The sequence below is a fragment of the Neptunomonas japonica JAMM 1380 genome (assembly GCF_016592555.1).
Lineage (GTDB): Bacteria > Pseudomonadota > Gammaproteobacteria > Pseudomonadales > Balneatricaceae > Neptunomonas > Neptunomonas japonica_A.
The window spans coordinates 1,092,521-1,323,206 of the sequence record NZ_AP014546.1; the positions used below are offsets into that span (position 1 = coordinate 1,092,521).

At 42.6% G+C, this 230,686-nt stretch carries 204 protein-coding genes, 2 tRNA genes, 1 other RNA gene and 3 pseudogenes (1 of these 210 only partly in view); 113 read left to right on the forward strand and 97 right to left on the reverse strand.

The features are described from left to right. The 4 genes and pseudogenes from coaE to pilB all read right to left on the reverse strand — a co-directional run. Positions 1-56, reverse strand: partial view of a dephospho-CoA kinase gene (gene coaE, locus NEJAP_RS04965; protein ID WP_201349573.1) — the beginning only. The gene continues 559 nt to the left of window position 1, outside the view; only the first 56 of its 615 coding nucleotides appear in the window; its start codon is at positions 54-56; its stop codon lies off the left edge, out of view. Positions 57-123: 67 nt separating this feature from the next. Further along, the gene (locus tag NEJAP_RS04970; protein ID WP_201349574.1) at positions 124-990 is read right to left on the reverse strand and encodes a prepilin peptidase; all 867 of its coding nucleotides are present in this window, start codon (positions 988-990) and stop codon (positions 124-126) included. A gap of 61 nt (positions 991-1,051) precedes the next feature. Then, positions 1,052-2,274, reverse strand: a pseudogene (locus NEJAP_RS04975) (type II secretion system F family protein). A gap of 37 nt (positions 2,275-2,311) precedes the next feature. Next, positions 2,312-4,024 (reverse strand): type IV-A pilus assembly ATPase PilB, encoded by a 1,713-nt coding sequence (gene pilB, locus NEJAP_RS04980; protein WP_201349575.1) that lies wholly within the window; start codon positions 4,022-4,024, stop codon positions 2,312-2,314. A 363-nt stretch (positions 4,025-4,387) separates the two neighbouring features. On the opposite strand from pilB, the pseudogene NEJAP_RS19520 reads away from it, so the two are divergent. The 3 genes and pseudogenes from NEJAP_RS19520 to NEJAP_RS04990 all read left to right on the forward strand — a co-directional run. After that, a pseudogene (locus NEJAP_RS19520) lies at positions 4,388-4,502 on the forward strand (prepilin-type N-terminal cleavage/methylation domain-containing protein); the annotation flags it as partial. A gap of 20 nt (positions 4,503-4,522) precedes the next feature. After that, entirely contained in the window at positions 4,523-4,834 is a 312-nt protein-coding gene (locus NEJAP_RS04985) for a pilin (protein WP_419197848.1), read from the forward strand. A 330-nt stretch (positions 4,835-5,164) separates the two neighbouring features. Then, positions 5,165-5,512, forward strand: coding sequence for a hypothetical protein (locus NEJAP_RS04990; RefSeq protein WP_201349577.1), 348 nt, complete (start codon positions 5,165-5,167; stop codon positions 5,510-5,512). Positions 5,513-5,590: 78 nt separating this feature from the next. Here NEJAP_RS04990 and NEJAP_RS04995 read toward each other — a convergent pair whose 3' ends face one another. Both NEJAP_RS04995 and nadC read right to left on the reverse strand, forming a co-directional pair. After that, a complete protein-coding gene (locus tag NEJAP_RS04995) occupies positions 5,591-5,980 on the reverse strand; it encodes a 3-phosphoshikimate 1-carboxyvinyltransferase (protein ID WP_201349578.1) in 390 nt (129 codons plus the stop codon). Between the two features lie 32 nt (positions 5,981-6,012). Beyond that, positions 6,013-6,867 carry a carboxylating nicotinate-nucleotide diphosphorylase gene (gene nadC, locus NEJAP_RS05000; RefSeq protein ID WP_201349579.1) on the reverse strand — a complete coding sequence of 285 codons (855 nt, stop codon included), beginning with the start codon at positions 6,865-6,867 and terminating at the stop codon, positions 6,013-6,015. Between the two features lie 119 nt (positions 6,868-6,986). Between nadC and ampD the strand changes: the two genes are divergently transcribed. The 3 genes from ampD (at position 6,987) to NEJAP_RS05015 (ending at position 10,541) form a co-directional block, all read left to right on the forward strand. Continuing rightward, a complete protein-coding gene (gene ampD, locus NEJAP_RS05005; RefSeq protein WP_201349580.1) occupies positions 6,987-7,562 on the forward strand; it encodes a 1,6-anhydro-N-acetylmuramyl-L-alanine amidase AmpD in 576 nt (191 codons plus the stop codon). 135 nt (positions 7,563-7,697) lie between these two features. Then, positions 7,698-8,747 carry an ABC transporter ATP-binding protein gene (locus tag NEJAP_RS05010; protein ID WP_201349581.1) on the forward strand — a complete coding sequence of 350 codons (1,050 nt, stop codon included), beginning with the start codon at positions 7,698-7,700 and terminating at the stop codon, positions 8,745-8,747. A 90-nt stretch (positions 8,748-8,837) separates the two neighbouring features. Beyond that, positions 8,838-10,541 carry a PglL family O-oligosaccharyltransferase gene (locus NEJAP_RS05015; protein ID WP_201349582.1) on the forward strand — a complete coding sequence of 568 codons (1,704 nt, stop codon included), beginning with the start codon at positions 8,838-8,840 and terminating at the stop codon, positions 10,539-10,541. Positions 10,542-10,571: 30 nt separating this feature from the next. Here the strand turns inward: NEJAP_RS05015 and NEJAP_RS05020 are convergent, their stop codons facing one another. The 3 genes from NEJAP_RS05020 to NEJAP_RS05030 all read right to left on the reverse strand — a co-directional run bounded on the left by NEJAP_RS05020 (position 10,572) and on the right by NEJAP_RS05030 (position 14,269). After that, the gene (locus NEJAP_RS05020) at positions 10,572-12,242 is read right to left on the reverse strand and encodes an ABC transporter permease (protein ID WP_201349583.1); all 1,671 of its coding nucleotides are present in this window, start codon (positions 12,240-12,242) and stop codon (positions 10,572-10,574) included. Positions 12,243-12,332: 90 nt separating this feature from the next. Then, positions 12,333-13,361, reverse strand: a complete 1,029-nt coding sequence (locus NEJAP_RS05025; protein WP_201349584.1) for a Fe(3+) ABC transporter substrate-binding protein — start codon at positions 13,359-13,361, stop codon at positions 12,333-12,335. A 191-nt stretch (positions 13,362-13,552) separates the two neighbouring features. Beyond that, a complete protein-coding gene (locus NEJAP_RS05030; protein WP_201349585.1) occupies positions 13,553-14,269 on the reverse strand; it encodes a 16S rRNA (uracil(1498)-N(3))-methyltransferase in 717 nt (238 codons plus the stop codon). Between the two features lie 106 nt (positions 14,270-14,375). On the opposite strand from NEJAP_RS05030, the gene NEJAP_RS05035 reads away from it, so the two are divergent. Further along, the gene (locus NEJAP_RS05035) at positions 14,376-15,722 is read left to right on the forward strand and encodes an MATE family efflux transporter (protein ID WP_236591070.1); all 1,347 of its coding nucleotides are present in this window, start codon (positions 14,376-14,378) and stop codon (positions 15,720-15,722) included. 183 nt (positions 15,723-15,905) lie between these two features. Next, a complete protein-coding gene (phbB, locus tag NEJAP_RS05040) occupies positions 15,906-16,655 on the forward strand; it encodes an acetoacetyl-CoA reductase (protein ID WP_201349586.1) in 750 nt (249 codons plus the stop codon). A 55-nt stretch (positions 16,656-16,710) separates the two neighbouring features. Here the strand turns inward: phbB and NEJAP_RS05045 are convergent, their stop codons facing one another. Both NEJAP_RS05045 and NEJAP_RS05050 read right to left on the reverse strand, forming a co-directional pair. Further along, positions 16,711-19,542, reverse strand: coding sequence for a DUF349 domain-containing protein (locus tag NEJAP_RS05045; RefSeq protein WP_201349587.1), 2,832 nt, complete (start codon positions 19,540-19,542; stop codon positions 16,711-16,713). A gap of 162 nt (positions 19,543-19,704) precedes the next feature. After that, positions 19,705-20,133, reverse strand: coding sequence for a YchJ family protein (locus NEJAP_RS05050; protein ID WP_201349588.1), 429 nt, complete (start codon positions 20,131-20,133; stop codon positions 19,705-19,707). 85 nt (positions 20,134-20,218) lie between these two features. Here NEJAP_RS05050 and sbcB point away from each other — a divergent pair, with 85 nt between their 5' ends. Further along, positions 20,219-21,673 carry an exodeoxyribonuclease I gene (gene sbcB / locus NEJAP_RS05055; RefSeq protein ID WP_201349589.1) on the forward strand — a complete coding sequence of 485 codons (1,455 nt, stop codon included), beginning with the start codon at positions 20,219-20,221 and terminating at the stop codon, positions 21,671-21,673. Continuing rightward, the gene (locus NEJAP_RS05060; protein WP_201349590.1) at positions 21,670-22,110 is read left to right on the forward strand and encodes a hypothetical protein; all 441 of its coding nucleotides are present in this window, start codon (positions 21,670-21,672) and stop codon (positions 22,108-22,110) included. Before sbcB ends, NEJAP_RS05060 begins: the two co-directional genes overlap by 4 nt. Before the next feature lie 85 nt (positions 22,111-22,195). Here NEJAP_RS05060 and NEJAP_RS05065 read toward each other — a convergent pair whose 3' ends face one another. Continuing rightward, on the reverse strand, positions 22,196-24,994 hold the full coding sequence (locus NEJAP_RS05065; RefSeq protein ID WP_201349591.1) for an insulinase family protein: 2,799 nt from the start codon (positions 24,992-24,994) through the stop codon (positions 22,196-22,198). Positions 24,995-25,177: 183 nt separating this feature from the next. Here NEJAP_RS05065 and NEJAP_RS05070 point away from each other — a divergent pair, with 183 nt between their 5' ends. Genes NEJAP_RS05070 through NEJAP_RS05085 form a run of 4 tightly spaced genes read left to right on the forward strand, consistent with a single transcriptional unit; the run spans position 25,178 to position 29,026 of the window. After that, complete coding sequence (locus tag NEJAP_RS05070; RefSeq protein ID WP_201349592.1) at positions 25,178-25,558, forward strand: DUF6394 family protein; 381 nt, start codon at positions 25,178-25,180, stop codon at positions 25,556-25,558. A gap of 3 nt (positions 25,559-25,561) precedes the next feature. Then, positions 25,562-27,253 carry a potassium channel family protein gene (locus NEJAP_RS05075; RefSeq protein ID WP_201349593.1) on the forward strand — a complete coding sequence of 564 codons (1,692 nt, stop codon included), beginning with the start codon at positions 25,562-25,564 and terminating at the stop codon, positions 27,251-27,253. Positions 27,254-27,262: 9 nt separating this feature from the next. Beyond that, positions 27,263-28,129, forward strand: a complete 867-nt coding sequence (locus NEJAP_RS05080; protein ID WP_236591071.1) for a DMT family transporter — start codon at positions 27,263-27,265, stop codon at positions 28,127-28,129. A 39-nt stretch (positions 28,130-28,168) separates the two neighbouring features. Further along, a complete protein-coding gene (locus NEJAP_RS05085) occupies positions 28,169-29,026 on the forward strand; it encodes a Tim44 domain-containing protein (protein WP_201349594.1) in 858 nt (285 codons plus the stop codon). A 67-nt stretch (positions 29,027-29,093) separates the two neighbouring features. Here the strand turns inward: NEJAP_RS05085 and yaaA are convergent, their stop codons facing one another. Next, entirely contained in the window at positions 29,094-29,870 is a 777-nt protein-coding gene (gene yaaA, locus NEJAP_RS05090; RefSeq protein WP_201349595.1) for a peroxide stress protein YaaA, read from the reverse strand. A 229-nt stretch (positions 29,871-30,099) separates the two neighbouring features. On the opposite strand from yaaA, the gene trpS reads away from it, so the two are divergent. The 5 genes from trpS to NEJAP_RS05115 all read left to right on the forward strand — a co-directional run bounded on the left by trpS (position 30,100) and on the right by NEJAP_RS05115 (position 36,264). After that, the gene (trpS, locus tag NEJAP_RS05095; protein WP_201349596.1) at positions 30,100-31,380 is read left to right on the forward strand and encodes a tryptophan--tRNA ligase; all 1,281 of its coding nucleotides are present in this window, start codon (positions 30,100-30,102) and stop codon (positions 31,378-31,380) included. Positions 31,381-31,434: 54 nt separating this feature from the next. Then, a complete protein-coding gene (locus NEJAP_RS05100) occupies positions 31,435-32,298 on the forward strand; it encodes a sulfurtransferase (protein WP_201349597.1) in 864 nt (287 codons plus the stop codon). Between the two features lie 101 nt (positions 32,299-32,399). Then, positions 32,400-33,329 carry a Dyp-type peroxidase gene (locus NEJAP_RS05105; protein ID WP_201349598.1) on the forward strand — a complete coding sequence of 310 codons (930 nt, stop codon included), beginning with the start codon at positions 32,400-32,402 and terminating at the stop codon, positions 33,327-33,329. A gap of 230 nt (positions 33,330-33,559) precedes the next feature. Continuing rightward, positions 33,560-35,713: a TonB-dependent receptor plug domain-containing protein gene (locus NEJAP_RS05110; protein WP_201349599.1), complete on the forward strand. Its 2,154-nt coding sequence runs from the start codon at positions 33,560-33,562 to the stop codon at positions 35,711-35,713. A gap of 2 nt (positions 35,714-35,715) precedes the next feature. Next, entirely contained in the window at positions 35,716-36,264 is a 549-nt protein-coding gene (locus NEJAP_RS05115; protein WP_201349600.1) for a YfiR family protein, read from the forward strand. 38 nt (positions 36,265-36,302) lie between these two features. On the opposite strand, the gene cysK is transcribed toward NEJAP_RS05115, so the two are convergent. Then, entirely contained in the window at positions 36,303-37,271 is a 969-nt protein-coding gene (cysK, locus tag NEJAP_RS05120; RefSeq protein ID WP_201349601.1) for a cysteine synthase A, read from the reverse strand. A gap of 211 nt (positions 37,272-37,482) precedes the next feature. Between cysK and NEJAP_RS05125 the strand changes: the two genes are divergently transcribed. The 4 genes from NEJAP_RS05125 (at position 37,483) to NEJAP_RS05140 (ending at position 42,875) form a co-directional block, all read left to right on the forward strand. Continuing rightward, positions 37,483-39,384, forward strand: coding sequence for an ATP-binding protein (locus tag NEJAP_RS05125; RefSeq protein WP_201349602.1), 1,902 nt, complete (start codon positions 37,483-37,485; stop codon positions 39,382-39,384). A gap of 14 nt (positions 39,385-39,398) precedes the next feature. Continuing rightward, positions 39,399-40,214 (forward strand): hybrid sensor histidine kinase/response regulator, encoded by an 816-nt coding sequence (locus NEJAP_RS05130; protein ID WP_201349603.1) that lies wholly within the window; start codon positions 39,399-39,401, stop codon positions 40,212-40,214. Between the two features lie 13 nt (positions 40,215-40,227). Further along, positions 40,228-42,342, forward strand: coding sequence for a putative bifunctional diguanylate cyclase/phosphodiesterase (locus NEJAP_RS05135; RefSeq protein ID WP_201349604.1), 2,115 nt, complete (start codon positions 40,228-40,230; stop codon positions 42,340-42,342). A 62-nt stretch (positions 42,343-42,404) separates the two neighbouring features. Then, positions 42,405-42,875: a tetratricopeptide repeat protein gene (locus NEJAP_RS05140; RefSeq protein ID WP_201349605.1), complete on the forward strand. Its 471-nt coding sequence runs from the start codon at positions 42,405-42,407 to the stop codon at positions 42,873-42,875. 13 nt (positions 42,876-42,888) lie between these two features. On the opposite strand, the gene NEJAP_RS05145 is transcribed toward NEJAP_RS05140, so the two are convergent. Continuing rightward, a complete protein-coding gene (locus NEJAP_RS05145) occupies positions 42,889-44,346 on the reverse strand; it encodes a DUF4139 domain-containing protein (RefSeq protein ID WP_201349606.1) in 1,458 nt (485 codons plus the stop codon). 271 nt (positions 44,347-44,617) lie between these two features. Between NEJAP_RS05145 and NEJAP_RS05150 the strand changes: the two genes are divergently transcribed. Together NEJAP_RS05150 and NEJAP_RS05155 are read left to right on the forward strand one after the other, a co-directional pair. Then, positions 44,618-45,265 (forward strand): DUF2057 family protein, encoded by a 648-nt coding sequence (locus tag NEJAP_RS05150; RefSeq protein ID WP_201349607.1) that lies wholly within the window; start codon positions 44,618-44,620, stop codon positions 45,263-45,265. Positions 45,266-45,372: 107 nt separating this feature from the next. Continuing rightward, positions 45,373-46,299: a porin gene (locus tag NEJAP_RS05155; protein ID WP_201349608.1), complete on the forward strand. Its 927-nt coding sequence runs from the start codon at positions 45,373-45,375 to the stop codon at positions 46,297-46,299. Between the two features lie 360 nt (positions 46,300-46,659). Here the strand turns inward: NEJAP_RS05155 and NEJAP_RS05160 are convergent, their stop codons facing one another. From NEJAP_RS05160 to kdsA, 3 genes are all read right to left on the reverse strand, one after another. Then, positions 46,660-48,846, reverse strand: coding sequence for an esterase-like activity of phytase family protein (locus tag NEJAP_RS05160; protein ID WP_201349609.1), 2,187 nt, complete (start codon positions 48,844-48,846; stop codon positions 46,660-46,662). A gap of 89 nt (positions 48,847-48,935) precedes the next feature. After that, the gene (locus NEJAP_RS05165) at positions 48,936-50,918 is read right to left on the reverse strand and encodes an SUMF1/EgtB/PvdO family nonheme iron enzyme (protein WP_201349610.1); all 1,983 of its coding nucleotides are present in this window, start codon (positions 50,916-50,918) and stop codon (positions 48,936-48,938) included. Between the two features lie 77 nt (positions 50,919-50,995). Then, entirely contained in the window at positions 50,996-51,841 is an 846-nt protein-coding gene (gene kdsA, locus NEJAP_RS05170; RefSeq protein ID WP_201349611.1) for a 3-deoxy-8-phosphooctulonate synthase, read from the reverse strand. An 85-nt stretch (positions 51,842-51,926) separates the two neighbouring features. Here kdsA and NEJAP_RS05175 point away from each other — a divergent pair, with 85 nt between their 5' ends. Next, positions 51,927-52,454, forward strand: coding sequence for a HugZ family protein (locus NEJAP_RS05175; RefSeq protein WP_201349612.1), 528 nt, complete (start codon positions 51,927-51,929; stop codon positions 52,452-52,454). Here the strand turns inward: NEJAP_RS05175 and NEJAP_RS05180 are convergent. From NEJAP_RS05180 to NEJAP_RS05205, 6 genes are all read right to left on the reverse strand, one after another. After that, a complete protein-coding gene (locus NEJAP_RS05180; RefSeq protein WP_201349613.1) occupies positions 52,440-53,348 on the reverse strand; it encodes a hypothetical protein in 909 nt (302 codons plus the stop codon). The two genes, NEJAP_RS05175 and NEJAP_RS05180, sit on opposite strands and share 15 nt — an antisense overlap. Before the next feature lie 14 nt (positions 53,349-53,362). After that, positions 53,363-53,932, reverse strand: coding sequence for a LemA family protein (locus NEJAP_RS05185; protein ID WP_201349614.1), 570 nt, complete (start codon positions 53,930-53,932; stop codon positions 53,363-53,365). Positions 53,933-53,982: 50 nt separating this feature from the next. Further along, positions 53,983-54,189 carry a DUF2788 domain-containing protein gene (locus NEJAP_RS05190; protein ID WP_201349615.1) on the reverse strand — a complete coding sequence of 69 codons (207 nt, stop codon included), beginning with the start codon at positions 54,187-54,189 and terminating at the stop codon, positions 53,983-53,985. 114 nt (positions 54,190-54,303) lie between these two features. After that, positions 54,304-55,143, reverse strand: a complete 840-nt coding sequence (locus NEJAP_RS05195) for an HDOD domain-containing protein (RefSeq protein ID WP_268927827.1) — start codon at positions 55,141-55,143, stop codon at positions 54,304-54,306. Positions 55,144-55,356: 213 nt separating this feature from the next. Beyond that, complete coding sequence (locus NEJAP_RS05200; RefSeq protein WP_201349617.1) at positions 55,357-58,092, reverse strand: EAL domain-containing protein; 2,736 nt, start codon at positions 58,090-58,092, stop codon at positions 55,357-55,359. Positions 58,093-58,433: 341 nt separating this feature from the next. Further along, a tRNA-Tyr gene (locus NEJAP_RS05205) sits at positions 58,434-58,517 on the reverse strand. Between the two features lie 382 nt (positions 58,518-58,899). On the opposite strand from NEJAP_RS05205, the gene nrdA reads away from it, so the two are divergent. From nrdA to yfaE, 3 genes are all read left to right on the forward strand, one after another. After that, positions 58,900-61,164 carry a class 1a ribonucleoside-diphosphate reductase subunit alpha gene (nrdA, locus tag NEJAP_RS05210; RefSeq protein ID WP_201349618.1) on the forward strand — a complete coding sequence of 755 codons (2,265 nt, stop codon included), beginning with the start codon at positions 58,900-58,902 and terminating at the stop codon, positions 61,162-61,164. Between the two features lie 92 nt (positions 61,165-61,256). Beyond that, complete coding sequence (gene nrdB, locus NEJAP_RS05215) at positions 61,257-62,387, forward strand: class Ia ribonucleoside-diphosphate reductase subunit beta (RefSeq protein WP_201349619.1); 1,131 nt, start codon at positions 61,257-61,259, stop codon at positions 62,385-62,387. Between the two features lie 10 nt (positions 62,388-62,397). Continuing rightward, entirely contained in the window at positions 62,398-62,661 is a 264-nt protein-coding gene (gene yfaE, locus NEJAP_RS05220; RefSeq protein ID WP_201349620.1) for a class I ribonucleotide reductase maintenance protein YfaE, read from the forward strand. 396 nt (positions 62,662-63,057) lie between these two features. On the opposite strand, the gene nth is transcribed toward yfaE, so the two are convergent. The 9 genes from nth to cysD form a co-directional block, all read right to left on the reverse strand. Beyond that, complete coding sequence (gene nth / locus NEJAP_RS05225) at positions 63,058-63,702, reverse strand: endonuclease III (protein ID WP_201349621.1); 645 nt, start codon at positions 63,700-63,702, stop codon at positions 63,058-63,060. 240 nt (positions 63,703-63,942) lie between these two features. Beyond that, positions 63,943-64,659, reverse strand: a complete 717-nt coding sequence (locus NEJAP_RS05230; RefSeq protein ID WP_201349622.1) for an electron transport complex subunit E — start codon at positions 64,657-64,659, stop codon at positions 63,943-63,945. Continuing rightward, positions 64,656-65,288: an electron transport complex subunit RsxG gene (gene rsxG / locus NEJAP_RS05235; protein ID WP_201349623.1), complete on the reverse strand. Its 633-nt coding sequence runs from the start codon at positions 65,286-65,288 to the stop codon at positions 64,656-64,658. Before rsxG ends, NEJAP_RS05230 begins: the two co-directional genes overlap by 4 nt. Further along, the gene (locus tag NEJAP_RS05240; protein WP_201349624.1) at positions 65,288-66,337 is read right to left on the reverse strand and encodes an RnfABCDGE type electron transport complex subunit D; all 1,050 of its coding nucleotides are present in this window, start codon (positions 66,335-66,337) and stop codon (positions 65,288-65,290) included. Before NEJAP_RS05240 ends, rsxG begins: the two co-directional genes overlap by 1 nt. 15 nt (positions 66,338-66,352) lie before the next feature. Further along, positions 66,353-68,920, reverse strand: coding sequence for an electron transport complex subunit RsxC (rsxC, locus tag NEJAP_RS05245; protein WP_201349625.1), 2,568 nt, complete (start codon positions 68,918-68,920; stop codon positions 66,353-66,355). After that, positions 68,917-69,525, reverse strand: coding sequence for an electron transport complex subunit RsxB (gene rsxB / locus NEJAP_RS05250; RefSeq protein ID WP_201349626.1), 609 nt, complete (start codon positions 69,523-69,525; stop codon positions 68,917-68,919). The genes rsxC and rsxB overlap by 4 nt, the downstream gene beginning before the upstream one ends. A gap of 13 nt (positions 69,526-69,538) precedes the next feature. Beyond that, on the reverse strand, positions 69,539-70,120 hold the full coding sequence (gene rsxA, locus NEJAP_RS05255) for an electron transport complex subunit RsxA (protein ID WP_201349627.1): 582 nt from the start codon (positions 70,118-70,120) through the stop codon (positions 69,539-69,541). A 162-nt stretch (positions 70,121-70,282) separates the two neighbouring features. Further along, on the reverse strand, positions 70,283-71,959 hold the full coding sequence (gene cysN, locus NEJAP_RS05260; RefSeq protein ID WP_201349628.1) for a sulfate adenylyltransferase subunit CysN: 1,677 nt from the start codon (positions 71,957-71,959) through the stop codon (positions 70,283-70,285). Positions 71,960-72,007: 48 nt separating this feature from the next. After that, on the reverse strand, positions 72,008-72,925 hold the full coding sequence (cysD, locus tag NEJAP_RS05265) for a sulfate adenylyltransferase subunit CysD (RefSeq protein WP_201349629.1): 918 nt from the start codon (positions 72,923-72,925) through the stop codon (positions 72,008-72,010). Between the two features lie 267 nt (positions 72,926-73,192). On the opposite strand from cysD, the gene NEJAP_RS05270 reads away from it, so the two are divergent. The 7 genes from NEJAP_RS05270 to NEJAP_RS05300 all read left to right on the forward strand — a co-directional run bounded on the left by NEJAP_RS05270 (position 73,193) and on the right by NEJAP_RS05300 (position 80,192). Then, positions 73,193-73,978 (forward strand): sulfite exporter TauE/SafE family protein, encoded by a 786-nt coding sequence (locus NEJAP_RS05270; protein ID WP_201349630.1) that lies wholly within the window; start codon positions 73,193-73,195, stop codon positions 73,976-73,978. Positions 73,979-74,057: 79 nt separating this feature from the next. Continuing rightward, a complete protein-coding gene (locus NEJAP_RS05275) occupies positions 74,058-75,716 on the forward strand; it encodes a nitrite/sulfite reductase (RefSeq protein WP_201349631.1) in 1,659 nt (552 codons plus the stop codon). Beyond that, positions 75,700-76,191 carry a DUF934 domain-containing protein gene (locus NEJAP_RS05280; protein WP_201349632.1) on the forward strand — a complete coding sequence of 164 codons (492 nt, stop codon included), beginning with the start codon at positions 75,700-75,702 and terminating at the stop codon, positions 76,189-76,191. The genes NEJAP_RS05275 and NEJAP_RS05280 overlap by 17 nt, the downstream gene beginning before the upstream one ends. Before the next feature lie 57 nt (positions 76,192-76,248). After that, the gene (locus NEJAP_RS05285; RefSeq protein WP_201349633.1) at positions 76,249-76,872 is read left to right on the forward strand and encodes a phosphoadenosine phosphosulfate reductase family protein; all 624 of its coding nucleotides are present in this window, start codon (positions 76,249-76,251) and stop codon (positions 76,870-76,872) included. A gap of 103 nt (positions 76,873-76,975) precedes the next feature. After that, positions 76,976-78,412, forward strand: a complete 1,437-nt coding sequence (gene cysG, locus NEJAP_RS05290; RefSeq protein ID WP_201349634.1) for a siroheme synthase CysG — start codon at positions 76,976-76,978, stop codon at positions 78,410-78,412. 257 nt (positions 78,413-78,669) lie between these two features. After that, positions 78,670-78,912, forward strand: coding sequence for a CDGSH iron-sulfur domain-containing protein (locus tag NEJAP_RS05295; protein WP_201349635.1), 243 nt, complete (start codon positions 78,670-78,672; stop codon positions 78,910-78,912). A 71-nt stretch (positions 78,913-78,983) separates the two neighbouring features. After that, a complete protein-coding gene (locus NEJAP_RS05300) occupies positions 78,984-80,192 on the forward strand; it encodes a bifunctional alpha/beta hydrolase/OsmC family protein (RefSeq protein WP_201349636.1) in 1,209 nt (402 codons plus the stop codon). A gap of 92 nt (positions 80,193-80,284) precedes the next feature. Here NEJAP_RS05300 and aqpZ read toward each other — a convergent pair whose 3' ends face one another. From aqpZ to NEJAP_RS05325, 6 genes are all read right to left on the reverse strand, one after another. Next, entirely contained in the window at positions 80,285-80,974 is a 690-nt protein-coding gene (gene aqpZ / locus NEJAP_RS05305; RefSeq protein ID WP_201349637.1) for an aquaporin Z, read from the reverse strand. 68 nt (positions 80,975-81,042) lie between these two features. Next, entirely contained in the window at positions 81,043-81,471 is a 429-nt protein-coding gene (locus NEJAP_RS05310) for an SRPBCC family protein (protein ID WP_201349638.1), read from the reverse strand. Positions 81,472-81,643: 172 nt separating this feature from the next. Then, on the reverse strand, positions 81,644-81,886 hold the full coding sequence (locus NEJAP_RS19525) for a DUF6868 family protein (RefSeq protein ID WP_419197842.1): 243 nt from the start codon (positions 81,884-81,886) through the stop codon (positions 81,644-81,646). Beyond that, positions 81,887-82,804, reverse strand: a complete 918-nt coding sequence (locus NEJAP_RS05315) for a hypothetical protein (RefSeq protein WP_201349639.1) — start codon at positions 82,802-82,804, stop codon at positions 81,887-81,889. It lies immediately after the preceding gene. 64 nt (positions 82,805-82,868) lie between these two features. Further along, positions 82,869-83,474 carry a M15 family metallopeptidase gene (locus NEJAP_RS05320; protein WP_201349640.1) on the reverse strand — a complete coding sequence of 202 codons (606 nt, stop codon included), beginning with the start codon at positions 83,472-83,474 and terminating at the stop codon, positions 82,869-82,871. 22 nt (positions 83,475-83,496) lie between these two features. Continuing rightward, positions 83,497-83,820, reverse strand: coding sequence for a hypothetical protein (locus NEJAP_RS05325; protein ID WP_201349641.1), 324 nt, complete (start codon positions 83,818-83,820; stop codon positions 83,497-83,499). Positions 83,821-84,437: 617 nt separating this feature from the next. Here NEJAP_RS05325 and NEJAP_RS05330 point away from each other — a divergent pair. Further along, positions 84,438-84,785 (forward strand): thioredoxin family protein, encoded by a 348-nt coding sequence (locus NEJAP_RS05330; RefSeq protein ID WP_201349642.1) that lies wholly within the window; start codon positions 84,438-84,440, stop codon positions 84,783-84,785. A 100-nt stretch (positions 84,786-84,885) separates the two neighbouring features. Here the strand turns inward: NEJAP_RS05330 and nhaD are convergent, their stop codons facing one another. After that, entirely contained in the window at positions 84,886-86,130 is a 1,245-nt protein-coding gene (gene nhaD, locus NEJAP_RS05335) for a sodium:proton antiporter NhaD (RefSeq protein WP_201349643.1), read from the reverse strand. A gap of 136 nt (positions 86,131-86,266) precedes the next feature. Between nhaD and NEJAP_RS05340 the strand changes: the two genes are divergently transcribed. The 7 genes and pseudogenes from NEJAP_RS05340 to NEJAP_RS05370 all read left to right on the forward strand — a co-directional run bounded on the left by NEJAP_RS05340 (position 86,267) and on the right by NEJAP_RS05370 (position 92,058). Continuing rightward, positions 86,267-86,548, forward strand: coding sequence for a GIY-YIG nuclease family protein (locus NEJAP_RS05340; RefSeq protein WP_329610937.1), 282 nt, complete (start codon positions 86,267-86,269; stop codon positions 86,546-86,548). A gap of 119 nt (positions 86,549-86,667) precedes the next feature. Continuing rightward, entirely contained in the window at positions 86,668-87,270 is a 603-nt protein-coding gene (locus tag NEJAP_RS05345; protein ID WP_201349645.1) for a DUF2796 domain-containing protein, read from the forward strand. 61 nt (positions 87,271-87,331) lie between these two features. After that, the gene (locus tag NEJAP_RS05350; protein ID WP_201349646.1) at positions 87,332-88,036 is read left to right on the forward strand and encodes an ATP-binding cassette domain-containing protein; all 705 of its coding nucleotides are present in this window, start codon (positions 87,332-87,334) and stop codon (positions 88,034-88,036) included. Then, positions 88,026-89,282 (forward strand): ABC transporter permease, encoded by a 1,257-nt coding sequence (locus tag NEJAP_RS05355; protein ID WP_201349647.1) that lies wholly within the window; start codon positions 88,026-88,028, stop codon positions 89,280-89,282. The genes NEJAP_RS05350 and NEJAP_RS05355 overlap by 11 nt, the downstream gene beginning before the upstream one ends. Positions 89,283-89,495: 213 nt before the next feature. Continuing rightward, positions 89,496-89,917, forward strand: a pseudogene (locus NEJAP_RS05360) (DUF3299 domain-containing protein). Between the two features lie 196 nt (positions 89,918-90,113). Next, complete coding sequence (locus NEJAP_RS05365; protein WP_201349648.1) at positions 90,114-91,262, forward strand: pyridoxal phosphate-dependent aminotransferase; 1,149 nt, start codon at positions 90,114-90,116, stop codon at positions 91,260-91,262. Positions 91,263-91,272: 10 nt separating this feature from the next. After that, positions 91,273-92,058, forward strand: a complete 786-nt coding sequence (locus NEJAP_RS05370; protein ID WP_201349649.1) for an amidohydrolase — start codon at positions 91,273-91,275, stop codon at positions 92,056-92,058. Positions 92,059-92,073: 15 nt separating this feature from the next. Here NEJAP_RS05370 and NEJAP_RS05375 read toward each other — a convergent pair whose 3' ends face one another. The 3 genes from NEJAP_RS05375 to NEJAP_RS05385 form a co-directional block, all read right to left on the reverse strand. Beyond that, complete coding sequence (locus NEJAP_RS05375; protein WP_201349650.1) at positions 92,074-93,015, reverse strand: ChaN family lipoprotein; 942 nt, start codon at positions 93,013-93,015, stop codon at positions 92,074-92,076. A 79-nt stretch (positions 93,016-93,094) separates the two neighbouring features. After that, the gene (hpf, locus tag NEJAP_RS05380) at positions 93,095-93,466 is read right to left on the reverse strand and encodes a ribosome hibernation-promoting factor, HPF/YfiA family (RefSeq protein ID WP_201349651.1); all 372 of its coding nucleotides are present in this window, start codon (positions 93,464-93,466) and stop codon (positions 93,095-93,097) included. A gap of 156 nt (positions 93,467-93,622) precedes the next feature. Next, positions 93,623-93,943, reverse strand: coding sequence for a hypothetical protein (locus NEJAP_RS05385; protein WP_201349652.1), 321 nt, complete (start codon positions 93,941-93,943; stop codon positions 93,623-93,625). Between the two features lie 129 nt (positions 93,944-94,072). Between NEJAP_RS05385 and NEJAP_RS05390 the strand changes: the two genes are divergently transcribed. After that, complete coding sequence (locus NEJAP_RS05390) at positions 94,073-94,546, forward strand: DUF2947 domain-containing protein (RefSeq protein WP_201349653.1); 474 nt, start codon at positions 94,073-94,075, stop codon at positions 94,544-94,546. A gap of 70 nt (positions 94,547-94,616) precedes the next feature. Here the strand turns inward: NEJAP_RS05390 and NEJAP_RS05395 are convergent, their stop codons facing one another. Beyond that, a complete protein-coding gene (locus NEJAP_RS05395) occupies positions 94,617-94,988 on the reverse strand; it encodes an STAS/SEC14 domain-containing protein (RefSeq protein ID WP_201349654.1) in 372 nt (123 codons plus the stop codon). A gap of 323 nt (positions 94,989-95,311) precedes the next feature. On the opposite strand from NEJAP_RS05395, the gene NEJAP_RS05400 reads away from it, so the two are divergent. Next, positions 95,312-96,214 carry a DNA ligase gene (locus NEJAP_RS05400; RefSeq protein ID WP_201349655.1) on the forward strand — a complete coding sequence of 301 codons (903 nt, stop codon included), beginning with the start codon at positions 95,312-95,314 and terminating at the stop codon, positions 96,212-96,214. Here the strand turns inward: NEJAP_RS05400 and NEJAP_RS05405 are convergent. The 6 genes from NEJAP_RS05405 to NEJAP_RS05430 form a co-directional block, all read right to left on the reverse strand. Further along, on the reverse strand, positions 96,211-96,843 hold the full coding sequence (locus NEJAP_RS05405) for a DNA-J related domain-containing protein (RefSeq protein WP_201349656.1): 633 nt from the start codon (positions 96,841-96,843) through the stop codon (positions 96,211-96,213). The genes NEJAP_RS05400 and NEJAP_RS05405 overlap by 4 nt on opposite strands. Before the next feature lie 41 nt (positions 96,844-96,884). Next, on the reverse strand, positions 96,885-98,564 hold the full coding sequence (locus tag NEJAP_RS05410) for a diguanylate cyclase (RefSeq protein WP_201349657.1): 1,680 nt from the start codon (positions 98,562-98,564) through the stop codon (positions 96,885-96,887). Positions 98,565-98,773: 209 nt separating this feature from the next. Further along, a complete protein-coding gene (locus NEJAP_RS05415) occupies positions 98,774-100,876 on the reverse strand; it encodes a hypothetical protein (protein WP_201349658.1) in 2,103 nt (700 codons plus the stop codon). Between the two features lie 110 nt (positions 100,877-100,986). After that, positions 100,987-102,240, reverse strand: coding sequence for a cytochrome P450 (locus NEJAP_RS05420; protein ID WP_201349659.1), 1,254 nt, complete (start codon positions 102,238-102,240; stop codon positions 100,987-100,989). Between the two features lie 28 nt (positions 102,241-102,268). After that, complete coding sequence (locus NEJAP_RS05425) at positions 102,269-104,332, reverse strand: di-heme-cytochrome C peroxidase (protein ID WP_201349660.1); 2,064 nt, start codon at positions 104,330-104,332, stop codon at positions 102,269-102,271. A 314-nt stretch (positions 104,333-104,646) separates the two neighbouring features. Beyond that, the gene (locus tag NEJAP_RS05430; RefSeq protein WP_201349661.1) at positions 104,647-105,000 is read right to left on the reverse strand and encodes a DUF1304 domain-containing protein; all 354 of its coding nucleotides are present in this window, start codon (positions 104,998-105,000) and stop codon (positions 104,647-104,649) included. A gap of 255 nt (positions 105,001-105,255) precedes the next feature. Between NEJAP_RS05430 and NEJAP_RS05435 the strand changes: the two genes are divergently transcribed. Together NEJAP_RS05435 and NEJAP_RS05440 are read left to right on the forward strand one after the other, a co-directional pair. Then, positions 105,256-105,753 carry a DUF3465 domain-containing protein gene (locus NEJAP_RS05435; RefSeq protein WP_236591072.1) on the forward strand — a complete coding sequence of 166 codons (498 nt, stop codon included), beginning with the start codon at positions 105,256-105,258 and terminating at the stop codon, positions 105,751-105,753. 78 nt (positions 105,754-105,831) lie between these two features. After that, complete coding sequence (locus NEJAP_RS05440) at positions 105,832-106,305, forward strand: peroxiredoxin (RefSeq protein WP_201349662.1); 474 nt, start codon at positions 105,832-105,834, stop codon at positions 106,303-106,305. Between the two features lie 101 nt (positions 106,306-106,406). Here NEJAP_RS05440 and NEJAP_RS05445 read toward each other — a convergent pair whose 3' ends face one another. Next, complete coding sequence (locus NEJAP_RS05445; RefSeq protein ID WP_201349663.1) at positions 106,407-106,985, reverse strand: YceI family protein; 579 nt, start codon at positions 106,983-106,985, stop codon at positions 106,407-106,409. Beyond that, positions 106,982-107,551: a cytochrome b gene (locus NEJAP_RS05450; protein ID WP_201350476.1), complete on the reverse strand. Its 570-nt coding sequence runs from the start codon at positions 107,549-107,551 to the stop codon at positions 106,982-106,984. Before NEJAP_RS05450 ends, NEJAP_RS05445 begins: the two co-directional genes overlap by 4 nt. Before the next feature lie 164 nt (positions 107,552-107,715). On the opposite strand from NEJAP_RS05450, the gene NEJAP_RS05455 reads away from it, so the two are divergent. The 5 genes from NEJAP_RS05455 (at position 107,716) to NEJAP_RS05475 (ending at position 111,943) form a co-directional block, all read left to right on the forward strand. After that, positions 107,716-108,642, forward strand: a complete 927-nt coding sequence (locus NEJAP_RS05455) for a LysR family transcriptional regulator (protein ID WP_201349664.1) — start codon at positions 107,716-107,718, stop codon at positions 108,640-108,642. Between the two features lie 103 nt (positions 108,643-108,745). Then, positions 108,746-108,842: signal recognition particle sRNA small type (ffs, locus tag NEJAP_RS05460), an RNA gene on the forward strand. A gap of 656 nt (positions 108,843-109,498) precedes the next feature. Then, a complete protein-coding gene (gene rimK / locus NEJAP_RS05465) occupies positions 109,499-110,404 on the forward strand; it encodes a 30S ribosomal protein S6--L-glutamate ligase (RefSeq protein ID WP_201349665.1) in 906 nt (301 codons plus the stop codon). A 23-nt stretch (positions 110,405-110,427) separates the two neighbouring features. After that, positions 110,428-111,459: a succinylglutamate desuccinylase/aspartoacylase family protein gene (locus NEJAP_RS05470; RefSeq protein WP_201349666.1), complete on the forward strand. Its 1,032-nt coding sequence runs from the start codon at positions 110,428-110,430 to the stop codon at positions 111,457-111,459. Positions 111,460-111,508: 49 nt separating this feature from the next. Then, positions 111,509-111,943: an ATP-dependent zinc protease gene (locus NEJAP_RS05475; protein ID WP_201349667.1), complete on the forward strand. Its 435-nt coding sequence runs from the start codon at positions 111,509-111,511 to the stop codon at positions 111,941-111,943. A gap of 29 nt (positions 111,944-111,972) precedes the next feature. Here NEJAP_RS05475 and NEJAP_RS05480 read toward each other — a convergent pair whose 3' ends face one another. After that, positions 111,973-112,836, reverse strand: a complete 864-nt coding sequence (locus NEJAP_RS05480; protein ID WP_201349668.1) for a mechanosensitive ion channel family protein — start codon at positions 112,834-112,836, stop codon at positions 111,973-111,975. A 42-nt stretch (positions 112,837-112,878) separates the two neighbouring features. Next, positions 112,879-114,237 (reverse strand): magnesium transporter, encoded by a 1,359-nt coding sequence (gene mgtE / locus NEJAP_RS05485; protein ID WP_201349669.1) that lies wholly within the window; start codon positions 114,235-114,237, stop codon positions 112,879-112,881. A gap of 216 nt (positions 114,238-114,453) precedes the next feature. Between mgtE and NEJAP_RS05490 the strand changes: the two genes are divergently transcribed. The 19 genes from NEJAP_RS05490 to NEJAP_RS05585 all read left to right on the forward strand — a co-directional run bounded on the left by NEJAP_RS05490 (position 114,454) and on the right by NEJAP_RS05585 (position 133,910). After that, a complete protein-coding gene (locus NEJAP_RS05490; RefSeq protein ID WP_268927829.1) occupies positions 114,454-114,699 on the forward strand; it encodes a CorA family divalent cation transporter in 246 nt (81 codons plus the stop codon). A 283-nt stretch (positions 114,700-114,982) separates the two neighbouring features. Continuing rightward, positions 114,983-115,279 carry a CorA family divalent cation transporter gene (locus tag NEJAP_RS05495; protein WP_201349671.1) on the forward strand — a complete coding sequence of 99 codons (297 nt, stop codon included), beginning with the start codon at positions 114,983-114,985 and terminating at the stop codon, positions 115,277-115,279. Positions 115,280-115,379: 100 nt separating this feature from the next. Next, complete coding sequence (locus NEJAP_RS05500; protein ID WP_201349672.1) at positions 115,380-115,826, forward strand: c-type cytochrome; 447 nt, start codon at positions 115,380-115,382, stop codon at positions 115,824-115,826. 321 nt (positions 115,827-116,147) lie between these two features. Further along, positions 116,148-116,531, forward strand: coding sequence for a hypothetical protein (locus NEJAP_RS05505; protein WP_201349673.1), 384 nt, complete (start codon positions 116,148-116,150; stop codon positions 116,529-116,531). 113 nt (positions 116,532-116,644) lie between these two features. After that, complete coding sequence (locus NEJAP_RS05510; RefSeq protein WP_201349674.1) at positions 116,645-118,135, forward strand: TolC family protein; 1,491 nt, start codon at positions 116,645-116,647, stop codon at positions 118,133-118,135. After that, positions 118,132-119,526 carry an efflux RND transporter periplasmic adaptor subunit gene (locus tag NEJAP_RS05515; RefSeq protein ID WP_236591073.1) on the forward strand — a complete coding sequence of 465 codons (1,395 nt, stop codon included), beginning with the start codon at positions 118,132-118,134 and terminating at the stop codon, positions 119,524-119,526. Before NEJAP_RS05510 ends, NEJAP_RS05515 begins: the two co-directional genes overlap by 4 nt. Continuing rightward, positions 119,523-122,660: an efflux RND transporter permease subunit gene (locus NEJAP_RS05520; RefSeq protein WP_201349675.1), complete on the forward strand. Its 3,138-nt coding sequence runs from the start codon at positions 119,523-119,525 to the stop codon at positions 122,658-122,660. Before NEJAP_RS05515 ends, NEJAP_RS05520 begins: the two co-directional genes overlap by 4 nt. 69 nt (positions 122,661-122,729) lie before the next feature. Beyond that, positions 122,730-123,227 carry a c-type cytochrome gene (locus tag NEJAP_RS05525; RefSeq protein ID WP_201349676.1) on the forward strand — a complete coding sequence of 166 codons (498 nt, stop codon included), beginning with the start codon at positions 122,730-122,732 and terminating at the stop codon, positions 123,225-123,227. A 122-nt stretch (positions 123,228-123,349) separates the two neighbouring features. Then, the gene (locus NEJAP_RS05530) at positions 123,350-123,862 is read left to right on the forward strand and encodes a hypothetical protein (protein ID WP_201349677.1); all 513 of its coding nucleotides are present in this window, start codon (positions 123,350-123,352) and stop codon (positions 123,860-123,862) included. A 130-nt stretch (positions 123,863-123,992) separates the two neighbouring features. Further along, positions 123,993-124,307 (forward strand): hypothetical protein, encoded by a 315-nt coding sequence (locus tag NEJAP_RS05535; RefSeq protein WP_201349678.1) that lies wholly within the window; start codon positions 123,993-123,995, stop codon positions 124,305-124,307. A 73-nt stretch (positions 124,308-124,380) separates the two neighbouring features. Next, a complete protein-coding gene (locus tag NEJAP_RS05540) occupies positions 124,381-124,953 on the forward strand; it encodes a c-type cytochrome (RefSeq protein ID WP_201349679.1) in 573 nt (190 codons plus the stop codon). Between the two features lie 41 nt (positions 124,954-124,994). Continuing rightward, positions 124,995-125,408 (forward strand): c-type cytochrome, encoded by a 414-nt coding sequence (locus NEJAP_RS05545; RefSeq protein ID WP_201349680.1) that lies wholly within the window; start codon positions 124,995-124,997, stop codon positions 125,406-125,408. Between the two features lie 761 nt (positions 125,409-126,169). Further along, a complete protein-coding gene (gene fusA / locus NEJAP_RS05550; protein WP_201349681.1) occupies positions 126,170-128,254 on the forward strand; it encodes an elongation factor G in 2,085 nt (694 codons plus the stop codon). Between the two features lie 676 nt (positions 128,255-128,930). Continuing rightward, positions 128,931-131,042, forward strand: a complete 2,112-nt coding sequence (gene dnaX / locus NEJAP_RS05560) for a DNA polymerase III subunit gamma/tau (RefSeq protein WP_201349683.1) — start codon at positions 128,931-128,933, stop codon at positions 131,040-131,042. Between the two features lie 16 nt (positions 131,043-131,058). Beyond that, positions 131,059-131,385 (forward strand): YbaB/EbfC family nucleoid-associated protein, encoded by a 327-nt coding sequence (locus tag NEJAP_RS05565; RefSeq protein WP_028469934.1) that lies wholly within the window; start codon positions 131,059-131,061, stop codon positions 131,383-131,385. 3 nt (positions 131,386-131,388) lie between these two features. Next, positions 131,389-131,985: a recombination mediator RecR gene (gene recR, locus NEJAP_RS05570; RefSeq protein WP_201349684.1), complete on the forward strand. Its 597-nt coding sequence runs from the start codon at positions 131,389-131,391 to the stop codon at positions 131,983-131,985. A 9-nt stretch (positions 131,986-131,994) separates the two neighbouring features. Beyond that, positions 131,995-133,173 carry a ribonuclease D gene (gene rnd / locus NEJAP_RS05575; protein ID WP_201349685.1) on the forward strand — a complete coding sequence of 393 codons (1,179 nt, stop codon included), beginning with the start codon at positions 131,995-131,997 and terminating at the stop codon, positions 133,171-133,173. A gap of 6 nt (positions 133,174-133,179) precedes the next feature. Further along, positions 133,180-133,467, forward strand: a complete 288-nt coding sequence (locus tag NEJAP_RS05580) for a YcgL domain-containing protein (RefSeq protein ID WP_201349686.1) — start codon at positions 133,180-133,182, stop codon at positions 133,465-133,467. Next, positions 133,467-133,910, forward strand: coding sequence for a YcgN family cysteine cluster protein (locus NEJAP_RS05585; protein WP_201349687.1), 444 nt, complete (start codon positions 133,467-133,469; stop codon positions 133,908-133,910). The genes NEJAP_RS05580 and NEJAP_RS05585 overlap by 1 nt, the downstream gene beginning before the upstream one ends. A 106-nt stretch (positions 133,911-134,016) precedes the next feature. Here the strand turns inward: NEJAP_RS05585 and rpsA are convergent, their stop codons facing one another. From rpsA to NEJAP_RS05600, 3 genes are all read right to left on the reverse strand, one after another. Beyond that, positions 134,017-135,699 (reverse strand): 30S ribosomal protein S1, encoded by a 1,683-nt coding sequence (gene rpsA, locus NEJAP_RS05590; RefSeq protein WP_028469939.1) that lies wholly within the window; start codon positions 135,697-135,699, stop codon positions 134,017-134,019. Positions 135,700-135,880: 181 nt separating this feature from the next. Continuing rightward, entirely contained in the window at positions 135,881-136,654 is a 774-nt protein-coding gene (locus NEJAP_RS05595; protein WP_201349688.1) for a hypothetical protein, read from the reverse strand. Positions 136,655-136,672: 18 nt separating this feature from the next. After that, on the reverse strand, positions 136,673-138,745 hold the full coding sequence (locus NEJAP_RS05600) for a carboxy terminal-processing peptidase (protein WP_201349689.1): 2,073 nt from the start codon (positions 138,743-138,745) through the stop codon (positions 136,673-136,675). 143 nt (positions 138,746-138,888) lie between these two features. On the opposite strand from NEJAP_RS05600, the gene NEJAP_RS05605 reads away from it, so the two are divergent. Further along, positions 138,889-139,425 (forward strand): FKBP-type peptidyl-prolyl cis-trans isomerase, encoded by a 537-nt coding sequence (locus tag NEJAP_RS05605; protein ID WP_201349690.1) that lies wholly within the window; start codon positions 138,889-138,891, stop codon positions 139,423-139,425. Next, a complete protein-coding gene (locus NEJAP_RS05610; RefSeq protein ID WP_201349691.1) occupies positions 139,409-140,698 on the forward strand; it encodes a M18 family aminopeptidase in 1,290 nt (429 codons plus the stop codon). The genes NEJAP_RS05605 and NEJAP_RS05610 overlap by 17 nt, the downstream gene beginning before the upstream one ends. A 101-nt stretch (positions 140,699-140,799) precedes the next feature. On the opposite strand, the gene NEJAP_RS05615 is transcribed toward NEJAP_RS05610, so the two are convergent. Next, entirely contained in the window at positions 140,800-141,030 is a 231-nt protein-coding gene (locus NEJAP_RS05615; protein WP_201349692.1) for a hypothetical protein, read from the reverse strand. A gap of 303 nt (positions 141,031-141,333) precedes the next feature. Here NEJAP_RS05615 and NEJAP_RS05620 point away from each other — a divergent pair, with 303 nt between their 5' ends. The 6 genes from NEJAP_RS05620 (at position 141,334) to NEJAP_RS05645 (ending at position 148,578) form a co-directional block, all read left to right on the forward strand. Further along, on the forward strand, positions 141,334-141,816 hold the full coding sequence (locus tag NEJAP_RS05620; RefSeq protein ID WP_201349693.1) for an FKBP-type peptidyl-prolyl cis-trans isomerase: 483 nt from the start codon (positions 141,334-141,336) through the stop codon (positions 141,814-141,816). Positions 141,817-141,964: 148 nt separating this feature from the next. Then, the gene (locus tag NEJAP_RS05625) at positions 141,965-142,873 is read left to right on the forward strand and encodes an AAA family ATPase (RefSeq protein ID WP_201349694.1); all 909 of its coding nucleotides are present in this window, start codon (positions 141,965-141,967) and stop codon (positions 142,871-142,873) included. A gap of 2 nt (positions 142,874-142,875) precedes the next feature. Continuing rightward, positions 142,876-143,832, forward strand: coding sequence for a DUF58 domain-containing protein (locus NEJAP_RS05630; RefSeq protein WP_201349695.1), 957 nt, complete (start codon positions 142,876-142,878; stop codon positions 143,830-143,832). Further along, complete coding sequence (locus NEJAP_RS05635; protein WP_201349696.1) at positions 143,832-145,871, forward strand: transglutaminaseTgpA domain-containing protein; 2,040 nt, start codon at positions 143,832-143,834, stop codon at positions 145,869-145,871. Before NEJAP_RS05630 ends, NEJAP_RS05635 begins: the two co-directional genes overlap by 1 nt. Then, a complete protein-coding gene (locus NEJAP_RS05640; protein WP_201349697.1) occupies positions 145,864-146,586 on the forward strand; it encodes a M48 family metallopeptidase in 723 nt (240 codons plus the stop codon). The genes NEJAP_RS05635 and NEJAP_RS05640 overlap by 8 nt, the downstream gene beginning before the upstream one ends. 273 nt (positions 146,587-146,859) lie before the next feature. Further along, positions 146,860-148,578: a methyl-accepting chemotaxis protein gene (locus NEJAP_RS05645; RefSeq protein WP_236591074.1), complete on the forward strand. Its 1,719-nt coding sequence runs from the start codon at positions 146,860-146,862 to the stop codon at positions 148,576-148,578. 52 nt (positions 148,579-148,630) lie between these two features. On the opposite strand, the gene NEJAP_RS05650 is transcribed toward NEJAP_RS05645, so the two are convergent. Both NEJAP_RS05650 and NEJAP_RS05655 read right to left on the reverse strand, forming a co-directional pair. Next, a complete protein-coding gene (locus tag NEJAP_RS05650) occupies positions 148,631-149,434 on the reverse strand; it encodes a response regulator (RefSeq protein WP_201349699.1) in 804 nt (267 codons plus the stop codon). A 98-nt stretch (positions 149,435-149,532) separates the two neighbouring features. Beyond that, entirely contained in the window at positions 149,533-149,670 is a 138-nt protein-coding gene (locus tag NEJAP_RS05655) for a hypothetical protein (RefSeq protein ID WP_201349700.1), read from the reverse strand. Positions 149,671-149,708: 38 nt separating this feature from the next. Here NEJAP_RS05655 and NEJAP_RS05660 point away from each other — a divergent pair, with 38 nt between their 5' ends. Then, positions 149,709-150,878, forward strand: coding sequence for an MFS transporter (locus tag NEJAP_RS05660; RefSeq protein ID WP_201349701.1), 1,170 nt, complete (start codon positions 149,709-149,711; stop codon positions 150,876-150,878). A gap of 15 nt (positions 150,879-150,893) precedes the next feature. Here the strand turns inward: NEJAP_RS05660 and NEJAP_RS05665 are convergent, their stop codons facing one another. Continuing rightward, a complete protein-coding gene (locus NEJAP_RS05665; protein WP_201349702.1) occupies positions 150,894-151,310 on the reverse strand; it encodes a hypothetical protein in 417 nt (138 codons plus the stop codon). A 163-nt stretch (positions 151,311-151,473) separates the two neighbouring features. Next, positions 151,474-153,723, reverse strand: a complete 2,250-nt coding sequence (gene ptsP, locus NEJAP_RS05670) for a phosphoenolpyruvate--protein phosphotransferase (RefSeq protein ID WP_201349703.1) — start codon at positions 153,721-153,723, stop codon at positions 151,474-151,476. Between the two features lie 192 nt (positions 153,724-153,915). On the opposite strand from ptsP, the gene NEJAP_RS05675 reads away from it, so the two are divergent. Genes NEJAP_RS05675 through recD form a run of 4 tightly spaced genes read left to right on the forward strand, consistent with a single transcriptional unit; the run spans position 153,916 to position 162,883 of the window. Next, complete coding sequence (locus NEJAP_RS05675) at positions 153,916-154,140, forward strand: hypothetical protein (RefSeq protein ID WP_201350747.1); 225 nt, start codon at positions 153,916-153,918, stop codon at positions 154,138-154,140. A gap of 46 nt (positions 154,141-154,186) precedes the next feature. Continuing rightward, positions 154,187-157,516: an exodeoxyribonuclease V subunit gamma gene (recC, locus tag NEJAP_RS05680; protein ID WP_201349704.1), complete on the forward strand. Its 3,330-nt coding sequence runs from the start codon at positions 154,187-154,189 to the stop codon at positions 157,514-157,516. Further along, positions 157,506-161,039: an exodeoxyribonuclease V subunit beta gene (gene recB / locus NEJAP_RS05685; RefSeq protein WP_201349705.1), complete on the forward strand. Its 3,534-nt coding sequence runs from the start codon at positions 157,506-157,508 to the stop codon at positions 161,037-161,039. Before recC ends, recB begins: the two co-directional genes overlap by 11 nt. Next, complete coding sequence (gene recD, locus NEJAP_RS05690; protein WP_201349706.1) at positions 161,036-162,883, forward strand: exodeoxyribonuclease V subunit alpha; 1,848 nt, start codon at positions 161,036-161,038, stop codon at positions 162,881-162,883. Before recB ends, recD begins: the two co-directional genes overlap by 4 nt. A gap of 38 nt (positions 162,884-162,921) precedes the next feature. Here the strand turns inward: recD and NEJAP_RS05695 are convergent, their stop codons facing one another. Both NEJAP_RS05695 and NEJAP_RS05700 read right to left on the reverse strand, forming a co-directional pair. Next, the gene (locus NEJAP_RS05695) at positions 162,922-163,074 is read right to left on the reverse strand and encodes a hypothetical protein (RefSeq protein ID WP_201349707.1); all 153 of its coding nucleotides are present in this window, start codon (positions 163,072-163,074) and stop codon (positions 162,922-162,924) included. 42 nt (positions 163,075-163,116) lie between these two features. Then, positions 163,117-163,359 carry a GrxA family glutaredoxin gene (locus NEJAP_RS05700; RefSeq protein WP_201349708.1) on the reverse strand — a complete coding sequence of 81 codons (243 nt, stop codon included), beginning with the start codon at positions 163,357-163,359 and terminating at the stop codon, positions 163,117-163,119. A 550-nt stretch (positions 163,360-163,909) separates the two neighbouring features. On the opposite strand from NEJAP_RS05700, the gene mqo reads away from it, so the two are divergent. After that, on the forward strand, positions 163,910-165,391 hold the full coding sequence (mqo, locus tag NEJAP_RS05705) for a malate dehydrogenase (quinone) (protein ID WP_201349709.1): 1,482 nt from the start codon (positions 163,910-163,912) through the stop codon (positions 165,389-165,391). Between the two features lie 77 nt (positions 165,392-165,468). On the opposite strand, the gene NEJAP_RS05710 is transcribed toward mqo, so the two are convergent. Continuing rightward, positions 165,469-166,044: a TIGR04211 family SH3 domain-containing protein gene (locus NEJAP_RS05710; protein WP_201349710.1), complete on the reverse strand. Its 576-nt coding sequence runs from the start codon at positions 166,042-166,044 to the stop codon at positions 165,469-165,471. A gap of 190 nt (positions 166,045-166,234) precedes the next feature. On the opposite strand from NEJAP_RS05710, the gene NEJAP_RS05715 reads away from it, so the two are divergent. Next, complete coding sequence (locus NEJAP_RS05715) at positions 166,235-167,062, forward strand: mechanosensitive ion channel family protein (RefSeq protein WP_201349711.1); 828 nt, start codon at positions 166,235-166,237, stop codon at positions 167,060-167,062. A gap of 49 nt (positions 167,063-167,111) precedes the next feature. On the opposite strand, the gene NEJAP_RS05720 is transcribed toward NEJAP_RS05715, so the two are convergent. From NEJAP_RS05720 to NEJAP_RS05735, 4 genes are all read right to left on the reverse strand, one after another. Beyond that, positions 167,112-169,310 carry a sodium:solute symporter family protein gene (locus NEJAP_RS05720; protein ID WP_201349712.1) on the reverse strand — a complete coding sequence of 733 codons (2,199 nt, stop codon included), beginning with the start codon at positions 169,308-169,310 and terminating at the stop codon, positions 167,112-167,114. 109 nt (positions 169,311-169,419) lie between these two features. Next, positions 169,420-169,746, reverse strand: a complete 327-nt coding sequence (gene yidD, locus NEJAP_RS05725) for a membrane protein insertion efficiency factor YidD (RefSeq protein ID WP_419197843.1) — start codon at positions 169,744-169,746, stop codon at positions 169,420-169,422. Next, positions 169,682-170,521: a GGDEF domain-containing protein gene (locus NEJAP_RS05730; protein ID WP_201349714.1), complete on the reverse strand. Its 840-nt coding sequence runs from the start codon at positions 170,519-170,521 to the stop codon at positions 169,682-169,684. Before NEJAP_RS05730 ends, yidD begins: the two co-directional genes overlap by 65 nt. Positions 170,522-170,622: 101 nt before the next feature. Next, positions 170,623-172,008, reverse strand: coding sequence for a PhoH family protein (locus tag NEJAP_RS05735; protein WP_201349715.1), 1,386 nt, complete (start codon positions 172,006-172,008; stop codon positions 170,623-170,625). Positions 172,009-172,116: 108 nt separating this feature from the next. Here NEJAP_RS05735 and cobB point away from each other — a divergent pair, with 108 nt between their 5' ends. Both cobB and ppnN read left to right on the forward strand, forming a co-directional pair. Next, complete coding sequence (cobB, locus tag NEJAP_RS05740) at positions 172,117-172,821, forward strand: Sir2 family NAD+-dependent deacetylase (protein ID WP_201349716.1); 705 nt, start codon at positions 172,117-172,119, stop codon at positions 172,819-172,821. A gap of 123 nt (positions 172,822-172,944) precedes the next feature. After that, positions 172,945-174,315 (forward strand): nucleotide 5'-monophosphate nucleosidase PpnN, encoded by a 1,371-nt coding sequence (ppnN, locus tag NEJAP_RS05745; RefSeq protein WP_201349717.1) that lies wholly within the window; start codon positions 172,945-172,947, stop codon positions 174,313-174,315. A 112-nt stretch (positions 174,316-174,427) separates the two neighbouring features. On the opposite strand, the gene bktB is transcribed toward ppnN, so the two are convergent. Further along, entirely contained in the window at positions 174,428-175,612 is a 1,185-nt protein-coding gene (gene bktB / locus NEJAP_RS05750) for a beta-ketothiolase BktB (protein WP_201349718.1), read from the reverse strand. A 242-nt stretch (positions 175,613-175,854) separates the two neighbouring features. On the opposite strand from bktB, the gene NEJAP_RS05755 reads away from it, so the two are divergent. The 9 genes from NEJAP_RS05755 (at position 175,855) to NEJAP_RS05795 (ending at position 187,467) form a co-directional block, all read left to right on the forward strand. Continuing rightward, positions 175,855-176,832 (forward strand): M23 family metallopeptidase, encoded by a 978-nt coding sequence (locus NEJAP_RS05755; RefSeq protein WP_201349719.1) that lies wholly within the window; start codon positions 175,855-175,857, stop codon positions 176,830-176,832. Then, on the forward strand, positions 176,781-177,242 hold the full coding sequence (locus NEJAP_RS05760; protein ID WP_201349720.1) for a bactofilin family protein: 462 nt from the start codon (positions 176,781-176,783) through the stop codon (positions 177,240-177,242). Before NEJAP_RS05755 ends, NEJAP_RS05760 begins: the two co-directional genes overlap by 52 nt. A 3-nt stretch (positions 177,243-177,245) precedes the next feature. After that, positions 177,246-178,046: a class II glutamine amidotransferase gene (locus NEJAP_RS05765; RefSeq protein ID WP_201349721.1), complete on the forward strand. Its 801-nt coding sequence runs from the start codon at positions 177,246-177,248 to the stop codon at positions 178,044-178,046. Between the two features lie 49 nt (positions 178,047-178,095). Beyond that, complete coding sequence (locus NEJAP_RS05770; RefSeq protein WP_236591075.1) at positions 178,096-179,754, forward strand: AMP-binding protein; 1,659 nt, start codon at positions 178,096-178,098, stop codon at positions 179,752-179,754. 35 nt (positions 179,755-179,789) lie between these two features. Next, entirely contained in the window at positions 179,790-183,731 is a 3,942-nt protein-coding gene (gene hrpA / locus NEJAP_RS05775) for an ATP-dependent RNA helicase HrpA (protein WP_236591076.1), read from the forward strand. Between the two features lie 344 nt (positions 183,732-184,075). Beyond that, positions 184,076-184,954, forward strand: coding sequence for a porin (locus tag NEJAP_RS05780; protein WP_201349723.1), 879 nt, complete (start codon positions 184,076-184,078; stop codon positions 184,952-184,954). Between the two features lie 127 nt (positions 184,955-185,081). Then, positions 185,082-185,792, forward strand: a complete 711-nt coding sequence (locus tag NEJAP_RS05785) for a VacJ family lipoprotein (protein ID WP_201349724.1) — start codon at positions 185,082-185,084, stop codon at positions 185,790-185,792. Positions 185,793-185,827: 35 nt separating this feature from the next. Next, on the forward strand, positions 185,828-186,982 hold the full coding sequence (locus NEJAP_RS05790; protein ID WP_201349725.1) for a PP2C family protein-serine/threonine phosphatase: 1,155 nt from the start codon (positions 185,828-185,830) through the stop codon (positions 186,980-186,982). A 2-nt stretch (positions 186,983-186,984) separates the two neighbouring features. Beyond that, on the forward strand, positions 186,985-187,467 hold the full coding sequence (locus NEJAP_RS05795) for an STAS domain-containing protein (protein ID WP_201349726.1): 483 nt from the start codon (positions 186,985-186,987) through the stop codon (positions 187,465-187,467). A 181-nt stretch (positions 187,468-187,648) separates the two neighbouring features. Here NEJAP_RS05795 and tal read toward each other — a convergent pair whose 3' ends face one another. Both tal and dusA read right to left on the reverse strand, forming a co-directional pair. Then, entirely contained in the window at positions 187,649-188,614 is a 966-nt protein-coding gene (tal, locus tag NEJAP_RS05800) for a transaldolase (protein ID WP_201350479.1), read from the reverse strand. A 33-nt stretch (positions 188,615-188,647) separates the two neighbouring features. Beyond that, positions 188,648-189,667, reverse strand: a complete 1,020-nt coding sequence (gene dusA, locus NEJAP_RS05805) for a tRNA dihydrouridine(20/20a) synthase DusA (RefSeq protein ID WP_268927830.1) — start codon at positions 189,665-189,667, stop codon at positions 188,648-188,650. Between the two features lie 101 nt (positions 189,668-189,768). On the opposite strand from dusA, the gene NEJAP_RS05810 reads away from it, so the two are divergent. Then, on the forward strand, positions 189,769-189,933 hold the full coding sequence (locus NEJAP_RS05810) for a hypothetical protein (protein WP_201349727.1): 165 nt from the start codon (positions 189,769-189,771) through the stop codon (positions 189,931-189,933). 510 nt (positions 189,934-190,443) lie between these two features. Here NEJAP_RS05810 and paaE read toward each other — a convergent pair. The 8 genes from paaE to NEJAP_RS05850 form a co-directional block, all read right to left on the reverse strand. After that, positions 190,444-191,541, reverse strand: a complete 1,098-nt coding sequence (gene paaE / locus NEJAP_RS05815) for a 1,2-phenylacetyl-CoA epoxidase subunit PaaE (RefSeq protein ID WP_201349728.1) — start codon at positions 191,539-191,541, stop codon at positions 190,444-190,446. An 8-nt stretch (positions 191,542-191,549) separates the two neighbouring features. Next, complete coding sequence (gene paaD, locus NEJAP_RS05820) at positions 191,550-192,092, reverse strand: 1,2-phenylacetyl-CoA epoxidase subunit PaaD (protein ID WP_236591077.1); 543 nt, start codon at positions 192,090-192,092, stop codon at positions 191,550-191,552. Positions 192,093-192,095: 3 nt separating this feature from the next. Then, a complete protein-coding gene (paaC, locus tag NEJAP_RS05825) occupies positions 192,096-192,860 on the reverse strand; it encodes a 1,2-phenylacetyl-CoA epoxidase subunit PaaC (protein ID WP_201349729.1) in 765 nt (254 codons plus the stop codon). A gap of 20 nt (positions 192,861-192,880) precedes the next feature. Continuing rightward, positions 192,881-193,168 (reverse strand): 1,2-phenylacetyl-CoA epoxidase subunit PaaB, encoded by a 288-nt coding sequence (gene paaB, locus NEJAP_RS05830; RefSeq protein ID WP_028469980.1) that lies wholly within the window; start codon positions 193,166-193,168, stop codon positions 192,881-192,883. Then, a complete protein-coding gene (gene paaA, locus NEJAP_RS05835; protein ID WP_201349730.1) occupies positions 193,165-194,121 on the reverse strand; it encodes a 1,2-phenylacetyl-CoA epoxidase subunit PaaA in 957 nt (318 codons plus the stop codon). The genes paaB and paaA overlap by 4 nt, the downstream gene beginning before the upstream one ends. 446 nt (positions 194,122-194,567) lie before the next feature. Beyond that, entirely contained in the window at positions 194,568-195,284 is a 717-nt protein-coding gene (locus NEJAP_RS05840) for a glycerophosphoryl diester phosphodiesterase (RefSeq protein WP_201349731.1), read from the reverse strand. Positions 195,285-195,329: 45 nt separating this feature from the next. Beyond that, on the reverse strand, positions 195,330-195,899 hold the full coding sequence (locus NEJAP_RS05845) for a LemA family protein (RefSeq protein ID WP_236591078.1): 570 nt from the start codon (positions 195,897-195,899) through the stop codon (positions 195,330-195,332). Positions 195,900-195,995: 96 nt separating this feature from the next. Next, positions 195,996-197,927 (reverse strand): DUF2207 domain-containing protein, encoded by a 1,932-nt coding sequence (locus tag NEJAP_RS05850; RefSeq protein WP_201349732.1) that lies wholly within the window; start codon positions 197,925-197,927, stop codon positions 195,996-195,998. A 140-nt stretch (positions 197,928-198,067) separates the two neighbouring features. Here NEJAP_RS05850 and NEJAP_RS05855 point away from each other — a divergent pair, with 140 nt between their 5' ends. Further along, positions 198,068-200,047 (forward strand): TonB-dependent copper receptor, encoded by a 1,980-nt coding sequence (locus NEJAP_RS05855; protein ID WP_201349733.1) that lies wholly within the window; start codon positions 198,068-198,070, stop codon positions 200,045-200,047. 119 nt (positions 200,048-200,166) lie between these two features. On the opposite strand, the gene NEJAP_RS05860 is transcribed toward NEJAP_RS05855, so the two are convergent. Genes NEJAP_RS05860 through NEJAP_RS05895 form a run of 8 tightly spaced genes read right to left on the reverse strand, consistent with a single transcriptional unit; the run spans position 200,167 to position 206,021 of the window. Then, on the reverse strand, positions 200,167-201,195 hold the full coding sequence (locus NEJAP_RS05860; protein ID WP_201349734.1) for a lipid A deacylase LpxR family protein: 1,029 nt from the start codon (positions 201,193-201,195) through the stop codon (positions 200,167-200,169). 1 nt (position 201,196) lies between these two features. Continuing rightward, positions 201,197-201,787, reverse strand: a complete 591-nt coding sequence (locus NEJAP_RS05865) for a disulfide bond formation protein B (RefSeq protein ID WP_329610938.1) — start codon at positions 201,785-201,787, stop codon at positions 201,197-201,199. After that, the gene (locus NEJAP_RS05870; protein ID WP_201349736.1) at positions 201,772-202,113 is read right to left on the reverse strand and encodes a YdbL family protein; all 342 of its coding nucleotides are present in this window, start codon (positions 202,111-202,113) and stop codon (positions 201,772-201,774) included. Before NEJAP_RS05870 ends, NEJAP_RS05865 begins: the two co-directional genes overlap by 16 nt. Before the next feature lie 12 nt (positions 202,114-202,125). Beyond that, positions 202,126-202,323, reverse strand: a complete 198-nt coding sequence (locus tag NEJAP_RS05875; protein WP_201349737.1) for a YnbE family lipoprotein — start codon at positions 202,321-202,323, stop codon at positions 202,126-202,128. 23 nt (positions 202,324-202,346) lie between these two features. Then, the gene (locus NEJAP_RS05880; protein ID WP_201349738.1) at positions 202,347-204,698 is read right to left on the reverse strand and encodes a YdbH domain-containing protein; all 2,352 of its coding nucleotides are present in this window, start codon (positions 204,696-204,698) and stop codon (positions 202,347-202,349) included. Positions 204,699-204,718: 20 nt separating this feature from the next. After that, positions 204,719-205,063, reverse strand: a complete 345-nt coding sequence (locus NEJAP_RS05885) for a hypothetical protein (protein WP_201349739.1) — start codon at positions 205,061-205,063, stop codon at positions 204,719-204,721. Further along, the gene (locus NEJAP_RS05890) at positions 205,063-205,701 is read right to left on the reverse strand and encodes an O-methyltransferase (protein ID WP_201349740.1); all 639 of its coding nucleotides are present in this window, start codon (positions 205,699-205,701) and stop codon (positions 205,063-205,065) included. Before NEJAP_RS05890 ends, NEJAP_RS05885 begins: the two co-directional genes overlap by 1 nt. After that, positions 205,701-206,021, reverse strand: coding sequence for a hypothetical protein (locus NEJAP_RS05895; protein ID WP_201349741.1), 321 nt, complete (start codon positions 206,019-206,021; stop codon positions 205,701-205,703). Before NEJAP_RS05895 ends, NEJAP_RS05890 begins: the two co-directional genes overlap by 1 nt. A 155-nt stretch (positions 206,022-206,176) precedes the next feature. Here NEJAP_RS05895 and NEJAP_RS05900 point away from each other — a divergent pair, with 155 nt between their 5' ends. The 3 genes from NEJAP_RS05900 to NEJAP_RS05910 all read left to right on the forward strand — a co-directional run bounded on the left by NEJAP_RS05900 (position 206,177) and on the right by NEJAP_RS05910 (position 208,929). Beyond that, positions 206,177-206,527 carry a hypothetical protein gene (locus NEJAP_RS05900; RefSeq protein WP_201349742.1) on the forward strand — a complete coding sequence of 117 codons (351 nt, stop codon included), beginning with the start codon at positions 206,177-206,179 and terminating at the stop codon, positions 206,525-206,527. Between the two features lie 6 nt (positions 206,528-206,533). Further along, complete coding sequence (gene rmuC, locus NEJAP_RS05905) at positions 206,534-207,871, forward strand: DNA recombination protein RmuC (protein WP_201349743.1); 1,338 nt, start codon at positions 206,534-206,536, stop codon at positions 207,869-207,871. A 356-nt stretch (positions 207,872-208,227) separates the two neighbouring features. Further along, the gene (locus NEJAP_RS05910; RefSeq protein ID WP_201349744.1) at positions 208,228-208,929 is read left to right on the forward strand and encodes a PEP-CTERM sorting domain-containing protein; all 702 of its coding nucleotides are present in this window, start codon (positions 208,228-208,230) and stop codon (positions 208,927-208,929) included. A gap of 45 nt (positions 208,930-208,974) precedes the next feature. Here NEJAP_RS05910 and NEJAP_RS05915 read toward each other — a convergent pair whose 3' ends face one another. The 3 genes from NEJAP_RS05915 to pspA are packed head-to-tail and all read right to left on the reverse strand — an operon-like array spanning position 208,975 to position 210,350. Further along, positions 208,975-209,424, reverse strand: coding sequence for a PspC domain-containing protein (locus NEJAP_RS05915; protein ID WP_201349745.1), 450 nt, complete (start codon positions 209,422-209,424; stop codon positions 208,975-208,977). 9 nt (positions 209,425-209,433) lie between these two features. After that, on the reverse strand, positions 209,434-209,676 hold the full coding sequence (pspB, locus tag NEJAP_RS05920; RefSeq protein ID WP_028469995.1) for an envelope stress response membrane protein PspB: 243 nt from the start codon (positions 209,674-209,676) through the stop codon (positions 209,434-209,436). Positions 209,677-209,678: 2 nt separating this feature from the next. After that, complete coding sequence (gene pspA / locus NEJAP_RS05925) at positions 209,679-210,350, reverse strand: phage shock protein PspA (protein WP_201349746.1); 672 nt, start codon at positions 210,348-210,350, stop codon at positions 209,679-209,681. Between the two features lie 222 nt (positions 210,351-210,572). Between pspA and pspF the strand changes: the two genes are divergently transcribed. From pspF to ftsZ, 3 genes are all read left to right on the forward strand, one after another. Further along, positions 210,573-211,595, forward strand: a complete 1,023-nt coding sequence (gene pspF, locus NEJAP_RS05930; protein ID WP_419197844.1) for a phage shock protein operon transcriptional activator — start codon at positions 210,573-210,575, stop codon at positions 211,593-211,595. A 477-nt stretch (positions 211,596-212,072) separates the two neighbouring features. After that, positions 212,073-213,368, forward strand: a complete 1,296-nt coding sequence (gene ftsA, locus NEJAP_RS05935; RefSeq protein WP_201349748.1) for a cell division protein FtsA — start codon at positions 212,073-212,075, stop codon at positions 213,366-213,368. A gap of 121 nt (positions 213,369-213,489) precedes the next feature. Continuing rightward, positions 213,490-214,677 carry a cell division protein FtsZ gene (ftsZ, locus tag NEJAP_RS05940; protein WP_201349749.1) on the forward strand — a complete coding sequence of 396 codons (1,188 nt, stop codon included), beginning with the start codon at positions 213,490-213,492 and terminating at the stop codon, positions 214,675-214,677. A 102-nt stretch (positions 214,678-214,779) separates the two neighbouring features. Here the strand turns inward: ftsZ and NEJAP_RS05945 are convergent, their stop codons facing one another. Continuing rightward, entirely contained in the window at positions 214,780-217,152 is a 2,373-nt protein-coding gene (locus tag NEJAP_RS05945) for a thioredoxin domain-containing protein (protein ID WP_201349750.1), read from the reverse strand. 254 nt (positions 217,153-217,406) lie between these two features. Between NEJAP_RS05945 and NEJAP_RS05950 the strand changes: the two genes are divergently transcribed. Beyond that, positions 217,407-218,210: a CLCA_X family protein gene (locus NEJAP_RS05950; protein WP_201349751.1), complete on the forward strand. Its 804-nt coding sequence runs from the start codon at positions 217,407-217,409 to the stop codon at positions 218,208-218,210. 193 nt (positions 218,211-218,403) lie between these two features. On the opposite strand, the gene NEJAP_RS05955 is transcribed toward NEJAP_RS05950, so the two are convergent. Next, a tRNA-Ser gene (locus NEJAP_RS05955) sits at positions 218,404-218,491 on the reverse strand. 233 nt (positions 218,492-218,724) lie between these two features. Here NEJAP_RS05955 and NEJAP_RS05960 point away from each other — a divergent pair. Beyond that, positions 218,725-219,102 (forward strand): hemerythrin domain-containing protein, encoded by a 378-nt coding sequence (locus NEJAP_RS05960; RefSeq protein ID WP_201349752.1) that lies wholly within the window; start codon positions 218,725-218,727, stop codon positions 219,100-219,102. A gap of 23 nt (positions 219,103-219,125) precedes the next feature. On the opposite strand, the gene NEJAP_RS05965 is transcribed toward NEJAP_RS05960, so the two are convergent. The 3 genes from NEJAP_RS05965 to NEJAP_RS05975 all read right to left on the reverse strand — a co-directional run bounded on the left by NEJAP_RS05965 (position 219,126) and on the right by NEJAP_RS05975 (position 224,184). Continuing rightward, on the reverse strand, positions 219,126-220,175 hold the full coding sequence (locus tag NEJAP_RS05965) for a GGDEF domain-containing protein (protein ID WP_201349753.1): 1,050 nt from the start codon (positions 220,173-220,175) through the stop codon (positions 219,126-219,128). A 212-nt stretch (positions 220,176-220,387) separates the two neighbouring features. Then, positions 220,388-221,728 (reverse strand): D-serine ammonia-lyase, encoded by a 1,341-nt coding sequence (locus NEJAP_RS05970; protein WP_201349754.1) that lies wholly within the window; start codon positions 221,726-221,728, stop codon positions 220,388-220,390. 224 nt (positions 221,729-221,952) lie between these two features. Beyond that, positions 221,953-224,184, reverse strand: coding sequence for an NADP-dependent isocitrate dehydrogenase (locus NEJAP_RS05975; protein WP_201349755.1), 2,232 nt, complete (start codon positions 224,182-224,184; stop codon positions 221,953-221,955). Between the two features lie 640 nt (positions 224,185-224,824). On the opposite strand from NEJAP_RS05975, the gene NEJAP_RS05980 reads away from it, so the two are divergent. Beyond that, positions 224,825-226,105 carry a transporter gene (locus NEJAP_RS05980; protein WP_201349756.1) on the forward strand — a complete coding sequence of 427 codons (1,281 nt, stop codon included), beginning with the start codon at positions 224,825-224,827 and terminating at the stop codon, positions 226,103-226,105. Between the two features lie 58 nt (positions 226,106-226,163). Here the strand turns inward: NEJAP_RS05980 and NEJAP_RS05985 are convergent, their stop codons facing one another. Continuing rightward, complete coding sequence (locus tag NEJAP_RS05985) at positions 226,164-227,042, reverse strand: winged helix-turn-helix domain-containing protein (RefSeq protein WP_201349757.1); 879 nt, start codon at positions 227,040-227,042, stop codon at positions 226,164-226,166. 479 nt (positions 227,043-227,521) lie between these two features. On the opposite strand from NEJAP_RS05985, the gene NEJAP_RS05990 reads away from it, so the two are divergent. From NEJAP_RS05990 to NEJAP_RS06005, 4 genes are all read left to right on the forward strand, one after another. After that, the gene (locus tag NEJAP_RS05990) at positions 227,522-228,832 is read left to right on the forward strand and encodes a hypothetical protein (RefSeq protein WP_201349758.1); all 1,311 of its coding nucleotides are present in this window, start codon (positions 227,522-227,524) and stop codon (positions 228,830-228,832) included. Between the two features lie 241 nt (positions 228,833-229,073). After that, positions 229,074-229,277 carry a hypothetical protein gene (locus NEJAP_RS05995; protein ID WP_201349759.1) on the forward strand — a complete coding sequence of 68 codons (204 nt, stop codon included), beginning with the start codon at positions 229,074-229,076 and terminating at the stop codon, positions 229,275-229,277. A gap of 14 nt (positions 229,278-229,291) precedes the next feature. After that, on the forward strand, positions 229,292-229,966 hold the full coding sequence (locus NEJAP_RS06000; protein WP_201349760.1) for a C39 family peptidase: 675 nt from the start codon (positions 229,292-229,294) through the stop codon (positions 229,964-229,966). A 29-nt stretch (positions 229,967-229,995) separates the two neighbouring features. Beyond that, positions 229,996-230,475: a hypothetical protein gene (locus NEJAP_RS06005; protein ID WP_201349761.1), complete on the forward strand. Its 480-nt coding sequence runs from the start codon at positions 229,996-229,998 to the stop codon at positions 230,473-230,475. Positions 230,476-230,686 lie beyond the last annotated feature (211 nt).

A 230,686-nucleotide genomic window follows, 5' to 3' on the forward strand; every position in this document is an offset into this window, starting at 1 on the left:
GCAGATGCTGCGCTTTTTCCGCTACCAATACCACCAGTTAAACCGACCACTAACATAATAAAAACCTAATAAATCTTGCCAAAATATTTTCAGAACTAAAATTGCTTATAATCTAGACACTATTTATAACATTAAAAGATAAGCTGCGGTTATCTGGTCACCCCAAAGAAGCGCTACCCAGCCGGCAATAGCAAGGTAGGGCCCAAAAGGAAGTGGGTTTTGGGCTTCGTGTCGTTTAAATAACATCAGCATAACTGCAAGAATAACACCGGCCACGGAAGAGAGTAAAATGATTAACGGAAGCGCTGCCGCGCCACACCAAGCACCTAAAGCCGCCAATAATTTAAAATCTCCATACCCCATGCCTTCTTTGCCTGTTAGCAATTTGAATGCCCAGTAGACAGACCAAAGGGAAAGATACCCTAGTGTGGCTCCCCATACAGCCGCTTCCAAAGATGCAAAGCTATTCTGCGTATTAATTAACAGCCCTAACCATAGTAATGGCAATGTTATTCTATCTGGCAGGAGTTGGTGGTCAACATCAATAAATGTAAGTGAAATTAAACACCAAGTGAAAAGGACTGCTGCAAGTCCGTATGCATTAAAGCCAAATTGATGCATGGCTATTACACTTAAAGCAGCAGTTAATAGCTCAATTAAAGGATAGCGTAAAGGTATGTGGTTTTTGCATGAAGAGCACTTACCGCCTAGTACCATATAGCTAACAACTGGAATATTTTCGTACCAGCGGATTTTATGCTGGCAATAAGGGCAGGTTGAATCGGGCTTCGATAAATTAAATGTACCCGTTTTTTGCTCAGGTTCTTCGTCACTGGCTTCTCGAATACTTTCTTGCCACTCGCGCTCCATCATTACAGGAATGCGATAAATAACGACATTAAGGAAGCTACCTACTAATAGAGAGAAAACGAAGGTGAAGATGGCCGCATACAGCGGTTCTGAGCTTAACCAGTTTATTAATGGGGTCATGTTGTGTAGAGCACCAAACTAAAATTCACGAGAGTATAAAGCCAAAACCTAGGTAGGTTCTCTATACGACGGCACCTAATTGGAAAATTGGTAAATACATGGCTATTACAAGCCCTCCTACCAGGACTCCTAGAACAGACATAATCAGGGGCTCAATCAAGCTGGAGAGATTATCAACAGCATTATCTACTTCTTCTTCATAAAAGCTGGCTACTTTATCGAGCATCATATCTAAAGAGCCTGCTTCCTCTCCAATAGCTATCATCTGTATTGCCATGTTAGGAAATACACCTGTCATAGTGACTGCGTTTTGTAAGGATTGTCCAGTGGAAACACCATTACGTATTTGGATGATCGCTGTGCGGTATACAACGTTACCAGAAGCTCCTGCCGCAGAATCAAGCGCGCTGACTAACGGTACACCAGCTGCAAATGTAGTCGAAAGAGTACGAGCAAAACGAGCTATAGCTGCCTTGTGTAGTATTTCACCTAGTACAGGAAGCTTGAGTACAGCTCTATCTATGAAGTCTGCAAATTTTTGTGACCGTTCTTTGATTTTGACAAGTGTAAACCCAGTTAATGAAACAACTACCAAAATAATAAACCAATATGCTTGAGCAAATACAGAAAGTTTGAGTACGAATTGTGTAAAGGCAGGTAATTCCGCACCAAAACTTGAGAAAACACTTTCGAATTGCGGTACGACCTTTACTAATAATATAGCCGATACGACTAAGCCAACAATTAAAACCGCTGCAGGGTAGGTCATTGCTTTTTTTATTTTTTCTTTAGTGACTCTACTTTTTCTTTGTAAGTGGCGATACGGTCAAGCATTGTCTCTAGTGCACCTGACTGTTCACCTGCGCTAACTAAACTACAATACAAGTCGTCAAAGTATTTTGGGTGGCCTTCAAGCGATGCTGCAAAATCTTGGCCGCCATTAACAGATGAGCGTATATCATTAATTAGTTCCTTCACTTTTGTTTTCTCAACACCGTTGGCAACAATATCCATGCCTTGAAGTAGTGGGACTCCAGCACGCATCATAGTAGCAATTTGGCGAGTGAAATAGGCTATATCTAGAGGCTTGATAGCTGCGTTTTTATCACTAAAAAGGGATAGTGATGATTCTTTGGCAAGCTTTTTGGGTAGGATTCCCTGTTTGCGTAATAATGCTTTGGCAGTGGCTAGATCAACGGCATCAATTTTGCCTTTGCTAGTATTGCCGCTTTTATCTTTACCCTGCCAATTGTAGGTGACAGATTTTTTTTGTTTTGTAGCCATGCAGTGTGATCTCTTTCAAGGCATTAAATTAAAGCCATTAGGTCTTAATAACGCGATTCATTTCATCCAAGCTAGTAAGACCTTGTGCTACTTTATCTAACCCTGTTTGGCGAAGTGGCCTAAAACCTTGCTCTTGAGCAATACGGATAATATCTATAGAGGAGCCGTTGTTCATAATGACTTCAGCTATTTCTGGCGTCATGGGTAGCATTTCATAGATACCAACACGACCTTTATAGCCTCTGGTACATTTAGGGCATCCCTCTGGGTTTGCTTCATATAGATCAATACTACGAAGCTGTTCTGGAGAAAACCCTTCTTCTATTAAAGCAGCTTCTGGCACAGATGCAGGTTTTTTACAGGGTTCGCATAAACGACGTGCAAGGCGTTGTGCAATAATTAAGCTAACTGAGGTTGCAATGTTGAATGATGCAACACCCATATTACGTAAACGTGTTAATGTTTCAGGGGCGCTATTGGTGTGCAGGGTTGATAGAACCATATGCCCGGTTTGAGCCGCTTTTATGGCAATTTCGGCTGTTTCCAAATCACGTATTTCCCCTACCATGACAACATCAGGGTCTTGTCGCAAGAACGAGCGCAAAGCTTCTGCAAAGCTTAAACCGACTTTGGCGTTAACATGTACTTGGTTTATTCCTTCAAGGTTTATTTCGACAGGATCTTCGGCAGTAGAGATGTTTAACTCAGGAGTATTAAGAATATTAAGCCCTGTATAGAGGGTTACTGTTTTACCGCTACCGGTAGGACCAGTAACTAGTATCATTCCTTGCGGCTTATGCAGTGTGCTCATATACAGGTCGTTTTGCATTTGGCTAAAGCCTAAAGCATCTACTCCCATTTTAGCGCTGGAAGGGTCCAAAATACGTAAAACTATTTTTTCGCCCCAGAGTGTGGGGAGTGTATTCACACGAAAATCAATAGCGCGGTTCTTTGATATTTTCATTTTTATGCGCCCATCTTGCGGCATGCGTCGTTCAGAAATATCCATTTGTGACATGACTTTTAAGCGGGCTGACAAGCGTTTGGCAAGGTTGTTAGGCGGCTTGGCTATCTCTTGTAAAATACCATCGATACGGCTACGAATTCGGTAAGCTTTTTCGTAGGGTTCAAAGTGTATATCTGATGCACCTTTTTTAATGCAGTCTAGTAAGATTTTATTCACAAACCGTACAATAGGAGCATCTTTAGAAGCATCCTCACTGGTTTGTTCCTCTTCTTCTTTGCTGCTGCCGTCATCTATCTCTAGAGAATCTAAATCTGTGTCATCCAATTCTTCAAGAGCGGAGCCTTGGTCATCTAGGAAAGCCTCAATAAGCTGCTTGAGCTTATCTTCTTCAACGATGACGCCTTCGGTGGTTATTCCCGTGTGGAATTTAAACTCATCGAGTGCTTGGATATTCGTAGGATCAGCTAATGCAACATAAAGCCGGTTATCACGCTTTACTAAAGGGAGGGCGTGATGCTTGGAAATTAAATTATCAGCAACCAGTCCTTGAGGGATAGATTCAGTGTTTATGCAGTTAAGGTCGAGTAATGGAAGGCCAAATTCATCAGATGCTGCACTTGCCGCACGGTGGGCAGTCACTAAACGCTCATCAATTATATGACTGATAAAGGGTTTTTGAGAGGCGCGGGCTTTTTCAATGGCGTTGCGCGCTACATCAGCCGAAAAAACTCCATCTTTAACCAGTCTTCTTGCCAAGCCGCTTAAAGGTTGCTGAACCTGCATTATCTCTCCTTAGTTTTACTGTAATTACTAGTTCCATTACTTTTGTCATTATTCTAGTTCTGAGAACCACATGAGAGGCTGCATATTAATTTAGTTTAAATTTGGATATAACTCCTCCACAAGACGTTAATAATTATAGGCTAAAATCCTTATAGCAACATCATTTACTGCAGCGCTTAAATAAAGGTGAGATTTTTATATTAGATTTAATCAATTTTTTTCTTGTGTCTGTGGAAATTACAAAAAGCTGGTCTACACTGGTCAGTAAGTAGCACTTGTACAGAGGAATCGATACAAGGGAATACGGATTTACCAACTTAATTTGAGTTTCGAAAAATCGCTGGAGAAGTACAAATGAGAAATATGAATAAACAACAAGGTTTTACATTGATCGAGCTGATGATTGTAGTTGCGATTATTGGTATTTTGGCAGCGATCGCATTGCCTGCTTATCAGGATTATACGTCTAAAGCTCAGGTATCAGGATCACTTGCAGAAATATCAGCAGCTAAAATAAACATTGAAGAAAAAATTGGTCAAGGTGTTAGTGCATCAGATGCAACAGCTTTATCAGGAACTAGTATTGCTGTGTTAAAAGAGTTAGGTTTCTCTGCAGCATCTTCTCAACGCTGTACTGTATATACCTCAGCTGTAGCAACTACAGGAGCTGCTTCAATCCAGTGTACTATGGCTGGTAGCCCTGATGTGATTGGTAAAACAATTACGTGGACACGTGCTACTTCTGGTGTTTGGTCATGTGCAAATACTGCTCCGAACAGAATTTCTCCTAAAACATGTCCAGGTGCTTGATTAGAGGCTGAGGTGCTGATGGTGTAGCATGCAGAGTGTGTATTCCTGAAGCCATAATTGACCCTATGTTTCAAATTAAGAAGACCGCAATAGCGGTCTTTTTTATTGATTCTATTTTAATGATTTTAGGTTGATGTCTTGATTTTATAAATAGGGTGTTTGTAGTAACGGCTGTATAGTTATTAAGGAATAGTTTTCAAAATTAAAATAGTTACTATTGAGTTTATGGTAGTGAGGTTTTGATTTAAATAATCTAAACTACGCCTATTGCATATCAAATTTAATCAATTAAACTCGTTGGCTGAATCCTGTATCCGGTCATCATTAATTATGAAGCGTACAATAATTATCCTCCTTATCGCTGCTTGCGTAGCTGTTACTTTATATATCAATCAGACAAAAAAACTAATACCCCCTGAGGTTAAAGCAAAGATTGAGCAGACTTTATTGGATGATGTTTTGTTTCCTGCACGTCCTGTATGGTGGAGTGATGATAAAATTCTTGCAGTAGGTATCGCATCAGAAAGCATGACGGGTAATGCCGCAGCTGAGAAAGCATGTCAGTTACTTAAAAACCGTTCATTGCCTATCTCCGGGTTAATTATTGAAGTTTACGATGTGATTAAAATTCAAAAGGCCGATGACTGGAGCCTGTTAGGCTCAGGCAAGTGCCCGTAAGGTAGGATTTTACACTGTAAACAACATATTATAATGACAAAAAATGCAGCTATTTCTTATTGATGGCTGCATATTTAATTATATTAAGAATTGGTTTTTAAACCATCCCCACAGCCCTAAAGAGTAGTTTGGGAATAGGTCTATGCCCAATGCGGACTTAATCAAATAAAGAACGATAAGTCCAAGCAATGTAGCGAAAGTTAAAAAAATAGCTATCGCCAATGTCGTGGCCATGCGTGATAATTCTTGTTCACGCCTTGTTAGATCGCGTTTATTTCTACCTGCTAGAAAAACAAAATAATAACGCCAGCGCCAGATGCGTAGAGTACCGCGTAGGTCTATTTTGTGTTGTCCCCATTTTCTTGCGCCAAAGGCTACTTTTAGGGCAGACAGCTGCTCTTGGCTAAAAGATTCTTTTAGGTCATCAGGTAAGCGTTCTTTCAAACCATTAATAAAAGAGTCGTTCACTACTAATCATTGCCTTTAAGGTAGATAGTTGGTTAGATCAAACGCATGGATAAGTCGGTTGCACGACAGTGCTTTGTTAGTGCGCCAATTGATATGTAGTCAACACCCGTCATAGCTATTGGTACTAGGGTCTCGTCCGTAATGTTACCTGAGGCTTCTAATTTAGCTTGGGAGTTTTTTGTTAATGCTTGGTTGATAGACACGGCTTCGCGCATTTCATCTTCTGTGAAATTATCGAGCATTATAATATCGGCTTTAGCTGTTAGCGCTTGCTGAAACTGTTCAAGAGACTCAACTTCAACTTCAACTTTTTTATTAGGAGCATTTTTCTTCGCTGTTTCAATAGCTTGAGCTATACCGCCGCATGCCATGATGTGGTTTTCTTTAATCAAAAATGCATCATAAAGGCCGATACGATGGTTATAACATCCTCCACAAGTAACAGCATATTTTTGTGCTATGCGTAGGCCAGGTATTGTTTTTCGGGTATCGAGTAAGCGAACAGAGGTGCTGGCTACTTTATCAGCGTACTGCTGGCTAATAGTTGCGGTACCTGAAAGTGTTTGTAAAAAATTAAGAGCACATCGTTCTGCTGTTAGTAGTGAACGAGCCGACCCTGTGGCAGTAAAGAGAACTTGGTCTGGCTTTACTCGGTCGCCGTCTTTTACTTGCCATTGGATTTGCATGTCAGGGTCTACTTGATTAAACACCTCATCAACCCATGCGGTACCACTGATCACTGCTGATTCGCGTGAAATAACACGTGCTGTTGCTTGCTCTGTTTGAGGAATTAACATGGCAGTGATATCGCCAGTACCAACATCTTCAGCTAATGCGGCAGTGGCGTTAGCGAAAATAACAGGTTTAAGGTCAGTGGTTGTTAGCATGACGGTCCGGCCTTTTGAGTAAAGGGTTATGTAAATGGTCGAATAAACTTTACGTGGTAAAATACGTAAATTAAATGAATAACGATTTTAACTGAATAGTATCAAGGCGAGTAGGTAAAGTGCTGAAAACAGCTTATAAAGTTCACGATGGGCGATTAGAAGGTAGTCGGTGGTGTCCATCGCCCAATTATAATGAGCGTGCGTCACAGGCCAATATTGATGTGTTGGTGATTCACAACATTAGTCTACCTCCCGCACAGTTCTGTAATGGCTATATTGAGGCATTTTTTCAAAATCGTTTGCCGGTGAGTGAGCATTCATACTTCGCCGAAATTGCTGAGTTACAGGTGTCGGCTCATCTATTGGTTACACGCAATGGAGATGTGATTCAGTTTGTTAATTTGAATGATAGGGCTTGGCATGCGGGAGAGTCTTGCTTTGAAGGGAGAGTTAACTGCAATGACTTCTCTATAGGCATTGAGATGGAAGGTACTGATGATTTGCCCTACACCTATACACAATATCAAGTGCTTGCTCGTGTAGCAAACTCGCTTATAGAGGCTTATCCTCAGATTAGTAGGAATTCAATTGTTGGTCATGTTGATATTGCACCGGGAAGAAAGACTGATCCAGGAGACTCATTTAATTGGCTTTATTTTGAACAGCTTTTTTGTGAGTTCAAGCCCAAGTCTTAGAATTTCTGATTGGGTGCTTTTTGAGAAGCGAACGCTATTCTTAAGTACAGTTTTATCGACGTATTAACGCTATAACTGATAATTGTTTTCATCTATTATACGTTTTCTAATATCAGCATACTTGGTTGTTTTCACATGTCTTCATTGTTATCTGTTGAGTCTCTTTCATGCTCGTATGCCAATCAATTGATTGTTGAAGGTGTTAGTTTTTCAATCAATGAAGGAGAAATTGCTTGTTTGCTAGGCCCAAGTGGTTGCGGTAAGACGACCTTATTGCGTGCATTGGCTGGTTTTAATACGGTTACTTCTGGCTCTATCTATATGCAAGGACAGCAAGTTTCATCTAAAAGTACAACGTTACCACCTGAAAAACGCCAAATGGGAATGGTCTTTCAAGACTATGCACTTTTCCCTCATTTAAGCGTTGCTGATAATATTGCTTTTGGTCTTAAAAAAAACTCAAAAGCTGATAAGACCGCTATTATCCAGTCTATGCTGCAACTAGTTCGGTTACCGGACTTATCAAAACGTTATCCTCATGAGCTTTCAGGTGGTCAGCAGCAGCGTGTAGCATTAGCTAGGGCCCTGGCTTCTCGCCCTCGGCTATTGCTAATGGATGAGCCTTTTTCAAACTTAGATACAGAGATGCGTAAAGAGCTTTCGTTAGAAGTTCGTGACATTATAAAGCAGCAGGGAATAGCAGCAGTAGTTGTAACACATGATCAAGAAGAAGCATTCGTGATTAGTGATGTACTGGGAATTTTGGCAGATGGAAAGCTGCAGCAATGGGGTACTGCTGAATCTCTTTATTACACACCTGAAACTGTGCAAGTTGCTAAATTTGTTGGCGAAGGTGAGTTGTTTGAAGGGGTATGTATGTCCGAAACCAAAGTGCAGACAGAGCTTGGGCTGCTGGAGTTTGCAGAGCCGCTTTTGTTGGATCGACAGCAAGCAGTGAACTTATTTATCCGCCCTGCTGATGTCTCTCCTATAGTTGATAATAATGGGCACGCGACAGCGCAAGTGTTGAGTAGAGAGTTTATGGGCGAAGCTACACGTTACCTTCTAAAGCTCGAGTCAGGAAGAACCACTTCAGCACTAGTCAGAGAGTTACTACCATTTAAAATTGGTGATGTAGTCGGAATTGAAGTAGCTGTGCATCGGCCAATTGCTTTTCCAATTTAATATAAACTATTTTTTATGAGCTATTCTTTAGGTTAATTAAAATGTGCATATTCATAAGGTATATGCAATTACTATAAATAAGGAATGCTTTTGCGTACTTCTTTAATTAACCAATCTTTTTTCACAGCAACTATTTTCTTGTTTTTTTCTTCTTTTTACTTTCGAACGAACTTAGGTGGACAAGGTCTGTTTCTTCCATTTAATTCTGTTGTATGGATTGCTGTAGCTCTAATTCTTGCTCTTGCAGTTTTGCGGATGTGGCAGCAACAGGTTATCAGGCTGCCAGCTTATTTTGGCTTAATTATAGCGATGCCGTTATTGATAATGCTAACCGGTTTTATTGTGGGGTTGGAGCAGCCGCTTTCATGGATGCTACGTATATCGGCTATTTTGCTTGGCTTTTTTCTTTTCTTTGGGTTGTTTCAATTCAATGCTTCAAGGCGTGATATTCAGAGTGCTTTGTATATTCTATGTGGTGTATTGTCGTTACATGCTTTCGTTGGGCTAATACAGCTAATGCCGGGCACGTTATTGTCTGAGTTGGTTCCTAATCCCGGTAACCAAATAGCGCTGGGTTTTTTTCAACAACCTAACCTACAGGCAAGCCTCATGGCTACAGCAGTAGTGCTGTCAGTTTTTATGTTAAGTGCTCCTGATTTTAGTAATCGCCCTTTGTGGGTTAAGTTGTTGCCTGTCTTTTGCATGTTGCTGTCAGCTTTTGTGCTGCTGAGTGCTGGGTCACGTATAGGTATTTTAGGAGGTGGTGTCGGACTAGTTCTTATAACTTTGTCTCGTTATAGTCTGCTTAAGTACCGAAAATTCTGGACAGTAGGTATATTTGGGGCATTACTAATTGGAGGCAGTGCTGGTTTATTTATTAACGAAGGAGCGTTACGTGCTTATTCTAAAATGGAACAGCTTGCAGAAGAAGGGCAGGACATTAGAAAAGATGTTTATCTTATTAGCTGGGAGGTCATTAAAGATAAACCGCTATTAGGGCATGGAATTGGTAGTTTTCAACGAGTGTTTCATAATAAAGCTGCTGAGTATCAACTGGAAGCGCAAGGCTTTAATCTCGGAGTACGCTTTTCGCATCCTCATAATGAGTTTCTTCTGTGGGGTGTTGAAAGTGGTGCTGTAGGCTTATTCGCTTTTTTGTTTGGTGTCGTAGCTGTTTGTCGTCAGCTTCTTTCCTTGGGGTGGCAGCGAGGGGGGGCAATGGCTTCGATATTACTTCCCATGGCCTTGCATACTCAAGTTGAGCACCCTTTTTATGTGTCCGCTTATCACTGGGTTATTTTCTTATTCTTGTTGTTTGTTGTTTTTCAAACTAGGTGCAAAACTTATCCTTTGTACCTAAGTATTGCAGCAGGGTGGTTAGTGCGAGGGGGGGCGGTTCTGTTATTAATGGTCGTACTTTGGTTTAGCAGTACAGCGCTTTATTACTCTCATCATATCGTCTATGTTTTATATTCGGGCCATGCTAAACCTGAAGAACTTAGATCAATTAGTAAACATCCTTTTTTTACTAATGTAGCTACCCGCTATCTATTGGAAAGCCTTTCTAACACTGAAAAAATTAGTCATGGAACTACTTTTACATTGGACTATGCTCGATGGATGGAAAATAGCCTTCGAGATGAACCTGACATTTCTGTATTTTTAGAACTGATTCGTGCCTATAACTACTTGGGGGATTCTGAAAAAAAGAAGAATACTGTTGATCGTGCTTTATACTTATACCGTGATAACCCCTTAATATTGGCAGCTTCTAAAGAAATATTAGTAGATTAAGGTTGTGAATATTTTATGAGATCTGCCGATTCAGTGCGCTGAGCGAGTCCCTGTAATAGATTTGCTCAGCATGATGACTGGAATAATACCTACCAAAACTATCAATAGTGCCGCTAAAGCACACTCTTCTAATTGCTCATCTGATGCATATTGGTACACAAAAGTGGCAAGTGTATCGTAATTAAATGGCCTTAAAATTAGTGTGGCGGGCAGCTCTTTCATGCAGTCCACAAATACAACTAGCATGGCAGTTAATAGGCCGCCTTTAATCAGCGGGAAGTGAATTTTCACTAATGTTTTTCCGGGTGACATGCCTAATGAGCGAGCCGCCATATCCATGGTTGGTGTGACTTTATTGAGCGAGCTATCAACAGCGCCTGTTGCCACAGCTAAAAAACGGACGCAGTAAGCAAAAATAACTGCAAAAACAGTTCCGCTGAGTAGCAACCCCGTAGAGATATCAAATTGTTCACGCATCCAAGCGTCCACTCTGTTGTCAAATGCGGCTAGTGGAATGATGACTCCGATGGCCAATACAGCCCCAGGAAGGGCATAGCCAAGGCTAGAGAAGCGCACTGCAGATGTAAGCCCCAAGCGGTTTGGGTTTAAACGTTTAGCATAAGTAAGTAATACGGCCAATATTAGGCATAGTAGTGCGGCACCGCCTGAGAGCAGAAAGCTGTGGCTGGCATGTTTTAAAAAATCTGTAGTGAAAAATTGATCGAGATGGCTGATTGAATAAGTAATTAGCAAAGCCACCGGAATAATGAAACCTAATAGTATCGGTAGTAAACAGGCAATGAAGGCGAGTGTGCTACGGGTTCGATTTAAAGGGTAGGCTTGAATCGCTTTGAACCGATCAGTGCTATGAAATTGTTTTTGTTTAGCGCGAGCTATGCGCTCCAGGGCAATAAGAACAACAACAAAGATCATCATCATGGTTGCTATTTGGGCGGCGCCGCCCAAATTTCCCATATTAAGCCATGTATCATAAATACCAGCACTCATGCTTTGTACTGCGAAATAGTCGACTGTTCCGAAGTCATTAAGAGTTTCCATTGAAACCAATGATAAACCGACAGCAATAGAAGGGCGCGCGATAGGTAATGAGATGCGGTAAAAACTTTGCCAAGGCGTGCAGCCCATCAAGCGACTAGCATCTTTTAGGCTCATTGATTGTTCTAGAAATGCCGCTCTAGACATCAAGTACACATAAGGATAAAGCACTAATGTGAGCATTGAGATCGCTCCTGATAGCGACCTTATCTCAGGAAACCAATAATCTCTAGCCGTTTGCCAACCAAAAATGTCCCTTATAAATACTTGAACGGGTCCTGCAAACTCAAGGATGTCTGTGTAGATATATGCAATAACATAGGCGGGAACGGCAAAAGGAAGTAATAAAGCCCACTCAAAAAAACGCTTTCCTGGAAACTGGCACATAGTTACCAGCCATGCAGTACTTACACCGATGATGACAGAAAGAGAGGCAACACCGACCATTAATTTTAAGGTTGTAGTGATATAAACAGGTAAAATAGTGTCGGCGAGATGTCGCCAGATATTTTCTTCTGGAAAGAGGGCCAGATAGAACACCGAAAGAACAGGAAGCGCAACGAGTAATGCGGCTCCCCAGCTGCTGATGTACCAACCGGTAGTGTTACTAGCGCGTATTGGGCGTGTGATAGTTTGTGTATTCATTAGCCAAAGCAATAAAACGATAGCCGCGAAGACTACCGTTTTAACTTATTAATGTCACTAGTGTATTAGTGAATTAAAAGATTCTATTCTTTAGTTATCAAAGCCAACTTTATCAACCAGCTTTGCAGCTGCAGCACGTTGTGCAGATACTTTCTGTAAGTTGATAGCATCACCTTTAAATTCACCCATGAACTTCTCGACCAATTCTGAGCGTGGAGTATTCGGGCGTACAGGGAATTCAAAGTTAACATCAGCATAAAACTTTTGAGACTCTTCTTTTGTTAAGAACTCAATTAGTTTTTGTGCAGCCACTGGGTGAGGAGAATTTTTAGTTATTCCTGCACCTGAAATATTCATGTGTGCACCGCGGTCTGCTTGGTTAGGGAAAATCAAATTAACAGATTTTGCCCACTCTTTTTGCTCAGGGTTTTTCTCATTTGTTAACATCTTTCCAAAGTAATAAGAGTTACCTAGTGCAAGGTCACATACACCTTCTTTGACCGCTTTAACTTGAGCTCGATCGTTACCTTGAGGTTTACGTGCAAGGTTCTCTTTAACGGCGTTTAACCAGTTTTCGGTTTTTTCTTCACCATGGTGAGCAATCATGCTGCCGATAAGAGAAAGGTTATAGGTATGTTTACCGCTGCGTGTACAGATGCGTCCTTTCCACTTTGGATCAGCCAACTCTTCATAAGAGGTTATTTCACCCTCTTTAACGCGCTCTTTAGAGGCATAAACTAGGCGTGCACGCGAAGTTAGTCCTACCCAGCGACCTTCTGGGTCACGGAATTGCTGAGGTACGTTCTCGTTAACAATCTCACTTGTAAAGGGTGAAAATAGGCCTTTTTCAGTAGCATCAAATAGAGGGCCGATATCAGATGTTAGTAGAATGTCCGCTGGTGAGTTGCGACCTTCATGCTCTAAGCGTTCGAGTAAACCTTTCTTTGCAAAAACAACATTGGTTTTAATACCTGTTTCTTCTGAGAATGCTTTCAATAAAGGTTCGATAAGGAAGGGTTGACGGTAAGAGTAAATATTTACTTCTTCTGCCTGAGCCATGGCGTTGAAGCTGAGCGCTGTTGTGAGAGTGGCAAATGCAAACAGAGACTTGCGTAACATAGTTTTACCCTACTTATTAATTAAATAATATGGTTGAAAAAGTGAAGCATTAAAGATAACGCGAATTATTATCGTTAAGGCGTAGAAAGTCAATGCGGATGAGTATAATTCTCAATACCATTCTCTTATAACTTTATGTTCCTTGATTCAGGTCATATCTCTGTGGGTAATGGTGCTAATACCTTCAGACATCAAATGATAGGAAAGATTCTTGAAATGATGGCTGGAATGGCTGTTTCAACCCGTAAAATGCGTTCACCCACATGGAAAGGAGTGAGGCCTGCTTGTTGTAGTTTCTCAACTTCGTAAGGGATGAAGCCGCCTTCAGGACCTATTGCGAGTGTTGTAGGGTCTGTAGTGGGTTCTGGGCAACTAATAGCGTCGTAGGGGTGCGCCACTAGGCCTCTGGTGTTTAGACTAATCGAAGGAAGTTCGTCTTCTACAAAGGGTTTAAAGCGCTTTCTTATATGCACGCAAGGCATTTGTGTATCGCCCGCTTGCTCTAAACCTAATAGCAGCTGTTCTTTAATTGAGTCTTCCGATAGCAAAGGGGTAGACCAGTAGCTTTTATCTACCCTATAACTATTTAATAGGTAGAGCTCTTTGACGCCCATTGTACTGGCGGTTTGTAAAATACGTTTCAACATCTTTGGTCTAGGCAGCGCTAAAAGAAGCGTAAGAGGTAATGCTGCAGGAGGCGGTGTGGATAGGCTAATGTGTAGGGTGACTTGTTGATCATCAATACTAATGACTTTCCCGGTACCTTTATGACCGTTGATTTGCCCTATACGTAATAATGAATTTGGCTGCGCTTTATGGATATCGGCAATATGTTTATGGCGTCTATCACGTAAACAAATATGTTGAGTATTGCAGAAATCACTTTCTGTAAAAAGAATAAGATTCATTAATTATTCGCTTGATTGCATCTTGGGAACATATTCTTCCATTATGACGGTTTTTCTTTTGCTTATCAGCCGTTAGGATAGCTTCTTACTTTGAACCGAGCTCTTTATGGCAACGCCTGATTTACTTAAGGACACTATTCGTCCAACGCTTCTTCGTATGACAGTCCCAATGATGGTCGGGATTGTCAGTTTAATGTTGTTTAACCTTGCCGATATCTATTTTGTGTCCCTTTTGGGTACCGCTCCAATGGCTGCCTTGGCCTTTACTTTTCCTGTGACGTTTTCTGTTGTTAGCTTAGCGATAGGTTTTGGTATAGGGACATCTGCGATCTTAGCTAAATTAATTGGCCAGGGTCAGCAGGAAAAAGCGGCCGAGCTTGCAACTGATAATTTGATGATGACGCTTTTATTGGTGCTATGCATTAGTTTGGTTGTGCAGTTGTTTATGGTGCCTTTGTTCACGTTAATGGGAGCCGCTGAACAACAGCTACCCTATATTTTAGAGTATATGGATATATGGTGGCTAGGCGCCGTTTTTCTTGTAACTAATATGGTTGCAAACAGTGCTCTACGTGCCAGAGGTGATACCAAAACACCTGCATTGGTGATGGCTGGATCGTCCGTTTTGAATATGATACTAGACCCTCTATTGATTTTTGGCTGGGGGCCGGTGCCTGCATTCGGTATTCGGGGAGCGGCTATGGCTAGTGTTATCTCTTGGACATGTGTTTTTGTGATTGTTATATACATTCTTTATCGGCGATATAACTTAATTATACTGATGAAGCCTGTTGCTAGAAGAATTTTTGATCATTGGCTTACTGTGATGAAAATTGGCTTGCCCGCAGCGCTGTCAAACATGATGACTCCGTTGGCTGGTGGGATGCTCACAGCAATGGTTGCGCAACACGGTGCTGAAGCTGTGGCAGCATTTGGTGTGGGTAATAGGCTTGAATCATTATCTTTACTGGTATGTCTTGCTTTATCCATGACGTTGCCGCCTTTTGTTAGTCAGAACTTTGGTGCTGGGCAGATCAAACGTGTAGTTTCTGCTTATAAAGGCGCTATTAAATTTGCTCTGATCTGGCAGTTTTTAGTTTTTATGATGTTATGGGTATTTAAAGATGCCATTGCTGACTTGTTTGCGGCTTCTGATTTAATCAAAGGGCCTTTGATTATGTGGCTTGGTATTGTGCCCCTTGGGTTTGGGATGCAAGCGGTGATTTTTTTGAGTGCATCAACATTAAATGCATTACATCAGCCATTAATAGCTATGCGTATCAGTATATTACGCTTGTTTGTGTTTTTTATACCTATGGCATGGATCGCTAATGAATTATGGGGTTTGCAGGCAATGTTTATGGCATTTGTGCTAGCTAACAGTGCGGCATCGTGGGTTGCATATCGTAGCGTTAGTAAGGTCTTAGCAGTAAAAAGTGCAGTACATCAATGAAGTTGAAGTTAAATCGGATCTATCATTAATCATTAACAATCAGCTACTATCCTAAAGACTATAAACCAAAAGTCATATTATTAAATGGCAGTCTTAGGTCTATGATCGATCTTAAGGCTGCTTAGAAAAATAAAAAAGCAAGTCACATAAAACACAATAAATTGAAAGAAAAGGGATGTGAATATGGGTAAGTTGGTTGCTCTTGTAACAGGTGGTACTGGTGGGCTGGGTGCTTCAATATGCCGAACTCTAGCAGATAATGGGTTTACAGTAGTAGCAGGTTATAACAGTGGTGGTAATCACGAAAAAGCTAAAGCATGGCAAGCAGCACAAAAAGCTGACGGTTATGATATTCATGTAGCTTATGGTGATGTGACTAATACAACTTCTTGTGAAGCGTGTATTGCAACAGTCCAGGAACTAACCGGCGGTACAGTTGATGTACTAGTGAACAACGCAGGTATTACTCGTGATGGCCAGTTCAAGAAAATGAGCTGGGATCAATGGGACGAAGTATTAACAGCAAATTTGGATTCAATGTTCCATATGACTCGTTTGGTAATTAATCCCATGCTTGAAAAAGGCTTCGGACGCGTTATCAATATTTCTTCTGTAAATGCACAGAAAGGTCAATTTGGGCAGTCTAACTACTCTGCTGCTAAAGCCGGTATTCACGGTTTTACAAAGGCTCTAGCTCAAGAGGTTGCTTCTAAAGGTGTGACTGTTAATACGGTTTCTCCGGGTTATGTAATGACGCCGATGGTAGCTAAAATCGCTGTCGAAGTTCAGCAGAAAATTTGCTCTACTATCCCAGTAGGACGCTTTGGTACACCAGAAGAGATTGGTCGTATGGTAACCTTCTTGGCTGAAGAGCAGTCTGGGTATATTACGGGTGCTGATATGTCTATAAACGGTGGTCTTCATATGTCTTAACGACATCATCGTAGAATAAAAAACCCGCTATATGGCGGGTTTTTTTTATTAGAGTCTAATTAAATACAGTATTTATTAAATCTTGGAATCGTTCATTAAGTGACTCATTCGCTTTACGAAAAGGTATTCCCAGAGATTCAAATTCTAACTTCTTAATGTCTATTAAATTAACCGCTTGCTGCTGTTGCTCTAATGCTTTTTGCAGTCGTTGCATTTGATACTCCATCCGCAACGCTTGGTCATAACTCGGAGATGGCAGGTTAAGTGCTATTTCAAGGCGTATGCATATTTCACGTAATTCTTTATCGGCATTGCTTAATAAAGGTTCTAGTTCACTTTCTCCTGAGGCTATTGACTCGATCAAGCTGCGGCGGTTGCGAATTTTCTCATGTAAGTCGGTATTTTTCTGAAGGTGCCAATGCTCAAAAAAATCTTGTTTTGATTCAGTTGCTGAATTATCAAGTAAGTGCGTTTCAAGCAGGTCACACAAGGCAGAGTGTTCTTGGAGTTGGTGATTATCAGTATGCTCTGCAAAGCGTTGGAGCGCGTTTGTTTGCTGTTCAACATAATTTGCAGCCTTGTTGAACCTTTCGATATCTTTGGCCGTAAGGCTTTCTTTAAATGCTTCAACGAGCTGACGAGCTGCGGTGATACTTTCTATTTTCTGTGCCGTATGCAATGGAGCATCTTCAAAGCCTGCAAGTTCATCTGTCACTTGGTTTAGTGTTACTTTGGCTGCGTATGCTGCTTCACGTGAAGGTGTCTGGTCATGAAGGCGCTGGAAGATAATGTCACAGTGAACTCTAAATGCTTTCCAGAGCTTGCGTTCCTGGCTGTGGAAGGTGGGCCCGCACTCTTTCCAGTTCTTTTGTAATTTTTTGGCCTGCTCTGCAGCATCGACAATATCATCTGCTGTTGTTAGGGCTTGTGCATCAGCAATGAGTTTCTCTTTAGCCGCCATTGAGTCTTCTTTAAGGGCCTGAAAATGGTTTTCTGCATCAAGCAATAATTTATTAAATTTAGTTTGTAAGGCTTGTCCAGGGTTTCTATCAACAGGAGTAAAGCGTCTCCATTCTTGTTTGGCTGCCTGAATGATCTGTTCAACCGCACGCCAGTCACCCGCTTGCCAGTCTATCTGTTGAAGGTAAGCGGCGACTTCTTGATAGATGAGTTCTTTTTGCTGCAAGTTGTAGCGACGAGACTCGTTTTGTGAAGAAAAATATACTTCACAAGGCTCATACGCTTTATCGGAAGCGGTTTTAAAGCGCTTCCAAATAGCTTGAGAGTGAAATGGATCAGTAGCGTCAAGTAGCTTCCACTGTTGCTGAAGTTGTTTTATTTTCTTGGCTTTTTCTTGGGGAAGGATCTCTGCATTAATAAGGCCCTCCATATCTGCGCAAAGTTGTTCTTTTTTCGGGGTTACCGCATAGCCCTGCCAGTCTTTAAGTTCTTCAATACGAGTATTTAACCCTTTATATTGCTGCTCGAAATTATCTTTGGCAGTGCCTTTGATTTGCGATAATAACTCGATTGTCTTACGTGATTCTTTCTCAGCCGTTTTAACTTCACCTTTTTCAATAAGACGTTCTAATTGAGCCAGTTGTAGGCGTAGCTTTTCTGTTATCTTCAGTGATTTTTGGGTAAGCAGCTGTTTTTCGCTGGTAAGCTTGGTTATTGCGCTATCAAGTTGTTGTAATACATCCGGGCGCTCTAGATTTTTGGGCCATGCCGTTTGTTCCAGAATGCTGTTCGCTTGTTTTAGTTGTTCTTGGACTGTTTTTTTCTTGAAACTGTTTTGTTCGCATGAGGATAAAAACTCGCTGACAGCGTTTAGCTTACTATCAGCGGATAAGGCGTGTGAGTGGATTTTACTGAGTGCTTGAGTAAGCTGGTTGTAAGTTTTCAGTTGATTGGCAGATGCTGTGTTACTAATGCTTGCCCACTGATGTTGGAAGCTTTCCTGTGCTTTTGTTAGTGCAGCAATTTCATCTTGTTGCGAATAGGACGTTGCTTCTGCGCATGTAGTAAAGTCTTGGAGTTGCTGCAATATTGTGTCAGCTTTCTCGCGGGCAAGCTTCATATTGAGTAGCTCTTGAGCTTTTTCCGCTTCTTGCGCAGCGATGGTTTGTATTCGCTTCTGGCATGTGTCGTAAGCATCAGAGAATGGCTGTTGAAATTCTTGTGTTACTGAGGGTGAAAAGTTATTCCATTCCTGACTTAATGCTTCAAATTTTGCAGGGTAAAGAGGAAACCATTCGCCTTTAGAAAGGCTTGTAACTTGCTCAAAAATGCTCATAGCACGATCACGTAAAGCCTGTTGCTGCTTTGTGTGCTCGCGTAGTTCATTGCATTTGTCGCGCATGATGCGGTAAATGGCTTTATCATTTTGCTTTGTTGCTTTTAGCAACTGTTCAAGCAATGCAGGGGTTGAAATCCGTTCGGCGGCGATTTTACGAGTGTGGACAGGAGAGGAAGAGGTAGCAACTTCTACCAGTAAACTCTGATCTTTAATGTTGTTAATCAGAGTAGCGTGTAATTCTTGGGATGGCGTTTGGCTTATAATTCGCCACATGACTGTTGTTTCAAGTTTGCTTGATAACTGTTCGAATAGTGCGTGTGGATTACTGTCATTACTCAGTTCATGAGCTAAACGTGTTTCTATTGCTGAAGAGTTTGCATCAGGGTCTTTCAAAAGTTGGATGAGATTGTTGATGCTCATAATTTGAGCTATCGCTGCTTGCCTGACGTTAACGTCAGGGTCTCGAATCGCTAGTCCCGATAAAATAAGGTATTGATCATTAGATTCGTCACTTAAACTTTTAACGGCGTTCAAACGAATGACTGGGTTGGTATGTTGCCATTTTGGCTTAAAAAAATTCGATAACATGAACGGTTTCTTGTATTAGCAAAACTGGATGATGGTTATCCAGATGAATGAAGGAAGCTTATTCTAAGGGCATGAAGCGATCAGTAAAAGCCTTGACGAGTAAGTTTAATCAGGGAAGTTTATAAACACCTGATTAAACTGTTTTGCAGATGTTGTTTTTCATCAAGCTGCGGGTCTGACTTCAACCTCGCCATCTAGATAGAACCATTGGCCGTTTTTCGCGTAGAAGTTTGAGCGTTCGTGTAAAACACATTGCTCTTCTTCAGTTTCAAATGCTGCTTCAAACTCGATTATGCCTTGTGAGTCTTCTTTATGGCCGGCCTCTTTGTCGAGTATTGTTAGGCCTGTCCATGTCGTAAACTGAATTTGCTCGGCGATAATTGCTCGGTCTATTAACTCACGCTTTTCCGGAGCAGTAGTCTCTATAAGATAATCAATGGCGCCTAGTGCAAAAGCGGTATAACGACTACGCATCAGCTGCTCGGCAGTCGGTGCTAGTTTTTGACCTTCAATATAGGGCTCGCAACAAAATGCAAATGGCTTTCCTGATCCACATGGGCAACGATGTTCAGTTGTTTGACTGGTCAGCATATGTAATCCTCCCTATCATACTTGGTACTATTTGCCTGTTATTATAGCCTGCTTACTTAGCATTTATCACGGATATTTGAAAACAATGACTGCGGAACGTACTTTTTTTTGGCACGATTATGAAACCTTTGGTATCGATCCTAAAAGAGATCGCCCAGTGCAATTTGCTGGTATTCGTACAGATGAAAACCTGAATATCATTGATGAACCTATTATGTTGTACTGCAAGCCTGCTGATGATGTTTTACCACATCCGCAGGCTTGTTTAATAACAGGAATTACACCTCAAAAAGCGATTCAAGAGGGCTTATGTGAAGCGGAGTTTATTTCCCAAATCCATGCTGAGTTTGCTAAGCCAGGTACTTGTGGTGTGGGTTACAACAGTATTCGCTTTGATGATGAAGTAACGCGTTATACCTTGTATCGAAATTTTTTCGATCCCTATGCACGAGAATGGCAAAATGCTTGTTCACGGTGGGATATTATCGATATGTTGCGATTAACGCGTGCCTTACGTCCTGAAGGCATTGTTTGGCCGGAGCATGATGATGGTACGCCTAGCTTACGACTTGAAGATCTGACCAAGGCAAATGGTATTGATCATGGACATGCGCATGATGCGCTTTCGGATGTTTATGCCACGATTGCGATGGCGAAATTGATTAAAGAGAAGCAGCCAAAGCTATACGAATTTGTATTATCTAATAAAGGTAAAGCTTCCGCTCAGCGCATGCTAGATACACTTTCCATGAAGCCGGTGCTGCATGTTTCATCAAGGTACTCAGCATCATTGGGTAACTTAGCGATAGTCGCTCCAATAGTGCAGCATCCCGTCAATAAAAATAGCACGTTAGTGTGGGATTTACGGGTGGACCCTACACCGTTGCTGACCTTATCAGTGGAAGATATTCGTCACTATATGTATCTGCCTAGTCACGAACGTACAGAAAGTGATCCAGCTATTGCTTTAAAGCAGGTGCATGCTAACAAGTGTCCGATTTTAGCTCCGGCAGGTATGTTGAATAAAGATGAGGCTGCTCGATTTGGTATTAATGGTGGTGAATGCCGAGCTCATTTGGCTATTTTAAGAAATTATCCTGAATTAAAGTCAAAGTTGGCCGATGTAATAAGTGAAGATAGTTTTGAGTCGGATGGTGATCCCGATCATATGTTGTATGCGGGTGGTTTCTTTAATGATACCGATAAGAAAATGATGCAGCAGGTGAGGGAAAGCGACCCTAATGCACTAGCTGAGTTAGAGCTTGCATTTCAAGACCCGCGATTAGAAGAGATGCTGTTTCGCTACCGAGCCCGTAATTATCCGTGGACACTTAATGAGGAGCAGCAATCGCAATGGGAGCAATACCGTAGTGATAAGTTGCTAGTAACAGATAAGCGAAGGTTACTAACCATGAAAGAATTTTACGAGCACCTGAATAGCTTATATCAAGATCAAAATCTTGCTGCTGCGCAACGTGAGATTCTTGAAGAGTTAGCAATTTACGCTGAATCTATTTATCCAATGGATATGACGTGGTGAAACAGCGCTGGCTACTCGGTTTGGCTTTGTTGGCTCAAGCCTCGCAAGCACAAGACCTTATTGTTTCAGAGAGTAGCCTCATTGCCTATGAAGTCGTTACACCTCGTGGTTATGCTGAAGGTGTGGACAATGGCAAAACTGCTTATTATAGGAAAAAGCGTGGCGTATTCGACACTGAGCCTATGTATGAAGTTGCTTACATTAATAAGCCTTCTGATCTGCCTCCGCCGACGGTAATTGCCCCTGCGCCATTGCCGCTGGTCAGGGAGTATAGGGCAGGAAAAGTGCTTTCAAAGTCGGATCTTAAAGGCGAAGATGCCGTGTTTCAGCGCATCTACGATGATAAAAAGGCAGAAAAATGCTTATGGGAACCCGAATCTTGCGAACTGGCTAAAGGCGCTCAGCAACGCCGTCAGTTCATGGTCCCCAAACCCTAGACAAGTCAAAAAGCAACTCGTTACTAAATCAGCTCCCTTCATATAACTTTTTACGCTATAAATAACCCGTCTTTACATTAATCCCTCATTTAGCACTATCGGATGTGAGGTTTAACTTAGCCCCAGCTCCCGTGTTTTGTAGTACAAGCTGTCGAGCTAGTAGCTTGTCATAAATGTTAACTAAATCACGATTAGTCAACTGATTAATTGCTTTGGTTAGCTTCTCTTGAGTATCAAATTTTGTATTGTTTTGATCGATTTCTTGCCAGAAACGGTTACTTAGCTCTTGAAGCTGCCGTTCTTGAGCGTTAATTCTCGCTACGACACTGCTTTTAAACTGTGCTATTTGTTGCTTTGGTATTGTCTTTAATTGGCTTCTGAAACTATTCAAAAAATTGCGTATGCTTCCTAAAATTACTTTAGGAGGAGATGTGGGAGATTGAACAATAAAGGCTATTCCAGGGACTTTTCTAAGTGGCATGGGTGTCGCAAATACGATGTATCCAAGTTGTTGCTCAGTGCGCAGCTGTGTATAAAAAGGAGCTGATAAAATTTCACTTAATAGAGCGGTTGCTGCCCGCGTTTGAGTGGATAGATTATCACCTTGAAGATACAGAATAGTCGCGGAGTCGTTGTGTTCAATATCTAATGTTTTTGTTAATACGCTACTTTCTTCTAAACGAAGTATGTCTATTTGTGGTGCTACCTGAGCAGTTTGTATCGGTTGTAGCTCTTGAAGTAGAGCGTTTGTGAGTTTTTTAGCTTGAGACGCTGTTAAGTTTCCGTGGGATAGTATCCGCACTTCTATTGATTTAAATAACTCGTCTACAAGAGACGAAAGTTGCTCTAATGAATAATTGCTGGCTGTTTTCTGTAATTCGCTCAGGCTAGCGTTATGCATCAATACTTCATAGCTGACACGGAAAAGCTGATTGTAGGGCTTGTCTTTATCTGAATTCTTAAGTTGCTCTTGGTAGGCTTGTAGTACTCGTTTGAAGCGCGCTTGAGACAACTCGGGTTTTCTAAGCGTTTTAGCTATTAGCTTACTTAGCACTTCAATTTTATCATCAAAGCCTGAGATGCGTACGCTAATGCCACGCTGGTGGGCGTAAATACGCGCGCTTAATCCGGCGGTTCCTGCGTCATAAAGAGATTTGTTTAACTCGTCGCTAACCATATCTGTATATAGGTTGAGCCCCGTTGTTACCTCTGCACCATTTCTGGCAAGTGGTGTTAACAATGTAAAGTATAGATCAGCTTTTGGGACTTTAAATGTCGTATCTTGGTGTTGCCATAAGGTTACTCCGGGCTTGCCTGTATCTAATTGTATAGGCTTTAGCTGGTTATCAGTCCCAGGCTGTAGATTAGTGTTTTCGGCAATAAAAGGGTTAGCGTTGCGAATATGTAGACTGTTAATCAATTCTGCTTGTTGCCAGTACTTGATGCGGTTAGCACTAATCTTATTAATACTATATTCGCTATCATAGTAAGCTTCAGTAAAATTTGTTTCTAGGTTTCTGGCCTTAACAGATAACACCATGTTGTCTGGGCGGATAGCTTGAGTAAACTGATTGATGGCACTAAGGTCATATTGCTCAAGCAAATAAGGTGCGTTCAACCAGTTTTTTTGCGGAAAGTCCTGCATGCTTTGAGTTAATTGAGTGACGTAATGTATTGGCTCTTGCTCCGCTAAAAAGCGAAACTGTTGAGCATTGAGTAGCTTTTCTTCGTTATAGATTGCTTGGCTAATACCTTCTTTTTTAATGCTCTGAATAAATGAGAAGAATAAACTAACTATATTGTCTGTATGCTTAAGGCCTTCTGGCGTTAAGCTTATTTGAATATGAAAGCTCGACTCAGATGCGAAACTTTGTCCCGGAGAAGCGCCGAGTCCGGTTGCCCAGCCTTTTTCTTTAAGCAAAGCTAAAAGACTTCCTTCGCCTTCGTAACCAATTAGGCTGCTTAGCAGGTAAAGGGGTTTGCTTTTCCAAAAGGGTAAGTTAGCTTGAGTGGGGAAACTTAAACTTAGAGACTGAGTATCTTTAAGGGTCTTGATGGCTAATTCAAGAGGGAGGTCTTCAGGCTTAAACTGAGGCTCATCGATTATGAAAGTCTGAGCTTTAGTATTCTTTATGGTTGAGAAATATTGCTGAGCAATTGACTCAAGCTGATTTAATGGTTGTTTGCCTATAATGACCAGATTCATTTGGTTTGCAGAGTAATATTGTTGATAAAATTTGATTAAATCGCTTCGCAGGCTTCCCTCTTTATCGTTAGATAGCGTATCAAGGTTACCGACAGCAAAACGGCTCGCAGGATGAGCGGGGTTCATGGATTGTTGGGTAGCCGCGTAAGTTCTGCGTCCATCGTCTCTTCTTTTAGCGCTGTATTCAGAGTGAACGGCGTGTCTTTCTCGGTCTGTGTACTCTTCTGAAAAAAGCGGCGCAATAAAGAATTGAGAGAAGCGGTCAAGAGCAGGTTCAAGGTCGTCAGCGTTGATGTCGAAAAAGTAGTTGGTATTTTTTAATGCAGTAAAAGCATTATGTGAGCCGCCATGAGACTGGATGAATGCTTGGTATTCGCCTGCTTCTGGATACTTATCAGTGCCCAGAAATAACATGTGTTCAAGAAAGTGAGCTAACCCCGCACGGTTTTTAGGATTGGCTGCAGAGCCTATGTTTACATTAAGCGACGCAGCAGCCTTGTCTGTATCGGGGTCTGAGACTAGCAATACACTTAGACCGTTCTCTAACGTGATGGACTGATAATCACGCGTATCATTCTGGCTTTTGGCGATATCAGAGGCGTAGGAATAAGACGCTGCGCAAAAAACAACAACTAATGAAGTCACTAGCTTTCCTAGTGAAAAATGCTCTGTGCGCATTAAACAGCCCTCAAAACTCAGAATTAAATCAAATAGCTACCCCAGATTGGGGTAATCAGCCAATAGACATTAACTTATCTGGCTGGTTCCGTGAATCAGCATAGCCATATTTATCAACAGTCGATACAATCGGCTGGTGAGTGTGCATGATAGCTTTGTTTTAGTGAAATAAGGGATGTTCTGATGAATCGTGAAAAAGTGATTTTTGCTTTCTTTATCGTATTGGCATTGACGCTGAATTTCGGCTTTTTTCTCGGTGAAATAGATAAAGAAATTCATCATAACGTTTTTGAGTTATTCGCGGCGTTGGTTGTTAGTATGATCTGTACGGTGCTGAAATTTGGAGACCGAACTCATCTAGGTGCTTTAATGTTGGCTACGAGCTTAGTGGCCGATTTACAATTAGTGATCGCGGCTATTCTATGGGGCTTTGCCGAGCAAATTAGTGGTGGTATGACTGGCTCTATGATGTCGAGTGTCGTATCCCTGTCTGGTGGTGCGCTTTTGGCTAACATTATCTCTGTGATACTTCTCGTGGTTGAGACGATTGTTGTTCGTCGCTAAATCATGAATAACGTCTTTTATCTGCTTTTACGGCGACTTCGTGTCCCTTTTATTACGATGATCGTGGTTTATTCGATCTCTATTCTTGGCTTTGTGCTGATACCTGGCCAAGATGATGCTGGGAATGTATGGCGAATGGATTTTTTCCATGCCGTTTACTTTGTCTCTTTTATGGGAACAACTATCGGTTTTGGTGAAATTCCTTTTGCGTTTACTGATGCACAAAGGATGTGGACTTTGCTGATGATCTACGCAACTGTCGTTGCATGGTTATATGGTATTGGGTCTATGTTAGCACTCCTTCAAGAGCCTGTTTTTGGTCGCTTGTTACGGCGTCGCTCTTTTACTGGCGAAGTGGCCGGCTTTGCAGAGCCTTTTTATTTGATATGTGGATATGGTGTAACAGGCCGCCTCATTGTCCATAAATTAGCTAATAGAGACATCAGAGCGGTGGTCATAGATATAAGTCAAGACCGTATTGATGATTTAGAAATGGATACCTTGCCTATTCGTGTCCCGGGTTTATGTGCAGATGCGGCATTACCCGATGTGCTGGATGATGCGGGGTTACAGCACCCGCATTGTATAGGTGTACTAGCACTAACGGATGATGATAATTCTAACTTGGCTGTTTCTATTGCAAGCAAGTTGTTAATGCCTAACCGGATGGTGATAAGCCGTACAGAAGCAGAAGTTACCACTGCAAACTTACTCTCCTTTGGTACAAATCAGGTCGTTGATCCTTTTGAGGCTTATGCCGGGTATTTGTCCATGGCCATACACACGCCTTATAAGCATCTAGTGTATGACTGGCTAGTAAACCCTTACCATCGACCGCTTTCTAGTGTTTATCAGCAAAAGCAGGGGCGTTGGATTATTTGCGGCTTTGGTCGTTTTGGGCGAGCACTTTATAAAGCTTTTAAAGCGGACAATGTTTTTATTACGGTTATTGATTCCAAAGAGCAGAATGTCAATCAGACAGAGCAACAGATTTGGGGTATTGGGACCGAAGCTCGAACGCTTGAAGAGGCCAATATCTCTGATGCAGTGGGCATTGTTGCAGGCACTGATAATGATGCGGACAACCTTTCTATTATTATGACGGCGAGGGGCATTAAACCCAAATTGGTAACTGTTGTTAGGCAGAACCTCGATGCAAATCGCTTAGTTTTTCGTCACTCGGGTGCTGATTTTGTGATGGAGCCTGGGCGGATCATCGCTAACCAAATTATGGCACAAATTAAGACGCCACTTTTGCCTGCATTTATTGAAGCATTAAAGGAATATGATGATGTCTGGGCTCATACACTGTTAAATCGTATGAGTAGTGTTGTTGGAGAAGATGAATTAGAGAGTTGGGCTTTTGTTCTCGGAGAGGAAGAAACGCCAGCCATTAAAATGGCGTTGGAAGAGGGAACGATCATTAAAATGAAAGTCTTCCTTAAGGATCCTCGTGACCACAGTCAGATGCTGCCAGGTTTTCCTTTAATGTTGCGTAGAGACGACGACATTAAAATTTTACCTGGTGAGCTCACTGAATTGCAGATGGGAGATGAAATTCTTTTCTGTGGTTTGAGTAAAGCTTTTACCCAGGTTGAGTGGACTGTTAATAACTACAACGTATTGCAATATATTCTGACAGGTAAAGATGCAAACAACACGCTTTTGTCCCGCTGGTTTAATGCCGATCAATAAAGGATTGTAATGGCTTATCTTTTACTCACACTAACAACACTTTTCTGGGCCGGTAACTTTGTTCTTGGGCGTGCGATGAGCGATGTGTTGCCTCCGGTTGTAATGGCCGAGATGCGCTGGGGACTGGCGTTATTGCTTATATTGCCATTTCTAATACCTAAGCTAAAAGCGCATTGGCGAGTCATCTTGAAGCATTGGAAATTGCTATTACTATTCGGCATCCTGAGTGTTGGCAGCTTCAATACGTTGATATATATTGGATTAACGACGACAGGCGCAACCAATGCCACCTTGTTGCAGTCAGCTATCCCTATTTTGATTCTGATTATTACGGGGTGCTTTCTTAAAGAGGCTGTGAGTGCCCGGCAATGGGTAGGGGTTGTGTGCTCTCTAGTTGGCGTGCTTACGTTGATCTCATTAGGAAATCTAAACCAGTTACTTAGTTTGGACATTAATAAAGGTGATCTTTGGATACTCGCTGCAGTACTTTGTTGGTCGAGCTATTCAATATTGTTACGCTGGCGCCCTGCCGAGTTAGATGGTTTCACTTTTTTTGGCACAACCGTTGTCATTGGTGTTTTTGTGTTATTGCCTTTTGCATTATTTGAGTTTAGTGAGGTGCCAAGTTTTGAGCTAAAGCCTGAAGCGCTAGGCTCAGTTTTATATATGGCTATCTTTCCGTCCATCCTAGCTCATTTGTTTTGGAATCGGGGTGTGGCGGAATTGGGTGCAGCTAAAGCGGGCTTATTTATTCATCTTATGCCATTATTTGGCATGTTGCTTTCAACAGTTTTTTTTGGGAGAAGAGATTCACACTTACCATCTGACTGGTATGATATTGATATTCATTGGAATTTACCTTGCAGTAGTTTCTAATGTAATGAAACGGATTCCGAAACAAAATTGAGGTAGTTGATGCGAAATGTTCTTTTAGCAGTTTTTATGATGTTTTTTACACTGAGTATTGTTGCGCCAGAGGCGCAAGCAAAACGATTAGGTGGGGGCTTTAGCCTCGGAAAGTCATTTTCATCACCTAAGAAAGTTAGCCCATCACCTACTCAGCAAAAAGCGCCTGCGCAAAATGCGTCAGGTAGTAGCGCTAAAAAATCAGGGTTTGGTGGAATGGGCGGTATGCTAGGTGGGCTTTTAGCGGGTGGCCTTCTCGCTTCTTTGTTCATGGGTGGCGCGTTTGATGGTATTCAAATGATGGATATCTTGATGATTGCAGCCTTTGCATTTATTGCTTTTAAACTGTTTGCCATGATGCGAAAGACCCAAGTGACACCTAGCTATGCTGGCGCACAGCATCGTTCAATGGAGCCTGCACAGGAGCCTTCAGAAACGCATCACTTTACACCGATGTCTGCCGCTAATACGCAGTTATCTGAACCAGATTTGGTATTGCCAAAATGGTTTAATAAAGTAACTTTTCTTGATGGCGCACGCGAACACTTTACTCACTTGCAGTCCTCTTGGGATAAACAAGACTGGGATGATATAGCGACATATACATCAGAAGAGTTGTTTGAGCAGCTTAAACAAGAGCGTTCAAAATACCCTGCAGAGCAGCACACTGAAGTTGTTTCAGTGATGTCTGAATTGATTAACTTTATTGATAATCAAGACCATGTGGTTGCTAGTATTAACTTTTATGGATGGCTTAAAGAGTCTGGCGACCAGCAAACGAGCGAGTTTAATGAGATTTGGCACCTGACACGAAACATGGCTGAAGAAAATGCTTCATGGCATATTGTTGGGATTGAGCAACCTTAAGCAATTGTTGCTTAAATTATATAGATGAAAATGGCGTCCTAGGACGCCATTTTTTAAGCTTTAAAATCTATTCTTCATGATCTCGAATAAATACCCATGCATCGCCTTCGGACATCGGTTCTGCAAAGCGGTAGCCTTCATAATCAAAGTTTTTTAAGCCGTTTGGTTCGTTGATTTGGTTTTCAAGAATATAACGTGCCATAAGACCACGGGCTTTCTTCGCGTAAAAACTGATGATTTTATATTGTCCTGATTTCCAATCTTTAAATACCGGTGTCACTATTCGAGCATTGAGTGCTTTGGGCTTGATTGCTTTAAAGTACTCGTTAGATGCTAGGTTGATGATTGTTGGATGATCATCTTGGCTTAGCTCTTCATTCAGTGATTCAGTCAACTGAAGGTCCCAGAACTGGTAGAGGTTAGTACCGCGCGGTGTTGCTAATTTGGTACCCATTTCTAAACGGTACGGATACATAAGGTCTAGTGGTCGTAATACACCGTAGAGACCAGATAGTATGCGTAAATGCTGTTGGGCGTAGCTTAGCTGATCTTCAGATAATGTGGCAGCATCTAATCCTGTGTATACATCGCCTTTAAAAGCCAATACAGCTTGTTTTGCGTTTTCGCTGGTAAGCTTAGTTGGCCAAGAGTTATAGCGTGCAACATTTAAGCTAGCGAGTTTGTCACTGAGCTTCATCAATTCAGCGACGCCTTGCACAGATAAAGTGTCTAAAACATTGATTAGCTCGGCAGAGTTTGACAAAAAACGAGGCTGCGTATATTGCTCGATATGCGGCGGTGTTTCGTAATCTAGCGTTTTTGCAGGTGAGATAACTGTCAGCATAGTATTCCGTTGTTACTTTAAGTGGTTAGCCAATAAGAAGAGTATGACACTAATTTCTTAAGTGTTACCTATAAATAGATTCTCTTTTTACCATTCATTGATGATGCTGGGAAGTTATTGAATAAAGTTCATTTGATAGGTGAGATAAGTTAGCTAAGGGCGAATAACCGCTTGAATTTGTGTATTATTAATCTGATTTTTCTCTGTTTTGTCTTAGGGTTTATTTGTAATGTCGAAAAAGACTGTACTCACCGGAATTACAACAACCGGTACGCCGCATATTGGTAACTATCTTGGTGCTATTAAGCCAGCCATACAGGCGAGTGAAGACGCTCGCTACAATAGCTTTTTCTTTTTGGCAGATTATCATGCATTGATTAAATGTCATGATCCAGCACGTGTTGCACGCTCATCTCAAGAGATTGCAGCGACGTGGCTAGCATTAGGCTTAGATACTGATAAAGCGACATTCTACCGTCAAACAGATATTCCTGAGATTACAGAGTTAACCTGGTTGCTAACCTGTATGACATCAAAAGGGTTGATGAATCGCTCTCATGCTTATAAAGCATCAGTAGATGCTAACCGAGAGGCAGGTAAAGATGATTTAGACGACGGTGTGACGATGGGATTATTTGGCTATCCGATATTGATGGCTGCAGATATCCTTATGTTTAACGCAGATATTATTCCGGTAGGGAAAGATCAAATTCAGCATATTGAAATGGCACGAGATATCGCTGGGCGTTTTAATCATACATATGAGTCTTTATTTACCTTACCTAATGCTCAAGTAGATGAGTCATCGCAGTTAATTCCTGGGCTTGATGGCCGTAAGATGTCAAAAAGCTACGATAATACTATTCCCCTTTTCTGTTCTACCGATGAGCTACGTAAGTTGATCAGCCTGATAGTCACAGATACGCGTGGCCCTGGTGAACCCAAAGACCCTGAAGGTAGTACTTTATTCCAGCTTTATAGCAGTTTTGCTTCGCCAGAGCAGGTAGCAGATATGCATCATAAATACCTTGAAGGTATTGCTTGGAGTGAAGCCAAATCCGAACTGTTCGAATGTCTAAATAATCAATTGAGTGAGCCGCGAGCGCGTTATAATGAGTTGATGAATGATCTTGGAACAGTTGAGGATGTGCTGCAAAAAGGAGGACTTAAGGCACGCGAAAAATCCGCACCCTTTATGGATAAAGTGCGTATAGCTGCAGGTATTCGTCCTTTAACTTATGTACCAGCACAACCGCAAGCAGACACTCCTGTTAAAAAAGAGAAAAGTGCAGAGGAGCTTGCACGTGTTGAGCAAGGGCGTCGTAGGGCTATTATCATGCAACTTAAACCGCTGTTTGAGAGAGTATCTGCGGCTGATGATAAAGTTGATATGGCTAAACAGGTTTTGGCTGAGAAGTCAGATGAAGTTGAGCAATTAAAGAAAAAGCAAAAGCAAAAAGCACAAAATGAATTAGACGTTTTAGCTGAAGAGTTAGCTCAATACTTGTGATATTGAGTGCGGATTGGAAGTTATGTCAGTAAGTTATGAGTTGGGGGTGTGAGCATGTACCAAACGCTAATAAGTGTTGAAGAATTACAGCACAATAGTTCATCCCAAGGTTGGGTTGTCGTTGATTGTCGTTCTGATCTGGCCGACCCTTCTAAAGGTTATCAGCTGTATCGAGAAGGCCACATTCCCCATGCTCAGTTCATGGATCTTGAAGAAGATTTATCTTCACCTATCGATAGTGCTTCAGGTCGACACCCGTTACCGGGTTTACAGAAATTTAAAGAAAAGCTCGGAAAAGTAGGTATCTCTACTAGATCGCAAGTTGTGGTTTATGATGATTGCGGTGGAGCGATGGCTTCGCGCCTTTGGTGGCTGTTACGTTGCTTAGGTCACGAAGCTGTTGCCGTATTAGATGGTGGCTTTCCTGTGTGGAAGCAACAGGCAGGGGATATTTCAACAAATGTATTCTTGCCTGTAAAAGAGGTTTATCAAGAGGCTGATGTGAATACTATCTTGCTTGATGACTGGAAAAACCTAGCAATGCCTGTGATTAGCAGCGAGAAACTATTACGCTCTTTGGTGCATGTTCAGTTGGTTGATGCAAGAGCAACCCCGCGATTTAACGGGGAGGTTGAGCCGATCGATCCTATTGCTGGGCATGTTCCGGGAGCACTGAACCGACCTTTTGCAGATAATATGACGGCTGCTGGCATTTTTAAACCCGCTGACCAATTAGCCCAAGAGTGGTCTTCGCTTGTTAACGTTGATAAACCAGTGATACATATGTGTGGTTCGGGTGTGACTGCTTGCCATAATATATTGGCGATGGCGCATGCTGGCATGGTTAACTCAGTACTATATGCGGGGTCATGGAGTGAATGGATTCGTGACAGTCAGAGGCCGGTTAGTTGCTTGTAATGTGCTTATTAAAAAAGACTATGAACTCATTTGATTTTAGTCATTGGTATAGATACCCCGTTAATCGTTATGATCAAGGTATATTATTAAGGAGATAAAATATGCCAGCCAATTATCAATCGGGCACTGTAGCTGATGCGACGAGTGATGCATTATTCATTACTCTTAATGTGAAGCCGGGTTATGAGCACCAACTTAGCCAAGCGCTTAAGCAGACGCAAAAGATCATCGTTACGTCTCAGCAGAAATTTTCTGGGCAGTCTCTGCATGCAGTTATTGCGATTGGTAGTGAGTATTGGGACAGGCTGAGCTTTTCTGAAGGAAATTCCTCGAGGCCGGCACTATTAACCTCTTTTCCGCAGCTGCATGGCGCTGCAAATATGCCGTCTACACCGGCTGATTTATTATTGCACTTGCGATCTAATCGGCGTGATATTACGTTTCAACTAGCACGTGAGTTGCTAGCTGAGTTGTCTGATACTGTTGAAATAGTAGAAGAAGTTTCTTGTTTTCGTTACCTCGATGCTCGTGATCTTACAGGCTTTGTTGATGGCACTGAAAACCCTCAAGGTGATCATAAAAAAGAGGTGGCTTTGGTGGGTGAAGAAGATGCATTTTTTGCGCAAGGCTCCTATATACATCTACAGCGTTACGTACATGACTTGAACCATTGGGAAAGACTGTCGCTTAAGGAACAGGAAGATACTTATGGACGGACGAAACTAGATAATATTGAGTATCCGTCTGCAGAAAAGTCATTAACTGCACATACAAAACGGGCCTCTTTAAAAGATAGCGAAGGCAACTCCCTTGAAATACTGCGCCATAGTATGCCTTATGGAAGCGTATCTGAGGCAGGATTGCTGTTTGCTAGCTATTGTCGGACGCCCGAAAATTTCACATTGATGCTTAAAAGTATGGTAGAAGGTGATGCACATGGCCATACAGACCATTTGATGCAATTCACTTCGGCGGTTACTGGGCAATCTTTTTTTGCTCCGTCTTTAGATTGGTTCAGTAAGTTAAAGTAAGCCGCTACAACTCATTAACCGGTGGTTATCTACATAGTTAGTTCATATTAGATTTAATTGATTACCTGTGGGTCAATAAGCCAATAATTTAACTTCTTATCAGCCTAACCATTTATGGTTTTTACATGTTTTCTAAAGAGCGTCTATACTCAAGTAGCAGTCATTTTAAAATAGCGTAAAAACTATATTTTTGTGTTGCTTTGCTCACTCTATTTTAGTCGGAAAAATTTATGCCAAGAATTTGTAATTACAGGACGTTTATCTTGGCAGGAGCGTTGCTTTTTAATAGCAGTGTCGAGGCTTCAGGTGACTTAACAATTGATGACTTGAAAGCTTTACCAATTGATGAACTCTCTTCGCTCGAAGTGGGTATCGCTTCAAAAATTCCTTCTCGCATTAATGAAACTCCTGCAGCTGTTTTCGTACTTACCGCTGAGAGTATTCGACGCTCTGGGGTTAGAAGCGTACCTGAGGCTTTGCGAATGGTGCCTGGGTTAAATGTGGGTTCTGTTAATGGTAGTGCTTGGGCAGTTAACTCTCGTGGTTTTAATGAGACATTTGCTAATAAGTTTTTAGTTTTACTGGATGGCCGAAGCCTATATAACAATACTTTCGGTGGTGTGTATTGGGATATGCAAGATGTCCGTATGGAGGATGTTGAGCGTATAGAAGTCATTCGAGGACCTGGCTCCGCTGTATGGGGAGCTAATGCGATGAATGGTGTTATTAACATAATCACGCGCTCCTCATATGCAACACAAGGTGGAGAATTTGTCAGTTTAGTAGGTAATCAGCATAAGGAAATTGGCTTTCGTTATGGTGGTGAAATAAACGAAAGAAGCAGCTATCGGTTGAGCTTGAAAGCACTCATCAATAATGAAAACTCACCAACTCCATATTCTGGCTTTAACAGTCAAGGTGCTGTCGCCAATGATGATGGAAAACATGCCCGTTTGTCTTTTCGAACGGATACCGATTTTGGTGAAGGCGAGTCGCTTTTAGTTGATGTAGGGTTATTTAGTGGTGACTCCGATCAACGGCTTTTTGCATCAGAGAAAGTAGCATCTGCTCCTGATTTTAATACAGTAGTAGCTCCGGCAATTAATAGTCTGATTACAAATGGAGCCTCTCAAGAGCAAATTTTTGCAGCACTGGCGTTTCCTGAGTTTGGTTTATGTACTTTTTGTATGATGGATATTAGGGATAAGCAAAAATATAAAGGAGGCCATATACTTTCGCGTTGGAAGCGGGTGAGTGATGACCGTTGGCAAACGGTACAAGCCTATCTGGATTATACGCAGCGCGAGGATTACCAGCTTGACCAGCAGGCGATTGCTTTAGATTTAGACTATGAGAGCGGATGGCAAAATTTAAACGGTAAATTTGCATGGGGAGTTGGGCTAAGAAGTGTTGCCGATGACTTGAAAGCAAATTTGTCTCCGACGTCGGTACTCTCCTTTGGCCCCGCATCTCAGCGTAATAACGTACTCAATGCTTTTATTCAAAGTGAAGTAGATTTATTGCCTGATGTTAAGTTGTTAACGGGAGTTGGTTACGAATACTCTTCTGTATCGGGAAGTCAAATACAGCCAACTATAAGGGGAATTTGGTCTGTCAGCCCTGAAACCCAGTTTTGGAGCTCGGTATCTTACTCTTCTCGTGTTCCATCAAGGGCAGAGACCTCAAATGTAAGTGCAAAAAATGCTTATGAGTTTACAGGTAACCCTGATCATGATGCTGAGAAACTGACTTCATGGGAGCTTGGCTTGCGCTATACACCAAGCAGCACTTTATCGTTTGATATGACGGCTTTCCGTTATTGGTATAGTGATCTGACAACGATTAAGATCGAACGACCATTCAACCCCTTCATTAGTACCAGTGATGTGGGTGTGTTAAGCATTGGTAATGAGGCTGATGCTGATGCCTATGGTGCTGAGTTATCAGCTAGGTGGTTAGTCCAGCCGGGCTGGGATATGCAGGCTTCTTATAGTTGGTTACAACAATCACTTGATCGTTTGCCTTCGTTAACAGAGCCTTTGCTGAGTACAAGTAAAGCACCTGTACACCAGTTTTCACTGCGCTCAAGCTGGGATTTGACATCAAACGTTGAGCTAGATTTGGGCGTGTATTATGTGTCCGCTCTATTTCCTACGGGGTCCGACTTTCTGGTTTTTGGTGATTATGGTGTAGATGAGTATGTAAGAACTGATCTTCGTGTGGGATGGCAAATATCACCTGAGGCAGAGCTGAGTATTATTGGTCAAAACTTGCTGAATAAAACGCATCAAGAATTTAATTCATCTCCGCTAAATGTGGGTGGTTACCCAGAGAACACTGAAATCAACCGTAGTATTTCTGCTAAATTGACGGTTAGGTTTTGAAGATGACAATATTCTTATTTAGGCATCTGTCTCTTTTTAGGTCCGTTTTTATCAGCCTTTGGCTAATCTCTTCAGCTTCATTTGCGTTAGCTGATGATAACGTTATTGATAAAATAAAATCAGTTTATATTTATAACTTCCTATCGTTCATTCAGTGGCCTGAGCCTAAGGTACCAATGACGGAATATCAGTTATGTATGATTGCTGATCAAGAAATTATACATAAGCTGAAGAGTGTTGTTGTGGGTGAGCTGATGGACGGCTTGCCAATAATAGTTACATCGTTCTCGGATATGAAAACTTTAGGCAGCTGTCATCTTCTTTATATACAAGGCGATAGAGAGGTGTCTCCGGTTTTATTGCGTGAGGCTTCTCAGTCTGGAACTTTATTGATAGGTGATGCTAAAAGTCTTAACTCGGAAGGTCTTGGAATGGTGGGGTTTGAGACACGTGGGCGTAAAGTTCGTGTTGCAGTTAACCTAACGCGGTTGAAAAAAGCGGGCTTTAAAGTAAGCTCAAAACTTCTTAGGGTCGTTCGAATTATAAGATAAAAGGTCACTCAAGGAGGGTGACCTTTATAAGAGTGTATTTATTGGACTTGTTCATTTTCAGTGAACATTCCATCGTACAAAACGGTTGAAAGGTAGCGTTCACCAGAGTCCGGCAAAATGACAACAATCGTTTTTCCTTGATACTCAGGTAACGATGCAAGACGTAGTGCTGCAGCAGTTGCCGCCCCACAAGAAATACCAGCAAGAATCCCTTCATCTTTCATTAGTTTTTGCGCTGTTGCTATTGCTTCATCATTTGTGACTGTTTCAACAAGGTCTACGAGATCAAGATCAAGGTTGCCTGGTATAAAACCAGCCCCTATTCCTTGTATTTTATGTGGGGCCGGTTGAACGGTGTCCTTGTTGATAGTCTGAGTAATAACGGGTGAATCCGCGGGCTCTACAGCAACGCTTGTGATGGCTTTACCTTGAGTTTTCTTAATATAGCGCGAAATTCCGCTAATAGTACCACCCGTACCTACTCCAGCGACGAGTACATCCACCGTTCCATCTGTATCACGCCATACTTCCGGCCCCGTTGTTTCTTCATGAATCTTTGGGTTTGCAGGGTTTTGGAATTGCTGCAGCATTAAAATGTTATCGGGATCGGTATCAACAATTTCTTGGGCTTTATCAATCGCTCCTTTCATGCCTTTTTCAGCAGGAGTGAGAATGATTTCTGCCCCCAGCGCTTTCATTAGTTTACGTCTTTCTATGCTCATTGAAGCGGGCATAGTTAGCATAAGCTTATAACCACGTGAGGCTGCAACAAAAGCTAGCGCTATGCCTGTGTTGCCGCTGGTGGGCTCAACGAGCGTCATACCTGATTTTAGCTTACCAGACTTTTCGGCTGCCCATATCATGCTTGCTCCAATACGACACTTGATAGAACCTGCAGGATTACGTGACTCGATTTTTGCATAGATAGTTGCATCAGGGGCAAGTCTAGATAGCTTAATTAATGGGGTGTTGCCAATAGAGAGTGAGTTATCTTCAAAAACCTGCATTTTTTCACCTTATTCGAAATGAGAGAACTTACTGAAGTGTACTGCTGATGGTGAGGATTTCACAGATTCCTTTGCTATATGTTTATTGTTAATCATACTTAGAGTGTTGAGAATGAAAATTTCAGGTACAACAATGCCATTGCTGAGCACTTGTTCTAAGCTGTTATGTCTTAACTGTGGTTTTAATATGTTGTTTATATAGGTATTTATTTTGAAGCAGTTTCTGCGGGACTTGCCTGTTCGCCACAAATTGACCGCTATTGTGATGGTGACGTCGCTCATTGTGTTAACCATATCTTATGTATTCTTTATTGCAAACTTTTGGTTCAGCAGCAGAGAGCAGTTAGTGGGTTCGGTACATACGTTGACCAAAGCTGTCAGCATTAATACAACAGCCGCGTTAGTGTTTGATGATGAGTTAACCGCTGCAGAGCTATTGAGAACGTTAAGCGCGAATAAAGATATTGAATATGCGGTATTACGAAATGTTAAAGGTGATGTCTTTGCAGAATACGGGCTATTGGTACCTGTTGAGCGTAGTGTTAATGTGCTTAAACGTTTATATGAGGCCTCTAACGTTAGCGATGCTGATGATTGGGGATATGAGTTTTTTGATGATTATTTAATACTTGAACAGCAGATAAAAGAGAAAGATCGGCTTATCGGAAGTTTGGGCGTTCGTGTCAGCCTTGCGAGTTATAAAGAGATGGTAAATCAATGGATACTCTTTGGTTTGCTTGCGATTACGGGTGTGTTATTAATTGGTTTTTTTATCACATCTCGTTTGAAAAAGGTCATTATAAACCCCATCGAAAAACTGATTCATACCATGCGAGTTGTTTCAGAAGTGAATGATTATTCGCGAAGGGTAGAAAACCATTCTTCAGATGAATTTGGCGTTATGGTGAAGGGTTTTAACACCATGATTGGGCAAATTCAGGAACGAGATGAAGCGTTAAAGCACGCAAAAGATATAGCAGAAGAAGCCAATAAGGCAAAGTCTCGATTTCTAGCAACAATGAGCCATGAAATTAGGACACCGATGAACGGTGTCTTGGGTATGGCCGAGCTACTTTTAAATTCGGAGTTAACGGATGAGCAAAGGCGCAATGCTGAAATAATCCATCGCTCGGGTGGGTCTTTACTGAGTATTATTAATGACATTCTTGATTATTCAAAAATTGAAGCGGGCCAGTTGATTTTAGAATCAGTATCGTTTGACCTATATGCACAAATTGAAGAAGTAATGCTGCTACTGAGTGAAACCGTTAATGGAAAGAAGCTAGCAATTTCGCATCAATTTGACCCTGACTTTAATGGGCAGATGACAGGCGATCCGATACGACTTAGGCAAATTCTTATGAATTTAATAGGAAATGCTCTGAAATTTACACAGGTAGGTCGTGTGAATGTGAAGGTCTCAGCTCTGCTTTTAGAAAGCGCCCCGTTCTTAAGAATAGAGGTTCAAGACAGTGGCTCCGGTATTTCAGAAACGGCCATAGGGAGAATTTTTGAGTCATTTTCGCAGGAAGATTCATCTATAACGCGTAAATATGGTGGCACGGGGCTTGGTCTTGCCATTTGTCGACAGCTTGTTGGCTTAATGGAAGGGGAAATCGGTGTACAAAGTATTGAAGGAAAAGGGTCAGTATTTTGGTTTGAGCTGCCTTTAAATGCACAAGATGCTCATGGCTCAGATGTTGGCAAAACATTACTCAATGGCTCTCGAATATTACTTCTTAGGCAGCACGGGCACGCAGTCAGCAATGTGTCCCAGTTATTAGCTGACTGGGGTGTCGTACTTACCATTGTTAACTCATCATCTGAAGCTGAAATTAAAATTCAAGAAGCTGCCTCTTTACATAAAAACTTTAGCCTTGTTTTGCTTGAGCATTGGGAGCAAGAAAGAGAGTTATCCAAATTTATACACTCATTGAGTTATCGTTATAGTCAATTTGCTACTAAGTTTATGGTCGTTGCTTCAGATGAATTATCAACAATGCGTTTGCCTGAATATGTTTGTGTGATTCGTGAAAAAGATGGACATATCAGACCCTCTTTATTATTGGATCAACTCTGCGATATTTTGGCGTCACAAGAAAAACAAAAATAACACCGACATCAGTGATGAGTGATCAGCCTGCTACCTTGTCTAATTATCGAGGCCATATTCTTTTAGTAGAAGATAATGCGGTTAACCAACAGGTTGCCATGGGGTTGTTAAGGTTGATGGGCTGTACAGTGGATACCGCTGATAATGGGCTTGATGCCATAGAAATGTGGCGTAAGAATTCCTATGATTTGATTTTGATGGATATTGAAATGCCTGTATTGGATGGCATAACAGCGACAACATCTATAAGAAATGATGAAAGACACCAGCAACTGCCTAATACACCGATTGTAGCTGTTACTGCCAATGCAATGGATGGAGATAAAGAGCTCTATTTAAGTCGAGGAATGGATGATTATTTGAGCAAACCTTTTAGTCGCCAAAGTTTGTATCAAATGCTAGGTCGTTGGTTAAAGAAACACTCTGAAAGCTTGCTAACAGATGACAGTGAGGAGCTGAAGGTGACAGAGAGCTCCGGAGAAAGCGATCTAAATGTAGCGCAATTAAATAATTTACGTGATTTATTGGATGAAAATGGTCAGCCACTCTTGAATAATCTCATTTGCATCTATACTGAAAGCAGTAGTCAAATTATGCGCGAGTTATCGGTAGCTATGGAGCGAAAAGATTTTGATGAAATGCGCCGTTTGGCTCACGCATTAAAATCATCGAGTGGGTCGGTGGGGTTAGATAAAGTGCATGCATTAAGCCGAGAAATTGAGCATGGATGCCGGTTATCAAATACGGAAAATATGGGTGCGCTATATCTATTACTAGTCGAGGCAAATCTATCGGCACAGCAGAAATTAATGGATTTCATAAGATGTTAGGGAGTAACAATCTGTGATTGCCCAAGTTGAAAGCCAGACGATACTTATAGTTGATGATGATCCGGTCGCAAGAATGGTGGCTGCTGCTCACCTTCGCAAGGAAGGTTATGCTGTTGCATTGGCAGAGAATGGTGCCGTTTTTCTTGAGGTCCTTCAGGATATAAATCCAGATTTGATTCTGTTAGATGTCGATATGCCAGTATTGGATGGTTTTTCGGCTTGTCGGCAACTGAGAAGCTTACACTCAGGAAAAACAGTTCCCGTATTAATGATGACAGGCCTTGAAGGTGATAACTCTATTGAGGAAGCTTATGAAGCTGGTGCCACCGACTTTATAGCAAAGCCGGTGAATTGGACTTTATTAAAGCAGCGCCTGCGGTTTATGTTGCGTGCGGTTAACGCTATGAATGATCTTGTTGAAAGTGAATCAAGATTAGCTAAAGCACAATCTATCGCTGGACTCGATTATTGGCGCTGGGATATTGTGCGGGAAAAAATGATATTTTCTGACAAGTTGGCTGAGCGTTTTAACTTCAATGTTAATAGCATAACCGTGCAACAACTGATTAACAGAGTCGCTGCGGCAGACCGGCCACGCGTAGCAGACATCTTACAGCGCTCCAATGACCCCAAATCTATTCCGGCTGATTTTGAAGTGACACTGGATCATCGTAGTGACAGTGAAAAATATAAAGTGCTTAGAGTACAGTCAGAACTTGAATATGATAATCAGGGTGTTCTCGTCGCCATAGAAGGCACGTTACAAGATATTACAGAACGTAAAGAGGCTGAAGCTCGTATACAGTTTTTATCTCGTTTTGACAGACTCACAGGGTTTCAAAATCGAGAATCCTTTACTCGGGTTATGTATAGCCTGATAGGTGAGTGTATAAGAAGAGATGGTTGTATGGCGTTAGTATTGGTCGATATTGATCGCTTTGTACGTATTAATGATATTTATGGTCACCGAACGGGTGATGAAGTGTTGCTCGAGGTTAGTCGTCGAATTACTGCTTTTGTTGACCTACTGCGTCAGGAAGTAGGAGGTTTAAGAAGTGAGGTTTGTCGTTGGGGGGGGGATAAATTTGGTTTAGCAATTTGTTGCTCTTCTAGTTTGGATTGCAATGTTGAAGTGACGACTAGGTTGATGGATTGTATTTCTGCTCCGTTTCGTGTCAATGGCCATGAGGTGTCTTTGACCTCTTGTATTGGGTACGCACGGGTTGTAGATACCACTCTGGATTTAGGCACATTACTTCGCAATGCTGAAAATGCTATGCGTAATGCTAAGCGCCAAGGGCGTAATATTGTACGTTGTTATGATGACAGTATGCTTGAGGTCACTGAGCGTCGTATGACGCTAGAAGTCGAGCTGCGTAAAGCGCTGCTCAATAAGCAGTTTATATTGCATTATCAGCCGCGGATTAATGCAAAAACGAAGTGTATTGTTGGCGCTGAAGCATTATTGCGTTGGGAGCATCCCACTTTAGGTAGTCTTTCTCCTGTTGAGTTTATTCCCGTTCTAGAAGAGATGGGCTTAATTCATGAAGTCGGTGCTTGGGTGATGGAGGCTGCATGCCAGCAATTGAAAATCTGGCACAACTGTGGCTTTAGTGATTTTGTTCTTTCTGTGAATTTAAGTGCTGTTCAATTCCGAGATATACGCCTAGCTCAAGAGATTGGTGACGTCATAAACCGTACGGGTATTACTCCTAAATATTTGGAGTTTGAACTGACAGAAACTGCGATTATGGAAGATGTAGCGCAAACACAAGCGACGCTGGCTCTATTAAAGGAGATTGGCGTTCAACTGGCTGTTGATGATTTTGGTACGGGTTACTCGTCTTTAGGTTATCTACGTAGTTTTCCATTAGATACGCTGAAAGTTGATAGGACATTTGTCAGTGAGCTTCCAGGTAATAGTAGTGATCGATCCCTTACATCCGCGATTATTGCAATGGCTCGTTCGCTCAGCTTGCATGTCGTTGCTGAAGGAATTGAAACACAGGAGCAGGCTGAATTTTTGCTGGAAAAACAGTGTGATGAATTTCAGGGTTTTCTCTATTCGAAGCCAGTAGATAGTAAGGCTTTTGATGTATTACTAAAAAGTGGGAAATCCTTGGGTTAATACCCGACACGTGATTATGGAAATGGTATATTAAGCCCCTCTAATTTTGAGGTGTCTTGATCATGCGTGCTCTCATAAAGCTCTTAGCTCCTAGTATTTTTTCGTTAGCCTTTTTTGTGTTTCGCTCCTCTTTATTTCAAAAGTCGCCACGTAAGCATCAATGGATTATGCGAGTTTTTCGTTTTACAGCAGATAATGATAGCTGTAAGGCGTTATCTGTCTATGGGCATTTGCTGCATTTTCGTGGAGAGGATGTTCAGAATCGCATTCAAGGCGCTATTTATATACAACGAGCTGCTGATAAGGGTGATATGAAGTCGCAATATCAGATGGGTAAGGTATATGAAATGGGGTACGAAAGTTATTTCTCTGTATCAAATGAAAAGTCGTTTCATTACTACCGCTTAGCTGCATCACAAGGACACTCATTGGCTATAAGCCGCATGATTAAGGTTTATAAAGAAGGTCAGCTGGGAGAGAAGGCTAACGCAGATGAAGTAAAGCACTGGCAGTCTTTACAGCCAGTGCTTTAAGTAACTCCGTGTGTTATCTCTTTTTAAGACGCGCACGTATGGTTAGCAGTGACTCGCTATTGCCAGGCACTGTTACTTTCCACTTAGCTATACCGGCACTCTTTTCAATAGGTTGCAGTGTGCTACTGATGAGCTTCCAGGGTTGAGAAAATAAGCTGCTAAGCTCTACATCACGGCTTTTTAATGCGCTGTTTCTAATACGTAATTCATAGGCAACAACGGTGCCATCAAATGCTGTTTGAAAATCAGTTTGACGTTGTGTGATAGTCACATCAAATGCTTTCCCCATGGCTAATTCAACTTGTTCTCCTATGGAGGTCTGAGCTAGGTGAGCACTTCCTACGTAATGTAGTTCTTGAGTTTTGTCCGGTGAGAAAAAGCGTACTTGCCCTGCAGGTAATGGAGTACCTAGCCCCTGTTCTTTATTGTTTGTAAAGCGAATGAAAGTTTCAGGTTTTGCTTTTAAAGTTTGGTTATCAACACGAGGGCTAATGTAAAACTGATAACGTTGAAGTGAGTCAACATTGACCTTATCCGCATGCAATAGTGGAACTTGGGTACGTTGCTGATGCTGTAATGTGACCGGCGCTTTTATAGTATATAGCTGATAATCACTTAAAGCTTGAGGAGGCGCTGCGCCAGTATCTTCCGCCATTGCTTGCGCCATCATGACCGTTTTAGCTCGGTGCCTAGGGTTTCTATCCTGATGTACATCCCCTGCTAGCAAACGCACTCGAGCATTTTTCAGTAAGGTACCAGTATCGTTCACTAAAGAAGCAAGGCCGTCGATAACCAGCGAGTTATTATCTTCTGATAAGGTCATTACGTAGTCCATTTGCCAGCTAAGTCCTTGAGTCAGGTAGCTTAACTGAGCGGTTCCCGCGTTGCTTGTTCCTTTGCTGCGAAACGTTAGGCTAGGTTTTAACAATAACTCGGGAGGCCTTGATGGGAAAATAATACGCCAGTCTGATGACAGTGGAATAGACTCAATACGACCGCTATTGTCAACTAATGCCGTGCTGCCTTCAGCACTTAAGAGTTGCACGGTTTGTTGTAGTTCTTGTCCATTTGGCTGATTACGAGCCAGTATTACGTCTTTTCCAATATGGTGCTCTAGCAACGTATAGTAATTGAGATAGGCCTTATTGAGCGTTTGCTCCGTAATGCTTCCGGCTCCTCTTATTTGTAAGGTTTCAGTTTGCATTTGCTTACTAACATCGCTGATGACAACGATATCTTTTGTGGTCAGAGGAGGAATAGTGCGGCTATCCTGAATTAAGCCGAGGTTATGCGTATACAGGGTGACTGCTAAGTCCGTTTGTTCTTTATCGGTAATAGTGACAGGGGCCGCATGTGCAATGCTGGGGCTGAGAAAAGCAGTGAGTATTACAACGGGAAGAAATTTTGGCAACATATTCGGTAGTCCTTCATTAAGCTCATTCTCTGGAAAGCTATAGTCGCTAGTTTGCATGTAGTGAACGTTTCCCTAGTAAGTTCTTATATCTTGTTCAAGAGTATTAGTTAAAGACTGTTGATACAAATATAAGTTCATTTTTCCATATTTATAAAGTTAAAAATAACCAAAATGTAAAGCCTACCTTTAATCTGATTTATCATGATTTTTCTGTGCTAATTTTAAATTTAATAATCGTGACATGTAACTGTAATAAATTAATATTAAGGTGTTCGCAATTAGTCATGGCATATATAAATATGCGTTTTCTGGTTTTTTGAGGCTTTATATGAAGGGTTTTGGTGTTTTCTCTGCAATATTAGTGTTTTTGTTTAGTTCTTGTTCTTTTGCAGATGTTTATCTGAAGCTAGACGATGATATAAAGTTGTTAGCAATAAATGGTAAAGAGTTTACCGATGCTAGTTGGCTGGATAATAAAAAAGACATCTCTTTTAAGGATGGGATTAATCAGGTTCTTGTTGAGCTTTCTGCTGAAATTAAGACATCAGCAAATGAAACCGATCTGGAGGTGTTGGGAGTTTATGTCATTGTATTTGAAGCTGATTCTGAACGTTTTAGATTGATTGCTCCTACCATAAAGAATAGAAAAGACCTTGTTGAATTCAAAGGTAATCCTAAGTGGGTAATGCTTGATTCTAATGGAGCTGTAAAAAATGTTCGTGTTGACGAGCTAACTAAAGAAGGTTTTCAGTTAAGTCGAGATTATGAGCATGAATTACGTGAATACAATAAATTAAACTTTCCATCCGAAGATTATTTTGAAAATAATTACCAATCGCCTGTTAAAGCTCCTTCGCTTATGGGAAGTACTCCGTCTTTAAAAAGTTCTAATCTTTCTGCGAAGATGCTTAAGTATTGGTATTTGAATTCTAGTCCGAAAGTTCAGGCTGAATTTATAGAGTGGACTAAAAAATAGAACTCACAGTTATTTAAATATTTAATTCTTATTTCTTTTTATTGAAAGAAGTAAGCCCTATGTCGTCAACAAATTAAAAATTGTTATATATTACACTGGAGAAATAAATGAAAAAGCTGATTTTAGCTGCATCTATTGCGGCAATTGCAACAGGTTCTGCTAATGCTGCGACAATTTATGAAGGCAAAGGACTAACCTATAAATTGAAAGGAGATTTCCAGGTTCAGTTACGCCAAGATGTAGGTGACGACCAAAACTTGGATGTGGAGTTTGATGACCTTGAGCTTAAGAACTCTGTTGTTTATGACCTAAAAAATGGGGTGAAAGCGTTTGGTCAGTTAGATTTTGGTTTCAAAGATGCTGCCGAAGATAAGCAGGACGGTAGCGATCTTGAAGAAGCTTATATTGGTTTAGATTTTGGTAAGGTTGCAGTATCAATTGGTAAGCAAAATTTTGCTACGGATGAGTTCGGTGTTGAAGCGGCTTATGAGCTTAGATCAGAAGCTGATCGCTTTGAAGAGCAGGGCACTGATGGTGATGACACTATTCGTGTAAATGCGTCTTTGGATAATGTTTACATTGCTGCATCATATGAAATCGAAGCTGAAGGTGAAAGCAGTGAAAATGGTCAGTCACTTGATCTATTCGTATCTACTGAGCTTTCTGGAGTAGAACTCGCTGCCGCTTACCAAACTATGGAAGCAACGCCTACTTCTGCTTCTAAAGATACTTGGGGTGTCAGTGCTGCATATGATTTTGGTGTTGCTAAGCTAGCAGCTGATTTTAGCACAACAGAAGATGTTGCCGATCAGTATAACTTGGCTGCAGTTGTTCCTGTTGATAAAACAACGAAAGTTGCTGTAGGTATGCTCAACATTAAGCCTGAGACAGGTGATGATGTTACTGAGTGGTACGCTAACGTAACCTATAAGTTCCCATCTCAGAAAAATGTTAGTGTTTTCGCTGAAATTGCAGACACTGATGAAGATGATATTGAAATTGGTTACTTAGCGGGTATGCGTTTGAAATTCTAATAACGAATAGCAGCGTGCTGAATGTCCCCTTCAAGTGTTTAGCACGCTAGTATTTTTTGAGCCAGGTTTATCCTGGCTTTTTTGTGCGTGTTTTTTGGAATTAGGCCAGGAATGTTATTCACACACGAGTAGTACCGCAAGGTTATTTATAAGGTTGATGAAATCTGAGTTAAGGAAAGGGGTATTGTATAATTAACTAGGAGAACTGGCTTTAGAGCTAGCAGTTCTAGAGTCCGGTACTTGTAAAGATTAAGGAATGAAAAAGTAGCCACAACCAACCTGCTTGTGGCTACTAATATTGAAACTATATACGGGTTTAAAGCGATAGATTATTAAAACTTAGATACTAGTTTTCTGTGCTTAGGGGTGTATTTTACCAAGATTGAAGAAGAGGGTTTCACCAGAACTGTCATCCACTCCGTCATTATCTGTTACAGCGAATCCATTACCGCTAGAGTCAATACTAAAGCCTTCGATTTTATCCTGTACATAACCATTTAGAGATTTTAAGTCAGGTAAGAAATCTCGTACTAATGTTTTGCTGACAACAGGTAGTGTATTGCCTAAAGAAGCGGGCTTAAGTTCGTCTTGGCTAACCTTGTACAAGCGCTTGATTGAGGCGTTCTCACCTAGTTGATTATCACGTTCGATGATATAAACCGAGTTATTATAATAAGTTATTTCTGACAAGCCGACCCAGCCTTGTGTTGCCTCATCTAGTGGATAATGGACCGCACCCCAAGATGCTGTTGTTAAGTTGTAGGCTAATAACTTTACTTGATTATTAGCGTCATCCTTCCAAGGACGTTGAATGGCAATCCAGAGGGTATCACCTATTAATGTGATGCCTTCTGCACCAAAACGCCTCTCATTTTTTAGTAACTCTTCTGGGAAATTGATGGTTTGGTCAATTTCACCCAGAGAGTTGATATGGTGAACTGCATGAGGAACCTCTTTTTTAGTCTTTCCTTCTGAGGCGAGCCAGAAGCCATCTTTCCCATCGCTTGTGATGCCTTCGAGGTCGAGCTTTTCGGCGGGTTTACCCTTGCGAGTTACCGGTAATGCATGGGTTATGATGGCAGGCTTTTGCTTGGCATCAATGCTAAATACTGTTGGCTGATTCGCATAAAAGCTATCGTTCACAGCGTATAACTTGCCTTCCTTTAAGGGATGAGCCGTTAATCCAGACAGTGCACCCCAACCAATAAGTGGGCTATTGGGGTTATTGTTTGAACCCTGTGATGTGATTTGTGGATATGCAGGCACTGATGCTGATAAGTTATAGATCATTACATGCGCACGCGGGCCTTTATCTTCAATGAGATCTTTTTCGTTTGCGCTCACGAGTAAGTTACGAGAAGGAATAGTAACGGCAGACTCTGGGCCAATGCCAGAAGGTAGCAGTTGTTGGAATTTTGGTGCATCCCCAGTATCTAGGTAGACACCGATAACGGATGCTCTTTCAGAGAGTACAAAAATGTATTTATTTTCACCATACTGCCCTATGGCGATTCCTTCGGGCTCGTTCCCTTTTTTCCCTGAGCGCTTATCTGGGTAGTGACCTGCCATGATGACCTGTTCTTCGAATGAGCTTCCTGACTCATAAAGTACACGGCCATCTTTATGGAAAATGGTAAAGCTACGAGACCCACCTTTGTAGTCGCCTTCGTTTGCTGTTACAAAACGGTCATTATCAAGCCATTTCACTGTATCAGGTTCGCGTAGTCTTGTTTGTGAACCACTAAAATCTAAAGCCTTATCTTTTTTTGTATCTATGTTTTGTAGATCAACACTTCCGGCAGAGAAGTGGTTAAGTATGTTTCCTGTTTCAGCTGAAACAATAACCAAATGGTTGTTTTCTTGTAATGTGACCACAATTTCGTTGTTGTCGTTAAAATCAACAAATTCAGGCTCCGGATCATCAGCACCTGTATTGGCAAGGCCAGTCATTTCTACTTTTTTTAGGCTGCTACACGAAGGGACGCCTTTTTTTAGTTCTACGATAGCCAACCATCCCGCAGGTAGTTGTGGCAAAACACCGTCTTTTAAGTCTTCGTCACGCTCATTTTCAATAGCAATAGCAGCAAATTTCCCGTCTTTAGAAATAGCAATCGAATCAGGCTGACCCCCCAACTCGCAGCGGTTTACTATTGATTGGTTATCCAGTTGGATAGTCGCTAAGTAGCCATTTGGCTTAAGATAATTTTCTGATGTATTTATGGCAGCTAATGCATAATTGTTACCAACAGCCACAGACGTTGGCTCACCAGCAGTTTTAACAATGCCTAAAGCTTTTGGTGTACGCGCATCACTAATATCGATGAAGCCAATCGCACCAAAGGGACTATCGGAGTAAACCAGCGTGTTTCCGTCTTTACTAGCCGCAATGATCTCAGGGGACGTTTCTTGCTGAATGCTGACAGAAGCAGGAAGGTTTTTTGTGGTGCTAAAACTGGCGATGCGATTGAAGGACTCCGCTTGCGCAACGGAGGTCGTTGCAGCAATGGTTAATGCAAGAAGAGACTTTCGAAATAAATGAACTGGCATGTTTTTCTCCGTAGAAAGGCAAGTTAACTTGCGCATTCTACGGAGCTCATATGACAGATATATGATTGAAATAAGAGAAATAATTGACTTTATCTATCTGAGTTTAAATCTAAAGCAACTCTAAAACCCCAGGTGTTTCTTGAGGTGTTGGGTGGATGTCGGTAGCGGCTGGCAGAACGAATAACTCTACTAATGTCAAACCATGAGCCGCCGCGCATAGAGCGAAAATTACAGTTTGTCTGTGTGCGAGCAGAGCCATCTGATGGGTGGCCTAAGTAGGTATCTGAGTAGCAGTCTTGAACCCATTCATCGACATTACCGTTTAAATCATGAAACCCCCATGGGTTTGCTGCGAGTGACCCTACAGGTGCTGGTTTTTTACCATCCCATAAAGAGCCACACTCATCACAGACTGCGCGTTGGGGAGATAATTCATTGCCCCACCAAAAAGCAGACTGTGAGCCACTGCGTGCGGCGTACTCCCACTCAGCTTCAGACGGAAGGCGATAGTTTTCTCCTGTTTCAGCGCTCAGCCATGCTGCATAGGCTGTCGCATCTTGCCATGAAACGTTGATAACCGGTTGTGAGTCTCTTCCCCAGCCTTCATCGTTAGGGAGGCTTCTTCCCGTGAGTTTAGCAAAGTGGTCGTATTGGGCAAAGGTCACTTCAAAGCGAGAAAGCGCAAAAGGATGGAGGTGTGTAATGGTTTGAACCGGCTGTTCGTTATCATCGCCTTGCTGGTTAAGGTCACCCAGTTGGAATGTGCCTGCAGGTAAGCTAATCATTTGTGGGCCATACGCGCCACTATCTAGAGCATCTTGGAATACACCAAAGTTCTCTTCAAGCTTGGCCTCTTCACGAGGTAATACCGCTATTTTGTTCGCAGCTGAAGTTGCTGCAGCGAGTGTCGTTATATCAGGTAGCTCTTCGAGTTTCTTTTTAAGCAGCTGAATTGTTTGCTCGTGATCATCAGAGGTTGCTTTCCAGATTTGAGCTTGCTCTTTCCACGCGGTTATATGATTGTTAGTGGCAGCTTGCTGTTCTTGCGCTAAATAAAGGCTTGCAGTAAACCCAACCAGAACTCCGGAAAAAAATAAGCTTGTCCATAAAAGTAATCGAATAGGCAGCTTGGAGGAGTGTCTAATATCTGCAATGTTTGAGGTGTATTCGGTTGCTTCGTCGTCTTGATGCATTGTGTCACTGTTGAGTGACTCAACCCCTTTTTCCTCTTGTTCATTAAACAGTGCTTGGATTAGCGCTATGGCATTAGCTTGACGCTCTTCCGGGTCAGTGGCTAATGCTTGTTGTAGTATCATCCACTGGTTCTTGCTGGTTTTGAATGGTTGTTTTAATTCTTTACGAATGTGTAGAGCTTCATCATCTGTTAGCGAGAAGGGCGCAGCACCTGACAGTGCGGCATATGCTATGCAGCCCATAGAGTAAACGTCAGCAGTCGTAGGTAATAAATTGGCGTGAAAGGCTTCGGGTGACTGATAGGCTGGAAATTGAAAAGCGGGTTGTAGAGTGAAACTGGTTTCTTGCAATAGGGTACGTGGGCTTATAGGTAGTAACTTCACACCGCCCTGACGATTAATATAGATTAGGTCTGGAGCTAAGGCGCCGTGGGGTTTGCGGACTTTATTGGTAAATATATCCACGGCAACCGCTGTTTGCAGTAGCAAGCCACGTAAATGGTTAGCTTTTAGTTTTGTTACTTTTTTTGTTTTTATAAGAGTATCGAGAGTGAGTCCATCTAATGCCTCACAGGCAAAAAATAGAATTCCACCACGCTCAACAAAATAACCATAAATCGAAACAATATGCTTATGATGTAGGTTTTTAGCTTGGATAATCTGCTGTTTAAAGGCTGCAAGTAAGCCTTTGTGTCGGGTGAGTTCTGGGGAAATGACAATAATCGAAACAGGTGTCGGGCTGGGTGTACTGATATCTTCAGCTTGCCAGAATTGTCCTAGTGGATGTGCTGTTGCCGGTCCTTTTAGCTTAAATTTGTGATGTTCTGGGCCAATGACCTGACCATCATTCAGCGCATGTGACTGTTGTTGCTTTTCCATTGCCCATTCCTGCCTATATATCCGTTATTTATAATAGACAAGAATGGACAAACTTTTAAGTAGAATCAGAGGTTTATCTAATCTGTTTGTAAAGGTTCAAAGCTCTTAACTAGGTCATCAACTGCTTTTAATTGAGCGAGATAAGGTTCTAGTTTATCCAAAGGTAATGCACAAGGGCCATCGCATTTTGCTTCTGCTGGATTAGGGTGAGCTTCTAAGAACAGCCCCGCTATTCCTTGAGATATTCCTGCACGTGATAACTGTGCAACGAGTCCTCTTCGCCCATCTGCAGAGTCTGAACGGCCACCAGGAACCTGCAATGCGTGTGTAGCATCAAACATAATGGGATAACCGAACTCTTTCATAATGGAGAAGCCTAGCATATCAACAACTAAGTTGTTGTAACCAAAAGTGCTTCCTCGCTCGCAGAGAATTAGGCGATCATTACCTGCTTCACGGCATTTGTGCAGGATATGCTTCATTTCGTGAGGTGCTAAGAACTGTGCTTTTTTAATGTTAATAACAGCGCCCGTTTCGGCCATTGCTTGGACAAGATCAGTTTGGCGTGAGAGGAAAGCAGGTAGCTGGATAATATCACATACTTGTGCTGCGGCTGCTGCTTGATCAGGCTCATGCACATCAGTAATCAGAGGGACATTAAATGTGTTCTTAATCTCTTCAAGAATTTTTAATCCTTCATCTAAACCAGGACCACGAAAGGAGGTGAGTGAAGAGCGATTTGCCTTATCAAAAGAGGCTTTAAAGACATAAGGAATATTTAACTTATCAGTAACGGTTACGTAGTGCTCTGCAATGCGTAGTGCAAGGTCCCTTGATTCCAGTACATTCATACCACCGAATAAAACCATTGGTTTATCATTCGCGATTTCTAGGGCGCCTACTTGAACGACTTTCTGTTCCATGATTTATAACCTGATAAAAGCTTAAAATCGGCATTATACGTGAAGCTTTGATAAAATAATGCACGTCAATGACTAGAGTTTATAAATGAGTGCTTTTATGAATGTCCAAAAGAGTGAATATTTAGAGGCTTGCCTAGAATTGTTACGTTCATGTGGTTCATTACAGTTAGCCACTGTCGATAAAAACGGTATGCCGCATGTGAGTTATGCGCCATTTATTCGACAAAATGAGCATTTTTTTATCTTTGTGAGTCAGCTGGCAAGCCATACGGAACACCTGAAAGATAAACCTAATGCCAGCATAATGATCATCAAAGATGAAGCAGGCTGTCGAAACCTCTTCGCGCGCGAACGCTGTATTGTAGAAGTGTCTACAGAAGCGTTAGCACCTGATACAACAGGCAGTATTCTAGATCAAATGGAAGTTGAGCTAGGGACAACTATGGCATTATTAAGAACCTTGCCTGACTTTGTTCTTTTCAAACTGACCGCCGTTGAGGCACGCTATATAGCGGGTTTTGGTAAGGCATTTGAATTAGACTTGAAACGCAATGAATTAACGCATGTGAGTGCTGAAAAGCTTGCTGAGCGTTCAGTATTAGAAAGCGAGTAAGTGGAAGAGTAAATAACTTTCAGTGATCAATAAGAGCAGTGCTCCTACGCTATACCAGCCATAACATGTAGCTAATTTTTCTTCGTCGAGTGTTGAAAGTAAATAGGGATGTTCTTTTTCGGTTGGGCAAGAAAGTACATGCATAGTGGGTGCGGCTTGCATATCTGCACGTCGCTTATTTGCCTCTTGATGAGCCGCTTTCTGGACATCACTCCACTCTTGCATATCAAGCTTTTGATCATTGTTGCTATCAAAACGCTGCAACAACTCATTGTAAGACTGTTTCCACTCTCGAGTGATTTCTCCGGACAGTTTTTTTAGAGGGGGTAAGTGTCGCCCGCCGCCAACACTTTGAAACTGCCCTAAAGCATAGATTTGCTCATGGGTGAATAATAAGGTCTCTTGGTATCTATAACGAGATCCTCCTAGTTTTTTTGTTAAAAGGGCGTTTAAGTCAAAGCCTGATGTTCGCTTGATTGGCTGGTTGGGATGGGGCGTGTCGCCATACCATGTCCGTTGGTTGTCAGTGCGAACGATAGCACCTGCTGGATCTACTAGTCCTGTCGCTGTATTGTCGCTTATTTGGAACCACGCATCTGATTTTCCACTGTCTTCAATATGCCAACTCTTGGTTTTGCCGCTACTTTTTAGGCGAGAGATATTATAGCTGTACCAAACACACTGCCTTCCAGAAAGTGGAGCGGTTAGCGGGCCGTATTCTCCTTCAATAATATGCCCAATTATTTCAACATAACCTTGATGTGCTGAGCGTATTTTAGAAGTAGGAGTGCCTGTGATTAAACGGTAGCGTTTGAGAAATGCAAAGCCTTTCCAAAGGGTCACTATTATAACCGCAACTAATATGACAAAAACAAAAGCTGTATCTGTATTCATTTAAGAGTACTAAACTAGTGGCTTTTAAATAGTTGTCCAATATCTACATCGGCCTTTTTGAATTCCAGTAGGTCGCGAGCAGTAAAGTTCATTTGTTTGGCGATGAGGACGTCTGGAAATTGTTCAATACGCACATTGTAAATATTCACCGATGCATTATAGAACTCACGACGGTCAGCAATTGAGTTTTCTATACCAGATATTCTATTTTGAAGATGTTGGAATGACTCATTAGCTTTAAGTTCTGGGTAGTCTTCAGCCAGTGCAAATAAATTGCCTAACCCTACTCGTAGCTGTGATTCTGCTTGGCCAAGCCCTTTTAAGTCTTGTTTTTCTTGAGCGCTAGATACTTGAGAGCGTGCTTCAATGACGCGGTTAAGTGTTTCTTGCTCATACTGCATGTATTCTCGGCAAGTGTCGATTAGCTTAGGGAGTTCGTCATGGCGCTGTTTGAGTAGAATATCAATATTGGACCAAGCTTGTGAGACATTATGCTTTAGACGGACCAAATTGTTATACAGTGAGATTATATAAAAAGTGGCTACTGCTATAACAACAATAAAAGTCAGTGTGCTTGGTTCCATTTGTGATAACTCTCCAGCCAGCCCGAACAATAATGATAGTGGAATAGCGACTACACGTTACCTTCAATCATTTCGACGGCAATGGTTTTAATGATAAAAGCGACAAGCCCTAAACCTAATGCAAAAAATAGCACAAAAGTTCCGAATTTTCCGGCATTAGAGCGCTTTGCTAAGTCATAGATGATAAAAAATATAAAGCACGAAAAAACAATAATGCCGATGTTTAACATCAGACCTTCGATATCAGCTAGACGCATAATAAAAAAACCAAATATGAGTGAAGAATTTGCGCGGTATTATACGCAAAAGCTGCTCAATTTTCGAGCAGGCTTTAAAATTACCATTTAAAGTGAGGTGTAAGGCTTTCTAGGTTAAACACCTAAGCTTTCAGCGAGTTTGTCACTTTTATCTATTAGCATGGGAAGTGCTTCGGCTAACATATCAACGGGTAGTTGATGGTCCCCCCAGCTTTTCATGATGCAGTGGTTGTTAATATATGTTTTAAGTTCATTAGTTTTTAGCTGTTTCCAGTCGGGCACTTTGATTGCCATCACACTAAGAAAATCTGCAAACTGTATAATGAGGACAAGTTCTCTAAAGGTTTTTGGCGCTTTACTGTTATTGCAAATATTATAGTTGTGGTGATGTCTTGCTACACTGGAGACAACATTGGGAAGGTGTAGTTTGTTGCAAGCAATGTAGCCAATTTCAGAATGAGAAGTACCGAGTATCTTCTGTTCTACTAAGGGAAGTTCGTCAGCTGCGGCCCAACCAATAGCATCTGTATCATCGAGGGCTTTTGGCGCAAACTGGAATAATACGAACCGACCAATATCATGAAGCAATCCACACATATAAGCCAAGTCAGGATCAACGTCATGATGATGAGTAATCTTGCTGATAAATGATGCAATTGTCGCTGTTTCTATAGAATGCCTCCAGATGGCTTTGTGTTCTGGAAGCGAAGGTATGAAAACTTTCGACACAGACAGTGTTGTAATAAGGTCAACAATCGTTTGAGAACCTACACGGGTAAGCGCTGCTTGTAGGCTATTAATGGGATTGTTGGGTGAGGATGCAGCAGAATTGGCATAGCCGAGTATGAATGAGGCCAGAGGAGGATCTGTTTTTGCTAGGGCGTAGACGTGGTCGTAAAACTCATCATCATCCGAGTTTAGTTTCATTAGCTGAAATAATACGCCAGGCAACATCGGGAGCTGGTCAATGTGATGAGTAATTTTTTCTAGGTTAGATGCGGTTTTTTTTCTGATAATTCGTCGGACATTGATTCCTCAATCCATAGTAACTCAGTGAACTTCGCCGGCTGTACTTGAAATTAGGTGGCAACTATAGTTCTGAGCAATGCAGCTATAATAGCGTTATAAATATTATAGAAGATATTAGCATTTGTTGTTCACATTAAATTAAGCTTTGTTGAAGATCTTTTCAAACTGATGCCTCGGCATAGGCTTGTCAAAATAGAATCCCTGCCCATAATCGCATCCTGCTTTTGATAATAGCTTATATTCTTCTTCTGTTTCTATTCCTTCGGCTACCACTTGCATGCCTAATTTGTGGGCAATCATGATAATAGCTTCACACAGTACTTTATCATCGGAATGGGGAGTGAGCCCTCTGACGAAGCTTTGATCAATTTTAATGAAGTCTACATCAAAATTTTTCAAATAAGCTAAAGAGGAGTAACCCGTTCCAAAATCATCAAGTGCTATTTGTACACCCGCTTCACGGAACAGGTGCATTTTCTGTTGGATTTCGTCACTAGGCTCAATCATCATGGATTCAGTTATCTCTATAACGATTGAACGAGCCGATAAGCCGAGTTTTTCCGTAAACTGTAACCATGATAAGACATCATGAGTAGGGTCATGAAACTGGAAAGGGGACGTATTTATACTGACGCTAAAGTTCGTATCATATTTGTTTTGCCATGCGCTGGCTTGACGTGCGGCGTTGCGAAATACCCAGTCGCCAATATGGGTAATGAGTCCGCTATCTTCAGCAATAGGGATAAACTCAGCAGGAGAAACTAGCCCTCTTGATGGGTGGTGCCAGCGAATCAGTGCTTCTGCTTTAAATGTTTTTCCTGAGCTTAACTCAACGATAGGTTGGTAATAGAGTTCGAACTGCTCATGCTCAATGGCGGCGCGCAAGTCACGTTCAAGAATCGATCGTGCCATTGCCTGTTCTTGCATGGAGGGTATGAAGTATTGGTAACGTCCGCGTCCTTTTCTTTTTGCGGAAAATAGCGCGTGATCGGCGTTTTGAATAAGAGTCGACGCATTTTTTGCATCATCTGGGCAAATAGCAATACCGATAGATGCGGTAATGAATAGCTCTTCATTATTAATACTGAAGGGTAGGCTAAGGCTGTCTAGTACTTTTTGAGCGATGCGCTCGACTACGCTTGTGCTGTCGAGGTCATTAATCGAGATAGCAAACTCATCTCCTCCTAAACGTGCGAGCATGTCGGTGTTACGGATGATTTTATTGAGTCGCTGTGACGCTTGGTAAATTAAAAGGTCTCCTGCTTCATGGCTTAGTAAGTCATTAATAACTTTAAATCTATCAAGGTTGATATATAACAGGGCCAAACTACTATCAGATTTAAGTGCATTAGCAACATCAACCACGATGCGGTCACGAAGCATTTTTCGATTAGGTAATCCTGTGAGGGGATCAAAGTTAGCTTGTTCCCATAACTTCTCTTCTGATGCTTTTTTCTGTGAAATATCGGTGAATAAGCCTATATATCTATCTACTAATCCTTCGCTGTTGCTTTGCATTGCATTGATTGTCAGCCACTCAAGATAAAGCTCACCGTTTTTTCGCCTATTCCAAATTTCACCTTCCCAAACACCATTCTCTAATAATGCATCTCTCATCTGTTGATAGAATGCTTTATCGTGCTTTCCGGAGCTCAAAATGGAAGGCGTATTTCCGATACTATCTTCATAAGAGTATCCGGTGATTTCAGTGAATGCTTTATTGATATGAATAATCTTAGATGTCGCATCAGTAATGAGGACAGCCTCGTTGCTGTATTCATATACTCCTTCAGCCAAGCGCATGGACTCCTCGGATTTTATTTGAGCGGTGATGTCTAGTGTAGTGATAATAACGTGAGAAAGTGTTTCTAAGTGTTCAGGTAGAACTGCAACTTTTATCGATAGGGTTTTGTTTGATTGATTGGTGCCCGTAAAAGAGCTTTGATGGTTAAATGATAGCCTCCCCGCAGCAATTTCAGCTAGTTCAAGTGCAAAATTAGCTAACGCAGAATCATTAATAAATGGACTTAGTGGGCCTTCTATCTTTGTAATATTATTTGCAGATGCTTGTTGTATAGCTGCTTTATTGGCGGTAACTACTTTAATCTTAGTTGCTAATTCTCTGCATAAACGAGGATCGTTTACGAAATACTCTTGTAGCTCTTTTAGCGATTGTTTAGGAATCGTATCAAAAACTTTTTTAGCCTCTGACCAATCCTCTTCCCATAGGCCGATAGGCGCATGTTGGTATAAGCTATCCAGCCTGGCTTCGTTTATTTTTAAACTGTCTGAAACAGAATGTTGTCTTATGTTGTTAACAAAGAAACAACACAGTAGTGCTGTAGTGAGTGGAAATATCGTTAATATGGGAAGTGTTATATGTTCTAAAACTTCATACCTACTACCCTCAGGAAGGCTCAGCATTAGCAGTAACGTCGCTACATGAACCACTATTCCAAAAACAAACAATTCATAAAATGAAAGTTTATCTAAGTGTAACTGCTTGTAATGCCTCCATATAAGGCCAATTGATGCGGTTGTAATAATAACTAGAATGCCAGTGAAAAAGGCCCCCCCGAGTGTGAAGCGATACGCAGCAGTAACAATACATACAATGAGCGTAGGAATAGCACCGAAAAACAAACCGGTTGCACTGAGTAAAATAGACCGTGTGTCAAAAAATATACCTTCTGAGAAGTGCCACGGTACCATCATAATAATGAGGGCTATGCCACTTAACGCTGTACCTGCAATCAGTTTTGATATTAACGACGATGACGTAGGAACGGCTAGCAAGTAATTGAAGATCACGATCATTGCGAGTAATAGCGCAATGTTATTTGCCCAAGTGATTTCAATAAAGCTATTGACCATGTGTAGTGCTCTTTATTGTTTAGCTATCCCTGCTAAGCAAATGCTTTGCAGTATATGTCTTTGTAATTGCTAAAGTAGATGTTATTAATGTATCTAAATAGAGACAAACTAAAGTGCGAATAATAACCCTTCAAAGATAAAGGGTATATAGGATTTTAATCTAGATAGCTGATCAGAGCGAAATTAGATGGGTAATATGGTTTTTTGGGTAAAGGAGTATTTGGATGAACTAGGTAGGTATGGAGCTTGTATATATAGGTATATAAGAGAATTATTGCTATAAAGAATTTTTTTCAGTTTTACTTGAAGATAAGGAGGGGGGCTAGAACTAAATAGAGAAGTGGTGGTGAGGGGTGGATTCGAACCACCGAAGCTCGCGCGTCAGATTTACAGTCTGATCCCTTTAGCCACTCGGGAACCTCACCACAACGAGGCGCGAATAATAGACCGATAAAATGAGTTTGTAAATGATTAAATACGACTTAATGACATATTTTTTTCATCTAAAAGTAATATTTCATATTTGAAATTTATCTTAAAATTATTTTTTATAGGCTTGCTTTTTAGCGCTGCCGCATGGTGCCTGTACTTGCGTCTTATGTGCTAAAACTCGGCACAATAGATGACTAAAATCAAGACTGAAATAAGCTTGAAATAAAGGTGGATACGTCTATATTTAGTGTCAGTTAGCAGTTCATGTACCAGATGTAGTATGTATTTTGTGACTCTACTACTTTTGGTGTGTGAAATACTTTAAAGAATATTCATTTACTAATTATTATCTCAGTCGGAACAAAAGAGCCTCTTATGCAGCAAGACTTGATGGTCACTAAACGTGACGGGCGTCGTGAAAAAATTGATTTGGAAAAAATTCATAGGGTAGTTATTTGGGCAGCGAACGGCTTGGATCAGGTATCACCTTCTGAAGTAGAGTTAAAAGCACATATACAATTTTACGATGGCATCAAAACTTCTGATATTCATGAGACACTGATTAAATCTGCTGCTGACTTGATTTCAGAAACAGCACCGGACTACCAATACCTGGCTGCTAGGCTTGCTATTTTTCATTTGCGTAAACGTGCTTTTGATAGTTTTGACGCGCCTAATTTATTCGATCATGTTGCTAATATGGTCGAAATGGGTCGTTATGACAGGCATTTGGTAGATGATTATAGCCGTGAAGAGCTTAATCAACTGAATGATTATATTGATCACTCTCGTGACATGAATTTCAGTTACGCGGCCGTCAAGCAGCTTGAAGGCAAGTATTTAGTTCAAAACCGTGTATCTGGTGAAATTTATGAAAGTCCTCAGATTCTCTATATGCTGGTGGCTGCATGCTTATTTGCTTCTTACCCTAAAGAGACTCGTTTAGGGTATGTGCAACGCTTTTATGATGCGACTTCTTTATTTAAGTTATCTTTGCCTACACCGATTATGGCAGGTGTACGTACGCCAACACGTCAGTTTAGCTCGTGCGTACTTATTGAATGTGGGGACAGCCTAGATTCCATTAATGCTACCGCAAGCTCAATTGTTAAGTATGTTTCCCAGCGTGCTGGTATTGGTATTAATGCAGGGCGTATTCGTGCCATTGGCAGCCCTATTCGTAATGGTGAAGCTTTTCATACGGGCTGTATTCCTTTCTATAAGCATTTCCAGACGGCAGTTAAGTCCTGTTCTCAAGGGGGGGTAAGAGGTGGCGCAGCGACGCTATTTTACCCAATTTGGCACTTAGAAGTAGAAAGTCTGTTGGTATTGAAAAATAACCGCGGAGTGGAAGAGAACCGGGTTCGCCACTTAGACTATGGTGTACAGCTGAACAAACTAATGTACCAGCGTCTTATTAAGGGTGGAAACATCACTTTATTTAGCCCGCACGAAGTACCAGGTTTGTACGATGCTTTCTTTGCCGATCAAAGTGAATTCGAACGCTTATATGAAATGTATGAGCAAGACCCCGCTATTCGAAAAAGTACGATTAAGGCCGTTGAGTTGTTTGGTCTTTTAGCATCAGAGCGTGCTTCTACAGGGCGTATCTATATACAGAATGTTGATCACTGTAATACCCACAGCCCGTTTGATCCGGCTGTTGCACCGGTAAAGCAGTCCAACCTGTGTTTGGAAATTGCACTACCTACTAAAGAAATGAACGATATTAATGATGAAGAGGGTGAAATTGCCCTGTGTACTTTATCGGCATTCAACTTAGGCGCTTTGGATAATATTGATGAGCTAGAAGAGCTGTCTGATTTAATAGTTAGAGCTTTAGATAACTTGTTGGATTATCAGGATTATCCGATTCTGGCGGCTAAAAATGCGACAGATAATCGTCGTACGCTCGGAGTGGGTGTAACAAACTTTGCTTATTATTTGGCTAAGAATCAGGCTCGTTATTCTGATGGTTCTGCAAATGGTTTAGTACATCGCACGTTTGAAGCGGTTCAGTATTACATGCTTAAAGCATCAAATCAGTTAGCTAAAGAGAAGGGGCCTTGTCTTAAGTTCCAGGAGACTACTTATGCGAAAGGTATTTTGCCAATTGATACCTACAAGCGAGAAGTTGATGAGTTCTGTGAAGAGCCTCTGCATTATTTCTGGGAAACGTTACGCGAAGATATTCGTGAGTTTGGTTTACGTAACAGCACCCTCACTGCGCTGATGCCTTGTGAAACATCTTCACAGATTACAAACTCTACTAATGGTATTGAGCCTCCACGTGGTTATGTATCAGTGAAGGCAAGCAAAGACGGTATTATGAAGCAGGTTGTGCCTGATTATACTGAGCTTAAAGATAACTATGAGCTGCTTTGGGATATTCCTAGTAATGAAGGTTACTTACAGTTAGTCGGCATCATGCAAAAGTTTGTCGATCAATCGATCTCAGCGAATACTAATTATGATCCAAGTAACTATCCGGGTGATAAAGTGCCGATGAAGCAGCTTTTGAAAGATCTGCTTACCGCGTACAAATACGGTGTTAAAACACTGTATTACCATAACACGCGTGACGGTGCTAAAGATCAGCAGGATGATGACGGCTGTGAAAGCGGTGCCTGCAAGCTATAAGCTTTAATGAAGCTCTGAGTGGCAGGTGTCGGGTTTTTTACGACCGGCAACTGCTGAATCCCCTGTGGAATGAATTAGCAGATTATTAACGAATGTCTTACTCTACGTTTAACCCGAGTGCTCACGACGCAACCCTTGAACCGATGTTTTTTGGCCGAAGCGTCAATGTGGCGCGTTACGACAAGCAAAAATATCCTATTTTTGAAAAATTGATTGAAAAACAATTATCTTTTTTCTGGCGTCCAGAAGAAGTAGATCTGTCGACTGACCGAAAAGATTTCATGAACATGCCGGAGCATGAGCAGCATATATTTTTGAGCAATCTTAAATATCAAACGTTACTGGATTCTGTTCAGGGACGCTCGCCTAACGTCGCTTTTTTACCGATTGTTTCCTTACCTGAACTAGAAACTTGGTTCGAAACCTGGGCTTTTAGTGAAACTATCCATAGCCGCTCATATACGCACATTATTAGGAATATTATTACTGAGCCTTCTGAAGTATTCGATCAGATCGTGACGAATGAGGAGATAGTAAAGCGTGCGGAAGCGGTGACTCGCTTGTATGATGAGTTAATAGAGTTAACGAGTATTTTTTCTGTTCATGGTGCTGGTCAGCATGTCGTTGCTGGAAAGACTTATGATGTCAGCATGCGTAATTTGAAGAAGAAGCTTTATTTAACAATGGTTTCAGTCAATGTGCTTGAAGCTATTCGTTTTTATGTCAGTTTTGCCTGCTCTTTTGCTTTTGCTGAGCGTGCCATTATGGAAGGTAATGCCAAGATCATTAAATTGATTGCACGTGATGAGGCATTACACCTGACCGGTACTCAGCACATTTTGAATATTCTAGCTTCAGGCGCTGATGACCCTGATTTTAAAGAGATTGCTCTTGAGTGTAAGGATGAAGCGATTGCCATCTTTGCTGAAGCAGCACAGCAAGAGAAAGAATGGTCAACTTACCTGTTCCGCGATGGCTCAATGATAGGCTTAAATGCGAAGATCCTGAGTGATTATGTTGAGTACATTACTAATGTGCGTATGCGTGCGCTCGGATTTGAGGATATGTTTCCTGCAACACAAAACCCATTGCCGTGGATGAACGCTTGGTTAAGTAGTGATAATGTCCAGGTTGCACCTCAAGAGTCTGAAATTAGCTCTTATCTGGTGGGCCAAATCGATAACCAAGTCGATGATACTGACTTCGATGATTTCGACCTGTAAGGAATAAGCAATGGCCATTCCTAGAATCAAAGTTAATCACTTTCATACTTTTTATTATCAGTATGAATCGACCTTGTTAGATGCGTTGGAAGTCCAAGAAGTTCCAGCGCCGTACAATTGCCGCGGAGGCTATTGTGGGTGTTGTAAGGTTCGATTGATCGATGGTGAAGTTGAATACATTCGAGAAACCTTGCTCGATATGGATGAAGGTGAGATCTTGACGTGTTGCTGTGTTCCTAAAACACATATTGAGATAGAAATCCCTGAATCTTGAGATCCTTTAAGTAGTCTCCCTTCTAATGTTACCTCCTCTCTTTCAATGAGCAATTACTTGAGAAGAGAGGGGCGTTACGATTTCATTTGCGGCATAGCTGATTTTAGTAAAAAACACCATCAATAGTAGAACTATTAGTGTGTTTTTTTATATCATCCACATGCAAATTTTGCGGATAAGAATTAATTATAAAAACAGTATATAAAATTGATATTTAACTATTGTAAATTTTAAGTAATTGTTTTTATTATATATTTTGTTTTTGTGTGAAATTCGGACAATTTAACATAGAGTGAGGTATGACGGGCCTTACAGGTATCTACTCAAAACATTTCCACAGAATTACCCACAGATTTTGTGGGTAACTTTTCATGTTAGGAAGTTGCCGTTTTTATGTTAATAACTGTCAATTTCAGTTTTTTCTTTGAACTCGCACAAGTCTTCAATCAGGCAGCTTCCGCATTTGGGCTTGCGTGCTGTGCACACATATCTGCCATGTAAAATCATCCAGTGGTGAGCATCAACAAGAAACTCTTTAGGAATGGTTTTAAGTAGTTTCTTTTCAACGTCCAGTACATTTTTCCCGGGGGCAATTTTAGTGCGATTACCAACCCTGAATATATGTGTATCAACGGCCATGACAGGGTGCCCAAAAGCGGTGTTTAAGACAACGTTAGCTGTTTTTCTTCCTACGCCTGGCAAGGCTTCAAGTGCTTCTCGATTGTCAGGAATAATGGAGTTATGTAGTTCCACAAGCATGTTGCATGTTTTGATAATATTCTCAGCCTTGGTGTTATACAGGCCAATAGTTTTGACGTAGCTTTTTAGTGTATCTATGCCCAGGTCAATAATTGCTTGTGGGGTATTGGCGACAGGGTAGAGTTTGCGCGTTGCTTTATTTACCCCTACATCGGTCGATTGTGCTGAAAGTAGAACAGCAATCAGTAATTCAAACGGCGTGCTGTACTCAAGCTCTGTTTTCGGGTTTGGGTTGTCGTTCTGCCAGCGTGTAAAAATTTCGTGCCGTATTGCTTTATTCATGAAAGTATCTGTTCTGTAAGAGAGTTAGCTATAGTAGCTACCTTGACGGGAAAATAAAATGCTCATAAGTGCTTCTTCAGCTCTGAGCTGTTGCTCCAATACTGGGCGTGAATAGAGAAGGTGTGCGACAAGTAGCTAGTTGAAGAGCGTTCGTTAAAGAGGAAAGCGCTAGAGTGTATATCGAGAGTTTGCTTACCTTTTGGATCAGGTGAACCAAAAGGTAAGGCTGTGTATTGGTCGTTAGCTGATAAGGCCTGTCACGCGGACGCGTTTAGTGCCTGAGTCTTGGTTATTAACTGGCGCGTTAGCTAGCTGGCGATCTTTAAGGCGTTTATCAATAATATTTTTAAGTGCAATGAGTAATCCTAACCCAACAAATGCACCAGGGGGCAAGATTGCGAATAAGAAGCCTTTATAATCCTCTACAAGAGTGATCGTCCAGTTTTCTGCCATGGGGCCAAACAGGAGATGCATGTCAGCAAATAATGTTCCTGAGCCCAGTGCTTCACGCAGGCCGCCTAAAATGACTAATACGATAGTGAAGCCAATACCCATCATTGCGCCATCTAGTAAGGATGCTGAGATAGGATTTTTTGATGCGAAAGCATCGGCACGTCCCATGATGACGCAGTTAGTCACAATCAAAGGGATGAAGATGCCCAGGATTTGATATAACTCATAAGTGACGGCTTGCATGAGGAGCTCGATGCAAGTCACAAAAGAGGCGATAATCATCACAAAAACGGGTAATCGAACCGCATCGGGTACAAACTTTCTAAATGTAGAAATAGTTAGGTTGGAACCAGTCAATACTAAAGTACTGGCAATGCCTAAGCTGATTGAGTTAACCACCGATGCTGTTACGGCCAGTAGTGGGCACAAGCCTAATAGTTGCACGAGTGCAGGGTTATTGTGCCAAAGTCCATCTAGCGTGATTTTACGATAATCGATGCTCATGAAGCCTCCTTTATAGGCTTTGGGCTTAACAGTAGATCACGGTTTTGTTTGAAAAAAACGAGTGCTTGGCCAACAGCATTAACGACAGCGCGTGGCGTGATAGTTGCTCCCGTGAACTGATCAAATTGACCGCCATCTTTTTTGACCGCCCAGCTTGAATCGTTTGAGCTTGTCATGCTTTTTTCGTCAAAGCCCATGATCCAATTAGATTTTCTAAGATCGATTTTATCACCTAGTCCTGGAGTCTCTTTATGGGATAGCACGCGTACTCCGGCTACAGAGTTATCGGCATTAATGCCGACAATCAATGTAATATCACCAGAATAGCCGTCAGGTGATATGACGGGAATAATAACCGCTTTCACTAGGTTTTCGCGCTTTGCTTGATAGATCTTTGCAAGTGGGTAACCCAGCTCCGGTGCTTCAATGTTGATAACATCTTGCAAAAGGTCGTTATCAATACTGTCGCGTGAAATTATTTCATATAACGCTTTTGCTTGTTGTGCCCGCTCGTTCTCAAGAATTTGATCTTTAGTGGATACTTGAGTAATAGCAATAAGCCCTGCTGTCACAATGGCAAATATAGAGATGCCTAGCGTGTTTTTTCTTAGTGAAATCAGGAGTTCCATCAAGCTTTCTCCTTCATGCCACGTTTAGGTGTTTTATGGCCATAAGCACGTGGTTGTGTGTATTGGTCAATAAAAGGCGCCGCAAGGTTCATTAATAAGATGCTAAATGCTACAGCATCCGGGTAATTCCCCCAGGTGCGAATAATATAAATCAAGCTGCCAATACCGATACCAAACCAGATTTTCCCCTTATTGCTCGTGGCCGACGATACCGGATCAGTTGCTATAAAAAATGCTCCAAGCATGGTGCCGCCCACGGTTAAATGGAAGAACGGATCAGCATAAGTGTCAGGCGAGATAATATAAAAGAAGGTTGCTATGCCGCCTAAAGATAATAAGAAGGCGGCTGGCGTGTGCCAAGAAAAAATCTTTTTATAAAGTAATAGAATACCGCCCATTGCATAGGCTGCGCTAACGGCATGCCATGCGCCAACATTGCTAAGTACGTCTGATGCTCTCCAAGCTTCTTCGGTTGTCAGTCCCGCGCGATGGCGCATTTCATCAAGAGGTGTGGCAGACGTGAAAGCGTCGGCATGCTCTGTCCAACTGCCAAAAATGAGTGAGAAGGTGTCAGTGAAAGCTAATACATTCCAGCCTTCTCCATACAGCATAAAAGGTGCTGTCCAGCGGGTCATTTCAACGGGAAATGATATCAGTACTAAGGCGTAAGCAACCATGGCTGGGTTGAAGGGGTTTTGTCCAATGCCGCCATAGAGTTGTTTGGCGATAACAATAGCAACAAATACGGCAACGGCGGTTAACCACCAAGGCGCAAAAGGAGGTAGCGCTAAAGCAATTAAAACAGCTGTCAAAATGGCACTGTTATCTTTCAAGTAAAAAGATAGCGGGCGGTGACGTGCCTTGATGCAAAGAGCCTCAAAAAAAACCGCTAAAGCCGATGCCCAAATAATATTAATCAGGGTTCCCCAGCCAAAGAAGAATGTCATCGCCAGTATGCCGGGCAGCGTGGCTAAAATAACCAGGCGCATAATGCCAGCAGTGCTTGTTGGCTTATGTACGTGGGGCGATGTGATGCGAATCAGTGCCATAATCTATCGCATATCCTATTCAAATTGGCTAAGAGTGTTGTTAAATTGAGTTGCTTGCTGCTGAGCGGCTAGTAGCTCGTTCTGTAACGCATTCAGTTCGGCAGGTTCAGCTTCTTGTGCTTTTTTAATGCTGCGTTCAAGCTTCGTCACTGCTGCACGAGCGAGGGCTGCATCTATTTTTAATTTCTTAAGGTCAATGCCTTGATCTGCAGCTGCCTTAATTTTCTCTTCTTCTTCGGCATCCAATTGTTTTTTGGCGTCTTTGTGAAGTTGTGTCAGCCGAACTATTTCTTGCTGTAGTTCACTGGCTTGCTCTGAGTCTATTTCGGCTGAGGCAAGCAAGGTTTCCGCTTTTTTGAGCTTGGTACGCATAATTGAGACATTTTGCTTAAGCGCTTTTAAGTCAGCGGGTGTTCGTGCCGTTGGCTGTTGTTCGGCGCTTTCTACAGGAGCTTTAGTGGCTTCAGGAGCGCTGGTCGTCTTAGTGCTCAGTGATTCAGCCGCTTTTTGTGCGGCAAGTGCTTCTGTGTATTTTGTTTTAAGCTTTTCTACGCCCGCTTTCATTTTTTCGGCGGCGGGGCTGTTATTAGCAAGGGCAGTTTCCAGTGCGGCTTCTGCTTTTTTTAGTGTCCCTAGTGCTTTATCAGTAGATTCTTTTAAGGCGGGTAGTGGGCTACCAGAACTGCTAGTGTCTGTCTCTGCATTGGTAAAGGCGAGTTGTGCTGCAGCAGATTTCTCTTCTAGTTGTACAACGGTAGCGCGCAAAGTGTCAGCGCCATCGTGGCCTTTTTCTTCGGCTATTTTTAATGCCTGTTGTGCTTTCTTTAATTTTGTTCTGGCCACAGCTGCTTGAGTTTTAAGCTGTTTGATATCTGGAGCTGCAGAGGTTGTCGGCAGCTGTGAGCCTGATTGTGCTAACTCAAGGGCCTTTTGTGCTTCTTCGGCTGCATGTTCTGCCTGTTTGTGCTGCAGGTCGAGCTGAGCAATACTATCGCTGCTGTCTGCTTTTGCAGCTTCTAATGCTGATAGTGCTTTTTTAAGTTTGGTACGTGTAATCGCTGCGGCTGTTTTCAGTTGCTTTATATTATCTTCAGGTGTTTTTGCTGCGTTTTCACTGCTTGCTTTCTTGGCTGCTTGAGTTTTTGCGGCCTGTTCTGCACGCTCTTTACGGCGTATTTCTTTATCAAGAATAGCTTGCTCTAAACGTGCTTGCCTTGCCTCAAAGCGTTGTCTGGCTTGGTCTGATTTGCGTTGCTCTGCTTCTTCAGCTCGTATTTCATTTTTGGCAAAACGATAGTACTGAACAAGAGGTATATTACTAGGGCACACGTAAGAACACGCGCCGCACTCTATGCAATCAAATAAGTTGTGATGTTTTGCTTTTTCAAATTCGCGGCTTTTAGAGAACCAAAAAAGTTGCTGAGGTAGTAATTCTGCCGGGCATGCTTGTTCGCATAAGCCGCATCGGATGCAGGCTTGTGATGGTGGAGCCGGTGGCATCTCCTCTTTAACGGCGGCAATAATACAGTTTGATGTTTTGATGATAGGAATAGCATCATCTTCAATTGTGAAGCCCATCATTGGGCCACCCATAACTAGTCTGCTGAGTGTTTTATGGTTAACTTGGGCCGCTTCAAGTAAGTCGTTAATTGGAGTGCCAATAAGGGCTTCAAGGTTTTGTGGTTTGCCAACGGCGCCGCCGGTGACGGTAACGATACGAGATATCAGAGGAGTGCCGTGATGTACTGCTTGGTTAATTGCCGCCACTGTTCCAATGTTTTGGCATACGATACCAACATCCGCAGGAATACGCCCACTGGGAACTTCCACGCCTGTTAATAAGCGCACTAGCTGCTTTTCACCACCTGAGGGGTATTTAGTGGGTACGACGACAATATCTATATTTAATTCTGTGTGGCGCAGTGCATCTTCAAGCACACGAATGGCATGTGCCTTGTTGTCTTCGATGCCAATTAAAATATGGGTAGGGTTGAGCAAATAATTGATAATCTCAATACCGCCTACAACTTGCTCGGCACGTTCGCGAATGAGCATGTCGTCAGCTGTAATGTAGGGTTCGCACTCTGCGGCATTGATGATCAGGGTGTTAACAATATGATCGTCACCTAGGTGCAACTTAACATCAGTAGGGAAACCAGCACCGCCCATGCCTGCAATACCATGATTGCGAATGTAATCGATTAACTCAAGTTGTGGAAGAGTGTGATAGTCTGCTAACCCTTGGTGGGGAACCCATTGATCTTGGCCGTCGGTTTTTATACTGATACAAGGTGCTTCTAAGCCAGACGGGTGGGGTACTGCCTGAGGGCTGATATCTGTAATGGTACCTGAGCTTGATGCATGTATAGAAACACTGATTCTGCCTTGTGCTTGAGCAATCATTTGACCTTTTAATACCTGCTCGCCAACATGAACGCATGGCTTGGCAGGTGCGCCAATATGCTGCTGTATAGGGATTGTCAACTGTTCTGGTATAGGGGCTAAGCGAATAGGTGCACGCGTTGATTGTTTTTTATTCTCGGGTGGATGAATGCCGCCATGAAAAGCAAAAATCTTACTCATGATGGCGCTCCTTCTTTGTTTGATGCGTGTGTAATAACACGTCCATCAGTAGCGATCAGTTCCACGCCGGGCACGGGTGGCGTCCACTTCCAGTTATTCAGTGTGGTTTCAATGGGTAGCATATCTATACAATCAACAGGGCAGGGTTCTACACATAGGTCGCATCCAGTGCATTCAGAAACAATAACGGTATGCATCTGTTTTGCAGCACCAAGAATGGCATCCACCGGGCATGCTTGGATGCATTTGGTGCAACCAATGCATTCATCTTCTCGGATATACGCCACTGTTTTGATGCTCTCTTCACCATGTTCGGCATCAAGTGGAACCGCTTCAACATCTAAGAGGTCGGCAAGGGCTTCAATGGTGCTTTGGCCGCCAGGAGGGCACTTATTGATTTGCTCTCCATTGGCGATGGCTTCAGCATAGGGGCGACAACCCGGGTGGCCACACTGGCCACACTGTGTTTGCGGTAAAAGATCATCTATTTGATCGACAATGGGGTTGCCTTCAACTTTGAACTTTACAGCAGCAAAACCTAGTACTAAGCCGAAAATAACGGCTAAGCTGAGAAGAACTAGAATGGCAATTAATACAGCGCTCATCAATACAACCTGCTCAAAATTTAACCAAGCCAGTGAAGCCCATAAAAGCGAGAGACATAAGGCCAGCAGTAACCATGCCTATTGCAGCACCACGAAAGGGTGTTGGAACATCGGCAACAGCGACACGCTCACGAATGGCCGAAAAGAGTATCAGTGCCAACGAAAAACCTACAGCACCACCAAAACCATAGAAAATTGACTCCATAAAGCCGTTCTGTTTTTTGATGTTTAACAGAGCAACACCGAGTACAGCGCAATTTGTGGTGATAAGTGGTAGAAATATGCCTAATACTTTATGTAGCAAGGGGCTGGTTTTCTTAACAACCATTTCAGTGAACTGTACGACAACAGCAATCACTAAGATAAATGAAATGGTTCTTAAATAGCCAAGATCAAATGGTAAGAGCAGGTAAGTATAAACTAAATAGCTGCATACCGAAGACAATGTCAGTACAAAGGTTGTTGCTAGTGACATACCCATGGCTGTTTCGAGTTTGTTGGACACACCCATAAACGGGCAAAGGCCAAGAAACTGAACCAGTACAAAGTTATTCACCAGCACGGTGCTGATTAAAATGAGAAGAAAATCTGTCATGATCACTGCATCAAAATGCGAAAATCCATCTAGGTTTCCCTGATAGATCTTCGAAATTAACAAAAGCTGAAGTGTACCTTAAACTGCGATGTTAGGCACAGTTTAAGGCATGATTTAACTCAATGAGAGGGTCGTCTTAATGACCTTTCTCGTTGGTTTGTATTATATTAGCTTCAGTTCCTGTAATTGCTGCATTACTACAGAGATCTGCTCGTTACCTTGCGGTAATTTATCCGTTTGAATAGTCAGGTCAGCAGTTTCAAGTTCAGTATCAGTAAGTACCAACAAGCCATTCTGTTTTAATAGTTCAGCAACCGCACTTGAATTTTGTAGTAAGGCGGCAGGTAAGGCATTTTTCGTTAGTGTTGTTACGTTACGACCAGCTTTAAACAGTGCTTGTTCTAGAGAAAAGATTAGCGTTTGTGCAGAGTCAGCAGAGCCTTCTACTTTAATGATTGTCGGTTGTTGCCCAAAGCGGCGCGCTTTTTGTTCTGCGCTAACTTGCGGCGAGCTAGACAAGGTTTGTTTAGTATCAGTTTCAGCATCTATGATCATACCGGCAGCAACTGTTGTGTTGCTCAAGCGATCAACAACAATAAACGAGCCTGTGCCGCGAAATGCTGTGTAGTTGTCCGCGAGAATAGGACGCTCTAGGGTGATCTCGCACTGGCCAATTTCATTCAGCTCAAGTGTGCTAGCATCAGATTTTTCAAGCGTGTTGACATCAATTTGATGACGAATGGCGGTAACAGACCCTGCTGTACGACTCGTTAGCAGCTTGATGTCGTACGTTTTGCCTTGTGTCAGTGGTTGTTCATCCATCCAAACCAGTGTTGCATCAAAACGATTAGTTGCTTTAGGAATGTTATTGCTGTGAACAATGATGTCGCCACGGGAAATATCAATCTCATCTTCCAGTGTCAGCGTAATGGACATTGGAGGGAATGCTTCTTGAAGTTCGCCATCAAAGGTGATAATAGACTTAATGCGTGAAGACTTGCCCGAAGGTAATACAGTAACTGCATCACCCGGTTTTACGATACCGGACGTTAGCGTACCGCAATATCCTCGAAAGTCGAGATTAGGACGATTGACGTACTGCACTGGGAAGCGTAGTTCGTCAAAATTTTTGTCGCGTGCAATTTTAACGGTATTCAGCGTTTCCATTAAAGGAAGACCTGTGTACCAAGGCATGTGCTCAGAAGGGTTTACTACATTGTCACCCTTGAGTGCGGAGAGTGGTACGAATTGAATATCAGGTAGATTTAAGTCTGCTGTAAACGCTAGGTAATCAGCTTTGATTTGTTCATAACGTTCTTCGCTGAAGTCGACCAAGTCCATTTTATTGATAGCGACAATCGTGTGTTTAAGCCCTAATAGCGACACAATAAAACTATGCCGTTTAGTTTGTACTTGCACGCCATGGCGAGCATCAATCAGGATGATGGCAAGATCACACGTTGATGCACCCGTTGCCATGTTTCGGGTGTACTGCTCATGCCCTGGAGTATCAGCAATAATAAATTTACGTTCAGCAGTAGAGAAGTAGCGGTAAGCTACATCAATGGTAATCCCTTGTTCGCGCTCTGCTTGTAAGCCATCAACTAGCAGTGCAAGGTCAAGCTCTTCGCCAGCGTTACCTACGCGTGCGTTTTCACTTTGAATAGCAGCAAGCTGATCTTCATAAATCATTTTTGAATCGTGCAGTAGACGCCCGATTAGGGTGGACTTCCCATCATCAACGCTGCCACACGTTAAAAAACGAAGTAGCTCTTTGTTTTCGTGCTGATGAAGGTACGCTTCAATGTCGGTCGAAATCAGTTCAGATTGGTGGCTCATGGTATTGGTCTCTCAATTCAGTATCAGAAAATGGTTAAAAAGTAGATGTTAGAAGTAACCTTCCATTTTCTTTTTCTCCATTGAGCCGGAAGAATCATGATCGATGGCACGACCCTGGCGCTCAGATGTTGTGGTTAGCAACATTTCCTGAATGATTTCTTGCAAAGAGCTTGCCTCAGACTCCACCGCTCCTGTTAGCGGATAGCAGCCGAGTGTTCTGAAGCGCACTTTACGCATTACCGGATGCTCGCCTTCCTCTAGTGGTAAGCGCTCATCATCGACCATGATCATCATGCCGTTACGCTCAACGACTGGGCGTTCTTCTGCTAGATACAGAGGTACAATTGGGATGCTTTCTAAGTAGATGTACTGCCAGATATCTAACTCAGTCCAGTTGGATAATGGAAATACACGGATGCTCTCGCCTTGATCAACGCGGGTATTAAAAATATTCCAAAGCTCCGGGCGTTGATTTTTTGGATCCCAACGGTGAAATTTGTCACGGAACGAAAATACACGCTCTTTTGCGCGTGATTTTTCTTCGTCACGACGCGCGCCACCAAAAGCAGCATCAAATTTGTATTTGTTAAGGGCTTGTTTGAGGCCCTGCGTTTTCATTACATCAGTATGCTTGGAGGAGCCGTGTGTGAACGGCCCCACTCCCATGTCTACACCTTCTTTGTTGACATGAACAATTAAATCCATACCCGCTTCTTCAGCCATTTTGTCGCGAAAAGAGATCATCTCCTTAAATTTCCATGTGGTATCTACATGCATCAAGGGGAAAGGCGGCTTGCCAGGATGGAAGGCTTTACGAGCCAGGTGAAGCATCACGGCGGAGTCCTTCCCAATGGAGTAAAGCATTACTGGGTTATCAAACTCAGCTGCCACTTCGCGAATTATCTGGATGCTTTCGGCTTCCAGCTGTTTTAAATGGGTAAGACGGCGCTCTGGTATAGATGTCATCTGTTTATGCCTACTCGATTTATAGCTTGGTTAAGCAGATAGGCTGCTTGACGCTGCCCATCTGTCATATGTTGCGGTGCATTATTACAGAGAGTTTTTCCTATTAAAAGTAATAAATAGAAATCTGTTTATTACTTTTTGGAATAAACGGGGTTTTTCTTTATATTTCAAAAAAGAATAACAAAGTGATAAATTATTATTTTCTGTTATATAAAAATGTGAGTATGATGGCGTTCTGATTCGTTTAGGGTAATGGGTACTAATTGTATGGAATTTGCTTACAGCTTTGCTGGATTGGTTGTAGGGTTTATTGTCGGGCTCACAGGCATTGGTGGTGGTGCATTAATGACGCCGATTCTGATTGTTGTGTTCGGTATCCCTCCTATTATTGCCGTGAGCACAGATCTTCTTTACGCCTCAGTCACCAAGTTTGGTGGGGTTTTTGCGTATGCTCGTAAAAAATTAATTGAATGGCGGATCGTTATTTTACTGTTGTCTGGTAGTATCCCCGGCAGCTTGTTGACGCTGGAGTACCTTAAGGGTTTAGCGGCTTTAGATGATATTGAACATCTAATGAATCTGACACTAGGTATTTCGCTGATATTGACCTCTATAGCGGTGTTTGGCCGTAACAAAATTCGCGAGTTTGCCCTGAAAGTAGAAGGGCGTCCTTGGGTCGTAAAAGCAAAGAGAATTCGCCCTGCAGTCACCTTGTTAACCGGTGTTGTGTTGGGTGGTTTAGTTACGCTGTCCTCTGTTGGTGCAGGTGCGTTAGGTACAGCGATGTTAATTACGCTTTACCCGCGCATGAGTATGCCAGCGATTGTTGGTACTGATCTTGTGCATGCCGTGGTGCTAACTGGTATTGCCGGTGCTGGGCATTATGGTATGGGAAGCGTGGATTTATCTTTGCTTGCCTATTTACTGCTGGGGTCATTGCCAGGTGTGTTTATAGGGAGTCACATAGGTGCGAAACTGTCACCTAAGGTGATGCAACCGATAATGGGCTCAATATTGCTAGCTATCGGTGTACGTTTCGTATTGGCTGGTTGACATAATAATTATTAACGAACAATTTAAATTTTCTAGAATCGTAAAAGGGCAGTTGAGCTGCTAAACGGGTGAAACATTCATGTATCAGTATAATGAAGTCGACCAAACCCTGGTTGACGAGCGCGTCGAACAGTACCGTGATCAGACACGTCGCTACTTGGCAGGAGAGCTTCCAGAGGATGAGTTTCTTGTCTTGCGATTGATGAATGGACTTTATATTCAACGGTTTGCACCGATGCTGCGTGTAGCGATTCCTTATGGCTTGATGTCTTCGGAACAATTGCGCAAATTAGCTCATATTGCTCGTACATATGATAAAGGTTATGGGCACTTCACAACCCGTACAAACCTTCAGTTTAACTGGCCTAAGCTTGAAGAAGTACCTGATATTTTGGCTGAATTGGCGCAAGTGCAGATGCATGCTATTCAGACGTCGGGTAACTGCATTCGTAACACCACAACGGATCCATACTCCGGCGTCTATGCTAATGAATTAGAAGACCCACGTGCTTACTGTGAGATCATACGTCAATGGTCGACATTACATCCTGAATTTGCTTATTTACCTCGCAAATTTAAAATTGCAGTGACCGGTAGTACCGAAGATCGAGCCGCATCTCAGGTGCATGATATTGGTTTGCATCTAGTGCAGAATGATGCCGGTGAAATTGGTTTTGAAGTACTTGTGGGTGGTGGTTTAGGCCGTACACCTGTTATTGGTAAGGTAGTGCGAGACTTCTTACCTAAAGAGCATCTGCTTTCGTATTTAGATGCTATCTTGCGTGTTTATAACCTTAACGGGCGTCGAGATAACAAGTACAAAGCGCGTATTAAGATCCTAGTCAATGCTTTGGGCGTCAAAGAGTTTAGCCGCTTGGTTGAAGAAGAGTGGGAATACTCTCGCGACGGTGAACTTACGTTAACGAGTGCTGAAATTGAGCGTGCTAAAAGCTTCTTTACACCGTTTGATTATGATGTAAATGCAGCGACAGATACGTCGTTTGAGCAAAAGCTTGCAGAAGATAGTGCTTTTAAAACTTGGTATGAGCGCAATACAGTCGACCACCGCGTTGAAGGATATCGTATTGCGATTGTATCCTTAAAACCGCATTTAAAACCGGCGGGTGATATCACTGATGCGCAGATGGACCTCGTGGCTGATCTGGCTGAAAAATACAGCTTTGGTGAAATTCGCTCCACGCATGATCAGAACTTAGTATTGGCTGATGTGAAAAAAGCAGACTTATATAGTGTGTGGCAAGGGCTAGAGGCTAGCAATCTGGCTCGTCCAAATATTGGTACATTAGCGGATATGATTGTTTGCCCAGGTTTTGATTTCTGTGCACTAGCAAATGCAAAAACATTGAACATTGCCGATCAAATTAATGAGCGTTTTGACGATCTAGATCACCTCTATGATTTAGGTGATATTCAGTTGAATATGTCGGGTTGTATCAATGCTTGTGGCCATCATCATGTTGCAGATATCGGCATTTTGGGTGTCGATAAAAAAGGTGAAGATTGGTACCAGATTACTTTGGGGGGCTCTTCACGTGAAGATGCTTCATTAGGTAAAGTGTTAGGTAAGTCTGTTGCTGCTGATGATGTTGCGAATACATTAGAGAAAATTTTGGATGTGTTTGTAGAGCACCGCCAAGAAGAAGAATTGTTCCGCGATACTTACAAACGTATCGGTATGGACCCGTTTAAGGAGAATGTTTATGCCCCTGCTCATTAATAAAAATATCGTTGCTAACGATAGCTGGCAGTCGATTGATACAGAAAGCCTAGAGCAGGCTCAGGCGCTTCCTAGTGGCGATATTATCGTACCGTTAGCTTTTTACCTTGAGAATCGTGACGATCTTCTGGGCCGTGATGGCCAGCTAGGTATACAAGTGAATGGAGATGATGATCTTCAGGCTTTGTATGCTGAACAGGGTAATATTGCTTTGGTTGCGGTTGAATTTCCAATCTTTCGAGATGGGCGTGGTTTTAGTATCGCTAAGCACCTTGTTAGAACAGGCTTTAAAGGCGAAATCCGGGCGATAGGTGATGTGGCGCGTGATCGTTTAGCGTTGATGCAAAGCTCAGGTTTTAATGCATTTTTAATTCCTGAAGATCGGTTTTCAGAAGAAGACCTCAATGCATTTACTGAAGTAAGCGTGAATTATCAGGGAACGGCAGCTGACCCACGGCCTATTTTTCGCCGCTAATTCTATTGACAGAGCTAAAGCCTACGGGCTTTAGCTGACAAAGGAGAGAGAATAACGATGAGTATTGATTTGGTTGCTGCTAATAAGGCGTTAGAAGGTAAGTCACCCCAAGAGATTGTTGCATGGGCTATTGCGCAGTCTGATAACCCTCTAGTGACGACTAATTTTCGGCCTTACGAATCTGTCATTTTACATATGGCGGTGCAAGCTAAGCCGGATATTAAAGTCTTGTGGGTTGATTCAGGTTATAACACTTCTGCGACTTATCGATTTGCAGAAAAAATGATTCAGGACTTTAACCTCAACGTCGAAACGTATATTCCTCAACAGACATCTGCTCGTCGTAATGTGCTGATGAAGGGTATTCCTGATATTGATGATCCTTTACATGATGAGTTTACCCGCCAAGTTAAGTTAGAACCGTTTCAACGCGCATTAGCGCAGATGAGCCCTGATTTGTGGTTGAATGCTATTCGTAAAGACCAGACCGAGTTTCGCCAGTCCTTGGAAATTGTGTCTGCTAGTAAAGATGGCATTATTAAGGTTGCACCACTGTTCAACTGGAGTGAGGCCGAGCTAGAGGCATATTTGCTTGAGCATAACTTGCCAAATGAGCATGATTATTTTGATCCTACTAAAGCGCTAGAAACACGTGAGTGCGGTTTGCACACACAGCTATAAATTGCTTTGTTAATATAAGAATTCAAGCAGTGGGTCCGATCTAATCAGTGGTTTTTGACCGGATTATGTTAATCTGGGCTCATGAACTGACTGGGGGCTCATTGTGGATTTTTTACCTCTCTTTTTTAATCTTAAGTCACGCCAAGTATTACTCATTGGTGGCGGTGATATCGCTTTACGTAAAGCCCGCCTATTGAAGCGTGCCGGTGTTTATCTCACGGTGGTATCGCATACCGTTGATGACGAGCTCAAAGCACTGTTGGTTAATGCTAACGATCAGATAGTTATTGGCGAATACCATGCGGCGTTATTAGAAGGCAAAGCATTAGTGGTAGCGGCTACTGATGACAAAGACCTGCATGAGCGTGTTCATTATGATGCAGTGGCGCTAAATATCCCTGTTAATGTTGTTGATACTCCCTCCCTTTGTACCTTTATTTTTCCGGCTATTGTTGACCGCTCACCTATTGTTATTGGTATCTCTTCAGGCGGAGAGTCGCCTGTTTTAGCACGCTTGCTAAGGGCGCGTTTAGAAACACTGATCCCTAATGGTTATAGCCGTCTAGGCTCATTAGTTGGACGTTTTCGCCAGCAGGTAAAAGCGACATTTGGTTCGGTTAATGAGCGCCGTCGTTTTTGGGAGCATGTGCTCGAAGGTCAGGTTGCAGAGAAGGTTTTTTCTGGGCGCAACGAGGAAGCAGAAGCATTGCTAAAAGCGGCCATCGATAAAGGTGAAAACAGCCACCAAATAGGCGAGGTGTACTTGGTTGGAGCGGGTCCTGGTGATCCAGAGCTCTTAACGTTTAAAGCGTTACGCCTGATGCAGCAAGCAGACGTTGTGTTTTATGACAACCTGGTATCGGCAGAAGTGCTGGATCTATGTCGTCGTGATGCAGACCTGATCTATGTTGGAAAAAAACGTGATGATCATGCGGTCCCTCAAGAGGGGATCAATGCACTATTAGTGCAGCATGCGCAGCAAGGTAAACGTGTTGTTCGCTTAAAGGGTGGAGATCCATTTATTTTTGGCCGAGGCGGCGAAGAGCTAGAAACACTTAAATCACACGGTATTCCATTTCAGGTGGTGCCGGGGATAACCGCTGCGAGTGCTTGTTCAACTTATGCCGGTATACCGCTAACACACCGAGGTTATGCGCAGTCGGTTAAGTTTGTAACAGGGCAGCTTAAAAATCGAAAAGATAAACTGAATTTCTCTGAGCTGGTGCACCCTAACCAAACCGTTGTGTTTTATATGGGGCTGCATACATTGCCAACTCTTGCAGAAAGCTTAGTCGAGCATGGTAAGCCAGCCGATACGCCAGTAGCTATTGTCTCTAAGGGGACGTCACCTGATCAAAAGGTTCTGACGGGTACCTTGGCTGACATTGCGGCTAAGCAAGAGGATGCGAAGCTAGTAGCACCGGCACTGATCATTGTAGGTGAAGTAGTTGCTTTGCAAGATCAGTTAGCATGGTTTGGTGACAACGTTGAACAAGAAGGTTTAACGCATGCGTTAGGAATGCTTAAAACAGAGAAATGAGTGTTCTGTTACATTGATTTAATGAGCTATTGCACATGAGCTGTTTTCGATAGCTGTTCGGATAATGGCTCTTTGTCGCAATTATTTATAGTAATGAATAACCGTTAAGCCGGACCCGTGAGGTTCGGCTTTTTTTGTGTCTATTGAATATAGGCTCCCGTGTTTTAGAGCCCCGTTTATTAGCAGCACACACATGCGTATGGTATTAATGAATGGGAACGAATAGCTATCTTCATTAATCAATGGTGAGAGAACTTATGAGTGATAAAGCCGTTATTGCGCAGAAAGTACCGTATGCAACTGATGTAGTCGCAGGCGAACGTTATCGTTGGTGCGCTTGTGGTTTAAGTAGCCGCCAGCCTTTATGTGATGGCTCACATAAAGGTACTGACTTTAGACCGGTGTCTTTCACGGCGGAAAAAACAGAGACAGTGTATCTCTGTGGTTGTAAGCAAACAGCAAATGCTCCGATGTGTGATGGATCGCATAAGGCTCTGTAAGCGTGCTCGATTAAAGATGTTTGTGTCTGATATTAGCATTGTATTGAAATGATTTTCAGGAGAGCTTTGGTATGCGTGTAAAGGTTCAATTTGAGAGCAATGGGCAAATGCTGGCTGGGATGCTGGAAACACCTGAAGCAGATATACGTTGTTATGCGCTGTTTGCTCATTGCTTCACGTGTGGAAAAGATATAGCGGCGGCCTCTCATATTGCACGGGCGCTGGTGGCAAAAGGCATTGCTGTGCTTCGGTTTGATTTTACGGGCTTGGGTAATAGCGATGGTGACTTTGCCAACACGCATTTTTCATCAAACATTCAAGACTTATTGGCCGCTGCAGATTTCTTGCGTCAGGAGTATCAAGCGCCTGCAATATTGATTGGGCATAGCTTGGGAGGTGCGGCAGTGTTAGCGATGGCAGCACAGGTTACAGAAGTTCATGCAGTTGTAACTATCGGTGCACCACACCATGCTAAGCATGTCGTGCATAACTTTTCAGCCTCAATCGATAAAATTATTGAAAATGGCGAAGCCGAAGTGTGTTTAGGCTCTCGCAAATTTCTTATCAAGAAACAGTTTTTAGATGATATTGATACACACCTTGACCATGATATTGGCAAGTTAAAAAAGGCATTGTTAGTGATGCACTCGCCGTCAGATTCTACGGTGCCTATTTCTGAGGCAGAAAAAATTTATCGTAATGCCAAGCACCCAAAAAGTTTTGTTAGCTTGGATAGTGCTGATCATTTGCTAACTAAGCGCGCTGACTCTGAGTATGTCGCAGAAACCATAGCAGGTTGGGCTAGTCGCTACATTCCTAAAGCAGAGCAGCATCGAGTCCCTGTTAAAAAAGGGCATGTCATTGTCGAAGAAAAAAATCATGTTTTCACCCAGCATGTGAGCAGCGATAGCCATTATTGGTTGGCAGATGAGCCGACAGCAGTGGGCGGGGCAAACAGTGGTCCTGATCCATATGAACATTTATTAGCAGGACTAGGGGCTTGTACCTCTATGACAGTTCGAATGTATGCGAGTCGAAAAAAGCTGGCGTTACAGCATGTGCGTGTTGAGCTAAGTCATACTCGTAATTACCATCAAGACTGTGAAGGGTGTGATGTAACGCCGCAGTCGATGGAAATTATTGAGCGTAAACTAACCTTGGTGGGAGATTTAACAAAAGAGCAGCGACAGCGTTTGCTAGAGATAGCGGATAAGTGTCCCGTACATAAAACACTACACAGTAATCTTCAGGTTGTTACTCAGTTGTTACCAACAGAGTAATGGGTGCTCAATAAACGGTTCTAGATAAAAGGGGCAGGCTAGGTTTATAGCCTGTACCCTTGAGGCATGCATCACTTGCTAAGTAATTGACTCTACTTATCTTCGCTGCCGATGTAACGATAGACGCCCGCACCCAAGATGGCACCAATCACTGGCGCTATCCAGAATAGCCATAACTGAGAAATCGCCCAACCGCCAACATACAACGCAACACCTGTACTACGTGCAGGGTTTACAGACGTGTTAGTGACAGGAATACTAATGAGGTGGATTAAGGTTAGACATAGTCCAATAGCAATAGGGGCTAAACCTTTAGGTGCGCGCTCATCCGTTGCACCCATGATGACGAGTAAGAACATCATCGTCATTACCACTTCAGTAATAAAAGCAGACAGTAATGAGTAACCACCAGGTGAGTGTTCCGCGTAGCCATTGGAAGCAAATCCTGCGCTGACATCAAATCCTGCTTGTCCGCTAGCAATCAAGAACAAAACCCCACCGGCAACTAAGCCGCCAATGACTTGCGCTGCGATATAGGGAAGTAACTGGTTGGCTGGAAAACGCCCACCTGCCCATAACCCTATAGAGACCGCTGGATTAAGATGACAGCCAGAAATATGTCCGATAGCAAAAGCCATCGTTAAGACAGTTAACCCGAAAGCAAATGACACGCCGAGTAGGCCGATACCTACATCAGGAAAAGCCGCAGCCAGTACCGCGCTGCCGCACCCCCCCAATACTAGCCAAAATGTTCCAAAAGATTCTGCAATATACTTTTTCATAACAACCTCCTTGATTGTGGAGGTAGTGTTGCGTTGAGTGGCTGAACCTCTACTGAAATATTAGTCTTCTAAGCTAAGTAAGCTTTTAAAGAGGCTAAAAGCCCTGCGTAAATAGGATTACAAAACTCACTAACATCATGACTGTTGTCTGAATCAAAGCTGGATGACCATTCAATAAAGGTCTCGCCTGTGTCTGTGATAGGCGATAATTTTACGACGCCAAAATAGTTCTGCACACAGTCTTTAGCGACAGGCCCTGGGCCATCATCAATACGGTACGTGAAAGTGAATCCATTATTGTCGATGGACAGAAGCGTTTCATGAAATGCATCATTAAGAATGCGTCGAGCACCCACCTCATGGCTTTGTTTATCTCCTACTTTCTCTGTAGAGGTAACAACAGCAGTGCCCCACGGTAAATCATGAAAGTTTTTTACGGTATCCCAAACTTTTTCTATAGGCGCATTGATAACCGTTGAGTTGTAACATTTTCCCATGGTGTTCACCTTGTCATCATTTTACGATTGATTGCGTTGGCTTCGTTGTACCTGAAATCTAGCATACTCGGGAAGTGAACTGCTGTTAGTCTGAAGTGTTAAAAAGCACCTTCTTTAGTGCTTTTTAGTATGTGCGTGGATTGTGCCTCTAGTGTTTTATTAAGGCGGTTTCTTATGTGAGTATTAGCAGGGTTAGATAAGGAACTAGGCTAAATATAATAAAAAGTAGTTTAAATAACCCAAGAAAAGCGTAAAAAGCAATGTCGAATTGCTGGCGCGTAATAGCAAAAAAATGGCGTTGAGTGTGATAGACAAAATCTGGCGCAAGCATAAATATACTTGTCCATAGAATAAGCAGTGCGACATTGATAACCGAACACCACATGAAAAAGTCTTTTAGTGTTTCTATGTCCATCTATGTATCATCCTTTTTTCCAAATAAGAGTTTTAGTTTATCCTTGGCCAGAAATAGAATTATCCCGAAAATGCTAACGAGCAATGTTTCCCAAAACTCTAATAGTTTCTTCCAAAATACACTAAGTAACTCTATCAATTTTTCTTTGAATAACCCGCTAGAATCAACATTGACAGTGACGTTGAGCGTAGCGGCTGTTCTGGGGACGGGAATGCCGCTGCAGTCAGCAGATTCAAATAGATTGATATTAGCGCCCACTTGAAAGGTACCTGCCTTAATAGGGACGAGTATAAAGCTGAGCTCGGAGCCTTTGGGGTGTATTTTTATGCACTGTATATTTTTAGGGGTTATGTTGAATTCTGGAGCGATGGCTTCAATTTTAGCGGTTTCGCCGGCGGCAGGTATTGTTGTAGTGCTGCTTGCCATGCCTGCAGGTACAATGGCACCTGAATCCGGGTTACCAATCCACACTCTTAATTCGCCCACAGGCCCAGGTATATCTAAGCGGGTATTAGCTGTTATTTCTACCTTGTATTGATCAAATGTAGGCGGCGAAATTTCCTTTGTAGCGTCCTTATATTTCGGGTTGAGGGTTGTTGTGTTGCTCGTTTTTTGAGCTTCTTTAGCTCGCCCAGCCGCTTCCTTTGTCGGTAGGGCTTTAGGTTTGTGCTTTACAGTATGGGTGTTAACTGTGGCAGAAGGTTTGACGCTGGGTTGGCGTGTGTCGGTTGCAGGCGGAGCGGGTTTTGGTGTAACAACGGCTGGTGCTTCTACTTCTACTTCTGCTTTATTGTTACTATTTGTCACGGAGCTTTGCGGTGCTTCCTCTTCTTGGGAACAGCTGGTTAGTAGCATCGCAATGCAGAAATACATCATAGCCAGTAATAATGGTTGTGAGGTTAATTGGCTATATCTCATGCGATGTCCCCCAGTTATTAGTTAGTCCTATTTATTGGCTGGTCTTATTAATGTTTTTGTATGGCTATGCAATATAGGTTTCGCCAATTTCAAACTTATTTCTCACAATTGATATGGGAAAACTAGTGCGCATTTGGTAATGAGGAGTATCAGGAAAAGATCGCCAGTTTCCTCCCCATTCAAGAAGCCCTGACATAGCAAACTCTGAAGCCTTTATGTAGTCCTTGGGGTTACTCGAATAGCCGCCAGTTGCAGTGAATATGCCGATATCCCAAGCAATACCAAAATTATGGTTACTCCTGCCACCACGTGCTTTTGTTATGATAGGGCCAGGGTTGTTGTATCGCCCTTGTCGAAATAGCTTGTTTTGCTCTTCATAGGTGCGTGTGCCAGAGATTATCTTTGCGTTGATGTTATTGTTAAGAAGCCGGTTCATAAAGTGCCTGGCTTCTAATTGTGCTTTGAGAGATAGAGTACATATGTGCTTTTCTGTGCGGTGATCAAAAGCGCCTATTTGTTCTTTCATAGCGTCTGATTTGAGGTGAAATTCATTCGCGCCTTTCTCTGTGAATCTTCCCCAAATCCCGTCGAGTGTTTTACTGTATAGCCCTTCGGTTTTTAAAAGTCGTTGGAAAAAGAGCACATCATCTCCAAATAGTCCGTAGCTCATAAGATTCTCCTTGTTATCGTTATTACTTCTCTTTTGTGGTTTCGGTTTTTCCGGACAGCTGCCCTAAAACATATCCAGCTATACCGCTCAGAATGGCACCTGTGATATTTCCATCTAATCGGTTTGCCAAGCTAAGCACCACGGTGGCGGCAATTACACCAATGACCGTAACGGTTTTGAAAAATGATGAGCTTTTTAATATATCCATGATTTTCTCATCCGATTTGGCAACCGCGTTCCAGAACATGCCCCACATTGTGACTATGCCTATGGTAGCCAGTACAGATAGACCAACAATGTATTCAGCTTTTAACTCCATGGTTTGTTCAATGATTTCTGTCTCCATTACTGTGCTCCATTAAAGGTATTGTTTGCGCTATTTCTGAGTCGGTAGATAAATGAAAAATAGCAGGGCTTTAGGAACGTTCTATTAAAATAATAAAGAGAATTAGCCGACCTGTTGAAAGCATAAATTTGTATGGGCAGTATTGAGCGAAAGGAGGGTATTGTATTTACGCTAGAGCGCGGTCTGTTTTTTGGTAAATAATACACATGCGCACAGGGTTGCGGGGAGTATGTATAAGCATCGATTGAATGAGGTACTTTTAGCGGGTACATAATAAAACCTACCGCATTATTATTGGTATAGGTGGCTTTAATTCTTTATGCACGGAGGCCGTCAGTTGTTACTGCTTTTAGAAGGAATCCGAGACCATAAAATATCCTTTATATAAATCTATACTCTGATTTAATAGCTTATGCAAACGTTCGTTTTACGCTGGTACTGCCTTAGAATTAGCATTTTTCCAGTGAGTCATGCAAAAGCCTTTGTGTCTGTTAATGGGCTTGCTAGCTACGGGCATTGAGTATTATGTTTATGGTATGAAGTTATAAATGCTTGATGAATAAGTCGTTATTAGGTGTGGTGATACATAGTTTGAGAAATAGTATGACGGGGTTTTAGTGAGTAAAAATCAAACAATATGTGATGATCAAAGTCTTGGTTTGGCTGTAAGTAAAGGAGCGCACCTTGTGATGTTTGGTGCAGAGCGCTGTGGCGTGTGCAAAGTGATCTGGCCACAATTGCTAGCTGCCTTGGATGAGCGCTGGCCAAGTTTGAAACTGCATTACATTGACTGTGAAAAACACCAAGAAAATTGCGCGCAGCAGGGTGTATATTCTTTGCCTGTTGTTAGGTTGTATTTTGATGGGCGGTTGTATCTGGAGAAAATACAGGTGTTTAGTTTAGGACCATTTATTTCCGATATAAGTAAACTATGCGAGCAATATAGTGTGCAAAATGAGGGCTAATAATCGACAGTCTGGCTTGTCCTGCTGCCGATTATTAGCCATAAAAATATTAAGCCGGTTTAGGTAGTGGCTCGATGACTATATGAGTTACTCATGTGTATTAGTTAAATAGCACGGTACCCACCCCCAAGCTCCCTGCAAAGCCTAAAGAGTAGGCTAGCAGTAAGAAAAAGCTGTATTTCATATAGCTAATGAATGTCACTTCTTTAATTTTGCTCATAGCAACAATACCTGCTGCAGAACCAATGATAAGTAGTGAGCCGCCAACGCCAACGCCGTAAGTTAATGATAACCAGCTAGCGGGAGTCATTTCCAAATTGGCCTTTAAAAGAGCAGCGGTGAGCGGTACATTGTCCACGAGCGAAGAGAGTAACCCCATAACATAGTTTGCTTGTATTGCTGGCAGAATCTCGTAGATTTTTACGAGATTATCAAGAACACCAATCTCTTTTAACATTCCGACTAGTAACAGTATTCCTAAGAAAAACAAAAGCGTATCAAACTCAATAACGCGTATGTAATCGAGCATGTTTTCTCGATCATCATCGGTGTGGAAAAAACGTCCTATCAAGAACATGATAGATAAACCGAAGAGGAAAGTGAGTACCGGAGGAACCCCAGCAATAATGTTAAGAACAATAGTACTAAGTATGGTAAATAGAAAAAGTATCGCGATACTCATACCGACTCGGTCGTAATGCCGCTCACCTCCATCAATGATTAATTCCCCTTTTAGGCCAAAAGAGAGCAGCCCAGCAAGAAACATTACACTGACAAAAGAGGGAAGTGCTAGCCAGAGTAAGTCTTGGATGGCGACTTTATCCGCTAGGAATATCATTAGTGTGGTGACATCGCCAGTAATAAGAGATACGCCGCCAGAGTTCACGGCAAATACAACCAGCACTGCAAATTTTAATGTTTTATTGGGAGGGAGTTTTAATGATAGTACCAGTGCAACAGACACTAGTGTTGCAGTGATGTTGTCAGATAACGATGAGAATGCAAAGGCGAAGATTGCCACCATAAACAACAGTGTTTTTTCACCTACCCGAGAGGGCAGAAACTTGTATATCATCGTTTCAATAAGGCCCTGATGGTTAAGAAAGGCCACGAAAGTCATCGCGGCCATCAGGAAGAGCCATAGACTGGCTATCTCAAGTAGGTTTTCATTTAACATCCCCTGGATCTGTTTCGGGGTGACATCATCAACAGGGAAAAGGAAAAGAACTAGCCACGATAGCGTGCCTAGAAAAAGCGTAGTTTTAGCTTTGTTAAGGTGAATGACATCTTCAAGCACGATCATAAAGAAAGCAATGACAGCAAGAATGATAAGAAAAGTGTGCATTAGCACGACTCCACAAAATTTAAGAAAGCAATATTTTAGGGGTTGGTTACTGTGTGTGCATTGTTTTTTTAGGCTTAAACTTTATATTATCCTCTTTAATTAACGTTTAGACGTCCAGTATGAGAGTTTAGATTCATTGTCGACCTTACCCAATACATCAACTTGGTACATCTATATGCTACTTTGTGCGGATGGTAGTTTGTACACAGGTATTACGACGGATTGTGACAGGCGCTTAAAAGAGCACAATGAGAGCAATAAGTTAGGTGCTAAATATACGCGCCCCAGAAGACCAGTTGCCCTAGCATGGTCTGAGGAAGTTGCGAGTCGTTCTTTAGCGAGTAAGCGTGAGTACCAGATTAAGCAGTATTCCCGAGCGAAAAAGTTGGCGCTTATCAGTGGCTTTAGTTCGAGCTAAATTCCTCAGGGCTTAACCATAGGTTTAAGCTGCCGACCTTTTGGCATTTGAATGTTTTTGGCTTGACGTAAAATATTTAAATGTTATGTTATAACGTATTTTTCTAAATGGGTACAGTCATGAAACTTAAACCTTTGGTAGTTGCTACCACTTTAACTTCTTTCACGCTGCTAGGGACTTCTTCATTTTTGTATGCAAGTGATGCTCATGAACACGGTATCGCTGAGTTAAACGTTGCATTTGAAGCTAAGCAGCTAGAGATCATGTTTTTATCGCCGGCAGCTAATTTGGTTGGTTTCGAACATCCGCCTGAAACTGAACAACAAGAGAAGCTGATTGTTGACGCTGTGCACGCGTTAAAGCAAGGGTACGACATAATCCGTCTACCTAAAGAAGCAGTATGCTTGTTGAAAGAAGCAGACGTTGAGCAGTCTTTACTTGAATCGCATTCTTCTGGGCATGAAGAAGAGCATGAGCATGAAAAAGAACATGAGCATGAAGAAGAACATGAGCATGAAAAAGAACATGAGTCAGGGCATTCAGATTTTACAGTACACTACCAGTTTGTCTGCTCTAAACCGGAGATGCTAACCGGTTTTACAACGGGGCTTTTTGAGCAGTTTCCTATGATTGAATCAATCAGATATAAGATGGTGAGTCATGAAGGGCAACAAGGTGGCGAACTTTTACCTTCTAAAGGGGACGTACACATTAAACAATAGCGTTATTTAATTAATAGTCGTTATTTCTAGGTCAGTAATAAGCTCAGTATTAGGCACAGCTATGGCAAAGGTGTTATTAGATAAAGTTAAGTACTCTTGGGTAAAAGATGCACCTCTTTTAGATATTGCAACATGTGATATTCAAAGTGGGGAGCGTGTATTTATACAGGGGCCATCAGGCAGTGGGAAAAGTACACTACTTAACTTACTGACGGGCTTATTACTGCCAGATTCTGGTGTAATTAATATTGCGGGTAGTGACATTTCATCATTATCAGCTGTAAAAAGAGATTGTTTTCGGGCTGATCATATTGGTTTTGTTTTCCAGCAGTTTAACCTGCTTCCTTATCTCTCATTAATAGACAATGTTATGTTGGCATGTCGTTTTTCAGCGATACGTACACAACGAGCACTGAAGCATCACGGCAGTGTACGAAAAGCCGCTGAGCAGCTATTAGCTGAGCTAGGTCTGGAGGAACAGCTTCGCCAGCGGGTGACGGTTGCTGAACTGTCTGTTGGTCAGCAGCAACGTGTGGCGGTAGCGCGAGCTTTAATAGGTTCTCCTGAGCTGTTGATAGCTGATGAGCCTACATCTGCACTAGACGCAGCGTCGCGCGATACCTTTACTGAGCTATTAATAGCAGAGGCCTCTCGGTACAACAGTACATTATTGTTGGTAAGCCATGATGAGGCATTAGGTCAGCACTTTAATAGAACAATTCTACTACAGCATATAAATAGTGCCGGAGTCTTCCATGCTGCTTAGTGTTGCGCTGTCGAGTAGCTGGAGCCGCCGTCATACTTTATTTTTTATTGTACTGACGATTGCTCTCAGTGTGACGCTCTTAATGGGCGTTGAAAAAATTCGTGCAGAAGTGCGTGATAGCTTTAACCGTTCTGTCTCTGGTACCGATTTGATTGTTGGAGCCAGAGGAGGGGAGCTACAACTTATCTTGTACTCTATTTTTCATATTGGCCAAGCTTCAAATAATATGAGTTGGGCCAGTTTTGAGCGGATAAAAAGTAACAAGCATGTTGCGTGGGCAGAGCCTATCTCTCTTGGTGATTCACATAAAGGCTTTAGAGTTGTAGGAACGTCAGCAGGCTTCTTTGAACATTATCAAGTGGGGCAACAGGCAAGGTTAGCATTTCAGCATGGAAGGGCTTTTAGCGACTTGTTTGATGCGGTTGTTGGTGCGGATGTTGCCAGACAGCTTGGGTATCAACTAGGAGAGCGTATTACGCTCTCTCATGGTGTCGGTAAGACAAGCTTTTCTGAACACGATGATCGTCCTTTTAGTATCAGTGGTGTATTGCAACCAACAGGAACGCCTATTGACCAGTCGGTTTTTGTTAGCTCTCAAGCAATTGAAGCGATTCATGTTGGTTGGCAAGCGGGTAGCCGTATTCGTGGCCAGCAAGTATCAGAAGTTGAGATAAGAAGTAAAAGCCTACAGCCTAAAGAGTTAACGGCTGTATTAGTCGGCATGAAATCAAAATTAGGTACCTTTCACCTACAGCGCCAGATTAATAACTATAAAGTGGAGCCTCTGCAAGCGGTATTACCAGGTGTTGCATTACAGCAGATGTGGCAGTTGATTCGTGTTGCTGAGAACGCGCTGTTGTTAGTCTCTGCATGTGTAGTTTTGGCTGGATTCATGGGTATGTTGGCTGTGTTGCTTACAAGCTTAGGGGCACGACGCAAAGAGATGGCTATTTTACGCTCAATCGGAGCGAGGCCTTGGCATATTGTGGGTTTGCTTGTATTTGAGTCTACATTGGTGAGCATAGTGGGAACTTTGATAGGGGTATTGATGTCTGTATTCTTGTTGATGTTCGCACGACCATTACTTGAAGTACATTTTGGTTTATTTATCCAGTCAGCTGGGTTGTCTTTGGATGACTTGCCGATGTTATTCTGTGTTGTGTTGGCTGGGGCACTAACGGGGTTGTGGCCAGGTTACCGGGCTTATCAAATGACAGCTGCGGACGGGCTTACGGCTCGATATTAAATAAACCTATTTGATCATTTATTTCTTCATATCACTTGTGGTTGAGTGTTCGTGTTTATGATTTTTCTAAAGTAAGGATTGGGTTTTAGTATGCCGGTAAGCAGGTCTTTAATAAGTGTTTTTGCACTGTATGTACTCTTTTCGATTAAAGCCATAGCAGGTGATGTTTTGCTTAACGGAGAAAAGGTAGAGCAGCTAGACTGGGAGCAATTGATGCCTGCCGATTATAACCTAGATGGCTTTTTTGATGATCGAGATATAGGTGCGTGGGATGACTTGGATCCCAAAACTGCTCTATTAATGGATGAGTTACAACAGGTTTTGCAATCGGCCCCTATTGTCCCTGAAATGGATGGGAGAATGATTAAGATACCTGGTTTTGTTGTACCTGTAGAAGGTGAAAATCAAAATGTATTTAAGTTTTTTTAGTACCGTACTTTGGTGCATGTATTCATGTTCCGCCACCTCCATCGAACCAAATTATTTATGCTGACTACGAACCCGGTGTTAAGTTAGAAAGTCTTTATGATGCTGTATGGTTGACGGGTAAGCTAAGAACAAAGACTTTTAGCCATGAGTTGGCATCATCAGGTTACACAATGGATGTTTATCGCATAGAGCCTTATAACGAATAATAGTTAAAGAGCAATTTCTAAAGAATACTCCACAGCAAAAATAGCCGTATTGTGTATTACCTCAGTTGTTACTGTCGTCGTAGAACTTTGTTAAAGTGTGTCATAAAATAGCGTGTGAAGTATCACGCCAATAATACATTTAGACAGATGTTTTCGCGCTAGCGTTTTCTGTTTATTCCATGCTGAGTTTCCTCATATGAAATACCCAACAACAAAGTTGCCTAAAGTTGGTACGACTATTTTTACTGTTATGTCACAGATGGCAGCAGAGCATAATGCGATTAATTTATCGCAGGGCTTCCCCGATTTTGATGGGCCTAAAAAGCTATTAGACTCAGTAGGCCATTATATTGCACAAGGTGCTAACCAGTATGCCCCGATGACGGGTATGCCAGTACTACGTGAAGAGATTGCTAGAAAAGTAGCTGCCTTATATGGAACTACAGTTTCGGCTGAGACTGAAATAACAGTAACCTCGGGCGCGACGGAAGCCTTGTTTGCGGCAATATCGGCAGTAGTGCAGCAAGGTGATGAAGTGATCGTGTTTGATCCCGCTTATGATAGTTACGAGCCGGCAATCGAGCTTAACGGTGGTATTGCCGTACATCTACAGTTACAACCCCCTGGTTTTCATATCGACTGGCAGCACCTCAAGGATGCCATTACTGCCAGAACACGCATGATTATTATTAACACACCCCATAACCCGACAGGTTCTATTTTATCGGCTCAAGATCTTGAGCAGTTGGCTGAACTGGTGCGCGACACCGACATTCTGTTATTAGGCGATGAAGTCTATGAGCATATTGTTTTTGATGGCCAGAAACACCACAGCCTGTTGGGCCATTCTGAGTTGTATCAGCGTAGCTTTGTGGTGTCTTCTTTTGGCAAGACCTACCACACAACGGGTTGGAAAATTGGTTATTGTGTCGCTCCTGCTATTTTATCGGCAGAGCTTCGCAAGGTGCATCAGTACCTGACATTCTCAACGTCAACACCGATGCAGTTAGCACTCGCTGATATTATGCGAGATGAACCTTCCCACTATCATGATCTTCCAGATTTTTATCAGCGTAAACGCGATCTGTTCAACACATTAATTAAGCCCAGTAAATTTTCTTTTACTCCGGGTGAAGGGACTTATTTCCAATTGGTTGATTACAGTGCAATTAGCGATATGAGTGACGTTGCGTTTTGTCAGTGGTTGATCAAAGAGGTGGGCGTCGCGGCAATACCCGTTTCTGTTTTTTGCCAGGCACCACCAGATATGAAGTTGGTGCGATTCTGTTTTGCAAAAGATGACGCTACATTGAAACAAGCCGCTGAACGTTTAATTGCGATTTAGGAGAGTTCTAATGATAAAGCTTGATGATTTACGTGTGTCATTGGTACAAACCGAACTGATATGGCAGGCTCCTGAAAAAAACCGTCATATGTTGGCAGAGAAACTCGCTTCGTTAAAAGGAAAAACTGACCTCGTCATTTTACCTGAGATGTTTACAACCTGCTTTATGATGAACCCTGAAGAGCACTCGGAACCTATGCTTGGGGATACACTCGCGTGGATGAAGTCTCAGGCTGCATTGTTGGACGCTGCCATATGCGGTTCAGTCGCGATACAAGAGAGTGATACTTACATTAATAGAATGTTACTCGTCTCTCCTACAGGAGAGATGCAGTTTTACGATAAAACTCATCTTTTCAGAATGGGTAATGAGCACCAACATTATCGGGCGGGTGCTGAGCGAATTATCTTTGAGTATGCGGGATGGCGCATATTACCGACCATCTGTTATGACCTGCGTTTTCCAGTGTTTATGCGCTGCCAGAATGATTATGACCTAGCAATTTGTGTTGCCAATTGGCCTGCGCCACGACGCAATCCGTGGCGTACACTGCTTCAAGCACGCGCTATTGAGAATCAATGCTATATGCTAGGTGTTAATCGTGTGGGTGAAGACGGCGTTGGGCTGCATTACAGTGGTGATTCATTAGCAGTAAACTTTAAAGGCGAACTGATATTGGATAAGCCGCAAGGGGAAAGCTTTATTAAAACAGTTGTATTGCATCTTAATGAAGTGAAGCAATTTCGCGAAGTGTTTCCTGCGTGGCAGGATGCTGATGAGTTCTCGATGAGTTGATAAAAAGCACAAGTCTTATGACTTATGCTTATCGCGAAGGCTTGCGCAGTAGTCTTTTTCTACCTGCTTTGGCGTAAACCAGATGTAATCAGCCTCACTTAGTGAGGCGTAATCTTCTGGCTGAAGTTGGTTTTTTCTGACTTCTGCTAGTAATACCGTTTTTGTGGTTTGCTTTGTTACTTGGCGAAGGTGTAACGGTACACCTATGTTTTTTTGTGTATGAAAGCTTCCTGCGATAAGAATGCTAGGTTCTTTGCCTATTAACATTGCGTTGGCCATGCTGGCATCACGTGTTAGTTGAATAGTCATCATTGGTGCTAACTGTGCTTTTGGCATGAGTTGGCAGTGGCTTTCGAATACCTGATTTAAGATCTGTTTTTTAGCGACTTCAGGGATGTTTTTAAGAGTCTTAAAGGGAGTTTCGTTGAATAAAGTATCATTATTTTTTTGCTGATAAATTTGCTTTATTGTGGCTCGATTTATATTACCTGCACTAATGTTAGCGCCTTTTAACAGGCTGTTATGTATTAATGGAGCGTAATCTTTCCAAGGCCAGCCTTTGTCATTCCATGAAAGCTTTCTATGTATCTGATCTTTGCTATCAGTTGATGATAGTAATGCAATGTTGCTTTGCTGCTCATCGGTGAGCATTTCAAATACAACCCGCGTGTGAGGTTTGTTGAGCAGTGATTCGAGCAGTTGTAATTCGAGTCTGTGGTGGTCTTCATTATCATGTTTTTCGCCGACTAGAACATAGTGAGACTTTTGTAAGTCGGTTATTAGCGTCTTTTCTGTGATATATGCTTGATCATCTAAGCTATAGATTTTTCCTACAAGGGGGTGGTTTTGTAGAAGAGGAGCTGACCACTCAGCGTTAGCTTGGCTGAACAGGGATGTTAAAAATAAGAAAAGTACTACGCATTGAAAAAGGTACGAGTTGGTAGTTTTTTTAAGCATATTAAGCTCGTTTTACGGCTTTATTAGACGTATCAAAAAAGGCCCCGCAGGGCCTTTAGTATCTAATAATGGGTTACTTTCAGGCCTGATAGACCTCTTCGTCGTCGATATCATCATCGTTGACGGATTCTTCACCAATTAAAGTAGTATGTTTAGGTGTACCTTTTTTGTGCACCTGTTTGTCGTGTAGTTTTGCTAGCTGGCGGTCAATTTTTTGAGCGAGTGCATCCAATGCAACAAAAAGATTATCATCCGATGCTTTAGCATTAATTTCTCTGCCTGCGGCATGGAGAGTTGCTTCAACTTCTTCTAGGCGGTCTGTTTTATCTAGAGTGACCTGAGCACTTGAAATAACATCGTAACGTTCTTGGCTGTGTTCTAACCAAGATTCAATTTTTTCGCGAATAGCGGGTGAAACTTTATCATGGCGGTTAGTGATGTTGATGATCATATAATTTCCTTACTACGTAAATTGCAACAACCAAAGGCTGCGTATAAATCAACATTGAAAACGTAACTTACCGGGGTCCTTTTTCTTAAATATTTATGAACTTTGTGAATTCACTATAGCTCTGATTTTACAAAAAAGGAAAGAGATTTTTCAGCTTTATTCTTCTACCCATACTTCACGTACCGGTTCGCCAAAATCATCGTAGATTATTTTCTTTCTTGGGCGCTTAGAATGAACTAGAGTTGGTTTTTCAACTTTAGAACGTCGCCTAGAATCGATTGCATTGAGTGCTTCAGGCACCGGCGTACGCTCTTGCTTTGGATGTCCAAAAACAAAGCTGTTGCGGTGGTAGGCGCCATCTTCTAAGCCGCTGGCTCCACTATCGACTTCTTTAACTTTACCGCCATTCTTTAAGAATGCTTGAACCTGATCTTCAAGCTCTTGGCGGGTTTGTGCTTTGGTTGGGCGTTTATTCATGGAGCACATTATGCCTGATCGTGTTGCGTGATGTAATGCATCGGATAGATAAGCGTGTAAGAGTACACAGGTGTGTCTTACATCGCTAGCCGGTATACTCGGCGTATATTGTATTAATAGAGTTGGAAGATGAATTATACCCCTATAAATGAGTACCGTTATCTATGGTTTTATCAACATAAGGATATGCCGGTTCCTGAAGATGACCTTGTCCAGATCAAGCCGTTAAGCAGCGCAAGAGCAAGCGAAATTTGGGCGCTGAACATCAGCACAGATAGCTTGGATGCCAGTGCATTAGCAAAAGATGATTGGGCAAGCAAAGCAGATACTTGGTTAGAGAAAGGCTTTTGGCAAGGCGCATGGGACAGTGATGCTGAAGCGTTACCTGAGGTGCTGGCAGAATTTATTCAATGGGAAGGAAACAGCATTGTATATTTTTGTTATGCAGGTGAGCATATCGTTGAAACGACATGGGACGTTTTTAGAAGACATTGGAAAAACTTTTTATTTTTAGATGATGGGCCGCTATTGATAGGCAAAAAGCGCAAAGAGGCTGTGCAGTTTCAGCAAAATGGTTCTTTTGCTGTGGGTAAGCGCCCTTAACCAAGATACGTTGCAACGCCGCTAAATCGTTATGTGAATTTTTACGCTTTAGCGGCGCTGCTTATTTATTTTAAGCCTTGGCGTCATCTACCCAATGCAATGCTTGCAGAAACTGGCGTTCTTCAAAGTGTTGAGTTTCGCCCTTAATTAAATGATTACCTAGTTTTGTCGCCCACTCTATCCAGTCGGGGCCTCCAACAAGGGCTACACGTAAAAAATCTTCGGTATGTGAGAGGCCTAGTTTCGCATCCTCCCATATTGCGCCTGCTTCCATGCCGGTAAAGGATGGGTCAAGGTAAATCACGACACGTAATGGTCCATAAGTGGGTAGTTTTTCTTCAATTAGTGGGACCAGCACATCTTTATAGTCGTCAGCCGTCAATGAATCTGATGCTTGAACAACGATTAGGTCTCCAGCCGTGTCGGGCAAAATGGATAGCATAGGTAGTCTCTACATTGTTGTGATCTATTTTACGTTGTATTTTGCGCCAAAAATCTATCAAGAAACAGCTAAAAAAGTAAATCACTGTGGTTTTTCTCATAATTTATCGAGGCGTTACTTTTAGTAAAATAGTGTGGTTATTGGTTACGTCTAACCCCGTTTTATCGTGTGTGTGAGCGCACTTTGAGCAAAAAAATAAATCTGTATTATAGTTAGATAAGATCGCCTATGAGGCAATTACAGAAAGTCTCTGGATAAAGTAGTTAAGCAAGAAAGAAGCAGGTTTCGCTTCTTCACTCGGATTAATGACCAAGGATGGTTTTATGAATTCCCCTTTTATTAGGCATGTTGCAAAGCTGCGCTGTGCTCCCCATGTTTTATCGTCAATAACCTGTTTTGCGTTAAGTACTTATGCCTTTCAAGTGAACGCCACTGACGCAAATATTTTGCCACCATTGCAGTTGGCAAAAAGCCTTGATCATGCAAGCTTACAGGTTGATTTGAATGGCTATTGGTATGCAGAAAAGTTAGATGGGATTCGTGGTTATTGGGATGGAGAGCACCTCGTAACCCGCCAAGGTAACCATATCCATGCTCCCGAATGGTTTATACGATCTTTGCCTAATATAGCAATGGAGGGGGAGCTATGGATTGGCAGACAACGATTTGACAAGGTTTCTAGTATCGCAAGACAGCATAAAGCAACGGATTCGGATTGGCGCTCTGTTAGTTTTTTTCTATTTGATTTACCGCACTACCCAGGGACTTTTGAGCAGCGTAGAACGGTACTGGAAAAATGGGTTACTACTATTAATGAACCGCATATTAAAGCCGTTACTGTCTCTACTTTTAAGTCACAAGCTGCACTTGAAGAGCAGCTGTTGAGTTGGACTAAACAAGGGGCTGAGGGGATCATGCTTTATCGGGGCGCAGGGTTGTACCAAGCTAAGCGTACGGATGATCTCCTGAAGCTGAAAAGTTATGAAGATGCCGAGGCTCGCGTAATTGAAATACTACCAGGTAAAGGAAAGTATCAAGGGATGTTAGGGGCTTTACTGGTGGAGGACAGTAATGGAGTCAGGTTTAGAGTAGGCAGTGGCTTTAGTGATGCAGAACGAAAAGCACCTCCAGAGGTTGGCAGTATAATCACCTATCGTTTTAATGGAAAAACCCGTTACGGTAAGCCTAGGTTTGCCCGCTTTGAGCGTATTCGTAATGACTTTTAACGTGTAGGTAATAAAATCTCATAAGCTTCACGAATAGCAATAAAGTTATTGGGATCACCCCCTTTATCGGGATGGTGTTTGGCAGCCAATAAGCGAAACTGTTGCTTGATAGTTTCAGGGGAGGAGGCGGTATCAGTTAGCTCTAAGGTGTTGAAAGCCGTTACACGTTGTTCCGGGTTTAAAAAACGTTCCCAGAAGCTATTTAATAACTGCTTAACCGAGGATTCATCGGCACTATTGTAGTGAGCCCAATCCAAATAATAAGATCGGAGGGCTTCATTCCTGTTTTGTTCGGGTAGTGTTTCATTGATGTTGTTCACTGTGCTGTCTTCTAATCGAGTTTGGGCCGTACTTTTTATCTGGTTCGTTTCAACACAGCCTGTTTCAAGGTGAATGTGTAGCGCTGAAATTTCAAGATATAAAGCCTCTTCTTCCCAAAGTGAAATCTGCAGCTGGTAAAGTGCATTCATCGTTAAAAAATGCTTCTGAAACAGTGCAACATCGGTGTTTTTATCAAGGGTGTCAAATAAACCAGCAGATTCAATGGCTTGTATTAATGTGTATTCGTTAAACCCCTGTGGGTGCTTTCTGAGCGTAGCTAATATAATAGCTGTAATAGGGCTTTTCATATTTTTCCGTTTAACCGTGCTCTCAATATTTATTTAGGCATTTAGCAAGATGTGGTCCGCCGGTCTTTTATTGTTGTATTAAAGCATTCCGTGCGGTTACGTCCATTTTCCTTTGCGTAATAAAGTGCTTGATCAGCTGCTTCAAATAACTGGTGATGCGAGGCAAAGTTATTTTCTTCAAGTGTAGCCACACCAACACTCACTGTTAGATTGTGTTGCTGAGCGTTGTCGCTTTCGATTTTAGATCGAATGCGTTCGCCAATGGTATGTGCTTGTTCCGATGAGGTGTTGGGTAGTATTACCGCGAATTCTTCACCGCCGTAGCGGCTCGGAATGGTATTTTTACGCGCGGTACTTTGCAGTTTTTTACCAACAAATTTTAGAGCCTCATCGCCTTGCGAATGGCCATATTTATCGTTGTAGTGTTTGAAATTGTCAACGTCGATAATCAATAACGACAACAGGCCTTGCTTATGACCTTTCACGTTATCAAACTCTTTGGAGAAACGTTCGTCAAAAGATCTTCGGTTGGGCAGGTTAGTTAAGGAGTCTATATAACTGCCTTTTTTATACTCATTAACTTTACTGCTCATGGCTAATGATAGTAGAACCATCTCTATTAAAGAGCCGATTTGTTGTCCATTTTGTGTCCATGTATTGTGTGGCAGTATCCCAAAAGATTTGAGCATATAAGCAAAAATGCCAATTAATAGCGTGCTCCATGCTACGAGATAATACCGGGCTGGTTTTGAGCCTCTGGAAAAAGCTATGAATCCCATAGCCATTAGCTGGACCGTGCACAAAATGGTAATGATCGACATGGGAATAATGATCAATCTATAGGACACAAAAGGAGAGATGAACAGAGGAATTGTACTTACGATGATTAACCCAGATGTAATATGGTTTGATACGGGAGAAATATCTTTAATGGACAGTATCGAACGGGAAAATTGTAACGACCAAATTAAAGAGAGCGATAGCAAAATAATTAAACTTTGGTTCGCCAACCAAGGACTCGCAGGCCAGAAATACTGAAAAGCTAAACCATTCATCACAGCAAAGAATAACCCATAGCTAGCGAGATAGAGCAGGTAATAGATGAATGTTCGATCTTTTATAGCGATAAACAGTAGCAGGTTGTAAAAAACCAGAATGATAAAACCGCCATAATAGATGCCTGTGATCAGATGGTTGCTACTGACCGTGTCAAATAGGCTGGTCTCAGATTGTAAGTCAAGACCGATATTAATGGGACCGCTGGACTCAAAGCGCATGAAAATGGTCGTTTCAGTATTAGGGAGCAATTCAATAGGGAATAGAAATTCCATAAAGTTGATAGGACGAGTGGAGAACTCTCTACGGTCTCCAGTTGAATAGCTTATCCAGGTATTATTGTGCTGCTGGCTATGAAAATCTACGTAGTCGATTAAGGGGTAGTTTTGTCGAATCGTCACTCTTTGTATTTTTTCATGATGATTAACTATTCGTAGTTTTACCCACCATGCTGATTCACTAAACCCAAAGTTTGCGGCTTTATTCAGAGGCTTAAACTGCTGTCCAGCTTTTGGGTTTGAAAAATCTTTATATGTTAGTTTCTTCGTGGCGTCTTCATATATATTGATAAACGGTGTCAAATCTATGGCCGAATCCATTGTAGTAACGGTTAATACTTTTTCGGTCTCATCGGCCTGTGCTGAGCTGACAAATGAATTAATCATGAGTAACACAATGGCTAGCTTAAAAGTGCTAAGGAAACTCTTAATCATATTGATCCTTTGACTACTCAAAAATAAGGATTGTTAAAGAATTAGGTGCTTTTCAATATTAGATTTTTTGAAACTTCAAACGCTAGTTTTCACAAATCATTATAGAACAGTTTCAACCCCTTGCTTTGTGCATGGGGGAACTGTTCAAGCATTGGTCCGTTTTACAGTAAGCTTTTTACTTTATCGTCATTTAACATCTGCCAGCCTAAGTAGTAGCCTAGTTCACGATATGCTTCAAACTGCTGTTCTGTAAAAAACTGGTCGACAGTAGATTGGTGAGGAAAAGTAGGATGAAGCCTTTTATAACTGAGAACATCAGGACTAAGCCCATGGATCAGGGTCGGTTTGATGTAAATTAAGTGGCCAATTTTTCTTTCTGGATCGCTGTCTCCTTTGGGGTATTCAATTCTTGCAATAGCAAAGCCGCGTTTAGCAAAGTGGTAATGTTGCTTGTTTGTTTCGCTTTGTTCTGTATCAGAATTTGGAGTAACCGCCTCAAAAGGATAGTCATCAAGAAAAATGGTATTAATACCAAAATCAACACGTGCTTTTTCTATGGCATTAGCGAGGTCACTAAACTGGTATTGTGCATCTGCGCCAGCATCGGTTACGACAATAATATCTAGCCGCCGTCTAAATAGCTCATAAATCGCAAGGTTTTCAAAATGTCCGCCGTCAGATAGCTCTACCGCGCGATCATCTTCATGTAACCCGCTGTTCAGTGATACCCCACCTTTTATGCCGGGGTATATATAGTTTGGTGGAAGCCAGCTCTTATCTGTTTTTGGATTGTCTGCCCAAAAACCTAGTCGTAAATTGAGCAGTGACATTAATGTAGAAACAAACTGGTTAGTGGTTATGCCTTTACCGGCTACACCCGCATTGGGGTTTGCGGCGGCACCTGAAATGGCCATTGCTGTCGGCAGAGTGACGCCACTGCGAAAAGTGTTATACATGTAGGCTTTGGTTTGGCGCCAGCCGGTAGCATCACTGCCACAGTAAAGAGGTGATATGGTAAAACTGTCGCCTTTTCTTCCGCGATACTTTGCATTATGGGAATCTGTTAATACGATATTACAGTTGATTAAATGATAGGGACGCTGGTTTGGCGCCTGACACATATTATGAACTTTGCCGGTGTTTGCCTTGAGTGCTAGTCCCCAGCGTCCAGTCTTTACGCTCTCAGGATCAGGCATGAACGTTTCCATTAAGCGGTTACGATACATGTAGTTCAAACCAAAAAAGTTGACATTACAGACTAAGCCGAACAGTAGTGAGCCTGCTGCAATGGAGTAAACCCAGTCTTCACAATGAAGATTAACGTAGAGGGCTGAAACATAGGCGCCGTAGAGCATGCCAAATAATAAGAGTATTGCGCCAATAACAATTTGAAATGAAGAGGTTCCTTGAGCCGTTGAGTTCATTTGTTTGCGTCGGTAAAACAGGATCAATATTGCGCCAAATAGCATGGCGAGCGAGGCGGTACTTGCCCCGGCAATATTAGAAGCGGTATCTGAGTCCTCTTCCACGGCCATTACCAGTTTTGCGATGATTGATACATTGTCGTGTATGTACGGCATTGAGCCGATGACGAGTAACATAATCATTATATTAATTAAGCGACCTAACCATTTTTGTATAAAAACGGAAAATTGATACCGTGTGCCTTTAAAAAATGAATAAAGAGAATAGAACGTTGATGTCGCAATCCACAGAGCGATAAGTGCACCTAGTGCATATAGGCAGCCAGTAAAAAGCTTTTGCTCCGGTACGGCATACAGAGCAATACTCATGACGCTTGTTGCTAGGGAGAAATAGATAGCTAATGAAACCAGCATTGTTCGTAAAATGGTGGCGATAAGGGACTGGGAGCTTAAGCCATGTCCTGGGATTAAATAATTACCGTGTTGTCTAATGAAGTCGAGAATAGCGTTTTTGCTATTCTGTTTACCTCCCTCTCGTTTTCTGCCAAAAGGGAAGTTATCAGGTCGGGTTCCATAGTGTTCGCCACTATCGTTTTTCTGGCTGAGAAACCAGGTAAGCGAAGCGCCTAGGTACCCACCACCAGAGACAGTAGACAGGTAGTCCATTTTTTCTAGTTGTTTATCAGAGACCAGTGACTGTAAAACACCCATAGCAAATGAGGCTGAACGAATTCCTCCACCCGAAAATGCTAACCCCATGCGTTTTTGCTCTGGCTTTTTACCAATATGCGCCGATTCTTGATCGAGGATGTCACGAATGTTTTTAGTATATGGCGCCATATATTTATATCTCGTTCTCAGTAGTGAGAAAGTAGCCCCTGAAACGTCCTGTTTGAGGGCATGCATGTAAAGAGGGTTTACTTAAATCTTTCGTAGTGCTTTAAAGCTATCTAATCAATAGAGTCGAACTCAATAGAATAGCTCTCAGGAAATGGGCCTCCTTTGAAGTCCATTGCCGAGCTTGGTCGAACATTGGGTAGTTTTAATATTCGTTTAACAATTTCGGGGATCTGCACGCGGCTAAGTTGATCGCCAAGGCAGGTATGCATGCCATGCCCCATATGTAGGTAATGGTAGGCTGGCCTATCGATACAAAATTGTGAGGCCGCTGGAATTTGCCGCCCGTCTTTCATTGCGGAGCGAGTTGAGACAAATACTAATGAACCTGCTTTTATGGTGGCGCTTCGTAATGTACCGCGCGCAATTTTATAATCGCGAACACAGCGACGTACCACAAAAGGGTTGATGGGGTTAAAACGTAAAGCTTCCCAACAGTATTGATAGAGAAGGTGGTTGTCGTCGGTTTTGGCTGCTTTAATAGCTTGCTCTAATATCTTTGGACGTTTAAACAGCTGATCCAGAATTTGCACAACTGCTTGTGAAGTTGTTTCTACACCACCTACTAAAGTGCCCATGATATTGGCTACGATTCGCTCATCGTCAAAATGAATAGCTTCAGGGAAGTGTGATTTTAGTAAGCGTGACAATATGTCATCCATTTCTGGTTTTTTTTGTAATGCCTCACGTCGTTCTGGTATCAGTGTGTGCAGATAGGCTTTCATCTCATGACCTGCATCTATGTTGTTCTGATGTATTACTGAGTCATTATCTAAATTATGAAACATGTCTAGTTGGGTCGCTAGTGACCAACGGAACATGGATTTCATATCAGGGCCAGGAAAGCCAAAGTATTCTCCGGTTAACTTCAGTGGTACCCAGCGGGAAACGGTATTAACGATTTCAATTTTTTGGTTTTGTATTTGATGCTCGACTGCTTCATTCACTAAAGAGGCGACTTTTTCTCGGATAAAGGGCAGGTCTTCACGTTGCATGAGGGATTTCATAATCCCTTTATCGCGTTGATTGATGGTGGTGCAGTCGCGACCTAGCATAAAGGGGCCAACACAAGGATCAATCATTGGACCATAAGTTACATTGAATATGTCTGGAAGGTTTAACACCTCTTGAACGTCGTTAAATCGGGTAATAAAAACCGGACCATTGCCGGGCATTACTAGGTTTGGCCGTGTATTTCTTATCATCCCGAAAAGTAAATCAGGTTTGCTTTCGATCATATAGCCAAGAAACTTAGCGACTAATCCCTTTTGGGATGGGTTCTTTGCTTGTGTATCAGTCGTTGTCATTTTTACGGCCTGTATTTACTAAAGCAGATTAAAGGGTTTTGAGGTATTCGATTAACGCAAGGCGTTCTTCAAGCGTAAACTCAGGTCCAATGACCCCTTTTTCTTGCTGATTCCAGCCTTTACTGTTGTCCCAAGCACTGGAAAACTCGTGACCGCGATTGCTGTTGCCAGGTATCGCTGTATCGAGAATGAAAAAGCCTTCGTGGTTGTATTTTTCACCTTTGTGTTTTTGCACGTTTTTATCTTGCTTGATGCCAACTTTTTGTGGATCAAATGCAATATCACCTAGTTGAACCAGTTCAGGTCTTTCACTGGGTGGTGACAGTAAATCCATCAATGAAGGTATTGATCCATTATGTAAGAAGGGCGCAGTAGCCCAGATACCGTTTAAGGGTCTGGCTTTGTATCCGCCGCTGATTCTCAAACAGTTTGGACGTCCCTTGGTGTAATAGGCCTGATCTTGCTCTGCAATGTAGTTTTCTTCAAACCAGGCATCATTAGCTTGTTGCACTATGCCACCCAGAGCGAGCCCAAAATTAATGCTTGATCCATCGCTGATAGGAATATTAACTAGCTGCTCTTTTTTATATTCACTTTGTTTCGAGCCCGAAGAGAAGGTTGGCAATGTAGGTGCTGGGGCGCAAATATCAGTATCAATACCCATCCCTTTTGTACTTGTTAAAGCTTTGTTGTCATCCTTACCAGCAGTATTAACGGTTCTATTTGCAATAACATTTCCTTGGGCGGGATCTGTTCCAATCTGCTTGTGAGGGATGAGCTTCAAGTTAAGTACTGAATCAGATGTTTGCTGCTCTACTCCATCAACAACGTATTTAATGGGTGCCATGTATTTGGGTTGCCAAATTTCTTCAGAGCTTATAGGTACTAGGTGGCAGCCTTGGCAAATCTGTTGATAAAGCTTAGCACCATGCTTTGCTTTTTCTTGATCAATTGCTGGGAAACTGTCAGGCCATTTAGGCGATAATAATCCAGTGAATTCGCGTTTAGGAAGAGGAGCATCACCACTGAGTGCTTGCTCTATCCACCACAGATTATTGATCGGGATAGCAGAAGAGAATTTTTTTTCCCCTTTGGGTGAGCTGGTATCTATATTGGCATTAACGCCCATTGCTTCACCGGTATTACGCACCAGAGGTTGCATTATAGAGCCGTCATATTGAACCCAATTAAACCACGAGGCGGTCCATATATGTGGGTAGGTAACGGGGGCATCAATGGCAACATAGTTTTCGTAGCGCTGTGGATCTAAAGCAAAAACCTGATTACCGATTCTGTTCAATGCATCTAAGCGTGTATAGCCTTCAACTATATCTACTGCATTAGGTGTGTTTGCTAATTGGCTTAGCACATCTTCTAGTTCTTGGCTGAGGCTCAAGACATTAGCGTCATTGTAGGCGTCATCTTTAAGAACGCTTTTGGCAAAGCGTTCAAAGCGGCCATTAAAAACAGGGAGTTTAGAAGAGATCAGTGTTTGGCCCAGTGCGGCCCCCAGTGCTTGAGTTAACTGTCCAAGGTCAGTTGCAGCAGGTCCGCCTTCAATAACATATTCCGTATCCTTATACGTAAGGTGGGCGGTATGACAGGCTGCACAGTTAAACCCTACCGCTGTTGTTGGGCTCTTTATACCAGGTAGTGTTTGGTAGGGAGTACTGGCAATGCCAATAGGCAGGCCGTGTGGGTTTAAATCGTTGGTTTGTCCTTCAATAAAGCCAAACCTTAATAGGTATTCGTTATCTGTGAATTTTCCCTGTGACGTAAAGGGAGAAAGAAATGCGTTGCTTGCAGGCTCCTCAAGAGCCAATAGCCAACTTAAAGGTATCGGCAGGGTTCGAGTACCCTGGCTTATATGGTGATATTTTTTTGATACGGCTTGATCCCAATTTTGGTCAAGCCACACACGACTTGACGCCTTAGGTGTTTGTGGCAAATGGGGGGGGGTTAACCCCTGAATGACTGAGCCAACTTTGGGGCCGTTGATAAAGCTAAGAAATAAAATGATGGCAATAAAAATAACAAACCAGATGATTCTTGAAACCAGCTGACGGCGTGTAGCCTGTTTGACGGTGCTCATGTATTACCCTTTCAATTTGTTATTTTTTTAATGTTATCGACAAGTTACGTTGAGTGCTTTGAGAAACTGGCTTAGGAGAGTATAGACTAAAACGATTGTTTTAAAGTCTGAATTAAGTTTTTGTTAAGCTTCGGTAAAGCGCGAAGAAGATGGTTTTGGGAAGCGGATAGGGCGGCTGATGTTGATATAGCGGTACGGAAGATTGTTGAAAATACGTATGCTTTATCCTGTTTTTTGTTTCATGAGTAATACTTGTTTGAAATGCAATGCTTGCTTCTATTGGATGAACATTAATGATGTGTACTCATACGAAGTTATATGTTTAACAGAACAAGGATCAGGGCTAATGCGGCTGGTGCTGCTTGAATAGCTATAATCCTGCGGCTAGCGGTTGCTCCGCCATATAAACCTGCAATAACAATACAGCTTAGAAAAAACACTTTTATATCGCTGCCATTGTTTCCAAGGGCAAGACCCCAAATAAGACCTGCTGCTAAAAAACCGTTGTATAACCCTTGGTTTGCAGCCAGTATTTTTGTGGCAGATGCTTGCTCTTTTGTTTGTTTGAATACGCGTAAACCAGTCGGCTTATCCCAAAGAAACATCTCGAGTACTAAAAAATAAACGTGAAGGAGAGCAACTATACCTATAACGATGTTAGCTACCATGATTACAAGCTATCCTTTTAGTTGTGTGGCTTAGAAGAAACAGTAAAAAAGAGACATTTTCTATACATTTACGCATTTATTTTGGTTGGATTAATAAAGCTCATTACTCAATATTTTATTACTCGCTTATAAAAATATTGATGTCCTTGAATTTATTCAGCTTCAAGAAAAGGTACTGCTGCTACATTACTGTAATCGTGAGGAAAGGTACAATGAATACATTTTCAGTTAACACTAACAATTAAGGATAAGTTTGTGAAAATACCCTTAAGCCCTAAGTTACGTATTGTGCTCATTATTATTTTGGGTGTGGTGTGGGTTGCTAATGAATACAAACCGGGTGGTCAGACAGGTCCTGTCGCAACCTCTGCTTCTCAATCTAGTACCTCTGTAGCGCGAGCATCAAAAGTAGATAGTGGCTCGCAGAGTGCAATCGCAAAGGCTTTTAGAGATAAGCAAAGTGATCTCATTGTCACAGAAAGCGGTAAAGTATTAAAAGTGCTGCCCGATGATACAAAAGGTTCGAGGCATCAACGTATATTGGTTAAAGTTAATTCGGGAAAAACGGTGCTCATTGCACATAATATTGACTTGGCACCACGGCTTAACACGTTAAGATCAGGAGACACTATTCGCTTTAAAGGTGAGTATGAATGGAATGAAAAGGGTGGTGTAGTGCATTGGACACATCATGACCCAGCTAAGCGACATGTGGGTGGGTGGATTGAATTCGATGGTCGACGTTACGAATAAAGAAAGCCCTTAGAGATTGGCTCTGTTTGTTTGAGCAAAATCGGATTAAACTGAGCCCCTGACTTTGTGGAGATTATCATGATTCAACTAGGAAGCTCAATTCCAGCAGTACCTGTAACGCTGGTGACAAAGGACGGTCAGGATACAGTAACGGCAGATACATTATTTGCCGGGAAAAAAGTTGTTTTGTTTGCTGTACCAGGAGCCTTTACGCCAACATGCTCTGCACATCACCTTCCAGGTTTTGTTGTATTAGCAGATGACATTAAAGCAAAAGGTGTAGATCTGATCGCTTGTATCTCAGTGAATGATGCATTTGTTATGCGTGCCTGGGGTGAACAGCAAAATGCTGAAGCGATCACTATGCTCGCTGATGGTGCTGGAGCTTTGACTAAGGCGCTAGGGCTAGAAATGGAAACCGGTGATTTTGGTGGGTTACGTTCACAGCGTTATGCCATGGTTATTGATAATGGTGTTGTGACGCAGTTAAATGTTGAGGCACCAAAGCAGTTTGAAGTAAGCAAGGCAGAAACTATTCTTGCTGCGCTGTAGTTAATAGCGGCGCTGTTTTTATAAACTGAGCTGACTATGCAAATTAAAAAGGCACCGTTAATAGGTGCCTTTTTTTTATGCGTGATTAATTAGTGGGCTGCCTATTGGCGAATACCTTCAACAGATAGGTTTAGGTAGACGGTTTCAGATGCTGGACCTAGGTTATAGTTGATACCAAAATCTTTAAGTTTGATTTCAGTTGAGCCTTCAAATCCTGCGCGAAATCCGCCCCAAGGGTCATCGCCTTGGCCAATCTTGCTAACCGCTAGCACTACCGGTTTAGTTACACCGTGTAGAGTTAGGTCACCTGCCAAAGATGCGGTACCGTCACCATTGTCGCTGTATTGTGTGCTTACAAATTTAGCTTTAGGAAACTCACTCACATCTAAGAAATCGCCGCTGCGAAGATGCTTATCACGCTCAGCATGGTTAGAGTCAATACTTGTTGTATCGATCTCTACAGATACGGTTGAATTATTAGGTTGAGCTTCGTCATAGCTGAATTGTCCTTCAAATTTATTGAAACGACCATTCAACCAGCTATAGCCTAAGTGCTGAATACGAAACTCGATAGTTGCGTGAGCGCCTTTAGTGTCAATAACATAATCAGCTGCATATAGCGGTGAAGAAGCGAGTACTAATCCACCGAGTGCAAGTGATGTTTTAAGCAATGTGTTCATGAATTCTCCTTGGTGCCCAACATTCTACTGAGTGTTGAGTCTTTATCGATTAGGTGATGTTTAAAGGCAGCAATGGCATGCAGTGCTACTAATGAAATAAATACAGTGGCAAGAATGAAATGGATCTCTCCAGCAACATCTTCTTGGTTTTCAACAAGCTCAGGTAAAGCCGGGACGCTAAACCAACCAAATACACTAATGGCACGGCCATCCGCTGTAGAAATGAGGTAACCAGAGAGCAAAACAACCACTAATAGCAGGTAGAGCCCTGCGTGGCCTAGCTTAGTTATCCGCTTAATTAAATCTGAGTGTGAAGCAATATGTGCAGGCTGAAGGTTAATAGCACGCCAGCTAAGACGAACAACCAGTGTAATGGCGAGTAAGATCCCGATGCTTTTATGCCAGTTAGGAACAGTCCTATATTCAGGGTCATAATAAGTTAAGGAGTCGATATAAAGGCCAAGTGGGTACATGCCAATAATAGCCAGCGCCATGACCCAATGAAGCCCGATAGTACCCCAGCCATAGTGTGTTGTCTTATTACGAAATTCTTTAATCAACGCCATGCGTCCCTCAATCATATGGGTGTTCTGCCTTAAGTGAGGTCAGACTCAGCAAATTATGTTTAGTTCTCAGTCGTGCTAAATCTATTCGCCATACAGAACGTTTTGATGGATACAGTGTAATAGCGCATAATGGATCCACCTAATGCATCATGGTGATTGTAAGTATGCGTAAAGTGAATTTAAGATCGGTGGATCTCAATCTTTTAGTGGTGTTAGAAGCATTACTTGAAGAGAAGCAGGTCACAAAAGCAGCAGAGAAATTGCATATGAGCCAACCCGCCGTGAGCAGGGCGCTGCAGCGGCTGCGAGATACTTTTGCAGACCCTCTGTTAGTTAGGAGTGTGGATGGATACGATTTATCTGTACGAGCGACTCAGATTGTCGGTGAGCTAAAAACAGTTCTGCAAAGTGTTAGCCAGATCATATCTGAGCCTGAATTTAGCCCCAAGACCTCAAAACAGATTGTGAAAATAGCAGGACCTGACCTTGAAACAGCACTGTATGTGCCGGACTTATTAGCAGTGATGAGCAAGCAAGCGCCAGAAATGCAGGTTGAGCTGGACTCTAGGCCTGCTGACTACTTTGAAATGCTTTCAAGAGGAGATATTCATTTTGCAATATCGGGTGTTCCTCCGCAAATAGCGGAAGATCAATTTCACCGTGCACTGTTGGATGTTACCGACATTGCATTGATTATGGGGCAGCACCACCCCTTAGCAAATAAGGCAATTACATTAGATGAGTACTTGTCTGCACGACATGCCTATATATCGATTACCGGAAAAGGGCCCGCCATGATGGACAGACGGCTACGCGAGATGGGAAAAAAGCGTAACACGGTCCTGCGCCTGAGTAGTTTTATGTCTGTTCCTGACTTTTGTGAGAAAACCGACTTAATATTTATGCTGCCTACCAACTTGATAAAGAAAATATCACTAGGTAGAGCCGTAGTTAGCCGAACGCTGCCTGAAGAGTTAATAGCAGAACCGTTTCCTTTTTATCTTTATTGGCATGCAAGAGACCATTACGATCCCATGCATCGCTGGATTAAAGAAGCTGTATTGCAGCAAGCTGGGCAACACTCTGTATAGAATTTTAGAAAAATGCGAGATTGTTTTGCAATACAAAAACAGACTGGTATACTGCGCGCCTGTTCTGCAAAGGAACAGGATGATAGACCTGCTATGGTAACTCTGCCGGTCCTCTCGCAATGATAAATCGTTAACCTGGTCAGGCCTGGAAGGGAGCAGCCACAGCGATGGATTCATGTGCCGGGATGTGGCTGGTGGAGTTATCACCAAATTCCCTACGTTTTTGCATTTCTTAAAGTTTTCAGTGTTTAACTCTGCTAGTCACAGAAGTAGACCACACAAGCCGCTCTTCTGCATATCTTGGATCTCTAAACACTCCGTATTTTGTATCTTTATCTGGGGCTCATCTCGTAGAACTATTTTATAAACAACCAAAGAGTTCTTCAGGCTAAAAGTCGACGTCAAACTATTCTTAGAAGTACTTTACTACTGGGAAGGTGCAGGCACTGTTTGTAAGTTGTCATGCCTATAACGAAAGCGCTAAAGGGGCCTCCCCAAAGCGGACAGTCGCCCTCAAAAAATATTTGATGATGTAGAGTCAGGGTATTGTTTGATCTTGAGCCTCTTTGTGTAGCTAAAGGCATCATTTTGAAGCGTCATACGGGGGTGCCATGAAAAGCATAAATATCACACTTGTAGTAATGAATTTGTGGCATCGAAACTAGTAAGCTGTCTGTATTATTAAATTTCATTTGTACAAAATAATATATGGACTTCCTGCTAGTACAGGAGTTATATGTAAAATCCAAAAAGGTTATGTTGTTATCCTACAGTAGGGCCTAAGAACACGAAAATTCCCATCTCTAAAAGATATAAAATACTCTTGTGCGTAGTCTATTTTTAACAGGAAAAAATTATGAGAATTGCTATTCTCTCTCGAAATGAGAATTTGTACTCTACTCGTCGCTTGAAAGAAGCCGGTGAGTCCCGTGGACACCAAGTTGATATTATAGACACACTACATTGCTATATGGATATTACTCGAAGCCGGCCGGCTGTACGTTACCACGGTGAAGAGCTGCCCTACTACGATGCAGTTATCCCCCGCATAGGGGCATCTATTACTTTCTATGGAACAGCCGTAGTGCGTCAGTTCGAAGTGATGGGCACTTTTTGTGTAAATGAATCTGTAGCAATAAGCCGGTCACGCGATAAATTGCGTTCATTGCAATTATTATCCCGTAAAGATGTTGGGTTGCCTCGTACTGGCTTTGCAAGCAAGCCTGATAATATAAAAGACCTTATTGCTAATGTTGGTGGTGCTCCTGTGGTTATTAAACTACTTGAGGGTACGCAGGGGATTGGCGTGGTTCTGGCAGAAACTAACAAGACTGCAGAGAGTATCATTGAAGCTTTCATGGGCTTAAAAGCAAATATATTGGTGCAAGAATTTATAGAAGAGGCAGGAGGCGCTGATATTCGGTGCTTTGTAGTTGGTAATAAAGTAGTAGCAGCAATGAAACGACAGGGAGCTGAGGGCGAGTTCAGATCTAATTTGCATCGTGGTGGTTCAGCTACATTAGTTCGGTTAAGCAAAGAAGAAAGAGCGACTGCTGTTAATGCAGCCAAAGTGATGGGCTTAAATGTTTGTGGCGTCGATATACTACAGGCAAAAAATGGGCCGGTAGTCATGGAGGTTAACTCGTCGCCCGGCCTTGAGGGCATTGAATTGGCCACAAAAAAAGATGTAGCAGGGCTAATCTTTGATTTTATAGAAGCGAATGCTAAACCAAATAACAACCGGACTCGCGGTAAGGGATGAGTCAGGGCTACCTGGAATAAGTAATGGAAACTAATGACCTTGTCATCGGTGGTTTCACAGTTAAGCCTGGAGAAACGAAGCAGATTGAGATAGCGGTAGCTAAGCTCTATACAGATACTGATATTTGTATCCCTGTGCATGTGAGACGCAGTAAAAAACCGGGCCCAACCGTTTTTGTTTCGGCGGCAGTACACGGTGATGAGCTTAATGGTATTGAGATTATTCGCCGCTTAATTCAATTAAAGTCGCTGAAGATCAGTAGCGGTACATTGATTTTAGTGCCTATGTTGAATGTATATGGCGTTCTCAATCAAAGTCGCTATATGCCAGATCGACGTGACCTTAACCGGTGCTTCCCTGGATCAGCGAAAGGTTCTTTAGCAGGGCGTGTGGCTGATATTTTTTTAGAGGAAATTGTAAAGCATTGTGACTACGGCATTGATCTGCATACAGGTGCAATTCACCGCTCTAACTTGCCGCAAATACGTGCGAACCTGAACGATCCAGAAACCCGTACGCTCGCTGAAGTTTTTGGTGTGCCTGTATTATTAAACGCAGACCTAAGAGATGGATCTTTACGGCAAGCGGCAGTGGAATCGGATACACGCATTCTTCTTTATGAGGCTGGGCAAGCACTGCGGTTTGATGAACTATCTATACAGGCTGGCGTGAAAGGTGTCCTGAATGTTATTAGGCATCTAGGCTTAGTGAACCGTAAGCTTCGAAGAAAAATACTCACACCTTATATTGCTAATCACAGCTCTTGGGTGCGTGCAAACTGCAGTGGCATTGTACATGATCTTAAAAATCTGGGTGATCAGGTACAAAAAGGGACGCCTTTAGCTGAAATTGGTAGCCCTTTTGGAGAAGTGATTGATATTGTTACGGCAAATAAATCGGGCATTATCATAGGTAAGCAAAATATCCCGTTGGTACAGGAGGGGGATGCTATGTTTCATATTGCATTCTTTTCAGAGGATGATGCTGAAATAGCAGAAAAGATCAGCGAGATGCAAGACGCTTTGGCTCCTCCCATTCAGGATATAGCAAGATAAGTTACAACCCTTAATATCAACGCTTTGCGCCGGTCTAGGTATGAGTTTAATGAAAGATAAAATGATTATTGGCAGTATTGAGAGTTGTGATCTCCCTGATCTAGGGATTTTTGATTTGCAAGTGCGTATAGATACTGGCGCAAAAACATCTTCACTTCATGTGGATAATTTATCTCGCTACAAAAAATCGGGTAAGCCTTGGATAAAATTCGATATTCATCCCAATATTTATAAAGTAGAAGATATTGTAGAGTGCAGCGCACCTCTCCAAGATATAAGGCGAGTTAAATCATCGAATGGAACATCTGAAGAGCGCTATGTGATCAAAACGACTGTACATCTTGGTAATGAATCATGGCCTATTGATATAACACTGACGGATCGGTCGGATATGAGTTATCTAATGCTGTTCGGGCGTGAAGGAATGGGTGACAAAGTACTTGTCGACCCTTCAGCTACCTATTTGCTCACCAATCTAGAGTAATAGTGCCTTATTGAATTAGAGATCTTGAATTATGTATATACGGTACTCAGGATGCCATTTTCATTAGAATTTTTTAGTTCTAAGTACCACAACTCCATAAAGTCTTGAGTTATTTTTTGTTCTATATCCAACGCTTGTTCTGAAGGGCAAAAAATTGTCACACTGGCTGTATTTTTTCCAATATCTGATGTTGCTATGGTAATAGTCGGGGCAGGGCCTGCAATCGTTACATCTAAGCGTTTTTCTATCAAAGAATTATACCGGTGTGCTACTTCATAGAAATCTTGGCAGTGAACAGTGGCGCGTTCCAATAATTCATCTCTGAATAAAAAAAGATTTACGCGTTGGTCCCGAGTAACTGTGAAGGTGTGGGTCGCATAGCGCTTCATGAAGTTGAGGTTTTTTATAGTATTCAAGATCAACATGCTGTTGGGTAAATATAGCGTTTTTCCGGTGTGACTGTATGCGTCGATATCAACCTCTAGTAGGGTTAATTTTACCCAGTCTGTTTCTGTTACTTCACCGTGGTAACGACCCACCTGAATCCAGTCGCCAACCTGAAATGGTCTTGATGCAATGATATAAATATATCCAATAATACATTGAATGAATTCACGTGTAGCGATAACAATGGCTACAACAAATGCGGCTACAGAAAAGGCAAATTTTTGTAATTCGGCTGACCAATAGGTGAATAATAGAACAATAACTGTAAGGTTAATTAAGTTTTTAACTAAATTAACTAGGTAACGCCGATTCTCGCGTTTTGCCTTACTTCTTAATCTTATAGCCTTTATTAACAACAGCTTAAAGAAATAGGCTAGAACAATAAATGTAAGCGAAGAAAGCAATTTGTGGTTATCAAGGACGTTACTCAGGGTAAAGTCGATCATGGGTTATCTCCACTCTTAATATGGATATAAAATCAGGTGAATTTATAGTAGAAATATAGAAGCCAAACCTAAGAAGCTTAAAAAACCAACCACATCCGTTACAGTCGTTAATATAACCGCACCTGAAAGTGCGGGGTCAATTTTCATTCGTTTTAATGTTAGTGGGATGAGCACTCCAGAAAGAGAAGCAACCAACAAATTAATGAATAATGCGATGGCAATTATTAGTGACAGATATGTATCTTTAAACCAAAGCAAGGATACAATCGCTACTAAGAAAGCCCACACTAGACCATTGAGAGCACCCACTGCCAGCTCTTTACGAACCAACCACAGAGCATTCAAGCGGGAAACTTGATCCATGGCCTGGCCTCTGATAATTAATGTAAGAGTCTGGTTGCCAGCAATCCCTCCCATGCTCGCAGTCACAGGCATTAATACGGCTAAAGCTACAATCTGATTGAGTGCCGCTTCAAATAAACCAATAACCCAAACGGCCATAAACACCGTAATTAGATTTATTCCCAGCCATACACCTCTCCGTCGCGCACTTGGCATAATAGGAGAAAATAGGTCTTCTTCCTGTGCGACCCCTCCGGACTTTAGAAACGCTTGGTCTGCTTCATGACGAATAACATTTACAACATCATCAACCGTAATTCTTCCACACAACTTACCATCAGCATCGGTTACCGCTACTGAAATAAGCTCTCGTTTTTCAAACAATGAAGCTACTTCATGCTCTTCAGCATCAAAACGTACGGCTTCTGCTGTGCCTACCATTGCATCAATTACTTTGGTTTCTGGGCTACCTGTAACGATATTGGCTAATTCAAGTTTTCCTAAATAGTAACCTTCTTCATCTGTTACCATTAAAGCATCAGTTAGCGATGGCAGCTTTTCATGCCGTCTTAACCAACGTAACACGACTGAGAATGTCACATCTTTTCTTACGCTGAGAACCTCTGTGCGCATTAAACGACCGGCACTTCCCTCCGGATAACTCAAAACTGTTTCAAGACGTTTTCGATTATCTGTTTCGAGTGCTTCGATAATCGATTGAGTTACTTGGTCAGGAAAATCGCCTAAAACATCGGCAAGGTCATCGACGTCCATTGTTTCAGCGGCAATAAAAAGCTGCGCATCATCCATCTCTTCTATTAAGCCGGGGCGGATATCAGCACGTAACCAGGGGATAACTTCACTTTTTTTTGGTTCGCTGAGAAGCTCCCAAATAATGGTTCTTTGAGTTGGTAGTATCGATACTAATAAATCAGCGATCTCTCTCGGAGAGCTTGTATCCAGAAATTCTCTAAGCAAGGGAAGGTTGTTGTTGTGTATATCGTTAACAACACGCTCAACGCTGATTTGTTCCGATTTCTCAGAGTTTATAGATTGCATTGTTCAATTAACTCTATATTTCAGGCGTCGCGACGCGAAAAATTAAAAAACATAATAGGGAGTGAAGATATTATGCATCCATCTCTCATAAAGTAGTGAATATTTCTTTAAAAATTAGATATCTCACTCCACATCAAAAGTGGAGAAGTAAACTTGTAGCAAGAGGAGGAAGCAGAGAGCTTAATTGGGAAGAAGCGCTTTCTTTAGTTCCGAAAGATGAAGAGGTACTTTGGATTCATCTTGATTATACAATTCCAGAAGCTGTTGAATGGATTACTCATGAATCCAATCGCCGCTCAAGCCCTGTTGGACGAAAGCACACGCCCCCGAGCAGACATTTATCCAGAAGGGGTGTTGCTCGCTCTTCGTGGAGTAAATTTTAATCCAGGCGAAGATCCAGAGGGTATAGTAGCTATCAGGCTGTGGCTCGAAACGAACAGAATTATTAGTACACGTAGCTGAGCACTCTTCACTATTCGTTAGATCAGATCTAGTTTATTGGACAATAAGGGCCCCAAAATAAACGGCGACGTTATAGCTTCGCTGAGTAAGCGTTTACTAAATCGCATGAGTGGTGTCATTGATCAGGTTAAGACCAGATTATCGAACTTGAGGAGATGAGGCTCGAAGGGAGTGCGACAACCCTTCGTGAGCAGCTATCACGATTACGTCGTAAGTTGATTGCGCTGAAACGCTAGATACACTACAAGATATCCCCTCTGATATTTGAACAAGCACACATATAATGGAACTGCGTGAAAGCAGGGCGCGTTTGCACCGTTATATTGAAGAGGTCAATGAGGCTCGTGAACGAGCCTCAGTCTTACGCGAAGAAATTATCAATAGTGCAACCGATGTGATGAATCAGCGCATGTATGTACGATCGCTAGTCACAGCAATTTTCTTACCGCTTGGGTTCCTTACTGAGCTACTAGGCATTAATGTCGGGGATAACCCTTTTGCGTTCATAATATTTTTAGGTATTCTGATGACAAGCACAGCCTTAATACTTTGGATATTCAAAATAAAGCGCTGGTTATAATTACACTTTTTTGAGTGAAGCAGAATATTGGGTGTTAGCTCATGCTTTTTTGTAAAAAGCTTTAGTTTTCCTAAACCAGTGCAGCAGGTGTTTTTTTAAAATGACTAATTTAGGTAAGTTGAATAGATTTTTTGCCGCGTACACTCTTTCTATGGCGGTATTTATCAGCGGATGCAGCGACGGGGAGCCGAAAGTCGATGGGCGTTGGTATACGCAATCTCAAGTTGATAATGGCAAACAATTATTCCTTGCACAATGTGCTAATTGTCATGGCGCGTCAGCCCAGGGAACAGCTGATTGGAAAAAACCATTGGCTGATGGTCAGTACCCACCGCCTCCGCTAGATAGCACGGCCCATGCTTGGCATCATCCTTTGAAGGGTCTCAAACTGACTATTCAAAATGGAGGCATAGCTTTGGGCGGCACGATGCCAGCGTTTGGCGATAAGCTCTCAGAAGAAGATCAAAACGCAGTGATAAGCTTTTTTCAGAGTAAATGGCCTGAGGAAATATACAGTGCTTGGATTGATAGAGGGGGGCTTCAGTAGACTGTGGTATTTTACATAGAATAAAGCACCAATAAGTGTTTTTAGGAACAATAGCTAGTACTATGCAGTGCTCTTTAAACTTATGTGTGTAGACATTACTAATTTCTGAGGACTGGTTGCTTGAATTTATTACAGGTTTCAGCCTATTCTAGGGAACTTTAGTACGGATTTAGATTCGAATTTCTTAATAGTTATGTTGCTGCCAAGTGTATGTGTGAAGAAGAGCGTTCGTACATACTTTAGGGTTTCTCTGAGCTTTAAATCCATCAAATTAGGTAACAGATGAGAATAGTGGTAAGGAAGGTTTTATTAGTGTTATGTATGCTAGCGGTTACTACCGCTCAGCTATATAGTCACGCCTTCGCTATGCCAATGGATATGAACTCTTCATCATCTCCCCACATTAATTCGCCTCATATAATGAACTTAAATAAAGGTGCTAGAGTTTCTGCTGAAGATTGTTGTGGACAATTAACACCAGTAGCCGTGAGTGATGAACATTGCTCGGTAATGGAAGAAAGTAGCGCTCATAGCTGTGCAGATATGAGTGATTGCGCTCAGTCTCAGTGCGTAAGCCCGGTTGGCTGTGGCGTTTCAAACTATATTTTCCATTTAGACACATCGCTTACAACTCAAGCATATAATAACCATATACTGATTGATCCGAACTCTGGTTCGTTATATCGCCCTCCCATATTCCGTTGATTCACTAAGTCGCTAGTTCGGCTGTTTTTCAACGGGAGATCCTTATACCTCTCCCGCTTTTATAGAATATGTCAAAAATCATGCAAATGATTTTGGCTTGAGTGGGTGTGTTTATGTCACCGGTTATATGTTTTAAAGGGTACCGCTATGCGGGTCTGCCCAGCGTCAAACTTGCCACGTATTATAAAAGTGCTCTGCATTTTTTGAGTAACAGCTATAAACAAGTTGAAGGTTATCTTTCATTGGCTGCTTCAATAGTTGTTCTAACCGTTGTTGTGCTTCCTTCTCTAGTCGTTGCCTCAGAGGCGAATAAGCCGCTAACTCTTGATCAAGCTGTTCGTTTTGCGACTGAGCATGACGCGTGGTTATCTGGTAGCACTTATACCCAGAAAGCCACTGAAGCCTTGGCTGAATCTGCTTATCAATTGCCCGATCCAAAACTTTCACTGAAGATGGCGAATCTGCCAACCGATACACTGGATTTTAATCAGGAGGCGATGACACAGTTAGTTGCAGGTGTCTCGCAGATGTATCCACGTGGTGATAGTCGACGTCTTAAGCGTCAGCAGCTGCAACAGCAAAGTGCTCAACAACCTTTATTGCGCTCAGAAAGGCAGGCGAAGCTGACACTGACCATTACTCAGTTGTGGTTAGATGCTTATCAGGCACGACAGAGTATAAAGCTGATTGAGAAAGATCGAGCGTTATTTGACCAGTTGGTAGATATCTCTTTAGCTGGTTATTCCTCTGCACTGGGGCGTACTCGACAGCAAGATCTTATTAAAGCACAGCTGGAACAAACCAGAATAGAAGACCGGCTGACTCGGTTGCTACAGAAGCAGGAAATAGCGGAGCAGAGGTTGCTTGAATGGTTGTTACCATCAGGTAATGGGTCCAGTACTCCAGGTGTTAATTTATTGTCTGGCTACTCTGCTGAGCCGCCTGTAATCCAGTCACTTTATGCTGAGCGCTGGCAGGGTAAGCCCCCGAGTAATAGTGAGCTGGCAAGTAGCTTTATACGCCATCCATCTGTCCAAAAAATCGATCAGAGTATTGCTGTAGCAGGAACGGCAGTGCGACTAGCAAAGCAGAAATATAAGCCACAATGGGGCATGAACGCTAGTTATGGTTTTCGTGGAGAAGATGCCAGCGGTAGAGATCGTGCAGATCTGTTTAGCGTAGGAGTCACTGTTAGTATGCCGTTATTTTCCTCCATTAAGCAGGATCGGGGGGTTGATGCGGCTACGGCTAGTCAAGAAAAGATCCGTACAGATCGCAGTTTGATGATCAGGCAGATGATCGCTTCTTTCCATTCTGCCCGCACGCAGTTGGAACGGTTAGAGCAACGACGCAAGCTATTTGACCGCAAGCTCATTCCTCAGATAAAGCAGCAGGCAAAGGCCTCTCTAAATGCATATGAATCGGATAACGGGAGTTTTATTGAAGTGTTGCGCCCGCGCATTGATCAATTGAATGCTCAGATAGAATATCTGGAGATTAATGTGGCGAAACAAAAACAGGTGGCTCAGCTTAATTATTTTCTTACTTCAATAGATGCAACCTCAGCTAGTACCTCTCTTCGCACTTCAGGAATAAAGCAATGAGTAATACCGTTAAAAACATTGGATTAGTTGTGCTGGGTGCTGTTATCGGAGCGGTTGGCTTAGGAGCCGTCATGACCAACAGCAATTTTTCCAACAGCCTAGGTGTCGTGTTCGGTGAGGGTTCAATGCCTGAGCAGGCTTCAAAAGCCAGCAATGAACCGCTGTACTGGGTTGCGCCGATGAATCCGAATTACCAAAGAGATAAACCCGGTAAGTCTCCAATGGGGATGGATCTTGTTCCCGTTTACAAAGAGGAAAGTTCTGGTGTGGATGCAGGCCCGGGAACGATAAAAGTATCACCCGAAGTGGTTAATAATCTGGGGGTAAGAACGGCCACTTCAACGATGGCTACTCTGCACTTTGAGGTGCGTACGGTCGGGTATGTTGGCTATAACGAAGATGAAATTGTGCATGTGCATCCCCGTGTAGAGGGCTGGGTTGAAAAAATATTTATCAAAGCTGAAGGGGAGCCGGTTGAACAGGGTGATCCACTTTATGAACTCTATTCTCCGGCATTGGTGAATGCTCAAGAGGAGTACTTGTTTGCGTTATCCCGAGGAAATCGAGCTTTGATTCGGGGTGCTAAAACCCGGTTGCATGCCTTGCAGGTGCCGCAGCGAACACTGGACGAACTTAGGACGACTCGTAAAGTGAGACAGGCAGTAACTTTCTACTCTCCGCAAAGCGGCGTGGTAGATAACTTCAATATTCGTGAAGGGATGTTTGTTAAGCCAGGTGCGACTTTAATGTCTATTGGTGCATTGGACGAGGTTTGGGTTGAAGCCGAAGTATTTGAGCGACAGGCCAGTGTAATTAGTACAGGGTTACCGGTCTCACTCCAATTGGATTTTCTGCCTGGCGAAAGCCGTGAAGGCGTCGTCGATTATGTTTACCCAGTGCTGGATCCGGTCACCCGTACATTGAAAGTAAGGATGCGCTTTGATAACAAAGATCGGTTGTTGAAACCGAACATGTTTGCAGAGGTGGTGATTTATAAACATGAGACTGACACTTCGCTTACGGTGCCTAAAGAGGCTGTTATTCGTGGCGCTGAGTCCAACCGAGTGGTGCTAGCACTAGGTGATGGACGGTTTAAATCTATTGAGGTTAAGACTGGCCGCAGTGATGGTAAGTTGATTGAAATTTTGCAGGGAGTGAATGCTGGAGAAGAGGTAGTTACTTCCGCTCAGTTCTTATTGGATTCAGAGTCGAGCAAAACGTCGGACTTCAAACGAATGCATGTTGAGCAGCCAATGAGCGCTGACGATATGAGTATGGATGCTCTTGATATGGAGAGTATGAGCTTGGACATGGAAAATATGGATATGGACGGTATGAGCCTAGACGATGCAGAAAATGAAATGAATCACAGCGATAAGGAGGCGCTATGATTGAGTCGATTATTCGATGGTCGGTGGGCAATCGTTTCTTTGTCTTACTGGCTACTGCGATCCTAGTGGGCGGCGGTCTATTCTCCCTTAAGAATACGCCGGTGGATGCGATTCCTGACCTGTCTGATGTGCAGGTGATCATTAAAACCAGTTTTCCAGGGCAAGCGCCTCAAGTTGTAGAAGATCAGGTTACTTATCCGCTCACCACGGCGATGTTGTCGGTGCCAGGTGCTGAAACAGTGCGAGGTTACTCGTTCTTTGGTGATTCCTATGTATATGTGATCTTTAATGAAGATACGGATATGTACTGGGCACGCAGCAGGGTGCTGGAATATCTGAGCCAGGTAGCCCCCTCTCTACCCGCAAATGCTCGCCCCCAATTGGGGCCGGATGCGACCGGTGTTGGTTGGGTCTACCTATATTCGTTAGTGGATAAAACCGGCCAACATGATATTAGCCAGCTGCGCAGCTTGCAGGACTGGTTCCTAAAGTATGAGTTACAAACGGTGCCTGGTGTATCTGAAGTGGCACCCATTGGCGGTATGGTTAAGCAGTATCAGGTTCGGGTGAATCCAGAAAAATTGCGGGCGTTTAACATCCCTTTATCGCATATCCAGACGGCCATTCGACGGGGCAATCAGGAGGTAGGCGCTTCTGTCGTAGAAATGGCCGAAGCGGAGTATATGGTGCGTGCTAGCGGTTATATACAGGGGGAGGAGGATCTAAGGAATATTCCCCTCGGCATCAATAAGAATGGTACGCCGGTTTTATTGCAGCATGTTGCGGATATCGGTATCGGGCCACAAATGCGCCGTGGGGTTGCTGAACTTAACGGCGAAGGTGAAGTGGTTGGTGGTGTGGTCGTTATGCGCTTCGGAGAGAATGCTCAGAAAACCATCGATGGGGTAAAAGCAAAACTTGAAACTTTAAAACAGGGGCTGCCGGAAGGTGTGGAAGTCGTGACGGTGTATGATCGTTCCGGCCTGATTGACAGTGCGGTAGAGAACCTTTGGTACAAACTTCTGGAAGAATTCATCGTCGTAGCGCTGGTTTGTATCGTATTTCTGTTTCACGTACGTTCATCTCTTGTTGCAATTATCAGTTTGCCAGTGGGTATTCTAACCGCATTTATGGTGATGAATGCGCAAGGCATTAACGCCAATATAATGTCGTTAGGAGGGATTGCGATCGCGATAGGGGCGATGATCGATGGCGCGATTGTCATGATTGAAAATATGCATAAGCATATGGAGCGCACGCCGTTAACCAAAGAGAATCGTTGGCAGATTGTCACAGAATCTGCGTGTGAAGTGGGGCCCGCATTGTTTTTTAGCTTGCTGATAATTACCGTCAGCTTTGTGCCGGTATTTACCTTAGAGGCGCAAGAAGGTCGAATGTTTGCGCCGCTAGCGTTCACGAAAACCTATGCGATGGCAGCCTCTGCGGCCCTCGCTATCACGTTAGTGCCGGTGCTGATGGGTTATTTCATTCGTGGCAAGGTACTGCCCGAACATAAGAACCCGGTAAATCGGTTGCTCACTGCTGTTTATATGCCGACCTTGCGCAAAGTGTTGGCTTTTCCAAAACTCACACTGGGTTTTGCTTTGTTGGTTTTATTGGTGGGCTTCTGGCCTCTGGACAAGCTGGGCAGTGAGTTTATGCCGCCATTGGATGAAGGCGATTTAATGTATATGCCGACTACTTATCCCGGTATCTCAATTGGCCAGGCTCGGCAGTTGCTACAGCAAACTGACAAACTAATTAAAACAGTACCTGAAGTTGAAACGGTGTTTGGCAAAGTCGGTCGAGCGGACAGCGCTACTGATCCAGCGCCACTGACTATGATAGAGACCTTTATACAGCTTAAACCAAAAGATCAGTGGCGTGCGGGGTTGACCACCGATGATTTGAGAAAGGAGCTGGATAATCTGGTTAAAATTCCTGGAGTGACCAATGCCTGGGTCATGCCGATCAAGACTCGTATTGATATGCTGGCCACCGGTATTAAAACACCCGTCGGAATTAAGATCGCAGGCCCTGAATTAGAAAAAATTCAGCAAATTGGTCAACAGCTAGAAACTATTCTCAAAGATGTTCCTGGTACTGCGTCGGTGTATTCCGAACGCGTTGCCGGTGGACGTTATATCAAAGTAGATATTCAGCGTCAGAACGCCGCACGATATGGCTTGAATATAGCCGATATACAACAGGTTGTAGCGACAGCTATTGGCGGCATGAATGTGTCGCAAACGATTGAAGGGTTGGAGCGTTATCCCATCAATGTACGATATCCGCAGGACTACCGGAACTCTCCAGAGCAACTCGCGTTGTTACCGATCGTCACCCCGATGGGGCAACGAATCCCATTAGGTGATGTGGCTAACGTTTACATCGAGGATGGCCCGCCGGGTATCAAAAGTGAAAATGCTCGCCTTAATGGTTGGACCTTTATTGATATAGAGGGCATGGATATTGGCAGTTATGTAGAGAATGCGCAGCAGGTTGTAGCAGATCAATTACAGCTACCACCCGGTTATTCGGTGAGCTGGGCTGGCCAGTATGAGTATATGCAGCGCGCGAAAGAGAAACTAACTTATGTGGTGCCTCTGACTCTAGGGATTATCGTGATTCTTCTATTTCTCAACTTTCGCAACTTTGTGGAGGTGAGCATCATCATGGGGACGTTACCCCTAGCGATGGTCGGAAGTGTCTGGTTGATGTATCTGCAAGGCTACAACTTCTCGGTAGCGGTGGGTGTAGGTTTTATCGCTCTGGCCGGAGTCGCGGTGGAGATTGGTGTGATCATGCTGGTCTATCTGAATCAGGCTTATGAGCAGATGTTAGAGCGTTGTCACAAGCAAAATCTTATCCCTCGGGAGGAAACTCTGCGACATGCAGTGTTACACGGAGCAGGCATGAGAGTCAGACCAGTAATGATGACCGCTGCGGCAATTATCGTGGGTTTGCTGCCTATTTTATACGGAACAGGTACCGGATCTGAAGTGATGAGCCGGATTGCCGCACCGATGGTCGGAGGGATGGTTAGCGCAGTTATTCTGACGTTGTTGGTATTACCTGCTGTTTACTTCCTCTGGCGTAAGCGGTGCATTTCGCGGTTAGAAATGGAGCAGTAATTGGCAGTAAGGGGCGGACAATAACGATTTCAGTCCAATCCTTATTCTGTTTGTCTAAGGAGAAATTTTATGTACAGCGTTAAATCTGTAATAAAACTATTGCTAAAACTTACTGGTGGCGGATTGGTAATGTTACTGGCCGGGTGTGGCATGGGGATGGATGATGCCACTGATTATGGAACACATGAGTTTTCAGGTAATGGCGAGAGAATTTACTATACCGGCAGAAGTCAGTCAGGCGCTGCAGTTACTTATCAAGGGGGTACGATGCATGCTCAGATGCACAACACCTCTTGTGCCAGCTGCCATGGTTCTGAACGGCAGGGGCAGCGATTATACCCGAGGTTCTGGCTTGTTGCCCCAGCTCTCACCAAATCTGCGCTTACTGAAGAGCATGATGATGGCCATGGTGATCACGAGCGTTATGACAGAAATAGTCTGGCAGTAGCTATCAGGCAAGGGCTTGATCCTGCTGGAAAGGCATTGGATACAGCCATGCCCCGGTGGCAAATAAATGATGAGGATATGGATGATCTGATCAGTTTCTTAGTAACCGGCAGTCATTGATTGCACGTGAAGTAGATGGAACAGATGTTGTTTAAGCAGGGTGTTGCCGTTAGAAATTAGCGTCGCAAAGTAAACAGATTAATCAAAAACGATTTAACGAAAAACCTAGTGGAGAAACCAAAATGAAATTCAATAAGATGCTGATAGCAGGTGGCTTGTGTGCAGTAATGGTTAGTGCTGTAACTAGTGCTGGAAATACAGGAAGTAGCCACGGCCATGATACTGACTCCATGCCAGCGAAGCCGATGTCACAAGAGGCGATGTCACAAGGTGATATGTCCCATGACGCAATGGGCAGTGATATGGCTCAGAATAAGATGTTCTTAGAAAAGAAGGATATCGATGGTTACACGGTCAGCTTCCATGTGATGAAAGCCGATGAAGGCATGGGCCATGGTGGGACGCATAATGTGATGATTAAGGTGGAACAACAGGGGGCAATGGTACAAAACCTGAAAATTAACTCAAAAGTGGTCTACCCGGATGGTACTAATGAAAGCAAACCCCTAATGGCTATGGGGGGGTGGCAGATGGCAGGGTATGACCTTAAAGAAAGTGGTAAGCACCAATTGATGGTGTTGTTCAAGACTGCTGATGGTAAAAAGCACTTTGGCGGCTTGTATTACGGTGAATAGGCTTTAATTATTTAGACGTGATTCTTTGATGAAGGTTTGTCTGTTTAAAGAAAGTGATCTGTTTAGGCGTTGTTATAACGCCTATTTGGGCACACGAATTATCAATTTTTAAAATAGTTAGGAGTTAATTATGAAGAAAAAACAATGCGTCGTATTACTTGCCGTGCCTGCGCTTATGCTGGCGCTTTCTGTACAGGCACACAGTGAGAAAGAGCATATGGAAAAAGCAGAGAACCCAGACTGTGCGGCGATGAGTGCGATGGATCATAGCAAAATGGATATGAATGATCCTGTTGTGATGGCGATGATGCAGCAGTGTATGAGTGCCATGTCGCATGGGTCAGAAGAGGCGGAAAGCGCAGCACATGGGCATGGCAGTAGTCATGATGAACATATGACTGGCATGGGGAAGACGGGTGATCATATGCAAGCGCCTTCTCAGTAATGTCATATCAACAACTACTTGAGTGGGCCCTACCAATAGATTGGTTAGGGTAATTTATGACGGAGGTTACTCGATGAGCGTTACAAAAAAGGGGGCTTGTATCAAGCGGCTGCTAGTTATGGCTGGTGCAATGGTGGGAGCCGTAGTGATCGCAGGTGTGGCTTTTCTCTATTCGGGTTTGTATTCGATGGGAGCAGATGATCCTCATTATGACGTGACTACTTGGGCATTAGAAACCCTGCGTGAAAGTTCGATTGCACGTGCTTCCCAGAGCATTGAGGTGCCAGCAGATCTCGATTCAGCGGCACGTTTGCTAAAAGGCGGCGCAGACTACAATGATATGTGCGTGGGTTGTCATCTTAAACCGGGTAAAGATGAAAGTGACTTCACATTAGGCTTGTATCCAGCGCCGCCAAATTTAGCGGATACCTCTAGGGTGGATGAGGATGGAAAGTCTGAAGATCAGCGAAATTTCTGGATTATTAAACACGGAATCAAAGCATCTGGAATGCCTGCGTGGGCTCCAGGGCATGATGATACGCGGATTTGGAATATGGTGGCTTTTCTTAAGCGTTTGCCTGAACTAACAGCGCCTCAATATCAGATTCTGACAGCGCGCGGGGAAAATGACGCTGGGCATCATTAACAAAGCCGCTCAATTGTAGCCACGAAAGAAGGATAACGATTATGTACAAGAAAAAATGGGCATTCAGAATATTGATTATAGGATTTTTACTGAATAGCTCAGTTACTTTGGCAGAGCACTTTAGTGGCCATGTGGATGTTAAAGTAGGCGCTTTATCTGCTTCTGCTCAAAAAGGGCAACTAGTTTTTAATCGTACGTGTGGCTCGTGTCATGGTGAAAATGGAGAAGGTACTCTCAAAGGGCCGCCTATGATTCATGGTATTTATAATCCTGGGCATCATTCAAATAAGTCGTTTTATTCTGCTGTACGAAATGGTGTGAAACAACATCATTGGCCCTATGGAGATATGCCAGCACAGAAAGGGATAGGTTTTTCTGAAATGTCTGCCATTGTGCAGTTCGTTCGTGAAGTACAGCAGCAAAATGGCATTGTTCAGAAAAAGCACAAAATGTAATCTGGATTAAGAGTGTTGACTAAAAAGTAGTCAACTATTGCGTTATTAAATGATGAAAATAAAAGGTGCTCACTTGCTAAGTGAGTTCTGAAGATGCTTTGTATTATTCTATGAAGCAGATCATTCTCTTCTTAAAAGCATCTGAGTATAGATATTCTGAAAATGGATAAAAGCTTTATTGATGGAACCCTAGCTGGCAAAAATTGTTAATTATTGTCGCCACGATGATAGAGGTGGGGTCTGGTTTAAAGGGTAAAGTCATCGCAGAAGGTGATCGAATCACAAGAGTAGCTAGAGCTACTTGAGCATTTGAAATGTGATATTGCCTATTCAGCAAGCGGGTCGATGTTGAAAGGGTGCCGTCTTACTTGGTTATAATAGACTTGGCCGGGAGTGCAGTATATCTGAACCAAACTGTGGCTCTTGATGTATAAGCAATTATACATTAGAAGTAGTGCAGAGAGGCTGCGAATAGCCTGATAGTCGATAAATCAGAAATCCGTCACGGTCAAAAGCCGTGTGTCAGTTTTGCAGGGATTTACCCGCCATTAGAAAGACCTGTACTCGGCCTACTGCCCGATTTGAAATAAAAAAACAGCAGGTTGGAAGCTTGTAAAGTGTTGAATTGACAATGTTTTGACTTAAATCTGCTCTTTTATCTAAAAAAAGGGCTTTTCTTCTACTGAAAACCTCCACAATTACATTCGAAATCCTGTATTATATAGCGCATTTTTACGCCCCCTTAACATTTGAGTGAAGACATGGCTGACTTATCACACTACCGTAACATCGGTATTTTTGCCCACGTAGACGCGGGAAAAACGACCACTACTGAACGTATCCTGAAACTAACTGGTAAAATTCATAAGACCGGTGAGGTTCATGATGGTGAATCTACTACCGATTTCATGGAGCAGGAAGCTGAGCGCGGCATTACTATCCAGTCAGCGGCGATCACCACTTTCTGGAAAGATCACCGCATGAACATCATCGATACTCCAGGTCACGTTGACTTCACTGTTGAAGTTTATCGTTCTTTGAAAGTACTAGATGGTGGTGTTGGTGTATTCTGTGGTTCTGGTGGTGTTGAGCCTCAGTCAGAGACTAACTGGCGTTATGCAGATGAGTCGGGCGTTTCCCGTATCATCTTCGTAAACAAATTGGACCGCATGGGTGCAGACTTCATGCGTGTTGTTGATCAGGTTGAGAACGTACTGGCAGCGAAGCCGCTGATTATGGTTCTGCCTATCGGCCGTGAAGAAGACTTTGTAGGTGTTGTTGATCTACTATCTCGCCAGGCTTTCGTTTGGGATGATACTGGTCTACCTGAAAACTTTGAGATCCAAGACATTCCTGCCGATATGGTAGAAGATGTTGAAATGTACCGCGAACAGTTAATTGAAACAGCAGTAGAGCTGGACGATGACCTGATGATGGCCTACATGGATGGTGAAGAGCCAGCTATGGAAGACATCAAACGTTGTATCCGTCAAGGTACTCGTGATCTAACATTCTTCCCAACTTACTGTGGCTCTGCGTTCAAAAACAAAGGTATCCAGCTTATTCTGGATGCGGTTGTAGATTATCTGCCAAGCCCAACAGATGTTATCCCACAAGATCTGACGGATGAGTTCGGTGAGGCGACTGGTGAAGTTGCTACTGTTTCTACTGATGAGCCTTTCCGTGCATTGGCATTTAAGATCATGGATGACCGTTTTGGTGCCTTGACCTTTATTCGTGTTTACTCTGGTGTCTTGAAGAAGGGTGATACCATCCTAAATTCGTTCACTGGTAAAACTGAACGTATTGGTCGTATGTGTGAAATGGAAGCCGATGAGCGTAAAGAGCTTGATAGAGCTCAAGCGGGCGACATTATCGCAATCGTTGGTATGAAGAACGTACAAACCGGTCACACGCTTTGTGATCCTAAGCATGAATGTACTCTAGAAGCCATGGTCTTCCCTGAGCCAGTAATCTCTATTGCAGTTACGCCTAAAGATAAAGGTGGAGCTGAGAAAATGGGTATCGCAATTGGTAAGATGGTTGCAGAAGATCCTACTTTCATCGTTGAGACTGATGAAGATTCTGGCGAAACCATCCTTAAGGGAATGGGTGAGCTACATTTGGATATCAAGGTAGACATTCTGAAGCGTACTTACGGCGTTGAGCTGATCGTGGGTCAGCCACAGGTTGCATACCGTGAAACTATTACCATACCTCTAGAAGATTCTTACACGCATAAGAAGCAGTCTGGTGGTTCTGGTCAGTTTGGTAAGATCGACTACCGTATTAAGCCGGGTGAGCAAAATACTGGCTTTACGTTCACCTCTAGCGTTGTTGGTGGTAACGTACCTAAGGAATTCTTCCCAGCTATCGAGAAGGGCTTCAGGGGTATGATGGATACTGGTCCTCTGGCTGGTTTCCCTGTACTTGACGTTGAAGTTGAGCTTTACGATGGTGGTTTCCACGCGGTTGACTCCTCTGCTGTTGCATTTGAGATCGCTGCTAAAGGTGCTTTCCGTCAGTCTATGCCTAAAGCGGGTCCACAGTTGCTGGAGCCTGTCATGAAGGTTGATGTTTTCACTCCTGAAGATCACGTTGGTGATGTTATCGGTGACCTTAACCGTCGTCGTGGTATGATCCAGGGCCAGGAAGCTGCAGGTTCAGGTGTTCGTATTAAAGCTGACGTACCTCTGTCTGAGATGTTCGGTTACATCGGATCTCTGCGTACTATGACCTCTGGTCGTGGTCAGTTCTCTATGGAGTTTGCGCACTACGCTGCATGTCCTAACTCAGTTGCTGAGAAGGTTATTGCTGAAGAGCAAGAGCGTAAAGCTAACAAGTAATTTTTCTTAAGTCTTGTTCCGAAACCCCGATGATGCAAATCATCGGGGTTTTCTTTTGTCTGGGGTTTCACTTCTGGATGGGCTCTCTGACCATTTTTCAAGGTTTCAAAGGTGTTTAGGCCTTATCAAAGGCGTCATAAGCTCTGCGGAGTGTTTGCTCAAAGAAAGGGGTGATTGCAGTGACGCGTGTGTCAGTGGTTATCTTAAGCCGGGTGAAAGTGGTTTTATTGTTGGGTTGTATTCATTGTGGCCAAATTTAGTAGCTATCTATAGAACGGGGGACATAAGGTTGGTGTGGTTCCAGGCGCGGATTAAAGCCGCCGGAATGTTTGAGTGGGTGTCGGTGCATGATAATACACGTTTCTGTCATATGGTCGCTTTTCTGATTTAGCTTCTGATCAATATCAAATCATTACAGTGCGAGGTGCCAATAAAGCAAGGCATCATTAAGGTTGTAAGGTCTGGCTTCTGATGAGTGCATCTCTGGAGTTGTTGAGTACTAGTAATTAGTTTTTTATTGGAGTGTGCTGCGCTTTTTTTCATGGCTGTTCAGGCTTGTCGGTAGTACCTGTTTTAATGTTGGAATGGCTGGGCAGATATGCTTTAACAGCTAGCCATATTAGCCCGTAACCGGTAGCATAAGCGTTTGTTTTTCTGGTGATGGCGTCTTCTATTTATGAGTTATCAGGTTCTTGCACGTAAGTGGCGTCCTAAGCGCTTTAAAGAGATGGTGGGGCAGGAGCATGTCCTGAAAGCGCTAGTGAATGCGCTGGATCAGGATCGCCTGCACCATGCTTATCTTTTCACCGGTACGCGTGGTGTCGGTAAGACATCAATCGCGCGTTTATTTGCTAAATCACTAAACTGTGAGACCGGTGTATCGTCTGAACCATGTGGTGAATGTAGTGCTTGTCGGGAGATTGCTGAAGGGCGTTTTATCGATTTAATCGAAGTGGATGCGGCGTCACGTACCAAGGTTGAAGATACTCGCGAATTACTTGAAAACGTTCAGTACGCACCAACCCATGGCCGCTTTAAAGTTTACCTGATAGATGAAGTGCACATGCTCTCCAGCCACTCTTTCAACGCCTTGTTGAAAACCCTGGAGGAGCCGCCTGCACATGTTAAATTTTTGCTTGCCACGACCGACCCGCAAAAGTTGCCAGTCACAATTCTGTCGCGTTGTTTGCAGTTTAATCTTAAAAACCTGATTCCCGAGCGGATTGTTGAGCATCTTCAATTTGTTCTTTCTGAAGAGAGCGTCGGTTTTGAAGACCCAGCTTTATGGTTATTAGCGCGCTCTGCTGATGGTTCGATGCGTGATGCGCTGAGTTTAACTGATCAGTCAATTGCTTTTGGTAGCGGTACTGTTTTTGAAGCGGATGTTCGTTCGATGCTCGGTGCTATCGATCAGCGCTTGGTTTACCGCTTACTTGATGAGCTAGCAGCACATAACCCGCGCGATCTATTAGGCGTAGTTGCTGAGCTAGCGCTATTTTCGCCTGATTATATGAATGTGCTGGGCGATCTGATTAGCTTGCTTCATCGTGTTGCAGTTGCTCAAGCTATTCCTGATGCAATTGATAATAGTATGGGTGATCAAGAGTCGGTAACTAAACTCGCGCAACAGCTAACAGCTGAAGATGTTCAGTTGTTTTACCAAATTGCCTTGATGGGGCGAAAGGATTTACCTTTTGTGCCAGATGCGCGTGAAGGTTTAGAGATGGTTCTGTTGCGTATGTTGGCGTTTCGTCCGGCGGATATTGCACCAAGGCCAGTGGCGTTGCAACAAGATATTTTAGTGCCTAAAGAGGCTGGACAAGTAATACCAGTAGAGCCAATATCCTCTCCAGCTCCAGCTCCAGCTCCAGCTCCAGCTCCAGCTCCAGCTCCAGCTCCAGCTCCAGCTCCAGCTCCAGCTCCAGCTCCAGCTCCAGCTCCAGCTCCAGCTCCAGCTCCAGCTCCAGCTCCAGCTCCAGCTCCAGCTCCAGCTCCAGCTCCAGCTCCAGCTCCAATACCTGTACAGGCTTCAGACTTAGAGCCGCCTCCGTATGATGAGTCTGATATTCCCGTAGCGGATACTGATGATGAGGTAAGCCCGGCAAAAAAGCCTTCAGGCCAACTCACTAAGCCTGTTGTTAATGGCCGGGATCAGTTGGAGCAAGTGCATTCGCCTATAATAGGTAAGCCTGAGCCAGAAGTGGCATTAGGGCAAGTGCTAGAGCAGCAAACAGAATCTGAGTTGTTTACTCAGCCTGAGTTTGTTGAGCCAGTGATGCCTGTTCCGCTAGCAACTATACCGGCGGTTGTTGCGGAAAAAACAAAATCCTCCTCTGTTGTATCAACAGCGCCTTTGATAGTAGTAGAGGTGCCAGCGGATATTCCACGGACCCTAGCTGACTGTCAGCTAGAAAATTGGGTGCTGTTATTAGGGCATGTCGGCTTAACTGGCATGACTGCAAACATAGCCAGTAACTTATCGTTGGAAGTGGTGTCTGAGCAGCAGATGATATTTCATTATCGTGCTGAACAAGATGCTGTGCTTGATGATGTACAAAAGCAGCGTATCCAAGACGCACTTTGTCATTATTTTACAACCTCAATTGAGGTAGAATTTGTGAAAGCAGTGCAAACGCGAGAGACGCCTAGCCAATATTTCGCTCGACTCAAAGCCGAGCGGCTGGTGGTGGCTATTTCGGCGTTTGAGGGTGATAGCACAGTGCAGATGTTAGTATCACATTTTAATGGAACGATAGATCGTGATTCCATTTTCCCAATTGACCCGTAAGAAGTGAGGTAAAAAGATGATGAAAGGTGGTATGGGTAATCTTATGAAGCAGGCGCAAAAGATGCAGGAAGATTTGCAGAAAGCGCAGGCAGAAGTTGCTAATTTAGAAGTAAATGGCGAGTCAGGCGCAGGCTTAGTAAAAATCGTAATGAATGGTCGTCATGATGTTAAGCGTGTTGCTATTGATGCCAGCTTGATGGAAGAAGATAAAGATATCCTAGAAGACTTGATTGCGGCAGCAGTTAACGATGCTGTGCGCAAAGTTGAAACGCAGTCTCAAGAAAAAATGGCAAGTGTGACCGGTGGCATGGCTATGCCTCCTGGTTTTAATATGCCGTTTTAAGCGATGTCATTTAGTCCTTTAATTCAGCAATTAGTAACCGCTTTACGCTGTTTGCCAGGTGTTGGGCCTAAAAGTGCCCAGCGCATGGCGTTTCATCTGCTTGAGCGTGACCGTAATGCTGCACTCGAGCTATCCGCTGCGCTTGCGCAGGCGGCTGAAGAAGTATCTGAATGTCAGCAGTGTCGGACGCTTAGCGAAACCGATATCTGTGAGTTGTGTGCATCGTTAAGCCGTGATCGGAGTTCTTTATGTGTGCTTGAGTCTCCAATGGACGTTGTGGCTATCGAGCAAACAAATAGTTTTGCAGGGGTCTACTTTGTGCTTGGGGGGCATTTGTCTCCAATAGACGGTGTGGGTCCTGATGATATAGGTATTAGTCAGTTACTTGAGCGAATTGCTCAAGGTGAGGTTAAAGAGGTTATCATTGCGACAAACCCGACGGTGGAGGGTGATGCTACTGCTCACTATATTGCAGAGCAGCTGAAGCGCACAGAGCTAAAAGTGACACGTATTGCTCACGGAGTGCCTGTGGGTGGTGAACTTGAATATGTTGATGGTGGAACCTTGGCGCATGCATTGGCCGGGCGGCGTCTGCTGTGAGGCTAATGCATGAAAACGGATAGTTATGATTGGTCAGTATTAGAGGCCTCGGCTCAAAAGCCTATTCATATATCAACCCATGAGTCGCTTGTTGAATGCTGTGCTCGTTGGCAATCGTTACCGATGATAGCGCTGGATACAGAGTTTCAGCGAATTGATACTTTTTATCCTATTCCGGGTTTGATTCAGATAGCTGATGATCAGCATTGTTACCTTGTTGACCCGTTGAGTATTGATGATTTTTCTCCGTTAGCTGATGTCTTCACAAATCCTGATGTTTTGAAGATTATTCATGCGGGTAGTGAAGATTTAGAATTGTTTTACCATTCGCTGGGTGTTTTGCCGAGCCCGATTTTTGATACTCAGCTAGCCGCTGCCTTTGTTGGTTGGGGCTTTACGATGGGTTTGCAGCGTTTGGTTGAGCATACCTTGGATATTCAGATCGGTAAGGGTGAAACGACGTCTGATTGGCTTAAGCGTCCATTGAGTCAGGAGCAGGAAGTATATGCAGCGCTCGATGTTGCTTACTTACCCGCGATTTGTAAGATGCAAACAGCTGAGCTTGAGTTGCATGGTCGCTATGCATGGTTTGCAGAAGAGTCGGAAGTCGCTCTTAATAATGCACTTGACCAAGATCCAGATGGGCATGAGTATTATCGACGTTTTAGTCAGATGTGGGGTTTGTCGGGCATTAAGTTGGCTGTCTTGCGTGATGTATCTATGTGGCGTGAACAGCAATGTCGATTGAGAAATACACCGCGTAATTGGGTGCTGCGAAATCAAACTATCCTTTCTATTGCTCAGAAGTTACCGCGTAACGCTTATGAGTTGGGACGCACAGAAGATATTAGACACAAAGTAGTGCGTGAAGAGGGGGAGGCGATTCTTGCTATATTGTCTAATGCGCAAGATAGCCTAGAAAAAGCCCCGGTGTTGCCTATTCATCGTCCACTACCTATTATCTGGAATAAGCGTCTAAAAAAGTTAAAGGCTGTAGCGCGAGAAGTTGCTGAACAAATAGGCATAGCTCCAGAGATTTTGTTACGCAAGAAGGACTTAGAGGCGTTGGTGCGTAGTGGGTTAGAAACCTATGACTATCAGTTGCCTAAAGAGCTCAATGGCTGGCGGCGAGACGTGGTTGGTTTGGCATTGTTGGATCAGTTAAAACAGTTTGATAAAAATGGTTAGTATTTAATGATTATTTGCACGATTTATAAAAGTCCACTTAAAGATGAGATGTATCTTTATGTTGATAAAAAAGACGAGTTAAAGAAGGTTCCTGAAGCATTAATTGAGATGTTTGGAACGCCTTCGCATTTGATGGATATGCCGATGTTGCCTGGGCGTAAGCTGGCGAGAGTCGATGTTGAAAAAATGCTTGAGGGTATAAAGGAGAAGGGGTTCTATCTGCAGATGCCTCCTCCGAAAGAGGACTATATGCTGGATCTTTACCCTAATCGGCCTGAAACGGGTGTGCGCTAGTGGCACAGGAAGTTTTTTGGCGGACTAAGTCTTTGGTTGAAATGACGACGCCTGAGTGGGAGTCGTTGTGTGATGGTTGTGCTTTATGTTGCCTGCATAAGATTGAAGACGAAGATACTGAAGAAGTTTTTTATACAACGGTGGTATGTAATCTTTTAGATTTTGATAACTGTCGTTGTACGCAATATGAAAAACGTAGTCAGTTAGTCCCTAGTTGTGTGAAGTTGCGTCCTGAGGATGTAGAGAGCTTCCATTGGTTGCCGCCAACGTGTGCTTACCGGCTGATTCATGAAGGGCAGGAGTTGCCTGAGTGGCATCCGTTGATGTCTGGTGAAGAGAATTCGGTCATTAATGCTGGGGCTTCAGTGCTTCATGTTTATGCCGTCAAGGATAATGAAATTAGTGAAGATCAGCTGATCGATTATGTGTTGCTAGACGAGTAAGAATTGGCGGTTGCTGAGGTGGGTATCATCACTCATTTCGTACTGAAAGTTAGGCAATAAAAAAGGAGCACTTAGTGCTCCTTTTTAATGCCTTCAAAACAACGAATTAGTTGTTTTTGTTAGCCATTTGAGCTTTGATCAAGTCACCGATAGTGGTTGGACCAGCAGTTTCGACTTCCTGAGTACGAACAGCAGCAATAGCAGCTTTCTCATCAGCTTGGTCTTTAGCTTTGATAGATAGTGTGATTGCGCGGCTACGACGATCAATGTTAGTGATCTTCGCTTCAACTTCATCACCTTCTTTCAGTACAGTAGTTGCATCTTCAACACGGTCTGTGCTGATTTCAGAAACTTTCAATGTACCTTCAATGCCTTCTGCAAGTTCAACAACAGCGCCTTTAGCGTCTACAGACTTAACAGTACCTTTAACGATAGTGTTTTTGTCGTTAGCTGCAGCGTATTCAGCAAAAGGATCGCTATCTAGCTGTTTAACGCCAAGAGAGATGCGCTCTTTTTCTGCGTCGATAGACAGGATAACTGCTTCAACTTCGTCGCCTTTCTTGAACTGACGTAGCGCTGCTTCGGCATCGCCTTCCCAGCTAATGTCAGACATGTGAACTAGACCATCAAGGTCGTTTTCTAGGCCAACGAAGATACCGAAGTCAGTAATAGTTTTGATCTGACCAGATACTTTGTCGTTTGTAGCGTACTGTTCAGCGAAAGCAACCCATGGGTTAACTGTGCACTGCTTGATACCTAGAGAAATACGACGACGCTCTTCATCAACATCTAGAATCATAACTTCAACAGCTTCACCGATCTGAACAACTTTAGATGGGTGGATGTTTTTGTTAGTCCAAGACATTTCAGAAACGTGAACCAGACCTTCAACGCCGTCTTCGATAGAAGCGAAGCAACCGTAGTCAGTTAGGTTGGTGATGCGTGCGTTGCACTTAGTTCCAGCAGGGTAACGGTTTTTAATAGCTTCCCACGGATCTTCAGACAGCTGTTTCAGACCTAGAGAAATACGACCAGTTTCTTTGTCGAATTTAATGATCTTAACAGAGATCTCGTCACCTGGGTTCAGCATTTCGCTTGGGTGAGAAATACGCTTCCAAGCCATGTCTGTGATATGCAACAGACCATCAACACCGCCTAGATCAATGAACGCACCGTAGTTGGTTAGGTTCTTAACGAAACCTTTAGCAACTTGGCCTTCTTCTAGAGCAGCCAGGATCTCATCACGCTGAGCGCTGTTAGCTTCTTGAAGAACTGCACGACGAGAAACAACAACGTTGTTGCGCTTCTGGTCCAGTTTGATCAATTTGAATTCTAGTTCTTTACCTTCTAGATGGTCGATATCGCGAACAGGGCGAACATCTACCAAAGAACCAGGCAAGAAACCTTGGATGTTGTTGATGCTAACAGTGAATCCACCTTTAACCTTACCGTTGATAACACCAGTAACAGTTTCTTCAGCTTCAAATTTAGCTTCAAGTACTTCCCAAGCTTCAGCGCGTTTAGCTTTTTCGCGAGAAAGTTTTGTTTCACCAAAACCATCTTCTACTGCTTCCAGAGAAACTTTAACGCTATCGCCGATTTTAATTTCCAGCTCGTTAGCGTCGTTTAAGAACTGTACGCGAGGAATAACCGCTTCAGATTTAAGACCAGCGTTAACTGTAACCCAGTCGCTGTCGATATCGATAACTTCACCGATAACAAGCGTACCTGGTTTCATGTCTACATTAAGAAGGGATTCTTCAAACAGTTCTGCAAAGCTTTCGCTCATGAAAGTGTCCTATATATTGTGGCCGGGGATAGTAAAAAATCCGGCACGTAACCTGTAACGCCAGCTTACAGGGTCAGATTATATAATGTGTAATTGTATTGCTGGCTAGCAGTTACACATTAGAGAAATTTGAGGGCATATTATACATAATCCAGCGGAGTGTAGGTAGAGGTATTTAGATTTATACCCTATCGTTATCCAGTTTCTTGCGAACGGAGAGCTGGCATGGGGCGAGGACAGAGGATAAATCTTGAAATAGCATTTCAGATAAAGTGGATGAGTCCTCAGTACGAAAATAGTTAGCCAGCTTACGTTCTTCTGTTCTTGAGTTGGCTGCTACTTCAACTCCATCGCCAACACAAAAGGCATAGGCGGGTAAGTAATCACTAATAACTGCAAGTTTCATGTCTTCGGAAAGCATTAAGCGATTACGTGTAATGTAAGCTTTGTATTCAGCAGCGCCTGCGGCTGACATGATTTCAATCTGCATGGTACTAAAGCGATCTGCATCAGGGCTACGTATTAAGAAAGCTTTTAGCTGTCGCTCAACTGACCTTAGCTCGTCTTTTAATTTTTGCGGAGCAAAATGTTCATTTAATTCTTTGTATTCGGTGAGCTCTTGAATCTTGGACTCAAGTTTCTCAATCTCGCTTTGTAGCACTTTGTTTTCATCTAACAGGCCGTCTTTATCACGCATAAGGCCATGAATAACTTTTTGTGTTGGTGTAAGTTTGTCCAGATCAAAAGTAGGAGGCAGCTGCACGGTGCCTAATTTTCCTGTTGTTTCCATACTGCGGGATGTGGCGACCATCTCATAACCAAAGCGTTCTAGCTCTTTGCTATTTTGCTTATGTTGATCATCCATTTTCTGATAAACCATATATCCACCTACCCCTAATCCGGCTAGCAGTAGGGGAAGGGTTATAGAGAGTATCAGTGTTTTTTTGAGCGCCATATCCGTATTGACCCAGTCTTATTGTGGATTATAGGTTGTAATAAGCTGTTTTGTTAGATCGACCATATCTAGAAGAATCTTTCCGCTTTCTTGTAGAATTGCTTCAGACCCTGCTGTGATAGGGCGGCCTTCTTCATCTTTTTTTAGCAGGGCTTCAAGGTCAGCTAATTTGGTTATTAGCTGTTGCCCTTTTGCTAAGCGTCTTCTGTTTTCGGCATCCACTTGCCATTTATCAGCTTGGTCGCGTTTTGCTAATAGTTTTATTTCATTCAGTGGGAAAGAGTTATCTTTTTTAGCTTCAGATTGGCGAACTATTTGTTCGCGTAAAAAGTTAAAATCGGGCTGATTGCTAGTGCGAAGGGTATGGCGTTTATTTAGCTCATCCTTAAAAGAAGCGATGCCTTTATAAAAACCATGACGAGCTTGAGGGACTGTATCCCAAGGGAGGGCCCCATCAAGTGCGCTTTCACCAATTTCTGTGGTGTCGTAAGCTTCAGGAAAGGAGATATCTGGAACAACCCCTTTGTGCTGAGTGCTCTCCCCTGAAATACGATAAAACTTAGCATTTGTAAGCTTCAATTGGCCGTGCTGTAGCGCTTGTAATGTTTGCACTGTACCTTTTCCAAATGTTTGATTACCAACAATCACACCACGTTGATAATCTTGAATAGCGCCAGCGAAAATTTCTGATGCCGAAGCGCTTAAGCGGTTAACGACTACCGCGAGTGGGCCGTTATAGGCTATTTTAGGGTTGAAGTCTCCTTGGATCTCAATATGGTTATTCGGAAACTTAATTTGAACCGTTGGGCCTCGGTCAATGAATAAGCCGACTAGATCATTGGCTTCTCGCAACGAGCCGCCACCATTATTTCGTAGATCTATTATAAGGCCGTCTACTGCTTCAGATTTAAGTTCAGTTATCAGCTTTTCAACATCTCTTGTAGTGCTTTTGTAGTTTTTTTCACCGCGTTGAAGAGCGGCAAAGTCAATGTAAAAAGCAGGGATATCGATTACACCGAGCTTATAATCTTTGTTGTTGTATGTAACATCAATAATACGTTTTTGTGCCGCTTGCTCTTCAAGTGCAACGGTATTGCGCTTGATAGAAATGGTTTTACGTCCTGCTTTGTCTTCGCTATCAGAAGGAATTATTTCTAGTCGGACTACTGAGCCTTTAGGGCCGCGAATAAGGTCAACCACATCATCTAAACGCCAGCCGACTACATCTTCAATTTCCCCGTTTTCTTGACCAACACCGACAATTAAATCAGCAGGCTTTAATTGCCCTGTTTTATCGGCAGGGCCAGCAGGAACCAAGCGTACAATTTTTGTAAACTCGTTTTCACTCTGTAGTACTGCACCTATCCCTTCAAGAGATAAGCTCATGTTTATTTTAAAATTTTCAGAATTTCTAGGTGAAAAATATGAGGTGTGAGGATCAAAGTATTTAGTGAACACATTGGCAAAGCGCTGAAAAACATCTTCGCTTTTATTCTGTTTGAGGCGTTTTAGCTGATTAGAGTAACGTTTGATCAACGTAGCTTTTGCTTCTTGCTCGGACTTGTCAGCTAGCATGAGGTTTAAAATGGCACTTTTAATGCGTTTACGCCAAAGGTTGTTCATCTCCTCTTGTGAATTTACCCACTGGGCGTTTTCACGGTCAGTATCTAATGTTTCATTCAACTCGAAATTGAAGGGGGTCGGATCTTTTAGTCTATCAATAGTCCAGCTAAGCCTTTCTACAACACGCTTTTGCTGGCGATTGTAGATAGCGAATGCGCTATCTAAGTTGCCTGCAAGAATCGAATCATCAATTTCATAACGGTATGCTTCAAAATCGTTGATATCTTTTTGGAAAAAATAACTACGTGATGAATCCAGCTCGGAGAGATATTTATCTAATAAGCCACTAGACAGAGTATCATCAACATTAATTTTATTATAATGGCCGACATTTAAGGAACTGATAATATCTTTCATAGTCTGTTGGTGCACTGCTTCAGGGCGTAATTGCGTAATATCAGCAGTCGCTAAAGCAACGAGTGGTGTTAACAAACATAGGGCAAGAGAGTTACGTAAACCTTTCAACATATTATCTAGTCTGCTTTTAATTCAATTAATGTTATGACAGGAAGACTAATTGATTGTTCCATTGATCATCTAATCTGAGTGTAGCTATCGGTCTGTCTAATGTAAAATCAATGCTTTAATTCATTTACTCTATAAGGTTCCAAATGAAATCACTACTTATTCCGCTGATGCTTATCTCTAGTTTATTTTTGAGCGGTTGTGGCGAAGATCCAGAGAAAGAAGCTTTTCGTCAGCAGTTGATGGAAAAGGCGCTCAATGATAAAACCAGCAAAGCAGGTAGTGCTTTTCTAGAGCAAAATTTAAAACGCGAAGGTGTGCACATACTGCCTTCAGGTGTTCAGTATGAGATTTTACAAGAGGGTGAAGGTAAACAACCCACTTTTAAGAGTTCTGTTGAGGTCCATTATGAAGGTCGAGGTGTTGATGGTGTTGTTTTTGATAGCTCTTATGAGAGAGGAAAGCCTTCGGTATTCCCTTTAGAAAAAGTAATTAAGGGCTGGCAGGAAGGGCTATTGCAAATGCAGCAAGGAGCTATTTGGATGCTTTATATTCCGGCAAAATTTGCTTATGGTGCAACGAGTCCTAATGAGTTAATACCTGCCAACTCAACATTAATTTTTAAAGTAGAGTTACTTGATATTCTGGAACGTAGTGAGATGGATAATGAGCAAAAAAAATAAAACACTTAAGCAATTAATTAGCTTTCTAAATGCATCACCTACTCCGTTTCATGCGGTTCAGCAAATGACAAGCCGCCTAGTTGAATCAGGCTATCAAATTCTAAATGAAGAAGATAGTTGGCAGTTAGAAGCCGGTGGGCGTTATGCCGTGACACGTAATGATTCATCTATTATTGCTTGGAGAATGCCTGAAGATAGGTCTTTGTCTGAGTCCGGTTTCAGGATGATTGGTGCGCACACTGACTCTCCATGTTTGCGTGTTAAGCCTAACCCCGAAATTCATAAGCATGGTTACTATCAGCTAGGTGTTGAGGTATACGGTGGTGTGTTGTTAGCGCCATGGTTTGATAGAGACCTTTCTCTGGCTGGTCGTGTCAGTTTTGTTAATGGAGAGGGCGAGCTTACTTCAGCGCTAATCAATTTTGAAACGCCAATGGCGGTTATTCCAAGCTTGGCTATTCATTTAGATCGTGAAGCCAATAGTGGGCGGGCTATCAATGCGCAAACTTTTTTGCCGCCTCTGTTAGGTCAAAGTGACAAAAAACCTGACTTTCGAGAACTGTTGAAGACTCAACTAGAAAAGTCCGGGGAGAGCGTGTCGCGTGTTTTGGATTATGAGTTGTCGCTATATGATACTCAATCGGCTGCTCTAATTGGGTTGGAACAAGAGTTTATAGCTTCTGCACGTTTGGATAATTTGTTGAGTTGCTTTATGGGGCTTGACGCGTTATTAGAGTCTGATAGTGGTGAGGGTGTTTTATTAGTTTGTTCTGACCATGAGGAGGTTGGAAGCATGAGTGCAGCAGGTGCTCAAGGCCCAATGCTAGAGCAGTTGCTTGAGCGGTTGCAGCCTGAAGCAGAAAACCGCAGTAAAATGCTAGCAAGATCTATGATGATATCGGCTGATAATGCACATGGTATTCATCCTAACTTTGCAGATAAACACGACGCTAATCATGGGCCCATACTTAATAAAGGCCCAGTCATTAAGATAAATGCGAATCAACGCTACGCAACTTCAGACATAACGAGCTCAAAGTTTCGCATGTTAGCAGTTGTAGATAATGTACCCGTGCAAGAGTTTGTTGTGCGTTCGGATATGGGCTGTGGTAGTACTATTGGGCCAATTACATCAGCAGAAATAGGTGTGAAAACGCTTGATATTGGTGTACCACAGTTGGCTATGCACTCAATTAGAGAGTTAGCGGGTAGTGAAGATCTTGTTAATACTATTCGTGTTTTCAGTCGGTTCTTCCAGCTAAGGACGGTATAGTTTTAAGTAGGTGTAATGTTATTGGAATAGATGTAAAAAAACCGCTCTAGTGCGAGGAGCGGTTTTCTATCTAGGTATTGGGTGCTCTTAGAAAAGTCTTATTAAACAGCTATCAACTCTGGTTGAGCAGAGGGTGTGTTGTCTGAAAATTTTCCATAATAGCCTTCAATCAGCACTTCCCACTTTTGGTCATAGCAATGAAGGTATGCATGGCAAGCAATACACTTATAAAGCTGGCTGTCAGGTAGCGTACTGATCAATGATAAAAAATTATGTGATTTTTGATGCTTGCTTGTCATTAAGTTTTGGCAATCAGGGCAAATGTTATCCATAACAAGTAAAACTCCTCTATCTATATACCTATCACATTATCTTACTGAATTATTAGGACTAATAAGATAGGAAAAATTCCTATTTATTGAACTGTCATTCACTATTTTTATTATCGCTGCTTAATGCCTACAGAATTTGCTATTTCCATAAAAAAATAGGGAGGCTATCAGGCTAGACGTTTGCAAACCTGAAGGGTAGGATTACGCACTGATTCCAGTGCGGATATTTTGAGTCTGTTGGCAATCTGACGACATATTCTGAGCCTCCGGCTATTTACTAATTATTTTTTTTGGGAGTTTCTCATGCAGATTGCTGAAAATTCAGCTGTTACCATTCACTACACACTCACGAATAGCCAAGGCGAAGTGCTTGATTCATCTCAAGGTCAAGAGCCGTTGGCTTACTTGGGTGGTGCGAGCAATATTATTCCTGGTTTGGAAAATGCCTTATTGGGTAAGCAGGTTGGTGATAAGCTGGAAGTGACTGTTGAGCCTGAGCAAGCATATGGCCCACTACGTGATGAACTAGTTCAGAAAGTTGATCATGAGAACTTTCAAGGCGTAGAAGATATTCAGCCTGGAATGCAGTTTATGGCACAGGCCCCTTGGGGTGAGCAGCCGGTGACTGTTATGAGCGTTGAAGAAGACGGTATTACGCTTGATGGTAACCACCCACTTGCGGGTCAAACACTGACTTTTGCTGTAGAAGTAATGGAAGTGCGTGTTGCTACTGAAGAAGAGACTGCTCATGGCCATGTACATGGTGAAGGTGGTCACCAGCACTAAGTAACATTAGGCTAGAGATAAACGCAGCTTTGGCTGCGTTTTTTTTGTCTTATTTTTTCAGGCGACTCTCTTTTATAGCACTACACTTAATTTTTAGGCGACTTTGGTTCGTTGCATTTCTCAAGTGTATATAAGATAGAGGTTAGCTATGCGAGATAGGGTTGAGCAGCTGGTGAGTGTTATCTCTTCAGTTGTTTTAGGCAAAGAGGACATTGTTAAATTAGCGGTTGCTTGTATGTTGGCTCGTGGGCATTTACTCATTGAAGACCTCCCTGGCATGGGTAAGACGACGCTGGCTCAGACACTTGCACATGTGTTTGGTCTGGACTATCAACGAGTACAATTTACCAGTGATATGTTGCCTGCCGATATTTTAGGTGGAGCTATTTTTGATCAACAAACCAGTAGTTTTGTTTACCATCCTGGGCCTGTATTTACGCAACTATTGTTAGCTGATGAAATTAATCGTTCTACTCCAAAAACTCAAAGTGCGCTTTTAGAGGCAATGGAAGAAGGTCAGGTCTCATCGGAAGGTGTTACGCGACAGTTACCCGCTCCCTTTTTTGTTATCGCGACACAAAACCCGGTGAGCCAATTTGGTACTTTTCCGTTACCTGAATCACAGCTAGATCGTTTTCTGATGCGTATCTCATTGGGGTACCCTGATCCTGAGACAGAAAAAGAATTGCTCAAGCATGGCGACACACGGTGTGATATTGAACAGCTTTCGGTATGTGTCGATAGTTCTTTACTGCTTAAGTTACAGGACGCTTGCTCGCAAGTTGCAGTGTCTGACCCCGTATTAAATTATGTGCAGCGTTTGGCGCAGTTTAGTCGGGACTCTGATGATGTTGTTTTAGGGCTCTCTCCGCGTGGTGCTTTGGCGCTTATAGAAGCTGCCAAAGCATGGGCATATATGTCGGGTCGCGATTATCTAATGCCTGATGATGTGCAGAAGGTTTTTGGTGCAGTAGTTGAGCACCGCCTCTTGCTAAGAAATGAAAGTGAGTCAGGTTCTGCTAGGGGCATTCTTTCCCAAGTTGATGTGCTGGGTTGATAATGAGAAAGACGAAGCGGGTTAAAGGGCGAGTAAAGTCATGGTTGGTTAATCGGTACCCTGCACAGCGGTCTGTTAAATTAACTCAAAACCGGATATTTATTTTGCCGACAATGGCAGGTATGGCTTATCTCATTGTTGTTTTGCTTATATTGTTGCTTGCTGTCAATTATCAAAATAACCTTGCTTACGCTGTTTGCTTTACTCTCTTATCGCTATTTGTAACGGCGATTCTGCATACTTACGCGAACTTGTCGGGGCTAAGAATCAGCGCTTTAACAACAGAACCAGTATTTTCTAATGAACTAGCATATTTTCGTTATCAGCTTCACTCTGCACGTGCCATGAATCAGTTAACTCTAGGCTTTAACAACAATGTACAGATTACTGTTGATTTGGAAAAAAATGTAGAGCGCAATATTGAGGTTCCCTACTTGTGTTTACGACGTGGCTGGCAACGTGCTGAGTTATTTCGTATTGGCTCTTTGTACCCTCTAGGTTTATTTCGAGCATGGAGCTGGTTGCGTTTTGATCAAACAGTATTGGTTTATCCTAAACCTATTGAAGGAGGGCAACTGGACTCATTTGTTGGCAGAGATTGCCGCGATAATAAAGCGGTGGCAAAAGGTGATGATGAGTTTGAAGCGCTCTCAGCTTATTATCCAGGTGCTGCAAAGAACAGTATTGCTTGGAAAGCTTATGCTAAAGGTTATGGTTTACAGGTAAAGACGTACCAAGGAAGTGCTAGCGATGAGTTATGGCTTGATTGGAACCTTTGGCCCGAGTTAAGCGAAGAACAGAGGTTGTCGTGTATGTGCTATTGGTCAATTCAGTTAAGCCAGAACCAGGCTCAATATGGATTGCGCCTGCCGGAGGTGACGTTCGAGCCTTCAGTCGGAGAAAAGCATCACATAAAGGTGTTAGAGCAGTTGGCCTTGTATGGTTTTGAGGGCTGGTGATGACGACTAAAACCCCCGCGACTCTGTTGTCGATACCTGCTAAAAAATGGTTGTTAATCATGTTGTTCGTCGTGATTGCACCGCACGTAGCTTATACCCCTCTTTGGTTAACAATTATAGCTCTATGTATTATTGGCTGGATTGGAATCAGTCTTTTTTCGCAACGTCCAGAACTACCGGTGTGGGGCAGAAGACTGCTTGTTGTTGGTGTTATCGCTGGCGTGCTTATCTATGCATCTATGAGTCAGGAGCTTGCTGGGCTGTCATCATTATTGATTGCCGGTGCGATACTCAAAGTATTAGAACTAAGGAGTAGGCGTGATGGCTGGGTGTTAATACTGGTAGCATGCTTCATTGCAGCCGTTAGTTTTTTGTTTGACCAATCTATAGTGGCAGCAATCTATGGTGGAGTATCACTCATGACAGTGTTCTCTGCCTTGATGATGATGCATCACCCTAACGAAAAAAGCTGGTTTGCTTTTCCCTTGAAAAAAAGCGCACTGATCTTGTTACAGTCAATGCCTCTTATGCTTATTCTTTTTTTAATATTTCCACGCATTTCTCCTTTGTGGAGTATTCAATATAACAACTCGGTAGCAAAAACAGGGTTGTCGGATGGTATGGAACCAGGAAATATAAGCCAGTTGGCTCGTTCTGATAGTGTGGCTTTTCGTGCCAGCTTTTCTACAGGAGTACCACCTGCCAGTACTGACCGTTATTGGCGAGCGGTGACTTATCCTATTTTCGATGGCCAGCGTTGGTCAATGGCACAAGACGGTATCGATAAGAGCATTAATAGCAGCAGTAAAGAAAGTAAGAGTTTAGTGGGATACCAAGTAATCGCTGAACCTTCTGCAAACTCGTGGTTGTTCGCATTAGATTATCCCAGTGGTTTGCCTTCACCGGAAGTCTCAGCGTTTAGCGATGGGACTTTTCGGGCAGACTCGCCTATCTATGAAAGGTTATTTTATAGTGCCAAAGCTGATCTGTCGGCTGCTTACGATGGCCGCCCTTTGTATGATCGAGCTCGTTATTTAAGTGTTCCTGAAAATGGTAACCCTGCGACTAGAGCGATGGTTGCACAATGGTTGGTTGCTGGCTTATCGGCCGAGCAAAAAATTGCAGCACTATTGCAGCGCTATAATGAGCAATTTAGTTATACGCTATCTCCTCAAAAGCTCAGGGGGGATCGTATTGATCAGTTTCTTTTTACGACTCAAGAAGGCTTTTGTGAGCATTTCTCCAATGCTACAGCATATGCTCTAAGGCTCGCTGGTATTCCTACTCGTGTTGTCGCGGGTTATTTAGGTGGAGAGTGGAACCCTTATGAGAAGTATATGCTGGTCCGACAGTATGAAGCTCATGCATGGATAGAAGCATGGCTAGATGGAAAAGGGTGGGTCAGAATTGACCCTACTGCTGCAGTAGCGCCAGAAAGAGTAACATTACCTTTTGACCAGCTGTTTTCCGATTCTCCAGAGTTTATGTCTGATAATGCGTTCGCTACATACCGCATGCAGCAAAGTTTACCCTGGCTGAAAACCTGGAGCCTTCGTTATGATGCATTGAACTATAACTGGCATCGATGGGTGCTAGGCTTTCATGAAGAGCAAAGTAACCTCCTGCAGGATTGGTTTGGGACAATTAGTATTCTTAAAATGTTACTGCTGTTATTCATCCCGGCTGGCGTTGCTCTGACATTCGTTATTTGGGTATTGCTGAGGGTGCCTTTGCGAAAACTCAATACCGTTGACCAAGAAGTGATAGATGTGTCTGCTGTGTTAAGCGCCGTCACACCATTTTTGCAGCGAGAAGCGGAGGAGACGGTTACAAGTTACTGTCAGCGCGTTGCCTGCTCTTTGCCTGTCCTACGGAGTCAGCTAGAGAATTGGAGTGCTCTTTATCAGCAAATACGCTATGTTCCTGAAAGCCAACAGATTGAACAAAATACTATTTTATTTCTTAGCTGTAGTCGCCAGCTGAAAGGGGATATTAAGCGCTTGAATAAACAAGATGTTGTAAGGGGTTCTATTGATTAACTGTGTTATTAGGCTGGATGGAAAAGAGGTTACACCTGTGGTTATTCAGAGCCCACGGCGTAAAACGGCATCTGTAGAAATTAAACAAGGTAAAGTGACAGTGCGTGTGCCATCGGGTACTCCAGAGTCTTGGGTTCAGCAGTTTATAGAGCAGCGTTCTGCATGGATAGCGAAACATATTTCAGCACAGCTAGTAAGAACGAATAAGCATCAGATAATTCCATATGAATCAGGAGAAATTAGTTTTCGTGGGCGAAATTTTCCTTTGATTATGTGTAACAGCGCAGAAAAAAGTAGCGTTAGATTTGATCAAAAACTCTTTAAAGTGAACCTTAACAACCGTACTCGTAAAGCCGCAGGGGATGTGACCCATTTATTATTACAAAAATGGCTGGCACAAAAGGCTGAAGATTATTTGATTCCACGGACGTTGGTATTAGCAAAACAAGTAGATTTACATCCTACGAAAATAAGCCTTGGTAACTACAAAAGTATGTGGGGGCGGTGTTCTGTAAAAGGTGAAATTGCTTTGAATTGGCGTTTAATTATGGCTGACGAAGCGGCAATGGATTATGTGATTATTCATGAGCTTTGTCATTTACATGAATTCAATCATTCCCCGGCTTTTTGGAATAGAGTTGCTCTTCATTGTTCTGATTACTCTCATTGGCGTCAGTACTTTAAAGACAGGAGCATATGGCTTAGTTGGAGGTGATATAAACACAAGAAAAAAAGCGAAAGCCTCACTTTGAGCTTTAGATGATCAATACTTAAGTCGTAATAATGGGATTTTTAGTCTTAATTTGTCTTGTGATCAATTACTTATTTTAGAGCTCTGCTACAATTATACTTAGCATTAATCTTCTGTTCAGGTTGATTTGTTGTTTATCTATAATAATAAAATGAGAGCGACCACGTGTTATATCAAACAATTGAACGTGTTTTTTTTAATTCCTTAACAAAAAAAGTGATAGGGAATGTTTTTTTCTTGCTGACTCCTTACCTTATTTTATTAGTTGTTGGGTACTCTTATTTAAATGAAATTGCTCAGTCTGTATTTGAACTAAACCTTGACCCTAAAGCCCATGTGGAATTAACGGGGAAGCTAGATGAGCTCAAATACTTTGTAGCAGTAACAGTATTTTTTGCGGTATCAGTTGCTTTATTTAGCATCTTTTTTATGCGTCATTTGTTTTTACGACCGATCTTATCGATCACACATGTTTTAAAGCAAATCAAAGAAAATGATGGCGATATTTCTGCGACATTGCCTGAGTATACGTATGATGAAATTTCAGAAATGGCAGGGAGTTATAATCAATTTTCTGAAAGTTTAAAAGGAATGATTTCTGAGTCTAGACGCCGAAGTGTCAGTGTTGCTTTAAGTGCGACACGTTTACAAAAAGTACTCTCTCAAGCCTCTATTTCAGTGACTCGCCAAGAAGAGCAGGCTCAACTGGTATTTCAGTCTAGTCAAGAAGCCACCAGTTCAATAGATGGAGTAGCAAAAAGCACAGGTATGCTAAATGAGCATAACAGCTCCAATATGGAGGACGTGCGAAATTCGGGCAGTGAGCTCACGAAAGTTCTGGAGCAGGTGCGCTCCATTCGGGAGTTGGTTAATAGTTTTCAAGAGACTGTTCAAAAACTAAGCGAAAACTCAAATAACATTACAAATATTCTGACGATGGTTCAGGAGTTTTCTGAACAAACCAACCTGCTCGCTTTAAATGCTTCTATTGAGGCGGCTAGAGCCGGTGAGGCAGGTAGAGGCTTTGCTGTAGTAGCCGATGAAGTGCGCAGTCTTTCTAAAAAGGTTAGTGTCGCTACTCATGAAATTGATAAAAATATCAACGAAATGGGTGAGTTAGTTGAATACACTCGAAGCAGCGCAAATAATATACAAAGCTATGTCCTTAATACTGAAGGTTTTATAGAAAACACTAATGCCCAATTTACACGCTTAGTTGATGATTTTGAGTTAGTGAGTGCTGAGTTAACAGGAATTAGTACTGCTATTGATGAGCTTTCCTATACGAATAAACAATCACATAACCATGTTACTGAAATTACTAAGATTGCTCATGATATTAAACATGAAATGGATGAGTCCCAGACTCATTCCACTGATCTAGAGCTAGCAACAGAAGAAACGCAAGAGCTGCTTTCTCGCTTTAATATTGGGTACGGTGGTTTTGAAAGCATGATTGCAGCTGGGCGCCACTGGGTGGCGCAAACTACGGAAGCAATTAATGTGTTGGCTGAAAATGGGCAAGATGTATTTGATACGAGTTATCAGCGAACAAATGAGGGGCAGCAACCTGAAAAATTTGATGTGAGCTATGTGGATGCTTATGAGGCTTCCTTGCGACCACTATTTGATGGGTTTATCAGTGATAGGCCTGAGTTTATTTATGCTATTGCTGTTGATAAAAATGGCTACGTTCCCGCTCATCATACTAAAGTTTCTCATGGAATAACCGGAGATTTTACTGTCGATAATCTTAAAAGTCGCCATTGCCGTATTTTTGTAGGTAATCGAGCAGAGGTAAGAAGAGCGACACATACAGCACCATTTTTACTGCAAACCTTTATCCGTGATACTGGGGAGGTGTTAAATGATCTCTCAATCCCTATCTATATTAATGGGCAGCATTGGGGGGCGCTAATTATGGGCTTTAACCCAGAGACCTTATTAGAAGAGTAAGCTTTTTTGTTAATAATGGTGTCTTCTCAGTCAGGTTTTCAAATTTAAATAATTAAAACTCATTATTGAAAACAAGCTGTTCAATCATTTTCTTCATCATGTCGTAAGAAAGTGGTTTTGCACACAAGGCTGATACACCAGCGCTTTGAATGGCTGCAAGTTGGCTTTTGTTTTGTTCAGATGTGACCATCATTATTGGAATGGTCGCTTGTTCACCATGCGTTCGAATATACTCAACCATCTCGCGGCCATCAATATTAGGCATGTTGTAGTCGGAAATGATTAGATCAAATGTTTGCTGTTTGAGTATATTGAGTGCTTGTGCGCCGTCGACTGCTTCCGTAATATCGTGAATGCCTAAGTTGTCGAGAATCTGGTGCAAATATTTACGAGAAACCAAGCTGTCATCGACAAGAAGTATTTTTAGGTTTTCAAATGCCTCTGTTTTGTCTTCATCTGGAGTATCAAGGTCAATCAAATAGTGCAGAGTGCTTTGTAGAGAAATGCCTAATTCTTTACGTGTAAAAGGCTTAGGTAAGATAGCAATAGCACCCGATTGTCTTATGGGTTCAAGATAACGATAGTGCGTTTCTGATGAAATCAGTAGAAATGTTATATTGCAAAGGTTAGGGTCCCCGCGCATCTCTTTAACAACCTCTGTACCTGTCATGTCAGGTAAATGCATGGATGATAAGACTATATCGGGAGTTTGTAGCTGTATAGCGCTGAGTGCAGAACGTCCATCACTGAACTCATCAATATTATCTATTCCAAAGCTTTTCAGATGGTTAACGATAATCGTCCTTTGTACTCTTGACGGTTCAATGATGAGTACAAACAATTCTGAAAAATTCATATTAGATCTCTATATAACAAAAGCTAGTGTATTAGAGAATTAGTCTAGCACCCGTTTTTGTGTTTTGCGTAGTAAGGCCATGATTGGTAATTAATTATTTATACTTTTGCTGTGGTGCGAATAAAGAGCAAGCTTAACTGATGCGGGTTGGTTGAATTTAGTGCTGCAAGCTCTGCAACACTGTGTTGTTGAGATTTATTATATTTATAATTGCTGATGTTTGTGTCTGTTGCCATACTGGCGAACCGTAAAATGCAGAACTACAGGACCAAAAATGAACCGCAGTGTCATATTGCTATCGTTATGTCAGGCTTTATTGGGCACTGGGAATGTACTGTTGATTTCTGTAAATGGTTTGATTGGTCAATCATTGTCGCCTTCAGATGCACTCATTACATTACCCATTGCGATGCAGTTTGTTGGACTTATGTTGGCGACTATACCCGCCTCATTATTAATGCAGAGGATTGGTCGCCGTAATGGTTTTTATCTAGGTAACTCGTTAGGCATCATCGGTGCTGTTTTGTCTGCTGTTGCACTGGTGTACCAAAACTTCTTCTTTTTTTGTGTTGGCACTACTTTGCTCGGAGTGGGTATTGGGTTTGGCACTTTATATCGTTTTGCGGCTGTTGAAGCATGTGAACCTGAACATAAAAACCGTGCTATATCGATGGTTATGTTTGGTGGTGTATTGGCTGCTATTATTGGCCCGGCTTTAGCTGTAGAAAGTCGTGGCTGGGTTTCAAGTCAAGAGTTTGTTGGCTCATTTGTTGGTTTGGTTGGCCTTTATATAATTGCGTTGCTGTTGCTAACAGGCGTATCAATTCCAAAGACAGGTGCTTCTTCAGTTAATCTAGGTGAGCAGCGCTCATTGCTGACGATTGTGAGTCAGCCTGTCTTTGTCGTGGCTGTTGTTGTCGGTATGGTGAGCTATACCGTTATGAACTTATTAATGACAGCGACGCCATTAGCGATGGCGCGTTGTGGCTTTTCATTTCCGCAAACTGCTTGGGTGATTGAATGGCATGTACTGGGTATGTTTTTGCCTTCATTTTTTACTGGGCGACTGATTCAACGCTTTGGGACGACAACAATGATGCTTTTGGGTGGCGTTATCATGTTGGCGTGCATTTTTATTAATCTTAATGGTAAAACTGAATGGCATTTTTGGAGTGCGCTATTCTTGCTGGGGCTGGGTTGGAACTTCATGTTTATTAGCGCAACGAGTCTTGTGACTGGGGCGTATACTGATCAGGAGCGGGCTAAAACCCAAGCAACAAATGAGTTTATGGTATTTGGTATGGTCACTATATCGGCATTAAGTGCTGGTTGGTTAGAGGTCAGTATGGGGTGGGAAGCCATGAATGCTCTAATGATCCCTGTCGTTATCTGGGCAATGCTGGTAGTTATTGCTCTGTCGAAAAAAGTAAAGTTACAGTCTTAATTAAGTGTCTCGACGCTAAAAAGGATTAGCGCCCTTCTTTAAACGAACAATTTCATGTTTTAGTTTAATTAGTTCGTGTCGGTTTATCTCATTGTGTAGTGGTTGGATTTTGGTGTGCCATTGCCAAAATCCAACAATCATTGCTAAAAGGCTCCAACCAATCAGCACACCAAGAGTAATCGAATAAAACTGTTTATTCGATGCATCTAAGTCGGATTGTCGATCTATCACCTGTAGCGTTACTTTTTGCTCTAGAGTAGGGGCTCTGATGCCCTCAAGAACGGACGCTTTTACATAGCGATCAAACACTCGGCTGTTATATTCTTCCGTCAGTTGGAAAAAGAGAACAACTAAAGTGATCGTAGAAAGTAGACCGGTAAGGGCATAAAATTTATAGATGTTATCAGTGGATGCGGTTGTTTTAGGCTGCACGATACTACCTGGCTGCAGTTGAGTATAGCCAACATCTTAATGAAAAATTCAAACACCATCTATAGATGAGTGAGTTTTGGCTGAAAATATTTTTAAATTTTCTGGTAAATATTAAAATATAGGCTATGAGGAGGTTTCTTTAGTTTTAAATCCTTTTGTAAACTTATAGACCAAACTCTTTAATTTTCTTAGAAAGCACCTTACGTACTTCTGTTTCATCTTCAGCGACGTTAGCTTTGGTCAGCAATTTTAGCAAGTCTTCGCGTTTCAGTTGTCGTATTAGCCATTTTATCTTGGGGATTCTGTGGGCACTCAGGCTGAGTCGATCAAACCCCATCGCGATGAGTAGTAGTACTGAAGCTGGATCTGCAGCCATTTCGCCACACAACGAAACCGGTAAATTAAGTTCTGAGCACTTTTTCTTGATCATTTGAAGCGCGACCAGTACTGCTGGGTGGAGGTGATCAAATAAACTGGAGACTTTAGGGTTGTTTCGATCAACGGCGAGTAGGTATTGAGTTAGGTCGTTTGAGCCAATAGAAACAAAATCTATATAGGGAGCGACTTTATCTAATAACAGCATAGCAGAAGGTACTTCTATCATAATGCCGAGCTTGGGCTTACTAACTTGTTTGCCTTCCTTTTTTAGCTCAAGCAATGATTGTTGGATAAGCTCTTTAATTGATTTTATTTCATCAATACGGCTTACCATCGGTACAAGAATCTGCAGATTATCTCGGCCATGAGCGGCACGTAACATGGCGCGAATTTGCGTGATCTGTAAAGCAGTATTATCTAACGTGAAGCGGATGCCTCGCCAGCCTAAGTAGGGGTTTTCTTCTTTAAATGAGAAATACGGAAGCTGTTTGTCTCCGCCTATGTCCAGCGTTCGCATTGATACTGGGCGCGGGCTGTAAGCATCTATGACCTCTTTATAAACTTGGTATTGTTCCTCTTCTGTAGGAAAGTTGTCATGTACCATAAACGGGATTTCTGAGCGGTATAGACCGACGCCTTCAGCACCATTTCGTAAGCCGGGTGAAACGTCGGCTAATAATCCTGTGTTTGTATGAAGTGTGACATGAAACCCATCAAGCGTGACGGCGGGTAAGTCTTTATATTTCGCTAATGTTTCGTTGAATTGTTGCTCGTGTTTCGCGAGTAAACGATACTCTCGCACCATCTCTTTTGGTGGTGATATTACCACTTCACCGCGGTTGCCATCGACTATGCTTAGTTGGCCGCGATAACGTTTAATGTCAAGGTCAGAGACCCCCATGACGGCGGGTAGGCCGAGGGCGTTTGCTACAATAGATGTGTGCGATAATGCTGAACCAGATGTGCTTATAATGCCTTGAATCTGAGAGGAGTTATATTCAGATAAATCAGCGATGCTAATTAAATCACCGGCAAGAATGATAGGGGTTTGGCTATCAGGTGACGTTGTTCGTTCGTGCTTAGCCATTTGTGTCATCAGTTTGATGGCTATGTTTTTTACATCTTCTCCCCTTGCTTTCATATAGGGGTCGTCTGCCATCTCAAATACCGCGGCTAGCTCAAACGCCGTCTCTCGAACGGACCACATAGCGCTGTTCCCTGATTGAATTTTATCTAAGGTTCCATCTTTTAGCTCAGGGCTTTCAAGCATCATTCGATAAACAGAAAATAGAGAAATAATGTCTTCAGGTAAATCCTTCTTTATTTTATTAGCGCCATGCTCAAGATCATCAATAACTTTTTGTAAAGCTGTTTCAAACAGGTCTTGTTCATCTTCTAGGTTGGAGTTGCTTTTATCAGGTTCAACCTGTAGATCAATATGGGTATTGATATGAACGAGCTCACCAATACCAATGCCCGATGAGCTGACAATACCGTTAAAGCGTTTATATAGCTTCCCAGGACGCCGTTTAGGGATCCACTCACCGGATTTTTGGATGTTGGAGAGTGTCGCTGCCAGTTGGGATGCAATGGTAATGAGAAAGGCTTCAGTTTCTTGCGAGAACGGTTTTTTTACTTTGCCTTGTACAACAATAACGCCTACCAATTGGCGCAGATGAATCAGGGGCACACCCATAAACTGTTTATATGTCGTCTCTTGAGCTTGCGGGAAAAGTACGAATTTGTCGTGTGAAGAGGCATCAGCAAGGTTGAGAGAATGTTTAGTAGAGGCGATGGAACCCACTAATCCTTCATCTAACCCCAGCTTTATTTTACCCACGGAGGTTTTTGATAAGCCTTGAGTGGCCGCCAAAATAAGCTTGGAACGTGTGGGGGATTTAAGGTAAAGGCTACATACCGGTACGTCCATTAACTGGCTTAAACGCGCTACAATTGTTTGCATAGCAGTCATGGCACTTTCGGCGTCAGATATTTCTTGAACTAGTGTCGTTAGGGTAGCCAGTGAGTGCTGCATGAAAGCGTCCTGTATGGATTCTGACAGGGAGAAAAACTTATAATCGCACATAAAACAATTATTTATCAATGGCTGCTGTAATTGAGTTCCAGTAAGATGCAGTATCCACTTTGTCTTGGATATATGTGGTTATTAACCCCAATAGAAACATCCTAAATACGGGTGTTTTGATAATAAGAGCAGGAGATTAAAGTGAAAAGTTTTCTGTTTTCTACGGAAGATGATCGTGGTGGTGTAATGCTATGTGATATCGAGACGTTGGAAGATGCTGTGGTTTATCTTGGTAAGCGCTTTAATGGTGTGATTAGGGTGGAACAAGGCAAAGATGTTTGGACAACTGACGGAGGGTTTGTCTTTGTCGATAAGCCACATGCTGTTGCTGAAAGCGCCGAAGATACTGAAGTGTTAACTACTTAGATGCAATCAGCAGATTGAGATATCTATAAAAATACAGAGTAAGCTCATGCTAAGGATTTATCACTCGAACGCGTTGGATACCCTGCGTGATGTATTGGTTGAGATGATTAAGAGTGATCCTCAAACCGACCCCTTTATCGCAGATCAGATCCTTGTTCAGAGCCCAGGTATGGCGCAATGGCTTAAACTGGAATTGGCTGAGCGATTGGGCATAGCTGCCAATATTGAGTTTCCTCTACCGGCTAGCTTTTTGTGGAGGGTCTTTGTCGCAGCGTTGGAAGATGTACCAGAGCGTTCTGCGTACAATAAGGCCTCCATGACGTGGATATTGATGAGGATTCTGCCAGAGCATCTAAATGATGAGCAGTTCTCTATACTCAACCAGTACCTTAAACAAGACGATGAACCTCTGCGCCTTTACCATCTTTGCGCCCGAGTGGCTGACCTTTATGACCAATACCTTGTATATCGGCCCGATTGGATCGCCGCGTGGGAGCAAGGCGATAATCAGCCAGCCAGTGACGAGGATCAGCGTTGGCAGCCTGTTCTGTGGCGAGCCATTGTGGCTGATACAGAGCAGAGAGGATTGCCACATTGGCATCGTGCAAATATGTATGAAACCTTTATTGGCGCTCTCAGTGATAAGCATGTAAGCCTTGCAGGTATACCGCAACGTATATTTGTTTTTGGTATCTCCGCGTTACCTCAAAACTATATTGAAGCACTGGCCGCACTAGGGCAAAAAATTGATGTTCATTTAATGCTAGCTAACCCGTGCAGGCATTATTGGGGTGATATTGTCGACCCTGGTTATTTGGCCCGACTAAACCGAATGTGGTTATCAAAACCTCAGAGCTCCGGTAGCGCTTCAGGGTTAGATCTTTATCAAGTGGGGCATCCCTTATTGGCATCCATGGGTAAGTTGGGCCGGGATTATTTACACCTTATTCAGCAAATGGAGCTACCCGAAGTAGGGCTGTTTGAGGAAGCGGGTTATGAAACACTTTTGGGGGCGCTGCAAACAGATATTCTGGAGTTAAATAACCGGGGCTCTACTCCTGAATCAGCTGTTAATGAAAACAATGGCTTATACGATATTGATGCAAATCTTTTGCCGATCACTTTCTCTGCTAGCGATAGAAGTATTCAGCTACATGGTGCCCACAGCGCATTACGCGAAGTGGAAGTATTGCAAGACCAGTTATTGGCCATGTTTGACAGTGATGCTGAACTAAAGCCTCGCGATATTATTGTGATGATGCCTGATGTGACGCACTACGCACCCTACATTGATGCTGTTTTTGGCAACGCTGAGCATCAGCATTTTTTACCCTACTCAATTTCTGATCGCTCGGCGGAGCAAGAGATTCCTCTACTGAGCAGTTTTTTACAGCTTATCGGCATTAACCATAGTCGTTTTACTGTCTCTGAAGTCATTGAGTTATTAGAACTTCCGGCAACACTACGACGGTTTGAATTGGAGCAAGAAGACTTCGAAAATATTCGTCATTGGATTAATGAAACAGGCATTCACTGGGGCTTAGATCAAAACTCACGTGCGGATGCGGGAGGGGCTATTTTTGAACAAAATAGCTGGTATTTTGGGTTGGACCGCCTTTTTAGTGGTTATGCGCTAGGTGCTGCTGAGACGGTATGGAATGGTATTGCACCCTTTGAGGGAGCCACTGGCTTATCTTCTGCTGCATTAGGGCAGTTATCAGCTTTTTTGACTTCGTTAGATGAGTTTCGTGTTAGCTTCGCCGGTGAGCACTCGCTGACTGAGTGGATTGTCCAAGTACAGCAGATGATTGATGCTATGTATCTGCCTGATGAACGTGATCATGAAGCTTTGGAACTCATCTATCGAGCACTTGAGTCGTTACGTGAAACGTTCCAGGAAGTCGCATTTGAGCAAAAAATAGATATCGCTATATTACAGGATTATCTCAAAGAACAGTTATCGAGCCAGCGATCTTCACAACGCTTTTTATCGGGGCAAATCAATTTCTGCACTTTAATGCCCATGCGAGCCATCCCTTTTAAGGTTGTCTGTTTACTTGGAATGAATGATAGCGACTACCCTCGCTCAATACCGCCAATGGGTTTTGACCTTATGGTTGATCACCCGCGTAAGGGAGATCGCTCTCGCCGAGATGATGATCGCTATCTGTTTCTTGAGGCCTTATTATCTGCTCGAGAAACACTTTATATTAGTTATGTTGGTCGCTCGATTGCAGACAACTCTAAACGAGTGCCATCGGTACTGGTGAGTGAAGTGTTGGAATATTGTGATCAGGCCTACCGGATTGAAGACCAAGGCCTCTCCATTAAGGGGGGCTTAGTTCAAGAGCATCTATTGATCGAGCATCCATTAACTGCTTATAGCGGTGCTTATTTTGATGGAGCTGCGGATAACTTGTTTAGTTATAACGCTCGTTGGGCTATTCCGCAGGATAAGCAATATAAAGCAGAGAGCTTTATTAAAGGAAAGTTAACCGCAATAGAAAATGATGTACTTGAGCTGGATGATCTGATCGCCTTTTACCGGCACCCCATTCAGTTTTTCTTTCAAAAAAGAATGCAGATTTATTTTCGTGATGACGAGCTAGTACTGTCAGATGAAGAGCCTTTTAGTCTGGAACCCTTGATTGATTATAAATTGCGTAAAAGGTTGTTGCAGTCAGCGGTACGCGGTGATGGATTACAAACAACAGCGCATTATATCCGCCAAGCAGGGATACTTCCTGTTGGAAAAGCTGGTGATATCGAGCTGTCTAAAAGAGTGCATGATATTGGCGAGCTCTATGAGAAGATGCAGCCCTTAATGGCGGGTTCACCCCGTCGTTTGGAAATCAATCTTGCATTTGAGGAGTTAGAGCAAAGCTTACAATTACAGGGTTGGATTAATGATGTCTACCCAAGTGGCGTACTGAAATATGATGTGTCGAAAGTCTCTGGAAGACACCGTTTTATGACCTGGATTCAACATTTAGCCTGTTGTGCAGCAGGGCTTTCTGAGCGTACGGTATATCGTGGCTTGAGTGAGCAATTTAGTTTTAAGCCACTCCCTGCTGATTTGGCTTATGCTCAATTGAGTCGTTTAGTACGTGTTTATCTAGAAGGGCAGCGATTACCGCTTAACTGGGTACCTGAGCCTGCATGGAAGTGGCTAAGTTTGCGCCAGAACGATGAAGAAAAAGCACGTAAAGATGCCCAAAATCGTTTCGAAAGTGATCGAGGTGGAGACTGTAATAACCCGTATGTACGTAGGGTTTATCCTGAATGGCGAATGTTAGCGCCAGGCATCTATGATTATTCTGAGCAGTTATTTGGTGAGATGCTGAATTATTTGGAAGTGGATAAAGATGACAATTAAACTTCTTGATCCGGTCACGCTTCCGATAAAGGGACAGTGCTTAATTGAAGCCAGTGCAGGCACGGGTAAAACCTACACATTGGCGGCCTTGTATCTACGTTTGCTGTTAGGGCTTGGTTCTGGGGCGAAGAATAACGAGGAAGAGGGTAGTGACGAAGGTGCACAGGTGCCTTTAGGTGTCGAGCAGATTCTGGTGGTGACCTTTACAGAAGCCGCCACCCAAGAGTTGCGAGATAGAATTAGGCAGCGTATTCGCGAAGCACGTAAAGCTTTTATAAGTGGCCATACGAGCGACCCTCTGTTATCCCGGCTGTTGGAACAAACATCGCAACACCAAGATAAGGCTCGGTTGTTGGAGCTAGCTGCCGCTGAAATGGATCAAGCGGCTATTTTTACTATTCATGGCTTTTGCCAACGAATGCTAAAACAACATGCTTTTGAGAGCGGCGCTCTCTTTAATCAAGAACTAACGACTGATGATGCCCCACTTATTCGCCAAGCGCTTCTTGATTATTGGCGGGATACCTTTTACCGGGCGCCTGATGAGCTGGCAGCACAGATGCTACAGCAGTTTAAAACTCCGGATCTATTATTACCGGCTATTCGTAGCTTTTTAGCCATTCATGAGCTTGTACAGCAGCCTGATTATAGCCAATTTGATCTTAAAGAAGGTTGGTTGGCTGAAAAACAGGCTTTATCTACATTTAAACAGGACTGGCTAGAGTCAGTCTCAGATATTACGACTTTAATTGATGCTTCTGGTGTTAATAAGCGCCGTTATAGTAAGCGCAATTTGCCTAATTGGCTGGAAGCTGTTTCTGCGTATGCACAAGGGGAAACGCCACATGCACCTTGGGATAAACTGAACTATTTTCGTGATTCAGTCATTGCTGAGGATTGCCCTAAAGGCTCACCCCCTAGCCATCCTATCTTTCAGCAAGTAGATGATTTATTTGATTTACGTGTGCCTGTAAAAGCTGTCGTTGTTTCACAAGCCATTGGTGAGGTGAAGCAGCGTTTACAGGCCGAAAAAGCGCGCCATCAGTTATTGGCATTTGATGACCTTCTGACGCAATTAGCTTATGCATTGCGTAAAGAGGACGGAGAGCGTTTAGCCGATGCTATTCGCAAACAGTATCCAATCGCTATGATTGATGAGTTTCAGGATACTGACCCGTTACAGTATGCGATTTTTAATCAAATTTATCCGGCAGCACCTTCTGCTTTGCTGATGATTGGTGATCCTAAGCAATCCATTTATGCATTTCGTGGCGCTGATATTTTCACCTACATGCAAGCCCGTAAACAGGTTACTGCGCACTATACATTGGATACCAATTGGCGTTCGTCTACCACTATGGTTGCGGCAGTTAATGCTTTATTTTCATATGTAGAGTCCCCCTTTATCTATGATCGAGATATTCCGTTTTATGCGGCCAAAGCATCAGCTCATGCTGATAAAAGCCCCTTTACGTGTAATGGGAAGGTTCAATCTTCACTGAATTTTTGGCTGGCTGAGGAGACGCTAAGTGTTGCTGATTACCTGACTCAATATGCTTTGGGTTGTGCTCAGCATATAGAGTCTGTTTTAACTTCTGGCCTTTATCAGATAGGTCGTCGTGCTGTTCAACCTGCGGATATTGCGGTGTTAGTTCGTGACCGCAAAGAAGCGAAAGAGGTCCAGCAAGCGTTACGTAATTGTGGTGTTGACTCTGTGTTTTTGTCGAGCCGTGAAAGTGTATTTAGTACTGTTGAGGCTCGAGAATTCTTTTATATTTTACAGGCTATTACTGAGCCCACAGACGAGCGCATGATGCGAACCGCACTGGCAACAGGGTTGTTTCATCTGGATATGTCTGAATTAGATGATTTATGCCAAAGCGAATTGGAGTGGGAAGCGCTGGTGGAAGAATTTCAGCAGTATCGCGAGCATTGGTTACGTCTAGGTGTTTTGCCAATGTTGCATAACTTGCTGACAACCAGAGGTTTATCATATCGCGTACTAGTATCTAATGACGGGGAGCGTCGCTTAACGGATCTGTTGCACTTAGGGGAGTTGCTTCAGAAAGCGAGCCAAGAAGTGGAAGGCTTGATGGGTGTTATTCGCTGGTTTGCCGAGCATTTAGCGAGCCCTAATCAAAATTCTGATGAGCAGCAGTTGCACTTAGAAAGTGATCGTTCTCGTGTGACGATTATCACTATCCATAAATCTAAAGGCCTAGAATACGAATTAGTATATTTGCCGTTTATTTGTCGGTACCGAGAAAGTAGCTCTTCACTGTTTCATGATGATGAAGGACGAGCTGTATTGAGTTTAGCACCTGATGATGAGATAGAAGCACAGGTTGAAAAAGAGCGTTTAGCTGAAGATTTGCGCTTGCTTTATGTGGCTATAACGCGTGCAGTACATGCGTGTTATTTGGGTGTGAGTGATATTCGTTACCGTAATAGTAAGAAAGGCAAAACAGTGAACAGTGCGTTGGGGTATCTGTTAATGGGGCAGGAGCCTGATATTATTGCGGCTGTTGATCTTTTTTCTGCCAGTTATCCTGCGCTTAATGTACAGCCTGTACCAACTTCTGCTCCAGATCAAAATACGCAGGATATGTTTGCAGAACCAAAACTTGAGTTACAGGTATTAACTACTAGAGAGTTCTCCGGGGATATTCAGCGAGATTGGCGTGTGACTAGCTATTCGGCACTGAGCCGGTTTCATACACAAGAGCCTGTTACTGAAGTGATTCTGGATCTTGAAGTATTGGAAGAGCAAGACCTTGTGGAAGATGATTTAACGGGTGTCTTCAATATTTTTACATTTCATCGTGGTGCAGTAGCCGGTACTTTTTTACATACATTATTTGAAGAGATTGATTTTGCGAACGTTACGGCGCAGCAACTTGATGAGGTATTAGAGAAGCATTTGTTGCTGAGTGGTTTTGAGCCAGAATGGCAACCCGTTTTATCTGAGTTTGTATTAAAAACCTTGCAAGTTCCACTGCTTCAGGCAGGTTGTTGTCTGAAAGATATTGCGTTACATGACCGTTTAGTCGAGATGGAATTTGTATTGCCCTTTGCTGGGATAAATGCGGCTTCATTGAATCAATTGTTGCGCCAGTATGACCCTTTGGCAATGCGTGCCGGAGAGCTACAGTTTGATCAGTTGCAGGGCATGTTGAAAGGCTATGTCGATTTGACTATGCGCTACGCTGGCCGCTATTACATTGTTGATTATAAGTCTAACCATCTGGGGTATAGCGCAGCTGATTATAATCAAACGGCAATGGAGCAGGCGATGATTGGGCATCGTTATGATTTTCAGTATGTTCTTTATACATTGGCGTTGCACCGTTTGTTGAGAAGCCGCTTAGTAGATTACAACTACGAAACTGACGTCGGTGGAGTGTACTATCTGTTTATTCGCGGAATGAACTTATCTGATGCTGAACAAGGTGTGTTTTATACTAAGCCAGATTTTGCATTGATTGATGCCTTGGACAAATTGTTTGAAGAGGGCTGTGTATGAAGTTGCTTGATGATTTGCATACACAGGGCTTTCTAAGGCCTCTTGATCTTCACTTTGCACGCTGGCTTATTCAGCAACAACCTAAAGCTCCTGAAGCGCTGATATTACTTGCAGCCTTGGCTAGCCAGCAGTTAGGAGAGGGGCATGTATGTATTCACTTGGCTAAATTAGAGCTTATCTGGTCGGCTTGGCCTAGCTCACTTCGTGACCAGGCGAGCTTGCTTGTCTCTTCACAGCCAGCTGATACCCTCTTAGACCACGATATTTTGGGAGATGGTGGGCAGTTAACACCGTTGGTCTTAGATAAAGAGCGTTTATATCTTTATCGGTATTGGCAATATGAATGCCAGGTAGCAAGAAGCTTGTTAGCCAGAACTAGCTCTGTTGAGCTTGATACTGCTTTTCTAAAAGAAAAGCTGGATGGCTTATTTGGAGAAGGTGAGATTGCTAATAGTGAGCTTGATGTTTCTCCTGATGGGCAACGGGTAGCAGCTGCTATCGCTGTATTGCAATCAATGGCTATTATCAGTGGAGGGCCAGGAACCGGTAAGACCACTACGATTACAAGAATGCTGGCCATTTACTTACAAATTCAGAAGCAGCAGAGCCCAGAGGTAACCCCTGTTATTTGTTTGGCGGCGCCCACTGGAAAGGCCGCTGCACGTCTCTCCGAATCTATTAGTATGGCTCGAGACTCTCTTGCGGTAAGTGATGATATTAAACAGATGATTCCTGATCAAGGAACAACGCTGCATCGTTTATTGGGCGCTCGGCCTGGACAAGCTTCTTTTAAATATAATGCAGATAATCCGCTGCACCTTGATTTACTGGTAGTCGATGAAGCATCCATGATCGACCTGCCGCTTATGGCAAACTTATTATTGGCGCTTCCTGAGCAGGCTAGGCTCATTTTAATCGGGGATAAAGAGCAGCTAGCCTCGGTTGAGGCAGGAAGTGTCTTAGGGGACGTATGCTCTGTTCCTGAAGAGGTGGCAAACACTGAGGCAATGGCAGCGCTTTTGTATGAAACATGCCAAGTGCCACTATTGAAAACTAACAGCGTTCAACCATTTTCTGATTCGGTTGCTTTTTTGAAACACAGTTACCGGTTCTCTCAAGATAGCGGTATTGGTGCACTTGCTAGGGCCGTGAATGCTGGCGATGCCAAACAGCTGAAATCTGTATTAGCGTCAGGTTATGCTGATTTGCAGCGCATCACTGCTACTGCTGGTAATGAGCAGCTGATTCAACATATGTTGGAAAAGTATCGGGAGTACCTGAGTATTCTCAATAGCGGCGCAGAGCCGGCTGAAGTAATAAAACAGTTTTCGGTTTTTCGTGTGTTATGTGGTTTGCGTAAAGGGGTTTTTGGTGTTGAGGCTCTGAACACAGCTTTTGAAAAAGAAGCACAAAACCGTGGTCTTATCCAGATGAAAGGGCGTTGGTATTCTGGGAGGCCTGTTATGATCACTCGCAATGACCGTGCTTTGCGTTTGTATAATGGTGATATCGGTATTGCTTTGGAGGATGTTGAGACTCGCCAACTAAAAGTGTGGTTTGAGCAGGGAGGGGAGTTGGTTTCCTACTCAACAAGCCGTCTGCCTCAGCATGAGACTGTTTTTGCGATGACCGTACATAAAAGCCAAGGATCAGAGTTTGATGATGTTACGCTTGTATTGGCAGAAGAAGCCAAGGTAATCAGTCGTGAGCTTGTCTATACCGGCATTACTCGCGCAAAAAAGCATTGTGCACTTTATGGCTCGTTAAAAACGATAACAGCTTCGATTGAGAAGCCAACTGTTAGAATGAGTGGACTTGCCGCAAGAATATGGGGTACCCAGTAGCTAGGAGATACCCCGTTATTATGTAGAATGTAGAGGACTTAACGGTGGCGCTTATGTCGAGTATCTAGGGGCCGATTATAATCCGATTTTATTTTAATCGGACGCATTTCATTGTTTTGCTTGGATGCTAGTAATATTTTTCCTGCATACACAGCGACAATAGCTACAGCAAGTGTGGTTAAAATAATCATAAAGCTCCTCACATTTGTCAATTACTAGTATTACTTTAGACTTTAAAGGCCTAATTCGGCAACTTTATTTGAAAATTCAGTGTAACCGCCAACATGCTCTTGACCAATAAAAATCTGCGGTACAGTAACAACTGGTTTACCAATAGTTTTTTCAAGATCTGCTTGGCTGATGTTTTCCTTATGTATATCTAGGTACTTAAAGTCTAAATCTTTTATCTCACATAGCTGTTTTGCTCTTGTGCAAAACCCACATCCTTCTTTTCCAAAAATAGTAACACGTTCCATAGGATTGCCCTGTTGTTTAATATTAATTAGGTAATGAAACACCCGTTCCGGCATGTTCTCAAATGGTATATAGCTATGCCATAGATAAGAAAAATTAATCAGCAGCTATCGTCACGGTTTGCTCCACAAAAACGGTGGATAACGCTGTAGACATCCTCTTTGTGATTTAGTTTAGCCGCTATATACCTTAATTCGGGTGCTTTGATTAAAAATCAAACAATGTTAATAAGTTAACAGTTATCAATGGTTGCCTATATTGTTTGTGATGGCGCTACGTATACTACGAATTGACCAGTACTCTAGGCCTAATTCTTCAAGACTTTTTACAAAGAATCCGTATAATTCGCGCCAATATGCCCCATGTGAATGGCAAATTGTCACATTCATATGTTTTTAGTCAGCACGAAAATGCTGGGGGCAGGCATCCAGTTGTTGACGAAACCAAAAGTTTCGTTGCAGTGTGGCTTCAGAGTGATTTACTTATGAGAGTCAGTACTATTGGGTGTGATTTTCAGATCCCATATTTATATTTGAAATGGTGAAGATCAAAATGATAGCAAAATCGGCAGATGTACTGTTAGTTGGCGCAGGTGCAATGAGCACTACCCTAGGTATGCTCTTGAAACAACTCGACCCTAACATAAATATCGTGATGGTAGAGCGTTTGGGCCATGTTGCTCATGAGAGTACAGATGGATGGAATAATGCTGGCACAGGGCATGCAGCCTATTGTGAGCTGAACTATACCCCTAAAAAAGATGATGGCAGTATTGATACTAGCAAAGCTTTTGCCATCAATTCAGCGTTTGAAGTCAGCCTACAGTTTTGGTCTTACTTAGTTAAGCAAGGTGCGTTACCAAAACCGGAAAACTTTATTCATGCAACACCTCATCAAAGCTTTGTTTGGGGTGAGGATAACGTTGAGTTCTTGCGTAAACGATATGAAGCTCTTAGTCAGTCAGCCCAGTTTTGCGATATGGAATACAGTGAAGATCCTCATGTTTTACGTGAGTGGATGCCACTGATTATTGAAAATCGTGATCCTATGGAGCCTGTTGCTGGTACACGTGTACGTTATGGTGCAGATGTAGATTTTGGCTCTTTAGCACGTAATATGACGACTCATCTTGAGCAGCAAGATAATTTTGAGCTACTGCTGAGTAATTCGGTCACAGATCTTGAGCAGCAAGAAGATGGTCAGTGGCAGGTAGAGCTCAAAAACTCAAAAACAGGTGCTGAAAGAACAATTACATCACGCTTTGTCTTTTTAGGTGCCGGTGGTGGTGCATTACCTTTATTGCAATTGTCAGGTATTGCTGAAGGTGATGGCTATGGCGGGTTCCCCGTTAGTGGCCAATGGTTAGTGTGTAAGAAGCCTGAAATTGTTGATAAGCATTTAGCAAAAGTTTACGGTTTAGCGCCGATCGGTGCGCCACCGATGTCTGTTCCGCACTTGGATACGCGCATTATTAGTGGGCAAAAAGCATTGCTGTTCGGACCTTTCGCTGGCTTTACCACAAAATTCCTAAAGCAAGGGTCTATGCTTGACCTACCTAAAAGCCTACGTATTAATAACTTAGTATCAATGTTGTCTGTTGGTAAGAACAACATGGATCTAACACGCTATCTGATTAGCGAAGCGATGCAGTCACATGAAGAGCGTGTTGACTCTCTTCGTAACTTCTATCCTGAGGCTAAAAATGATGATTGGGAGTTGGCTGAAGCGGGTCAACGCGTTCAGATCATCAAAAAAGATGAAGAAAAAGGTGGAAAGCTAGAGTTTGGTACTGAAGTCATTGCCTCGGCTGATCATACTTTGGCTGCTTTACTTGGTGCCTCTCCTGGCGCGTCAACAGCGGTGAATACTATGATCGACATTGTCGGGCGTTGTTTCCCTGAGCGTATGGCAACTCCTGAGTGGCAAAGTAAAATGAAGGAGATGGTTCCTTCTTATGGTGAGTCTTTACCAGATAATCCTGAGTTATTGAAAACTGTGCGTCAATATACACTTTCAACGTTGGAACTGGATTAGTAGCTTCGCTCGATCACTAAGCAATAGTTATAAAAAAGCCGACAATTGTCGGCTTTTTATTTGCTCGTTGACGCGGCTTACTTATAGCCAGTCGTCACGGCGTTTTTCTTTTTAGGTAGATAAGGTACCAGTAAACCTAGTAAGACACCTCCTAATGCAACTAAGCCTCCATAAGTGAACCAACGCATAAGGTTGCTCTCATCCATATTGTCTATCTGGCGATTCAGGTCTTTGATTTCGGTATTTAGTTTAGTCAGTTGGTCTGAGTAAGTACCGTTTTCAGTTTTGAATGTATCTAATTCTCCTCTGAGGGTTTGGATTTCAGAGGATTGTTGTTTAACGAGTACTTGGCTTGTTTCTAGTGCTGTTTCAAGTTTAGGTACTCTAATCTGGATACTATCACCGTTATCCACATTGTTTGCATCTACCCAGCCTGTTTTCCCTGAAGCGGTGCGGATTTGAATAAATTTCCCATCACTACTCTTTCTGAGTATGTTTATCGGTGATCCACTACGAACACGCCCGGAAATTTTGTATTGATTGCTCGGTCCACCATGAACAAAAACAAAAACATTGTCGGCGATATGGCCTTTTTCTGCATGAACGGGGAGGGATGCTGAGATGATTGCAGCAGCAAGTATATATTTCTTCATTATTCAGAGAGCCTTTGTCTCGGATGAATGTATTGTATGAGTATCTCTGAGGAGAGCCTATAGTAAACGATTTTGTATAAAATACGATTGAAAATCTCTACTAAAGTTCCTTTTGATGTAGGTTTTTTTAATCCATACATGGATAATGCCGCTCTGTTTACATAAGACCAATTAGACGAAGGAGTCATAAATGGAAAAATTTCTAGATCCAGAGCTGTTGATTAATATTCAGAATGAATATGTTCTACCTTGGGGCATTAATATCGTTATGGCGTTGGCCGTATTCATTATCGGGCGGATTGTTATCGGGCTGGTGATGAGGCTTGTAAGAAAGTTATTAAACAAGTCCAAAATGGACAATATGCTCATTAACTTTGTGACGTCCATTTTGGGCTCTTTGCTGCTGCTTTTTGTTATTGTTGCATCGCTTGATCAACTGGGGGTGAATACTTCTTCTTTGATAGCGATTGTTGGTGCTGCTGGATTGGCCATTGGTTTATCTTTGCAGGATTCTCTGAAGAATTTTGCCGCCGGTGTTTTGCTGGTGGTGTTTCGCCCGTTTCGTGAAGGTGACTTCGTTGAGGCCGCTGGAGTATCTGGCGTCGTAGAGAGTATTTCGATTTTTAGTACAGTTATGCGTACGGGTGATAATCGTGAAGTGATTGTGCCAAACGGCCCTATTTATAGTGGTGTTATTACAAACTATTCAAAACGTGATACACGACGAGTTGATATGGTTTTTGGGATTGGTTATGAAGCAAACCTTCTGCAAGCTAAGCAGTTGTTGGCAGATATTCTTGCTGAGGACGAGCGTATTTTAGCCGAGCCTAAGAGTGTGATCGCTGTTTCAGAGCTAGCGGATAGTAGCGTGAACTTTGTAGTGCGTCCTTGGGTAAGAACTGGAGATTATTGGAACGTTCTTTGGGATACCACTGAAAAGGTAAAATTGCGCTTTGATGAAGCTGGCATCTCGATACCATTCCCGCAAATGGATGTACACGTACATAAGCAGGACTGAGCGAGTGGACGCTAAATTCAAGAGTGAGTTTAGCGTGCAGTCATAACATCTATTTAAGTGAAGGGTTGCGAGGCAGCTGAGTTAGTTGGCTTCTTAATTCTTCATTTTCTTGATTAGCTCGTTGTGCTTCCATTCTGTATTTGAAAATTTCTTCGTATCTGTCTTCTAATTTTGTTTCAAGCACTACAATCTCTTTTTGTTGACCACTGACAGTGTCTTCCAAGGTGTCAATTTGAGACTGCAAGTCTGACAGCATGCCGAAGCCGTTTGGTAATAAATCTTCATCATCGCTGTTTTTTTCCTGAGTGATACTTTGTGTGCCTAACTCATTAACAATGTGGCTATATAACGCTTTTAGGTCGCTAGATTCACGTTCTGTGTAACGAATGGTTTGTTCTAGGGCGCTGTGTGCGCTAGCTGCACCAATAGAGCCTGCAAGTAAGTGCTCTAGCATGCGGTGGAATTCGATTAGCTCAATGATGGTTATGTGCGTCTGGCCAAGAACCTGTAAATCTTCAGCAATGGTGTATACAGATTCTCTGGCTTTGTCTGCACTAAGGTACTGCGAGAGTAAGCTTTTGGCCTCTTCAATTTTGGTATTCAGTGTTATATACGCGTCTAACCCCGTTGGGCGGGCTTTGTTGCCTGTTTTTTGTGGCTGCAGTGCTGTCATAAACTCAGTGGTAAGTGTTCTTTCATCTTTATGAGGCTGGTATACAAGAGAGCCGATAATATAAAAACTGATGTTAAATAGCAGAGTCCATATAACACTGTGAGTAAGTGGGTGAAGCCCGTCTAGCCCTAAAAATGCTTCCGGGTTTAATAACTCAATACCCCAAGGGCCATGAGTTAAAATATCTGGGTTTAACCAGCCTTGTTTAATAAACGTAGGGAGACCTAGCGTATAGCACCAAAGGGCAAAACCAGCGAGTAAGCCTGCAAAAGCGCCGCCACTGTTGGCGCGTTGCCAAAACATTCCGCCGAAGACGGCAGGGGCAAACTGCAAAATAGCAGCAAATGAGAGTAGGCCTATAGCTGCAAGAATATAGGAATCACTGAACTCACGTTCAAACCAATAGCTACTGACTAAAATTAAAGCAACCAATACCCAGCGGATTTGTAATAAGTAGGCGCGTAATCGTTGTGCTGATGTAACGGATTCAATAATAGGCAAAACTAGGTGATTCGATACCATGGTCGCTAGTGTCATCGTTGTAATGATGATCATTCCTGTGGCGGCTGAAAACCCTCCAATAAAAGCAAACATGGTGAGGCCGCTATAGCCTGCTTGTTGTGGCAAAAGTAATACAAAGAAGTCTGCTGACTCAGAGGGTAAGCCACTGAGTAGGCCTGCCGCGGCCAGTGGTATAACAAATAAATTGATCGCAATTATGTAAAGCGGGAACAGCCACATGGCCGTTTTTATATGCTTTTGGTCTGTGTTCTCAATGACAGCTACATGGAACTGACGTGGTAAAAGGAAGATGCCAGCAAAACTTAATACAATAAGCGTCAACCACATGCTAGCGCTATTCGTTGCCGCGTCAAACTGCGTTAGGTATGAGAGGTTTGCTTCAGCCATACGTGTACTGATGTCGGTGAAACCATCATAAAGAATGAAGCAGACAAATAATCCTACACAAATAAAGGCGGCCAGTTTTACAATGCTTTCAACGACAAGCGCTACAATCATTCCTTGATGACGCTCTGTGGGATCAAGCCGCCTTACACCAAACATGATGGTGAAGGCTGTCATCAAAAGCGTCACTAGAAGGCCGCTATACTCACCGTTTGATCCTTGCTGATGAGTGATTATATCAAACGAATTAACAATAGCTTTGAGTTGTAACGCGATATAAGGAAGGATGCCGATAAGGGCGATGAACGTTACTAAGCCCGCAATGCGTTGTGAGCGTCGATATCGAGTAGATATAAAGTCGGCAATGCTGGTGATACGGAATGTTTCTTTTATGGCAACCATTTTTCGTAAAGTAACCCACCAAAAAACGATACCAATCAGCGCACCAACATAAATACCTAAAAACAATAACCCAGAAGTGCTAGCAAAGCCTACGCTTCCATAAAATGTCCATGAAGTATGAAACACAGCAAGAGATAGAGCATAAACCCAAGGGCTTTTTAGTGGAGCTCCTGTCTTGGCTATTCTCCTTTCAACCAGCTGCGCAACTACAAATAGCACTAGCATATAAAGGATAACGGTTGAAATGACAGCTAAGGGCGAAAACATCAAAATTTGCCTTTCAATAGTGCTTTTTTTGAAGAGATATAACTTAGTTAGATATAGCCTGATTGTAACGCGTTTTTGGCGATAGGCTTAAATACTATTTTTTCGAATGTTAGGGTGTATGCTCATTGTGAGAGCATTTGCATGCTGGTGGTACGGGATCCATGCCACCTTCATGCCATGGGTGACACTTTAGGATCCTACGAGAACCCAGCCCAATACCTTTTAAAATGCCGTGGGTTTCGATTGCTTCGAGCATATAATGTGAGCAGCTAGGGTAAAAGCGGCAGTTACTACCAAGAAAAGGGCTGATAGCGTATTGATAAATCCGGATCAAGCCTGTGAGTACTGCCGTAATCGCTTTTTTCAAAATATTAACTCTCGGCGCAGTTTTTTTCTGCGCGTAAAAGGAAATCATCAAACTGATGATCTGCTTCATGATCTAATTCAGCACCGCCAAAGCTTATTTCAACCGGAATATTAGTATCTGCAATGGTTATATCTCGATTGGCAACGGCGGATTTGATACGAAGAGTGACGATGTCAGTTTGTTCTAACGTTGCATCAATTAAGCAAATAACAAAGCTTTTATTATCTAACCTTGCTGCATAGTCAGATTCGCGTAAAACGTCTTTTAAGGAGCGTGATAAGTTGATTAGTACATGATCTCCCATCGCATAACCGTAGCTTTGATTAATGTGGCGCATATTGGCTATAGTGACGACTAGGATGGAAACTGGGTTATTGTAACGTTTTGAGCGAGCAATATCTTGAGCGCCCATCAAGAAAAGTTGCTGCCTATTGAAAAGACCGGTTAGCGGGTCATGTGTTGCTTGTGCCTGCAGTGCGTTTTCAGTTTGTACTTGGGAGCTAATATCTTGAAAAAAGATATAGACTTGTTTCTGGGCAAAGAAGAAGGTTGCATCGTAGTAACGAATGCCAGCTCCGCTCATTAGCGTTATATGCTGTTGATGTGAGCTTTTAGATTCGGTTGCCTGTTGCGTATGTTGAGTTAAAACAGCCAGGCTTTCTTCTGATTGGTTTAAATTCGTGAGGGCTAAGTTGATTAACTCAGAAACTTGAGTATGAAATACGTGTCCAGCAGCTTCATTGGCATACACAATCTGCATATTTTCAACCACGAGAATAGCATTTGGGTTGAATTCTACTAAAGGGTTTGAAGCGTGTTCTGTTAAAGCTGTCTCAATACTCATATAAAATCCATGTGTTTGCTTTCTGCTTCCATAATACGAACTAATAAACAGAATGAACATATAAAAAAAGCTGCTGAAGTTTATCTCCAGCAGCTGGGTTATTATAAATTCTCTTCGGCGTATTCGGCCAGTCTTGAGCGGAAAATTCCTTCAAAATGTACGTTTGCAGCACCATCGAAACCTTTAAAGCGTTCGACAATATAGGTGAGTCCGGAAGTGAGGGGAGTAAGGTAGTTTGAATCAATTTGAGCCAAGTTGCCCAAACAGATCATTTTTGTTCCTTTTCCTGAGCGTGTCAGGATAGTTTTTAGTTGAGATGGTGTTAGGTTTTGTGCTTCATCAATGATGACGACAGCATCCTGAATGCTTCTACCACGAATAAAATTCAAAGATTTAAATTGGATGTTTGCTTTTTCTATTGTGTACTTGACGCTACTTAACGGGCGCTCATCATTTTCATGCATGGCTTCCAAGTTGTCATTGATAGCGCTCATCCACGGGGTCATTTTCTCTTCTTCAGTACCGGGTAAAAAACCAATATCTTCTGCAACAGGTGGCGTTGAACGTGTCACTATAATTTTATTATAGCGTTTATCCTCTATCACCATTTCGAGTGCGCTGGCTAAGGCGATCAGTGTTTTACCTGAGCCTGCTGCGCCATTAAGAATGGCTAAATCTATGTTTGGATCCAGCACCGATTGCATGGCAAAGGCTTGGAATATATTGATCGGTGATATGCCCCAGCAACTTTGTTGCATTAAGTGCTCGTAACCTAAGTCGAGTAAAATGATTTCGTTGTCGTTAATCGCAACAACACGTGCTGCGAAATCTTTGGTATCGTCAAAGATGTATTCGCTGATGTATGCCTCAGGGATTAACGACTTGTCGACATGATGGTAGGTATGTCCATCTTTTTGAATACTTTTTACTTGGTCAACCTTCTCCCAAAATGTGCCATCTAAATGTGTATGGCCAGCAGGTAGTAAGTCGATATCAGAAACTAACTGGTCTGTGCGATAGTCTTCAACTTGTTCAAGACCTGCGCCTAATGCTTTTAGACGCATGTTGATGTCTTTAGTGACTAGAATAACTTCTCTATGGGTGGTAGTTGATTGAAGGTGTAACGCGCAATTGATGATGAGGTTATCTTTTTTGTTACTGGTTAAAAAGCCAGGACGGGCGGTAAGTTCATGGTCTGGAAAAATACTGAGTTTACCGAGCCTTTCTTCACGCCCCTTTCCAGGGAGGGGGATCTGAACGCCTTTAGTTATTTGTGATGGAGAAGTAGCGGTGGATAAAATGTCATCAATAGCTTTAATAGCGTAGCGTGCTTCTTGGGCGACATTTTTTTTACGATCCTTGATGTCATCGAGTTCTTCTAGAACTGTCATTGGGATAGCGACATCTTGCTCTTTAAATTCGTATAGGCATTTGGGGTCATGCAGCAGAACGTTGGTATCGAGAATATAGAGTTTTGTTGCGCTCATGGCTCTATCCTTTTATAGCCGAAACAGAGAATGACAAACTTAATAGACCTTCAATATTCATGATAGTCTAATGTTTTGTATTTGTGGTCAACTTTTCTGGAGAAGTGTATGGGGTATCAGTCAGTTGTTATTCTAACGGGGGCGGGTATATCTGCTGAATCAGGGATTCGCACGTTTAGAGCTAGCGATGGGCTGTGGGAAGATCATCATATAGAGGATGTAGCCACTCCAGAAGGTTTTCATCGAGATCCAGAGCTAGTGCATCAGTTTTATAATAGTCGTCGTGAGCAATTGTTGAGTGAAGCTGTGCAACCTAATGATGCCCATAAAGCGCTGGTAACTCTCGAGAAGCACTTTAAGGGTGATTTCCTCTTAGTAACACAAAATGTTGATAACCTACATGAGCGGGCGGGAAGTGATGCAGTGATTCATATGCATGGCGAATTGCTTAATATGCGCTGTAGCCAAACGGGCTTTGTTTCTTTGGTACAAAATAATACTAGCCCTTTAGATCGATGTGTCTGTTGTGGGCTTCAAGGCACTTTACGGCCTGATATTGTTTGGTTTGGTGAAGAACCGATGCAAATGAATCATATCTATACCGCCCTAAGTCAGTGTGATCTGTTTTTATCGATAGGAACTTCTGGTCATGTTTATCCAGCGGCTGGCTTTGTAGAAGTCGCTAATGAGGCGGGCGCTGATACGGTTGAGATTAATCTTGAGCCTTCTCGTAAAGAGTCTCATTTTAAAGCGCATTTTTATGGGCCTGCAAGTGAGCAGTTACCACGCTTTGTTGATGGGTTGCTCAGCTAAAGTTAAGAAAGGAAAATATAAGTTTTTGTTATTTATAGATATACCTGTAATAAAAAGTGAACTATGTTGAAGTATATAGAGCTGTATATGCTCTTATTTTATTTTTAAGGATGGGTGGCGTCTATGATCACTGAACATTTTATTAATGCAAGTGTAACGCCCTTGGAGAGCATGGATACTCTCTCTCCACATGAGGTTGCCAAATTACAAGATATCAGCCAAAGGGGGTTGTATCGTTTATTTCGTCAATGTTGCTTGGCGGTATTAAATACGGGTAGTGAACTTGATAGTACTCGTACAGTGTTACACCGCTTTCGTGAGTTCGATATACGTATTAAGCACAAGCATAGAGGTGTTCAACTTGAGCTAATTAATGCACCTGCTTCTGCATTTGTTGATGGGGAAATTATTCAAGGTATTCGTGAGCACTTGTTTACGGTGCTTCGTGATCTATTGTATGTAGGGGATGAGCTTGATCAATGCTGTGTTGGTTTAACGGAATCAGAGAGTATTACCAACACGGTATTTCATATCTTACGCCACGCTTCAGCAATGAGACCGCACGTAAAACCTAACTTAGTGGTCTGTTGGGGGGGGCATTCGATTCAGCGATTAGAGTACGACTATACTAAGGAAGTCGGCTATGAGCTGGGTTTGCGTTCCTTTGATATTTGTACGGGTTGTGGTCCTGGTGCTATGAAAGGTCCTATGAAAGGAGCCACCATAGCACATGCAAAACAACGTAAAGAGAGCCCGCGTTATATTGGTTTGACTGAGCCTGGTATTATTGCAGCGGAGTCACCGAATCCGATTGTTAATGAGCTGGTGACTTTACCGGATATTGAAAAGCGACTGGAAGCGTTTGTGCGATTAGGGCACGGAATCATTGTATTTCCTGGAGGGGCCGGTACTGCTGAAGAGATTCTCTACATGCTCGGGATTCTTCTTCATCCTAAAAATAGAAATGTTCCTTTTCCTCTGGTGTTTACTGGTCCTGCAGGCAGTGAGGCTTACTTTGAAACCGTGGATCGTTTTATTAAAGCAACGATCGGTGCGCGTGCTGCAGAGCGTTATGAGATTGTCGTAGGTGATCCTCATGGCGTTGCTGTGAGAATGAGGGAGGGTCTAGAGAAAGTTTTGGCTTATCGCAAAAAGACTGACGAGTCGTACCATTACAATTGGCAGCTATATATACCACACGAATTTCAGCAGCCTTTTGAGCCGACACATGAAGAAATGGCGCAACTAAATCTTCGTGAAGGACAACCCGATTATATTTTGGCTGCTCAGCTTAGAAAGGCGCTTTCAGGTATTGTTGCTGGCAATGTAAAAGAGCCGGGGGTGTTGGCCATTGAAAAGCACGGACCTTTTGAGCTCACGGGTGATAAAGATATTATGCAGTCACTGGATCAATTACTGGCATCGTTTGTTGAACAAAAACGCATGAAGATTAATCATGAAGAGTACCAGCCTTGTTATAAAATAGTGAATTAGAGGCGTGTTCTTATCAGTTAATGTTTCTCGATGTCATTATGTAAAGCGATAAAAAAGGAGTCTCAATTGAGACTCCTTTTTATTTGCTACGCATAAACGTAGTTGCTATTGCTTAAACACGCTCTAGCAAAGCTGCGATACCTTGACCACCACCGATACACATAGTGACGACAGCATAACGTCCTTCAACGCGCTGTAGCTCGTGTAATGCTTTTACTGTAATGATCGCTCCAGTAGCACCGATTGGGTGGCCCAAAGAGATACCAGAACCATTAGGGTTCACTTTGTCTGCTGGAAGATCTAAATCGCGTGCCACAGCCAGAGCTTGAGCCGCAAATGCTTCGTTTACTTCCCAAACATCAATATCGCCGACAGTTAGGCCTGCTTCATCAAGAAGCTTGCGTACAGCTGGTACAGGGCCGATACCCATGTACTTAGGCTCAACACCTACAAACGAGTAACCTGCTAAACGAGCCATCGGCTTAAGGCCACGTGATTTCGCTTCATCTGCACTCATCATGGTCACCGCAGCCGCCGCATCGTTAAGACCTGATGCGTTACCAGCAGTTACACTACCATCACGTTTAAAGGCTGGGCGTAGCTTCGTCATATCTTCTATTTTACAGCCTAGGCGGGTGTGCTCATCTGTATCAAAGAAGGTACTGCCTTTACGGCTTTTAAGTTCAATCGGTAAAATTTGATCTTTGAAACGGCCCGCAGCGGTAGCTGCTTCAGCGCGTTGGTGACTTAGTGTCGCTAATGCATCTTGGTCTTCACGGCTAATGTCCCACTTATCAGCAACATTTTCAGCCGTGATACCCATATGGGTGTCATCAAATGGGCAGGTTAGGGCACCAACCATTGCGTCAATAATAGCGCCATCACCCATGCGTTGGCCGAAGCGAGCACTCGGCATCCAGTATTGTGAGCGACTCATTACTTCAGAACCACCGGCAACGGCTGCGGTGCACTGGCCTAGCTCAATTTGCTGTGCAGCCGTAATAATGGCTTGCAAACCACTACCGCATAGACGGTTTACAGTAAGAGAAGGTGTTTCGTGTGGCAAGCCGCCATCAACTGCAGCAACTCGGCCAATATACATATCACGGCGTTCGGTATGGATTACATTTCCGATAACGCTATGTCCAAAAGCGGTAGGCTCAACCCCTGAACGCTGAACTGCTTCGCCAACGACGGCTGCTGCTAGTTCACATGGAGTTTTAGTTTTCAGGCTGCCACCGAAACCACCGATAGCTGTACGTACGCCACTTAAAAAAACAACATCATGCTGACTCATACCCTACTTTCCTTTTTTAATATAATAGTAACTCTAGCTATAGTTCTGAACTGGGGAAATACATTCAGAACCACAGAACATAAACCATATTTACTACAGTAGTGATACTGGTCTATAGACAATTGGTTTAGTTTTTAGACTATTGAGTAATGCTATGAAGTGAATATACAGGTGTTTTATGACAACTCTGAAATTTATGGGTATATTTAGCGCTGTTTGGGAAAGCCTTTAAGGGGCAGCGATTGAAGAATAAGTTAATAGTCACGTTAACAACCGTTCGTGGCTCACGTCAGTACTCTTTAGGGCAAGTTGCACGCTATATTGTGGCGCTGGTTGTTGTGTTATTTGCTACAAGTTTTTTTATCTCCAACTGGTTTTTAGTGAAAACAAGCGACGACTTATCTGATCTTGAAGAAGATCATGAACAGCTAAATGATCAATATGAAATGATGCTGGGAACACAGAATCTATACAAAAATGAGTTAGATCAGTTAAGTGTTTCATTATCGCGAGTTGCAAGTCAGCGTGATAAGTTACAAGCTGAAAATATTCGTATGGGTGATAAGCTTTATGAGGGGAATAACCGTCTAGGTGAGCTACATGCTACACTAGGCGCAAGTCTGAGTGGCTTGGAGGCTCTGCTAAATGTAGAACCATCAAGCGATATGTCAAAAGAGCGGCTTGAGTCTTTGACAATGATGGCTAACCAACGTTTGTTTATGCTAAACAGTATCCCTAACGGTGTACCTATTCAAGCTATCAGAATTAGTGATGGTTTTGGTATGCGGATGCATCCTATTCGTAAAAAACGTGTAATGCATCATGGCATTGATTATAAAGCGAATACAGGAACACCAGTGTACTCGACAGCGGATGGCGTAGTAGAGTCTGCAGGTAATAAGCATGATGGCTATGGCAAACAGGTTGTGATTCTTCATGGCTTTGGTTTTAAGTCCAGTTATAGTCATTTGAATAAAATTGAAGTAAGTAGTGGCGAATTTGTTCATAAAGGACAGAAAATAGCTGAAAGCGGCAATACAGGTAAATCTACCGGGCCGCATCTGCATTATGAAGTGCGCCATCTCTATTCGAAGATTAATCCAGCGCCTTTTGTCGCGTGGAATATTGCTAACTTTGATACAATTTTTTCTACAGTGAAGAGTGTAAAATGGGCATCCTTAAAAAATCTCTATCCTCTAAATCAAACCGTTCAGCCATAACTATTATTGCTGAAGGGAACAAGTTTTCTGGCGAAATGAATATCGTTGGTAAAATGCATATAGATGGGATGTTCGAAGGGAATATCAACTCGTTGGATAACATATCAATTGGTAAAACTGGTCACGTATCAGGCAATATTAAAGCCAAGCATATGACGGTTAGCGGCTTGTTGGAAGGTGAAGTCGTATGTGATGAGTTGCATATCGAGAAAGGCGGAAAAGTTCGAGCGATGGTGCTTAGCAAAATTATGAGCATTGACCCTGCCGGCTGTTTTCAGGGGGAGCGAAGAGAAAATGCAAGCCCGGCTTATCCCGCAGCAAAAGCTGTCGATTATGAATCTGGTGTAGATGCTATTGATTCTTTACCCGATAAGATTACTTTAACAACACCTGAAAAGCAGAACTCTTAGCCTATGTGTGAATTGCTTGGTATGAGTGCCAATGTGCCTACTGATATCTGTTTTAGTTTTAGTGGCTTAATGCAACGAGGCGGTGAAACAGGCCCACATCGTGATGGTTGGGGAATTGCTTTTTATGAAGGGAAGGGAGTGAGGACATTTCATGATCCCGCACCAAGCTGCCATTCAGTCATTGCTCGGCTAATAAAAAGCCACCCTATTAAAAGCTTGGTTGTTATAAGTCATATTCGACAGGCTAATGTAGGCCAGGTTTGTTTAGAAAATACTCACCCTTTTATTCGTGAATTGTGGGGGTTTAGTTGGTCTTTTGCTCATAATGGGCAGCTCGATAAACGTATTTTTGATCTTCCTCTGGTTTTTTACAAGCCGGTGGGAAGTACTGATAGTGAATATGCATTTTGTTGGTTATTAGACCAAGTACGTTTGGCGTTTCCAGAACGACCTGAAAATATTGATGAGTTAACGACATTTATTCATCAGCGCTGTGAGCAGTTACGAGAGTTGGGCGTATTCAATATGTTGTTGTCTGAGTCTGAATACTTATTTACTTACTGCACTACTAAATTGTCCTGGCTTACTAGGCGAGCGCCTTTTGGTGAAGCAAGCTTGAAAGACGACGATTTGACGGTGGATTTTTGTAAAGAAACGACAGATAACGATATTGTTACCGTTATTGCTACAGACCCACTTACTGATAATGAAGCATGGATTACTTTAAATACGGGTGAAATGGTGGTGTTTCAAGGAGGACTGGATAAGGATCGCCGTTTGTCACGCAGCGCTTATGATGAATGACGGCCAAGTGTTGGTTAGTCATTATTATTAAAACATGGATAGGACTACTTTGAAGCAGACAACAGATCTTCCCGTTTCAACTATTACTGAATTGTTGTCTCTTTCATGTAAGCGTTACACTTACCTTCCTGCGTTTACTCATGCTGGTGCTACGCTAGAGTATCAAGAGTTAGATCGGCTAAGCACACACTTTGCTTCTTACATTCAACATCATACATTGTTAGAAAAAGGTGACCGAATAGCGCTATTGTTACCAAATTTACTTCAGTTTCCTGTTGCTCTTTTTGGTGCGTTGAAAGCGGGTCTTGTTGTTATTAACCTCAACCCTCAATTTACTGCTAATGAATTGCAGCGACAAATGCAAGACAGTGAAGCGAAAGCAGCTGTTGTACTATCTCAAATGAGTGAGAATTTAGCAGAAATAATCAATACAACATCGTTGCAAACCGTTATTGTAACGAATGTAGTTGATCTCCATTCGCCTATGACGCGCTGGTGGTATACGTTTTCTAGCAATTGGCAACTGTCTGACAGCGGTCTGGATAGCTTTGCTGGCACGGTTGGCTTTAGAAAAGCTCTTAAATTAGGTGAAAAGAAGTTATTTAAAAAGGTCAGCATTTGTCCTGATGATCTTGCTTTTTTACAATATACTGGAGGGACTACGGGAGTCGCGAAAGGTGTAATGCTACATCATCGACAGCTTATTGCTAATATGCACCAGATAAATGATGTGCTTAGTGAAATACTTGTTTCTGGAAAAGAAGTAGTTTGCACTCCGTTACCTATTTACCATATTTATTCTTTAACTTTTCATTGTCTTGTTATGTTGTCTCACGGTAGTCATATGGTGTTAATCCCAAATCCTAGGGATCTTGATGCATTGGTTGGCGAATTCGTAAAGTATCCTTTCACTATTCTTGCTGGCCTCAATACACATTTTATCGGTTTGTGTCAGCATTCAATATTTGTACAGCTAGATTTTAACTCTCTCAAAGCAACATTTTCTGGTGGTGTCGCCTTAACCCAATCAGCGGCTCATGAGTGGGAGAGTGTGACAGGCAGCAGAGTATTAGAAGGATATGGATTAACAGAAGCATCGCCGGTTGTTTCGGCCAATAGTCCAAGGTCTGTGGCTTCTGGGACAGTTGGGAAACCTTTGCGCGATACTCAAGTTAAAATCTTAGGGGAAGAGGGAGATGTGCTTTCTTATGGAGAGACCGGCGAGTTGTGGGTAAAGGGGCCGCAGGTAATGCAGGGGTATTGGAATAAGCCTGTAGATACCAAGCAGGTATTGGTGGATGGTTGGTTAAAAACAGGTGATATTGCAAGAGTAGATCCTCAGGGCAATATTCAAATTGTTGATCGCCAAAAGGATATGATCAATGTCTCTGGTTTTGCTGTTTATCCAAATGAATTAGAGAAAGTCATTAGCTGTCATCCTGATGTGTTGGAGTGTGCCGCAATTGGTATTCCAGACGAGATTTGCGGAGAGCACATCAAGCTCTACGTAGTTTCCTCTAACCAACGGCTTTCGATTCGTGATGTTAGGGATTACTGTCGTGAGCGCTTGACCTCATATAAAGTGCCTCGTGTCGTCGAATTTAGAAAAAGCTTACCGCATAATGGCGTAGGTAAGGTTCTCCGTCGCCAGCTACGCGAGGAGGAGCTTAATGCTTTGCAACATCCTAAATACGGTCGTCATCTTTAATAAGACCTTTTTATAAAATATTTCATGTGAATTCTGTGAACAATAATACTCAGCAAATCTCTTCCTTATGTAAGCAGCTTGATACGTGTCGCACGGTTGATCGAGAGCGCTTACGTCATTCTATTAATAAAATGGCAGAGCGCATAACAAATGCATTGCCGATTGATAGGACGCTAGCCTCTATTGAGTCCCAAATAGAGACGAGCCAAAAGCAGGTGTCACAGAAGCAATTGTTGATAGGTGATATTAACTACCCTGCATTACCAATCGCAGATAGAAAAGATGAAATAAAAGAAGCCATTAGTCAGCATCAAGTCGTGGTGATTGCTGGCGAAACTGGTTCTGGTAAAACTACTCAGTTACCTAAGATCTGTTTGGAGCTAGGCTATGGCGCTCAGGGGTTAATAGGTCATACACAGCCTCGAAGGCTTGCGGCACGAACTGTAGCCACGCGTATTGCAGAAGAGCTTGGCACTGAGGTGGGTGCTAAAGTAGGTTATCAGGTTCGTTTTACTGATTTAGTGAGTGACAACTCTCTTATTAAGCTTATGACTGATGGTATCTTGCTGGCAGAAACTCAGCATGATCCGTTATTGTCAAAGTATCAGGTTGTTATTATTGATGAAGCGCACGAAAGAAGCCTGAATATTGATTTTTTATTGGGCTACATTAAACGTATTTTGCCGCGACGTCCTGATCTTAAGTTAGTGATTACTTCTGCCACAATAGATTTAGAGCGATTTTCTGAGCACTTTGATGGTGCCCCTATTATTGAGGTGTCTGGTCGTACTTATCCTGTTGAAACAATTTACCGTCCTTTGCTAAGTGATGAAGAAGGCTTACAAGATAAAACACTTCTGCAGGGTACTTATGAAGCTGTTAATGAAATTATTGAGCTTGATAAAGCGGCGAAGCGAGCCGGTGCGCGCGATATTCTGATTTTTCTAAGTGGCGAGAGGGAAATTAGAGAATCTGCAGAGATGCTGAGAAAAGCGCAACTACGAGATACCGAAGTGATGCCATTATATGCGCGTTTGAGTGTATCCGAGCAAAATAGAATATTTCAGGGAACTCGCAGTGCCGGTAGGCGAATAGTGCTTGCTACTAACGTGGCAGAAACTTCTGTTACTGTACCTAATATTCGTTACGTGATCGATACAGGTGTTGCACGTATTTCACGATACAGCTATCGCTCAAAAGTTCAGCGCTTGCCCATTGAAGCTATTTCTCAGGCTAGCGCCAATCAGCGAGCGGGGCGCTGTGGACGAGTTGCTGCCGGGGTTTGTGTTCGTCTTTATAGTGAAGAGGATTTTAAGCAGCGCCCAGCTTTTACAGATGCAGAGATACGACGTACGAATCTAGCCGCTGTTATTCTTCAAATGCTCAACTTAAAGCTTGGTAATATTGCTGACTTCCCTTTTATTGATCCGCCTGATAGTCGTTTTATTAGTGATGGTTTTAAGTTGCTAGAAGAGCTGGGGGCTGTGACTACGCACAGGCAAATGACCTCCTTGGGCAAAAAGCTCAGTAAGCTTCCGGTTGACCCACGTATTGGTCGAATGATTATTGAGGCTGAAAAACAGGGGGCTCTTAAAGAAACCATAGTAATCGCTAGTGCGTTGAGTTCTCAAGATGCTCGAGAGCGCCCACTCGATAAGCAGCAGGCAGCTGATGAAAAGCATAAACAGTTTGCAGATGAGGAGTCCGATTTTGTAACTATGTTGAATCTCTGGGATCAGTATGAAGAGCAGCGTCAAGAGCTTTCGCAAAATCAGTTACGAAAATATTGCCAGCAAAATTTTCTTTCTTTTATGCGTATGCGAGAGTGGCGTGATGTGCATCGCCAATTGCATTTAGCGGCTAAGCAGTTAGGACTGAAAGAAAATAAAGTTCCAGCGGAGTACCGGGAATTACATATCTCGCTGTTGTCTGGGTTGCTGAGCCATATTGGTTTTAAACAGGAAAATAAAGAGTTTCTTGGTGCTCGTAATCGTCGTTTTCATGTTTTTCCTGCCTCCGCTTTATTTAAGAAACCACCGAAATGGGTGATGGCTGCTGAAATGGTTGAGACCACTAAGTTGTACGCTCGTATGTTGGCTCGTATTGAGCCTGAGTGGGCTGAGTCGTTGGCGAAACATCTTGTGAAACGTTCATATCTTGAGCCTTCTTGGCATAAGAAACGGGCACAGGTGGTAGCAACGGAGCAAGTATCGCTTTTTGGATTACTAATTATTCCTAAACGCACCGTGCACTACGGGGTTATTGATTCAGCAGTTTCGCATCAGATATTTATTCGCTCAGCGCTTGTCGAAGGTGACTTTTACACAAAAGGAAAATTCTTTAATCATAACCGAGGCTTGTTAGAACAAATTGAAACATTAGAAGCTAAATCTCGGCGTAAAGACTTGCTGGTGGATGAAGACACGCTCTATGACTTTTATGCACGTAAGTTTATTGACTTGCAGGGAGAGCATATAGTCAATGGTGCAGGGTTTGAAAAGTGGCGCAAAGAGGCTGAGTTTAAGCAAGCAGAAGTGCTTTATCTGACGGAAAAAGACCTTTTGCAGCGCTGTGCCTCGCATGTGTCACAAAGTGATTATCCCGATGAATTTGAATGGAAGGGGATAAAGCTAAACTTAAGTTATCACTTTGAGCCGGGAGCCGTCGATGATGGTGTATCCATTTCGGTTCCATTGGCACTTCTGCGCCAGTTGCCGGTTAAGCGACTTGAATGGCTTGTACCAGGAATGCTCAGAGAAAAATGTACTGCTTTGCTTAAAGGCTTACCAAAACAGCGCCGTAAAAACTTTGTACCTGTACCTGACTATGCTGGAGCTATCTCTGAAGCAATGCTTTTTTCTGAAGGTGATTTGTTCGAAGCGATGGCTCATCAATTGTTGCGTATGAGTGGCGTTCGGCTTGAGTCATCAGAGTTAAGTCAGATTCAGTTGGATGACCATTACCGCATCAATATTAAATTACTTGATGATCAAGGGCGTTTAGTTGCTGAAAATCGAGATTGGGGCTTCTTGTGTGAGCACTTTGGCTCGTCCTCTGATGCAGCTATAAAAGAAGGGCCAGAAGACAGTTGGGGGCGTAAAGGGATAACTGAGTGGGATTTTGGTGAACTGGCAGAAAAAGTGCAGTTGCGCCAAGCTGGTGGCATTATGATTGATGCTTGGCCAATGCTTGTCGACCGTAAAGACAGTGTTGAACTTATGTTGGCGATGAATAAAGCTGAAGCTGTTCAAGCTTCCATTCAGGGTTTTACACGGCTAGCCATGTTATCGATGAATCCGCAGATTCGTACAAGTCGCTCCAAAATTCCTCATTTAAATGAAAGTTTATTGTTTGCTAGTAAAATATTTACAAAAAAAGATTTAGAAGAAAATGTCATTCGCCAGTCGGTAAGACGTGTGATGAAGTTAGATGAGACGCTTCCTGCATCGAGAGAAGAGTTTGCCGAAAAAATTAAGAAAGCAAAGGTGGAATTAAGCGCTAGCGTGCAAGAGTTAGCTAGGTTAGTTTTTTCAATACATAAGCAATACCACGCTATTGTGAAGCAGTTGAGCTCTAGTGTTTCATTTGAGTCGGTGACTATATTGAATGATATTAAAAACCAGCTCGAAAATTTAGTCTTTAAAAACTACATATCCTACATCTCGTGGTCTGAGCTAAATCAATACCCCAGATATATGGATGCCATTATATTGCGCCTAGAAAAGTTTCCTCGTGAAATTCAGCGTCAGCGTCTGTTAAGTGAGCAGTTGCAACAGCTTTGGAGAGCGTTTGTGGAGTTAAAAGAACACAAAACAAAGCTGGGAGGGAGTAATGCGTTGTGGGTTGAGCAGCTAAATAGTTATCGGTGGTACTTGGAAGAATATAGGGTCTCACTTTTTGCTCAGCAGCTAGGGACGTCGGTGAGTGTTTCTGAGAAAAGAGTACGCCAGCGTTGGAAAGATGTGCAAGCTGATTGAGATCAATAAAAAATAAATCTCAAGTATTAAAGGTGGCAGGAAACTTTCAAAGGGTTGCGGTGTCTCCTTTGCTGTGGTTTAATTGCGCACAATTTAATCATGTGCGTAAATTTGGTGTTTTAGAGAAAAATGCTCATGATTCATAAAAATAACGGTTATTGATAAAGTAACAGTTAAAGAAGAATTGATAGGCATATGAAATAAAAGTAAAAAAATTACTTCATATGTTTGAAATATTTTAAAATTATAGTACTTTCTTATATAGCACTGTTCTAAAAAAGAGCGGGCATTAAGAAAAACTTGAATTCACTACTAGTATGTTGAATCTTGAAGGGGAAATATTGATGAAAAAGTCACTGATCGCTCTAGCTGTTGCTGGTGCTCTGACTGCTCCAATGGTTGCACAGGCTGACGCTACACTTTACGGTTCTTTGCGCCTTAAAGTAGTTGCTGAAGAAAATAAAGACCTAGATGTTGCTGATAACGCTTCACGTATCGGTATCAAAGGTTCTGTAGACACTAACATTGATGGCGTTAAAGCTATCTACCGTGGTGAGTGGAAAGTTAACGGTGCTGGTGCTAGCGAAGCTGACTTCGGCGCTGGTCGTTTGGCTTACGTTGGTTTGACAGGTGGTTTCGGTACTGCTGCAATCGGTCAGCAGTGGACTCCTGAATACAGCTTCGTAACTGGCGCTGTTGATATTCTTGATGGTAACTCTACTGCTCTTACAGTAGACGTTTTCCGTGCAAGCAACGTGATCTCTTACGTTACTCCTAACATGGGTGGTTTCCAGGGTGCTCTTGCTGTTGTTGCTGATGGTAGCACTACAAATGGCGAAGACGCTGATTCTTATCACCTAGCTGCTAAATACGGCATGGCTGGTTTCACTGGTGGTATCTCATACATCAGCAATGAAGCTGTAGATGATGCTAACAGAACTGCTGTTTCTGTTTCTTATGCTGCTGATGCTCTATATGTTGCTGCTTTGTACCAAGATAAAGAAGCACTAGATGACAACCAGTATGAACTAGCTGGTTCTTACGCTTTCGGTAACACTAAACTGCTAGCTAACTTCGCTAAAGAAGGCGATGCTAAAGGTTACGGTATCGAAGTTCAGCAGACTCTAGGTAAGCAAGCTCGTGTATTTGCTAACTACTTAGAAGAAAATGAAGATGCTGGTGACGGCGACACTTTCTCTGCTGGTATGCGCGTAGACTTCTAATCTAAACTTAGATTAGTAATTCGCTTAAAAGGCTCCTTCGGGAGTCTTTTTGCGTTTTATAAAAGTTTGATTTTATTTTCTAGTACAGTGTCTTACAATTAAGTTTTAGTCGTTTCAGGAAGTGATAATGTTCAATAAGCAAGCAGCAGGCTTTGGGTGCGGTGTTGCACTCATGTTTTCTTTTTATACTTCTGGTGCTATTGCGGCTGTTGAAAGTGACCCTTGGGAAGGAGTTAATAGAACAGTCTATAAAATTAACAAAACCGCTGACCGTGCGCTTTTAAAACCACTTGCTCAAGGCTATCACGCTGTGACTCCTGATATAGTTGAAACTGGAGTGCATAACTTTTTCTCAAATCTTGGCGATGTCACTTCATTAGCGAATAATATTTTGCAGTTAAAGCTAGAAGGTAGCGTTAAGGATTTTTCTCGTATTGTTTTCAATAGCACATTTGGTATTGCTGGCTTGATAGATGTGGCAACGCCAATGGGTATTCAAAGTAGCGATGAGGACTTTGGGCAAACGCTAGGCTATTGGGGTGTGAAGCCTGGGCCATATGTCGTATTGCCTTTATTTGGCCCAAGTTCTGTTCGTGATGGCTTGGGGCGAATTCCAGATGCTGCGACGAATGTCTGGGCAAATGAAGTAGAGCATATTCCTACGCGTAACACCGGCTTTGGTGTTAACTTGTTAGATACGCGTGTAGGTTTGTTTTCAGCTGAAAAACTAATTACAGGTGATGAGTATAGCTTTGTGCGTGATGCTTATTTACAGCAGCGGGATTACGCAGTTAAAGATGGGCAAATGGATGGGCAGTTTAATCAGGACGATTTTTAGCGATAATTTTTCTTGATCAGATTAAACTATTATTTATGACAACACACCTATCAGATATACAGCTAGTTGGTTTTGAAAAAGCGGACTTACCTTTAGTTAAGTCTGTTTTAGCTGATATGAACTCTGGTACGAGCTGTTCTGTATCAGCGGTAAGCGCCCCGCATTTTAAGCACTTTGGTATTTGTGTCTTATTTGTTTCCAGTGGATCTGATTTAGAGCAATTGGCCGATTTGCTGAGTGATGACGGGCGATTTCCTATCGTACTTGTTTTATCTAGTAGTAGCGATGTCTCTGTGATTAGGGCTTTGAGAGCGGGCGCAGATGATGTTTTTTATCTGGAAAGCCTGCAGTCAGAATATGAGGAGTTTATAAGCTCCCTGCAAGCAAAGTTGACTCGATGTCGCCTGCTATATGAAAGGTTGATTTATCGAGAAGGGTTAGAGGCATCCCTAGAAGAGCTTAAGGATGACCAGTACGCCGCTTTTCAAGTGCAAAATCGTTTGCTTCCAGTTAAAAAACAAGTAATACAGAATATTGAGTATCAATATAGCATTACGCCTTCTCTTATTGTAAGTGGAGACTTTGTTGATGTTCTGCCTATCAATAATGAGCTTACCTTATTTTATCTGGCGGATGTCTCTGGTCACGGAGCATCATCAGCGTTAGTAACGGTGCTTCTTAAAAATATAACCAGTCGCCTGCTTCGAAACTTTAGGCGTGACTCAAGTTATGACATCCTGTCGCCTTTAAAAACTCTTAATCGTATAAATTCTGAACTATGTTCTTTGGCTTTGGATAAGCATTTAACTATCTTTGCTGGTTTGATCAATAACACAGATAATACGCTTACTTATGCCGTAGGTGGGCACCATCCGATGCCTGTGTATAAGTCGTCAAGTAGTATGTTTGTGTTGGAGGGGCGGGGAATGCCGGTTGGTTTATTTTCGGATGCTGTTTTTTCACAAAATCAGATAGAGTTAGATACGGAGTTTTCACTGTCTGTCTTTTCCGATGGCGTGTTGGAGCTTTTGCCTCAAAGTTCAATTTCTGAAAAAGAGCAAGGTCTTTATGAGTGGCTAGAGAGTAACAGTGCAGATTTAGAAGTACTGAAATCTTATATATTTGATTCAAGTGAGCATCTGGAACAGTATCCTGATGATATTACCATAATGACTGTGTCGAGAGTTTAATCATGAGTCTGGGCTCAATTTTTTATGCTGTTGTAGATAACCACTATGTCATTAAATTTGTTGGTGAAGTGCGCTTAACGCTGTGTTCGTCTTTGGATACTCATATTGAGCGGATACTATCATCAGATCAGTGTGACCAAGTGTTAGTGGATTTAACAGAAGCAACTTGTCTTGATAGCACGACTTTTGGACTTATAGCAAAGCTAGCGATACGTGCCAAGAATAAGGAATTCCCTACGCCTGTTTTAGTGTCGACGCACGATGATGTGACGAAAACTTTATTGAGTATGGGGTTTGATCATATTTTTGTTTTACTTGAGTCTTTACCCAAGACTCAATGTGAATTGCAGCATGTTCCGGTAGTGCAAGAGTCCGTTGAGGCAACTCAGCTTCGTATTATTAGTGCCCATAAAATTTTAATGTCGTTAAATGATTCAAACTATGAAGCATTTAATAATCTGATTAGTGTGTTAGAGCAAAAATAGGACTTTTTCCTATAGCCTCGATTTATGCAGTCTGTAGAATAACGGTTGTCAGGGATGCAGCAGGGATGTTGATTTAACGAACGGAATTGTTCGTCTGGCCATCGCATCAGGATTGTTGTGATGATTTACATGGATGTGAACGAAGGGCTCGTTGCAGGATGCATTTAGAGCCCTTTATTTTTTATATGCTTACTTCGTGGCTTGCTAGTACTTGTTCTAACTTTACCTGATCCGCTGCGAAATTCCTTATACCTTCCGCTAGTTTTTCTGTTGCCATTGCATCTTCATTCATTAACCATCGAAAAGTTGCTTCGTCATTATCTGGAATGGCGATCTCTGAAGTAGCTGTTTCTGTGCTTAGCTTTTGAGGTAATGCAGCATGAGAGTTTTCTAGTTCGCTCATTAGTTGTGGGCTGATGGTGAGTCGATCACAACCCGCAAGGCACTGGATTTCAGTAATACTTCTAAAGCTGGCACCCATCACAATGGTTTTATAATCATTTACTTTATAAAAGTTATAGATGCTTGAAACAGAGACTACACCAGGATCTAATTCGCCAGAATAGTCTTGTTCAGGTTGCTTCGCTTTATACCAGTCTAAAATGCGTCCAACAAAAGGCGAGATCAAGTAAGCGCCTGCATCGGCACAGGCAGCGGCTTGTGCAAAGCTAAAGAGCAAAGTTAGGTTACAGTTAATGCCTTCTTTTTCTAAAATTCGGGCTGCTTGTATGCCTTCCCAAGTTGATGCAATTTTTATTAAGATGCGATCATTGCTGATGCCTGCATCGTTATATAAGCGAATGAGTTGGTGTGCTTGTTCAACTGTCGCAGCGGTATCAAAAGATAGGCGGGCGTCCACCTCGGTAGAAATCCTGCCAGGAATTATTTTAAGAATCTCTAGGCCGATTAAAACGCTTAGTTTTTGGGTCATCAAAGAGAGCTGTGTTTTAGGCTCTTGGCTTTGCTCATATGCCCACGCTTTGGCTTGGTCAAGCAAAGGGCTATAGATAGCTAGGCCAGCTGCTTTGAGTAGCAGTGATGGGTTTGTGGTTGCATCCACGGGCGTGAATTGGCTGATAGCCTCTATATCACCCGTATCGGCAACTACGGTTGTCATTGATTTAAGTTGCTGCAGTTGGCTTTCCATGGGTTGGATTTCCATAAATTATCTTTTGGTGAATTAGTTAAACTCTTTTATTTTAGCGAGGGCTTGTTGAATCACTTCAATACCCGCACCACGTTTGTGAGCTTGTTCACTAATCAGGCGGCGAAATTGCTTACCTCCAGGCATACCATGAAATATACCTAAAATATGTCGAGATATGTGATTAAGGTATACATCTTGCCTGAGCTGTTCTTCAATATAGGGTAAATACGCTTCAATAGCCTCTATACGGCTCATAGTCTGTTGGTTTGTGCCATATAGAGCATTATCCACTTCGGCGAGTATATAGGGGTTTTGGTAGGCCTCTCTTCCCATCATGACGCCGTCAACATATTTAAGGTGCTCTTGAGAGTCGTCTAAGGTTTTGATGCCACCGTTAATGATAATTTCAAGCTCAGGAAAAGCTTGTTTAAGCTTATAAACCCTATCGTATTGTAAAGGTGGTACATCTCGATTTTCTTTCGGACTAAGGCCCTGCAAAATAGCTTTTCGAGCATGTACGATAAATGTGTTGCACCCTGAAGTCTTTACAGTATCGACAAAGTGGTGAAGAAGCTCGTCGCTATCGAGGTTATCAATACCTAAGCGGTGCTTAATGGTGACTGGGATATCTACGGCTTCCTGCATAGCTGACATGCAATCACGCACTTTTTCAGGGTACTCCATTAAGCAAGCGCCAATCATATTGTTCTGAACGCGATCACTTGGGCAGCCAACATTTAAATTAACTTCATCATAGCCATATTCTTGTGCCAGACGTGCGCATTTTGCTAGATCTGTTGGATCGCTGCCACCGAGTTGTAGAGCGACGGGGTGTTCGCCTTCGTTATAAGCGAGGTGGCGATGCTTATCACCAAAAATTAGCGCGCCTGATGTGACCATCTCTGAATAAAGCACGGTATTTTGGGATAAGACACGATGAAACATGCGACAGTGCTTATCTGTCCAATCCATCATAGGTGCTATGCAAAAGCGGCGATTCAGCGTATCCCGCGTGGTGTCTGATTTTAAGGCTGTATTCGTTGAGTTATTCAATGTTCTATTTTAGGCCGTTTGGGGTTGTTTTAGCATATAGAGTGCTACAAAAAGTGCTACATAAACCCGTGTAGCACTGGCTTTGTAGCACTGGAATGCTGATGACAGCTATCACACCGCGTAAACGAAGAGGTGGATTTGTTGCGCATACCGTTCAAATTCGTATTCGTCGAGCTGGCAAGATTATATATCAAGAATCAAAAACATTCGATCAGCGCAAGCTAGCTGAGCGATGGGCGCGAAAGCGTGAGGCTTTTTTTAATTGATGAGGTTTCAGGTGTGTATGTATTAAGTGGGTGCGATTAATGAGATGCAAAAGCAGAATATGTGACTACTTTGGTGCTGGAGGGGCATTTATTGTGACGTATTCGGTATGTTAATTCTGCTGCATATATGGGTAGGAAATACCTTATGCTCTCGCTATAAAGCAGATAATACCCATTACAAGCGCGCCGGATAAGGCGGATAGTACGCAGGCTATTATCATTGGTTTATATTCGTTATTCATGTGGCTCCCCTTTTTGCATTGGTTCAGTATAGGTGGTTGTTTGGGGAGGTGGTGTTAATTGTTTGTGATTTTGTTAACAAAGGGGTTATCAGTGCTAGCGCATTTAGCTTTAATAGTGCTGGATAGTCGGAATGCGTTAGTATCTTTGGGTATATAAAAGCTGATGTACTAGTAAGGATTGGTACTGCAAATAGAGCTTAAAAAGTGAAATAAAAAAGCCCTGCAAGTAGCAGGGCTTAAGAGTTTAAGATAAGTGCAGTCGGAGGGTTTAGCGCTGGTCGAAATCGACCACGACTTTATCTGATATAGGGTGTGCTTGGCAGCTCAGAATATAACCGGCTTCGATCTCGTGTTTTTCAAGACCGTGAGTGATGTCCATATCGACTTCACCTTCTACTAGCTTGCATTTGCAGGTAGAGCATACACCAGCCTTACAGGCGTAAGGTAATTCCATACCATTGTCCATGCCCGCATCTAAGATGTTTGAGCCTACAGTGGCCAGTTCAAACATGATTGAGCGACCATCAGCAACCACAGTTACTTTACTCAGTTTTTCCTCGCCAAACTCTTCGATACGTTTCTGGGCTTTGTCTAGAATCGCTTGGGAGTCGGCTGATGAATTTGCAAACAGCTCGTAATGAATCTGATCGTCGCTTAAGCCTTCCATGCGAAAGCCCCGAGATACTTCAGACATCATTGACTCGGGTCCACAAATAAAGGCTTCATCAGTGCTCTTGATATCAATCAAGCCGCTTTTTTGAAGAGCGAATCCTTTCTTGTTATCAATACGGCCATTAAGTAAATCAGCGCCTTGGTCTTCAAAATCCATAATATTGATCCACTGGAAGCGATCCATATAACGGTTTTTGACAAAGTTTAGCTCTTCTTTGAACATCACTGAGTTGCTACGACGGTTGCCGTAGATCAATGTAACACGGCTATCAGCTTCAACATCTAGTACGGATTTTATAATCGAGATCATGGGCGTAATACCTGAGCCTACAGCGATACACATGTAGTTCTTGGTATTGTTGGCTTTGAGCTCGGTATGGAAGCTACCTTGGGGAGGCATAACTTCTATTTCATCACCGGCTTTAAAAGTATCATTAGCAAAGTTTGAAAACTTACCGTTTTTTACGCGTTTGATACCTACGCGCATATGCCCATCGTTAATGCCTGAACATATGGAATATGAACGACGCACATCTTCACCGTCGATCATGGCTTTAATTGTCAAAAATTGACCTTGGATAAATGTAAATTTTTCTTTTAGAGCTTCTGGAACATCGAATGTTACACAGACAGCCGTATCCGTTTCCGGTTGTACGTCAGCTATCTTTAATGTGTAGAAATTGGTGTCAGACATCGCTTCACCTATATCTTTTTAAAATAGTCAAATGGCTCACTGCAATCATTGCATTGGAACAGTGCTTTGCAGGCAGTAGAGCCAAACTCACTGATCCTTCGAGTATTTCTGGAATTACAATGTGGGCATTGGGCATGAGCTTCTGGTGTTAAACCTTCTTCACAAAGATCGGCATCTTCAGGTGGCGCAATGCCATACTCGCGAAGATTTTTACGTCCTTGTGGCGACATCCACTCGGAACTCCAGGCTGGCGAGAGCTTGGTTTTTATAACCACCTCTTGATAGCCTGCTTTGTTGAGTTCGGCTTTTACATCGCTACTGATGGTATCCATAGCAGGGCAGCCAGAATAGGTGGGAGTGATAGTCACTACCACACTGCTTCCGTCGAGCTCTACATCACGCAAAATACCTAGATCCCAAATACTCAGAACGGGCACTTCAGGATCTTTTACTTCATCGAGAATATCCCAGAGATTTTTTACCTCTGCGTTATTGCGTTGTTGCAGACGTTGATACTGTTCGTCTGGCATCAGTGAGATCTGTTTCATCATCAATTACCACTGGCAACCGGGGTGGGAGCGGTGCACGATTTGCATTTGGGTCAGCATGTGGCCCAAGTTTTCTGTGTGATAACCGGTGCGCCCGCCACGTACAGCCCAGCTATCTTCAGGAACTGTTATGGTTGCTTCTGTGAGAATAGCACTGACTTCTTTGTGCCATTGATCACGCAGCTTAGAGACATCAACACCGATACCGTTGTCAGCCAATAACTGCTCAGTTTCATCCATGTCGAACATCTCATGGGTATAGCCCCATAGTTGGTCAACTGCTTTTTGGGTACGCTTGTGGCTTTCTTCGGTACCATCTCCAAGACGGTGGACCCAGTCACGACTGCGGCGCACGTGGTACTTTGTTTCTTTGACTGATTTTGCAGCGACGGCGGCGAGTCTTTCATCTTTTGATTGTGCAAGCTTAGGTAGTACTAGGCTGTAGTAAACATCAGCAAGCAGCTGGCGAACTTGCGAATAGGCAAAGTCACCGCGTGGCATTTCTAGTAATAGCAGGTTGCGATAGTCTCGATCACTACGCATATAAGCAAAATCGTCTTCGGTACGGCCATCATCAGCAAGTTCTGCTGCATAGGTGTAGAACATACGTGCACGACCTACGTAATCTAATGATACGTTGGCATAGGCGATATCTTCTTCTAAAAATGGGCCATAGCTTACCCATTCAGATATGCGGTGTCCCAATACAACAGCATCGTCGCCTAAGCGAGTCGCGTATTCCAGTGTGGCTGCTTTAATTGCATCGCTCATCTTAAATAGTCCTCACTGAATTACATGTTGTTAACTGGATCAGGCAATACATAATAAGTCGCGTGACGGTATGGTTTGTCGTCTGAAGGGTCGTAAAAACTCTCAGCATCATCTTCTTGAGAAGCGCAGATATCGTTTGATTTCATTACCCAAATGCTAACGCCTTCGCTGCGACGGGTGTAACAATCGCGAGCGTATTCTAGCGCCTGAGCGTGATCTTCTGCGTGTAAGCTGCCTACATGTTTATGATCAAGACCACGTTTTGAGCGGATGAACACTTCAAACAGTTCTAGTTTTTCAGTTGTCATATCAGATACCCCTTACGCCACGTTTTTTGTTTTGTTGGCATTTTTTTGTCGTTATATGCAGTAATAGCATCACGTACCCAAGCGCCTTCTTCATGAGCGGCAACATGGTGCTCAATACGCTGGCGGTTACAGTGGCCATTTCCGTTGATTACGCTGTAGAACTCTTCCCAGTCAATGTCGCCATGATCATAATGACCACGCTCTTCATTCCACTTGATCGCAGGATCTGGGTGCTCTAGTCCTAAAAATTCGATCTGTGGAACTGTCTGATCGATAAATTTCTGGCGTAAGTCGTCATTGGTTTCACGTTTGATCTTCCACTCCATTGATTTTGCAGAGTGTGCGGATTCTGAGTCGTGTGGGCCAAACATCATTAGTGCTGGCCAATAGAAGCGGTTCAGAGAATCCTGTGCCATCTGCTTCTGTTCCGGCGATCCTTGAGCGAGAACTAGCAATGCTTCATAGCCTTGACGCTGATGGAAGCTTTCTTCTTTACAGATGCGAATCATGCCGCGTGAATAGGGGCCGTATGAGGTGCGTTGTAGAGATACTTGATTCACAATAGCCGCGCCATCAACCAGCCAACCAATAGCACCCACATCACCCCAGGTAAGGGTAGGGTAGTTAAAAATAGATGCGTATTTAGCAGTGCCTTTTTGTAATGCTTCGATCATTTCGGCACGAGAGATACCGAGCGTTTCGCAAGCACTGTAAAGGTACAGTCCGTGGCCTGCTTCATCTTGCACTTTGGATAGCAGAACGACTTTACGACGCAAAGAAGGTGCACGGGTAATCCAGTTTCCTTCAGGTTGCATACCGATTACTTCAGAGTGTGCATGCTGAGACATCTGACGGGTTACATTTTTGCGGTATGCATCCGGCATCCAGTCCTTGGGTTCGATTTTCTCTTCAGCGTTGATCTTACGCATGAAATTTTGTTCTTCTGGCGTCATTTTTCTGCTCTCCGATGTTCTGGTTCGTTTGTCAGACTACGAATTTTTTATTGTCTTCATAGCAGTCAGCATCTACCCAATCGTGCTATTGGTCTTGCCGTTTATCGTATAAAAAACTCACCTTTGAGGAAGGCTTATCCGTTACATATAACAGCGATAGAATAAATGTACCTCGAAATTTTTTTAAATGATACATAAAATTACATAAAAACATAAATTATTGTATCACTTGATTATGTTTTAACACTTCTATCCCAGTGTTTATGAGACTTTTGGCGATACTGTAAAGTTTATATTTGTAAATTAATAAGATTGAAATCAAGACGTAAGTCTAGAAAATAGGCGATAAAACAGAGATAAAAAATAGTTTTTTTATTAAAAGAAAAAGAAGAAAAGCTAGAAGGTTTTTTAGCGTATGTACAATGATGTGTCTGTTAAATGGAACGCTAAAGCAGGTGAGGTGTGTCCGATATAATGCTGTTTACACCCATGCCCCACAGTTCTTTAGCGGCACTAGAATCATTGCATGTGTAGACGATCAATTGGTAACCGGCCGCTGTAATGGCGTGTGCAAGTCGTGGTGTTAAGCATTCCCAATCACAATGTAAGCTAACGGCATTGAGCTCTTGCATTGTATTGTGCCAGTCACTGTCTATTTCTTCGTAAAGCAGGCCTAGAGGTTGCTCTAAATCAAGTTGCCGGTAATAGCGTAAAATGTCATGGTCAAAACTGCTGATCAACAATGGCTTGCTGCTGCTCCAATGTTTTTTGATAGTGGGGTGGATAAGGGCTGTTATTTTTTGTGGTGAAATTCCTTCCTGTGGTTTTAGTTCAAGATTAAGACCCATGTTTAGACTAGAGATTAATTTCAGTGCTTTGGTGAGTGTGGGAATTTGTTCACCGCTGAACTCCTCAGAAAACCATCTACCAGCATCTATGCTCGGTAAATGCTCAGAAGTGATGTTGAGTAAAGAGCCTTGGCTGTTACTGCAACGCTCCAATGTGTCGTCATGACAGAGAACAACGGTAGCATCGCCTAAAATACTCGCATCAACTTCAACCCAATCTATATTATGTTGAGCCGCCGCTTTAATAGATACCAATGTATTTTCTGGGGCTAAGGATGCTAAACCTCGGTGGCCAATAATACGACTTGCTTTCATTGCAGCGTCTCCTAAAAATATTCGCTATTTAAAGGCTTATGTTTATCAAAATTTCACACTTGGTACTTTTTTAACTTCGCTAGCTTCGGCTTCATCCAATTCAAAAAACTCAAATTTAGTAAAGCTAAAGCGCGTTGCCACTAAATTGGATGGGAAGCTATCGACCATGATATTAAGCTCTCGTACTGAGCCATTGTAAAAGCGCCGTGCCATTTGGATTTGGTCCTCCAGTTCTTTTAGCTGTCCTTGCAGATCTAAAAAATTACTATTAGCTTTTAAGTCAGGATAATCTTCTGCTAATGCGAACAGTTGTCGCAGAGCACCAGATAGCATTGTTTCGGCTTGTGCAGTAGAGTTTGTCGTTGTTTGTCCTGCTTGCATTGCTGTGTTACGTGCACTGATGACTGTTTCTAAGGTTGCCTGTTCGTGCGAAGCGTAGCCTTTAACAGTTTCGATAAGGTTAGGTATTAGGTTATGACGGCGCTTTAGCTGCACCTCTATACCGCTCCATGCTTCTTCTGTTCTTGCGCGTTTATCAACTAACCCGTTGTACAAGCTGATAACGTAAAGAACGAGAGCAACAATAAGCCCAAGAATAATTGAGAGTGTTAACACAAGATTTATCTCCATCACTAAGCGTAACTAGGCATGTTAAAGGTTGATATTAAAGTTTGAAGTTTAGCTTACTACAACTGAATGCTTCCCGTATTTTTACCAGCCACCCCCACCACCCCCACCACCGCCGCCCCCCGATGAGCCGCCACTAAAACCGCTGCCTGAGGAAGACGGGGGTGTAGAAGACGATGCAATGGCGCTATCTAGCCCAGTGGCTAGGCTTGATGATAATGAAGAAATATGGCCATAGTTGTGGCCTTTGTACCAGTGTAATGAGCTGTGACTGTTGATAGTTTTAGCCATCAGTATTTCAGTAAATTTTTCACCCCATTCATTTTCCACCCCAAGTGCAATGGCATAAGGTAAGTATTGCTCAAACAGCTCAGGCGTTTTTTCGGGCGGGTGTTGAGCGTTAAGCAAGTCTTTTTCCGCTATAGCTAGATAGCTTTTAAAGCCTTCAATACTATCCAAAGTTACTCTGCCTGCTATGGTGGGAGCCTCCAGCAGCCAGTAAAATAACACAAGGGAAAGGCCTGATATTAAGCAATATGTGGGGAGGGCAATGCTCTCTATATCGAATGAGAACTCCCCAAACATTGAGATGAAAGGTCCTCCCGCGGTAAAAATGAAAACCGCTGGCAAAAGTGCAGGTATGAGTTTGAAAATGTTTCTGGCAGGTGATGACGAGTTAACCGCACGGATAGAGCGGCGAACGGCAGTGATAAATACACTACCGAAGATACCAGCAAATACCGATAGGAATATTAGTTCTACACGTTGGTCTTGAATGGCCATAAAAATGCCTAGAGCAATGGCAAGCGCCGCTCCTGCAAAAAACCAGAACCGGTTGTTAGAAAAGTTTTGCTTGGCATACTCTCGAATTAGAGTCTTTTTAAGTTTTAATTGCGTGTTAGAGACGGTTTGTGAATATTTGCCACCAATACTTCGTTGTTGGCGGTTATTTTTAAATAGCTCTGTAGCTAATGCTTGTTCACTAGGAAACAGCTCTGTCGTACTCCCCGTTCTAGTGATTATGTAACTACTGTTATTCGAAGTGGGTTGAATGGTTATGTAGCCTTTTACGGCGAGGTTAATTAATGCAGCAGTAAAAGCTGAGGGTTTAACACGTCGATCTTTTATGAATTGGCAGGCTGCTGGAGATAATCCTTTTGGAGGAGAGAATAGAGGGATAATGGTACCGCTCTTAGGGTCCCGACCTACTGCAAACCAAGCCAACAGTAAGTAACCTAAAATAATGAGGGTGCTCACCCCTGAAAAAATAGTCATACGAAAATCTTGGATGAACCAGCTACTTTGTTGTGATGCTGATGGCGGGTTTATGATGCCTTTATTCCAGGCGACAACAATACTCATCCCTTCGCGAAGGTTGAGCACTTGGCTGCTATTGAATGAAACTTCAAATGGAAGTTTTTGTACGGCATTAGCATAACTTGAAGTGCTGCCCATTTTTCCGGTAAAGACGGTATAGTCTTTAATAACAGCGCTCGAGGGGAGTGATATGGTTGCGCTTGCTTTATCAATAGGAAATGTAAACCCATGGCCTATTGCGTTAAAGTACAGCTCATCTTGCTGCGCTAAAAACTGTATTTGTCGATTGGTACGGTAAAAAATTTCATACGTATGCTGGCCCTTAGATACATATTTATCTTTATCGCCAATATATATGCGGATGCCATTTTGTTGCTTTTGGGTGTGATATGGCTCGTTTTCTCCATCACGCGTAACGCTAACAACTTCAAAACCAACATGGTGTTTCTCAGGAGCGACGAGGGCGTTAGGCGTGGTGGCAGGTATAGTATACGTCGTGGGAAAGTCACGATAGATTCCTCGCCTGATCGCTGCATGCTCTGCTGTCACAGTGATTGTTTCTGTGACGAGTAGCTCGCCATCTTCTGTTACTAGAATGCGCGTATCGTAATTGAGTATGCGCTCTTGTGAGAAGGCTGAAGACGTCGTCAGTAATAAAAACAACAGCATGATATAGCATGCAAATGTATTCCTTTTCACTGTTGCTTTCCTCGTTGCTTAGATAAAAAAATTAACTGAGTTTAGCGTTATCTTCTCCTATAGTCTGCGTCGTTATGCCACATTTTTTGTAATATTAGTTGGTGCTAAAGTTGCATTTTCTAATGCGATGGGGGTGTAGTGTGAAGAGTGCGAGAAAAGTTCTTTGTATTTTTGTGTCATTAGTATCTGTTAGTTCTGTAGCGGATGATAAACCGTTAGAAATTAAGGTTACTAGAGGCGCGCTAGAAGACGTTTCGGTTGAACACTTTTTTCCTGACACTCTTACCGTAAAGCCAGCTTCTGATATGGCAGAACTACTAAGTTCAGTTAATGGCGTGTCGGGAGTGCGTATGGGAGGGAGAGGCACTGATCTTATTATTCGTGGGCAACGCGAAACACAGCTGAATATTTTGTTAGATGGCGCTTACCTTCATGGAGGCTGCCCAAATCGAATGGATCCTCCAACCACTTATGCTTCTGGCGATAGTTATGATTCGATTTCTCTTATCAAGGGGAGTCAAACGGTACTCTATGGAAGTGGAGGAAGTGGAGGTACTGTAATTCTGAAGCGTAATAAACCGGCTCTAAACGAGCAGGGGTATCATGCAAGTTACTCGGGTGTCGTGCGAAGTAATGGTGAGGGTGGTTCTATTTCTGCGGATATAGCTGGCGGAAATGATAATGGTTACATACGTTTTATCGGTGAAGTTGCTGATGTAGACAGCTACGAAGATGGCAATGGTGATACGGTACGTTCAGCATATGAGTCTCGTTCTGGTTCCCTCATTCTAGGAGCTCAGCTGAGTGATAATACCGATTTAACAATGAGTTATGATCGTAATGAGGAGCGTGATGTTCTATATGCCGGTGCTAATATGGATTCGCCCGAATCTAATGCTGATATTTACCGGATGAAACTTGAGCATCAGTTCAGCCATTCTGCAATTCAAAGCCTAAAAGCTGAACTATTTCAAAGTAATGTTGATCATTTAATGGATAGCTACTCGCTGCGGAATAGATCGATGGGTATGTATGCACCTAGTACTTCAGATACCACGGGTGGGCGCATAACGTTAGACGCTTGGTTTGGCGCTCATCAAGCGACGTTTGGTGTGGATTATCAAAAAAATTCCCGCAATGGAGTGGTCTACAATTATCCAGCTAACCAGCCAATGGGGCAATTATGGCCTGATGTGATAATTGAGCAAGTGGGTCTTTTTGGGGAAGTAAACCGTAGGCTTTCGTCACTAGATCAAATTAAATTGGGGCTACGTTATGATTACATTACTGCCAATGCTGATAATGTAAATACGCTGTTTATGATGACGCAGACCGCAGCGGGCCTATATGGCACAGTACCTCATCAACAGAATGAGCATAATATTGCGGGGTTTGCTACGTGGCAGCATAAGCTTGGATCTGACTACCAGCTAGCTATGACGGCTTCGCGAAGCGTACGCACAGCGGATGCAACAGAACGTTATATGGCAAAAAATAACTGGATAGGTAACCCTTGGATAGCGCCTGAGAAACATCATCAGCTTGAATGGGTTTTTAGTAATGTAGGCGAAACTCCATGGTCAATTTCAGCGTATTACAATAGAGTGAATGATTATATTCTACGTTATAAAGCGAGTGGTAAAGATAGGTATCAAAATGTTGATGCTGAGATTTATGGGGCTGACCTGGAATACCAATACCCCATTAATCATCAATGGTTACTGAAGAGTAGCCTGAGCTATACCGTGGGGAATAACGTAGATAGTAACCAGCCATTGTCTCGAATTTCACCGTTATCTGCACAATTACAAGCATTATATTCTGCGACTACTTGGGAAGCGGGTGTGGTTGGTCGGTTTGTCGCTGCGCAGAATAATGTGTGTTTAGCCGCTTCAGACTGTGGAGGCTTAGATGTTACGAAAACACCAGGGTATGGTGTGGTTGATTTGTTTATGGATTATCGTTTATCACCTGCTATATCGATGGCGGCTGGTGTCGATAACCTATTTGATAAAACATACCGCAATCATGAAAGTCGTGATGATGTGTTTGACCCTATACCATTACAAGTTAATGAGCCGGGGCGTTCTGTTTGGCTAAAATTAACCGGTCGCTTTTAAAGCGTTAGGTTATGAGTTTTTATTAGATTAATGAATGCTTCTGCTGCTATCTGTGAAGTATCTGACATAGCGAATATACTTGAAAATATATTCGCTATGTCAACATTATCGCTCGACTCTTAATAAGAATAGGACACGGTCAGCGAACCGTAGCTTTGAGCATCCAGCTGCGTTTCGAACTCTTTAGTACGATAGACGCGAGCGAAAGATACTTTCCACTTGTTGTATACCCCAGCCACACCAATAGCCGCATCTGCCACTATGTGCTTTTTAGAAACTGAATGGCTATCTTGATAAGAGTTCCCATCAAGAAATATATTTTGCAAAACTAGTCGTCCATCAAAAGAAGCGAATGCATGTAGTCCCCAGCCTTTTCGTAGGCGAGGGTCTTCATTGCCTGGAGCGCTGTTATCGCCACCAGGACGTAATGCTGATGTACCAAAGTCATCTGGTAGGCGAAAACCAAAGCGTAGCTCGGCACCGGTATTGGCATAAGTGGCTACATTACCTAAGCTGCCACCGTAATGGGTAATAAAGTCGTAGCTCAAGCGGCCATAAATAGGGCGTTTAGAGAGGCGGTGTTTATGCTCCCACACTACTTGAAACCCAGGCTCGTTTTTTAATTGGTTGTCCCATCCTTGAAATAGATCAATACCCCGGGTGCGGTGTACTAAATCTTGGGCTTCCTGAGCAAAGGCTGCAGGGCCTACAACGCCTAAATTAACTTCAACAGAATTAAGCGTGTTCTGTGTCTTTGCATGATAGCCAAAGCCTGCATATAACCAGCCTGCATACGGGCGATCATTTGGGTCGATAGTGGTTCTATCAGGATCTTCAGGTGTATACATCTGCTGGCCAATCGTGAAAACCAGATTGCGGTGTATATTGTCCTTGCTGTTTTCTGGGTCTGGGTAAAGTGGTGTGAACCAATAGTTTACTTCTCGTAGCCAAGAAGGGAGTTCAGGGTCATAGAGGTAAGTATCAATATCAGGTGAGACCCACGCTAAGCGAATACCGTTGGTGTAACTCTGGTCGGTATCGGCAAAGAGATCGTTTTCAAAGTAGAGGTTATGCGTCCAGGGCGCAGCAACCGCAGAAGTCGATGATAGCGTTAGTGCTATTAATAGTTGTAAGTATTGTGGTTTCATTTTAAAAGAATAATTTAGGTTCAGGGCGTCGGGTTAGCAATCGCCATGTGATAAGAAATAGGAGTATGAATACCCCCATTGTTATTTGGGGTAGGGATAGCCCAAGATACTGCCATGTGTTGTCTAAGCATTCATTATTGTTAGCCAATAGTGTTTGTAGATCAGATAAAAAGGGCAGGGTACTGCTCAGGGTTTCAAAATCTCTGTTAAAACCAGCACTGCAGATTGTTTCTGCGTGCTGTAATTCTAACCATACGTAACGCCCTGCAGCACTTAACCCTAAAATGGCGAATAGCCAATTAATCAACCCATATAGGCGTTGGCCAAATGTCCAAGGGTTATGCACAAACGCCAAGAGAAATACTATGCTCATACACAATAAGCTCAGCCGAACGATGCTACATAAAGAGCAATTGATGGCACTGAGATGTTGTTCTAGGACTGTTGATGCATAAGCTAGAGATGCACCAGTAATGAAAAAACCTACTAAATTTAACCTTCGGTAAGAAAATAGCGTGTTATCAGTTTTCTTCACATGCAGCCCTATTTTAGTGTGTTGTCCCAGAGTTAAGACTGTTATTTTTTTAACCACTGCCCATTTGGTTTTTGCACATAACTGCCTTGAAGAGCTCTATCATACAGGCGCTGTCCAATGCGTATTTCCATTACCTTGAGTGTAACTCCGGCTTTCTTAGCGCTTTTAGTATAGGCGGATTTTCGCTTAGTGTTGATCTCATTAATTAAGTGAAGGGTGTTGTTATTGGGTGTCGCATGCACGCTGGCAAGGTAGCCAGAAGGTGTTTCACCAACAAGTCCTTGTGCCTTTGCTTCGCCTAATGTCACTGCCCAAGCGGGTGTTGCGATAACGCTAACGAGCAATAAAAGAGCACTTAGGAGTTTAGTGGTTGTCTGTATCATTAGTCTTTACTCCTAGAATAAATCGCTTTGGTCACTGAGAAGATCATCAATCTCACGATCAACTTTAATAAGAATCTTGTGCTCAATTTTAACATTCAGATTAATATTTATAGGCTCATTGGGGACAGCAACCTGTACTTTGGGTGAGCAGCCCATAAGCAGGATACTGCTAAGCAGTACGCCTGATAGAACCGTAATATTGCGTTGCATAAAGGTGTTCCTTCAACATTCGTCTAAGGTGTACGGTAACGTTTCTCTATCCTGTTCGTCAATTCGTCAGTGAATTGCAAGGTTTTCATGAGCTTATGCAGGTTCTCTTCAATATTTACTGAAAAATTCACCTGTTGCCCATTGTTCCATTCAGGATTGTTGCCGCCTAACTGTGTTTTTAACAAGAGTGCTCCGTCCGGGGAGTAATCTGCCAATATAGACAACTTATTATAGTGAAAGTTAGAAAGTGCATCTAAAGCGATGCCTAAACCTAAATAAGAATCGCGCAATGCTTGGATGCTCGCATTTGGTTGGTAACGAATAATGCCTGGTCCACGTGCCTGTAACTTGCCTTGTGAAACACTCAAACCCACAATGCTATAGCGAAGTGGTAAGTCACCATCAAGAATGCCTTCACCGCTTAGCCCAGGCTGTTGCTCTAACTGTAATAAAGCGTCAAGAGAGAGGCTGCGTAGGTACAAGTCTGTGTTTATTGTTAGAGGGCTTAGTACGCTGTAAAAAGGAGCCAGTTGGAATGTTCCCTCTAGTAGCGACCCTGACAGGTGTCTAATGTCTGCTATGGCATTCGTTGTTCCAAGCTTATTAAGCCGAAATTCTGACTTTAGATTGCTTATCTGTATCCCCGCATCAATTTTATCTACGGTCAGTGAGCCTTGCTCATCTATGCGCTTATCTCTGAGGTGGGTTTTGCTGTTTATGGATATTCCATCTACAGCAATATTTTCATGGGTAAGACTTATATTATTTGCGATATGATTAATTGTGCCGTCTAAACGCCCGCTAAACCATTGAAAGTGCCCGGTCTGAGTATAATTCCCACTGGTGAAGGTTAACGCTTCTGGCAGCATGAAAGGTAGGTAGGGCTGCCATTGGGCTTTGCTGCCTGCTAGTGATATCTCTTTAGTCCGCCATTGCGCGTCAATTAACTCTCTGTCTAAATCAGCGCTCATGCTGATTGCAGTGCTTAGTGCAATGTCTTTGCTTTGAACACTAAGGCCTACCTTGAGATGATGTAAGTGGGCATATATATTTCCGCTAACACTCAAGCTGGGTAGTTTTTGCGTGCCTTGCCTTAGATTAATTAAACCTGCCTTGATGTTTATTGACGCTGTCCTTTGGGTAACATCGATATCTTTAAGTGCGAGCTTGATGGGTTTGCTGGCTATATATATGTCTGCATTGCTAATAGCGTGGGGTGTAATAGTAATGCTGAAAGGCTCTATCGTTGTTGTTCCATTGTCCTGAATATTGAAAGCGCTGTTTAATTTAATGTTGGCTTTTGTGATTGCTAGTTCACTTCGCCTGAACTGAAAAATCGATAACTCACTTTGGGGTGCGAGGCTAAGTTTTAGCTTGTTAGGGTAGCTATACCCTATCGCTGAAGAAAGGTTTAAATATAAGCTCTTTAAACTGATATCTTCCGTGGTGTTAAGCGTGCCGTTGACACCTCTTAAAGGGTGGCTTGCCCACATATTAAACCGGTTATCTTGTGTAGTTGTGAGGCTTAGCAGCCACTCTTCAATATTGCCTTCATAGTACTTTGCAAATGAAAGGTCAGTTTTTCCTGAGTAAGATCCGCTGATAGCCGGTATTTTTTCTATTTCTGGAAGCGCTAGTAGGCGTGCTAGTTTTAGGGTTTTTTCTAAATCTAAGGAGTGTAATGTTTGCAGAGTAATGGTGTCGTCATTGCTGAACAATTGTCCCGTTAATCTGAAAACAGGATTGAAGATGGGGGCTGCCCGATCAATGATATTTATTGTAAAACGGTTGTCTTTTAATAGCGTAATGTCAGAGTGAGTTAACTCTTTTTCGTTGATGCTGCTGAGTACGCGGCTGAGTAGTCGCTCCTGAGTTAGAAATATATTTCCAGTAAATTGATAAAGAGGTTGATTAGGGCCGTGCCACTTTACACTCAATTGACCTATGACTAACTCATCCGCAGGGGCAAAATCCAACCATGAATCTGGCAATAACAATGAGAGGTCAAGTGAAGAGAGGTCTTCTTCTGGCTCTTCAGCAGAATTTTTACCTGTCATAGCAATATCAAGACTAGCAGAAGGGATTTCTATACGGCTCAGCTCACCTCTAAGAAATAAAGCCCATGGCTCGTAAGTGATGCGGATGGGGCCTGCGGTAAGTGTAGAAACACGATTGTCAGCATGTTTCTCAACGCTGATTTGGGAAATGAGCAGTTCTCGGTGGCTGGGATATTCAACGCTAAATACCGGTTTTTGAAAGCCTTGGTCTAGTAGCCAGCTCTCTACTACATTTTTAGCAATGAAGGGCATTGCAACATAGCTCAGCGAAGGTAGTGCCAATAGCACTACCAAACTAAGCAAAAGCCAGCGTTTCATTTTATTACCCAACTAGCATGCTAGATGTTATCCAGCATAATATCGTCGAGGCGAGCAACTGCTATTTTTATCATAAAAATAAGCTCCGAATAATTATCCGTGTTCGCTTCAATATCTAAATCCCCCAAGCGATCCGCTATTTCATCTAAGGTTTCCCCTTGGGGGCTAATGTGGTTCTCTCTGAGTAACCAGTGAATCAGACCTGTTACTTCCGCTGCATTACTGACATCATCTAGATTATCTAAGAATTGATCACGCTTTTTACACAAAGCGGGCATGAGTAAATCATTGTCATCAGTACTTACATAGAGCCTGAGTAGCTCATCAGCTGTGGTTGCATTTTGAAGGTCTAGGTGATCACTCATTAGCGAATTTTCCTGACGATATTCAGGCCATCTCGCACGGTAAGAAAAACATTTTCCATATCAGGATCATCAGCAATTAAACGGTTGGTTTCTACTAAGGTATCGTCTATTTCTGATTCGGGTTGTAATACTTTTCCTGACCACAACACGTTATCTAAAATAATGAGACCGCCTGGACGCGTAAGCTCTTTTACTTTCAAGTAGTAGTCTAAGTAACTGCGTTTGTCGGCATCAATGAAGGTGAAGTCCAGTGGTCCATCTATAGTTTCTAGCGTATCCAGTGCTTTGCCAAAGATGACATCGATTTTATTCCCATGTTCGCTACGCTCGAAAAAGGTTTTTGCAAACTCTATAGCACGAGGGTTAGTCTCACAGCAGATAAGCTTGCCATCAGCCGGCATCCCTTCGGCGATAGATAATGCGGAATAACCCGTAAACATACCAATTTCAAGGGCGCGTTTAGGCTGGTGGATGGCGCTGAGCATTTTAAGTGTGCGGCCAACCAGTCTGCCGGATAGTTTTTGTGGCCAACCCATGGTTTCATTGGTGGCAGAAATTAGTTCTGTTAGTAGCGGTGGCTCTTCACTTGTATTGAGAAAAGCATAATCTTCAACGGCTTCGTTAACCAGGTATTCCATTAGTGCGGAATCTCTCTTAATAAGGCTTTGCTGGCCCAGCCGCTTATAGCTACGCCAGAAATGGGGATAAAAGTAAATTTGCAGAGAATAATATCACTTTCTACACAATGATTGATGCTTACTTGTGCTCCTGTAGGAGCAAGTTGGCAACCCGTAGTGGGTTTCTTGCCTACACCATATAGGGCGTAATGAAGTAGTTTTCGATAATTTTTTTGAGAATTACATATTTGGTATCCACCTTCAGCGACTATCCATTGATCTGCAAAAGCGGTTAACGAAAAGCTGAGTAAGGATGTTAAAACAATAGCTGTTTTAATCATGAGAAGCCTTGGAGGTTATCTGTTGGTAGCCATGTTAAACGTGAAGTCGCTATCTGCAAAGTTGTTAGAGTGATTAAACGCAGAGATGGGTAGGGTTAGTCGTTAAATTCCTCTACAATCACGCCTATCAACCCCTTTAAGTGGAGTAACGGCGCGTGGATCCTATTTTTACCTTTTTGATTACTGGTTTTGTTTCAATGTCTGCAGCATTGAGCGCGGGTGCAATTAATAAACTGCCAGACGAACAGAAAACGGGAAAGCTCGCTGAGCGTAATACCCAGGTTGCTATCATCATGGCAGGTAATTTAGCGGCGTTATCGATGATTGGCGCGATGGCATTTGGCATGCTTAACCTAGTGTGGTGGATTCCACTGGTCTGTTTATTCATCTCTTTCCCCGTGGTTCATATTTTAGTTATGCAGCGCTTGATAGGGGATGTTAAAAATTTGATATTAATGACGCCATTGGTTATCGGTTCTATAGCGACTCTCTATTATTACTGGTAAGCACTGATGACCCTAGTGCAAATATTAGCCGGTTGGGATATGGCTAGCTCGCTAATAACAGCATTGCTGGTCGGTGTGATCGCGTTACTTTTATCGCAATTTATGCGAGCAAAGTGGCACTATCAGCGCGAGCAGTTAGAAAAGCATTTGCATCAGCAGGAGCTAAAAGAGGTTCAGTACCAAGAGCGCTTATCCTATCTGTCTAAACTTGAAGATAAGGTTGATAATTTAGAGTTTGATCGTTCTGATTTAAGAGAACAGTTAGCTATTCGGCAAGCTCAAGTAGCTGAACTAGAGGCTAGATTGCATGCTGATAGAGAGTCCGCTGAAGAGAAGCTTGTTTTGTTGAGCGAGGCCAGGGATCAACTCAAGCAAGAGTTTCAAAACCTAGCAAATCAGATATTCGATGAAAAATCTCAGCGCTTTTCAGAGTCTAGTCGTAAAGAGATGGGAATGTTGCTCACGCCTTTACGTGACCAGCTTGGCGACTTTAAGCGCCGGGTCGAAGATGTATATGATCGCGAAGCAAAAGATAGGCGTGCCCTACATACAGAAATTAGCCAGCTGAAACAGCTAAATGTGCAAATGAGCCAAGATGCAATCAACTTAACCCAGGCGCTTAAAGGCGAGAGTAAAACGCAGGGTAACTGGGGAGAAATTGTTCTTGAGCGCGTGCTTGAAGAATCGGGGTTGCGTAAAGGCCATGAATACGAAGTACAGGTCTCTTTAAAAAATCAGCAGCATCGTTACCAGCCCGATGTGATTGTCCATTTGCCTGATGGTAAAGACGTTATTATCGACTCTAAGGTATCGCTAACCGCTTACGAAAAGTATTGTTCAAGCGATAACGAAGCACATAGATTGCACCATAGAAAAGCTCATGCTATTTCATTACAAAATCATGTGCGCGGTTTAGGTGATAAAGCCTATCAAAAGCTAGAAGGGGTTCGTTCCTTAGATTTTGTGTTGATGTTTGTGCCTATTGAAGGGGCTTTTTTGTTGGCGCTAGAGCATGACCCCGAGCTTTTTCGGTTTGCTTTTGAACGCAACATTATGCTGGTTAGCCCAACTACATTGTTAGTCACGTTACGTACAATTCAAAATATTTGGAGATACGAGCATCAAAGCCAAAATGCTCAAGAGATAGCTAAGCGTGGTGCTGACTTATACGACAAATTCGTTGGTTTTGTTGAGTCTCTTGAGGATGTTGGGAAGCACCTTTCTCGCGCACAGCAAGCTTATGATGTTTCGTTTAACCGTTTGTCGTCGGGCAGAGGTAACTTGATTCAGCAGGCCGTAGCATTAAATAGTTTGGGAGTAAGTGGCAAAAAAAGTGCTTCCTAAACGTTTTACAGAAACTTCAGACGCTTCACTTGGGAATGAGGAGCTTTAAAGCAAGTCAATATGAGTAGCTTTCAGTGTGGTGAATTCACGCGTTAGTTGTTGTTTTTTTGGTTTTAAAAGAAAGCTAACGAGTGTTTTATACTTTCGTTTTAAGTGTTTGTTTGAAGCAAGTGTTTGTCTGGGTTGTTTGAAATTATAGCTTAATAAATTGCTTGTCAGTAAATTTTACATCTTAAGTTTTTTAGATAGTTATTTATTTTCAATGCTTTGAATACTATGGCGATAATTTTTTTGGTTTGATCTGTGCATGAGTTTATTTGTCTTCCGTTTTAATTCCTTTGAGAGGGAGTAAAATTATGAAATGGAACAAATATTTGAACATGACCGTGTTGGCATCTGGTTTTTTGTTGTCATCAATGCCAGTTCAGGCAAATGTTTTAACGTATGATACTTGGACTACCAACTCTGGTGGTTCTCCTAATTACATCTTTACTATAGATGATTCAACTGCCGGCAAATTCAACTATAATTTAACAATTGATCCTTGGAATGCAGAAGCATTGGGCTTGTTTGTTGATTTTGGTAATCAGGATGTGGGTAACGCAGCAGCTGTAGGGCTTGTCGATACGACTACAATTGTTCCTGGCGGCTCGGGAGTTAGCTTGTTTGCTACTGATACCTCTTCGAATAATTGTGGAGGCGGCTGTACTCTTAGCGGTTTGAATCCATCATTAATTGCCCCGGATGGTGAATGGGAATTGGTATTTCGTTTGGGTGATCAGGGGTATCAAGGTCAGCAAACCTTTAGTTGGGTGACTAATAGCTTTGGTCTAGGTTTATCTGACTTTGGTTTGGTAGGTATTCGTTCGCAGGTTTTCTGTAGTGGTACTGATTTACTTCCTGATGATCAAAGTAGTTGCGGGGGGAGTGATAAATCGTATAGTTCTACACCCAATACTCCGCCTAATAACAGCGTGCCAGAACCGTCAACGCTATTGTTATTTTGCTTCGGTCTTGCAGGGTTGCTCTATTCTCGCCGTCAAGTGTTGAAAGTATAGAGAGTTAAGCGTTTATCAACTCTCCATATTGGCAATTGCTGTTAATTAAGGTGAGTTGCGACGCATTTCTCTATCAAAGTGAAACTTGCGTGAAGTAACGTGCTCTTCCATGGCACGTATTCGCTTGTCTACTTTGGTCATTCTTGCGCGTATTTCTTCAATGCGGTTTGATGCTGATGCGCCGTAGTCAAACATCTTCTGCTTTAAATTGGGCTTTTTCTCGCTGTAGGCATGTGAAGTAAAGCTGCCTTCGTATGTGTTTCCTTTTTGTGTCTTGCTTTCATAAGGCCTGCTTGATAGCAAGAAAACAGCGGCTATATAAACCAATACCGCGAAAGCGCCGGTGAACATAAATAATAAAATAGTGCATATTCTGACCCCTGTAGCTGACCACTGCATATTTTCTGCAATGCCGCCGCACACGCCTGCAATCCAGCGCTTATCGGTGCTGCGGTATAAGTCGATGTCATAACCTCGGTATTTAGCTGTGAACATACAGCCTCCTTAATCTACTGAATGACGAGTTTGCCAATCAGGCTGCTCTGCGTCGAGAATGGTTTCAAGGGTTTCTAGTCTGCTTTCAAGGCGCTCTACTTCCCCCATGGCTGCTTCCAGTGTTTGTTTATCTTCAGCCGAAAGCCCTTTGGAAGAGCGCCATCTGCTGACATAGTGCAATACTAGCCAGAGAGGAAGCACCATTCCCAGAAAGATAACTGTCGGTACGAAAAAGAACACGAAGCTAGACATTATTAATCACCAGATTTGTTTTTGTTCATCTGAGCTTTAAGCTTTGCCATTGCTTGGTCAACTTTTTCGTTGCGTTCGAGATCTTCAATCTCGTTAGCAAGGTCCTTAGTGCCTAGGTCATAGCTTTCTACTTCAGCTTCCATATCATCCATCTTACGCTCATAACGTTCAAACTTATCAAACGCTTCATTTAGTTTGTCACGGCTAAAGCGGCGTTTAATCTCCAATCGAGAGCGCGTAGTTTGCTCTCTGGCCAGTAGCGATTTTTGTTTAGCTTTAGCATCATCAAGTTTGTGTTGTAGTTGAGATATTTCACTATTTAAGTCATTTAGGTGTTCTTCAATAGCATCAAGCTCTTGGTGTGCTATTTCCAGTGTTTCTGCAGCGGCCGCTTGTTCAGTTAGTGCTGCACGCGCAAGGTCTTCGCGTTTTTTGTTGAGAGCTAGTGCTGCTTTGCTTTCCCACTCGTCAGCATCTTTTTGTAGAGCAATGGCTCTACGCTCCAGCATTTTCTTGTCAGCAATGACTTTGGCAGATGTCGTGCGGACTTCAATTAATGTTTCTTCCATTTCTTGAATCATCAAGCGAATCATCTTTTCCGGGTCTTCAGCGCGATCCAGTAGTGAATTGATGTTGGCGTTAATAATGTCCTGAAAGCGAGAAAAAATACCCATTACGGTTCTCCTGAGTTGTACGTTATGCGCTTACTCGTTGTTTAATGAGTGTGCGTACTTACTGGTAGTTATAGCGATTTTTGTGCCAATTAAGTAACTAATTGATTTTAATTGGTTTTATTGGGTGGTGTTGATTCGGCATGGTTTAACAGTGATTTTTTTAACTAAAAAATAGTTTTTTTAGCTAATATATAGTCTATGAGACTATCAAATAAAAAAACAATGTTAGGTGAATCCCCTTTAATGTTGGACCTATCTGACCAAATTTCCCGAATAGCACCACTCAATAAGCCGGTGCTGGTATTGGGGGAGAGGGGGACAGGTAAGGAGCTGGTTGCAGAGCGTGTTCACTTTCTATCGAAGCGTTGGGATCAAAGCTTCCTTAAAATTAGTTGTGCTTCGATGAATGATAATTTGCTGGATTCTGATCTTTTTGGACATGAAGTAGGGGCTTTTACCGGCGCTACAAAACGCCATTTAGGGCGCTTTGAAAGAGCAGAAGGCGGCACTCTTTTTCTTGATGAGGTGGCGACATGTTCAACACAGGTACAAGAAAAGCTGTTGAGAATTGTTGAGTACGGAGAGTATGAGCGCCTGGGTGGGCAACATACTTTGCAAGCAGACGTTCGTCTGGTTGCAGCAACGAATGATGATTTGCAAAAAATGTCTGAAAAGAAAGAGTTTCGAGCGGACTTATTAGATCGGTTAGCGTTTGATGTTATTCATATTCCTCCTCTTAGGTATCGTCAGGAAGATGTTTTGATTCTTGCTGAGAGTTTTGCTCTAAGTATGTGTTTTGAGCTTGAGCGACAGTACTTTTCGGGCTTTACCGAGAGTGCCAAAAGTCAGATGTTGGAATATGACTGGCCTGGCAACGTGAGGGAGTTGCGTAATGCTGTTGAGCGAACGGTTTACAGGCAAGAATCTGCTGACGAACCAATAAATACGTTAGTTTTAGATCCTTTCAAAGCGAGCTGGCTGCAAGCGAAGGAAAGCCCTCTCGTTGTGGGAGCGCCTCCTGTTGCAGATATTGATGAGGGTGGTCTGTCAGATCAGGTTGAAGCGCTTGAGCAGCAGCTCTTGTTAGATGCGCTTACAGCTACGCGTTTTAATCAAAAGCAAGCAGCTGAAAAATTGAATTTGACTTATCATCAGTTAAGATCGCAATTACGAAAACACAAAATGATTCCTTTAAAAAGCTTTCTTGAGCGTCATCACTCAGGTACTACGGTGAGTAAAAAGTAGGTTTTATGGGTGATTTAAAATATAAATAACATAAGTTTTGTGCTGGCTTAAAATCAATATTGGATATTGATAATTAATCGATATGTCGTAATTGAATTTTGATGTATTTATTATATATCAATATTAAATTTTGATTTATACTATTTTTTCAATATTAGATATTGATTTTTATTTATATCCACGTAAGAGTTTTATTAAAGATAGATAATATGGGAAGCGGCAATATTTTGCATAGCACTAAAGGCTATCTGGTTGAAAAATAGAGAAATATCTAAAGAAAGGAAAATAACTGCCGAATAAGTATTGGTATATATTGGTGATTTTTTGTACATTATTAATTATTATCCAGTAATAGCAGTCGTTACTGGATTTAAAAGATTATTGGCTTATAATTTGCTTATTAGAATTAAGCGCTTTAATAAGCAGTACAAAACATTGATAGAATTTTAGATATTTTATTAATTAATGGTTAATTAAATGAATACTGATCACAACATGATCGTCGCACTGGATATCGGCACCTCTAAAGTGGTGTGCTTGGTAGCCGAGGTAATGCCCGATGGCCATATTGAGGTTGTCGGTATCGGCTCGCACCCATCGCGGGGACTAAAGCGCGGTGTTGTGATTAATATCGAATCAACGGTGGGTTCTATTCAGCGTGCCGTAGAAGAAGCAGAATTGATGGCCGGTTGTAAAATACACTCGGTAACCGTCGGTATTGCCGGTAGTCATATCAGTAGCTTGAACTCGCATGGGATTGTTGCTGTACGTGATCGCGAAGTCATGGATCATGATCTGGAGCGTGTCATTGATGCAGCCAGTGCTGTAGCGATTCCGGCGGATCAGAAAATTCTGCATATTCTACCGCAGGAATACCTGATCGATAACCAAGAGGGCATTAAAGAGCCCTTGGGTATGTCGGGTGTACGCTTAGAAGCCAAAGTACATTTGGTCACCGGTGCCATTAATGCCATCCAGAATATCGAAAAATGTGTTCGTCGTTGTGGCTTAGAAGTTGATGGCGTTGTACTCGAACAATTAGCGTCTAGCTATGCCGTACTGACCGAAGATGAAAAAGATCTCGGTGTTTGCATGGTGGATATCGGCGGCGGCACTACGGATATTGCTATTTTCACCGGTGGCTCTATTCGCCACACCGGTGTTATTCCTATCGCAGGTGACCAAGTCACCAATGATATTGCCATGGCGCTGCGCACACCGACTCAGCATGCCGAGCAGCTGAAGATGAAATATGCCTGTGCCTTGGCACAGCTCGCCAGCATAGATGAAACCATTAAAGTACCGAGTGTCGGCGATCGTCCTCCGCGTGACTTATCACGTCAAGCACTGGCGGAAGTGGTTGAGCCGCGCTATGACGAACTGATCTCACTTGTGCAAGCAGAGCTGCGCCGCAGTGGTTTTGAAGACCTTGTAGCAGCAGGCATCGTTTTGACCGGTGGTACGGCGAAGATGGAGGGCGTTGTTGAGCTTGCTGAAGAGATCTTCCATATGCCAGTGCGCTTGGCAATGCCACACGGTGTACGTGGTATGGATGATATTTTACAAAACCCTATTTTTGCGACCGGCATTGGCCTGTTGCACTACGCGAGCCAAGGCGGCCAGGTAGGAAGCGCATCGTCGGCACGCATGCCTTCTAAGGCTGAGGGGCTAGCGGGTGAAAAACGAGATAATACACAAGAGATGATGCAACCAGTGAAACAAGGCCCCAGTTTACTAATACGGGCTAAAGACTGGTTGAAAGGGAATTTTTAGCCTCTGCTGTTCTTTATATAAAAATGAGAAAGCAGAGATAATTAACGAATTTAAGAATATAAAAAGCGCTGACTAGCTGCTCTTTGGCTGTCATGAAGCGCAAACCTGAAGGAGTTGGATCATGTTTGAACTGGTTGATAGCCTACCGGAAAACGCTGTCATTAAAGTGATTGGCGTAGGCGGCGGCGGCGGAAATGCTGTCCAGCATATGGTAAGCACAGATGTTGAAGGTGTTGAGTTCATTTGTGCAAATACAGACTCGCAAGCTTTACAGAATATGCTGTCACGTGCAGTTATTCAAATTGGTGGTGAGCTAACAAAAGGTTTAGGTGCAGGAGCAGACCCGGAAGTAGGGCGTCAGGCGGCTATTGAGGACCGTGAACGCATTGCTGAGATGATCTCTGGTGCTGATATGGTCTTTATCACAGCGGGCATGGGTGGTGGTACTGGGACCGGTGCGGCACCTATTGTTGCTGAAGTAGCAAAAGACCTAGGTATTCTAACGGTGGCTGTCGTAACCAAGCCATTCCCGTTTGAAGGCCGCAAGCGAATGAAAATCGCTGATGAAGGTATTAAGCAATTAAAAGAGAATGTTGATTCATTAATCATCATTCCAAATGAAAAACTAATGCAAGTATTAGGGCGCAACTGTAGTCTGATCAATGCATTTAACACAGCCAATGATGTACTTCGCGGTGCCGTGCAGGGAATTGCTGATCTGATTACCCGTCCTGGTATGATCAACGTCGATTTTGCAGATGTACGTACAGTCATGTCTGAAATGGGCATGGCAATGATGGGTACGGGTGCTGCTAAAGGCGACGATCGTGCCACCGTTGCGACTGAAGCGGCAATTAACAGCCCACTACTAGAAGACGTAGACCTTAAAGGTGCTCGTGGTATTTTGGTAAATATTACAGCAGGCTTGGATTTGAGTCTGGGTGAGTTTTCTGAAGTGGGTAATATTGTTGAAGAATATGCGTCTGATAACGCAACCATTGTTGTGGGGACAGTTATTGATGCGGAATTAACTGACGAGCTACGAGTGACGGTTGTCGCAACGGGTTTAGGGCAGGTACAGACTGAAGAGCTAAAGGTAGTTAATGGCGGCACAACAACGCGTGTGGTGTCCTCTGCTGCTGATTTTAATCAGCTTGAGTTACCAACAGTGTTGCGTAATCGCCAGCGTGCGGGTGCTCCTGCATCAGAGCAAGAAAACGAAATGATGCATGCGCCTATGAAGAAAACAGGTACAGATGATATGGACTTCCTGGATATTCCGGCTTTCTTACGCCGCCAGGCTGATTAGTATTATCTAGAAATATCTTTCAGGTTTATTTGGCCACTCTTTGGGTGGCTTTTTTTTGTTCTTTTTTTAGATTTATTGCTTGGCGTTCTCTATTTACGGGCCTTAATGCATAGGTGAAAAGTAAAGCGATTCTGGTGCTAAGCATTGGCTACTACTGCACGCTTGAAAACGAAAATGCAAAGGTGCTTTAAGCTTGTCTGGCTCGCTTACTGGTTGAATATCAAATTGTAATCTTCGGCTATATACACTGATCGGCAGCGGCATAAATGCTACCGCTAAAGGCGAGCTTTCTGGGTAGTGTGCTTTTGCTATCCAGTCTGCACTAAGCGAGGTGGAAATTAATCGCTTATCCTCAATGCTATGGGCGTTGATATGCCACCCCGGTGCTAGCTCTACTATTAGCTGTAGTCCTTTGCTGCTGCTTAGTAGTTCTGCTTTTAAGGCGCCTTGAGCCGCAAACTGTCTATGCTTAAGGTTTCCTTGTGTAGCTTGGTTGTGCATGGCTAATAGATAGCTGTACTGCATAGGGCTCTGTTGGATAGCTGCCGCTTCAGAAGCAAATACCTGTTCAGATATCGTTTGGTAAAGAGGTAGAGAGCCCCTTTTGCTGAGCTGTGTTAATAACTCATAAGTGATGGCGGTTGCGGATATAGTTGCATTATCTTGGGAGCTTTTAATTCGAAAAGGTAAAAGAGAGCTTTTGGCTGACAGGTAAAGCTGTGCTTCTTCTTCGCTCCAAAACCTGTTGAGCAATTCATTCGTTAGCTGCTTGCTTCGCTGTAACCATAGTGGGTTATTACTGATGTTATAGAGTGTCAGGTAAGCGTGGGCAAGGTGTGCGTAATCTTCTAGTGTGCCCTCTGGCCCAGAGCTTCCTTCTCTTGAGCTGCGAAGTAGTGTTCCCTTGCTCATGTGGTGATCCCACAACCAATGGGCGGCTGTGCTGGCCGCTTGAGTGTATTTGGGTTTTTCTAGCAGATCCCCAGCCTCTGCCAATGAGCGTATAAGCATGCCATTCCATGCAGTAATGATTTTATCATCCAGGTGAGGTGCGGTGCGTTTTAGTCGTTGCTTAAGGAGCTGCTTTTGAACGTGCTCTAGTTGATCAAAAAATATAAAAGCATTCAATTGCTGATTAATAGCAAAGTCTGGAAGTGATTGAGGTAGATAAAGAATATTACTCCCATCAAAGTTGCTGCCTTCATTCAAGCCAAAGAGCTCAATGGCAAGATCGAACTGCTCTTTATCGGGCAAAGCTTCACGCAGCTGTTCAGCATTCCAAAGAAAGTAACGTCCTTCTCCTCCATCACTATCTGCATCGGTTGCGGAGTAAAAAGGGCCGCTTGGGTGGCGAAGTTCTCTGAGGACGTAATTTAATGTTTGTTCTGTTGTTCTTTTGTAAAGCGGGTTACCTGTTATTTGCCATGCATAAAGATAAACTCTGGCTAATTGTGCCTGGCTATAGAGCATTTTTTCAAAATGAGGGAGTCGCCATTCAGGATCGGTCGCGTAGCGGTGAAAGCCTCCACCTACTTGGTCGTATATGCCGCCTTGCTGCATGCTATCAAGTGAATGTAATACTGCGTTTAACATGGTGTCATCTTGCTGTCTGAGTGCTTGATCCAGTAGAAGAAATAATACCGGCTCGTTGGGGAATTTAGGCGCAGTACTAAAGCCACCCGAAAACTCATCATATTGCGCTAACCATTGCTCGGCTGCGTCACTTACTACGCTGTTTCCTTGAATAGTGGTGGATGTGTTTTTAGCTGCTTTAATTCTTTGTATCTGGGCAAGTGCATAACGGCTTTCTTCTTCAACAGCCTTGGGGTTATTTTTCCACACATCATTTACTTGATGCAGAAAGCTTAAAAACTGTTCTGGGGGGAGATAGCTTGCTGCATAAAAGGGAGCGCCTTGTGAGGTAATAAAGCCGGTTAATGGCCAGCCTGTGTGCCCGCTTAGTAGTGCCGCTGCTGTCATATAAGTGCTATCAACATCAGGGTGCTGTTCTCGGTCGACTTTAATGCTTATAAAATGTTTATTTAAAAACGCTGCAATTTCTAGATTTTCAAAACTCTCTTTTTCCATGACGTGGCACCAGTGGCAAGTGGAGTAGCCAATGGAAAGAAAGACCGGTTTGTTTTCTATGCGGGCCTTTGATAATGCCTCTTCGGACCAGCTAAACCAGTTAACTGGGTTGTGTGCATGCTGCAAAAGGTAGGGAGAGGACTCAAGCAATAGACGGTTAGTAAACACTGGAGTGCCATCTGGAGTTTTGTGTTCTGTACGTGGCTGGTAACTTTCGTCTTTTTCCTTTAATGCATGTGCTAGCTGCTGTTGTACAGTGTTGGAATACTCAGTATTTAAACTCTGTATTGCTCTTATGCTTTTGCTTTCTGATGCAGCAGTGGTGTTATTCATTAAATATGCGAGTAACAGAATAGAAGTGAAAGCTAGCGCTTTTTTAGTCATCATATTTCATCGTGCTGTCTGCAGTTGGCGTTATGAGTTTGAGTGGTGTTGCCAATAAGGGTTCCCTGTTTTATTAATTAATGGCCTTGGTGGCAGGCCAGCTGTTTAGATGTTGTCGCATAAGTATGGTGTTTCATATACTACTGGCAGCTAGGTATCAGTTACGCGGAATAAATGCTTCGCTAGGAGTGATTAAATGTATGCTAGAGGCTGTGGTTTTGAGAGCTAATAATGAACAGTATGGCGTTTAATTAAATATGACATTACCCCGTGAATTTTATCGACATGGTCCAGATGTTCGGCAAGGGCAGCAAGTGAGCTTTGTTGAAGTCAGGAGACGCTTTGATTTTGCATCTATTCGCATTGGGCGCTGGGTAACTCAATCGGAGCAAGTGCGCGCTGCGGGATTATTTTATGATGCGTTAGTTGATCTCATGAGTATATTGCAATGCCCTGAGCCTTTGATTTCGTTGCGCGGTTCATTGTCGTTGCAATATGGCATAGGCGGGCGTCCAGGTGTTGCCGCTCATTATCAGCCATCAATGCGCTGTTTTTCATTAGCTAAAAATGCAGGCCCGGGCAGTATTGCACATGAGTGGTTTCATGCGTTTGACCACTATCTAGGCAGTACTGCTTTTGACGATGCTTCTTCAGGGATGTTTGCTTCTAAAGCGTGGTTATCAGAAGCAACGCCCGTAGTTCATCCATTGAATGATGACCTATATGCTTGTTTCAGAAGTATAATGTTGGATGAAGATGGCGAGTCCCCCAGTCAGTTGTTCCAAGTATCAGCACGCATCGATAGGGCTATGAGTCAAGTCTACTACAGTCAGCCTGAAGAGCTATGTGCCCGTGCATTTGAAGCTTTTATTCAAGATGCGGTTATTACTAATAACTTTTTAGTATCAGGAACAAAAGCTACAGCCGAAGCACAACAAGGTCTGTATCCGCTGGGAGGGCAGCGTGAGCGAATTAATCTAGCGTTTCAGCATTACTTTAATCGCTTAGGTGCTGCGCTAAATAGGGAGATTAGTCGGGGTATTCGTAAGTCGGCTACGTGAGGATAGATCGAGAGTCAGTATTTTTCAGTGCTGTTTGTAGCTAAGTTGTAATAAATTGAATAGCAAAGAAAATTAAATAAAAATATGAAAATTTAAGGGGGAGTAAATAAATACTGTGATGGGCTGCTATTAGATTTAAAGCATTTTTAGAAAAATGAGTGGCATGTAAGTTGTTGATTTAACAACTCGTTAATGGCGGTCAGGGAGGGATTCGAACCCTCGATACCTTGCGGTATACACACTTTCCAGGCGTGCTCCTTCGGCCACTCGGACACCTGACCGTTATGAGGCGCGAATTCTACCATAAGTCCCTATTAGTGCAAGAGGTTTTCTGATTTTCGAGATTGTATTTACACTTAACACTGTAAGTGTACTTGCCTTTCGTTTAGTGGGTGTTAGGGCCTTGTGTCGGATAGGCTTTAAGTCGGTGTGTGTGGTGGCTGTATTTTAGTGTTAGATTAAAAGTCTATTTCAAGGTATATTTCAAATACATTTTATTGATCTAAGGCATTCTATGAAACGTTCTTTGGTTCTTCAGCCATTAAGTCGAGAGCACCATCAAGCGTTGGTGTTTAGTAAACGGTTGCACGCGCTGGCTGACCTGCCTGAGCAAAACCAGCTTAAAGAGTGGAATGAGTTTAGGCTTATATTAAGTGATGCTCTGTTGTCGCATTTTGATGAAGAAGAGCACTACTTTATGCATGAGTTGGGCGTGAAAGCAGATAACAGTCTTTTAAAAAGAATGATGGAAGATCATCAGGCAATGCGTGCTTATATGAACTCAGGTGAAGTGAGCCAATTACATCAATTTGCTGACTTATTAAAAGCACATGTACGTTTTGAGGAAAGAGAATTATTTCCGTGGTTGGAAAAAGAGTTCTCTTTGACGTAATGACTAAGTTATGCCTTCTTTAGTTATGTAATTAAGTCGCTTTCTTTCTCTGTAACTACTTGGTTGCGTCCAGTTTTTTTTGCAAGATAAAGCAGTTGGTCAGCTTTCTGATAAATGCTGTCCAGTGAATGCTGCTCATTATCTGTTGAGTAGAGTCCGCAACTTACTGTGCATTTTATGGAGTCTTGCTGGTAGCGAGTCTCCTGTTGGCTGACGGCTGAGCATATTCGGTTTGCTATTTTAGTGGCATCTTCTGATGCTGTTCTCAGCATGATAATAGCAAATTCTTCACCTCCGATGCGGCCAATAATGTCTACTGTACGGATGCAGCTAAGAGTGTTGTTCACTACTTGGCGTATTACCTCATCACCAGCGGGATGGCCGTAGGTATCGTTGATTTTTTTAAAGTGGTCTATATCTAAAATGGCAAAGCTAATAGTGTCGGCAAGGTGTTGATGTTTATCCCACTCTTGTTCAGCTCTCTCCCAGAAGGCACCTCGGTTAAGTATGCCGGTTAAGCTATCTGTTTTGGCGGTAATAACAAGCTGCTCTTGAAGTGCTTTGCGTGTTGCGATCTCCTTTTTCAGCTTTCTATGCTCAAGGTCTAAGCTGAGGTTTTTTTGATTACTTTCTTGACGGTAATAGGCTCTGGAATACTCGAACCAGCTAGCAAGTGCTGCGCAAATACTATAGGTAATTAAGAATCTGAGTTGGAAGTCAGGGGGGTAATCATACCGCTCGATGAGCTGGGATATAGGAGAGTTATAGGCTATCAGTGTGATTGAAAGTAGTAGTATCGACCACAAACTGCCCTCTATATAGCCGAGTAAAAAGCAGCTAATTAATGGCCATGTGTAAGACCACAAGGCTTTTGATCCTCCATCTCCACCAATCATTATCATGTAAATGAGTAGAGACATATAAGCAATGGCGTTTATTCGGTAAACCCAGGTTCCATCTTTGAGGGAGCGTATCACAAAGATGCCTGCTAGTAGGGCTATGGCTGGCGGGAGGATTACGAGTGCTAATGTGGTGTTGCCTTTATAAAAACTATAAAGGCTAAATAGGGTCATCGTAGGCACGCCTAGCATTAGGAAAATCACATAATGTTGCAGGCGTGTTTTACCTTCATTTGAGATAGGAGCTGTCTCGGAGAAAAGTACGATTCTTTTCGCCATATTGTTAAAAAAATCAACAATCACAATGACTTACTCTGTAGGTTTCAGAGTTTAAGTATAGACGAAAAGATCGTATTAAATGGACGGGTACCTAAATAATAAGAGGATTATGCAAGTTTTTGAGCTGTTTGGTAATATCTGTCTTGTTCCTCTTTTGGCACCATGCTGCCACCGGTAGCCCAGCTAATATGCGTAGCGCTTTCCATTTTGCTATTTAGGTTGTGCTGCTCTAAATAAGCTCTGCCATTTGACAGTAGGTTAACTATGCCTGGCAAGCTTGCAAGTGCAGAGGGTTCTAGGGATAGCTGTTCGGTATCTTTTAGCAATTTAAGCAGACGGTACATATTGTCATCATTGATGGTGTAGATTCCGCTTAACAGCGGTTCAATAAACTTGCCAACAAAAGCAGAAGGGCGGCCAACCGCGAGACCGTCAGCGCAGGTTTTATTCATAAGCCCAATATCTTGCACACAAATCTCATCATGTAAGCCTGTGTACATGCCTAGCAGCATGCAAGGAGACTGTGTAGGTTCGGCAAAGAAGCAGTGAACATTATTACCAAAAACTTGCTTTAACCCAAACGCGACGCCACCAGGGCCACCGCCAACCCCGCATGGAAGGTAAACAAATAGAGGGTGATTTTCATCGACAGTAATTTTATGTTCATCTAGTTGTTTTTGTAAACGTAAAGCCGCTACGCTATAGCCTAGAAATAGATCCTGCGAGTTCTCGTCATCAATAAAGTGCGCGCGTGGTGTTCGTATCGATTGTTCGCGTCCTTCTTCAACGGCTTTGCTGTAATCATCCGCGTGTTCTACAACGGTGACTCCTTTGCTGCGTAACAAGTCTTTTTTCCATTGGCGGGCATCCGCTGACATATGCACGCTTACTTGAAAGCCTAGCTTTGCACTCATAATGCCAATGCTTAGCCCAAGGTTACCAGTCGATCCAACAATGATGCTGTGCTGGGCAAAAAAATCTCGTAACTCTGGCGTATTTAACACGCGGTAGTCTGAATTCTTATTTAAGAGTCCAGCGGTAATCGCGAGTGTTTCAGCATGTTTGAGTACTTCATAAATACCACCGCGTGCTTTTATAGAACCAGATACTGGCAGGTGGCTATCGCACTTCATCCAGAGCTTTCCCGGTAGAGGCATTGCTGAGATGTTGGATAGTGCTTGCTGGGCGCTGGGGATCGCTTGTAAAGGCGATTCAATTAACCCGTGACTTTCTGTTGTTTCAGGAAACACGTCGGCAATATACGCTGCAAATCTTTGTAAGCGCTCAGCAGCACATTGGATATCTTTTATATTTAATATCAGCGTATTTTGAGCATCTTTAAAGTCTTTAAGTGCAGGGTTTAGCCACTGAAGCTCATGCTGCTCTTGTAATTGGGAAACAAGAAGGAGTGTATTAAGTAGTGCTTGTTGCTCGGTTGTTAGGCTCATGATGGCTAAAATCTCAATGCAAAATCAGGGGGATGTTCTGCGAATTACGGGTGTAGTAAATATTCTAGTGCCTAGCGGCGAGTACATAATTCGCTGTTGAGTCCGAAATAGAGACTTAAGTATAAATTAATTGATGGGTTTTTATGAAGCAATAAAAAAGCCCACAAGAGTTGCTCTTGTGGGCTTGTCTGTTGTTATTTCAAAGAGAAATAACGAATATCAGCTTACTGGTGAACAGAAGCGAGTGCACTATTTAGCGTAGCGCTTGGGCGCATTACACGTTTAACAGTGTCGCGTTTAGCGTGGTAGTAACCATCCAACTCTGCAGAGCGGCCTTGTACAGCGCTAAGTTCAGACACGATAGTTGCTTCATTTTCAGTTAGCGTTTTAGCTAGTGGTGCAAATAAAGTGGCCAGTTCTTTATCGTCAGTTTGTGCTGCTACGGCTTGAGCCCAGTACATACCTAGATAGAAATGGCTACCGCGGTTATCTAATTCACCTGTTTTGCGTGAAGGAGACTTGTTGTTTTCTAGAAGCTTTCCAGTTGCTTGGTCAAGCGTCTTAGATAGGGTTGTCGCACGAGGGTTGTCGTTTTTGATACCCATATCTTCTAGAGATACTGCGAGTGCCATGAACTCACCTAGTGAATCCCAACGCAAGTGGTTTTCTTCTTCTACCTGTTGTACATGCTTAGGCGCGGAACCACCCGCACCTGTTTCATACATACCACCGCCTTTAAGCATTGGCACGATAGATAGCATTTTAGCTGAAGTACCCAGTTCCATAATTGGGAACAAGTCAGTCAGGTAGTCACGTAGAACGTTACCTGTTACTGAGATAGTGTCTTGGCCACGAATCTGGCGTTCCATAGAAATGCGAATTGCTTCGTCGTAAGACGCAATGCGGATATCTAAGCCAGTTGTGTCGTGATCTTGTAGGTAAACGCGTACTTTTTTAGCCAGCTCCATATCATGAGCACGTTCAGGGTCTAACCAGAAAATAGCAGGAGTATCAGACTGACGAGCACGTGTTACCGCTAGTTTTACCCAGTCACGAACAGGCTCATCTTTAGTTTGGCATGCACGCCAGATATCACCTTTTTCTACTTCATGTTGAGTCAGCACGTTACCTGCTGTATCAACAACACGCATGATGCCGTCTTCAGCTAGCTCGAACGTTTTATCGTGAGAACCGTATTCTTCTGCTTTCTTCGCCATTAAGCCAACGTTAGGCACAGTCCCCATTGTTGTTGGATCAAATGCACCGTTAGTTTTGCAGAAGTTAATCATTTCTTGGTAGATACGTGAGTATGTGCTTTCTGGCATAACTGCTTTAGTATCTTTTTGCTTACCATCTGGTCCCCACATCTGACCAGAGCTACGAATCATTGCAGGCATAGAAGCATCAACGATTACGTCACTCGGTACGTGTAGGTTGGAGATGCCTTTTACTGAATCAACCATCGCCATTTCAGGGCGGGTAGAGTAACAAGCCTGAATATCTTCTTCGATCTCTTCACGCTTAGAGCGTGGTAGGCTAGCAATTTTGTCGTAAACACTGCCTAAACCGTTGTTTGGGTTAACTTCAAGCTTAGCAAACAACTCAGCGTGCTTTTCAAAAAGGTCTTTGTAGAAAACAGTAACAGCATGGCCAAATACGATAGGGTGTGAAACTTTCATCATGGTAGCTTTAACATGTAAAGACCACATAACACCGGTTTCTTTTGCATCATTTAGGCTGTCTTCAAAGAATTCACGAAGCGCTTTGCAGCTCATGAACATGCCATCAATAATTTCGCCCTGCTCAAGCTGAAATTCTTTTTTAACGGTTACCTTGCCATCTTTAGCAACAAACTCAATGCGGACATCGGTTTCTTTGTCAACGGTTGTAGATTGTTCGCTAGAGAAGAAGTCGCCACCGCGCATATAATCAGCGTGTGTGCGTGATGCTTTGCTCCATTTCCCCATTCTGTGTGGGAATTTACGAACAAATGCTTTAACAGCAGCTGGCGCACGACGGTCAGAGTTACCTTCACGTAGTACTGGGTTTACCGCACTACCAAGAAGTTTACCAAAACGTGCTTGAGTGACTTGTTCTTCTTCGCCATGCGCTACTTCAGGGTAGTCAGGAATATCATAGCCCTGAGTCTGAAGCTCAGCGATACATGCTTTTAGCTGAGGAATAGAAGCACTGATATTAGGGAGCTTAATGATATTGGCAGAAGGGTCTTGAGTAAGCTTACCGAGAAAAGCTAAGCCATCAGCTACTTGCTGCTCGTCAGTTAGTTTTTCGGGGAAAGCAGAAAGGATACGGCCTGCTAATGAAATGTCACTGATTTTAACATCGATATCAGCAGCGGCTGTGAATGTTCTTACAATAGGTAATAAAGAACAGGTTGCCAGTGATGGAGCTTCGTCGGTAAGGGTGTAATAAATCGTTTGTTTCGTTGTAGTCATTTCTCATCCCCGAATAGTTTAGCTGGATCGCAACAGGCTTGAAGTAAGCTGACTTTTGGTCTGTTTACCTCACTGGTCCAAGCCTTTCTTCTATGTTTTTCGAGCAGAATTATACCGGAAGAGTAATGGCTGTTATACGGTTGGGCTATGCACTTAAGGATAATAAAAGGTGATTTTTGTAAAAAATTTACAAGAAATTTGGTCGTGCGTCACGAAAGGATAGATAATTATTGTATGTTTTTTGATCAGTTTTGGCTTGTGGATTGGGTTAGAACGAATGGTTATAAATATCAACAGATTGTCTTTGATGCATTGAAAGGAGGGAGATTTATTAAGTTTTAGAAGAATGCTGGCGGATCTCTATGTCAGGAAGTGAATATATCTCTTTAAAGTTTGTATTACCTTATTATTCGTGGTAGATGAATGGTTATATACTCAAAATAACCTTAAAATTTATTAAAAAATTTAAGGTTATTTTGAGTGCTTTCCTATCTATATGTCTGATTTTATTATGAGGTTGCTGTTGTAAGATATGAATGATGAAGTACTTAAATTATTTTAATTACATTGAGTTAGTAACGGGGAGAAGGTAGCTCAATATCGTTTGTCGAAGCTTTATGAATATAAGGAAGGGGCGACTGTGAAGGATATTAAATCTAATAAGAATCATATAAAAAAAGTATCTCGTCAGTTTTTTCCATACGGTGCAATTCTTTATACAATGGTACTGTATCCAGGAGATGCATTTTCGGAAGTTAGTGTTTCTAACGAAGCTATTTTAAAGCAATATCAGCAATTAGTAGCTGACCAACAAAGAGAGTTTGAAAAGCAAAGAAAAATTATAGCACGACAAGGAAAAGAGATAGATAAGTTGAAATCTAGGCTCGATATCATATCTAACAAAGCGGCTTTAAAGCCTCCTGCTAAGCGTCAGCGTCAGGTCGCCTCACAACAAAGAAACTTACCATCTTCACCTGTTGGGCAGCGCCCTCCTAAAAGAGAGAAAGATACTGCTCCGCCAGAAATCCCTAGGTTGAGTAACACGGTGGGCGGGGTGTTAACTAAAAAAGGGAAATTGATTCTAGAGCCTTCTATTGAGTATTCATATAACTCGAACAATAGAGTGTTTCTAGATGCATTTACATTTTTACCTGCATTAGCAGTTGGACTCATTGATTTACGAGAGGTTAAGCGCCATAGCACAATTGCGAGTGTAACTGCGCGCTATGGTATGACTGACCGGTTGGAGCTTGAGTTCAAATTGCCCTATGTTTATAGATCAGATAGTCAACGGTCACGGCCTGTTAGTATAGGTGTTGGTCAGGATGAAATATTTAATGCTAGCGGTGATGGAATAGGCGACTTGGAGTTTGCAGCGCGCTATCAATTAAATAATGGTAATGATGGTTGGCCAATTTTTATTGGGAACTTAATGGTAACGGTACCGACAGGAACCAGTCCATTTGATGTAGATTTTGTGCAGTCTACTCCCGGTGCCGTGTTTCCAACAGAATTACCAACCGGTTCTGGATATATCAGTATTCAGCCGAGTATTACCGCGCTCTATCCAACAGATCCGGGAGTGTTTTTTGGGAATTTAAGTTATAGCTATAATGCTGAAACAGATGAAAATATAGGAACGGTAAACCCTGGAGATACGTTGGGAATGAGCTTCGGATTAGGTTTCTCCTTAAATGAGCGCTCTTCATTTAGTCTTGGCTATTCTCACAAACATGTTTTTGAGTCAAAGATAGATGGGATGAAAGTTAAAGGAAGTGTATTGGATATTGGGCAGTTGTCTATTGGCTATTCTTTAAAGCTCTCACAAGAAAAGAACATAAATTTATCTCTAGGTATAGGAACAACTGAAGATGCACAGGATGTAAGGCTGAGCTTGAGGGTGCCGATATCAATTCTATAAATTAATAATACATATGATTTACGATCTACAGCCATGCCATTATCAAGCATGGCTTTTTTTATTGAAGTATATGATTGATGTTAACGCCCTGTGAATCGAACTCTTCTTGACTAGTCTCATAAAGTGGTTGGGTATTTAATTTATATCCAATACCTTTGAGCGTTAGTATCCAGTGTGGCTTATATGGATCTATTTCAACTTTCTTTCGTAGTAGATGCATGTATTGATAAAGATCAGACTTATTTGCGCGGCCATTTTCTGGCCATAGATGGTTGATTATTTCCTGAGAGGAAAATGTATGGTCAGTATCGGTTGCAAGAAATGAAAATAGTTTGAATTCTTTACGGGTTAATTTTAGATTTTTTTCATTAAAGTAAACAGACTGACTGTTTATGTTGACGGTGAAAGGTCCAGTCCTATAGTTTTCGAAGTGTGCATGTTTGCTAGAGGTGTGCTGACTTAAATTACTTACGGGGGGGGCTGTTATCAGCGGTCTTTGCTTGTCTTCAGAGCGCCTTTCATCACGTCTTCGCTCGTTGTTTCTTCTATCTGAGAATGGGTGAAAGTTGTAGCTGAAGTGTTCTCGTAAATAGCTGTCTAGTTTCTCCATGATAGGATTATCTAAATAAAAATCTATCCATGAACCCTCTTGAATATCCTTTTGATCTGCATTGTTGAAAATAGCACAAATAGAAATTTCTCTATTGTCGTTTATTTTTTTTAATGCTTTTAGTTGCTCTTTTGTAAATATTTTATCAAGTTCTCTTATATCAAAAATTATTAACCTGTAATTTGTTTTTATGTCTTTGGAGTCAAGTTTTTCTAAAGCTGGTTTTGTATCGATGTGTAATTTGTTTGCAAGCCCGTATCCTTTTAACATCCCAAGAATGAACTTATCATCTGATATTAATAGTATAGAGTTCTTACTGTTATCCATATTGGAATCCATGTAATTTATTTCCTGCCACTATGAAGTAGCAATTCTATTATATAGTGTTGTCTTAAAATATATCAATATTGTCTGTGTGGGTTTTTTTAATATATTAGTTTTTAGTAATTATATAATTAAACGTTATAAATATTGATTTTATAGGTTTTTTTTCATTATTGTTGTCGGTTTGTATTAGATGTAATTGATATTGTTTTTATAGATAAGATTAAATTCTATTTGTTTAATATAAAATTAAACTATCCGTGTGAAATTATTTAAGTGATTTTTTTATATAAATCATAATGTTAATGTCATTTTTTTAATGAATTTTTGATATTAATTTTTTTAGGTAATTTTAATTATGATTTTATGGAATTTTAAGCTTCATTTGTGGATTCTGAAGATGTTGGGAGATCACCCTAGCTGTATAGAGGTGGTCGGGTTAATAAGTTACGAAGATAAAAATAATTAAATGGAGCATTAAAATGAATAATACTAAATTGCTAGCAGCTAGTATTGCGCTTATTTTGGGAACAACCACTAATGCGTGGGCAAACCCGACCAATACAGCGACGGATTCGGCACAAACACAAACGGCAACAGCCAGTTCTGACACAAGTGGTGCTGGATCTGGTACAGCAAATGAAAACTCTACTGCAGTGGGGACTGACAACACAAACAATGCGGATAACAGCGATAACTCGGATGGCAGCGATAATAGTCTTGCTGACTCTGAAGATGACTCTGCTTCTGCAAATAATGGCAGTACAGCGAGCACCGATACAGATGACAACAGTAACAACTCCGATAATAGCAACAATTCGGATAATAGTACTGCTGACAATGATGACAATAGTAATAACTCTGATAACAGCAACAACTCGGATAACAGCACTGCTGACAATGATGACAACAGCAATAACTCGGATAACAGCAACACAGGCAATGGTGAAGCTGACTCTGAGGATGATTCCGCTTCTGCAAACAATGGCAGTACAGCGAGTACAGATACAGATGACAACAGCAACAACTCTGATAACAGCAACAATTCGGATAACAGCACTGCTGACAATGATGACAATAGCAACAACTCCGATAACAGCAATAGAGGCAATGGTGTAGCTGACTCTGAGGATGATTCCGCTTCTGCAAATAATGGCAGTACAGCGAGTACAGATACAGATGACAACAGCAACAACTCTGATAACAGCAACAATTCGGATAACAGCACTGATAACAGAGATAATAGCTTTGCTGATTCTGAAGATGACTCAGCTTCTGCGAATAATGGCAGTACAGCGAGTACAGATAACTCGGATAACAGCAATAATTCAGATAACAGCTCAGTAGCTGCAACCGATGCTGCTGCAAACAATGGAAGTACTGCAACGTCTGACCGCTCTGATAACTCTGATAATTCAGATAACAGTATGGCCGATGCCAGTGCTATGGGCTCTGCTGCTGCAAATAATGGAAGTACAGCAACGACTGACAACAGTGACAACAGTGATAATAGCTATTCCAATGCAGGTGGTACTGGAACTTCTGCAGCTAATAACGGAGGGTCAGCAACAACTACTTATAGTGTAAATAACTCAGACCTCATGGGTACAGTAACCGGAAACTCTTACGGTTATCCCACTGCACAGTCAGGTAACTGGGGTGGTGAAAACAATATCGCAGACTCATTTAATGGAACTGCTGGTGTAAACCAGAATATCCAGAATACTGGGGGAAATTCTTTGACACAACAGCAAGTTTCTTTCCAGGGAAATGTGAGTGTAAACCAACCTTAATTTAGAAAACTGGTTTGTCACATGAAATCAGGTTGTCGACAGATATTGTCGGCAACCTTTATAACAATAAAAGGGAGAATGTGATGAAAGCGTTTAACAGAAAGCTTTATTTATTTATTATCCCATTAGTTTTTTTTATGTTGGGTCGGTAAGAGCGTTACCACAGGAGGTAAATAAGTTTTTAGTTAATCCTGAAGCAGTTTTATTAGATGAGCTTGATCAAGAACGTGGTCGTGGTGGTGTGATTGATATTACTACGGTCGTAAATTCAAATCTTGAAGCCAATTTGTCAAATAATACAGCAAATAATAATGTTACCGGTTTTAATATTATTGACAAAGGTTCGTTTACCGAAGCAAGTGGTGTTTTTTCGATTATACAAAATACGGGAAATAATGTTCTCATTCAGGATTCAACCATTATTAATGTAACTATTTCTCCATGAAATAAGGAAAATTTATGAGAATGTTAACACTTTTATTTTTCTTGTTGTTTTTATCTTTTAAATCACAAGCACTTGAATTAAGTGGGTTTTCTGTAGGAGGTAACTACAGTATACCTATCGTGAGCTTTAATGAGCGAAAATTTACGACGGTTTATAAGCAGAAGTATGATTTTAGTTGCGGATCTGCAGCACTAGCCAGTCTCCTTACGTTTCATTATGAGGATGAAATTAGTGAACAAAGTGTATTTATAGATATGTACCAAAAAGGTAATAAGTTGAAAATTCAGAAGCAAGGATTTTCATTACTTGATATGAAGTTTTTTTTAGAGAGGCGTGGATATAGGTCAGATGGATTTAGAATGAGCCTCGATAACCTTAAAGTCCCTGCTATAACAATAATAAATAATAATGGATATCTTCATTTTGTCATTATTAAAGGGGCTAGTAATACTGAAGTGTTGGTAGGAGATCCATCAATAGGTGTAAAGGTTGTACCGCGAAATGACTTTATAAAGATGTGGGAGCAGCGAATACTCTTTTTGATAAGGGATGATAAAAGCATCGCTTCTCGGCATTTTCAAGACTCCCGTGAGTGGAATGTCAGAGTTAAAGCTCCTTTAGATAAAGTCATAAGCCGTACAAGTTTGGGTGCATTTAACCTGTTACAACCAGGTAATTATGATTTTTAGAGGATGTGTTTTTATAGGGAGGAATTTCAATGAGTGTTCATAGTGTTTTTATCCCTGTGTTGTCTATGTATAGCGTGCTTATGGTCGGTTTTTTAGAAAGCCATGTTTTTGCAGCGGAATCTTTAGATCAAGTAGAAATTGGTGCTGATTGGGAAAAAGTAGAGGATGAAGAACTTGATAGCTTACGTGGTGGTTTTACGTTACCCAGTGGATTAGTTGTCGATTTTAGTTTTGATAAAAGGGTATATCAAAATGGTATAGAGTCCTTTTACTCATATTTTGAATTACCAGAAAATGCTGAACTAGGTCGCACTCGTACACAAATATCTGATATGGCAACAGATTTTTCTAACATGGTATTGAATTCGGTCACGCAAAATACGTTAGATAATCAAGTTATAAAAACGTTGAACACCATTAGCATCGACATAAGTAATGTGAAAAATGCACAATTCGACATTAATAATACTCATGTGTTTAGAGATTTAGTAAGTCCAACGTACAAATAAACTCCTGGTTTTATATTTTTGTCTTATTCTCCCTCAGTGTTACTTCTACTACTTCCTGCATTACCGGCTCGCAAAGCGCGATAGGTATAGTGGTTGAGCATAATAAGTCACTTAAGAATTTTGTTGTTTCTAAAAGTGCTCGTGCCCAGCGCTCTTTACTCAGAGCGTTGGGGGGCTGTGCAAACTCGGCCTAATGCTAGAAGGGAAGTAA

Bases quoted from the DNA above. Each gene is read 5' to 3' on its own strand.
- NEJAP_RS05625 (WP_201349694.1), top strand. From the start codon at position 141,965: ATGCGAGATAGGGTTGAGCAGCTGGTGAGTGTTATCTCTTCAGTTGTT.
- NEJAP_RS05615 (WP_201349692.1), bottom strand. From the start codon at position 141,030: ATGGATAACATTTGCCCTGATTGCCAAAACTTAATGACAAGCAAGCAT.
- NEJAP_RS05420 (WP_201349659.1), bottom strand. From the start codon at position 102,240: ATGACAACGACTGATACACAAGCAAAGAACCCATCCCAAAAGGGATTA.
- recR (WP_201349684.1), top strand. From the start codon at position 131,389: ATGTCATTTAGTCCTTTAATTCAGCAATTAGTAACCGCTTTACGCTGT.
- NEJAP_RS05400 (WP_201349655.1), top strand. From the start codon at position 95,312: ATGAATTCCCCTTTTATTAGGCATGTTGCAAAGCTGCGCTGTGCTCCC.
- pilB (WP_201349575.1), bottom strand. From the start codon at position 4,024: ATGCAGGTTCAGCAACCTTTAAGCGGCTTGGCAAGAAGACTGGTTAAA.
- NEJAP_RS05075 (WP_201349593.1), top strand. From the start codon at position 25,562: ATGAATAACGTCTTTTATCTGCTTTTACGGCGACTTCGTGTCCCTTTT.
- fusA (WP_201349681.1), top strand. From the start codon at position 126,170: ATGGCTGACTTATCACACTACCGTAACATCGGTATTTTTGCCCACGTA.
- NEJAP_RS05480 (WP_201349668.1), bottom strand. From the start codon at position 112,836: ATGATCGACTTTACCCTGAGTAACGTCCTTGATAACCACAAATTGCTT.
- NEJAP_RS05710 (WP_201349710.1), bottom strand. From the start codon at position 166,044: ATGAAGAAATATATACTTGCTGCTGCAATCATCTCAGCATCCCTCCCC.
- nadC (WP_201349579.1), bottom strand. From the start codon at position 6,867: ATGCTAACAACCACTGACCTTAAACCTGTTATTTTCGCTAACGCCACT.
- sbcB (WP_201349589.1), top strand. From the start codon at position 20,219: ATGACTGCGGAACGTACTTTTTTTTGGCACGATTATGAAACCTTTGGT.
- NEJAP_RS05520 (WP_201349675.1), top strand. From the start codon at position 119,523: ATGATTGAGTCGATTATTCGATGGTCGGTGGGCAATCGTTTCTTTGTC.
- trpS (WP_201349596.1), top strand. From the start codon at position 30,100: ATGTCGAAAAAGACTGTACTCACCGGAATTACAACAACCGGTACGCCG.
- nth (WP_201349621.1), bottom strand. From the start codon at position 63,702: ATGAATAAAGCAATACGGCACGAAATTTTTACACGCTGGCAGAACGAC.
- NEJAP_RS05415 (WP_201349658.1), bottom strand. From the start codon at position 100,876: ATGGCGCCATATACTAAAAACATTCGTGACATCCTCGATCAAGAATCG.
- NEJAP_RS04990 (WP_201349577.1), top strand. From the start codon at position 5,165: ATGAAGCGTACAATAATTATCCTCCTTATCGCTGCTTGCGTAGCTGTT.
- NEJAP_RS05345 (WP_201349645.1), top strand. From the start codon at position 86,668: ATGAAACTTAAACCTTTGGTAGTTGCTACCACTTTAACTTCTTTCACG.
- NEJAP_RS05010 (WP_201349581.1), top strand. From the start codon at position 7,698: ATGTCTTCATTGTTATCTGTTGAGTCTCTTTCATGCTCGTATGCCAAT.
- NEJAP_RS05280 (WP_201349632.1), top strand. From the start codon at position 75,700: ATGCCCCTGCTCATTAATAAAAATATCGTTGCTAACGATAGCTGGCAG.
- NEJAP_RS05430 (WP_201349661.1), bottom strand. From the start codon at position 105,000: ATGGTAGCTAACATCGTTATAGGTATAGTTGCTCTCCTTCACGTTTAT.
- NEJAP_RS05200 (WP_201349617.1), bottom strand. From the start codon at position 58,092: ATGGTCAATAGCTTTATTGAAATCACTTGGGCAAATAACATTGCGCTA.
- NEJAP_RS05350 (WP_201349646.1), top strand. From the start codon at position 87,332: ATGGCAAAGGTGTTATTAGATAAAGTTAAGTACTCTTGGGTAAAAGAT.
- NEJAP_RS05630 (WP_201349695.1), top strand. From the start codon at position 142,876: ATGAGAAAGACGAAGCGGGTTAAAGGGCGAGTAAAGTCATGGTTGGTT.
- NEJAP_RS05525 (WP_201349676.1), top strand. From the start codon at position 122,730: ATGTACAGCGTTAAATCTGTAATAAAACTATTGCTAAAACTTACTGGT.
- NEJAP_RS05790 (WP_201349725.1), top strand. From the start codon at position 185,828: ATGACAACACACCTATCAGATATACAGCTAGTTGGTTTTGAAAAAGCG.
- ftsZ (WP_201349749.1), top strand. From the start codon at position 213,490: ATGTTTGAACTGGTTGATAGCCTACCGGAAAACGCTGTCATTAAAGTG.
- NEJAP_RS05780 (WP_201349723.1), top strand. From the start codon at position 184,076: ATGAAAAAGTCACTGATCGCTCTAGCTGTTGCTGGTGCTCTGACTGCT.
- NEJAP_RS05155 (WP_201349608.1), top strand. From the start codon at position 45,373: ATGAAAAAGCTGATTTTAGCTGCATCTATTGCGGCAATTGCAACAGGT.
- paaD (WP_236591077.1), bottom strand. From the start codon at position 192,092: ATGATGAAACAGATCTCACTGATGCCAGACGAACAGTATCAACGTCTG.
- NEJAP_RS05045 (WP_201349587.1), bottom strand. From the start codon at position 19,542: ATGTTATCGAATTTTTTTAAGCCAAAATGGCAACATACCAACCCAGTC.
- NEJAP_RS05065 (WP_201349591.1), bottom strand. From the start codon at position 24,994: ATGCGCACAGAGCATTTTTCACTAGGAAAGCTAGTGACTTCATTAGTT.
- yaaA (WP_201349595.1), bottom strand. From the start codon at position 29,870: ATGCTGACAGTTATCTCACCTGCAAAAACGCTAGATTACGAAACACCG.
- NEJAP_RS05030 (WP_201349585.1), bottom strand. From the start codon at position 14,269: ATGAATCTTATTCTTTTTACAGAAAGTGATTTCTGCAATACTCAACAT.
- NEJAP_RS05115 (WP_201349600.1), top strand. From the start codon at position 35,716: ATGACAATATTCTTATTTAGGCATCTGTCTCTTTTTAGGTCCGTTTTT.
- NEJAP_RS05325 (WP_201349641.1), bottom strand. From the start codon at position 83,820: ATGGAGACAGAAATCATTGAACAAACCATGGAGTTAAAAGCTGAATAC.
- NEJAP_RS05085 (WP_201349594.1), top strand. From the start codon at position 28,169: ATGCGAAATGTTCTTTTAGCAGTTTTTATGATGTTTTTTACACTGAGT.
- ftsA (WP_201349748.1), top strand. From the start codon at position 212,073: ATGAATACTGATCACAACATGATCGTCGCACTGGATATCGGCACCTCT.
- NEJAP_RS05540 (WP_201349679.1), top strand. From the start codon at position 124,381: ATGAGCGTTACAAAAAAGGGGGCTTGTATCAAGCGGCTGCTAGTTATG.
- nhaD (WP_201349643.1), bottom strand. From the start codon at position 86,130: ATGCACACTTTTCTTATCATTCTTGCTGTCATTGCTTTCTTTATGATC.
- NEJAP_RS05080 (WP_236591071.1), top strand. From the start codon at position 27,263: ATGGCTTATCTTTTACTCACACTAACAACACTTTTCTGGGCCGGTAAC.
- NEJAP_RS05175 (WP_201349612.1), top strand. From the start codon at position 51,927: ATGAGTGCTTTTATGAATGTCCAAAAGAGTGAATATTTAGAGGCTTGC.
- paaB (WP_028469980.1), bottom strand. From the start codon at position 193,168: ATGACAACTGAAAAACTAGAACTGTTTGAAGTGTTCATCCGCTCAAAA.
- kdsA (WP_201349611.1), bottom strand. From the start codon at position 51,841: ATGGAACAGAAAGTCGTTCAAGTAGGCGCCCTAGAAATCGCGAATGAT.
- NEJAP_RS05355 (WP_201349647.1), top strand. From the start codon at position 88,026: ATGCTGCTTAGTGTTGCGCTGTCGAGTAGCTGGAGCCGCCGTCATACT.
- NEJAP_RS05635 (WP_201349696.1), top strand. From the start codon at position 143,832: ATGACGACTAAAACCCCCGCGACTCTGTTGTCGATACCTGCTAAAAAA.
- mqo (WP_201349709.1), top strand. From the start codon at position 163,910: ATGATAGCAAAATCGGCAGATGTACTGTTAGTTGGCGCAGGTGCAATG.
- NEJAP_RS05150 (WP_201349607.1), top strand. From the start codon at position 44,618: ATGAAGGGTTTTGGTGTTTTCTCTGCAATATTAGTGTTTTTGTTTAGT.
- NEJAP_RS05285 (WP_201349633.1), top strand. From the start codon at position 76,249: ATGAGTATTGATTTGGTTGCTGCTAATAAGGCGTTAGAAGGTAAGTCA.
- ppnN (WP_201349717.1), top strand. From the start codon at position 172,945: ATGATCACTGAACATTTTATTAATGCAAGTGTAACGCCCTTGGAGAGC.
- nrdA (WP_201349618.1), top strand. From the start codon at position 58,900: ATGCAGCAAGACTTGATGGTCACTAAACGTGACGGGCGTCGTGAAAAA.
- NEJAP_RS05180 (WP_201349613.1), bottom strand. From the start codon at position 53,348: ATGAATACAGATACAGCTTTTGTTTTTGTCATATTAGTTGCGGTTATA.
- NEJAP_RS05985 (WP_201349757.1), bottom strand. From the start codon at position 227,042: ATGGATAACAGTAAGAACTCTATACTATTAATATCAGATGATAAGTTC.
- NEJAP_RS05310 (WP_201349638.1), bottom strand. From the start codon at position 81,471: ATGGGAAAATGTTACAACTCAACGGTTATCAATGCGCCTATAGAAAAA.
- NEJAP_RS05890 (WP_201349740.1), bottom strand. From the start codon at position 205,701: ATGGAATACCTGGTTAACGAAGCCGTTGAAGATTATGCTTTTCTCAAT.
- NEJAP_RS05230 (WP_201349622.1), bottom strand. From the start codon at position 64,659: ATGAGCATCGATTATCGTAAAATCACGCTAGATGGACTTTGGCACAAT.
- NEJAP_RS05880 (WP_201349738.1), bottom strand. From the start codon at position 204,698: ATGAAACGCTGGCTTTTGCTTAGTTTGGTAGTGCTATTGGCACTACCT.
- rsxA (WP_201349627.1), bottom strand. From the start codon at position 70,120: ATGACAGATTTTCTTCTCATTTTAATCAGCACCGTGCTGGTGAATAAC.
- NEJAP_RS05700 (WP_201349708.1), bottom strand. From the start codon at position 163,359: ATGGAACGTGTTACTATTTTTGGAAAAGAAGGATGTGGGTTTTGCACA.
- paaA (WP_201349730.1), bottom strand. From the start codon at position 194,121: ATGACGCCAGAAGAACAAAATTTCATGCGTAAGATCAACGCTGAAGAG.
- rpsA (WP_028469939.1), bottom strand. From the start codon at position 135,699: ATGAGCGAAAGCTTTGCAGAACTGTTTGAAGAATCCCTTCTTAATGTA.
- cysK (WP_201349601.1), bottom strand. From the start codon at position 37,271: ATGCAGGTTTTTGAAGATAACTCACTCTCTATTGGCAACACCCCATTA.
- NEJAP_RS05470 (WP_201349666.1), top strand. From the start codon at position 110,428: ATGGAAACTAATGACCTTGTCATCGGTGGTTTCACAGTTAAGCCTGGA.
- NEJAP_RS05185 (WP_201349614.1), bottom strand. From the start codon at position 53,932: ATGGAACCAAGCACACTGACTTTTATTGTTGTTATAGCAGTAGCCACT.
- NEJAP_RS05365 (WP_201349648.1), top strand. From the start codon at position 90,114: ATGAAATACCCAACAACAAAGTTGCCTAAAGTTGGTACGACTATTTTT.
- NEJAP_RS05375 (WP_201349650.1), bottom strand. From the start codon at position 93,015: ATGCTTAAAAAAACTACCAACTCGTACCTTTTTCAATGCGTAGTACTT.
- NEJAP_RS05565 (WP_028469934.1), top strand. From the start codon at position 131,059: ATGATGAAAGGTGGTATGGGTAATCTTATGAAGCAGGCGCAAAAGATG.
- NEJAP_RS05490 (WP_268927829.1), top strand. From the start codon at position 114,454: ATGAAGAGGTACTTTGGATTCATCTTGATTATACAATTCCAGAAGCTG.
- NEJAP_RS05510 (WP_201349674.1), top strand. From the start codon at position 116,645: ATGTCACCGGTTATATGTTTTAAAGGGTACCGCTATGCGGGTCTGCCC.
- NEJAP_RS05455 (WP_201349664.1), top strand. From the start codon at position 107,716: ATGCGTAAAGTGAATTTAAGATCGGTGGATCTCAATCTTTTAGTGGTG.
- NEJAP_RS05720 (WP_201349712.1), bottom strand. From the start codon at position 169,310: ATGTTTTCGCCCTTAGCTGTCATTTCAACCGTTATCCTTTATATGCTA.
- NEJAP_RS05370 (WP_201349649.1), top strand. From the start codon at position 91,273: ATGATAAAGCTTGATGATTTACGTGTGTCATTGGTACAAACCGAACTG.
- NEJAP_RS06005 (WP_201349761.1), top strand. From the start codon at position 229,996: ATGAGTGTTCATAGTGTTTTTATCCCTGTGTTGTCTATGTATAGCGTG.
- NEJAP_RS05505 (WP_201349673.1), top strand. From the start codon at position 116,148: ATGCTAGCGGTTACTACCGCTCAGCTATATAGTCACGCCTTCGCTATG.
- NEJAP_RS05105 (WP_201349598.1), top strand. From the start codon at position 32,400: ATGCCAGCCAATTATCAATCGGGCACTGTAGCTGATGCGACGAGTGAT.
- NEJAP_RS05610 (WP_201349691.1), top strand. From the start codon at position 139,409: ATGAGCAAAAAAAATAAAACACTTAAGCAATTAATTAGCTTTCTAAAT.
- NEJAP_RS05390 (WP_201349653.1), top strand. From the start codon at position 94,073: ATGAATTATACCCCTATAAATGAGTACCGTTATCTATGGTTTTATCAA.
- NEJAP_RS05885 (WP_201349739.1), bottom strand. From the start codon at position 205,063: ATGAGTGATCACCTAGACCTTCAAAATGCAACCACAGCTGATGAGCTA.
- NEJAP_RS05580 (WP_201349686.1), top strand. From the start codon at position 133,180: ATGATTATTTGCACGATTTATAAAAGTCCACTTAAAGATGAGATGTAT.
- ptsP (WP_201349703.1), bottom strand. From the start codon at position 153,723: ATGCAGCACTCACTGGCTACCCTAACGACACTAGTTCAAGAAATATCT.
- NEJAP_RS05425 (WP_201349660.1), bottom strand. From the start codon at position 104,332: ATGAGCACCGTCAAACAGGCTACACGCCGTCAGCTGGTTTCAAGAATC.
- NEJAP_RS05500 (WP_201349672.1), top strand. From the start codon at position 115,380: ATGACTAATTTAGGTAAGTTGAATAGATTTTTTGCCGCGTACACTCTT.
- NEJAP_RS05795 (WP_201349726.1), top strand. From the start codon at position 186,985: ATGAGTCTGGGCTCAATTTTTTATGCTGTTGTAGATAACCACTATGTC.
- NEJAP_RS05140 (WP_201349605.1), top strand. From the start codon at position 42,405: ATGCGTGCTCTCATAAAGCTCTTAGCTCCTAGTATTTTTTCGTTAGCC.
- NEJAP_RS05660 (WP_201349701.1), top strand. From the start codon at position 149,709: ATGAACCGCAGTGTCATATTGCTATCGTTATGTCAGGCTTTATTGGGC.
- NEJAP_RS05950 (WP_201349751.1), top strand. From the start codon at position 217,407: ATGACATTACCCCGTGAATTTTATCGACATGGTCCAGATGTTCGGCAA.
- NEJAP_RS05440 (WP_201349662.1), top strand. From the start codon at position 105,832: ATGATTCAACTAGGAAGCTCAATTCCAGCAGTACCTGTAACGCTGGTG.
- pspA (WP_201349746.1), bottom strand. From the start codon at position 210,350: ATGGGTATTTTTTCTCGCTTTCAGGACATTATTAACGCCAACATCAAT.
- NEJAP_RS05535 (WP_201349678.1), top strand. From the start codon at position 123,993: ATGAAGAAAAAACAATGCGTCGTATTACTTGCCGTGCCTGCGCTTATG.
- rmuC (WP_201349743.1), top strand. From the start codon at position 206,534: ATGACCCTAGTGCAAATATTAGCCGGTTGGGATATGGCTAGCTCGCTA.
- recD (WP_201349706.1), top strand. From the start codon at position 161,036: ATGAAGTTGCTTGATGATTTGCATACACAGGGCTTTCTAAGGCCTCTT.
- NEJAP_RS05270 (WP_201349630.1), top strand. From the start codon at position 73,193: ATGGAATTTGCTTACAGCTTTGCTGGATTGGTTGTAGGGTTTATTGTC.
- NEJAP_RS05410 (WP_201349657.1), bottom strand. From the start codon at position 98,564: ATGATTAATTCATTTGTCAGCTCAGCACAGGCCGATGAGACCGAAAAA.
- tal (WP_201350479.1), bottom strand. From the start codon at position 188,614: ATGGAAAGCCAACTGCAGCAACTTAAATCAATGACAACCGTAGTTGCC.
- NEJAP_RS05145 (WP_201349606.1), bottom strand. From the start codon at position 44,346: ATGCAAACTAGCGACTATAGCTTTCCAGAGAATGAGCTTAATGAAGGA.
- cysD (WP_201349629.1), bottom strand. From the start codon at position 72,925: ATGACATCTATACCAGAGCGCCGTCTTACCCATTTAAAACAGCTGGAA.
- pspB (WP_028469995.1), bottom strand. From the start codon at position 209,676: ATGTCTAGCTTCGTGTTCTTTTTCGTACCGACAGTTATCTTTCTGGGA.
- NEJAP_RS05530 (WP_201349677.1), top strand. From the start codon at position 123,350: ATGAAATTCAATAAGATGCTGATAGCAGGTGGCTTGTGTGCAGTAATG.
- NEJAP_RS05965 (WP_201349753.1), bottom strand. From the start codon at position 220,175: ATGACCCTATTTAGCCTTTATAGTTTTTATAAAGGCAACACCACATTA.
- NEJAP_RS05050 (WP_201349588.1), bottom strand. From the start codon at position 20,133: ATGCTGACCAGTCAAACAACTGAACATCGTTGCCCATGTGGATCAGGA.
- NEJAP_RS05395 (WP_201349654.1), bottom strand. From the start codon at position 94,988: ATGCTATCCATTTTGCCCGACACGGCTGGAGACCTAATCGTTGTTCAA.
- NEJAP_RS05100 (WP_201349597.1), top strand. From the start codon at position 31,435: ATGTACCAAACGCTAATAAGTGTTGAAGAATTACAGCACAATAGTTCA.
- NEJAP_RS05730 (WP_201349714.1), bottom strand. From the start codon at position 170,521: ATGAGTATTGAGACAGCTTTAACAGAACACGCTTCAAACCCTTTAGTA.
- nrdB (WP_201349619.1), top strand. From the start codon at position 61,257: ATGTCTTACTCTACGTTTAACCCGAGTGCTCACGACGCAACCCTTGAA.
- NEJAP_RS05035 (WP_236591070.1), top strand. From the start codon at position 14,376: ATGGCAACGCCTGATTTACTTAAGGACACTATTCGTCCAACGCTTCTT.
- NEJAP_RS05275 (WP_201349631.1), top strand. From the start codon at position 74,058: ATGTATCAGTATAATGAAGTCGACCAAACCCTGGTTGACGAGCGCGTC.
- NEJAP_RS06000 (WP_201349760.1), top strand. From the start codon at position 229,292: ATGAGAATGTTAACACTTTTATTTTTCTTGTTGTTTTTATCTTTTAAA.
- NEJAP_RS05765 (WP_201349721.1), top strand. From the start codon at position 177,246: ATGTGTGAATTGCTTGGTATGAGTGCCAATGTGCCTACTGATATCTGT.
- NEJAP_RS05605 (WP_201349690.1), top strand. From the start codon at position 138,889: ATGAAATCACTACTTATTCCGCTGATGCTTATCTCTAGTTTATTTTTG.
- NEJAP_RS05600 (WP_201349689.1), bottom strand. From the start codon at position 138,745: ATGTTGAAAGGTTTACGTAACTCTCTTGCCCTATGTTTGTTAACACCA.
- NEJAP_RS05650 (WP_201349699.1), bottom strand. From the start codon at position 149,434: ATGAATTTTTCAGAATTGTTTGTACTCATCATTGAACCGTCAAGAGTA.
- NEJAP_RS05875 (WP_201349737.1), bottom strand. From the start codon at position 202,323: ATGCAACGCAATATTACGGTTCTATCAGGCGTACTGCTTAGCAGTATC.
- NEJAP_RS05785 (WP_201349724.1), top strand. From the start codon at position 185,082: ATGTTCAATAAGCAAGCAGCAGGCTTTGGGTGCGGTGTTGCACTCATG.
- NEJAP_RS05475 (WP_201349667.1), top strand. From the start codon at position 111,509: ATGAAAGATAAAATGATTATTGGCAGTATTGAGAGTTGTGATCTCCCT.
- NEJAP_RS05195 (WP_268927827.1), bottom strand. From the start codon at position 55,143: ATGTTGCCTGGCGTATTATTTCAGCTAATGAAACTAAACTCGGATGAT.
- pspF (WP_419197844.1), top strand. From the start codon at position 210,573: ATGTTAGGTGAATCCCCTTTAATGTTGGACCTATCTGACCAAATTTCC.
- NEJAP_RS05870 (WP_201349736.1), bottom strand. From the start codon at position 202,113: ATGATACAGACAACCACTAAACTCCTAAGTGCTCTTTTATTGCTCGTT.
- rnd (WP_201349685.1), top strand. From the start codon at position 131,995: ATGAAAACGGATAGTTATGATTGGTCAGTATTAGAGGCCTCGGCTCAA.
- yidD (WP_419197843.1), bottom strand. From the start codon at position 169,746: ATGAAGCAGATCATCAGTTTGATGATTTCCTTTTACGCGCAGAAAAAA.
- NEJAP_RS05975 (WP_201349755.1), bottom strand. From the start codon at position 224,184: ATGACTACAACGAAACAAACGATTTATTACACCCTTACCGACGAAGCT.
- paaE (WP_201349728.1), bottom strand. From the start codon at position 191,541: ATGTCTGACACCAATTTCTACACATTAAAGATAGCTGACGTACAACCG.
- rsxG (WP_201349623.1), bottom strand. From the start codon at position 65,288: ATGGAACTCCTGATTTCACTAAGAAAAAACACGCTAGGCATCTCTATA.
- rsxB (WP_201349626.1), bottom strand. From the start codon at position 69,525: ATGAGCGCTGTATTAATTGCCATTCTAGTTCTTCTCAGCTTAGCCGTT.
- NEJAP_RS05655 (WP_201349700.1), bottom strand. From the start codon at position 149,670: ATGGCAACAGACACAAACATCAGCAATTATAAATATAATAAATCTCAA.
- NEJAP_RS05240 (WP_201349624.1), bottom strand. From the start codon at position 66,337: ATGGCACTGATTCGCATCACATCGCCCCACGTACATAAGCCAACAAGC.
- NEJAP_RS05915 (WP_201349745.1), bottom strand. From the start codon at position 209,424: ATGTTCACAGCTAAATACCGAGGTTATGACATCGACTTATACCGCAGC.
- mgtE (WP_201349669.1), bottom strand. From the start codon at position 114,237: ATGCAATCTATAAACTCTGAGAAATCGGAACAAATCAGCGTTGAGCGT.
- yfaE (WP_201349620.1), top strand. From the start codon at position 62,398: ATGGCCATTCCTAGAATCAAAGTTAATCACTTTCATACTTTTTATTAT.
- NEJAP_RS05160 (WP_201349609.1), bottom strand. From the start codon at position 48,846: ATGCCAGTTCATTTATTTCGAAAGTCTCTTCTTGCATTAACCATTGCT.
- NEJAP_RS05620 (WP_201349693.1), top strand. From the start codon at position 141,334: ATGCAGATTGCTGAAAATTCAGCTGTTACCATTCACTACACACTCACG.
- NEJAP_RS05315 (WP_201349639.1), bottom strand. From the start codon at position 82,804: ATGAGATATAGCCAATTAACCTCACAACCATTATTACTGGCTATGATG.
- NEJAP_RS04970 (WP_201349574.1), bottom strand. From the start codon at position 990: ATGACCCCATTAATAAACTGGTTAAGCTCAGAACCGCTGTATGCGGCC.
- NEJAP_RS05945 (WP_201349750.1), bottom strand. From the start codon at position 217,152: ATGATGACTAAAAAAGCGCTAGCTTTCACTTCTATTCTGTTACTCGCA.
- NEJAP_RS05320 (WP_201349640.1), bottom strand. From the start codon at position 83,474: ATGAGCTACGGACTATTTGGAGATGATGTGCTCTTTTTCCAACGACTT.
- NEJAP_RS05020 (WP_201349583.1), bottom strand. From the start codon at position 12,242: ATGAATACACAAACTATCACACGCCCAATACGCGCTAGTAACACTACC.
- NEJAP_RS05445 (WP_201349663.1), bottom strand. From the start codon at position 106,985: ATGAACACATTGCTTAAAACATCACTTGCACTCGGTGGATTAGTACTC.
- NEJAP_RS05715 (WP_201349711.1), top strand. From the start codon at position 166,235: ATGGAAAAATTTCTAGATCCAGAGCTGTTGATTAATATTCAGAATGAA.
- aqpZ (WP_201349637.1), bottom strand. From the start codon at position 80,974: ATGAAAAAGTATATTGCAGAATCTTTTGGAACATTTTGGCTAGTATTG.
- hpf (WP_201349651.1), bottom strand. From the start codon at position 93,466: ATGATCATCAACATCACTAACCGCCATGATAAAGTTTCACCCGCTATT.
- NEJAP_RS05385 (WP_201349652.1), bottom strand. From the start codon at position 93,943: ATGAATAAACGCCCAACCAAAGCACAAACCCGCCAAGAGCTTGAAGAT.
- NEJAP_RS05405 (WP_201349656.1), bottom strand. From the start codon at position 96,843: ATGAAAAGCCCTATTACAGCTATTATATTAGCTACGCTCAGAAAGCAC.
- NEJAP_RS05990 (WP_201349758.1), top strand. From the start codon at position 227,522: ATGAATAATACTAAATTGCTAGCAGCTAGTATTGCGCTTATTTTGGGA.
- NEJAP_RS05300 (WP_201349636.1), top strand. From the start codon at position 78,984: ATGCGTGTAAAGGTTCAATTTGAGAGCAATGGGCAAATGCTGGCTGGG.
- recC (WP_201349704.1), top strand. From the start codon at position 154,187: ATGCTAAGGATTTATCACTCGAACGCGTTGGATACCCTGCGTGATGTA.
- NEJAP_RS05070 (WP_201349592.1), top strand. From the start codon at position 25,178: ATGAATCGTGAAAAAGTGATTTTTGCTTTCTTTATCGTATTGGCATTG.
- NEJAP_RS19525 (WP_419197842.1), bottom strand. From the start codon at position 81,886: ATGGACATAGAAACACTAAAAGACTTTTTCATGTGGTGTTCGGTTATC.
- NEJAP_RS05735 (WP_201349715.1), bottom strand. From the start codon at position 172,008: ATGAGCGCAACAAAACTCTATATTCTCGATACCAACGTTCTGCTGCAT.
- phbB (WP_201349586.1), top strand. From the start codon at position 15,906: ATGGGTAAGTTGGTTGCTCTTGTAACAGGTGGTACTGGTGGGCTGGGT.
- NEJAP_RS05910 (WP_201349744.1), top strand. From the start codon at position 208,228: ATGAAATGGAACAAATATTTGAACATGACCGTGTTGGCATCTGGTTTT.
- paaC (WP_201349729.1), bottom strand. From the start codon at position 192,860: ATGAGCGATGCAATTAAAGCAGCCACACTGGAATACGCGACTCGCTTA.
- NEJAP_RS05695 (WP_201349707.1), bottom strand. From the start codon at position 163,074: ATGATTATTTTAACCACACTTGCTGTAGCTATTGTCGCTGTGTATGCA.
- NEJAP_RS05595 (WP_201349688.1), bottom strand. From the start codon at position 136,654: ATGGCGCTCAAAAAAACACTGATACTCTCTATAACCCTTCCCCTACTG.
- NEJAP_RS05515 (WP_236591073.1), top strand. From the start codon at position 118,132: ATGAGTAATACCGTTAAAAACATTGGATTAGTTGTGCTGGGTGCTGTT.
- NEJAP_RS05760 (WP_201349720.1), top strand. From the start codon at position 176,781: ATGGGCATCCTTAAAAAATCTCTATCCTCTAAATCAAACCGTTCAGCC.
- cobB (WP_201349716.1), top strand. From the start codon at position 172,117: ATGGGGTATCAGTCAGTTGTTATTCTAACGGGGGCGGGTATATCTGCT.
- recB (WP_201349705.1), top strand. From the start codon at position 157,506: ATGACAATTAAACTTCTTGATCCGGTCACGCTTCCGATAAAGGGACAG.
- NEJAP_RS05110 (WP_201349599.1), top strand. From the start codon at position 33,560: ATGCCAAGAATTTGTAATTACAGGACGTTTATCTTGGCAGGAGCGTTG.
- NEJAP_RS05895 (WP_201349741.1), bottom strand. From the start codon at position 206,021: ATGATTAAAACAGCTATTGTTTTAACATCCTTACTCAGCTTTTCGTTA.
- NEJAP_RS05960 (WP_201349752.1), top strand. From the start codon at position 218,725: ATGAAACGTTCTTTGGTTCTTCAGCCATTAAGTCGAGAGCACCATCAA.
- NEJAP_RS05025 (WP_201349584.1), bottom strand. From the start codon at position 13,361: ATGTTACGCAAGTCTCTGTTTGCATTTGCCACTCTCACAACAGCGCTC.
- NEJAP_RS05970 (WP_201349754.1), bottom strand. From the start codon at position 221,728: ATGAGCCTAACAACCGAGCAACAAGCACTACTTAATACACTCCTTCTT.
- cysN (WP_201349628.1), bottom strand. From the start codon at position 71,959: ATGAGCCACCAATCTGAACTGATTTCGACCGACATTGAAGCGTACCTT.
- rsxC (WP_201349625.1), bottom strand. From the start codon at position 68,920: ATGAGTAAGATTTTTGCTTTTCATGGCGGCATTCATCCACCCGAGAAT.
- dnaX (WP_201349683.1), top strand. From the start codon at position 128,931: ATGAGTTATCAGGTTCTTGCACGTAAGTGGCGTCCTAAGCGCTTTAAA.
- NEJAP_RS05810 (WP_201349727.1), top strand. From the start codon at position 189,769: ATGACAGCTATCACACCGCGTAAACGAAGAGGTGGATTTGTTGCGCAT.
- rimK (WP_201349665.1), top strand. From the start codon at position 109,499: ATGAGAATTGCTATTCTCTCTCGAAATGAGAATTTGTACTCTACTCGT.
- NEJAP_RS05840 (WP_201349731.1), bottom strand. From the start codon at position 195,284: ATGAAAGCAAGTCGTATTATTGGCCACCGAGGTTTAGCATCCTTAGCC.
- NEJAP_RS05860 (WP_201349734.1), bottom strand. From the start codon at position 201,195: ATGAAACCACAATACTTACAACTATTAATAGCACTAACGCTATCATCG.
- NEJAP_RS05130 (WP_201349603.1), top strand. From the start codon at position 39,399: ATGAGTGATCAGCCTGCTACCTTGTCTAATTATCGAGGCCATATTCTT.
- bktB (WP_201349718.1), bottom strand. From the start codon at position 175,612: ATGAGTCAGCATGATGTTGTTTTTTTAAGTGGCGTACGTACAGCTATC.
- NEJAP_RS05165 (WP_201349610.1), bottom strand. From the start codon at position 50,918: ATGGAAAAGCAACAACAGTCACATGCGCTGAATGATGGTCAGGTCATT.
- NEJAP_RS05450 (WP_201350476.1), bottom strand. From the start codon at position 107,551: ATGGCGTTGATTAAAGAATTTCGTAATAAGACAACACACTATGGCTGG.
- NEJAP_RS05295 (WP_201349635.1), top strand. From the start codon at position 78,670: ATGAGTGATAAAGCCGTTATTGCGCAGAAAGTACCGTATGCAACTGAT.
- NEJAP_RS05495 (WP_201349671.1), top strand. From the start codon at position 114,983: ATGGAACTGCGTGAAAGCAGGGCGCGTTTGCACCGTTATATTGAAGAG.
- NEJAP_RS05545 (WP_201349680.1), top strand. From the start codon at position 124,995: ATGTACAAGAAAAAATGGGCATTCAGAATATTGATTATAGGATTTTTA.
- NEJAP_RS05190 (WP_201349615.1), bottom strand. From the start codon at position 54,189: ATGCGTCTAGCTGATATCGAAGGTCTGATGTTAAACATCGGCATTATT.